Genomic DNA, 230,686 nt, shown 5'->3' with positions numbered 1-230,686 from the left:
TTTGTAGAAGAATTTATGGGAAGTCATTTAGATCAAAATCAAGAAACATTGCAGTTGAAAGACTTAAAGATTACAACGCCGCTCACAGAGACAGAAACACAACACGATTACCCAATCATCAATAGTGATGTCCAATTACGTTCAATTTATTCGAAATTAGCACAGCATGAAGCGGTAATTGTGAATGATGCATCAACTTCTACGCAGTCTCTCTTAAAGCGTGAAGATGTCTTTAAATTTTTATCTCAAGATGACTACGATAAGGAGGGTAAAGCATGAGTGACTTATTGAGCACCCTCAACGACCGTAAAGGCGAAGTATTTACAACCATTGTAGAACATATTCAAATATCATTTATCGCATTATTAATCGCGATCTTAATCGCTGTTCCACTAGGGATTGCTTTAACGAAAACGAAGCGTTTGTCTGAAGTCATCATGAATATAGCGGCAATATTGCAAACTATTCCATCTTTAGCATTATTAGGCTTGATGATTCCAATCTTTGGTATTGGTCGACTTCCTGCAATTATCGCGTTAGTTGTGTATGCCTTGTTACCAATTTTAAGAAATACATATACAGGCATTAAAGAAGTCGATCCATCACTCATTGAAGCTGCTAAAGGTATAGGTATGAAACCGATGCGTCGATTAACGAGAGTTGAGTTACCTATTGCCATGCCAGTGATGATGGCCGGTATTCGTACGGCAATGGTATTAATTATCGGTACAGCAACTTTAGCTGCATTAATCGGTGCAGGCGGACTTGGTGATTTAATCTTACTAGGTATTGACCGTAATAACGCATCACTCATTCTTATTGGTGCGATTCCTGCTGCATTACTCGCTATTATGTTTGATTTGATATTGCGATATATGGAGAAATTGTCTTACAAGAAATTATTAATCACTGTTGGAGTGATGATCCTTATTATATTATTGGTCATTGTTGTGCCACTTTTCGGGAAAAAAGGGGACACAATTACGCTTGCAGGTAAATTAGGTTCAGAACCTTCAATTATTACCAATATGTATAAAATTTTAATTGAAGATGAAACAGACAACACAGTTGATGTTAAAGATGGTATGGGGAAAACATCATTCCTCTTCAATGCTTTGAAATCAGATGATATAGATGGTTATTTAGAATTTACAGGTACAGTGTTAGGAGAATTAACGAAAGAAGATTTAAAATCTAAAAAAGAAGATGCTGTATATCAACAAGCTAAACAAAGTTTAGAGAAAAAATATGATATGACCATGTTAGAACCTATGAAGTACAACAACACGTATGCGTTAGCAGTAAAAAAGGATTTCGCTAAAGACAATAATATTAAAACGATAGGTGATTTACAAAAAGTCGAGGACAAACTTAAACCAGGATTTACGATGGAATTTAACGACCGTCCTGATGGTTACAAAGCTGTGTCTAAAGCTTATGGACTCGATTTATCAAATATTAAAAAAATGGAGCCAAAATTACGATATACTGCAGTTGAAAAAGGCGATATCAATTTAATTGATGCGTATTCAACCGATGCGGAATTAAAACAATATGATATGGTCGTTTTAAAGGATGATAAGCATGTCTTCCCACCATACCAAGGTGCACCGATGTTTAAAGAGAAATTCTTAAAAGAACATCCTGAAATTAAAAAACCATTGAATAAGTTAAAAGGTAAAATTTCCGATGAAGAGATGCAAGAAATGAATTATAAAGTTACCGTAAAAAATGAAGATCCTTACAAGGTTGCAAAACATTATCTTGAACAAGAAGGTTTAATAAAATAAAAGAAGTGTATAGCGATTGACATACAACGATGATTTTAAGTTTACTTGATAAATGTGTCTTAAATGATTGTTAGACTGAAAAACGCTAAAATTTAGTTTCTCATAGTACGAATGATGCTCATGGAGCGGGACAACGAATTGATTTCAATTTCTGTCCTGCTTCTTTTTTTCAGTGAGAATTTTGTATAGACAATTGTAATCTGATTTAATTTTATTTACACTAATGAATAAATACACAAAATTAGCGTGTATGGTTTTAGGGGGGAGAAAATGAATACAAAGAACTATTCTAGACAAGAAATAGTGGAGAGTGTACCTCAAAAAGGATTTTTCGGTCATCCTAAAGGTTTAAGTACACTATTCTTTACTGAATTTTGGGAGCGATTCAGTTACTATGGTATGAAAGCCATTTTAGCTTATTATCTGTACTATTCTGTTAGTAAAGGTGGCTTTGGTTTACCACAAGGGACAGCACTACAAATTGTATCGTTATACGGTGCGCTTATCTATATGTCTGGTACCATCGGAGGTTGGATTGCAGACAGAATGATTGGCACACGTCATGCCCTGTTTTATGGTGGCATACTCATTATGTTTGGACATATTCTGTTGACGATACCGGGTAGTTTAACCGTAGTTATGATTGCATTATTACTGCTTATTATTGGTACAGGTTTATTGAAACCTAATATCTCGACTACCGTTGGAGAATTATATGACCATAATGACAGACGTTTAGATGCAGCATTTACTATTTTTTATATGGGTATTAACCTAGGTAGCTTTTTAGCACCATTTGCGACAGGATATTTACAAACAAGACTAGGCTTCCACTATGGTTTCGCTGTAGCTGCAGTAGGTATGTTCGTAGGATTAGTGACATACTATATTACCAATAAAAAGAACTTAGGATTAGCTGGTTTAAGTGTGCCTAATCCGCTTCGCAAAGAAGAAATCAAAAGGTTATCAATTATTACTGGTATTATCGTGTTAATTTTCGCAATTATCCTACTTATCTTGCAATTTACTGGACAATTAAGCCTATCTAGTTTTAGTATGATTGTTACATTCGTAGGTATCGTATTACCGATTTGTATTTTTGTTTATATGTTATCAAGTCATAAGACGCGTAAAGAAGAGCGTTCAAGAATTTATAGTTACATACCGTTATTTATTACATCTGTTGCATTCTGGATGATTCAAGAACAAGGTTCAACAGTTTTAGCTAACTTTGCAGATCAGAAGACTGAACTAAGTTTGGGTAAACTGACAAATGGTGTTCTCGATTTTCATATACCAGCAGCCTGGTTCCAGTCAATCAACCCGGTATTTATCATTATATTAGCACCTATTTTTGCTAGTATATGGACGAAATTAGGTAAGCATAATCCAAGTACAGTATACAAATTTGCACTAGGTGCAATTTTCGCTGGGTTATCTTATTTAGTCATGATTATACCGTTAAGTAGTCATGTTCAGATGATTCATCCTATTTGGTTGGTGTTAAGTTTCTTCTTAATCACATTGGGAGAATTATGTATTTCACCAGTTGGGTTATCAGTAACGTCTAAATTAGCACCTGCAAAATTCTCAGCACAGATGATGGCACTATGGATGTTAAGTAACGCGACTGCACAAAGTATCAATAGTCAAATTGTTGTCTTATTTAAAATTATTAGTGAAAAAGAATTCTTCTTATATTCTGGATTGTTTACACTTCTCATTGGTGTGATCTTAGTTGCGATTTCTCCAATTGTTAAAAAAGCAATGAATGGCGTACATTAAGATATGATAGTGTTCCTGCAATTTGATATTGTGTAAGCAACATCATTTATAATTGAATAAACATTTTATATTTATGAAAAGGAGTGGTTGGCAATGAAACAACAATTAAATCAATTAACAGCGTATCAACCAGGTTTATCACCACAAGCACTTAAAGAAAAACATGGCATTGAAGGGGACCTATATAAACTTGCCTCAAATGAGAATTTATATGGCCCTTCTCCAAAAGCAAAAGAAGCAGTTCAAGCGCACGTAGATGAATTATTCTACTACCCGGAAACTGGGTCGCCATCACTACGCAAAGCGATTAGTGAGCACTTGAATGTGGATGCGTCTAGAATTCTATTTGGTGCTGGGTTAGATGAAGTTATCTTGATGATTTCAAGAGCGGTATTAACACCGGGTGATAAGATTGTAACGAGTGAAGCAACATTTGGTCAGTACTATCACAACGCGATTGTAGAATCAGCTGATGTTGTTCAAGTACCATTGAAAGAGGGTGGCTTTGATTTAGATGGGATTATAAAAGAAGTAGATGAAGATACTGCCTTAGTATGGTTATGTAATCCTAACAACCCAACTGGAACGTATTTCACTCATGATGAACTAGAACACTTTTTAGAACAAGTGCCTAGTCACGTACCAGTATTGATTGATGAAGCATACTTCGAGTTCGTTACGGCAAATGATTATCCTGATACATTGAAATTGCAAGAACGTTTTGATAATGCATTTTTATTAAGAACGTTCTCTAAAGCTTATGGCCTAGCAGGATTACGTGTAGGTTATGTTGTTGCTACGAATGAAGCAATTGAAAAATGGAACATCATTCGTCCACCATTTAATGTCACTCGTATTTCAGAATATGCCGCCATTGCAGCGTTAGAAGATCAAGACTATTTAAATGAGATTACAGCTAAAAATGCAGTCGAACGTCAGAAATTTTATGATATACCGCAAAGTAAACATTTCTTACCAAGTCAAACGAACTTTGTATTTGTGGTTACAAACAAAGCACAAGAATTATACGAAGCATTATTAAATGTTGGTTGTATTACACGACCATTTCCAACTGGTGTCCGTATTACAATCGGATTCCCAGAACAAAATGACAAGATGATAGAAGTATTGAAACACTTTGATTATTAAAAGCGAATCTAACGGATTAAGTTTTCGATGCAAGATAATTGAATCAGTTCTGATAGTGCTATAAATTTAAATATAGCAAGAGAGTGGTACAATCAATTCGATATGAATTCTGTACCACTCTCTTTTGAATTTTTGCTATACTTTAACAGTATATAGGTGATGATTAAGGGAGAGATATTATGTCTAGAAAATCTATAGCTATTGATATGGATGAAGTCTTAGCAGACACATTAGGTGCCATTATTGAAGCGGTTAATGTTAAAACTGAATTAGGAATCACGGTTGAGTCGCTCAATGGTCAAAAGCTTAAAAACGTGATACCGGAACACGATGGATTAGTGCGTGATATTTTAAGAGCGCCAGGTTTTTTTAGAAATCTAAAGGTAATGCCACATGCACAAGAGGTAGTTGAGAAATTAACAGAACATTACGATGTTTACATTGCAACAGCGGCGATGGATGTACCAACATCATTTCATGATAAATATGAATGGTTACTTGAGTTCTTCCCATTTTTAGACCCTCAACAATTTATCTTTTGCGGTCGTAAAAATATAGTAAAAACAGATTATCTCATTGATGATAATCCGCGACAATTACAAATTTTTGAAGGAGAACCAATCATGTTTACTGCGTCTCATAATGTTAATGAAGAACGCTTTAAACGTGTTAATGGATGGAAAGATGTGGAAGCATTCTTTCTTGAAGCATAATTAAAAATAAGCGATTAAGGTATGATGAATGAGTCATTAACCTTAATCGCTTTTATATTGATAGAATTAATAGTTATTGTTCAGCATTTTCTGGGAAAGTTAGAATTTGAATTGCTTTTGGCAGAACTTCAATAGAAATAGGTGTTTCTAAATTAATTTCACCGTCAATGTCTACTTTCATAATTGGATCCGTGGATAATGTAATATGCTCACCAGCAATATGATCAATCCCATTTGTAATTTCGTTCCAATCCATACTATCGCGTTTCTTAAAGATGTCATTAAGAATAGTGAAACTTTGTTTATCAAAGATAAAGCTATTCACTTTACCATCTTGAGGAGATAAATCGACAAGTGGAATACGACTACCGCCTATGTTTGGGCCGTTAGCAACAACAAGCATTGATGTGTTACCTGTATATTCTTTGTCATCTACAGTTAATTTATAATCGAAATGTTCAGGGTTCATTAATGTTTTAACGGTAGAACCGACATAGCTCAACTTGCCGAAGATATCTTTACGACCTTCTTGGACATTTTCAGCGTTTTGAACGATTAATCCTAAGCCAACGAAATTGAGTACGTACGTATCATTTACTTTCATGACATCATATGATTCTAAATGTGAAGTCTTTAACTGCTCACTGGCTTTTCGGAAGTCTGGATGTAGATTTAATGTTTTAGTAAAGTCATTAAATGTTCCTCCAGGAATAATTCCGATAGGGAGGTTGAGTTGATGTGTCATAACACCATTGATAAGTTCATTAACAGTACCATCGCCACCTAATATGAAGACAATATCCACATCACTGCTATAGTTTTGATTTTTAATATCTTCACAATATTTAATGATGTCGCCTTCATTTTCACTTAATTGAATGGATAAATGCTTACAAATGGTTGTTAGCGATTTAGTGACTTCTCCTAAACCATCATATATATCTTTTAGACCACTATGTTCATGGTAAAAAAGAACCCCATGATTAAATGTTTGATCCATAATAATGCCTACTTTCGTAATTTACTTTAATTATCTTATATTTACCCAAAATCAGGTTTGCTTAATTATGATTTGCGTATTTCAAGTGCTCAAGTCTTTATCATTACACTTTTTACGTTGATACACAAAGAAAAAGGATGGAACAGAATTCAATTTGAATTCATTGTTCCATCCCTAAAAGCATGACTCGCAAAGCTGAATATAAATGACTTCTTAGTACACTCAGTTACTGTGAATAAGATTGAGCATCCCTAAACATTAGGACGCTTTTTAAATAGCCTAAAAGGTTAATGAATACCTTTCATTGCTTTAGAAATCTTCGGTGTGAAAGCTAAGATAATCACAGTAATGACAATTGCTACACTACCTAAGAAGATAAAGTAATTCGTTTGACCTAAAGGTTCAATTAATTTAACTAACGTACCATTAAGTGCTTGTGCAGATGCGTTTGTTAATAACCAAACACTCATCATTTGCGCATTAAATGCTTTCGGTGCTAATTTAACTGCTGCACTATTACCTGTAGGTGATAAACATAATTCACCAACCACACAGATTACATAAGATAGGATAACCCAGTTTACTGAGAAGTGTGAATCACCATAACTCATACCGATAAGTCCCATTAGAATATATGAAGCACCTGCTAATAAGGTACCAATACCAAACTTGACTGGTAAGCTTGGTTGTCTTTTACCCATTTTTAACCAGATTGTTGAAACGACTGGTGCGAAGAGTAGGATAAATAATGGGTTAATTGATTGGAACCATGCTTCACCAAATTGTGTCTGCCAACCAAATAAATTCAGTTGCATATCAGAACGCTCTAATCCATAAATATTTAAAACGTTTGAACCTTGTTCTTGAATTCCCCAGAATAACATTCCTAGAATAAATAATGGAATAAATGCTTTAACGCGAGAACGTTCTACATCTGTAACTTCTTTACTTCGAATCATCGTTGTAAAGTAAATAATTGGTAATGCAATACCTAGAACTAAAACAGTATTACTAATCAGGTTAAATGATAAAGTATTAGTAAAGTATGTAACTAATAATACAATAGCAATTACGATTACAACTAAGCTAACAATTAATCCATATTTTCTTTTTTCTTCAGGAGAAAGTGGATTTGTTGGATTCATACCAACAGAGCCTAAATTTTTCTTGTTGAAAATCATATACCATACTAAACCTAATGCCATACCAATTGCTGCGATTAAGAAACCGCCATGATAATTTTTCACATCAAGGAAATGTTGCAAGATAATTGGTGAGATTAATGCGCCTAAGTTAACTGACATATAGAATATAACGAACCCAGCATCCATACGCGTATCATTCTCAGGATATAATCGTCCAACAATGTTTGAAATATTTGGTTTCATTAAACCAGAACCGATAATGATAAAGAACATTGATGCAAATAACCCAAACATTGCGAATGGTAAACTTAAACAAATATGTCCAATAATAATCAGTACTGCACCGATCAAGGTCGCGCCTCTAGTACCGAAGAGTCTATCTGCGACCCATGCACCTGGAATTGAAGACATGTAAATTAATGCCCCGTAAACTGACATAATAGACATTGCAGTCGTTTGGTCAATGCCTAGACCGCCATTTTTAATTTGGTCATACATGTAGAAAATGAGCATGGCGCGCATACCGTAATAACTAAATCGCTCCCAAAATTCTACAAAGAATAGTACACCTAAGCCGTTAGGATGTCCGAAGAATCCACGCTGAGGTATTGTTTGAACTGCTTGTTCATGGGAATTGTTTGTTGCCATATGTATCCCAATCCTTTCTTCCCTTTAAAGACTGAAATTTAATAATCAAGATGATGATATGTAAAATAATGTAATTTCTTAAAAATAGAAATTTTTAGAAATTTCAGTCAATGAGTTGATGATTTAAAATCGAATGAGAATAAGTTGCTTTATTTAGATCATCTTACTCTTTTGTAATTTTAAATGATAATAATAAAATACGCTTTAATTCACTAATAGGCAATAGTAAATTTAAATAAAATATCACAAATAATGAAAAAATCCACTAAATTGTCAAACAATTTAGTGGATTTTATTAATCTATTATCTATTATCTATTTTTTCTGGATATAAATCGTGGTTCATTAATCGATGCTCAGCCATTTTTTCATATTTAGAATTAGGGCGGCCATAATTTGTATAAGGATCGATAGAAATACCACCACGTGGCGTGAATTTACCCCAAACTTCGATATAATGTGGATCCATTAACTCTATTAAATCGTTCATAATAATATTCATGCAATCCTCGTGGAAGTCGCCATGATTTCTAAAACTAAATAAGTATAATTTTAATGATTTAGATTCTACCATTTTAACATTTGGAATATATGAAATATAAATGGTAGCGAAATCCGGTTGACCTGTAATAGGACAGAGAGATGTAAATTCAGGACAATTAAATTTTACAAAGTAATCGCGCCCTTGATGTTTATTGTCAAATGTTTCTAAAACTTCTGGCGTATAGTCAAATTCATATTTATTGTTTTGATTACCTAATAAAGTAATATCTTGTAGTTCTTCTTTCTGACGTCCTTGCGTCATATGAATCACTCCTTAGTGTTAGTTTGGTGTTGCGTTGGTACAGTTTGTCGTCGCGCTTTTTCAAACATATAATAGCTTGCGCCGATGATAATGACATAACCAATGAGTGCATAGAAATCTGGTGTTTCTCCGAATAGAATAAATCCGAAGACTGCCGTGAAAATAATTGAAGCATACGTAAAGATAGATATGTCCTTCGCAGGTGCAAAGCTATAGGCAAGTGTAATACCAATTTGGCCAACTGCTGCTGAAAGACCCGCTCCTAAAAGGTAAACCATTTGTATCGTTGTCATTGGTTCATATGTCGCAATTGAAAACGGAATTAAAACGACAACTGAAAATAATGAAAAATAAAACACGATAGTATAAGGTGCTTCTCTAGTACTAAGTGCACGAACACATGTGTATGCAGAGGCTGCGAAAATACCTGAGAATAATCCGGCTAATGACGTAATCATTGTTGAAGAAAACTCAGGTTTAACGATAAATAACATACCAAAGATTGCTACAATCATAGCAACGATTTGATATTTACGAACTTTCTCATTTAGAAAAATTAAACTAAGTAAAATAGTCCAAAAAGGATTAAGTTTCATTAGCGTATCTGCATCGCTTAATACCATATGATCAATGGCATATATATTTAATAAAACACCTATAAGTCCTAATGTAGAGCGAGAAATTAACAAAGGTTGACTACTTAATTTCCCGAACATAGGCTGTTTATATTTAAATATGAAAAATAATGGGATAAACATTGCGACAAAATTTCTTGCTAATGATTTTTGAAATACAGGTAAGTCTCCTGCAAGCCTGAAAAATACAGACATAAAACTAAAACCAATCGCTGAAATTAGAATTGCAATGATGCCCTTAACTTTTGGATTCAAGGTTAATCGCCTCATTTGTAAAAAATTACCGTATATATAGTAGCATAATTCAATTAGTAATGCATAAATACTTGAAAATAATATAGGGATGTAATATGATTTAAATACGAACAAACGTTCTATTCTGGTAAAAACACGTTAGATGCCATTTTTTTATAAATGTTATATTCGTGTTTTTAGAGTGAAATATAATATATACTTGAATAATTGTACAAAATACATTGATTGTTTAAATAATTGGTCTTCAAGAACGCTGACAATTCAATCATTTATATTGCTGGTGAAAATGCAACTAAAACACATTAAATATTCAAAAATAAATATTTGTATCAATTTAAGTTTGATGTGATGCACATTCAGACGTTTTTCCGAACTTTTGTCACGAAATAGTTACTTTCAATTAAGAGAGCAATTCTGTATAATGAAACACAGAATATAGTATTGAATTTGTAAATGAACCACAACATGTTGTGGTTGTATAAAAAGTTTGTGTTATAAAAATTATTCATTTTAATAGAAATTTCACACTGGATTTTAAGTATAAATCCCTAATTCAATGCTATTTATACGAACGAGCTAATAGATGAAATAGTCTCGAAATTTTAGTCTAAACACTACATGTAGTGGCTGGAAACGAAAGTCACTTCTTTTAAGTATAACGATCATCAGCTAGTTGACATCCAAAATAAATGTCTAAAATATGTCGTATTTAATGTCTAGCAAGTTTTCTTATTTAATTAAGAGAACTTCTTTTTAGTTAATAATATGGACTGACGAAAGAAGGCGTTCCAATGAAAGTAGTTTATTTCTCTTTTTCTGGTAATGTAAGAAGATTTATCAAGCGAAGTGAAATTTCAGATGTAATGGAGATAACTAAAGATAATTGTACAGATCCATTTGATGAACCTTATATTTTAGTTACGGGAACAATTGGATTTGGTGAAGTGCCTAAAGAAGTACAATCGTTTTTAGATGTTAATCATCAAAATTTACGCGCAGTTGCAGCAAGTGGTAACCGAAACTGGGGACAAAACTTTGCTAAAGCGGGTAAAACAATTTCCGAATCATATCATGTACCTCTATTAATGAAATTTGAAGTACAAGGTTCTAATAAAGATGTTATTGAATTTAAAAATAAGGTGGGGCATTTCAATGAAAATGATGAACGAGAAAAAGTACAATCATATTGAACTAAATAATGAAGTTACGAAACGTAAAGGTAATGGTTTCTTTAACTTAGAGAAGGATCAGGAAGCATTAGCGGTTTATCTTGAAGAAATCCATGATAAAACAATTTATTTTGACAGTGAGATTGAACGATTACACTATCTCGTAGATAACAATTTTTATTTTAATGTCTTCGAGAAATATAGCGAATCAGACTTAGTTGAAATCACTGAATTTGCTAAATCAATCAACTTTGAATTTACAAGCTACATGTCTGCTAGTAAGTTCTATAAAGATTATGCGTTAAAAACTAACGATAAATCACAATATCTAGAAGATTATAATCAACACGTCGCAATCGTTGCACTTTATTTAGCAGACGGCAATAAACAACAAGCAAAGCAATTTATTCTAGCAATGATTGAACAACGATACCAACCTGCGACACCAACGTTCTTAAATGCAGGACGCGCACGTCGTGGTGAATTAGTATCATGTTTCTTGTTAGAAGTGGATGATAGCTTAAATTCTATCAACTTCATTGATTCTACTGCCAAACAGCTAAGTAAAATTGGTGGTGGTGTAGCAATCAACCTATCTAAATTACGTGCCCGTGGTGAAGCTATTAAAGGTATTAAAGGTGTAGCGAAAGGTGTGCTACCTGTAGCGAAAGCGTTAGAGGGTGGATTTAGCTACGCGGATCAACTCGGTCAACGTCCAGGTGCTGGTGCTGTCTATTTAAATATCTTCCATTATGATGTTGAAGAATTCTTAGACACTAAAAAAGTAAACGCTGATGAAGACTTGCGTTTATCAACAATTTCTACTGGTTTAATTGTACCTTCTAAGTTCTTTGATTTAGCAAAAGAAGGCAAAGATTTCTATATGTTTGCACCACATACGGTTAAACAAGAATATGGTGTAACACTAGATGATATTGATTTAGAAAAATATTATGACGATATGGTAGCAAACCCTAATATCGTTAAGAAGAAAAAAGATGCAAGAGAAATGTTGAATATGATTGCACAAACACAATTACAATCGGGCTATCCATATTTAATGTTTAAAGATAATGCGAATAAAGTGCATGCCAATTCAAATATTGGTCAAATTAAAATGAGTAATTTATGTACAGAAATCTTCCAGTTACAAGAAACATCAGTAATTAACGATTATGGTATTGAAGATGAAATCAAACGTGATATATCTTGTAACTTAGGTTCATTAAATATCGTTAACGTCATGGAAACAGGTAAAATTAAAGACTCTGTTCATACTGGAATGGATGCATTAACTGTAGTTAGTGATGAAGCTAATATCCAAAATGCACCAGGCGTTAGAAAAGCGAATAGTGAGTTACACTCAGTTGGACTCGGTGTTATGAACTTACATGGTTATTTAGCTAAAAATAAAATAGGGTATGAATCAGAAGAAGCTAAAGATTTTGCGAATATATTCTTCATGATGATGAACTACTACTCAATTGAGCGTTCAATGGAAATTGCTAAAGAACGTGGTAAAGTATATCAAGATTTTGATAAGTCTGATTATGCTAGTGGCAAATATTTTGATTTCTATACATCTCAAGACTTTGAACCTAAATTTGAAAAGGTAAAACGTTTATTTGATCATATTGATATTCCAACGGCTAATGATTGGAAAGCATTACAAGAACAAGTGCAACAACATGGTTTATATCATGCATATAGATTAGCGATTGCACCTACACAAAGTATTTCATATGTACAAAATGCAACAAGTTCAGTTATGCCAATTGTTGATCAAATTGAGCGTCGTACGTATGGAAACGCTGAAACATTTTACCCAATGCCATTCTTGTCTCCAGAGACAATGTGGTACTATAAATCAGCTTTCAATACTGATCAAATGAAACTCATCGATTTGATTGCTACGATTCAAACACACGTGGACCAAGGTATTTCAACAATCTTATATGTGAATTCTGAAATTTCAACACGTGAATTATCAAGATTGTATGTTTATGCGCATCACAAAGGGCTTAAATCACTATATTATACGCGTAATAAATTATTAAGCGTTGAAGAATGTACAAGTTGTGCAATTTAATTTTTAGAAGTTAACAGAATAAAGTATAAAATAGGGGAAGGTTGTAGGGTCAACACGACAAATTGATTCACCTCCTTTCCCTTTAACGAATGAGATTTGCTTTTTAGTAATTAAGGAGGATTTTTAAATGAAGGCCGTCAATTGGAATACCCAAGAAGATATGACGAATATGTTTTGGCGTCAGAATATCTCTCAAATGTGGGTAGAAACAGAATTTAAAGTATCAAAAGATATTGCAAGTTGGAAGACACTAACTGAAGACGAGAAAAATACATTTAAACGTGCATTAGCAGGATTAACAGGATTGGATACACATCAAGCAGATGATGGTATGCCATTGATTATGTTACACACAACAGACTTACGTAAAAAAGCAGTGTATTCATTTATGGCAATGATGGAACAAATTCATGCGAAAAGTTATTCACATATTTTTACAACTTTACTTCCTTCTAGTGAAACGAACTATTTGCTAGATACTTGGGTTATTGAAGAGCCTCATTTAAAATATAAATCTGATAAAATTATCGAAAATTATCATAAATTGTGGGGAAAAGAAGCCTCTATATATGATCAATATATTGCGAGAGTTTCAAGTGTATTTTTAGAGACATTCTTGTTCTATTCTGGTTTCTATTATCCTCTATACCTAGCTGGGCAAGGTAGAATGACAACTTCTGGTGAGATCATTAGAAAGATTTTATTAGACGAATCAATCCATGGTGTATTTACAGGACTAGATGCACAAAGTTTGCGTAATGAACTTTCTGAAAATGAAAAACAAAAAGCAGACAAAGAAATGTATAAATTATTAGAGGATTTATATGCAAATGAAGTCTCTTATACACACTTGCTATATGATGATATCGGCTTAAGTGAAGATGTATTGAATTATGTTCAATATAACGGAAATAAAGCTTTATCAAATTTAGGTTTCGAACCCTATTTTGAGGAAAAAGAATTTAATCCTATCATTGAGAATGCTTTAGATACTTCAACTAAAAACCATGACTTCTTCTCAGTAAAAGGTGATGGTTACACATTGGCGTTAAATGTAGAAGCATTACAAGATGAAGATTTTATTTTTGAAGATTAATCAGTAACAACATGATATAAATGAGATAATATCTGAGACCTAGTTCTCAGAACGTTAGCCAGTAAATGCGTTTGTTAAAACGCATTTACTGGTTTCTTTATTTATAATACTTCGTATTGTTGGCTCGCTTGCCCAACGTGCTTTGCTTGTGGGAGTGGGACAGAATTCTTTTAAATTCGTCGTAACCCCAACTTGCTTAGCTTGTAGAATTTCTTGATGAAATTCTCTTTGTTGGGGCCCCGCCCACCTTCGCAAGGATGACTAGAACTGAGAAAAGCTTGATTTAAGCGCCTTCTCAGTTCAGTCAACTACTGAGAATTTGCTAAATAGCATTATTATATTATTTATGTCCCAGACTCTCTTTGAAAATACTGCTCCCCTAGGAGTCTCCGCAACTCTGTTTCGTAATCTATCTTAGAACGCCTTACAACAGTGCTGTAGCGCTGGTGCTCAATAAATGAAACACTAGGAGTCTACACAACTACACTTCGTCATCTATCTTAGAACTACTTACGCAAGTGCAGGTGCACTTATGTTCATTAATAATCAACGCAAGCGTCTCGCCACAATACGTTGTATTTATATGTAATTTAATATTGAAATACTAAAAAATTATAATATGACTCAGCTTATTCTACCAATAGAAACTTCAGTGTTTATTCTCCAAAATGATATTTCATACCATGTAAATGATATGGTTGAAACCATTTCTATATTATTTCAATAGAAATAGTCTTTTTTCACTTATTCAGGCACTTTATGCCGCGGCCCCTTTTTGGTTGTGATACGTCTGATTGTTGGCCATCATGATGAAACAACTTAACCGTGTTATCTATTATGTGTTCGGTCCATACAATCTACATTGTTTCTTTCGATTCATGTATAAATATGAATATATCTTCAAATTACTATTGAAATTCAGGTCAGTAATCTTTAATATTGATTATAGCGACAATGATAATCATTATCGTTGATAACGACTATCATTTCAATACATATAGCAAGACGAGGAGAATAAATAGTGAAGTTTTTATTTAAGGGTTATGTTTTACTTATCGTATTAGTATGTTTAACTATAGTCTCCTTATTTGTTGGGGTGAGTCAGCTCTCTCTTTCAGATATTTTCCACTTAAACGAAGAACAGCAAAATATTTTGTTTTCAAGTCGTATACCTAGAACAGTTAGTATTCTTCTTTCTGGTAGTTCACTCGCATTAGCAGGATTAATTATGCAGCAGATGATGCAAAATAAATTTGTAAGTCCGACGACGGCAGGAACAATGGAATGGGCTAAGTTAGGTATTTTAATTTCGCTTATTTTTTTCCCAAAAGGTCATATATTAATTAAATTATTATTTGCGGTTGGATTGAGTTTGGCAGGGACATTCTTATTTGTGAAATTAATTAATTTAATTCGTGTTAAAGAAGTTATCTTTGTGCCATTACTAGGAATTATGATTGGTGGTATTGTATCCAGTTTCACGACATTTATTGCCTTAAGAACTAACGCATTGCAGAGCATTGGCAACTGGATGAATGGCAACTTTGCAATTATAACAAGTGGACGCTATGAAGTCCTTTATCTTGTTGTGCCTCTACTGATTATTGCGTTTATCTTCGCAAATCACTTTACGATTGCTGGTATGGGGAAAGATTTTAGTCATAACTTGGGTGTTAGCTATGAAAAAATTATAAATATTGCACTGTTCATTACAGCTGCACTGACGGCATTAGTGGTTGTTACTGTAGGTACGCTACCATTTTTAGGTCTGATTGTACCAAATATTATTTCGATGTATAGAGGTGACCATTTAAAAAATGCACTTCCACATACACTCATGCTAGGATCAATATTTGTATTGTTCGCTGATATCGTAGGTAGATTGATTGTCTATCCTTATGAAATTAATATCGGATTGACTATTGGTGTCTTCGGAACAGTGATATTCCTAATATTACTAATGAAAGGTAGAAAGCATTATGCAAATTAGTTCTAACAAGAAAATTACCATATTAATTATTGCGACAATTTGCATGGCAGCATTTTACTTATTAGTAGGTTTAGACTATGAGATTTTTCAGTATCAATTTCAAAGTCGGTTGAGAAAATTGGTGCTTATCCTCATTGTAGGTGGTGCGATTGGGGCATCAGTTGTTATCTTTCAAGCGATTACAACCAACCGATTATTAACACCATCAATTATGGGATTGGATTCTGTTTATTTATTTGTAAAAGTGTTGCCAGTCTTTTTAGTTGGTACACAAGCTGCAGTTGTCACTAATGTATACTTGAACTTTTTTGTGACGCTAATTGCTATGGTCTTATTTTCATTATTGCTATTTGAAGGCATGTTCAAATTAGGGAACTTCTCAGTATATTTTATTTTACTCGTAGGTGTGATTTTAGGGACATTCTTCCGAAGTATTACGAGTTTTATCCAGTTGATTATGGATCCTGAGTCGTTCTTAGCAGTACAAAGTGCGATGTTTGCAAGTTTTGAGGCATCTAACTCTAAACTTGTCCTTATTTCAACATGCTTATTACTGGTTTTAATTGTGATTACAGTGATATTGCGTCCATACTTAGATGTATTACTACTTGGAAGAGCGCAAGCAATCAATTTAGGTGTATCTTATGAGACAATGACGCGTTTACTTCTTATATTAGTGGCTTTATTGGTCTCTATCTCAACGGCTTTGGTTGGTCCGGTTACATTCTTAGGATTATTAACTGTGAATTTAGCACATGAATTAATGAAGACGTATGAGCACAAATATATTTTGCCAGCAACCATTTTAATTAGCTGGATTAGTTTATTTTTAGCACAATGGGTTGTTGAAAATTTATTTGAAGCTACAACAGAGTTTAGCTTAATCATTGATTTAATCGGTGGTAGTTACTTCATTTACTTACTTGTCAAAAGGAGAAGTGCAAATTGATTGAGATTAAAAATTTAGATAAAGCGATACAGAATAAGCCAATTTTAAAAAATATTAACGTTGATATTCAGAAAGGAAGGCTCACCTCTCTTATAGGACCCAATGGTGCTGGTAAAAGTACCTTATTATCTGCGGTAAGTCGCTTATTTGAGTATGAAAAGGGTTCAATAAAGATTGAAGGTAAAGCAGTCGATGATTATAAAAGTGATGATTTAGCTAAAAAGTTAAGCATTTTAAAACAGACGAATCATACAGATATGAATATAACGATTGAACAATTAGTAAACTTTGGTCGATTTCCTTATTCAAAAGGGCGTATGAAGAAGGATGATCATGAACAAGTTGAGTATGCGCTAGATTTATTGCAGCTTCAAAACATTCGTCATCGAAATATTAAAACGTTATCTGGTGGTCAACGACAACGTGCGTATATTGCAATGACTATTGCGCAAGATACGGATTATATTTTATTAGATGAACCGTTAAACAATCTAGATATGAAACATTCTGTGCAGATTATGCAAACGTTACGCCGACTTTGTAAAGACTTAAATAAAACAATTGTCATTGTTCTACATGACATCAACTTTGCGTCATGTTATTCAGACGATATCATCGCATTAAAAGATGGTGAAATCGTCAAAGCAGATACAAGAGATAATGTTATTCAGACCGAGATTCTAAAGCAATTATATGAAATGGATGTTCATATTGAAGAGATCAGAGGGCAACGCATTTGTCTGTATTACGATGAAATCACATTTGACTCACTTTGTAATTAAATCATTTAACCTCATATTTTAAAGGGGTGATGCTATTAGAAGACGTAGACAAGAGAGAAGTCCATCGATACGCAGCATAAAGGTTAAATAATTTTTAGAGGAGTCGTACATATGAAAAAGACAGTCTTATTTTTAGTATTATCTTTAGTATTAGTTTTATCAGCTTGTAGTAATGGATCAAGTAGTAACGATTCAGGATCTAAAAGTGATAGCAAAGATTCAAAAGAAACTGTAAAAATCAAAAATAATTTTGAAGCTTCAGGTGAAGAACGCGATGGTAGTGATGCTAAGAAAGTTAGCAACACAGTTGAAGTTCCTAAAAATCCTAAAAATGCAATTGTTTTAGACTATGGTGCTTTAGATGTACTTAAAGAATTAGGGGTGGCAGATAAAGTCAAAGGTTTACCAAAAGGTGAAAATAATGAATCATTACCAGATTTCCTAAAAGACTTTAAAGATGATAAATACGTAAATACTGGAAATCTTAAAGAAGTGAATTTCGATAAAGTAGCAGCCGCTAAACCTGAAGTAATATTCATTTCAGGTAGAACTGCCAATCAGAAAAATTTAGATGAATTCAAAAAAGCAGCCCCAGACGCTAAAATCGTTTATGTTGGTGCTGATGAGAAAAATCTAGTTAAAGACATGAAGAAAAACACTGAAAACTTAGGTAAAATTTATAACAAAGAAGATAAAGCTAAAGACATCAACGAAGAGTTAGATGAAAAAATCGCTGAAATGAAAGATGAAACTAAGAACTTTGATAAAACTGTAATGTATTTATTAGTAAACGAAGGTGAATTATCAACTTATGGTCCTGGTGGAAGATTTGGTGGTTTAGTATTTGATACATTAGGCTTCAAACCAGCAGATAAAAACGTAAGCAATAGTTCACATGGTCAAAATGTGAACAATGAATACATCAGTGAGCACAATCCAGATGTTATTTTAGCAATGGACCGTGGTGAAGTTGTTGGTGGTGAATCAACTGCTAAAAAAGTATTAAGCAACGACGTTATTAAAAATGTTAAAGCAGTTAAAAATGACAAAGTATATCAATTAGATCCAAAATTATGGTACTTTGCATCAGGTTCATCTACTACTACAATTAAACAAATTGATGAATTAGAAGAAGTCGTAGATTAATAGGCTATTTCAAAGCATCTAAAATATAATACTTAGGCTAAAAGTCAGTGAATGCGTGTACAAATGCATTCATTGACTTTTTTATTTTGAAAATAAGTTAGTCTTATCACGTATTAAAGAAATACGCTTATACTTCAATATCATATTCAGCATAGCTTGCAACTTTTTATTGAAAAATATTTTATAATAAAGTAATATATTTTTAAGTGATATTGATAATCGTTATCACTTAAATACAACAACAAGAGGATGTTGCAACGATGAAGAAAATAATTGTGTTTTTAGTATTAAGTCTTACCTTAGTTTTAGTGGCATGTGGCAAAAGTTCAGATAGCGATCATGGTGCCACAAAAAAAGATGAAAATAAAGACATCGTTCAAATAGAAAATAATTATAAGACACGAGGCGAGAAGAAAGATAAAAGTGACGCTAAAGAGGTTAAAGAAATGGTGGATGTTCCTAAGCATCCAAAGCGTGCGATTGTCTTTGATTACGGTGCTGTCGATGTATTGAAAACATTTGGTGTACAAGACCAAATTATTGGTTTACCTAAAGGTGAGAAAAATGCGGCATTACCTGAATTTCTTTCAGAATTTAAAGATGAGAAATACATCAATACGGGTAATTTAATGCAAATTAATTTTGATAAAGTAGCTAAAGCAAAACCAGAAGTGATTTATATTTCTGGAAGAACAGCAACAGTGAAAAATATAGATGAATTGAAAAAAGCGGCGCCAAACGCCAAAATTATTTATGTTGGTGCTAGCGAGAAAAATTATATTAATGATATGAAATCAGTAACAACAAAATTAGGTAAAATTTATGGTAAAGAAGATAAAGCAAAATCTTTAAATGATGCACTGGATAAAAAAATAGCAGATACAAAAGCAAAAGTTGAAAAAATAGATAAGAAAACGATGTACTTGTTAGTTAATGAAGGTGAGTTATCAACTTTCGGTCCAGGTGGTAGATTTGGTGATTTAATTTATAATACACTAGGCTTTAAACCGACTGATACGCATGTTAAAGCTAGCCCACACGGTCAAAATATTAATAATGAGTATATTACAACTAAAAATCCTGACATTATTCTAGCGATGGATAGAGGACAAGTTGTGAGTGGTAAATCAAGCGCGAAACAAACGTTATCTAATGATGTAATTAAAGGTGTGAATGCCGTTAAACATGGTAATGTTTATGAACTCGATCCTAAACTATGGTACTTTAGCGCAGGATCAACGTCTACGACAATCAAACAAATTGATGAATTAAATCACATCATTGAAAAATTAAATAAATAAGAAACAAAAAATGGCTTAGTAACCATCGGTCAATTGTTACTAAGCCATTATTATTATAATTCAAAATATAAATGATAGTGAAATTTACAACGACTATTAAAGTGTGCCTTACATTTCGGACATAGCTCTGTCATCATATAGTCTTGAATAGACATCTCATGTTTACATACACCACACATAATCGCTTTTTCATTGAATTCTTGTTCTGACCATCGTTGAATGGGGTGTGACGCATGTTCCTCATGACATTGATAACACGGGTAATATGTATTACAACATTTAAATTTAATAGCGATTACATCTAAAAATGTATGATAGTGTATACATCGTGTTTCATTATCTACAAGCGAACCATAGACCTTTGGCATCATTCATCGTCTCCTATCAACGTACCATGTTGTTATTCTTTAGGATGTTCTCCGATAATACGAACCTCACGATGAAGTTCAACATCAAATTTTTCTTTTACTACTTTTTGAACATGATGAATTAAATCTTCATAATCTGTAGCTGTTCCATTATCTACATTAACCATAAATCCAGCATGTTTTTTTGAAACTTCTACACCACCAATTCGGTGGCCTTGTAAGTTTGAATCTTGTATTAATTTGCCTGCGAAATGACCAGGTGGACGTTGGAATACACTTCCGCATGATGGGTACTCAAGCGGTTGTTTAGATTCACGACGTTCAGTTAAGTCATCCATCTTAGCTTGAATATCGTCTAGTTGACCTGGTTCAAGTGTAAATGCAGCTTCAAGTACGACTAAATGTTGTTTTTGAACAATACTATTTCTGTAATCTAATTCTAATTCTTTATTAGTCAATTGAATTAAATCACCTTGTTCATTAACGCAAAGCGCGTAATCGATACAATCCTTGATTTCGCCACCATATGCGCCAGCATTCATATAAACGGCGCCTCCAACCGAACCAGGAATACCACAAGCAAACTCTAATCCTGTTAACACGTGGTCTCTAGCAGCACGTGACACATCAATAATTGCCACACCGCTTCCTGCAATAATAGCATCGTCAGATACATTGATGTGATTTAATGACAATAAGCTAATTACAATGCCACGAATGCCACCTTCACGAATAATAATATTTGATCCATTTCCAAGATAAGTAACAGGGATAGCCTTCTCTTTGGCATAGCGTACAATAGCTTGAACGTCTTCATTTTTCGTCGGTGATAAATAAAAATCAGCATTACCACCAGTTTCAGTGTATGTATAGCGTTTGAGTGGTTCATTAACTTTAATAATGTCTTCAGGTATTAAGGACTTTAAATCTTGTAAGATGTCTTCTTGCTTTAACATAAGTACATCCTTTCTTCTCTTCTATAATCTACCTTTTATTATAGCAATTTTGTAGATGATTTGCGAAGACGACAACGTTTTATAACTTTTGATAGATGTCTTCGAAGTATTTCTGTTTTTGATTTTCATAGGGTCTTATATAATTAATATGTTGAATGATAGAATGCTTTTTTTCTGAAAAATGATGCGCAATATCTGGCAATGTTGCAAGTGCATTGTCAACATCAATGTACTGTTTGAATAACAGGGTATCCATTTGAATGATATGTAAGCGAATGGTTTGTTTCAAATCAATCATATTATTAAACTTTGCCATCATCACTTTCTTCTTATAGGGATGATGGAGACGATAAAAACCTAAATAATTCAATCGTTTCTCGTCTAAAGCTGTGATATCATGTAAGTTATTTACACCCACTAAAACATCTAGAATAGGTTCAGTTGCATAATTAAAATGACGTGTACCTCCGATATGTTGTGTGAATTTTACAGGAGAATCTAGCAAATTGAATAGCGATGCTTTCGTAGTTTGATATAATGTATCATACTCGCTTTGTGCGTCATCTTGAATAAAAGGTTGAACGGTTGCGTACATACGTATCTCCTTTAAATGGTAAGTTTTGTCAAATTCTGAAATACTATAACACAAATCATTTTCAATATAAATAGCTTTAGGTATAATACGTGGTGATAGGAGTGCATTTATGAAGAAATTAGCAATACTTTCTATAATGTTGATATGTGGCGTATTACTCTCATCGTGTGGTAATCAAAAGCGTGCAGATTTAAATGATTTCCAAACACAACTAAATATGGTTGAAGATGAGAAGAAAGACGTCAAAACAGTAATGGATAAAATTCATTTGAAACAATTAGACCAATTAAGCAAGACGGACACCACTGATAAGAATAAAAGAGAATTTAAAGCGTTGCAGAAGGATATAAACAAGCACTTAATTCCTGAATTTAAGAAATATGAAAAATCAGCTAAACAATTACCTGCTGAACATCATGATGTTAAAGAATTAAAAGACAAGTATTTGCAAAATGTGAAACAAGAAAAACAATCCATCTATGACATTAAAGCCTTTGTAGACTTATGTAATAAATCAATCAAGGCGAATGAGGATATATTGGATTATACTAAACTATTTGAAAGCAATCGCTCACAGGTAGAAACACAAATTCAAAAAGCAACGAACCAAGAAGATGCAAATCAATTAACATCTAAAATTGAAAATAACAATCAGAAGTTGAAAGAAGCAGCACAAAAATATTTAGAGCGTGATGATATGACTTCTAATAAAGCAATAGATGATCATATTAAGCCATTGATTGAGAAGCAAATAACAGAATTGAATCAAACGAATATTACTGATCCAAAAGTTAACAGTGCGCGTAAAAATGCTATTGAAATGTATTATAATTTATTGAATTATTATGATACGCGAGAAACAACCATCGAGATAGAGAAAAAACTTTCTAAAATTGATGTAGAAAAGTTACCGAAAACGGGTAAAGAATTAAGTAAGGATAATAGTGGATTTTACGAAGAATTGAAAAAGTTAAAAAAGCAATAAGTAGACACAGTTATTAAAATTAAAATTTTTGGTTAACAATGGACAATGAAATGTGTATAATTGAACCCATTGAGTAGTTTATAATGATTATAAAATGCAATATGGACATAAATAATTTTAGAGGTGAATAGAATGGCTATAAAGCTGAGTTCGATTGACCAGTTTGAACAAGTACTTAAAGACAATAAATATGTATTTGTATTAAAACATAGTGATACTTGTCCAATCTCAGCAGATGCATACGATCAATTTAACAAGTTTTTATATGAAAGAGATATGGATGGCTATTACTTAGTCGTTCAAGAAGAAAGAAAACTTTCTGACTATATCGCTGAAAAGACCCATGTGAAACATGAATCTCCACAAGCATTCTATTTTATTGATGGAGAAGCAAAGTGGAACGCGAGTCATAGTGATATTAACGTATCTTCATTAGCGCAAGCTGAAGAATAATAGATTACGAATTAAGAAAGTAAATATTAAATTCAAATAACAATCATCGTTTAAGGCCACATTTTAAAAGGACAGTAGCCGGCGACTCTGAGAAGATGGCCATATCAGGCTTCTCTTAGTGCGCAACATCCTTACAGGGGGACATGAATTCAAAGTGAATTCTGCGTCACCCCTGTTTTTTATTTATGTTATTATAACTGCTATTATTATGAAAAGTAGAGACAACCCATGTATAATGTGAAAGTGAAGTCGAATATATAACATCTAAATCAATATATAAATAAAGAAAATGGCATGAGGTGATTAACAGATGAAAGTATTAGTAGCAATGGATGAATTTAACGGTATCATTTCGAGTTATCAAGCAAATCGTTTCGTTGAAGAAGCGGTAGCCAGTCAAATTGAAGATGCTGATATTGTACAAGTGCCATTATTTAATGGTCGCCATGAACTTATGGATTCGGTATTCTTGTGGCAATCAGGTACAAAATATAGAGTGAATGTCCATGATGCAGATATGAATGAAGTTGAAACAATCTATGGTCAAACTGAACAAGGATTAACTATAATTGAAGGTAATTTGTTTGTTAAAGGTCAAAAGCCAATCGAACAACGCTCAAGTTATGGCTTAGGAGAGGTTATTCTAGATGCATTGAATAACGGCGCTGCGAACATTGTTATCTCACTAGGCGGTATCGATAGTTTCGACGGTGGTATCGGTATGATGCAAGCCTTAGGTGCGAAATTCTATAATGATGAAGGAGAACTTTTGGATGCGCGCGAAGGGGCTCAAGTCATCAAATTTATTCGACGTATTGACTTTTCTGAGATACCTCAAAATTTTAAAGATGCACATATTCAGGTGATGTCTGACTTTTCTAGTAAATTATATGGTAAACATAGTGAAATTATGAAGACGTATGAAGGTTATGGAATGACACGAGAAAAGGCCGCTGAAATCGATAATTTAATTTGGTACTTTAGTGAGTTGGTTAAAAATGAAATGAAAATTGCCATGGGTCCAATCGAAAGAGGTGGCGCTGGCGGTGGTATTGCAGCATTATTAAGTGGATTGTATGATGCTGAGATATTAACAAGTCATGAATTAGTCAATCAAATCACGCATTTAGATGATCTCGTATCTCAAGCTGATTTAATTATCTTTGGTGAAGGTGTGAAAGAGGAAGACCACTTACTTGAAACAACGACTTTAACAATTGCGGAGTTAGCACATAAACATCATAAACCAGCAATTGCTATTTGCGCGACGGACGACAAATTTAATGTCTTTGACCAATATCAAGTTACAGCAATGTTCAATACATTTATTGAGATGCCAGAAAGCTACACAGACTTTAAAATGGGCATACAAATCAGACATTTCACTGTTCAAGCACTTAGACTATTAAAAACGACATTGAACCATGGATAAATGAATAAATGCTAACAAAAGGGAACCACAATGACCCATACGGTCATCATGGTTCCCTAATTTGTGATATCTATTTATGATGATGTGTGACTTCTTGTGCAATACCAATAATGACTTGTACTGCTTTTTCCATTACATCGATTGATGCATATTCAAAAGGTCCATGGAAATTACCGCAACCTGTAAAAATGTTAGGTGTTGGTAAACCTTTATAGGATAATTGTGATCCGTCAGTACCACCGCGAATAGGTGCTGTATTAGGTTCAATATTTAAATCTTTGAACACTTTTTTAGGTATATCAATAATATATGGGTGTGGTTTAATCTTTTCAGCCATATTATAATATTGATCCTCGATTGTTACCTCGACTGGGAAATCTTCGTAATGAATATTAATATCGTCGCGAATTTCTAATAATTTCTTTTTACGCAATTCAAAGGCGTCTCTATCATGATCACGAATAATATATTGCAATGTCGCTTTTTCAACATTACCTTCAAATTTCATTAAATGATAGAAACCTTCATAACCTTCTGTACGTTCTGGAACCTCACTTGCAGGTAAAAGACTATGAAATTGGTGGCCTAATGATATTGCATTGACCATGATGTTTTTAGCTGACCCTGGATGTACGTTGACGCCATGTGTCGTAATTTTTGCCTCTGCAGCGTTAAAACTTTCAAATTGTAACTCACCGAATTCACTGCCATCCATTGTATAAGCGAAGTCTGCATCAAAGCGTTCAACATCAAAGTGATGTGGACCACGCCCAATTTCTTCATCAGGTGTGAATGCTATGCGAATACGGCCATGTTGAATTTCAGGATGCTCAATTAAATAGTTAATTGCTTCCATAATTTCCACAACGCCAGCTTTATCATCTGCGCCTAACAATGATGTGCCGTCAGTAATCATGAGTGTATGGCCCTTAAGTTTTTTTAATTCTGGAAAAGTTTCTTGGCTCAATACACGACCCGTATCGCCAAGTTTGATTGCACTACCGTCGTAGGCTTCTACAATCTGAGGATTCACATTGCTAGCATTAAAGTCAGGTGACGTATCAACATGTGCTAGGAATCCAACAGTAGGAACGTCGGAAGAAATGTTACTTTCTAGCGTCGCAAATAAATAGCCATTGTCATCAAGGTCTGTTTCTAGACCAAAGGCTTCAAGTTCTTGTTGTAATAAATGTAATAAATCCCATTGTTTGTCAGTTGAAGGTGTGGTTGACGATTCTGGGTTAGATTGTGTATCGATTTTGACGTAACGTGATAATCTGTCTATAATCTGTGCTTTCATAGCAAGACATCCCCTTAGATTCTATTATTCATATTGTATGATTTTCTATATGTTTTACCTTTAATTTTATCATAATACTGCTTGATGCGTGTGTAAATATAGTAGAGGATTTCAGCTACTAAAATTCCGAACGCGATAGAACCAGAAATAAGTGTTACCTCTAAAAAAGTGTTTACTGCCTGTGTATAATCATTTGACACTAAATAACGTGTTGCTTCATATGCGGTACCCCCAGGTACAAGCGGAATGATACCTGGCACTATAAAAATAATCACAGGACGTTTGTAACGACGACTCATAACATGACTTAATAATCCGAGTATTAAACTTCCAAGAAATGCGGCGCCAACTTTTCCTAAATCCATATCTACAGTGAATTGATATATGGTCCATGCAACAGCACCTACAAATCCACATGCTGCGAGTAGTCGCTTCGGTGCATTGAAGATAATTGAGAAGAGCACTGTAGAAATGAAACTAATTGTGAAATGGAATAAATAAAATAACATTTATACACAGCCTTTCTTAAATAATTAATAAAACGATGGCTACACCAGCACCGATGGCAAATGAAGTTAATGCAGCTTCAACGCCTCTAGACATTCCGGCTAACAATTCACCAGCCATTAAATCTCGAATCGCATTACAGATTAATATTCCGGGTACAAGTGGCATTACACTAGAAATGGTAATGATATTCTGATTCGTTGCAATACCGAGCTTAGTAAAGGTAGCTGCAATTGTGATAACGACCGCTGAGGCAACGAATTCTGAAAAGAATTTAATTTGAATAAATCGTTGTACTAAACTAAACGTTAAAAAAGCGGCCCCACCAGCTATAACAGCAATCCAGCAATCTGAAGCTACACCACCAAACATGAATAAGAAGAATCCACAGGCAATTGCAGCTGCAAAAAAGTTTAATAGAAATGAGTATTGTAACGATGCACGACGTAAATGAATCAATTCAGATTTTGCTTCATCAATGGTTAATTCATTTCTAGAAATTTTTCTGGATAAACTGTTTGTTAGTGCAATTTTCTCTAAATCCGTTGTACGTTCGCGAATTCTAATTAGTCTTGTATTCGTGCGGTCATTAAGTGAAAAGATAATGGCTGTTGACGTTACAAAACTATATGTATCATTTAAACCGTAACTATGTGCAATACGGTTCATTGTATCTTCTACACGATACGTTTCTGCACCAGCTTCAAGAAGGATTCTCCCAGCTATTAAAACTACATCAATCACCTTATTTTCATCGATAATAGTGATTGAATCTGACATAAACGGCACCTCCAGTACTTTGGATAATTAAATTTAATTTCATAGACAATTTGAAGTGTACAACTTGCACACGCAACTTGCAATAGTACGCTTCGTATTCATACCACATCTAATCCCTGTTAACATGAAAAATAACGCAACATTAAGATAGATATCATAAAAAAGTCAACATAATGAGATAACCTATATGAATCCTACTTTGATTATCTAATATGTTGACTGCTTTTAGTTTTATAATTTAATGATTGGATTAAACATTACTTGATTACGACCTTCATTTTTAGCAACGTGGACCATATCATCGGCATCTTTAAAGACTTTGCGTTGCGATTTATGATCATCTTGCGTTAAGTAACCTACACCAATAGAGACAGATAATTTAATAACTTCCTTGTTAGGTAAGTGGAATGAAGACTTTTCAACACCAGTTCGTATATTTTCAGCTAATTTAACGCTTTGATCTAATGAATAATCACGGATAACAACTGAAAATTCTTCACCACCATTACGGAAAATCTGGAATTGTTTAGGAACATAATTCTTTAATAGCTGTGACATTTGTTTGAGCACAGCATCTCCAGATTGATGTGAGTACGTATCATTAACATCTTTAAAACCATCGATATCAATTAATAATAAGGCAAGACTTTCTTTTTTCTCTTCGGCGATTTGTGATACATGATTTAAATGTCTATCAAATTCTTTCACATTTCCTAAACCAGTAAGATAGTCATACTTATCTTCATTTTCGTAGCGTGTAACTAATGAAAAGAAGTGCCACATATCAACAAATGTAATTGCTGAAGCAATGGTTAAAACGAATGAAATAGGAACTAAAAATGCGATTTCAGTAAGGTCATATAGCGGGCTGAAGATGGATAAAATAAGTAAAATAATGACACTAATCAAATTTAAAACAACTAAAGCCACAATATCATTTTGTTTCAAGAATGGGCCAACCATACTGACGATGATACCTATTACGATCAGTACTACGCCATAAAGAAGTGAGTTTCCAAATGCAAATACTTCAACTAGGGCAACAATGACTGCTGAAACTAAGGTATAACCCATATTCGTAAAACGACCTAGAAATAATAATGGGACAAACGTTAAATGAACTAAATATTCTTGATGGAATGGAATTGGGTAAGCTGCAAGTAGTAGGGCAACAATAGTCATCAACACCGTGACATAGCCTTTTGAAAAGACCATGATTTTATTTTCGGAATATTGTAGCCGATGGAATAAATATATTCCCGCTACCATAACTGCAATATTGTAAATGATAGATTCAATCATATTGGAATCGACTCCTTTAATTTAACCATTAGTTATTGTAAGTGAAAACTTACCATTTGTCATTAAGTTGTATCAGATATAACAAACAAATTAGATAGAATATATATACTTTCGTATTCAAATGAATAATGAAATGATATGATATAAGTTATAATATCTTTACAAAAAATTTACATTCAATTGAAAATTAAGGATAAACATAGAGAAATAGGGTAAAATAGTTGGAGTTTACTGAACGTTGTGATGAAGTGTCAGTAATTTACAACTATAGTCCAATACAAAAATGAATTAAAAGTTGTTTAAATAGAATGAATAGATAACTAGCAAATATGACAAATTAAAAAGAGATTTATTGAAGGTGAACTGATGTATACTTTACTACTTATTGCTGTGACATTGGTAATCAGTTTAATATTAACACCTATTATTATAAAGGTCTCTATTAAATTCGATTTAGTAGATAGGCCAAACTTCAGAAAAGTACATACAAAGCCAGTCTCAGTATTGGGTGGTACTGTTATACTACTTTCTTTCTTAATAGGAATTTGGCTTGGCCATCCTATTGAAAGAGAAGTTAAGCCCTTAGTTTTAGGGGCTATTGTAATGTATTTAGTAGGATTAATTGATGATATTTATGATTTAAAGCCTATTTTAAAGTTAATTGGACAAATTGTCGCCGCTTCAATCGTTGCGTTTTATGGTATTACGATTGATTTCATATCTTTTCCGATGGGGCCAACGATTCATTTTGGAATATTGAGTATCCCCATTACAATTATTTGGATTGTGGCGATTACGAATGCCATTAATTTAATTGATGGATTAGACGGATTAGCTTCAGGCGTTTCCGCAATTGGTCTTATTACGATTGCGTTTATTGCAATTTTACAAGCGAATGTATTCATTATCATGATTTGTAGTGTGTTAATAGGTTCATTATTAGGATTTTTATGCTTTAACTTTCACCCTGCTAAGATCTTCTTAGGTGATAGTGGTGCGCTATTGATTGGGTTCATTATTGGTTTTCTATCGTTGCTTGGCTTTAAAAACATTACATTCATTTCGCTATTTTTCCCAATTGTAATTTTAGCGGTACCATTTATCGATACATTGTTTGCAATGATTCGAAGAATACGTAATGGCCAACACATCATGCAAGCGGATAAGTCTCATTTGCACCATAAACTTCTAGCATTGGGATACAGCCATAGACAAACGGTATTGTTAATCTATTCAATAGCGATATTATTTAGTTTATCAAGTATTATTTTATACTTGTCACAACCTCTAGGTGTACTCCTAATGTTCATATTAATCGTGATTACAATTGAATTGATTGTTGAATTTACGGGATTGATTGATGATAGTTATCGCCCGATACTCAATTTAATTACAAAGAAGAATGAATCACATCATGTCAATAATGACATTGATGAACATCATAAAAAATAAAACCTTGTTTGTGAGGCTACTTAAATGATTAGGTAGTGTTACACAAACAAGGTTTTTATTAATTTGTAGGTATATCAAAGGGTAACTTTTTAACGTCTGCTTCATGCAATTCAAAATTACCAGCTGTGTGCTTATTCAAAAATGCAATAAAATCATCATATTCCGTTTGTACGACATCAATTTGATAACTGACTTTATCGGTATACGTAGTATCTCTTAAAAAATACGTTGTAGAGGCTAATTCATATTCAAACTTTCCAGTTAAATCATAATTAATGGTCACGGTTGTGGGGATGGCATCGCGCAATTCTACGCGTCCAATGTCATAAATTACATCCCTTACGGCACCACTATATGCACGAATAAGGCCACCGCCACCAAGTTTAATGCCTCCGAAGTATCGTGTAACAACAACACAAACATTATGGACGTCTAATTTTTTTAATATTTCTAGCATTGGTACACCAGCAGTCCCACTTGGTTCGCCATCATCATTTGCTTTCTGAATGTTCATTTGATCGCCAACTGTATAAGCTGAACAGTTATGCGTAGCCTCTTTATGTTGTTGTTTAACTTCATTTATAAAAGCTTTCGCTTCATCCTCCGATGAGACAGGTTTTATATGTGCAATGAATCTAGATTTATTAATGACATTTTCAATGATATGTTCCTGTTTGATTGTAATAATAGAATTGGTCAAAGTTGTTCACCTCCAATAAATAGAAAAGATGTTTAACTTTCATTATACACGCTAATTTTTAAATGAATAAATATCTGATTATGAATTTCTTTTTCAATAAAAATAATTTATAATAGCTTTGAGTATAATTGAGGAGGACTACTATGAAAATCGCAGTAATGGCAGATTCAACAGGGTATCTACCACAAGACTTTATGGACAAGTATGAGATACCTATCGCACCATTAAGTGTCGCATTTGATGATGGAGAAACGTTTACTGAGAATGATAATGTACCGATTGAACATTTTTATAATAAAATGGCCTCATCTAAGACGTTCCCTACAACAAGCCAACCGGCTATTGGAGAATGGATTGAGAACTATGAGAAATTAAGAGATAAAGGTTACACAGATATTATTGTGATTGCTTTATCGAGTGGTATAAGTGGTAGTTATCAATCGGCAACGCAAGCTGGAGAAATGGTAGAAGGTGTCAATGTTCATACGTTTGATACTAAATTAGCAGCGATGATTGAAGGAAGTTATACAATATACGCGAAAGAACTTATTGACAAAGGATTTACGCCAGAAGTAATTATCGAAGAATTAGAAGAAATCCGTGAGCAAACAGGTGCTTACTTTATTGTTGATGATCTTAAGAATCTACAAAAAAGTGGACGTATCACTGGTGCGCAAGCGTGGGTTGGAACATTATTGAAAATGAAACCTGTACTACGTTTGGAAAAGGATGGCAAAATTTATCCATTTGAAAAAGTACGTACAAAAAAACGTGCATTTAATACATTAGAAGACAATATCTTTGAAATTATTAAAGATATCGACGACGTGACTGTCTTTGTAATCAATGGTGACAAAATTGATGAAGGCAAAGACTTTTATAACCATTTAAAAGAGACGTATCCAAACATCAATGTGCAATATTCAGAATTTGGACCAGTTATTGCATCTCATCTAGGGTCAGGTGGATTAGGTTTAGGGTACTTCCCAAGAAAAATCGAAATTAATTAATAACAATTCAAGTCTAAAAGTGTTGAGTAAATAAGGATTAAGACAATGAGCATTGATGTGCATTGGTGGTAGCAAGATTACGGCATACCGCCAGAAGCTTAAGATAGAATTCCTTTGTTGAAAGGTATTTCAGAAATGGAAATCAGCAAACAAAGCATGTGGGGGGTTCTATTTTAATTAAACGCGTCATGTCTTATATCCGAATTCTAAATGCTTTTAGGCTTTTTTATATGAAATAAGGAGTGATAGTCAATCAAATCATATGGAAAATTAGTAGGCCCTGACGTTACATTGACTGATGAAACAGTCATCAAAGTCACGCCTGGTATAATCGCTACAAACAATGGGTATTGCTGTCTTCAATGTGGTAATACTAATATCCATGATATGTGCGAATATGAAACATCTTTTTCAGACAAGCGTATTATATACTGTAGGTATTGCATACAGTTAGGCCGTATGGACAATATTACAGAATTTAGAATTACGCAAAGTGAGCATACGATTTCTGATGGATATTATGAGTTACCCTTTCAACTATCAGAACAACAACAATATGCGTCAAATGCGATTGTACAAGCAATTAATCAGCACCAACCTTTATTATTGTATGCTGTTACTGGCGCTGGGAAGACTGAAATGATGTTTGAAGGCATTCGTGTGGCGCGTCAACGTGGTTATAACATTGCTATAGTATCTCCAAGAGTAGATGTTGTAGTGGAAATTAGTTTACGTATTAAAGCGGCATTTATTTCAGAAGAAATTGACGTCTTACATCAAAGTAGTCAACAGCACTATAATGGTCATTTCATTATTGCAACAGTTCATCAATTGTTTAGATTCAAATCCCATTTCGATGTTATCTTTATCGATGAAGTTGACGCATTTCCCTTATCTATGGATCCGCGCTTAATGAATGCAATCCAATTGTCATCCAAACAAAAGCATAGCCACATTTTTATGACGGCAACCCCTCCCAAATCCCTAATCAAGCGTTTATCAACTGCGCAAATCATCACTTTACCAGCACGTTTTCATAAACACCCGCTACCCGTGCCTAGGTTCTCATATTTCAAATTGAACGTTAAACATATACAGTTTAAATTAAAGAAAATGTTAATCAATCAAATCAATGCAAACCGCTATACATTAGTATTCTTTAATAATATTGAATTAATGACAGAAACATATAAACGCTATCGCTATTATTTTCCGGATTTAATATGTGTTTCAAGTAAAGATGCGTTACGATTTGATAAAGTTCAGGCACTTCGAAATGGTGAACATACCATTGTTTTTACAACAACAATTTTAGAAAGAGGATTCACTATGGCGACATTAGATGTCATTGTTATCAATGCACATACTTTTGAACAGGCTGCCCTCATACAAATTGCTGGACGTGTGGGACGTAAACAGGAAGCGCCCACTGGAAACGTAGTGTTTATGCATGAAGGTGTGAGCATCGCTATGATACAAGCAAAAAGAGAAATTAAAAAAATGAATCGACTAGGTATCCAACGTGGGTGGGTGAATGCCTAAGTGTATACAGTGTGGTGTACATCTAGATGAACCACTAAGTGTATTCAACTTCTATCGTGTACCTCAACGCTTATGTCAGGCATGTCTACAAATGTGGGAGAGCGTACGATTAATTAAAGATGAGCAACGTTGTCCTAAGTGTTTAAATGACAATAACAATAAAGAAGGCAAATGTTTGGATTGTCAATTTTTAGCTAAGAATTTTACATTAATGGATCAACTTTATTGCGATTATCAATATACTGGCATAATGAAAGACATCATACACCAATACAAGCTTATGAGAGATTATTATTTAGCTGAGGTGTTAGCGTCACAACTTCAATTACCACAGACAACGTATGATCTAATTGTTCCTATACCATCACCATTAGCACGTGATAAACTGAGAACTTTTAATCCAGTTGCAACAGTGCTAGAAAAGATGGACGTCAACTATGTAGATATATTAGGGACTGAATTGCGTCCTAAACAATCAAAACTAGGTAAGGTAGAACGAGCAAAAGCGATGAATCCTTTCTTTATAAAAGAGGATATAGATTTAACGGGTAAAGAAATTTTACTCGTTGATGATATTTATACAACAGGATTAACAATTCATCACGCAGGGTGTAAATTATATGACAAAAATGTCAGAAAATTCAAAGTGTTTACGTTTTCAAGATAGGCTAAACGTGGTATTATAATAGTAAGAATTACCAACATAAGAGGTTAAAGGAGAGATAGCTATGATTAGATTTGAAATTCATGGAGATAACCTCACTATTACAGATGCCATCCGCAACTATATTGAGGACAAAATTGGTAAACTTGAACGTTATTTTAATGATGTGCCAAATGCAGTCGCACATGTTAAAGTGAAAACGTATCAAAATTCAACAACTAAAATTGAAGTAACAATTCCATTGAAGAATGTTACATTAAGAGCTGAAGAAAGACACGATGATTTATATGCAGGCATTGATTTAGTGACTAGCAAATTAGAGCGTCAAGTTCGTAAATATAAAACACGTGTTAATCGTAAACATAAAACGCATGGAGAACCAGAAGCGTTTGTAGCAGAAGTTCAAGAGGCACCACCAGAAACAAATGGTGAGGTTAATGCAGAAGCTACAAATGATAGCGATATTGAAATCATCCGTTCTAAACAATTTAGCTTAAAACCAATGGATTCTGAAGAAGCTGTATTACAAATGGAATTATTAGGTCATGATTTCTACATCTTCACTGATCGTGATACAGATGGTACAAGCATTGTTTATAAACGTAAAGATGGTAAATATGGATTAATTGAAACAACTGAATAATTGGTTTTTACTCAGTTGATTAACTTTAAGTTACTATAAATTCAATAACATTATAAAATTTACAATCTAGGTTTGTAGTCATTGGTTGGTTAAAAATGTGACCATAAAATGAGCTATTTAGCTTTAGTCATTGTGATAAGGGTGGGACAGTGAATTCGATAAGGATTCTGTTCCACTCTTTTTGTAACTTATATTATAGTAATTCGTGGACGCTATTATCATGCTGTGCTAATGTAATGAAGTAATTGGATATTTGAAAAATTAGGCTTAGCGATTCAAAATAGAGGGAATAGAAAGTAAACTATTTAAGTTGTACGCAATTAAGCATTGTGCTTATATGAGTATTTAAGTATAAATTTAAAAGTATAAATGATATGATAAATTGTTGTAAGCCAAACAGTTTTTAAGCTAAAGGAGCGGACGTAATGGGATTTTTATCAAAAATTGTTGACGGCAATAAAAAAGAAACTAAACGTCTAAGTAAAATAGCCGATGAAGTACTTTCGCTAGAGGAAGATATGGCTATCTTAACTGATGAAGAAATTAAAAATAAAACAAAACAATTTCAACAAGAACTACAAGAAATTGAAGATGTAAAAAAACAAAATGACTATTTAGATAAAATTTTACCACAAGCCTATGCCTTAGTAAGAGAAGGGGCAAAACGTGTCTTCAATATGACGCCGTATAAAGTACAAGTAATGGGTGGTATCGCAATTCATAAAGGCGATATTGCCGAAATGAGAACAGGTGAAGGTAAAACATTAACGGCTACGATGCCTACCTATTTAAACGCACTCGCAGGTCGAGGTGTACACGTTATCACAGTTAATGAATACTTATCTAGTGTTCAAAGTGAGGAAATGGCAGAGCTATATGAATTTTTAGGTTTAACAGTTGGATTGAACTTAAACAGTAAGTCAACGGTTGAAAAGCGTGAGGCCTACGCACAAGATATTACGTATAGTACGAATAACGAGCTAGGATTTGACTATCTAAGAGATAATATGGTGAATTATGCCGAAGAGCGCGTAATGAGACCTTTACATTTTGCGATTATTGATGAGGTTGACTCGATCTTAATCGATGAAGCTAGAACACCTTTAATTATTTCTGGTGAAGCGGAAAAATCAACATCACTTTACACGCAAGCTAATGTGTTCGCTAAAATGCTTAAAGCAGAAGATGATTATAAATACGATGAAAAAACAAAAGCAGTTCATTTAACTGAACAAGGTGCAGACAAAGCAGAGCGCATGTTCAAAATAGAAAATTTATATGACGTGCAAAATGTGGAAGTTATTAGTCACATTAATACAGCTTTAAAAGCACACGTAACACTACAACGTGATGTAGATTACATGGTTGTCGATGGAGAAGTACTTATTGTTGACCAATTTACAGGACGTACGATGCCTGGTCGTCGATTCTCAGAAGGTCTTCACCAAGCTATTGAGGCCAAAGAAGGCGTTAAAATTCAAAATGAATCTAAAACAATGGCATCCATTACTTTCCAAAACTATTTCCGTATGTACAATAAGTTAGCGGGTATGACTGGTACTGCGAAAACAGAGGAAGAAGAATTCCGTAATATTTACAATATGACGGTTACTCAAATCCCTACGAATAAACCTGTTCAACGTGACGATAAATCAGATTTAATTTACATTAGCCAAAAAGGTAAATTTGATGCAGTTGTTGAAGATGTTGTTGAAAAACATAAACAGGGTCAACCCGTTCTTTTAGGTACTGTTGCAGTTGAAACAAGTGAATATATCTCTAATTTATTAAAAAAACGTGGCATTAGACATGATGTATTAAACGCCAAAAACCATGAACGTGAAGCTGAAATTGTTGCCAATGCAGGACAAAAAGGTGCTGTAACAATAGCGACAAACATGGCTGGTCGTGGTACCGATATTAAATTAGGTGAAGGTGTAGAAGAAATTGGCGGTTTAGCTGTTATTGGTACTGAACGTCATGAATCTAGACGTATTGATGACCAATTACGTGGTCGTTCTGGTCGTCAAGGTGATAGAGGGGATAGTCGTTTCTATCTATCACTACAAGATGAATTGATGGTTCGTTTTGGTTCTGAAAGACTTCAAAAAATGATGAACCGATTAGGTATGGATGACTCAACACCTATTGAATCTAAAATGGTATCACGTGCTGTTGAATCAGCTCAAAAACGTGTTGAAGGTAATAACTTTGACGCACGTAAACGTATACTTGAATATGACGAAGTGTTACGTAAACAACGTGAAATTATTTATAACGAAAGAAACAATATTATCGATTCTGAAGATAGCTCACAATTAGTAAATGCTATGTTACGTTCAACATTACAGCGTGGTGTGAACTATCACATTAGTGAAGAAGATGACAATCCGGACTATGCACCATTTATTAACTATGTTAATGATGTCTTTTTACAAGAAGGCGATCTTAAAGAAGAAGAAATTAATGGCAAAGATCCTGAAGATATCTTCGAAGTGGTTTGGGCTAAAATCGAAAATGTTTATGAAAGTCAAAAAGCAAAAATCGGTGGTCAGATGGCAGAATTTGAGCGTATGATATTATTACGTTCAATCGATACGCATTGGACGGATCATATTGATACAATGGACCAATTACGTCAAGGTATCCATTTACGTTCATATGCACAACAAAATCCACTTCGTGATTACCAAAATGAAGGTCATGAACTATTTGACATGATGATGCAAAATATTGAAGAAGATACATCTAAATTCATTCTTAAATCAGTAATTCAAGTTGATGAAGATATAGAACGAGAAAAAACAACTGACTTTGGAAAAGCACAACATGTCTCTGCTGAGGATGGCAAAGAAAAAGCTAAGAAACAGCCAATTGTTAAAGGTGATAAAGTTGGCCGTAACGACCCATGTCCATGTGGTAGTGGTAAGAAATATAAAAATTGCCACGGTAAAGAAGAATAGCTTTAATTTTTAATAATAAGTGGGAGTTGTGGAACTGAATCTACGCTCCTACTTTTTACATATCCATTTAAAAAGTGCAAAGGACAAAGAATAGGAGAGATAAAAATGGAATTATCTGAAATTAAGCGAAATATAGATGAATATCGTCAGAACTTAACGCAAATTAGGGGGTCTCTTTGACTTAGAAAATAAAGAGACAAATATACAAGAATATGAAGAAATGATGACTGAACCTGATTTTTGGGATGATCAAAATAAAGCACAAGACATTATTGATAAAAATAATGCATTAAAATCAGTTGTAAATGGTTACCATGAATTAGATGAAGAAGTTGAAGATATGACTGCAACTTGGGAATTGTTGCAAGAAGAGTTAGATGATGATGTAAAAGATGATTTAGAACAGAATGTACACGACTTCAAAGAAAAAGTTGATCAATTTGAACTACAATTATTATTAGATGGGCCACATGATGCTAATAATGCAATTTTAGAATTACACCCAGGTGCTGGGGGTACTGAATCTCAAGACTGGGCTAGTATGTTACTGCGTATGTATCAGCGTTACGGTGAACAACAAGGGTTCAAAGTTGAAACCGTAGATTATTTACCGGGTGATGAAGCTGGTGTGAAAAGCGTAACGCTATTAATTAAAGGTCACAATGCATACGGTTACTTGAAAGCTGAAAAAGGTGTTCATAGATTAGTTAGAATTTCACCTTTTGATTCATCAGGACGCCGTCATACATCTTTTGCATCATGTGATGTCATTCCAGAATTCAATAATGACGAAATCGAAATTGAAATCAATCCTGATGACATTACTGTAGATACATTTAGAGCGTCTGGTGCTGGGGGTCAGCATATCAATAAAACTGAATCTGCCATCCGAATTACCCATCATCCCACAGGCATTGTAGTCAATAACCAAAACGAACGTTCACAAATAAAAAACCGTGAAGCAGCTATGAAAATGTTGAAAGCTAAATTATACCAATTAAAATTGGAAGAACAAGAACGTGAAATGGCTGAAATACGTGGTGAACAAAAAGAGATTGGATGGGGAAGTCAAATTCGTTCGTATGTATTCCATCCGTATTCTATGGTGAAAGACCATCGAACTAATGAAGAAACTGGTAAAGTTGATGCTGTTATGGATGGAGAAATTCAACCATTTATTGAAGCATACTTAAGACAAGCAATGAATCATAGCGATAATTAATAAAATTGAATGATAGATTAGGGAGCGGGACAAAAATATAATTTTTTCAAAATTTATATCGTTGTTCCGCTCTTAGCTTGCTTAACTTGTAGAATTTCTTGATGAAATACTCAGTACTGGGGTCCCGACCCCAACTTGCTTAACTTGTAGAATTTCTTGATGAAATTCTCTTTGTTGGGGCCCCGCCCGCAAGGATGACTAGAACTGAGAAAAGCTTGATTTAAGCGCATTTTCAGTTCAGTAAGCTACTGCGAATTTGCAAAATAGCTTCATTATATTATTTTGTCCCAGGCTCAAATTATTTATAAAACATAAATAGTAGCTAAATAAATGTAAAATGTAATATTAATTATTACTAGAGTACGTCTTTTTACATGTTCTTGAAGTCCTTTTTAACCTTTATATTACAAGCCGATAACATTGAACACACACGAAATGTGGTGTGCTAGAGTATAAATTAAGAATAATATAAAACGACAAAGGAATGACAGCATGATAAATAAGACGCTTACAGTAACATTTACTTCAATTGCGGCTTTAGCAGGCTTAAGTGGTTTAGCTAATGCGCAAGAAACGACGCATACAACTTCAACACATACAACATCACACCAAGCAAATGCTTATGATGGCCAAGTGGCACAAGAAACAAACTTAGGGTTAACAGATAAAGATATCGTTAAAGTTAAAGCTGGCGATACGTTATATCAAATTGCTTTATCACATCATTTATCGTTAGAACAACTCTATAGCCTTAATCCAGGTGTAACGGCATTAATTTATCCAGGTGATTTAATAGCGGTAAGTGACAAAGGTGCAGCAAAATTAGAAAATAAAGAGATTAATTATGCACAAACGTATACAGAAACAACAGGCTATAATCAAGCAGATGTAGTAGCTCAATCAGTAAGTGCTAGCACAACAAATGTGTCTAGTTACAATGTTGTACCTACAAGTGCACCTGCGCCTACAACGAATGACACATACCAATCATCAGTAAATTCACCAGTATCATATCAACATATTACAACTGTCAATCAAGGTAACCGATATAGTTACGGAAATTGTACATACTATGCATTTGATCGTCGCTAACAATTAGGGCGCGCAATTGGAAGTTATTGGGGTAACGCAAATAACTGGGCATACTCAGCGAAAAATGCTGGATTAACAGTAGATAATCGTCCTGAAGTAGGTGCAATTTTCCAAACAACTGCAGGTTATTATGGTCATGTAGGTGTTGTGGAACATGTGAATCAAGATGGTTCGGTATATGTTTCAGAAATGAACTGGAATGGACACTATAACCATGTCACTAATAGAACAATTACCAATACTTCAAGTTATAACTTTATTCACTAATAAATATGTTTAGATACTATTTTTAATATATTCAGTCGTCAGAGTTCAATGGCTATGTGATTTAGCATAGTCATTGAACTCTTTATTTTATAAGTAGTGTCATTTCCTAGAAAATAATAGAACGATTAAATGAATGAACGAGGTATAGGAAACCAATTTAATCTTTAATTAAAATACTTATCACAATACATTCTACAATGTATAAAGAATTGACACTTCTCATAGAAATGTTGATTGATATAATAAATGTAAGTATAATCTTTATTTAATAAAGCATGGAGGTAAGGTAATATGGGTGTTCATCAATACTTTAAAAGACTTTCAGATTTAGAAAAATTAATTCGTTTACCAGGTAAATTTAAATACTTTGAACATAACGTTGCTGCGCACTCTTTCAAAGTCACTAAGATTGCCCAATATTTAGCAACTGTAGAAGAATATCATGGGAATACCATTGATTGGAAAAGTTTATATGAAAAAGCATTGAATCATGATTTTGCGGAAGTGTTTACTGGAGATATCAAAACACCAGTTAAGTATGCTAAAACAGAATTGAAAATGTTATTTTCACAAGTTGAACAAGATATGGTGGACACGTTTATTAATGAAGAAATACCTGAACCTTACAAAGATATTTATCGAAAACGACTTCAAGAGGGTAAAGATGATTCACTAGAAGGTCAAATTTTATCTGTGGCCGACAAGATTGATTTACTATATGAAACGTTCGGCGAAATTCAAAAACGTAATCCTGAAGACTTATTCTTTGAAATTTATGAAAATAGTTTAGAAACAATTATGCAATTTGATCATTTAAGTTCTGTTCAAGACTTTATTGAAAATGTAATACCAGAAATGTTGACAGAGAATTTCATTCCTCGTGCAGAATTGCGAGAAACTACAATGGCGATTTTAAATCGAAGAAATGGGTGAGTTGAATGATTTGGTACGCGCTAGCTGCATTTTTTCCATGTGTACTAGTTGTGTTGTTTAGTGTCATAACACGAAGCAAGTGGGTTGGTGTGATTGTTACACTTATTTTGATAGCAGCTTCTATTTATAAAGGTTTCTTTCATAATGAGTGGATTATTTTTATTGATGTCGTTTCTTTATTAGCTGGATACGTCATCATAGATAATCTTGAATTTCATAAGCATCAAGAATAAACATTATGAAACAGAACTTTTGAATGTAAAAGTCAGTTGATTTATAGAGTAAATACACAATATGTACATTGAAGCGTAAAGATAATAAATATATGTAAGTGCGTGGCATCAATAGATGAGATATGAATAAATCACATACATGAGTGGAATACAAAATAGCGATACATTTTTTAAAATACAAACGTAAGCGAACAAACGTTTGTATTTTTCTTTGTATATTTGATAAAATAACCTTAAGTGAGCATATTATTTCAATAATAGGTAATTAATAAGTATATCAATTTATAAGTACGACGTGTGCGTGTCACTGTTAATCTCATTACAATATGATTGTAATATACTATGCAATTTATAAAGATCAAATCTTCGGTTTAGTACATAAATATAAGTAAATAAAACCTTTAAAAAAGTAATAGAAATGAATGTTTAATTCAAGGAGGCGCTTGTCAAAATGGTGGAACATTACCCGTTTAAATTGAATTCTGAGTTTGATCCGCAAGGGGACCAGCCACAAGCAATCGAGAAAATAGTGGAAGGTGTTAAAGAAGGTAAGCGTCATCAAACGCTGTTAGGTGCGACTGGTACAGGTAAAACATTCACGATGAGTAATGTAATTAAAGAAGTGGGTAAACCAACGCTCATCATTGCACATAATAAAACGCTAGCAGGACAACTTTATAGTGAGTTTAAAGAGTTCTTCCCGGAGAATAGGGTGGAGTATTTTGTTAGTTATTATGATTATTATCAACCAGAAGCTTATGTACCTTCAACCGATACATTTATTGAGAAAGATGCCTCAATTAATGATGAAATTGACCAACTACGACATTCTGCAACGAGTGCATTATTTGAACGTGATGATGTCATTATCATTGCCAGTGTAAGTTGTATTTATGGTTTAGGTAACCCAGAAGAATATAAAGATTTAGTAGTAAGTGTTCGAGTTGGTATGGAGATGGACCGAAGTGAACTTCTTCGTAAACTTGTGGATGTACAATATTCTAGAAATGATATTGATTTCCAACGTGGTACATTTAGAGTACGTGGAGATGTTGTCGAAATTTTCCCAGCTTCACGCGAAGAGATGTGTATTCGCGTTGAATTCTTTGGCGATGAGATTGATCGCATTCGAGAAGTCAATTATTTAACAGGGGAAGTCATTCGTGAACGCGAGCATTTCGCTATTTTCCCTGCTTCTCACTTCGTAACACGTGAAGAAAAAATGAAAATCGCAATAGAGCGTATCGAGAAAGAATTAGAAGAACGATTAAAAGAATTAAAAGATGAGAACAAGTTATTAGAAGCACAACGTTTAGAGCAACGCACAAATTATGACTTAGAAATGATGAGAGAAATGGGCTTCTGTTCGGGTATAGAGAATTATTCTGTTCACTTAACATTAAGACCTTTAGGTTCAACGCCTTATACATTGCTAGATTACTTTGGTGATGATTGGTTAGTCATGATAGACGAGTCTCACGTGACATTACCTCAAATTAGAGGCATGTTCAATGGTGACCGCGCACGTAAACAAGTGCTCGTTGAACATGGTTTCCGTTTGCCAAGTGCGATGGATAACCGACCATTAAAATTTGAAGAATTTGAACAAAAAACAAATCAATTAGTATATGTCTCAGCGACACCAGGACCATATGAAATTGAACATACTGATGAGATGGTTGAACAAATTATCCGTCCAACGGGTCTTTTAGATCCTAAGATTGATGTGAGACCAACTAAGAATCAAATTGATGATTTACTTAGTGAAATTCAAGAACGCATTGATAGGGACGAACGTGTCCTAGTTACTACATTAACTAAGAAAATGAGTGAGGACTTAACCACTTATATGAAAGAAGCGGGAATTAAAGTGAATTACCTGCACTCAGAAATTAAAACGTTAGAGCGTATTGAAATCATTCGTGACTTAAGAATGGGAACATATGATGTTGTTGTAGGTATTAACTTACTAAGGGAAGGTATCGATATACCTGAAGTTTCATTAGTAGTCATTTTAGATGCGGATAAAGAAGGTTTCCTACGTTCAAACCGTTCATTAATTCAAACCATTGGTCGTGCGGCGCGTAATGAGAAAGGTGAAGTTATCATGTATGCTGATAAAATCACCGACTCAATGCAATATGCACTTGATGAAACACAAAGACGTCGTGATATACAAATGGCACATAATGAAAAATATGGTATCACGCCAAAAACAATTAACAAAAAGATTCATGATGTTATTAGTGCTACCGTAGATAATGATGAAACAAATGACAAACAACAAACTGAACTACCTAAGAAAATGACTAAAAAAGAAAGACAAAAAACGATTGAGAATATAGAAAAAGAAATGAAAAAAGCAGCTAAAGATTTAGACTTCGAAAGAGCAACGGAATTAAGAGATATGTTATTTGAATTAAAAGCAGAAGGGTGACAGTTATATGAAGGGACCAAGTATTGTAGTAAAAGGCGCACGCGCACATAATTTGAAAAATGTAGATATAGAACTTCCTAAAAATAAACTTATTGTTATGACAGGCTTATCAGGATCAGGTAAATCATCTTTAGCCTTTGACACAATTTATGCTGAAGGTCAAAGACGATACGTCGAATCATTAAGTGCATATGCGCGCCAATTTTTGGGTCAAATGGATAAACCAGATGTGGATACCATCGAAGGATTATCTCCAGCAATTTCAATTGATCAAAAAACAACAAGTAAAAACCCTCGCTCTACTGTAGCGACTGTAACTGAAATTTATGATTATATACGTTTACTTTACGCACGAATAGGCAAGCCATATTGTCCAAATCATAATATTGAAATTGAATCACAAACCGTTCAACAAATGGTTGACCGTATACTTGAACTTGAGGAACGTACTAAAATTCAAATTTTAGCACCCATTGTATCTCATAGAAAGGGTAGCCATGAGAAACTTATCGCAGATATTGGTAAAAAGGGCTATGTACGTCTGAGAGTCGATGGCGAAATTGTTGATGTTAATGAAGTGCCAGAATTAGATAAAAATAAAAATCATACTATCGAGGTAGTTGTAGATAGATTAGTCGTAAAATCAGGCATTGAAACACGTTTAGCAGATTCAATAGAAACAGGTTTAGAATTAGCGGAAGGTAATATTACTGTCGATGTAATCGATGGCGAAGATCTTAAATTCTCAGAAAATCACGTTTGTCCGATTTGCGGATTCTCTATCGGTGAATTAGAACCTAGAATGTTTAGTTTTAATAGTCCGTTTGGCGCATGTCCAACTTGTGACGGTCTAGGCCAAAAACTGACTGTCGATCTTGATTTAGTGGTACCAGACCCTAACAAAACTTTGAATGAAGGTGCTATTGAACCTTGGGAACCAACAAGTTCTGATTTTTATCCAACATTATTAAAACGCGTATGCGACGTTTATAAAATAAATATGGATAAACCTTATAAAAAATTAACTGACAGACAGAAAAATATATTAATGCATGGTTCAGGAGATAAAGAAATTGATTTTTCTTTCCACAGTCGAAATGGAGGTACACGTCATCGAAGAATGAAGTTCGAAGGTGTTGTTGCCAACATTGACCGTCGCTATCATGAATCACCATCAGAATATACACGTGAAATGATGAGTAAATATATGACAGAATTGCCATGTGAAACATGTCATGGTAAACGCCTAAGCAAAGAAGCACTATCTGTTTACGTAGGTGGATATAACATTGGTGAAGTAGTGGAATATTCTATTAAAAATGCATTAAATTACTACGAAAATATTGAACTATCCGAACAAGATAGTGCAATTGCAAATCAAATATTAAAAGAAATTATTTCAAGATTATCATTTTTAAATAATGTTGGATTAGAGTATTTAACACTTAATCGTGCATCAGGTACACTTTCTGGTGGTGAAGCACAACGAATTCGATTAGCTACACAAATAGGTTCACGCTTAACAGGTGTGCTATATGTGCTTGATGAGCCGTCTATTGGTCTACATCAACGTGATAATGACCGATTAATAAGTACACTGAAAGAAATGCGTGATTTAGGTAACACACTTATAGTTGTTGAACACGATGATGATACGATGCGTGCTGCTGACTACCTTGTAGATGTCGGTCCTGGTGCGGGTAATCACGGTGGAGAAATTGTTTCTAGTGGTACACCAAGCAAAGTGATGAAAGACAAAAAATCTTTAACAGGTCAATATTTAAGCGGTAAGAAACGTATTGATGTCCCTGAACATCGTCGAGAAGTGACAGAGCGTAAAATCAGTATTAAAGGTGCAAGAAGCAACAATTTAAAAGGTGTGGACGTTGATATTCCGTTATCTGTAATGACCGTTGTGACTGGTGTATCAGGTTCCGGTAAAAGTTCATTAGTTAACGAAGTATTATATAAATCTTTAGCTCAAAAAATAAATAAATCTAAAGTTAAGCCAGGTGCATATGATAGCATTGAAGGCATTGACCAGTTAGATAAAATAATAGATATTGACCAATCACCAATTGGTAGAACACCACGTTCTAACCCAGCTACTTATACTGGCGTATTTGATGATATTCGCGATGTATTCGCTCAAACTAACGAAGCTAAAATTCGTGGTTATCAAAAAGGACGCTTCAGTTTTAATGTTAAAGGTGGACGTTGTGAAGCTTGTAAAGGCGATGGCATTATCAAAATTGAGATGCACTTTTTACCTGATGTGTATGTCCCTTGTGAAGTGTGTGATGGTAAACGTTACAACCGTGAAACATTAGAAGTAACATATAAAGGTAAAAATATTGCCGAAGTACTTGAAATGACGGTGGAAGAAGCTGCATATTTCTTTGAAAATATCCCAAAAATACACCGTAAATTACAAACACTTGTGGATGTTGGCTTAGGTTATATCACGCTCGGCCAACAAGCTACAACTTTATCAGGTGGGGAAGCACAACGTGTTAAATTAGCATCAGAATTGCACAAACGTTCAACTGGACGTTCTATCTACATTCTAGATGAGCCGACGACGGGTCTACATGTTGATGATATTAGCCGATTGCTAAAAGTATTGAATCGACTAGTTGAAAATGGCGATACAGTTGTCATCATTGAACATAATTTAGATGTCATCAAAACAGCAGATCACATTATCGATTTAGGACCTGAAGGTGGCGATGGTGGGGGTACACTTGTTGCCACAGGTACGCCTGAAGACATCGCTAATGTACCATCGTCATACACAGGTAAATATTTAAAAACAGTACTCGAACGCGATAAAGTTGAATAACTAAACCTAGCGTCAGGAAACTATAAAGGCGTAGAATGATTAATAATGCACAAGGTGTCCTAGTAATTAGATTTTAACTACAAAATCTACAAGATGAGTAGGCTTGGGAATGGGGCATTAAATCATAAAACTTACAAATTAAGTTTTCCTGACACTCGAGACCCATATAGAGTCCGGGACAAAAATAATATAATGAAGCTATTTTGCAAATTCGCAGTAGCTGACTGAACTGAGAAGGCGCTTAATTCAAGCTTTTCTCAGTTCTAGTCACCCTTGCGGGGGTGGGACGACGAATTTATTAAGAATTCTCTCCCACTCCCTTTTTGAGTGTGTTGTAAAATGTGAACGAAACAAATATCTTAGGAATTCTTCTTTTTTATATTAATCTTGTCTTTATTTTTGATATGATAATAGATGAATGAATTCAAGTGAAAATTTTGAGGTGAACTCATGTTAACGACAGAGAAATTAGTCAAATTACTTAAATTAGAATTATTTACAGGTGAAAAAGGATTACATAAACCGATTAAAAATACAGATATATCAAGACCGGGTTTGGAAATGGCTGGCTATTTTTCACATTATGCTGCAGATCGTATCCAACTATTAGGAACAACGGAATTATCGTTTTATAATTTATTACCTGATGAGGAACGTCACGGACGAATGAGAAAATTATGTCGTCCCGAAACACCTGCAATCATAGTGACTAGAGGATTAGAACCGCCACAAGAGTTGATAGAAGCAGCTCAAGAAATGGATACACCACTGATCGTATCTAAAGATGCAACGACAAGTTTGATGAGTCGATTAACAACGTTCTTAGAACACGAATTAGCTAAGACGACATCATTACATGGTGTATTGGTCGATGTTTACGGTGTTGGTGTATTAATCACTGGAGATTCTGGTATAGGTAAAAGTGAGACGGCACTTGAATTAGTGAAACGAGGACACCGACTTGTAGCAGACGATAATGTCGAAATTCGTGAAATAACAAAAGATGAATTAATAGGCACACCACCCAAATTGATTGAACACTTACTCGAAATTAGAGGCCTTGGTATCATCAATGTTATGACATTGTTTGGTGCAGGCTCTATACTTACACAGAAACAAATTCGTTTGAACATCAACCTTGAAAATTGGGATAAAGATAAATTGTATGACCGAGTTGGATTAAATGAAGAAACATTACAAATTCTTGATACAGAAATCACTAAAAAAACGATTCCTGTACGTCCAGGACGAAACGTGGCAGTTATTATAGAAGTTGCAGCAATGAACTATCGCCTGAATATAATGGGCATTAATACTGCAGAAGAGTTTAACCAACGATTAAATGAAGAAATCCTAAAAAAAGGTCATCAAAGCAAGGAGAGCTAGATCATGCTTTTAAATTTGAATTATATTGACCCTACTGCATTTAATTTAGGACCACTTTCAATAAAATGGTACGGTATCATTATTGCTGTAGGTATTCTCATTGGATATTTTATAGCTCAAGAAAGTTTGAAATATGTTGGACTACATAAAGATACGCTTGTTGATGTCATCTTTTATAGTGCCATTTTTGGATTCATCACTGCTCGAATTTATTTTGTGATTTTTCAATGGCCATATTACATGCAAAACCCTATTGAAATTCCAATGATATGGCATGGTGGTATAGCAATACATGGTGGTCTTCTAGGCGGATTTATTACCGGTATAATTGTATGCAAAGTAAAAAATCTTAATCCGTTCCAAATAGGTGACATTGTGGCACCAAGTATTATATTAGCTCAAGGTATTGGGCGTTGGGGAAACTTTATGAATCATGAAGCCCATGGTGGCCCAGTTCAAAGAACATTTCTTGAAAACTTACATATTCCAGAGTTCATTATCCGTAATATGTATATAGAAGGCGTGTACTACCATCCCACATTTTTATACGAATCAATATGGGATGTATTAGGCTTTATCATCTTAATTACATTTAGAAAGCATTTACGTGTGGGTGAAACATTCACATTATATTTAATTTGGTATTCCATTGGACGTTTCTTCGTAGAGGGTCTTAGAACTGATAGTTTGATGTTAACAAGTAACATTAGAGTAGCCCAACTTGTTTCAGTCATTTTGATTGTGATTGGTTTAGCGCTAATGATTTATCGTCGTATTAAACATCAACCACCATTATATAAAGAGGCAGGCCCATTATCATGGCCTAGTCCTAAGGGTAAAGTAAAATAATGAGACGATTAACGAAAGATGGTCATCATAAGATTAATCCATTATGGCGAATTTATCGTTTTGTACGTTTCCCGAGAGTTCTTAGGAATACTATGATTATTGAAATTTGTCGCTTTATACCGAATTTAAGTTGGAAAAGATGGCTATACATCCATTTATTGAACATGTCCATTGGCCAACATACAGCTATAGCCTATAAGGTCATGCCAGACTTGTTTTATCCCCAACTCATAACCATTGGCAATAATACAGTAATTGGTTATAATACAACAATATTAACGCATGAGGTATTAGTAGATGAATATCGCTATGGTCCAGTTAGAATAGGTGATCAAACCTTAATTGGTGCGAATTCGACAATATTACCAGGTGTAAATATAGGTGACCATGTGGTTGTGAAAGCCGGCACAATTGTGTCGAAAGATATACCAGATGATGCCGTTGCATATGGCAATCCTATGCACATTCATTATAAATAAAGAGAGGTGACAAAGAATGGCGCAAAACAATGATAAAATTATTTCAATGAAATTTGATGAACCATTTTATCGTAAAATGGCGGATCAAAAATATAAAACACAAGATTTCAATAAAGCAGCAGACTACTATAAAAAAGTGCTTGATTTGTCACCACAAGATTTTGATATAAAGTTAAAGTATGCCCATTGCTTAAATAAACTTCATTTAGGTAGACGAGCAGAGCATTTGTTTTATGACAGTATTATTGAAGGGCAAAATGTAGCAGATAGCTATTATGAGCTTAGTCAATTAAACATCGACCTTAATGAGCCAAACAAGGCCTTCTTGTTTGGTATTAATTATGTGATTTTAACAGATGATAAAGATTTCAGAGAAGAATTAGAAAAGACCTTCGAAGTGTCATATATGAGTGAAGAAAAAATTCAACTCGAAGCACAGCTTTTTGCTACACAACTATTATTCCAATATTTGTTTTCTCAAGGACGATTGCAAGATGCACGTACGTATATATTGAATCAAGATGAGGCTATTCAAGCGCATAGAGTGATTCGCAACTTACTAGCCATGTGCTATTTATATTTAAGTGAATATGATATTGCTAAAGACATGTTTGAAGCATTGCTATCTGAAGATAATTCAGATGTACACGCGTTATGTCACTATACATTGCTACTTTACAATACCAATGAAAAAGACAAATATCATAAATATCTTAAAATATTAAGTAAAGTTATGCCTATGAACGATGATGAAAGTTTTAAATTAGGTATCGTACTAAGTTATTTAAAACAATATGAAGCGTCTCAACAAATATTATTACCTCTATATAAAAAGGGGAAATTCGCTTCAATTCAAATGTTTAACGCATTGAGTTTTAATTATTATTACCTTGGAAATAAAGAACAGAGTCAATTCTTTTGGGATAAATTACTTCAAATATCTAAAGTAGATGTTGGTTATGCACCTTGGGTACTAGAAGAGAGTAAACAAGCTTTTGATCAAAAGATACTACCATTGTTATTAGATGATGATAGTCATTATAGACTTTATGGTGTCTTTTTATTAAATCAATTAAATGGTAAAGAAATATTAATGACGCAAGAGATTTGGTCTATTTTAGAAAAAATGAATGACTATGAGAAACTTTACCTTACGTATTTAGTTCAAGGTTTACATTTAAACAAATTAGATTTCATTCATAAAGGTTTAGTGCGTTTGTATGAAATGGATGAAATACACAAGGATACGGAATTATTTATAAGTTGGATTGATAAAGGCGAAGGATTAATTGCGAATGAAGTTGATTTAAGCGAAGTTGATAGATATGTAGCTGCACATGCATATTTATATCATCGTTATTATCATAGTCATGTAACTAAAAAGAAAATCATGACATTGTTTAATGTATCGCGTTACAAGTTAGATAGTGCGATTAATCAATTATTGAGCATATAAATTTAAAGATTTCAAATAATAATATATAATGCGCATGATATTAAAAACGTAGGAGGCATAGAAATGACAGAAGTAAATTATGATGTTGCAATTATCGGCGCTGGACCTGCTGGTATGACTGCAGCAGTTTATGCATCACGTGCAAATTTAAGCACAGTAATGATTGAACGAGGCATGCCTGGTGGCCAAATGGCTAACACAGAAGAAGTAGAGAACTTCCCAGGATTTGAAATGATTACAGGTCCGGATTTATCTACCAAAATGTTTGAACACGCTAAAAAATTTGGTGCCGAATATCAATATGGAGATATCAAATCTATTGAAGATAAAGGTGACTATAAAGAAATTAACCTAGGTAATAAAGAAATAACAGCACGTGCTGTGATTATTTCAACAGGTGCCGAATACAAAAAAATTGGTGTCCCTGGAGAACAAGAACTAGGTGGACGTGGTGTAAGTTATTGTGCAGTGTGTGATGGCGCCTTCTTTAAAAATAAAAACTTATTTGTAATAGGTGGCGGTGATTCTGCAGTTGAAGAAGGAGCATTCCTTACTAAATTCGCGGACAAAGTTACCATTGTACACAGAAGAGATGAATTAAGAGCGCAGAAAATCTTACAAGATCGTGCGTTCAAAAACGACAAAATTGATTTTATTTGGAGCCACACATTAAAATCTATTAACGAAAAAGATGGTAAAGTAGGCTCTGTAACACTTGTTTCAACTAAAGATGCCTCAGAACAAACGTTAGATGCAGATGGTGTATTCATTTATATTGGTATGAAACCATTAACAGCACCATTTGTTAATTTAGGAATTACAAACGACATGGGCTATATTGTAACGGAAGATAACATGAGTACTACAGTACCAGGTATTTTTGCTGCTGGAGATGTAAGAGATAAAGGCTTACGACAAATTGTAACAGCAACTGGTGATGGTAGTATAGCAGCTCAGAGCGCTATTGATTACATTGAAGAATTAAAAGATAAAGAAGAAGCATAATTAAGTAAGGCTAGAACGTGTCATCACATTTGATTGTGAGTTAAACATGGGTTCTAGCCTTTTTTAATGGGTGCGCAAACTACTAACTACTTATATCGCATTAATCGTTACGATAAGTCGTTCATATGATATTATGAAGGTAAATTAACTATAGTCGTGAACGTATATTTACGTTAAAAAGATAAACTAGGCGGTGTCAAAATGACGAACCATAATGAAAATGAAATGAGTAAAAGTGAACTATTAGTAGTAACAGGTCTATCAGGTGCTGGTAAATCCGTAGTTATCCAATGTTTAGAAGATATTGGTTACTTCTGTGTTGATAACTTACCACCGATATTACTTCCCAAATTTGTTGAATTAATGGAACAAGGAAATCCTTCTTTGCAAAAAGTAGCAATCGCGATTGATTTAAGAGGGAAAGAATTATTCAAGTCGTTAGTGGAAGAAATTGATGCAATTAAAAGTAGAAATGATGTTATTGTAGATGTCATGTTTTTAGAAGCGGAAACGGAAAAGTTAATCTCGAGATATAAAGAATCTAGACGTGCACATCCTTTGAATGAAAATGGTCAAATGTCATTAATAGATTCAATTTTAGAAGAAAAGCAATTGCTTAGTAATATTCGCTCAATTGCTAATTACATCGTAGATACAACACAATTGAAGACGAAAGAGCTTAAAACGAAGGTTAAAGAAAAATTCCAAGATGACAACTTTAAATCATTTAGTATTAATGTTTCAAGTTTCGGATTTAAACATGGCATACAAAAAGATGCAGATTTAGTGTTCGATGTTCGTTTCCTTCCAAATCCTTATTATGTTGAAGACTTAAGACCGATGACGGGAGAAGACGAACCCGTTTATCATTATGTTATGAAATGGAAAGAAACTGAAATATTTTTCGAAAAATTAATGGATTTATTGAAATTTATGATACCAGGTTACAAAAAAGAGGGTAAATCTCAATTAGTGATTGCAATCGGTTGTACAGGAGGTCAACACCGATCTGTTGCGTTAGCTAAACGTATTAGTGAAGAATTAACAGACATATTTGATTATAATGTTTATGTTCATCATAGAGATGCACATATCGAAAGTGGCGTGAAAAAATGAAACAATTAAAGATTGTACTTATAGGCGGTGGAACAGGTCTATCAGTATTAGCAAGGGGATTAAGAGAGTACCCCATTGATATTACAGCCATCGTTACTGTAGCGGATGACGGTGGTAGTACTGGTAAAATCCGTAGTGAAATGGATATACCGGCACCAGGCGATATTAGAAATGTTATTGCAGCATTAAGTGATGCAGAACCAGTCATAGAAGAGTTATTTCAATATCGTTTCAAAGAAAATCAAATTGAAGGACATTCACTTGGCAATTTATTATTAGCTGCTTTAACCAATATTAAGAATGACTTTGGTCATGCGGTAAAAGAATTAAGTAAAATATTAAATATTAAAGGCAAAGTGATTCCATCTACGAACACGAATGTGATGTTAAATGCAGTGTTAGAAGATGGAGAAATTGTACGCGGTGAATCTCAAATACCAAAGAAAAACAAACGTATTGAGCGTGTCTTTTTAGAGCCTGAAAATGTTGAGCCTATGGAAGAAGCGATTGACGCACTAGAAGATGCAGATTTAATCGTACTCGGACCTGGTTCGTTATATACTAGTGTGATTTCAAACTTATGTGTTAAAGGTATGTCGGATGCTATCTTACGCTCAAATGCGCCTAAATTATATATATCTAATGTTATGACTCAACCTGGAGAAACATCGGATTACGATGTTATGGATCATATTCAAGCGATACATAATCATGCTGGCAGTGACTTTATCGATTATGTCATTTGTAGTAATGATAAATACGATGATAATGTTTTAAAACGTTATAAAGAGCGTAATGCCAAACCAGTTGTTATGGATGAACATAAAATAACGGATCATAATATTAAGATCATTACGTCATCGAATTTAGTTGAAATCTTAGATGACCATTTAGTGCGTCATAATACGAAAGTGTTAGCGAAATTAATCTATGATTTAGCCCTTGAATTGACAAGTACGATTCAATTTAGACCGGAAAAATAACACTTCTAATCGGCAGTATAACTATGGTATGATAAAGAGCATATGTGTATTCATGTATGCGTAGAATAACGTGTAACAATATAGGATGTTAATTACATGTATTTATAAATTTGATTAGAGGGGGAAATGTGATGAGTTTTGCGTCAGATATGAAAAATGAATTAACACGCATTGAAGTTGATGAAAGCAATGCTAAAGCAGAGCTTAGCGCATTAATTCGTATGAACGGTGCACTTAGCCTATCTAATCAACAATTCGTAATTAATGTTCAAACAGAAAATGCTACGACTGCTAGAAGAATTTATTCATTAATTAAACGTATTTTTAATGTAGAAGTTGAAATTCTTGTGCGTAAAAAAATGAAATTAAAGAAAAATAATATTTATATTTGTCGTACAAAAGTACGTGCGAAAGAAATTCTGGACGAACTAGGTATTTTAAAAAATGGTATTTTCGTTCATGATATTGATGCTAGCATGATTAAAGATGATGAAATGCGTAGAAGTTACTTGAGAGGCGCATTTTTAGCTGGAGGATCTGTAAATAATCCTGAAACATCATCCTATCATTTAGAAATATTCTCCCAATATGAGAATCATTCTGAAGGTTTAACTAAGTTAATGAATAGCTATGGCTTAAATGCTAAACACTTAGAACGCAAAAAGGGTAGCATCGCTTATTTAAAAGAAGCCGAAAAAATATCTGATTTTCTTAGTTTAATAGGTGGATATCAAGCATTATTGAAGTTTGAAGATGTGCGAATTGTTAGGGATATGAGAAATTCAGTGAATCGTTTAGTGAATTGTGAAACTGCAAATCTTAATAAGACGGTAAGTGCCGCTATGAAACAAGTAGAAAGCATTCAATTAATTGATCAAGAAATTGGACTAGATAATTTACCAGATCGCTTAAGAGAAATTGCAAAACTTCGAGTCGAGCATCAAGAAATCTCCTTAAAAGAACTAGGAGAAATGGTTTCAACTGGTGCTATATCGAAATCTGGAGTAAATCACCGCTTAAGAAAGCTAAATGAACTTGCAGATAAAATTCGAAGTGGCGAAAAAATTGAATTATAAGTACGAACTCGTCACATAGTGGCGAGTTTTTTTGTAAGAGATTAGGTTCTTAACATGTTGATGGCATTTAGTATTCTATAATCGTTTAATAACTGGCAAACTAAAAAGAGCCTGTGACATCAATAATGTAGTGATACTATTTTGCAAATTCGCAGTAGCGGACAAAACTGAGAAGGCGATTAAATCAAGCTTTTCTCAGATTTAGTCATCCTTGCGATCGCGGGCCCAGCAAAGATTATTTTACTAAGAAATGCTACAAACAAAGCAAGCTGGGAGCGGACGACGAATTTCAAAAGCATTCTGTCCCACTCCCATAATGTAAAAAATATATGCAATTTAAAACTATTAGCCCCCTCGAGAGGAGTCGAACCTCTATTTTAAGAACCGGAATCTTACGTGCTATCCGTTACACTACGAGGAGATATAAAGTAACAAAGACAAAATTCTGTACTATTTATCAATTTAAAAGTACAATCTGAATGTATGTTTATAGTGTACAAAATATAATAAAATAAGGTCAAATTTTCTTCGTGTTATATGAGTTTAAATTTTGACCATTTTTGACTTTTCATGTAGAATACTAAATAACAGTTAATCATAAGGAGGAAATATAAATGAATTTAATTCCTACAGTAATTGAAACAACAAATCGCGGTGAACGTGCATACGATATTTATTCTCGTCTATTAAAAGACCGTATTATTATGTTAGGTTCTGCAATTGATGATAACGTAGCAAATTCAATTGTATCACAATTATTATTCTTACAAGCGCAAGATTCTGAGAAAGATATCTACTTATATATTAACTCACCAGGTGGTAGTGTCACTGCTGGTTTTGCTATTTATGATACAATCCAACACATTAAACCAGATGTACAAACTATTTGTATCGGTATGGCTGCATCAATGGGTTCATTCTTATTAGCTGCTGGTGCAAAAGGTAAACGTTTCGCATTACCAAATGCGGAAGTTATGATTCACCAACCATTAGGTGGTGCACAAGGACAAGCAACTGAAATCGAAATCGCTGCTAACCACATTTTAAAAACACGTGAAAAATTAAACAAAATTTTAGCTGAACGTACAGGTCAAAGTATTGAAAAAATACAAAAAGATACGGACCGTGATAACTTCTTAACAGCTGATGAAGCTAAAGCATATGGCTTAATCGATAATGTTATGCAACCTGAAGATTAATCATTAATGTTAAATTATCATAAAAAATGGGATGTGTTCTAAACCAACACATCCCATTTTTTATGATTTTTTTGAAGTGCTTTTTAGGAGAAGTCGAATCGAAATCACAAGTAAAATAACACCAATGATTATGAAGAAAATTGACATTAATATAATTACAAAATGATGTTCGAAAGCAAAAATGCCATTTAGTATCAGAAATAGACTAGCGATGATTAATAAAATATACGTTAATTTCTCGTCGTTCATGATTCAAAACTCCAATAATTATGCATCGATTAAATCTTCGAAAGCAATTTTTAAGTTAGGATAATTAAATGTAAAGCCAAGTGCATCCAATTTATTTGGTAATACCTTTTGCGTATCTAAGACAACTGTAGACATTTCACCAAGTGCGATTCGCATCAAGAACGATGGAACCCATGTTTCATGAGGGCGGTGCATGACACGTGCAAGTGTATATCCGAATAGATTTTGACGTTCAGCTATAGGCGCAGCCATATTGAAAGGACCTTGGGCTTTAGGATGGTCAATGGTAAACAGAATTGCACGTACTAAATCATTAATATGAATCCAAGAATACCATTGGAATCCAGAACCTAATTTGCCCCCTACAAAAAATTTATAAGGCAGTTTCATCGTTTGTAATGCGCCACCATCATCAGATAAAATCATGCTGAATCTTCCTAATACGACACGTGTACCAAATGATTCAAAGCGTTTGGCAAAACGTTCCCACTGATAAACGACATCAGATAAAAAGTCGAAGGGAAGCGTCTGATATTTTTCAGTATACGTTTGATATAAACTTGGTGGATAATAGCCCATCGCACTTGCATTGAAGAGTACTTCAGGTTTATGGGCGCGATTGCTGAATAAATCAACGAGTGCTTGTGTTGATTGGATACGACTAGTCATGATTGATTGCTTGTATGATGGTGTCCAACGTTTGTTTAAAGTTGCACCAGCTAAATTGATAACTACATCTATATCTGGAACTTGTGATGTCCAACCGTCTTTTGACCAATTGATATATGAAATTTTAGGATCATCACTTTGCTTATCGCTACGAGTTAATATTGTAATGTGTACATCGCGATGCTTTAATGCGTTTACTAATTGACTGCCTACCATTCCAGTGCCGCCAGTTATTAAGAATTGCTTCATATTTACACCTCTATTAATTTATTGTATTTGAAAAGACGTTCAACGATCGTTGTTCAAAAAATGTACAACGATTAGTCAATAATATGTCATTTACTATGCTGTAAACAGGATTTAATTTTACAAAGGTTAAGTTATAATAAATTTGTACCTTCGATATAGTAGATTTCAATAGCTTTGAGTAAATTGAGTATACCCCATAGACTACGCAAAATAAACGAAGGTCAATTTTGACTCCCTTTAGTAGAAGCCCATGCGAGCATCGTATGGGCTTTTTGTATATCTATTATAGTACTAATTAATGTAGATTAAGAATAATATTATTAAAGGAATGAAAATGACTGATAATAGCAAAAGATCAAGCCGAGACGTGTTGCTATCATCATAATTATCATTATTTAACATCATTGACTTTAATCCACGTTTAGGTGCTTTGTCTTCTTCAAAGATATCATCAGAAACAATTTTCTTCATTTATCTCACACTCTCGAATTATAATTAAATTATATTTGCATAATTGATGTTTGTAATTACTTATGATGTTATCATATATAAGTAATTATGTATCAATTTAATTTATGTCTTAATCCTTTTTATATCATTTTCGTGTGAATTACTGTAAAATAATTTGCTGCATATAGGGACTAAACAAATTGAATATATTAAAGTGAGGTAACTTATGTCTAAGAACAATAGAAATAGAGATGACTTTGGTGAACCGGAAAAGAAAAAAATGAGTGGCATTTCGAAACTGATTAGCACGATTATAGTTTTATTATTATTAAGTGGCTTGGCTTTTGCGATTTACGCATTTGTTGATCATTCTAACCGATCAAGTGAACGCTTAAATAATCAATCAACTGAAGAGAAAAAAGACAAGAAAGATAAAAAAGATAAAGAAGAGAATGACAAAAAATCGAGTGAAGAACGTTCGAATGTGACGCAGGAAACTGTTACGCAACAAGCACCTCAAACTCAACAACGTCAGACTCAGCAAGCAACGCCTTCAACACAAGAAAGAACTAAACAACCATCAACTGAAGAGAAACAACGTACAAAACAAGATACTAAAGAAGAAAAAACTCAAGAGAAAACAACTAAAGAAGAGGCTACTACTGAAGAAAGCCGTACAAAAGAACAGGCAACACAAGAAAATAATAGCAATCGCAACAACAATAGAAATACGAATGAGTCAAATACGAATAAACCAAATCGTACTCAATCAAGCACACAAACTAGAACACAACAATCACCGCAAACACAACAACGTTCAACAACGCAACCATCTACGCAGCAATCAACTTCAAGACAAACGACACAACGAAATGCTACGTCTACACAAAGCCAATCAAACCAACAATCATCTAATAATAATTAGCAACATCATGGGTCTTGATTAAGACTTGTGATATTAGTATGATTTAAACCCATTAACTGGCAATGAATTAACGTTAAGCATCGATGGTTAAAGGGAATGCAAGTGATGATAGCAGTCTTATGAGATTTCTCATGAGGCTGCTTTTCTTAGTTTAGTCATCAATAGTATGATGACAAAGCGCTAGAATGAATTTGTACCAATACGACATCATTACCGAGCTCCTTATCTTTAAAACACCCAATTCAATAAAAAAGTAAAAATGATAGAAAGTAAAATAGAAATAACGATTGAAGAAAGGCAACCAAATGGACAACCACAACCATACCGATACCTAACGGAATAATGCGCTCGATCATTAGGGTGCGAATGATTAAAATAGTCATCATCTTTATATCTACAATCATTTGGATCGATAACCTCAACATGATTATCCTCTTCGCGAGCCATTTTTTCTCCTCCTTTAAATGAAGTGCTTCTATTGTAAATGAGAACAACTTACATAGGAAAGTCTTTTGTAAAAGAATAATTATTAAACTTTGAGGGTAATACTATAAAATAAGAGATAAATAATACTTTTCACTATGTGTGCAGTGGGTTTATTCTACTTAATTTGGGAAATTTTACAGATAATTTTAAATATTAGAGTTTTTCTCTTGCATTTTCATCAACACAATAGTACTATTGCAAGTGTAAAGAGGTTAGATTTTGTCCCAGGCGGGACATAAATAGTCAAACCGTTTTTATACTATTGGTTACCTTTTAGACATAAAGGAGGAAGGTAGTAGTGAAAGACTTGATTAAAATTCAACAGAAGTTGATACCTGATCTCGTGGATAAAATGTATCGACGCTTTTCTATCTTAACTACTATCTCAAATAATCAACCAGTAGGTAGAAGAAGTTTAAGTGAACATATGGATATTACTGAGCGTGTCTTAAGGTCTGAAACAGATATGTTGAAGAAGCAAGATTTAATCCAAGTTAAATCAACTGGAATGGAAATCACTGAAGAAGGTAGATCTGTTTTAAATCAGCTTAACGAATATTTCAATATTTATACTGATGATAATCAATTAGCTGAACAAATTAAGACCACTTTCGGTATTAAAGAAGTTCATGTTATACCTGGTGATGCAGATGCTCACGAGAACGTAAAATCAGAAATGGGAAGACAAGCTGGTCAATTACTTGAAAGCATCCTATATGAAGATGCGATTGTTTCAGTAACAGGTGGTTCGACAATGGCAAATGTTAGCCGTGCGATGCATCTTTTACCATTTAATGTATTTTTTGTTCCAGCACGTGGTGGCCTTGGCGAAAATGTTATCTACCAAGCTAACACGATTTCAGCGAGCATGGCGCAACAAACAGGTGGGTATTATACAACGCTTTACGTACCAGATAATGTAAGTGAATCAACGTATAATACACTTCTAATGGAACCCTCTGTGGTTCATACATTAGATAAAATCAAACAAGCAAATATAACAATCCACGGTATTGGTGATGCGCTGAAGATGGCGCGTCGTAGACAATCGTCAGATGAAGTGATTGAAAGCCTTCAACATCACCAAGCCGTTGCAGAAGCTTTCGGTTACTATTTTGATGCTCAAGGCAACGTAGTCTATAAAGTAAAGACGATAGGACTACAACTTGAAGATTTAGAAACCAAAGATTTTATATTCGCTGTTGCCGGAGGTCAATCTAAAGGAGAAGCAATTAAAGCTTACTTAAGTATTGCCCCTAAGAATACAGTATTAATTACTGATGAAGCAGCAGCAAAAGTAATATTAAATAAGTAATAAAAAGTTAATAGCTTTTTAAATATCATTTTAAAGGAGGCCATTATAATGGCAGTAAAAGTAGCAATTAATGGTTTTGGTAGAATTGGTCGTTTAGCATTTAGAAGAATTCAAGACGTAGAAGGTATTGAAGTAGTTGCAGTAAACGACTTAACAGACGACGAAATGTTAGCTCATTTATTAAAATATGACACTATGCAAGGTCGTTTCACAGGAGAAGTTGAAGTTATTGATGGTGGTTTCCGCGTAAATGGTAAAGAAGTTAAATCATACGAAGAACCAGATGCAAGCAAATTACCTTGGGGCGATTTAGATATCGACGTAGTATTAGAATGTACTGGTTTCTATACAGATAAAGAAAAAGCAGAAGCACACATCAATGCAGGTGCTAAAAAAGTATTAATCTCTGCACCAGCTAAAGGTGATGTTAAAACAATCGTATTCAACACTAACCACAATGACTTAGATGGTTCAGAAACAGTTGTTTCAGGTGCATCATGTACTACTAACTCATTAGCACCAGTTGCTAAAGTGTTAAGTGACGAATTTGGTTTAGTTGAAGGTTTAATGACAACTATTCACGCATACACTGGTGACCAAATGACTCAAGACGGTCCACATAAAAAAGGCGACAAACGTCGTGCGCGTGCAGCAGCTCAAAACATCGTACCAAACTCAACAGGTGCTGCAAAAGCTATCGGTAAAGTTATTCCTGAAATCGATGGTAAATTAGACGGCGGTGCTCAACGTGTACCAGTTGCTACAGGTTCATTAACTGAAGTAACAGTTGTATTAGAAAAAGACGTTACTGTTGAAGACGTTAACAAAGCAATGAAAAACGCTTCAAACGAATCATTCGGTTACACTGAAGACGAAATCGTTTCTTCAGACGTAGTTGGTATGACTTACGGTTCATTATTCGATGCTACTCAAACTCGTGTAATGTCTGTTGGTGACCGTCAATTAGTTAAAGTTGCAGCTTGGTACGACAATGAAATGTCTTACACTGCTCAATTAGTTCGTACTTTAGAATATTTAGCAGAATTATCTAAATAATTTAGAAGCATAGTTAAATAAACTTGTGCTCAGTATAGATGTACGATTCAAAGTACACTTGTACAAATTATTGAAATAAGTTAGCTTATGAGTAAGCGGGGAGCACTAACGCTTCTCCGCTTATTTTTATATTAGTAATTCCTATTTAGAGGAGGAAATTATAATGGCAAAAAAAATTGTTTCTGATTTAGAATTAAAAGGGAAAGTTGTTCTTGAACGTGCTGATTTCAATGTACCTTTAAAAGACGGTAAAATCACAAATGATAACCGTATTGTTCAGGCTTTACCAACAATTAAATATATCATCGAACAAGGTGGTAAATTAGTTCTATTTTCTCACTTAGGAAAAGTTAAACAAGAAAGTGATAAAGAAGGTTTAACTTTAAAACCTGTTGCTGATGCTTTATCAGAAAAGTTAGGTAAAGAAGTCACTTTCGTACCTGAAACTCGTGGTGAAAAATTAGAAACTGCTATCAAAAACTTAAAAGAAGGCGATGTATTATTAGTTGAAAATACACGCTTTGAAGATTTAGACGGTAAAAAAGAATCTAAAAACGATCCTGAATTAGGTAAATATTGGGCTTCATTAGGTGATGTATTTGTCAATGATGCTTTCGGTACAGCACACCGTGAACACGCATCTAATGTCGGTATTTCTACACATTTAGAAACTGCAGCTGGTTACTTAATGGAAAAAGAAATTAAATTTATCGGTGGTGTTGTCAACGACCCACACAAACCAGTAGTTGCTATCTTAGGTGGCGCTAAAGTATCTGACAAAATCGGCGTCATCAAAAACTTAGTAAATATTGCTGATAAAATTCTTATCGGTGGCGGAATGGCGTATACTTTCTTAAAAGCGCAAGGTAAAGAAATCGGTTTATCATTATTAGAGGAAGATAAAATCGACTTTGCTAAAGCATTACTTGAAAGTAACGGCGATCAAATCGTTTTACCAGTAGATGCAAAAGTGGCAAAAGAATTCTCTAATGATGCTGAAATCACTGAAGTATCAATAGACAACATCCCTTCAGATCAAGAAGCAATGGACGTTGGACCTAAAACTGTTGAGCTATTCTCTAAAGAATTAGAGGGTGCACACACAGTCGTTTGGAACGGACCTATGGGTGTATTTGAATTCAGTAATTTTGCTCAAGGTACAATCGGTGTATGTAAAGCCATTGCTAACTTAAAAGACGCTACTACTATTATCGGTGGTGGTGACTCAGCAGCAGCTGCAATTTCTTTAGGTTTCGAAGATGACTTCACACATATTTCTACTGGTGGCGGTGCATCATTAGAATATTTAGAAGGTATTGAATTACCAGGCATTAAAGCGATTAATAACAAATAATCGACTTATGAAAATGTCTACGTTTTTCTAAACATTTTCTAGGGAAAATGCATAAAGCATGAGACGTTACGTCTTTAAAAGATATTTAACGCTAAAATTACAATTTAAATATATAGGAGTGTAATCAATGAGAAAACCAATCATAGCTGGTAACTGGAAAATGAACAAAACAGTTAAAGAAGCTAAAGACTTCGTTAATAACTTACCAACATTACCTGATGAAAAAGAAGTTGAATCAGTAATTTGTGCACCAACAATCCAATTAGATGCACTAATTTCATTAGTAAATGATGGCAAAGCAAAAGGATTAAAAATTGGTGCTCAAAACACTTATTTTGAAGATAATGGTGCATTCACAGGAGAAACATCTCCAGTAGCATTAGCTGACTTAGGTGTTAAATACGTAGTTATCGGACATTCAGAGCGTCGTGAATTATTCCATGAAACAGATGAAGATGTGAATAAAAAAGCACATGCTGTATTTAATCATGGTATGACACCAATCATTTGTGTTGGTGAAACAGATGAAGAACGCGAAAATGGTAAAGCTAATGAAATCGTTAGTAACCAAGTTGAAAAAGCACTAGAAGGTTTATCAGAAGAACAACTTAAACAAGTTGTTATCGCATACGAACCAATTTGGGCAATCGGTACTGGTAAATCAGCTACTTCTGCAGATGCAAACGAAATGTGTGCACACGTTCGTAAAACAGTAGCTAAAGTAGCAAGCCAAGACGTTGCTGATGCAATACGTATTCAATACGGTGGTAGTGTTAAACCTAACAACGTTAAAGAATATATGGCTCAATCTGACATTGATGGTGCATTAGTAGGTGGCGCATCATTAAAAGTTGAAGATTTCGTACAATTGTTAGAAGGTGCAAAATAATTATGGCTAAACAACCAACAGCTCTAATCATTTTAGATGGTTTCGCTAATCGTGAGAGTGAACATGGTAATGCTGTGAAACAAGCGAACAAACCTAATTTTGATCGTTATTACAGTAAATATCCTACTACTCAAATTGAAGCGAGTGGTTTAGACGTAGGCCTTCCTGAAGGTCAAATGGGTAACTCAGAAGTTGGTCATATGAACATTGGTGCAGGACGTATCGTTTATCAAAGTTTGACACGTATCAATAAATCAATCGCTGATGGTGATTTCTTTGAAAATGATGTATTAAATAATGCTGCACAACATGTTAAAGACCACAATTCTGCATTACATGTCTTTGGATTATTATCTGATGGTGGTGTACACAGTCACTACCAACATCTATTTGCATTATTAGAATTAGCTAAACAAAAAGGTTTAGATAAAGTTTATGTACATGCATTCTTAGATGGTCGTGACGTAGATCAAAAATCAGCGCTTAAATACATTGAAGACACAGAAGCTAAATTTAAAGCATTAGGTGTAGGTCAATTCGCATCTATTTCTGGTCGTTATTATGCAATGGACCGTGACAAACGTTGGGACCGTGAACAAAAAGCATATAATGCGATTCGTAACTTTGAAGGTCCTTCTTATGCATCAGCTAAAGAAGGTGTTGAAGCTAACTACGCTAATGACTTAACGGATGAGTTTGTTGAACCATTTATTGTTGAAGGTCAAAATGATGGCGTGAACGATGGAGATGCGGTTATCTTCTTCAACTTCCGCCCTGACAGAGCAGCACAATTATCAGAAGTATTTACTAACAAAGCCTTTGATGGTTTCAAAGTAGAACAAGTTAATGACTTATACTATGCAACATTTACTAAATACAATGACAATGTAGATGCTGAAATTGTCTTCGAAAAAGTTGATTTAACGAATACAATTGGTGAAGTTGCTCAAAATAACAACTTGAAACAATTACGTATTGCTGAAACAGAAAAATATCCACACGTAACATACTTTATGAGTGGTGGACGTAATGAAGAATTTGAAGGTGAACGTCGTCGTCTGATTGATTCACCAAAAGTTGCAACTTACGACCTAAAACCTGAAATGAGTGCATATGAAGTTAAAGATGCATTATTAGAAGAGTTAGACAAAGGTGATTTAGATTTAATCATTTTAAACTTTGCTAACCCTGATATGGTTGGACATAGTGGTATGTTAGAACCAACGATTAAAGCAATCGAAGCAGTGGATGAATGTTTAGGTGAAGTTGTCGACAAAATTTTAGATATGAATGGTTATGCAATTATTACTGCTGACCATGGTAACTCTGATCAAGTGTTAACTGACGATGATCAACCAATGACAACACATACGACAAACCCAGTTCCTGTTATTGTAACTAAAGAAGGCGTTACATTACGTGAAACTGGTCGTCTAGGTGATTTAGCACCAACATTATTAGACTTATTAAATGTTGATCAACCATCAGATATGACTGGTGAATCACTTATTAAGCACTAAATGAAGTTGCGTTTTAAAGTATAAGGATATTGTAATCCCTAATATAATCACTAAAACTTAGGGATTCAGTCCTTAACTGATATAAATATTTTATTTAAAGATTAAATCAAGCTATAATAGCTTTAGAATCTAAATTAAAGGAGATTTTTCACATGCCAATTATTACAGATGTTTATGCTCGCGAAGTCTTAGACTCACGTGGTAACCCAACAGTTGAAGTTGAAGTATTAACTGAAAGCGGTGCTTTCGGTCGTGCATTAGTACCTTCAGGTGCTTCTACTGGTGAACACGAAGCAGTTGAATTACGTGATGGAGACAAATCACGTTATAGTGGTAAAGGTGTTACTAAAGCAGTTGAAAATGTTAACGAAATTATCGCACCAGAAATCGTTGAAGGTGAATTTTCAGTATTAGATCAAGTATCTATCGATAAAATGATGATTCAATTAGACGGTACACCTAACAAAGGTAAATTAGGCGCTAACGCTATTTTAGGCGTGTCTATCGCAGTTGCACGTGCAGCAGCAGACTTATTAGGTCAACCTTTATACAAATATTTAGGTGGCTTCAATGGTAAACAATTACCAGTGCCAATGATGAACATCGTAAACGGTGGTTCTCACTCAGATGCACCAATCGCATTCCAAGAATTCATGATTTTACCAACAGGTGCTGAATCATTTAAAGAAGCATTACGTTGGGGTGCTGAAATCTTCCATAACTTAAAATCAATCTTAAGTGAACGTGGTTTAGAAACTGCAGTAGGTGACGAAGGTGGTTTCGCTCCTAAATTTGAAGGTACTGAAGATGCTGTAGAAACAATCATCAAAGCAATCGAAAAAGCAGGTTACAAACCAGGCGAAGATGTATTCTTAGGATTTGACTGTGCATCATCTGAATTCTACGAAAACGGTGTATATGACTACACTAAATTCGAAGGTGAACATGGTGCGAAACGTAGTGCAGCTGAACAAGTTGACTACTTAGAAGAATTAATTGGTAAATACCCAATCATCACTATCGAAGATGGTATGGATGAAAATGACTGGGACGGTTGGAAACAATTAACTGACCGTATCGGTGATAAAGTTCAATTAGTAGGTGACGATTTATTCGTAACAAACACTGAAATCCTTTCTAGAGGTATTGAACAAGGTATTGGTAACTCAATCTTAATCAAAGTTAACCAAATCGGTACTTTAACTGAAACTTTCGAAGCAATCGAAATGGCTCAAAAAGCTGGATACACTGCAGTAGTTTCTCACCGTTCAGGTGAAACAGAAGATACTACAATCTCTGATATCGCTGTAGCTACAAACGCTGGCCAAATTAAAACTGGTTCATTATCAAGAACTGACCGTATTGCTAAATACAATCAATTATTACGTATTGAAGATGAATTATTTGAAACTGCTAAATTCGATGGCATCAAATCTTTCTACAATTTAGATAAATAAGTTTAATACAGAGATTTATTTAATATAATAGAGTTCACGCAAATGTATATTGCCTGTCACAGAGTTGAGACTGTGACAGGCTTTTTTAATCATGTGGCAAACAAAACGAACGCATGTTAAATCGAAGTTGTATATAACAGGTTGTAATTCTTTAAATAAAAAGGTGTTTGCTGAGAATGGAACAGATTTAATTTACGTATTCAAACTGATATAATAGATTTGTATATAAAAGAAGGAGAAGTAAAGATGGAGAATCAGCTTAATCAACCTAGTCAGAGGGAACGAAATGCAGGTAAGTTAATTGGCTACAGTTCTTTAATATTATGTATTTTATTGATCATCCATAACTTTATTGCATTAGATACATTAACGGCTAAGACGTTGTTATCACAGGCAGGTCAGAAAGTCAGTGATAGTGCAGTCGCTAACATCTTAAATAGTTTCAGATACACAGGAATGATGTATATCTTAGCTTATTTAGCGGGTGTTATTGCATTATGGAATCGACATAAGTACTTATGGTGGTTTATGTTTGCAGTTTATGTATCCAATGTATTATTTACATTAGTAAACTTAGCCATGGTTATAAATGCGATTATAGCAGCGAAATCAGTACTATTTATTATTCCAATTATAATTGTTATGATTTGCTCAACCGTATTAGCGTTATATATGCTAATCATTTCAATTGTACGTAAGAGCACGTTTAATCGATAGTCATTGATTATAAAGACGAGTATGTGATATAATTCGGAACGTATATAATGAATGGAGGACAATTTTCATGCATACACTTTTCATAGTACTATTAATTATTGATTGTATTGCATTAATCACTGTTGTATTACTCCAAGAAGGTAAAAGTAATGGACTTTCAGGTGCTATTAGTGGTGGCGCAGAACAGTTATTTGGTAAACAAAAACAACGTGGCGTCGATTTATTTTTGCATAGATTAACAATTATTTTAGCAGTCATTTTCTTTTTAATAATGATTGGTATCAGTTACTTTGGTTTATAAGGTCCGACGATGTTAATGTCGGGCTTTTTTATTTATAATGAATAGAGACGGATGATGTCTTAGATATTCAATTCGTGGACATAAAGTCCAAGTTTAAATAATGCATATTTCCGAAGAAATAAGGGAATATTTAATAAGTATAAATATATATGTAAATAAGAGAAATGATGTTTGAAAAGTAAAACAGTATATATTAGTAATTTAGAGATAACGATGGAAGAGGGATTATGAATGCAAATTAAATTACCACAACCGTTCTTCTTTGAGGAAGGCAAACGCGCAGTCTTACTCCTACATGGATTTACAGGTAATTCATCAGACGTAAGACAATTAGGCAGATTTCTACAGAAAAAAGGCTACACGTCATATGCACCACAATATGAAGGGCACGCTGCGCCACCAGAAGAAATTTTAAAATCAAGTCCGCATGTATGGTTTAAAGACGTGCTAGATGGCTATGATTATTTAGTGGAACATGGCTACGAAGATATCGCCGTAGCTGGATTGTCATTAGGTGGCGTGTACGCCTTAAAATTAAGCTTGAACCGTCCAGTGAAGGGTATTATTACAATGTGTGCACCTGCTGAAGGGAAAACGCAAGGTACAATATATGAAGGTTTCTTAGAATATGCGCGTAACTTTAAAAAATATGAAGGTAAAGACCAAGATACGATTGATAAAGAGATGGAAGACTTCCAGCCAACTGAAACGTTAAAAGAGTTAAGTGAGACACTAAATAACGTTAGAAATGAAGTTGATGATGTACTTGATCCAATATTAGTAGTACAAGCTGAAAATGATGAAATGATTAATCCTCAATCAGCAAATTATATATACGATAATGTCGATTCAGAAGACAAACATATTAAATGGTATGCAAATTCAGGTCATGTCATAACAATCGATAAAGAAAAAGAACAAGTATTCGAAGACGTCTATGACTTCTTAGAAACTTTAGATTGGTCTGAATAATCATTTTAAAAATTAAAAGAAAGTAGAAAGGAGGGGCATGATGAATTTAAAGCAATCCATTGAAGACATTGTAAAACAACCTGATTATGAACCCATGTCTGTGTCTGATTTTCAAGATGCTTTAGGTCTTAATAGTGCCGACTCATTTAGAGATTTAATAAAGGTGCTAGTAGAACTAGAACAAGCAGGATTAGTTGAAAGAACAAAAACGGATAGATATCAGCGTAAACAATCACATAAAAATACGAACTCTAAATTAATTAAGGGGACATTAAGCCAAAATAAAAAGGGCTTTGCATTCTTACGTCCTGAAGATGAAGAGATGGATGATATTTTTATCCCACCAACTAAGATTAATCGTGCATTAGATGGCGACACAGTGATTGTCGAGATACAGAAGTCTAAAGGTGAATATAAAGGTAAAATAGAGGGCGAAGTTAAATCAATTGAGAAACATTCTGTAACCCAAGTAGTCGGTACGTATAGCGAAGCGAAACATTTCGGATTCGTTATTCCAGATGATAAACGCATAATGCAAGACATTTTCATTCCGAAAGACCAAAGTCTTGGTGCTGTGGATGGTCATAAAGTGCTCGTTCAAATTACGAAATATGCGGACGGTACGGATAATCCAGAAGGTCATGTATCAGCTATTTTAGGCCATAAGAATGATCCAGGTGTAGATATTTTATCAATCATTTATCAACACGGAATCGAAATTGAATTTCCTGATAATGTCTTGAAAGAGGCTGAGGCAGTACCTGAAGAGATTAAGCCTGAAGAAATCAAAGGACGTACTGACTTGCGTGACGAGTTAACGATTACAATTGACGGTGCTGATGCAAAAGATTTAGACGATGCAATTAGCGTTAAAAAATTAAAAAACGGTCATACTGAATTAACTGTAAGTATTGCAGATGTTAGCTACTACGTTAAAGAAGACTCAGCGTTAGATAAAGAAGCTTACGATAGAGCAACAAGTGTTTATCTAGTAGACCGTGTTATTCCGATGATTCCACACCGCTTAAGTAATGGTATTTGTTCATTGAATCCTGAAGTCGACCGTTTAACATTAAGTTGTCGCATGGAAATCAATGAACGTGGTGAAGTAGTAAATCATGACATATTTGATAGTGTCATTCATTCTAATTACAGAATGACATATGATGCAGTAAACCAAATTATTACTGAAAAGGACCCAAACGTTCGCAAACAATATCAAGAAATTACACCAATGCTTGATTTAGCACAAGATTTATCAAATCGTCTCATTCAAATGCGTAAACGTCGTGGTGAAATTGACTTCGATATTAGTGAAGCCAAAGTATTAGTGAATAACGAAGGTCTACCGACTGATGTAGTTTTACGTGAACGTGGTGAAGGTGAACGCTTAATCGAATCATTTATGTTAGCTGCTAACGAAACAGTGGCTGAACATTTCAATAAATTAGAAGTACCATTCATTTACCGTGTCCATGAACAACCTAAATCAGATCGTTTAAGACAGTTCTTCGACTTTATTACTAACTTCGGTATTATGATTAAAGGTACGGGTGAAGATATCCATCCTTCAACATTGCAATCGATTCAAGAAGAGGTTGAAGGCCGTTCAGAACAAATGGTTATCTCAACAATGATGTTACGTTCAATGCAACAAGCCCATTATGATGATACGAACTTAGGACATTTTGGTTTATCAGCAGAATACTATACCCATTTCACATCACCGATTAGACGTTACCCTGACTTAACGGTTCACCGTCTAATTCGAAAATATCTCATCGATCATTCTATGAATAATAAAGAATTGCATAAATGGGAAGATAAATTGCCGGAATTAGCAGAGCATACGTCACAACGTGAACGTCGAGCTATCGAAGCGGAACGAGATACAGATGAATTGAAAAAAGCGGAATATATGATTCAGCATATCGGCGATGAATTTGAAGGTATTGTAAGTTCAGTAGCAAACTTTGGTATGTTTATTGAATTGCCTAACACCATTGAAGGTATGGTTCATATTTCAAATATGACAGATGATTATTACCACTTTGATGAACGCCAAATGGCACTTATTGGTGAACGCCAAGCAAAAGTATTCCGCATAGGTGATCAAGTTACAGTAAAAGTCACACATGTTGATGTAGATGAGCGCATGATAGACTTCCAAATCGTTGGTATGCCATTACCGAAAAATGAACGAAGTCAACGTCCATCAAGAGGAAAAACCATTCAGGCTAAAACACGTGGCAAATCTCTAGATAAATCAAAAGATGATAATCATAAAGGCAAAAAGAAAAAGCGTAAGCAACGAAAAGGTAAGAATCAACGTAATCGTGATAAAAAAGGTAAAACGAATCACAAACCATTTTACAAAGATAAAAGTGTGAAGAAAAAATCACGACGCAAGAAAAAATAATCAGCAAAGAGGTGACAGAGATTAATGGCTAAGAAGAAAACAAAATCACCCGGTACATTAGCTGAAAACCGAAAAGCTAGACATGATTATAATATTGAAGATACCATTGAAGCGGGTATTGCATTAAAAGGGACAGAGATTAAATCCATTCGTCGTGGTAGTGCCAATTTGAAAGATAGCTATGCGCAAGTTAAACGTGGCGAAATGTTCATTAATAATATGCATATTGCCCCTTATGAAGAAGGGAACCGTTTTAATCATGACCCTTTACGTTCTAGAAAGTTATTACTCCATAAAAAGGAAATTATTAAACTTGGAGAACGTACAAGAGAAATTGGATATTCTCTTATTCCATTGAAACTTTATTTAAAGCACGGTCAGTGTAAAGTCTTATTAGGTGTAGCCCGTGGTAAAAAGATACACGATAAGCGTCAAGCTTTAAAAGATAAAGCAATGAAACGTGATGTAGATCGTGCGATTAAGGACCGTTATTAAGCGTGTTTGTTGCTTAATTGGTCTCTATTTGGTATGATAACTGATGTTGTGAATGAACTGATATGTTAGTTAGTGATTGGGGTGACATTCTAACCGAATGCATCATCTCAATCTCGCAAGAATGATTAGAACTGAGAAATACTTTAGATTAGTAGCCTCTCAGTTCAATCAGTTACTGCGTTTGTACATGATGCCATAAAGGGGTGTTATATACTAAACGTATCTAATATTATTTCGGGGGCGTTTTTGGATTCGACAGGGGTCCCTCGAGCACATTAAGCGTGTCGGAGGGTTGTCTCCGACATCAACACATTTCAGTAAATATAACTGACAAATCAAACAATAATTTCGCAGTAGCTGCGTAATAGCACTCTGCATCGCCTAACAGCATCTCCTACGTGCTGTTAACGCGATTCAACCCTAGTAGGATATGCTAAACACTGCCGTTTGAAGTCTGTTTAGATGAAATCCAATCAAACTAGCATAATACTGGTTGTCTGTTGCTTACTATTATGCGAAATTTATCAATAGACTACACACGTAGAAAGGTGTGTATCAGGACCTCTGGACGCGGGTTCGAATCCCGCCGTCTCCACTATATAGCCTATAACCCTTGTGGTTGTGGGCTTTTTATTTTTGTTGCCACAGTATTGCCACAGTATTGCCACAGATGTGCCACAGCACATAAAAAAGACGCTCTATTTTAGAGCGCCACATTTTTATATATTGTTATAGATTTTTTATTGTCATTTATTTCAGTGATCAAGCCATTGACTATTTCATCTACTATGTAGGTATTGTTTTTCTCATCATATTTCAAGTAAACTAATTGAGTATTATTTATTTTGTTAAGAATGATTATATCTTTTTCTAAGTTATTAAAATCAAGTTCAAATTTTGTATTATTTATTATTTCCCAACTCATATTTATAACACCTCACAAATATTTAACTATTTCTTTCTGTGTACTAGGGTACAAATGTCCGTACCGTGTGCTTACTTCCTCTATTGAAGAATGTCCTAACCTTTGAGCAATAACCATTAAACTAGCACCATGATTAATTAAAAGTGACGCATGGCTATGGCGTATTTCATGAATTACAATTTTAGGGAAGTCGGTAGGAAGTAACTTATAAGCGTTAGTAAACCAACGATCTATTTTTGACTCGCTAAATGCTTTGAAAAATGTACCGAATAACACATATTCACTTTTATATATGTTATTATTTTGATACCAATTCAAATATTCTTTTAAGTCGTCCATCATGTGAGTGGGTAAGTAAATATCACGTATGGCTGCTTTTGTTTTAGGGACTGTCACATCGCCGTGATAGTCCGTTTTGTTTATGTGGATATAATTATCATCAAAGTTTATATCTTGCCACGTCAATGCTCGTATTTCGCCTTTTCTAGCGCCACTATAAAACAGTAATTTGAAAAATAATTTTTGTTCAATAGTAGGTAGCACTTCATAGAATTGGTTAAATTGATCTAGCGTCCAATAATTAAGGCGTTTGTTTGATTCAATTTCAAAATTACCAACTAATGAGGCAACATTTGATTTTAAATCATGGTACTTCATAGCGTGGTTAAGTAAGGACACTAAAAACACATGCATTTTTTTAAGATATTCCCCTGAATGACCTTCTTTCAATTTCTTGTTTTGAAATTTCATAACATCTTGTGTCGTAAGATTAAAAACATCAATTGAATTAAAATGAGGTATTAGATGATTATTTAAATGTGTCTTTAAGGATTTAACACTTGAAGCTTTTCGACGTGCAGAATACCAATCTAAATATTCCTGAGCTAACCTATCAAAAGGCAATTTATTAATTTGTCCTATACCTTCCAACTCGTCCATAATCTCATTGCATATTTTCACAGCCTCTTTACGCTGCTTAAAGCCAGAGCGTTTTATCTCTTTTCTTTTATTGGTTTTATCATAATAGGTAATTCTAAAATAATATGTACCACGTTTAGCGTCTTTGAGGATATTGTGGGATAGGTTTAAATTATGATTCATTTAAACGCCTCTTCGTGAGTTACTAATAATGTCTTTTATTTTATTCAAAGATTTTTTTAGGTTATTTTTTTCGTTCTGTAAAAATTCTAATTGATCGCTGATCTCATTTAATTCTTTACCAAAAACTTCTACTTTAACTTCTGATTTGATTTTTTCATTATCATTCTCAGCATTCTTAAGTTCTGTATTAGCACTAGAATATATTTTTTTAATATGTGCAAATTTCTCTGATTCTAAAATGATTTTATCATAAGTTTTCATTAATTCATTTTCAATTTTGCTTTTAATGTGAATACATATAGTTGTATGTATATTATTTCTGTCATTATCATCCAATTTAAATCCTTCGAAATATTTCGTATTGTATTTATCTTTTAGATGGAAAGAAATATCATTTATTGGGAAATCGTATATTTTTTCACTTATTAACGAATCTTCTTCAATATTCATCGAATTAATTTTGTTATCTTTAACAAAGTATTCATTACCTTGTTTTAAATAATTTTTGTAATATGTTCCATTTGTTAAATTGGCTATTTCATATTTGATTTTATTTAATTCTTGTCCGTTTGAGGCTAAAGAATAAATATATTTTTCTAACACTTCGTCACTAGGTGTTCGTTTTTCAGTTTCTAATGAAGCTATATAACTATATGAATAACCTATTTCGCTTCCTACTTGCCTAGTTGTCATCTTCTTGCTTTTTCTTAAATCACGTAAATATTGACCTAAAGTTTTTTCCTTCAAAAGTCACACCTCCACGAATAAATAATAACATTTATTAATTCACAAGTACACAAATTTTTGAATTTTAGCTTGCATTTAATGATTTTATAACTTAAAATACAGTTGTACACAAAAATGTGTACTTTAGAAAAGGAGGAATTTTAATGGCAAGTGTAAATTATCCGATGTTATACATCGCAAGAAAAGAAAAGGGAGATACTCAAAAGAAAGTAGCTCAGAAATTAGGAATAACTCCACAACGCTATCAGTTGAAAGAAAGTGGCAAAGCTTATTTCACATTACCAGAGGCTAAAATCTTGAGTGAAATGTATGGAATGTCAATTGATGATTTGTTTAGTAAGAACATTAAAGTAGGTTCATAGGAGGATAAAGAAATGAAACAACAAGTAGTAATTACAAAAAGCGCGATTGGTTGGTTTAATTTGAAGGATATTGAAGGAAATATACTTTTAAATATTGCGCCTGATGTATTTAAGAAACATTTTCCTGAGGTTAGTCCTAACATCGCAATTGCATGTATGGAACTAGACATTAACAGAATTGTTGAACTTAAAGATAAGAAAGTGAGTGTGTAGGAAATGAAACAAGAACAAAAAGATGTTATTCAAAATATTTATACAACGTTAAGTATGACTGCTGGGGATAAAGCGACAGAATATGAACATCGTTTTGAAGAAGGCCATAATGAATGGATTGAAGCAGTGAATCGCGAAGAACACTTGCAAGCAATAATCGAGTGGGCTTTGCAACAAATTGAAAATAATTTTGATGGAGTGAAATAAGATGATGACAGAAATTTTAAAAGCATATGATGATGTAGCAGTAACGGCTATGAAAGTGTCTCAATTAAGAGGTGAAGCAGATAGACTTTCCGAATTAACAGGTTATTTAGATGAAAAAGCTAAAGCGTATAGAGAAGAAGGTGACATTTTAGGTGCTGAAGCAATCGAACTGATTATATTAGATGATCTAGGAAGTGATTTTGATAGTGTGTATGGTCAGTTTCAAGAAGAAATTAAAACTTGGGAACAAAAGTATAAAAGATTTGAAAATGTATGTACTTTTTACGGAATATCTGTACCTTCATTAAAAAACGAAAAAGTAATAAAACTCTACAAATAGGAGTGAAAAAATGGCTGCTAAATTAGATGTGAATAAACAAAATATCATGCACGCTATCAACTGGATTATTAAAAATGAAGAAGAAATTATATTTGAAAGTCAAAATCAGTTAAGTTTCTTCAGTCGTGAAGATTTGGAGAAAATAGACTACTGCAAGCGTACTTTAGAAAGTTTAATTGAAGCTAAAGAAATTTATAATAAGCAAAAAATTAGTTAAGGAGTTAAGTAATAATGGAGTGGGAATTAAGAAATTTATTTGATGATTTAGAAGTAGTACAAGAAAAAATTAATGATGTCGTAACATCTTTTGTATGGTTTGATGATGAGTATTTCACACATGAACCTAATCATATGTTAACTAAAAAAGAAATATATACGCATGGCTGGAAATACCACGAGCAACGGATCAAAAACACACAAGTTATTGATTTAATGCTTATGTATATGAAAGATTTTGATGACATTATGAAGAAAATCCGTGAAATAGAAAAAGCGTCATCAGCGAAGTTTGGCGACGGAACTGATAACGCATAAATGTTTGGAATAGTTTAAAAAACAAGCATGGAATGGCTTATTTAACACATTTTTATTTTACCATTCCGTGCTGGATTTTAGAAGTGTTTAGGAGGAATTTAATGGCAATTAAAGAAAAAGATAAGATAATTGAAGTAAATGCGCTAGAAATACCCGAAGAATTAAAAGAATTGCCACAATGGGTATTATGGCGCGCTGTGTGGAATGAAAAGCGACAACAATATGAAAAAGTGCCTTATAGCTTTAACGGGTATCGTGCAAGCTCAACAAATAAAGATACTTGGACGATATTCGATGCAATTCATAACTTGTATGAAGAAAATAACCGATATGACGGTATAGGCTTTATGTTAAGCGACAATGATAAGTACATCGTGCTTGATATAGATAATGCTATTGATGAGAACGGTCAAATCAATTCAGATTTAGCATTAGAAATGACAGAACTAACCTACTGTGAAATGTCGCCTAGTGGTGCTGGATTACATTGTTTTTTTAAAGGAGAATTACCTGAACAACGTAAGAAAAAGCGTTCTGATTTGGATATAGAATTGTACGATAATGCTAGGTTTATGACAGTCACAGGTGAATCAATTGGACAATCTGAAATTTGTTATGAACAAGAAATATTGAATAATTTAGTAGAACGATTCTTTAAAGAAGAACAAAATTTTGAAACTACTTTAACTTATGATCCTAATCATAAAAGCGAGTTATCAGATGAAGAAATTATAAATCTTATGCTGAAATCTAAACAAAAAGACAAGATTAGTGACTTATTGGAAGGCAACTTTGAAAAGCATTTTGCTAGTCCTAGTGAAGCAGTCCAAAGCTTATTGCATTACTTAGCATTTTACACTAATAAAGATAAGCAGCAAATGGAACGTATATTTTTAAACTATAATAATTTAACTGATAAATGGGATAGTAAGCGTGGAAATACATCGTGGGGACAGTTGGAACTTGATAAGGCTGTAAATAATCAGAATGAAGTGTATAAGAATCCACATTTTAACATCACAGTGTGTGGAACTACTAACAACATAATTAAAAAAGATAGTTGGTGGATAGTGCCAGAGGAAGGTTCTAACAAGAAACCAAAATTTGCTCATACAGTTATGGCTGAGTATATTCTTCAAGAATATCATATTGTAAGATACCCTGATTCAGATGGAGATGTTTATATTTACAATCCTGAGAGTGGTATATACAAAATTGATAAAACAGGTCGTAAACTGAGACAAATTATAAGAAAGCTTGAAATTTTAAAAGACAATCAAGTTAAGGAAGTAAGAAATTATATCGTTGATACTTGTAAAGTTGAAACTGAGATTTGCCAAGATTATGTAGTGGCTAAAAATGGTTTAATTCATTTCAAAACTAAAGCGTTCAGACCATTTACACCTGAAATTTTTGTGATAAACAAAATCCCTACTGCATATAATCCAAACGCTTATGATGAATTTGTGGATAATACTATAAAAAAAGTATCCTGCAATCATGAGGCTACTAAAAAGAATATTTATGAAATGTTCTCACAAGTTTTATACTCTAATTTACTGATAGATAAAATGTTTTATCTTTTGGGTACTGTGGCAGACAACGGAAAATCAACCATATTACACATGATAAAAGCTACTTTTGATAGTGGGGGCCAAATTTCATCAGTTAGCCCACAGAGATTAGCAAATAATAATTTTGCTGGTTCAAGTATGTATGGAAAAATGGCGAATATTGTTGATGATTTACCTAATGTTGAAATTATGGACACCGGAAATATTAAAACGACTGTCACAGGTGGTTATTTAGAGATAGAAGAAAAAGGTAAAGGAAGCCATTCAGTGCGTATGAACACACCATTTATTGTGGCTAGTAATCATTATCCTAAATTTAAAGAAAGCGGCGAACAAATCAATAAGCGGCTGCATATTATACCGTTTGAGTACAGTTTTAAAGATGATGAGAACCGTCTGAGTGTATCTGAAAGTACCAATAAAATTTATAGTGAAAGCGCAAAAGAATACGTGCTTAAGCTAGCAATTGATACATTAAGCGATATGTTAGAGCGCAAAGGCTCATATATCACACCTAATGAACGATCTGATAATAGTATTGAGATATTCGAAGATAATAACAATCCTCTAAGTGAATACCTTGAGTTTAGAGATTTAGATTATTTTCTAACCACACCATGGACAACGATATACACCGATTATAGAGCTTTTTGTAATAACAACTATATCAGAAATCCGATAGATAAATCTGACTTTAAAACGATAATTGAAAATAACTTTAATATTGTATGGAAAGGTTCCGTTAAATTCACAAATGGTGAGAAATCTTTTGTGAAACCTGGTTTTAGATATAAGTAAAAAACTACTAAAACTACCTAAAACTACTTTTTCACTACCTACTTGAGAATAGTCATACCAAGAGATTGAGCGATTTAAGTAGTGAGTAGTGCTAATTTTAAGCATTAGAAAATATTTTATATATGTAATAGTAAATAAAAAAATATCACAGTGAGTAAAAAAATAAAGCTACCGACTACTAAATTAGTTGAAACCGTTGATATGACTGACTTAAACCGGGTAGCGAGTTGGTAGTTTTTGGTAGTATTTTATTAAAAAAAGCTACCTCATAGAAAAGGAGATATAAAAATGACAGATATTAATAAACCTGAACATTTTGAAGAATTAAATGAAGTAAAGAAAAACGCACTGTTAGAATTCTGCTACTCAATGAATAAAATTAAAACTTTTAATACTAGACATTCATCATATGGATTGAAACACGTATTTGAAAGAAGATACAGAAAAGTATTATCTGGCACTTTTGAAAGTAGCTATGTGACAAACGGGCAGTTTAAAGGTGCAATGTTAAAAGCTGGATTCGATGTTAAAGATAAAGCTCAGTTGAATTGGCATTTTAATGTCAGTGAAAAAAGCATTAAAGAACTAGATGAAAGATAACTATAAAACTACCACAATTGGCTTTATAGAGCCTTTTGTGGTATAATTTAGGTAAATAATTAGTACCAGGTACTAAAATAGAACGTGTACAATATAAAAAGAAAAGTAGGTGACGATGTGCCGAAGTGGATTAATAAGATGTTGGGACTGGATAAGATAGAACAGACCACAGCAAGACAGTTTGAAATGCTTTCAGGTAGCTTTCAATCGTTTTCGCAGTTTAACGGAGATGCGTATTCAAATGACATATTTCGAAGCGCAGTAGATGCAATCGCTCGACATATTGCGAAGTTATCAGGCAAGCATGTGAACGATACAAAAGACTTTAATAACTATAAAATTAACCGATTATTACAAAATAGACCTAATCCATATATGAGTGGCTATGATTTTCTTTATAAAATCGCAACGCAATATTACTTATTCAATAATGCGTTTATCCTTATTCAAAAAGACAACAAGGGAAATCTTACAGGACTGTACCCACTGACACCAACAAGCGTTGAGTATGTGGTCGATGGTGCAGGCGAGATGTTTCTAAAGTGTTTATTCAAAGATGGGGAAATCGTTCATTTCAGATTATCTGAGGTGGCCATATTACGTCGTCACTTTAATTCTAATGAATTACTGGGCGATGATAATTCAGCCATTATGAATACGCTAGAATTGGCTCACACGCAAAACTTAGGTATGGAATCAGCAATTAAAAACTCAGCACAAATTAGAGGGATATTGAAATACAATCAAAAATTAGCAGATCCTAAACTTAAGGAAAAGAAAGATGCGTTTATGAATGATTATCTTTCTATGAGTAATAACGGGGGCGTTATTCCACTTGATACCATGCTTGAATACATTCCATTAAAAACGTCAGATGTGCAGATTGACACATCACAAATGGAAGTTGTTAAGAAGAAAATATATGACTATCTAGGTATCAATGAGGATATTGTGACAGGTAAATATGATGAGAACACATGGCAGGCGTTTTATGAGTCTGTAATAGAACCTTTTGCGATACAACTTTCATCAGAACTTACGGATAAGATATTTACTGAACGTGAACAAGCATTCAGTAATCGTATTATTTTTGAATCATCTAAATTACAGTATGCGAGCAATCAATCTAAATCAAATATGATTAAGGAGTTATTGCCATTAGGCTTACTTACAATCAATGAAGCACGTGACTTAATGAACTTAAGCGCAGTTGAAGATGGAGACGAAAGAATACAGTCGCTTAACTATATAGAAAAGACGCTAGCAAAGAATTATCAGATGGGAGATAAGGAGGTCGGACAAGATGAAGGAAATTAGAAGTGCAGATATACAAGCAGAAACTAGAGATGATGAGATGGTGCTTGAAGGAACAGCAATCGTTTTTGACAAACCCGCACTGATTAATACGCCGACAGGTTCATATACCGAAATTATCAAACGTAATGCGCTGGACGGAGTGAAGTTCAATGACACAAGACTTTTAGTGTCACACGACCAGAATCGTCTACCATTAGCTAAATCACCTAAAACTATGGACGTGTGGCAAGATGATGCAGGTATGCATTTCAGAGCTAGGTTGGCAAACACTAGTGAATCACGTTCTGTATATGAATCAGTTAAACGTGGTGATATGTCAGGCGTTAGTTTTGGATTTACTGTATCAGACGGCAGTCGGTACGATGTAGAAACAAGAACACGCACAATTACCAAAATAGATAAAGTATTAGAGTTTTCTGTGGTGAACTTTCCGGCTTATTCGGAGACATCTGTTGAAGCTAGAAGTCAGATGCAGGAAGCAGAGAAAAGACAATACGAAATTAATCAAGCAAAAATAAATCTAAATAAACTACTCATTAAGGAGATCAGATAATTATGTTTAATACAGTAAGTGAAGCATTTAACTATTATCGCAATTCTTCATTAGAAGATATTGAAACAAGAGCAGCACAAATTAAAGGGACAATCGACACAGACCCTAATGCAGATGTTACTAAACTCAATATTGAGATTGAAGGCTTAAACCAAGCTAAAGCAAATATTAAAGATAAGGAACAAGAAAACGAGAAAGGCAGTGACAAAACAGTGGAACAACGTTCATATAATCCAATTACAGGCGCACAATTACGAGGACAACACGAAGTGCCAACAAATAATATCTTTGGTTCAGAGGAGTACCGTTCAGCATTCTTTAAAACAATGTTAGGTAAAAACTTAACAGATATTGAACAACGTACATTTAATAGAGCAATGGAACAACAAGACATCGAACATCGAGCAGATGAATTTGCTTCATCAAGTAATTCAAGTGCAGTTATTCCAGAGCAAACTTTAAATGAAGTTATTAAGAAAGCACGTACACAAGGCGGCTTATTAGCAAACGTTCGTACGTTTAATATGCCTACTAAAATTCGTATTCCAATCGGTACGCCACAGGATCGTGCAGAATGGCATACAGAGGGCGCTTATGTAGAAGCAGATAAACCAATCACAGCATCAGTTCAATTTGAGGCTAACGAAATCCTAAAAGTATTCTCTATCTCAGTGAAAGCTAAAACAATGAGCATTCAAGCGTTCGAGTCTTACCTAGTTGAAGAATTAACTAACTGTGTTGTAGAAGCGATTGAATACGCATTAATCAATGGTACAGGTAAAGGACAGGGCGAAGGTATCCTAACAGGTATCAAGTGGGACGCTACTAATAGTGTAGATGTAACAGGTAAGTATACAGACTTCACAAAAGCATTAGGTATGTTATCACGTGGCTATGCACAAAATGCGAAGTTCGCAATGAGTAACGCAACTTTATATAACCAAGTGTATGGTGTGATGGATAACAATCAACGTCCTATCTTTATCCAAGATGCGCAACGTGAGAATGTGGGCTATATCTTTGGTAAACAAGTTATCATTGATGACAATATCGAAGATGGCACAATTATCTTAGGTGACTTCAATTATGTAGGTTATAACTTACCACAGGGCATTATGCTTGAGTCATCACGTGAATCATCATTCCGCAGTGGCTTAATTGATTATAGAGCTATGGCAGTGGCAGATACTCGTGTATTAATGAGTGAAGCGTTTGTTAAGTTAACTACTACAACAGCTGAAGCATAAACATTATAAACCAGTAAGGGCATCAGTGATTAGCTGGTGTCCTTTATTAATAAATACACCGATAAGGACCACGGTCCCACTCGGGGAAAAGGAGTGAACGCTATGATTTTATCAATAGAAGATGCACGTAATGCTTTAAGAGTTGATGGAGATTTTAACGATGATATTATCATTCCATTAGTTGAGGCAATACCTAACTACTTATATATTACCACTGGTCGTGATTGGTTAGATGAACCAGTGCAGCCATTAGCACAAACAACAGCAAAGTTTATACTTCAGTTATGGTTTGATCCTCAAACACAAGACAGTGAACGATTAAAGCGTACAATTGATAGCTTATTAGGCGCATTACATGCATTAGGAAGTGAGTACGATGGCTAAAAGCATACCACAAGCATTTTATAAATCGGCTAAATGGCAGAAGTGCAAGAATAGTTACATGGCATCTCAGAATTATATGTGTGAAAGATGTGGAGATGTGGCGTCTATTTGTCATCATAAAGTGTATTTAAACGCAGAGAATTACACTAATCCTTATGTATCATTGAACCATGATTTGTTAGAAAGCTTATGTCAGACATGCCACAATCAAGAACATTTCGGAAGTCCATCAACAGGCGAAGGATTAAGATTTGATGAAAAAGGAAATTTAATAAAAATATAATTTAATAAAAAAATAATACCCCCCCATGTTGTTGGTGTGAAAGTATTTGATGGGAACCGGTGCTGGGCTCAACTTTTCCTCCATTCGATATTTTGAAAGTTTAGGGGTGCCTAATAATTACTTTAAGGAGAATAAAAAAATGAATAAGATATATAAATCAATTAATTTAGAACAACTTAAAATACAAATTGATAAAGATGATAATATTAATAAACCAGTTGCATATGATTTAATAGAAGAATTAAATTTCATGAAAGAAACAATGAACGAACTGAAAAATACTGTACGTACACATGGCGCAACATACATCTTTAAACAGGGCGAACAAGAATATTTAAAAGAAAGTCCTGCTATGAAGTCATACAATACGACAGTTTCGAAGTATAACGCCACACTTAAGCAATTACTTTCTCTATTGCCTCAAGAAGTAGAAGAATCTGACGCATTTATGGACTTTGTGACTAATGGCTAACTACATTGAACAGTATTATAAAGCGATAGAGAATGGCGAAATTGTGACTTCTAAACGTGTGAAAAAACAATATCAAAAACTAATTCAAGATATGGAACATCACGACAAATATATCTTTGATGAAGCTAAAGCTATGCGACCAATTCAATTTATAGAAAATTTCTGCCGTCATTCTAAAGGTGAACTTGCTGGTAAACCATTAATATTAGACCTATTTCAAAAAGCCTATATTTCGGCACTATTTGGCTTTGTAGATAAAGAAACAGGATACAGACGTTATACTGAATCATTTTTCTTTGTTGGTCGTAAGAATGGTAAGACAACCATGTTAGCAGCGATTGCTTTATACATGATGATTGCAGACGGAGAAAGTGGCTCAGAGGTGTACTCAGTTGCATCGAAGCGTGACCAAGCAAATATATTGTTCGACCAAGCACATGAGATGATCGTACAGAGTCCTGATTTAAATAAAAATATTCGTAAGCGCAAATCAGATTTATATTTCAGTCATAACTTCAGTAAGATGCAATCACTAGGGAAGAACTCCAATTCATTAGATGGATTAAATGCGCATCTTGTCGTGATTGATGAGTTACATTCCATTCAAGATAGAAATCTTTACGAAGTAATGAAACAATCACAGTCAGCACGTACACAGCCATTACTTATTATGATTACAACAGCTGGAACACATAGGGGTACTATCTTTGATGATTTATATGAGTATGCTTGTAATGTGGTTGATGGTAATTTCACTGATGATAATTTCTTGCCGATTATGTATGAGTTAGATCATAAAGCTGAGTATAAACTTCCTGATTGTTGGCAGAAAGCTAATCCTGCTCTAGGTGTATCTAAAAAGGTTGAAGATATTGAGCGTAAAGTGGCACGTGCACAAAATAACATGAATGACTTAACGGGTATCTTAACCAAAGATTTTAATATCCGTGAAGTGACACACAGCGCATGGCTTACGTTCGATGCAATCAATAATGAAGATACATTCGATATTAAAGATTTTACAGGTTGGTATGCGATAGGTGGGGCAGACCTTTCTATCACAACAGACTTAAGTTGTGCCACATTATTATTTATTGATCCTGAAACTGAAATGAGATTCGTTCATCAGATGTATTGGTTGCCTGAAGATAATTTATATAAACGTGTGCATGAGGACAAAATACCATATGACAAATGGCACGAACAGGGGCTATTAAGATTATGCAGTGGCAACACGATTGATTATAGCGATATTACGGACTGGTTTAATGAGATGATGAATGACTATGATATAACGCCACTATGGATATACTATGATAACTATTCAGCAAGGTACTGGGTAGATGAAATGGAGGCGTACGGCTTTCACATGGTACGAACGCCACAGGGGGCTAAAACGTTAAGTTTACCAATGCAAAACATGGGCGCTGATTTAGAGAAACATAAAATCAATTACAATAATAACCCGATTTTAAAATGGTGCTTAACTAATACAGGTGTAGAAACTGATAGAAACGGTAATATCGTCCCTATTAAGAACCAATCACCTAAACGTCGTATTGATGGCGTGGCTTCCATGTTAGATGCGTATGTAGGTTTATTTGATAACTATGAGCAATTTTTAAGAGCGATGTAAGGAGGTAAACAATGGCATATCATTATAGAAATAAAATAGAAATTTTAGAAGAACAAGAAAATGATGGCCCTGAGGCGTTCGGCTCAACTAAAGTTGTAATTGCTACACCTTGGGCAGATGTTAAAACAATGAAAGGGAATGAATTTCAACAATGGAGACTTACAGCAAATAAAGAAAATGTCCGTTTCATTATTCGATATAGAAAAGGAATCAATCCACGCCAATATGTTAGATATAATGGAAAAGATTATAATATAGTATCGGTTACTAATGATAATGGAATGAATCAAACATTAACGATCTTTGCAGAAGCTAGTGATTAAAGCCTTATTATATAAATAGGGCTTTTTTGATGCTGAGAGAGCCACTGTGTTGCATCGAAAAATTATTTTATGTATAAGTGTATTAAAAAACGCCACAAATAAATGTGACGTTTCCGTAACCCAATTGTAAGATTCTGAGAACAACTTAAATTTAAAGATTCATATTAATGACCATAAAGTCAATTAAAGAAAACTATCAAGATGAAAAACGTTTGGAGTATTCAACTAAAACCAGTCGAATACAACAGATGTATCAATTTAATAGATTATTGATACACTTATATTATAACATAAAGTTATAGATAATAGTAAGTATGATAGCTTTTGTTTATAGTTTGAACAGTGTATAATTATATATGTATATAAGGAGGTTTTATGATGAATTGCTTTATCCAATTAAAAGACGATAAATATATAGAAATTAAAGAATTAACAGAAATTAAATGTTCATATTTACATGCAGAAAAAGTAACAACTATCACTGGAGATAATATTGATAGATTAAAAATTTCTGATGATGCAAATTATATTTTTGTAGGTAAAACACACGTAGTAGTCAGAGGCTCAGACATATTGTTTATCCAATTTATGTAATGACATAATCTTAATTGATTGCCACAAATCTTTCTTATTTTTACAATTTTAACATTTTACACTCAATGTCTAAGGCAATCAAAACGTTGATATGACAACATTCTTAAAGGTTTTTAAATTCATTAATAATGCTATTTATCAACTCCCGCCGTCTCCACTATGTAGGGAGTGGGACAGAGTTCTTTTTGAATTCGTCGTAACCCCAGCTTGCTTTGCTTGTAGAATTTCTTGATGAAATTCTCTTTGCTGGGGCCCCGACTCCCAGCTTGCTTTGCTTGTAGAATTTCTTGATGAAATTCTCTTTGCTGGGGCCCCGACTCCCAGCTTGCTTTGCTTGTAGAATTTCTTGATGAAATTCTCTTTGCTGGGGTCCCGACTCCCAGCTTGTTTTGCTTGTAGAATTTCTTGATGAAATTCTCTTTGCTGGGGCCCCGACTCCCAGCTTGCTTTGCTTGTAGAATTTCTTGATGAAATTCTCTTTGCTGGGGCCCCGACTCCCAGCTTGCTTTGCTTGTAGAATTTCTTAGTGAAATTCTCTTTGTTGGGGCCCCGCCCGCAAGGATGACTAGAACTGAGAAAAGCTTAGATTAAAGCGCCTTCTCAGTTCAGTCAGCTACTGCGAAATTGCAAAATAGCATAATTATATTATTTATGTCCCAGTCTCTTTTGGTTTTGTATTTAAACGTTTCTAGGTTAGAATATATAAATGATGTTGTATTTATTATATAAAAATATTATAATATAATTAAGTCGACGACCATGCGTGGACTTTAAAAAACAAAATCATGTACAGTAGTAGCCGTCTGCTATGAGACTAGGCATTATAATTGAATATCATAGTGTTGATATAGAGATATGATTAATGAGTGATTAGTCATATCTCTTTTTACATATGCAAACATACAAATCAAACCATCACATTAATGTGTAATGAACTAAAGTTAACCCTTATAAGTAGAAGAGGTGGTTATTTGAGATATGTGAATAACGAGAAACATAGACATGCTTTAATCAGTCAATTAACTGAGAACCAAAGAGAAATACTGTTTAAGTATTATAAATACAGAAAAAAGAATATATTAATTAATGATATGTATCGCTATTCAGAAGAGTGGGAACTTATCGACTTTAAAGTAAATGAAAATTACAGAACGAGTTATAATGATACGCCATTATATTGTGAATGCGGAAAAGAATTAAAGTATCAATATATACTTCGATCAAAGTCAAAAGATACTATTATAAAACTTGGGATTGAACATTTTAAAGAACATAGTGGCATTCCGAATCGTATTGCGTATCAGGTTAGAAAGAATATGTTCTTGTTAGATGATTGGTTGGATGATGTACTCTTAAATCATGATAAATTGATGAATGATTCAGAGTATCATCGTAAAGTGATAAACATGTATAAAGAGTGGAATACGATCTCTGAGTCAGACGTGGAAGAATTTAACTCGAATTCATCAAAGCCTATTACGAGTAAGAATATTGAATTAATTAATGATTTTAAAAAGTATAGTATGGCTTTGCCCACTAACATCGAACAGAAAGTTTTTGCTTTGATTGATTATTTTCATAAAAAGAAATATCTGGCGTATCTAGAAGAACTAGAACGAGAAAGACGTATTCAAAGAGAAAAAGAACAAGAAGCATTGAGAAAAGAGCGAGAGTTAAAACGACAGCAATTATTAAAAGAGGCTGAAGCACGTAATAGTCAAAAAAGAAAAATTATGGCAAAAGAAAAGGCAGATAAGATGTTAATTGCTGAATGTAGAGTAAAAATAACAAAGTTATTAGAAGTGCAAAATGTGATTGATATCACTACAATTTATAATGAATGTAAAATAGAGATAGACGAATTATTAAAATCGCATGTTAATACAAAGATTGTAAATGATATCGTAAATTCTATTAATAGATACACGATGTATACTGTGAAGTTCCAAAACAATAAGCTATTTAAAGCGTGGACTAAGCGTTTTTGATAAGCAACATAGTCATATCCAAAATATATTGAATGAGCGCAACTAAATTATATTATATTTATTAGTCTTGAAATATTTAATAAAAATGTTATAATATAAATGTCAACGACAATGCGTGGACGTTATAAACCGAAATACATTGCATAGCTAAGAATAAGTTTTAAATAACTTAGGAAAGAGAGCAAGTAGGACTTGTTCTCTTTTTAGTCAACGGTCGTGCGTGGACTTTAAAACAAGTACATTGATTATCGGATTTGAAATGCAAATTTCAATAAATGTAGACGAAGCGTTAGAACGAAAGGTTCTAACGCTTTTTAAAGATTCTTCAACATAAATAATATGATAATGCTATTTGGAAAATTTACAGTAGCTGACTGAATTGATAAGACACTTAAATTAAGCTTTTCTCAGTACAGTCGGGCCTCAGCAACGAGAATTTCGAAAAGAAATGCCACGAGTAGAGAAAGCTGGGGTTCGGGGCCCCAGCAACGAGAATTTCATAAAGAAATTCTACAAGCAGTGAAAGCTGGGGTTCGGGGCCCCAGCAAAGAGAAATTCGAAAAGAAATGCCACGAGTAGAGAAAGCTGGGGTTCGGGGCCCCAGCAAAGAGAATTTCGAAAAGAAATTCTACAAGCAAAGCAAGCTGGGGTTAAAAAGGATTTAAACTTCTGCACCACGCTTCAATGATGTTACATCCAATTTCGATGTGGTATATATATAGTAAGCAGACTAAAGTCAGCATGATGAACTAAGACAACTCGTTAGTAAAGGAGCTGTTGAAATATGGAATTATTAACGAAAGCGATTAGTTTTATGATGTCATCTCTTTCTACATGGCTAGGAAGTAAAGATTTATTAAAAGATGTCGGAAAACTATTTGATAAAGATCACAATTGAAAGTACGTCAACGTATCGTTTTAGGCATATGTAAAAACAAAAAAACTAGCATTTACTGTTTCAATAAATGAAACACGTAAATGCTAGTTTTGCTATTAGTTATCGTTAATTTTTTTACCATCTGTACGATCTGATTCGCCTTTGTCTTTATGCGCGTTAGGATTGTCTTTTTTGTCAGAACTTTTCTTAACATTGTCTACTGGGTCATCATTATTACCGCATGCCCCTAATAATAAAAAACTTGAAAGCAGTACAAAAGCTACTTTTTTCATATGTGTCACCCTTTGTTTAATTATATTTAATATCTAATTGATATAAATAATATTAATATAAGTATGTCACACTTTTCTAAAAATTCAACAGTTAATAATAATTTATAAATTCAATTAAATCGAATAAATGAGATAAGCTACGTCATTGTTATCTCATTCACTGAGTGACAAGGCTAGTTACAGTAAATATAGAAAACACGCTATTTCACTGTTAATTAATTTGTACTATTATCTGTCTCATTAGTATTACTTTCTGCTGATGTATCATTACTTCTAAACTGTCCATTTGCACTATCTTCAGAATAACTTTGGACCTGATTATCATCTGCTTGATTTTCAGCATTTGACTGATCTTCAGCACTTGAGTTGTTGTCTGTAGTAGCATTCTCGTTTGAACTGTTGTGATCGCCATTATTAGTGTTGTTATTTATATTTCTGCCATTTTGATTATAAGATTGGTTTGAGTTGTTTGATTGATTTGAATTTTGATTATTGACTGCATTGTTTTGTGTAGTCCCTTGTTGTGTAGAAGGTGTTTCATTAGTTGATTGTTCAGCGGTTGGTTGTTCTTGTTGTGTGCCTTGCTGTTCTTGAGTATTTGCTTCATTATTAGCTGATGTTTCTTCAGAGCGATTTTGTTCTTCTTGAGTAACATTACTATCATCTTTATCGTTATTCTTATCTTTATCTTTTTCTTTAGACGATTTATCCTCTTTAGATTGTGTTGCGTGATTTTCAGATGGATTGTTACTTTCAATCATTTTATGAATGCCTAAAGCAAGCATGCTAAGTAAAATAATCGTAATAGCCATTGCGAAATATTTTAAATAGTTTTTATTTTTAAAAACTGCCACAATAGCGAATAAAATTAAAATAATCGCTATGATTAATAATACGGTGCCTGTATAGAACAACAGTTTCTCCATAGGCTACCTCCATTTAATTTACATTATTAATTGCATTGTACTACACATATTATAAAATACATATTACCTTGTAATTAACATCTAATTACTATTTGAAAACAGAAGTGTAAAGGCTTTATGTATCACACTAATTGACTCTATCGTAAATGTTAATCTCCTCATTCTCTTTGCTGACAGAAACATATAGTTTTTCATCATTTAGTTGTGTTTCATTCGATGTTTGATTTAAGTCGATTTCTGCTAATATTCTAAATGCACCATTATGATAAGGTTCAACTATAGAGATTTCATTTTCATATGCTTGAACCATTAATTGTCTATGTGATTGATTATTAATTTTCCAGTTAGTCATATATTCACCTTTTTCATAAAAATAAAACTACGTTAGTCATAGTCTAACGTAGCGGTTTAATTATTTAAAACTTTGTTCTATCTCCGTGAAAGCTTTGTTAGTAATCGTAATATCGTCAATTCTATCTGCTGTTAGTTGTCCATCTAGATAACCATGATCAATGAGTACTTTACAATTCTCTAAAAAATCATCATATTCACGATCACAGAAATAATCGTCTTGTGTTTTTATACTATTACCAAAATAATTTGCTTCATTTTCTGACTGACCTTCATTAGAACGTTCCATATATAATTTATAAAATTTCGCTATTGTATATTTTTGTTCTTGAGTTAATGTTTCTAACATAACACGTTCCCCCTCACTATAGTACTTTATACCCAATTTAAATAGGGGTGAAAACGTAGTGAGGGTAGCCTAACTCCTGAGAATAGATTATTGAGCGTTTTCAATGCCTTGATTAACTGCTTTGGCAAATTTGTAGAACGTACGGGTGTAGTTGTCTGGGTTCGATCTTGTTTGTTGATCCAGTTGTTTTTCTTTAAAAAACAGTGCACGTTGTCCGGTTGTTAATTCAAGTTGAACGCCGGTATCATTGTCATTTCTATTAATGATATTGGAGGATGATGTCGCCTCAATACCTTTAGGACTCTTTTGAACTGTGAAACCTTTACGTTTTAATGATTTTGTTATTGATTTGGCTAATTGTTTATCATTGCCGCCAACGTAAACAATTGGATCTTCACCTGCATAGCCATGAATGGATATAGTCTCTTCGGAGTGGTCCAACATTTTTAAGAGGGTTGGTTCATCAAATACAGTTGAAGTAATATGCAAACGTTCATTATGTTTAGGCATTAATCCTTCAAAAGTATAAAAATCATACTTACCTAGATTGGCCACACGACGAGCGAGTTCAGTCGTACCTGGTTCAATACCGCCACCGTGAATGGCCGTAACAAGGATGTGATTATCTTTGCGGTTTTTTGCTTTAACACGCCAGTCTTTACCTTCTGTTGTATCATCTTTTAATTCTTGAAAATTTGAATAATAATCTAGTGAGCGATTTTGTTTTTCTTCACGCGTTTTATAAAGTATAAATGCAATCGCTATAATAGCAATAATTAAGACAGAAACAAATAAATAATATACTTTTGAATACCAGTTCTTTCTTTTTCTCATACGACCTTCCTTTTTACATGTAATAATAAAAATGTGTAAATTAACTTTTATATTATAAATTATATTACTCATAAGCTCAAATATTGTTTAATTTTAAAAAATAAGTAAATAGTTAAATAAGGAGGAATAACATTGACTAAATTAACTATTCAATCAGCACAACCGCATCATCAAGAAGGGGGACAATTAATATATGCGGCAATAGACGACATGGCCCCGATTATACTAGGTAAATCCAAAGATAAAGAAATTGTTGAAGACTTACAACGATTATGGCAAAATCATGCGAATCGATTTAGTCATGATATGTCATTTGTGGCTTTAGAAGGTGACCAAGTTCTTGGTGCGATCACGTGCAGTCCTATAAAACAAATTGATAAGACGTTGATACCAACCGTACTTCAAATTATTTCAATGAATAAAATTAAACCCTTCAAGTCTATCATCACACACCCAAAATCGTTTTATTCACTTGTTACGATGGATGAAGGCAACGAAGATGAATATCATATTAGTATGCTAGCGACGATGCCTAGTGCCAGAGGGAAAGGTGTCGGTCAACAACTTATAAATGTTGCAGAACAAAAAGCTAAAGCATCAGGATTTAGTAAACTATCGTTAACAGTAGTGAAAGATAATAAAGCAGCATTGAAATTGTATCAAAAAATGGGATTTGAAATTGTTGGAGAAATTAATCATAAACCATACTATCTTTATAAAATGAGAAAAGAAGTAAATAAAGCATAACATCATCAGGTGCGGGAGAGGAATCAAGTAAATGCTTTATCCGTACTCAGCTTGCTTAACTTGTAGAATTTCTTAGTGAAATGCTCTTTACTGGGTCCTCGCCGTCTAGGATGACTAGGTTTGAATAATGCTTGATTTAAGCGCATTTTCAAATCAATTAGCGATTGCCAAGATAACAAGGAAGGGAGTGGGACAGAATTCTTTTTAAATTCGTTGTCCCACTCCCAGCTTGCTTTGCTTGTAGAATTTCTTGATGAAATTCTCTTTGCTGGGGCCCCGCCCGCAAGGATGACTAGAACTGAGGAAAGCTTGAATTAAGCGCCTTCTCAGTTCAGTCAGCTACTGCAAATTTGCAAAATAGCTTCATTATATTATTTTTGTCCCAGCCTCGTGTTAGCTACTCTCTATGTCTATTCAACTCAATTTTTACTAATTACGCTTGTACTTATCATATTTACCGTTAGCTATATCTTGTTCCCGTTGTTGAATTGTTTCATATACTTCATCAGCATCATCACCATCATAATAACCTTCTTCAATGGCGTGTTTTGTTTGAAGTTCTCCTGAAGATAAGCCACCGTTATATTTCTTTCTCAAAGCGTCAACATACTCATCCTCATTAGTGGCAGCATTGATTTCTGCATTAGGATCATCAATATCATCTGTCTCAGAAGTTTGGTTTGATTGATCATAAATTGATTTTTCTTGTCCACGTTCAACGCGTAATGAGCTTTCGTATGCAGCGCTTGCAGGGCCTTCCATCACATTCCCTTGAGGAATGACGCCATTAGCTACCGCGCTATTGTATGCAGCAATTTTTTCTATTTCAGTATAGTTATTACTATAAATCACTGTTTCTAATGTTGCTCGATCAGTTATATTTTGAACATCAATTTGCTTAGTGTCTTGGGACACTGAGTCTTGTTTGTTAGACGAGTGGTCGTCATTACTTTGTTGCGTGGATGGATGATCACTTTGCGTATCTTTGTTTGATGATTTAGCACTAGACTGTTGATTGACTTTCTCTTTATCATTATCTTTGTTATCTTGAGATGTTGTCTTAGACTTAGAATGATCGTTTTCCTTGTCTTGGTTTGAAAAGCTACAGCCAGCTAATAGAACTAGGCTTAATAATAATGTAAATAAAACTTTTTTCAATATAGTCACTCCTAAATTTAATATATTATTATTTTATAATGAAATAGATATTGAATGTTTTTATTTTTTTGAAAATATTTTCAAAAACAAATTTACATAAAACATACAGTAACTTCATTAATATTTTACAAAATAATGGTAAATATGAAGTGAATAGGATGTGAGATAACATGAATAAAAAAATATTAAAAAGGTACTTTGATAACAATGATTTTAAAGCCATTGCGATTGTGGTAGGTACTAAAAAAATGGTGATGGAAAATGATATTCATTTAGATTATGAAAATGAAATTATTATCTATCCGCTAAAAAATTGTACACGTATTATCCCGTTTAGTTCTATTTCGTATATTGATTTATTAGAAGAAAACGAGCATTTCATTAATTATTTCAAAGAAACAGTATAATCAAAAAAGCCTGAGACAACAATCGATGTCTCAGGCTACAACTATATATTGGCAGTAGTACAATGAAATAAAATTTGAAAAAATCTTATTTCTGTCACACACCCTTGCGATATCTATTTAGTATTGTTTAACTAATTGGAGTTGGTAATCATCAGTGAAGTTGTCGACTAGGGCATAAGGGGAAATGATAAGTAATCCATGTTCATTAATAGCATTTTTACTTACACCATATTTGTATGCCTGATAAATAATTTTAGTGCAGTATGTAAATCTTTCGCTCTTAAGATTTAAAGTGACTAAATAGGTTTTATCTGTATCTTTATAGTGTGTTTCAGCCCATTTGGCAGCTTTCTCTCCAGCACCTGGCATAGTACAACGATAAATTTTAATCCAATCATCCTTTCCTTCACCAAATCGTTGTTTGAAAGAATGAAAGGATTCAGTAATGGGTTCATCACCTGGACCTTCTATTTGTAAAACAGTATCATGATCTAATGCAATGCTTGAATGTCCAAAGAACCCAAATAAAACTGGGCCCTTAGTAAGTATGATATCACCTGGCTGTAAATCAAAATCATCTTCGGTTGGAGAGAGTACTTTTGTATCATCTGTATGCGCGATTGCATGCGTCGAATAAGGTAGAAAAGTAATTAATATTACTAATTGTATTTTTATAAATGAAGAAATTAGACATTTCATTTTTGTACTCCTTAGTAATTATTAAGCATTTATGAATATTGCATATAGATAACAATAAAAAAGGGCGTGCGACAATGAATGTAATAAGATTCCTGTCACACTCCCAAATTCACCGCTATAATATACCGAATATGAATACATAGATTAATAATGCAAATCCGAAAATATAAAATATGACGGTAAAGCCTAAGTATGATTCTTTGCGTTCTTCTTTTTTAGATTTAAGTAATAAGCCCAATATAATTGAGGCTGCTACTACGAAAATGATCCCGAGCCATAATAATATAGTTAAATGCAAACTCATGTGTAAGCCTCCTAAATATTAATTTAAAAAAATGTATATACCATAGGATAAATGTAGTATAGAAGCATAACAATATTAATTAGAAAAATCACTTCGCTAACTATGTTCTTACAAATAAGGGCAGTACTCAAACTTAATATAATGGTAATGCCACTAACCGTAAGTCCTGGAACTAGCCAAAAGAAATCATCTAAATCTGGATTATAGGTGACAACGATATTAAAGCCCAGAAATAAAAGTGTCATAAAAATATTTATCCAAAAAATTTTATTATTATTCATGGGTGTCACCTCTTTATAATTCGTTAAACTTACTAACATCATATCATTTATTTTATACCGGTAACACGAGTTAATCAAAGTAATTAAATGTTTTTATCTTAATATTGAAATTTGGTAAAAATTTAGTTGCTTATATTTGGAAAGTAAGCAATAATGAATATCAAACTAATATTACAACATTTTTAAATACAAAAAGCCAACCGCTATAAAGCAACGGTTGACATCATATCTCTTATTAAATTAAAAATTGAGTTGAATAGTTATTTTCAAATTCATATATGCTGCACAATTAAATAAACGTACCTCGAATGATTCACTTAATTGTAACAATTACAACAAGAAACCATTAAATAAATGATAAATTTAGTGATTATTTATTGGGTTAATGATTTAATAATCTTTAACAGTATATTAAATGTAAGACATTATATACTACAAATAAGCAAAATAAATGCTAATTACATATTAAAGTTGAGTTATATTATATGTTTAGACAAAATTAATAATGAAATATTCAAAGAAAGCATAATTAGACTGAGGAGGGGGAACTATGACATTTTATGATTTTGTAATTGGGTTTATTAATGATGATACGCCTCTTGGAAGTTTAGCTCAGTATATCGAGAATGACGGTGAGTTTCCGAAACATGAACGAAATAATCAAGTAATTAGAGCGTACGTTATGTCAAACTACGTCGATCACCAACTTATTGAAAGTACAAATAGAGCAATAAGTTTATATAAATTAATTTGAGTGAGCGTAATACCAATTTTGCGTGTTTAACGCATTCCACACATCTTTAGTTTTAAAGTTAATTTCATTATTTTTTATTGAAAAAGGTTCAATAATATTTCTGTCCATCCAAGAATTAATTAATTCTTGGGGAACACCATCTAATAACATGTCTGTTTTGCTTATGATTAAACATTCCCAATCTAACGAGAGCTTATTTGGATTAACATAATTATATTCATTATGATTGCTCATCAATGACACTCCTTTTAGAATTGTGAATCTTATAATAATTTATACCCATCATGACGGGATTCAAACCACTTTATAAATTTTTTTAATGTTCTTGTTTTTGAAAATTAAAAAATTAATGTATACTATTACTCGAAAATTCAATTGTGCTTAAGCATTATTAATAACTAGTAACACTTTCGATAAAAGTGAATGATTAGAAGCAAAATTTAAGTTTGAGGTGTATATAATGGTAAAAACTCTCTATTTAATGAGACATGGACAAACAATGTTTAATCTAAGAGGCAAGGTGCAAGGGGCAAGTGACTCTCCTCTAACAAACTTAGGCATCGCTCAAGCTAAACAAGCAGGTCAATATTTTGAGGCACATCAAATTACATTTGGAAATTTATATTCATCAAGTTCAGAACGTGCATGTGATACGTTAGAATGTGTTGCACCTGATCAAGACTATAAGCGTCTAAAGGGACTTAAAGAATGGCATTTTGGGATTTTAGAAGGGGAAAGTAATGATTTACTAAATTCGAATTATAATGTCGAAGATGCATTTGGAGACCGTTTGGTTGTGTTTGACGGAGAATCTAAGGAAGAAGTTGAGGCACGTTTTATCGGCACGTTAACCGAAATTATGCGTACCACAGACAGTGATACTAATTTAGTTGTCAGTCATGGAACGACACTTGATGTTTTTTTAAGAAAAGTTATTGGAGATACAGCAGCAACACAATACTTTATTGGAAATTGTCATATTTTAAAATTTACATATGACAATAACGCATTTCAATTTATAGAAAAAATTGATCCAGAAAATGGTGATATTTCTAAACATGAAAATTAAATGGGTTCATGAAGGGAGTGGGACAGAATTCTTTTTAAATTCGTCGTCCCACCCCCGCAAGGATGACTAGAACTGAAAAAAGCTTGATTTAAGCGTATTTTCAGTTCAGTCAGCTACTGCGAATTTGCAAAATAGCATTATTATATTATTTATGTCCCAGCCTCTTTTTGTGCTATTTAGAATGAGTCCTTAGCGCATATACAACAGCACTTTTTAAAATAGTAAATGGAACATTTTTTGAAGTATCATTAATGCAACGATAACAATGATAATGCTTGATATTTTATTTAATATTATCAATAATCGACCGGACTTATCGAAGTGACCCACACTGCGTCCAGCAATTGCTAAAAAGATAAACCACAACCATGAAATACTAATCGTCGCTATAGTAAAAGCTATCTTTTCAGAACCGGCGTAGGCAGAAGCACTTGTACCAATCACTCCAATTGTATCCATAATTGCATGTGGATTAAGGAGTGAAACAGAGAGAGCGAAGCTAATTTGCTTAGCAGGTGAGATTCCCCTCTGATCATCTAATTGCGTACTTTGCTCATGCCACAATGACCATGCCATATATAGTAGAAACACTAATCCAATGATGTATACTACAATTTGGAGCAATGGAAATGACATAAGGATTAAAGATACACCTATGACAGCTAATACTATGAGTAAAGAATCACATAGTCCAGCGGTAATTACAGCAGGCAGTGCATGCCGAAATTTCCTTTGATTGGCCCCTTGGTTAAAGACAAATATATTTTGGGCACCTAAAGGTAGTATTAAGCCTATTGCCAATAAGAGCCCGTGTATAACAGCTTGTATCATTTTACACCTCACATAGAAGCGATTTTGAATTAACAAATTCTGAAAATTTAGAATATAAAACCCATTATAAAGGTCATATATGAAATGTCTAGAAAAATGTTAAGCAATTATGAAAAAGGGTTAGACAATATCATACAATAACCAATGTACATCAAAATAGTCATCACCAATTTTTGAAGATTTCGCTTCAAGTCCTAACGTTTCAAATCCAAAAGTTGAGAAAAAGATTTTACCGGTAATGTTATTAGACGTCACACATGTCATTAGTTTTTCGATATTACGAGATTTGGCATGATCTAAAGTAGCTTTCATTAAATCTTGAAGTGTTGTTTCATCCTTCTTATCAAGAAAGAATAAATTCTCTAGCATGGCTTTATGGGAAGTTCCAACTTGTTTTAACTGACGTAATGTCACACATGCAACAAGTTTATCATCCTTGAAAGCACCGATTATATTACAAAATGCTTCATCATCAGAAAGTATTTGATTCAGGTCATCATTAGAGATATTCTCGAGGTATACTTTATCCCATGAATACGTGTGGGAATTACTTGATAATAATTGAGTATAATATGCTAAGTCATTTTGTTTTAGTATACGAATCGTTGTCATTATGTCCTCCTATACCTATCATAGATTACAGTTCTATAATCGCAAAATTTGTATGATTAATAGGGCAAGCTCAAAAAAATTGATGTAAAAACAATTTTATTATAAACTATTTGAGATTTAATATGTATAAATGTTTTATAAAGTTATTTATTTACTGTATTTATAGAATAACTTAAATCTGAAAATTTCACAAAAAAAGAAGACACAAAAATTCTAGAAAAAAGAATTGTTGTGTCTAAAGGTAAGACAAGTGATTAAATTAATCATTTGTCTATTTATTTTAAAATGCAGTTATTCTACAACTTCCACATTTAAGTCAACGTCGATATTACCACGTGTTGCTTTAGAATATGGACAGAATTCATGTGCATCTTGTAAATATTTTTCAGCGTCTTCTTGAGACAATACATTTTTTACTTTAGCATCGATTGCTACACTTAGTTTTGGACTTTCTGCATCAGGATCATCTTCAAGGCGTACAGTTAAAGTTACTTCTGGCTCAGCGCCACGCACTTTATTTTGTTTTAAGATAAGGTCAAAAGCACCATTAAAGCATGAAGCGTAACCAGCTGCAAATAATTGTTCAGGGTTAGTTGCTTTTCCGTCCGCTTGTTGTGGTGGCAATACATCTACATTTATTGCATTATCGTCAGTGTTTACATGTCCTTTACGTCCACCAACGTTTGTTGCTTTTGTTTCATATTGAACTGCCATTATTATTACCTCCTAAATTCGTATACAATCATTATCTACCCATTTATAAAATATTAAATCATTAAATAGTAAATTAATCGATAAAGTAAGTAACTTGAGGTTGGAGATAGACTGACAATAGTTTAAAATAAATGCAAGTTTAATTTAGGAAGAAGGAAACTTTATGACTAACGTTGAAGTGGCTGCAACAGTAGCTCCGAATCAATTATTGGATACAGCAACACTAGATGATATTCAGGCCTTTAATGAAGATATGGATATACTAGAATTACGAATTGATCAATGGAAACAACAACATCTTGAGTTACTTGAATCCAATCTCAAGCGTCTACAAGATATGAATTTGAGCGTTAAAGTTCTAGTAACATATCGTACGCTGTCACAAGGTGGCCAAGGTGAAATGTCGTATGAAAGCTATATGGCTTTATTGAATAACATTATCAAAGATTATCATTGCCATATGATTGATATTGAATGGGATAGTGATTGTGATGTCAGTGCATACCGAGATTTAGTCAATTTAGCACATCAAAACAATAAACAAGTTGTCATTTCATATCACAATTTTGAAGAAACGCCTGAAACAGATATATTAAAATTTACTTATTATAAAATGAATCAATTAAATCCTGATTATGTCAAAATCGCTGTGATGCCTCATGGCAAAGAAGATGTGGTTACGTTACTTGAAGCAATGGCAGCAAGTGCAGATACATTAGATGCGAAAGTGATTGGTATTTCAATGTCTAGTACTGGTTTAGTGAGTAGAACTGCGCAAGGTGTATTTGGCGGTACAGTATCATATGGATGTTTAGGTGAACCTCAAGCGCCAGGACAAATACATATCAATCGTTTAAAACAGCAATTACTATTTTATGAGAATCATTAATAGACATTTGAAATTAAGTGGTAAAGGCTTTATAATTGAGAAGAATTATCAATAATAAGGGGCGATAATTGTGGAACTACAAGAAGCAATTGCTTCAAGAAGAAGTATTAAGAAATTTAAACATGATATGACTATAGATGACAATAAGCTTTATCAAGCGATTGAGAAAGCAGCAGATGCTCCAAACCATGGAATGCGAGAACCATGGAGAATTATCCATATAGCTAAGGATAGATTAGGGGAGATGAGTAGAGATGTTACGCATTTTGCTTTTCCAAATGACCCTGATAAACAAGAAGACCACTACCAGAATGTGACTAATTTGGGTGGCATGTTAGTACTCGTGCTTAAAACAGATCCAAGACAACGACAAAATCGTGAAAACTTCTTTGCGATGGGTGCGTATGCTCAAAATTTAATGCTACTATTGCATGAACAAGGTATTGGTACATGTTGGAAGACACCACCTTATATTTTTGAACCTAAAGTTCGAAAAGTATTTGGTGTACAAGGAGACGAAATTATTGCAGGTTTCCTATATTTAACAGATTTAGAAGAAGTGCCACCAAAAGCACCACGTAAAAATAAACATTTAATTTCTAAGTATTAGAATGAACGGAGAGAGTGGACTGAAATAAAATAAATTCGTTGTTCCTCTTCAATAAAGAGAATTTCTTGATAAAATTCTCTTTACTTAGGCCCGGCGACAATCATGACTAGGTTTGAAAGAAATTGATTTAAGCGCATTTTCAAACCAGTGAGTTATTGTTAAAACGATAAGTAGGCTGAGACATTTTATATTGTCCCAGCCTACTTATTTGAGTTAGAAATTGACCAATTTGACAAGGTCTGAAAGACAAGCTTATCTCAAGTACAGTCAACTACGCCGTAATATAACGACCCAATGTTTAAATTATTTTTTGCTACGTCCTATTTATTAAACGTTTCATCTAAAAATGATTCTACTTGTTCAGGTGATTTAGCATTTGCAGAATGTAAATGTGCACGTTTGTTACCATTTTCAAATACTAATAAACTAGGAATACCCATTACATCATTTTCTGCAGCTACATCTTCAAGTTCATCACGATTTACAGTGTACCAATCGTAATCGTTATACTTTTCAACGATTGGATCAATCCACATATCCATTGCTTTACAATCAGGACACCAACCGGCTTCAAATTTAACGATAACGGGTTTATCACTTTCGATTGTTGATTTAAACGCATCAGTTGTAGTAATACTTTGCATAATAAACGCTCCTTTTAATTAATACTAAATGTATTATAACGAATAATTTACTTTAAATGAAAAATTAAGCTTAAAATATAGAGCGTTTACATAGATTATCTGATATATTTAAAATAAGACGAAATAGGAGGTTACATCTGAATGATTAAATTTTATCAATATTCAAATTGCACAACTTGTAAAAAAGCAGCAAAATTTTTAGATGCGCATGGCGTAAGTTATGAACCGATTGACATTGTACAACACACACCAACTAAAAAAGAGTTTGAAGATATTATCGATAAAACAGGTGTAGAAGTTAATAAACTATTTAATACGCATGGTGCAAAATATAGAGAATTAGGTTTAAAAGATAAATTAAAAGATTTATCTACAGATGAAAAATTAAATCTATTAGCTTCAGATGGCATGTTAGTTAAACGACCACTAGCTATTTCTGGAGAAAACATCACATTAGGATTTAAAGAAGATCAATACAAAGAAATTTGGTTATAGTTTAAAATTACAAATTTTATTTATATAAATTATTGTAACTTTTACTTTAATAGTTGAATGAAACCTTACTGTATGGCATCATTAAATTGTAATTAATTTTAGGAGGGGATTCTCGTGGCAGTACCGAGCGAATTAAAATATTCAAAAGAACATGAATGGGTAAAAGTTGAAGGCAACACAGTAACAATTGGTATCACTGAATACGCACAAGGCGAATTAGGTGACATCGTATTTGTTGAATTACCAGAAGTTGATGATGAAATCAACGAAGGGGATACTTTTGGTAGCGTAGAATCAGTTAAAACTGTTTCTGAATTATATGCGCCAGTATCTGGTAAAGTTGTAGAATCAAATGAAGAATTAGAAGATAGTCCTGAGTTTGTTAACGAATCACCATATGAGAAAGCATGGATGGTTAAAGTTGAACTTAGCGATGAAAGTCAATTAGATGAATTATTATCAGCTGATCAATACAAAGAAATGATTGGTGAATAATTAATTTAAACTCCTTGATTGCGATCATGGAGTTTTTATTTTGTCTTTTTATCTATAAAGTAATCATCTCAGTTTGGTAGGGCGTCTTTAATTGCGTACATTGTTAAGTAATTGTAAATGATGTTTAAGGTATTCGCGTTCTGTGAAGAAGTAACTGATTGTTTATTATCGACTTAGAAGGTGGATTAACATGGCAATTTTAAATAAAGTTATTATTGTTGAAGGCAAATCTGATAAGAAGAGAGTACAACAAGTCATCGCTGAACCTATCAATATTATTTGTACGCATGGTACAATGAGTATTGATAAATTAGATGACATGATTGAAACATTATATGACAAGCAAGTCTTTGTGCTAGCAGATTCAGATGACGAAGGTGAAAAGATAAGAAAATGGTTTAAACGTCATCTTAGTGAATGTGAACACATTTATGTTGATAAAACATATTGTGAAGTTGCTAGATGTCCCAAGAACTATCTTGCGCATGTATTGAGTAAACATGGCTTTACAGTACGTAAAGAAAAACGTCTAATTCCCAATTTAACGACTGAAAGGTTAGTAATCATGCATGAGTAAATCTGTAGAAATTGAAGATATTAGTGAGAATTTTAATAAAGATAAACACCTCATTTTCGGATACACGCCGATGTGTGGTACATGTAAAATGTCTGAGCGCATGCTCGATATTGCGAATGAAATACTACATTTACCCGTTAAAAAAATCGATTTGAATTACCATCCTAAATATAGTGAACGTAACAAAATTATGTCAGTACCTGTTCTAATTGTTATGAATAAGGACATAGAGGTAGATAGAATTTATGCATTTCAATCTGTACCTTATTTGTTAGAAAAATTAAAATAATTGTTGACGAAATTATAGTGCAATGGTAGGATATAAATTAATTAAATAGTGCGAAAACTCTTATCAAGAGAGGTGGAGGGATGTGCCCTATGAAGCCCGGCAACCGTCTAATATTAGAAATGGTGCCAATTCACATAAAGTTAATTACTTTAGAAGATGAGAGAAAGATGAATCAATGCTTTCTCAACTTAATCTAAAGTGAGAAAGCATTTTTTTAATTACATAATGAATTTTAAGGAGGCACTAAACGTGATTAAGTTAAATCAAGTTGTTAAACGCTATCACACAAAAGATAAGGATGTACTAGCAGTTGATCACGTTAACTTAAATATAGAAACGGGCTCTATTTTTGGAGTTATCGGATTCTCTGGTGCTGGTAAAAGTACGTTAATTAGAATGTTCAATAATCTAGAAGCGCCTACATCTGGCGATATTATTATAGATGGCGATAATATTAACAAACTTTCAAAAGCAGAATTAAGAAAAAAACGTCAAAAAGTAAGTATGGTATTCCAACACTTTAACTTATTATGGTCAAGAACGGTACTTCGCAATATTATGTTCCCGTTAGAAATTGCAGGATACTCTAAAGGTAAAGCAATTGAAAGAGCACGAGAATTAATTGATCTTGTTGGTTTGAAGGGACGAGAAAATGCTTATCCTTCTGAATTATCAGGTGGTCAGAAACAAAGAGTCGGCATCGCACGAGCTTTAGCAAACGAACCAGATGTTCTATTATGTGACGAAGCTACTAGTGCATTAGACCCACAAACAACAGATGAAATATTAGACTTACTGTTAAAGATTAAAGCGCGCGAAAATCTTACAATTGTGATCATCACACATGAAATGCACGTTATCAGACGTGTTTGTGATGAAGTAGCAGTTATGGAAAGCGGACGTGTGATAGAGCAAGGTAAAGTAACACAAGTATTTGAAAATCCACAACACGAAGTGACCAAACGCTTCGTGAAAGATGATTTAGATGATGATTTTGAAGAATCTATCCAACATCTTGAACCGTTAGATTCAGATGCTTATATCGTTAGACTTAATTTCAATGGTGATAATACGACAGAACCCGTTGTTTCGTACATAAGTAAAACACATAACATTGATATCAATATTCTTGAGGCAAATATCAAAAACACACGTGGCGGTGCAGTAGGTTTCTTAGTGGTTCACATACCACATATTGCTGAAACAGAATTTGAGACATTTAAAGAGGATTTACATCAGCAACATGTAAATGTGGAGGTGGTTAAGCATGGATAAATCATACGGTGATATTTTCAAAGAGATGATTACAATGCCTAACGTCCAGTGGCCAGAAGTATGGCAAGCCATTTATGAAACGCTTTATATGACTATTGTTTCGACGATTTTCGCATTTATTTTTGGTTTGATTTTAGGTGTACTTTTATTCCTATCAGCCAAGAGTAATTCGAAAGGTGCTAGAGTCTTTTATAGTATCGTTTCATTTATAGTTAACCTGTTCCGAGCAATTCCATTTATCATCTTAATCTTGTTATTAATTCCATTTACAAGTGTCTTACTCGGAACAATAAGTGGTCCAACGGGTGCTTTACCAGCATTAGTCATCGGCGCAGCGCCATTCTATGCAAGATTAGTTGAAATTGCTTTTAAAGAGATAGATAAAGGTGTTATAGAAGCGGCTTGGTCAATGGGAGCAAGTACTTGGACGGTTGTTCGTAAAGTATTATTACCAGAAGCAATGCCAGCACTCATTTCAGGTATTACCGTAACAGCAATCGCATTAGTTGGATCTACTGCAATTGCAGGTGTTATTGGTGCAGGTGGTTTAGGTAACTTAGCTTACTTAACAGGATTTACGCGTAACCAAAATGATGTCATTTTAGTTTCAACTGTATTTATTTTAATTATCGTATTTATAATCCAATTTATTGGGGATTGGATTACAAATAAAATTGACAAACGCTAAAAGAAAAGAGGAATGATTCAATGAAAAAACTTTTAAGCTTAATTTTAGTACTAACATTAACTGTCGTTTTAGCAGCTTGTGGCAATGGTAGTGGGGACAAAGATAAGAAAATCGTTGTAGGTGCATCTCCAGCACCACACGCTGAAATTCTAGAAAAAGCGAAACCTTTACTTAAAGAGAAAGGCTATGATCTAGAAATTAAAACGATTAACGATTACACAACACCAAACAAATTGTTAGATAAAGGTGAACTAGACGCGAACTATTTCCAACACGTACCTTACTTAAAAACTGAAAGTAAAGAAAAAGGATACAAAATTGAAGATGCAGGTAAAGTTCACTTAGAACCAATGGCTGTTTACTCTAAAAAATATAAAAGTTTAAAAGACCTTCCTAAAGGTGCAACAGTATATGTTTCAAACAACCCAGCAGAGCAAGGTCGTTTCTTAAAATTCTTTGTTGATGAAGGATTAATTAAAATCAAAAAAGGTGTAAAAATCGAAGATGCTAAATTCGAAGATATCACTGAAAACAAAAAAGACATTAAATTTAACAGTAAACAATCAGCAGAATATCTTCCAAAAATCTATCAAAACGAAGATGTAGATGCTGCAATCATCAACTCTAACTATGCAATTGATCAAGGATTAAGTCCACAAAAAGATTCAATTGCTGTTGAAAAAGCAAACAACAACCCATACGCAAACTTAATTGCAGTTCAAAAAGGACATAAAGATGATGAAAAAATCAAAGCTTTAATGGAAGTATTACAATCTAAAGAGATTCAAGACTTCATTAAAGATAAATACAAAGGTGCAGTTGTACCAGCGAAGTAAGCATAGAGGCTGGGACATCAATAATATAATGATGCTGTTTTGCAAATTCATAGTAGCTGACTGAACTGGAAAAGCGTTTAAATTAATCTTTTTCAGTTCTAGTCAACCTTGAGGGCGCGGAGCCCTAGCAAAGAGAATTTCATTAAGAAATGCTTCAAGTAAAGCAAGCTAGGAGTGGACGACGAATTTTAAAAGAATTCTGTCCACTCCTTTAATTTAGAAAGATTTTCTATCTTTATACAGTATGCCGACACCTTGCCCGCCAGATCCCATTGTATAGTCAAATTTTATAACTTCAATATATGGATTTTCTTCTAAGAAACGATTTACCTTTTTAGTGAGGCCGCTTTCAGTCATTGCAGTAAAATTAATGAATTTCATTATAACCACTCCTTAAATTGATTTATTTCATTATCATTATAGTTGAACGCATATGTAAAATGAAAAAATTAAATTTTTACGAATACGATGTTTAAACATGTTATAGTGTGGTATTTATTACTATACAAGATATACAGACTATCAAGGAGGAATCTCAAATGGCTGAAGATAAATTTGAACAAGCAAAAGGTAATTTAAAAGAAACTGTTGGTAATGCCACTGACAATAAAGATTTAGAAAAAGAAGGTCAAAGCGACAAAGCTTCTGGTAAAGCTAAAGAAGTTGTTGAAAACGTTAAAGAAAAAGCAAACGATGTTATCGATAAAGTAAAAGGTAACAACGATAATAAATAATTTGTTTATAATACGAAGCGCAAGTGCCTAGCACTTGCGCTTTTTTGGCTCTTTGTCAAATCGGATTGGTGAGTCCTAATGTTGAGATTAAGCAACCTTAGGTTGTTTAATCTCTTTTTTATAGAGTCATTTTTTTCTTTATAATCAGACAAATCGCCAACGATGATGACTATCGTTGGCGATTATTTTTTAATACTATTGATTACACATTCTCATCTGTAATTTGGCCGAGCCAATAACTGCCGGCAAAACCGACGATTAATGTGATGATTGAAAGTGTCCACTCAACACCAGTTTGAGGAAGACCCGGGAAAACGGCATAGACGGAACCAATAACGAATCCAGTTATTAATGCGAATGTGGTATAGAAGTGATGATGCAAGAAGTATTTAATAATACGACTAGATAATAAGAATCCTGCTAATACACCTAAACCTACAACGATTAATATTGGAAGGCCATCGAAGTTTAATTTAACTAAATCAGCAATGGCTAACATAATTGTTCCATAAGTACCAAATACAAGTAGCATGAATGATCCAGAAATACCAGGTAATAACATTGCACTTGAAGCACACGCACCAGCTAAGAAATATTTAATAATAAGACCAAATGATAAATCTAGTGATGTATCAGCGCTTTGATTACCAGAATTCATTAATGTTATCACTACTAAAATAATGATACCTACTAACATAATGCCGTAGTGTTTTGTTGTAAATGTTTTATTAAATTTTGCTGTTCTTAATAAGTAAGGGATAATACCAATGATTAATCCTGTAAAGAAGAACATGGTAACCACTTGATGATGTTCTAATAAATAATTGATTAAGTTACTTAATATGCCAATGGCTAAAGCCATACCAATTAATATAGGAAGTAAAAACTTTAAGCTAGGCCAAAATCGCTTGGAGAATATACCGCTTATTGAAGAAATAAAGCCATCATATATGCCTAATAATAACGCGATAGTACCTCCGCTAATTCCAGGAACTAAATCGGTTGTTCCCATACCGAACCCTTTTAATATATTAATCCACTTAAAATTTTGCATGAACGTCTCCTTTCGAAATAGGTTAAATAGCATGATAACAGACTTTTGAAGAATAATAAAATATTAAGATTGTAATATTATAATTTTTATAAATATTGCACTAAATGAATGGAGTTTGTGTCTGAATTATTTCTATTGAGAACTGTAAGCCTTTGATTATCAGTTGCAAGAAAAAATTGACTCTTAGATAAAAATTATTTTAGATAAATAATCACTATAATTTAGAGTTTTAATAAGTTTATATTAAGGGCTATTTGCGTTATAATGAAGTGTATTAAAGTACACAAAGTCTTTTTGACTACAAATTAAAATTATTATAAACTAGTTAAGAAAACTTTATATTTACGGAGGGAATATAAATGTCATCAACATTAGAAATTAAAGACCTACATGTGTCTATTGAAGATAAAGAAATTTTAAAAGGTGTTAATTTAACTATTAATACAGGCGAAATACATGCAATTATGGGGCCAAATGGTACGGGTAAATCAACGTTATCATCAGCGATTATGGGACATCCATCATACGAAGTAACGCAAGGTGAAGTGTTACTTGACGGTGTTAACATTTTAGAATTAGAAGTTGATGAAAGAGCTAAAGCTGGTCTGTTTTTAGCAATGCAATATCCATCAGAAATTACTGGTGTAACGAATGCTGACTTCATGCGTTCAGCGATTAACGCGAAACGTGAAGAAGGACAAGAAATTAACTTAATGCAATTTATCAAGAAATTAGATAAAGAAATGGATTTCTTAGATATTGATAAAGATATGGCTCAACGTTACTTAAACGAAGGTTTCTCTGGCGGTGAGAAAAAACGTAACGAAATCTTACAATTAATGATGTTAGAACCTAAATTCGCTATTCTTGATGAAATCGATTCAGGTTTAGATATCGACGCATTGAAAGTTGTATCTAAAGGTATTAACGAAATGCGCGGTGAAGAATTTGGTGCATTAATGATTACACACTATCAACGTTTATTAAACTACATCACACCTGACAAAGTGCATGTTATGTACGGTGGTAAAGTAGTTAAATCAGGCGGCCCTGAATTAGCTAAACGTCTTGAAGAAGAAGGCTATGAGTGGGTTAAAGAAGAATTTGGTGCTAAAGAATAATCTAGCAGTCGTTTGTTTTTAAATGATGAAACTAGATGCAGATTATTAATGTAAATAGTTGCATTAATAATGACGATTGAATATGTGAGACTGAGACATCGAACATATAAATAAAGTTATTATTTCGATGGTGTTACAGTCGCTAAAATTTTTCATCAAGTAGGAGGAAAAGAGAGTTATGACAACCGAAACTTTAAACATTTCTGAAGAACAACTTGTTGATTATTCTAAAGCGCACAATGAACCTTCTTGGATGACTGAGTTACGTCAAAAAGCGTTGAAATTAACAGAAACTTTAGAAATGCCAAAACCAGATAAAACGAAATTAAGAAAATGGGACTTTGATTCATTTAAACAACATAAAGTCGAAGGACAAACGTTCAATGATTTATCAGAGCTTCCAGATGCGATTAAAAACATTATTGACGTTGAAAACACTAAAAATTTAGTCGTACAACATAATAATGCTTTAGCTTATACGCAAGTATCACAAGAAACACAAGATAATGGCGTGATTATTGAAGGCTTATCTGAAGCATTAGTTAATCATGGAGATTTAGTACAAAAATATTTAATGACAGATGCAGTTACAGTTGATGAACATCGTTTAACTGCATTGCATACGGCTTTAATTAATGGTGGCGTATTTGTTTATGTACCTAAGAATGTCGTTGTTAAAGATCCTATCCAATATGTTGTGTTACACGATGATGAGAATGCTAGCTTCTTCAATCATGTGATTATTGTTACTGAAGAAAGTGCTGAAGTGACATACGTTGAGAACTATTTATCAACTGTAAGTGGTGAAGGTAACCAACTCAACATCATTTCTGAAGTCATTGCAGGTGCAAACTCTAATATTACGTATGGTTCAGTTGACTATTTAGACAAAGGCTTTACTGGTCACATTATCCGCCGCGGTACAACTGCTGCAGATGCATCAATTAATTGGGCATTAGGTTTGATGAATGAAGGTAGTCAAATCATTGATAATACAACTAATTTAATTGGTGATCGTTCAACAAGTGAACTTAAATCCGTTGTTGTTGGTACAGGCGACCAAAAAATCAACTTAACGTCTAAAATTGTTCAATATGGTAAAGAAACGAACGGTTATATCTTAAAACATGGTGTAATGCGTGAGAATGCATCATCTGTATTTAATGGTATTGGTTACATTAAACATGGTGGTACGAAATCTATCGCTAACCAAGAGTCACGTGTCTTAATGCTTTCTGAGAATGCCAGAGGTGACGCTAACCCAATCTTATTAATTGATGAAGATGATGTAGAAGCAGGACACGCAGCTTCAGTAGGTCGTGTTGACCCTGAACAACTTTACTATTTAATGAGTCGTGGTATTTCTCAAAAAGAAGCAGAACGATTAGTGATTCATGGTTTCTTAGACCCTGTAGTACGTGAATTACCAATTGAAGATGTTAAACGTCAATTAAGAGAAGTTATCGAACTTAAAGTTAATAAATAAACTTATCAATCCCAAAGAGATTTTTAATATAAGAAAGGTCGTGAAATAAAGTGGCCGAAACTTCATTAAATGTTGAGGAAATTATTAAAGATTTTCCAATATTAGATCAAAAAGTTAATGGAAAAAGATTAGCGTACCTTGATTCAACAGCTACAAGCCAAACGCCAGTTCAAGTATTAAACGTATTAGACGATTACTATAAACGATACAATTCCAATGTACACCGTGGTGTGCATACACTTGGCTCACTAGCTACTGATGGATACGAAGGTGCTCGTGAAACTGTAAGACGTTTCATTAACGCTAAATACTTTGAAGAAGTCATCTTTACAAGAGGAACAACTGCCGCAATTAATATTGTTGCGCGTAGTTATGGAGATGCCAATATTGAAGAAGGCGACGAAATTGTTGTTACTGAAATGGAACATCATGCCAATATTGTTCCATGGCAACAATTAGCTAAACGCAAAAATGCCTCATTAAAATTCATTCCAATGACAGAAGAGGGTGAATTAAATATTGAGGATGTTAAGGCAACAATTAATGACAACACTAAAATCGTAGCCATAGCACATGTATCTAATGTTCTAGGTACGATTAATGACGTCAAAGAAATCGCTAAAATCGCGCATGAACACGGTGCGATTATAAGTGTCGATGGTGCACAATCTGCGCCACACATGAACATAGACGTTCAAGATTTAGACGCTGATTTCTTCAGTTTCAGTGGCCATAAAATGTTAGGACCTACTGGTATTGGTGTATTATACGGTAAACGTGACTTATTAAAAGACATGGAACCAATTGAATTTGGTGGGGATATGATTGACTTTGTAAGCAAATATGACGCTACATGGGCAGATTTACCTACTAAATTTGAAGCAGGTACACCAATCATTGCTCAAGCTATTGGCTTAGGAGAAGCAATTCGCTACATTGAGAATATAGGCTTCGATGCTATTCATGAACATGAAAAAGCATTAACAGAATATGCTTATGAACAAATGTCATCGATTGAAGGACTTGAAATATACGGTCCGCCTAAAGATCGTCGTGCCGGTGTTATCACATTTAACTTAGCTGATATTCATCCACACGATGTTGCTACTGCAGTAGATACTGAAGGTGTTGCTGTAAGAGCTGGACACCATTGTGCACAACCATTAATGAAATGGTTGAACGTATCATCTACTGCGCGTGCAAGCTTCTATGTTTACAATACTAAAGAAGATGTAGACCAACTTGTTGAAGCATTGAAACAAACGAAGGAGTTTTTCTCTTATGAATTTTAATAATTTAGATCAACTTTATCGATCTGTAATTATGGATCATTATAAGAATCCTAGAAATAAAGGCGTTTTAGATAATGGCTCAATGACTGTAGATATGAACAATCCTACTTGTGGTGACCGCATTCGATTAACGTTTGATATTGAAAATGGCATCATTAACGATGCTAAATTCGAAGGAGAAGGTTGTTCTATTTCAATGTCTAGTGCATCTATGATGACTGAAGCGGTGAAAGGTCATTCACTAGGTGAAGCGATGCAAATGAGTCAAGAATTTACTAAGATGATGCTTGGTGAAGATTATGAAATCACTGAAGATATGGGAGACATTGAAGCACTTCAAGGTGTATCTCAATTCCCAGCTCGCATCAAGTGTGCAACATTAGCCTGGAAAGCACTTGAAAAAGGAACAGTTGAAAAAGAAGGTAAAGCAGAAGGTTCGACTGAAGAGTAATCGGCCAGTTTTGTGTAAGACTTTATTATCTTATTTAAAGCTTAACCTTAACTTTTTACACGTTTGACTTTTTATGAAGGTTGCATATTGTTACAATGACAATAGACAATAATGAATATTAAAAATCTCGCGCACGTCGTTTTAAATATATTTAAGGAGTGATTGAAATGGCTAAAAAAGCACCTGATGTTGGAGATTACAAATATGGTTTCCACGATGAGGATGTTTCCATTTTCAGATCAGAACGTGGTTTAACTGAAAATATCGTTAGAGAAATTTCAAAAATGAAGGAAGAGCCTGAATGGATGCTTGACTTCAGATTAAAAGCTTTAAAATTATTCTATAAAATGCCAATGCCTCAATGGGGTGGCGATTTATCAGAATTAAACTTTGATGACATCACATACTACGTTAAACCTTCAGAGCATACAGAACGTTCATGGGACGAAGTACCTGAAGAAATTAAACGTACATTTGATAAATTAGGTATTCCAGAAGCTGAACAAAAATATTTAGCAGGTGTTTCTGCACAATATGAATCAGAAGTTGTATATCACAACATGGAAAAAGAATTAGAAGAAAAAGGTATCATCTTTAAAGATACAGATAGTGCTTTACGTGAAAACGAAGAACTATTCAAAGAATACTTTGCTTCTGTTATTCCAGCAGCTGATAACAAATTCGCAGCATTAAACTCAGCTGTATGGTCAGGTGGTTCATTCATCTATGTACCTAAGAATGTTAAATTAGATACACCATTACAAGCATACTTCCGAATTAACTCAGAGAACATGGGTCAATTCGAACGTACATTAATTATTGCTGATGAAGGTGCATCAGTGAACTACGTTGAAGGTTGTACTGCACCAGTTTATACTACAAGTTCACTACACTCAGCAGTAGTAGAAATCATCGTTCACAAAGATGCACACGTACGTTACACAACAATTCAAAACTGGGCAAACAACGTTTATAACTTAGTTACTAAACGTACATTTGTGCATGAGAATGGTAACATGGAATGGGTAGATGGTAACTTAGGTTCTAAGTTAACTATGAAATATCCAAACTGTGTTCTTTTAGGTGAAGGTGCGAAAGGTAGTACATTATCTATCGCCTTTGCTGGTAAAGGTCAAGTACAAGATGCTGGTGCTAAAATGATTCACAAAGCACCTAACACATCTTCAACAATCGTATCTAAATCAATTTCTAAAAATGGTGGTAAAGTAATCTATCGTGGTATCGTTCACTTCGGACGTAAAGCGAAAGGTGCACGTTCTAACATTGAATGTGACACGTTAATTTTAGATAACGAATCTACTTCAGATACAATTCCATACAATGAAGTATTTAATGACAATATTTCATTAGAACACGAAGCGAAAGTTTCTAAAGTATCAGAAGAACAATTATTCTACTTAATGAGCCGCGGTATTTCTGAAGAAGAAGCGACAGAAATGATCGTTATGGGCTTCATTGAACCATTCACTAAAGAATTACCAATGGAATATGCAGTAGAAATGAACCGTTTAATCAAATTCGAAATGGAGGGCTCTATCGGTTAATCATTCAGCATTACCGATTGTGCTTAATCATAAGTGAGTCTGGGAAAAAATAATAAAATGAAGCTATTTTGCGAATTCGCAGTAGCTGACTGAACTGAGAAGGCGCTTAATTCAAGCTTTTCTTAGTTCTAGTCACCCTTGTGGGGGTGGGACAACGAATTTAAAAAGAATTCTGTCCCACTTCCACTTTTTTATATAGTAATGGACAAGTTTATTGAAAATTAGAGTAGGGAATAAGTTGAACAATACAGATATAGTATGTGTAACTACTCATTATAGAGAAGGTGGCGTTAACATGTGGTATGACAATCAATTCACAGAGGCTTTAAATATTCAATATCCCATTATTCAAGCAGGTATGGCCGGTAGTACAACACCAGAACTTGTGGCATCTGTTAGTAATAAAGGTGGATTAGGATGTATTGGTGCAGGCTACTTTACAACTGAAAAGTTAGAACAAGAAATAGAACAAGTTCGATCGTTAACAACGCAACCATTTGGCGTAAACTTATTTGTACCAGGGCAACATACGTATACCAATGAACAAGTTGAGCGTATGAATGCTTGGCTAAAACCTTACCGTAAGGCTTTAAATCTTGAAGAACCTGTCATTAATATCTCAGAAGCACAACAATTTAACCAGGCAATTCACATGATTATTAAAAAGAAAATACCAGTGTGTTGCTTTACCTTTGGTATACCATCACAAGATATCATTAAACAACTGAAAGATGCTCAAGTCACTTTAATAGGTACGGCAACATCTGTTGATGAAGCAATTGAAAACGAACAGGCAGGCATGGATATAGTGGTTGCGCAAGGTAGTGAAGCAGGTGGCCATAGGGGGTCATTTTTACCAAGTAAACAGCAATCAACACCACTAATTGGCACAATGAGTTTAATTCCTCAAATTGTTGATCAAGTCACGATACCAGTTGTTGCTGCAGGCGGTATCATGGATGGTCGTGGCGTATTAGCGAGTCAAGTACTAGGGGCGCAAGGCGTTCAGATGGGGACAGCATTTTTAACTACAGTGGAAAGTGGTGCGAATGATTTAGTGAAACAAGCGGTGCTACATAGTAAGGAAACGGACACTGTTGTTACGGACGTCTTTAGTGGTAAATTTGCGCGTGGCATCCATAATGAATTTGTGGAAAAACTGTCGCAATATGTAGGTGTTCTACCACCGTATCCAGTTCAAAATCAATTAACCAATGCAATTAGAAAGACTGCGGCTTCCAATGGTAAACGTGAATGGACACATATGTGGAGTGGTCAATCGCCACGTTTAGCTACAGCGCAACATGTAGATCAATTCATGGATAATCTTGTCGAACAAATTGAGGCGTTATTGAAGGCTGTGCAATAGTATGGATTTATAAAAACAATGTGAGCTGTAGGGTTCTGCATTTTCCAAAAAATAATAAGATAATGTAAAGATGGGATAGAACAAGTGATATCTTAAAATTGAATATGGTATCATATACCTGGTGATAAAAATGATTAATATAGGTCTTACTGGATGGGGCGATCATGATACGTTATATGAAGATTTGGAACGACAATCGGACAAGTTACAAACGTATGCAAGTCACTTTCCTATTGTTGAACTTGATGCATCATATTATGCCATCCAACCTGAACGAAATATCATGAAATGGATTAAAGAAACACCTGATCGCTTTGAATTTGTTGTGAAAATTCATCAAGCGCTCACATTGCATGCAGATTATAAAGATTATGCAGAAACAAGAAGTGAATTATTTGCGCAATTTAAGCGTATGTTACAACCACTCATTGACCATCATAAATTAGCTATGGTACTAGTTCAATTTCCACCTTGGTTTGATTGTACGGCACAGAACATCAAGTATATCTTATACGTTCGTCAGCAATTATCAGATATACCGATTTGTGTTGAATTTCGTCATCAATCATGGTTTAACGAACAATTTAAAGAGCAAACGCTCTCATTTTTAATGGAACACCATATAATCCATTCAGTTGTTGATGAACCACAAGTAAGAGAAGGATCTGTACCACTCGTTAACCGTATTACTACTGAAACAGCGTTCGTCCGTTATCATGGAAGGAACAGACAAGGATGGACTAAAAAAGATATGACAGATCAAGAGTGGCGTGATGTGCGATATTTATATAATTACAATAAGGAAGAGCTTACCGATTTAGCTAATAAAGTTAGGATTTTAGAACAAAAAGCCAAAAAAGTTTATGTCGTATTCAATAATAATTCAGGTGGCCATGCTGCTCAAAATGCTAAAACATATCAAGATATTTTAGATATTGAATACACAGGTTTAGCTCCCCAACAATTAAAATTATTCTAAGAGGCGAAATATAATGTTAGTGACAATTATTTTATTAGTGCTTATCGGTCTTTTCTCTGCCATTTTAGGGTCATTAGTAGGCATTGGTGGAGGTATTATCATCGTTCCTACACTGGTTTATTTAGGCGTGACGCACGATATATTACATGGTATAACACCGCAAATAGCAATAGGAACATCATCTGTGATTTTAATCGTCACAGGTTTATCTTCATCACTAGGCTATTTAAAGACGAAGCAAGTGGATATCAAGAATGGCTCTATTTTTTTATTTGGTTTACTACCGGGTTCGTTGCTAGGGTCATTTTTAAGTAGATACCTTACTTTAGAATCATTCAATTTATATTTTGGTATTTTCATGATTATTGTCTCTATTATTTTAATGGTAAGACATAGAATCAAACCGTTTAAAATCTTTGATAAAGAGAAATATCGTAAAACGTATATTGATTCTGAAGGCAAGACGTATCATTATAGTGTACCGCCTTTATTTGCATTTGTTGCGACGCTATTTATCGGTATATTAACTGGTTTATTTGGTATTGGTGGTGGCGCATTAATGACGCCACTCATGTTAATCGTCTTTAGATTTCCACCTCATGTTGCAGTAGGTACAAGTATGATGATGATCTTCTTTTCAAGTGTAATGAGTTCCATAGGGCATATCATACAAGGTCATGTTGCGTGGTCTTATTCTATCGTCCTCATTATTTCAAGTTACATTGGTGCTCAAATTGGTGTGCGTGTCAATCACTCAATTAAATCTGAAACGGTTGTCACACTTTTGCGTACGGTGATGTTGATAATGGGTGTGTACTTAATTATTAAATCTTTTCTTTAAATAAAAATAGGGGGAATTTAAGTGAAGTTAACCATTTTTCACACGAACGATATTCATAGTCATTTAAACGAATATGCACGTATTACATCTTATATGGCAGAACATAGACCTCAACTTCAACATCCCTCACTCTATTTAGATATAGGCGACCATGTAGATTTATCGGCACCGGTGACCCAAGCAACGATAGGGCGTAAAAATGTCGAGTTGCTTAACGAGGCACATTGCGATATTGCGACAATTGGTAATAATGAAGGAATGACGATTTCACATGAAGCGTTAAATCAGTTATACAACAACGCGAAGTTTGACGTGATTTGCACCAATGTTATTGATGAGGAAGGGCATTTACCACATAATATAGCATCGTCGTGTATTAAAGACATTGAAGGTGTTCGTATTTTATTCGTGGCGGCTACAGCAGCGTTTACACCATTTTATCGTGCACTTGATTGGATTGTTACAGATCCGTTAGAAGCGATTAAAGATGAAATTGCCAATCAACAAGGTAATTACGATGTACTTATTGTGATGAGTCATGTTGGCATCTTCTTTGATGAAAAGTTATGCCAAGAGATTCCGGAAATTGATGTCATTTTAGGTAGTCACACGCATCATCATTTTGATAAAGGTGAAATGAACAATGGTGTACTTATGGCTGCTGCCGGAAAATATGGATATTACTTAGGTGAAGTTAATTTAACTATTGAAAATAAAAAGGTTGTTAATAAAGAAGCCATGATTTATCCAGTTGAAACGTTGCCTTTAGTTGACACGGATTATGAGTCTGAAGGGAAAGCGCTTATGAGTGAGCCAGTGATTGATCATCCTATCAATTTAAGTAGTAAAACCGATGTGATTACTAAAACGACGTATTTATTAGCAGAAAGTGTATTCGAATTCACGAATACAGATTGTACGATCATTAATGCAGGGCTTATCGTAAAAGGCGTTGAAGCAGATCGACTAACAGAATACGACATTCATAAAATGTTGCCGCATCCGATTAATTTAGTGCGTGTACGTCTAACAGGTGCTGAACTTAAAAAAGTCATTATCAAAAGTCAAAAGCAAGAATATATGCATGAACATGCGCAGGGCTTAGGCTTTAGAGGCGATATTTTTGGTGGTTATATATTATATAATTGTGGCTATATTCAGTCAGACAATCGCTTCTTTGTTAATGGTGAAGAAGTGATTGATGATAAGACATATACGCTAGGAACAGTTGATATGTATACCTTTGGTCGATATTTCCCAATATTAAAAGGTAAATCAATTGATTATTTAATGCCTCAATTCCTTAGAGATATTTTCAAGGATAAGTTATTAAGATTATAATAAAATAGTGCGAGATATATTTGTTCATTAAATAGAAATTGTGTGAATCACGAAATTTATAGCTTATTACGTTTTAATTTAATGTAAAGTTCGTTATAATAGGAAAAGATAGATTATACAGGAGGGTATACGTGGTTATGGCTACTAAAAATGAAGAAATCTTACGTAAACCAGATTGGTTGAAAATTAAGCTTAACACGAACGAAAACTATATTGGCCTCAAGAAAATGATGCGTGAAAAAAACTTACACACTGTTTGCGAAGAAGCAAAGTGTCCAAATATACATGAATGTTGGGGAGCTAGACGTACGGCTACATTTATGATTTTAGGTGCGGTCTGTACAAGAGCATGTCGTTTCTGTGCTGTTAAGACAGGCTTACCTAATGAATTAGATTTAAATGAACCAGAACGTGTTGCAGAATCAGTTGAATTAATGAACTTGAAACACGTTGTTATCACTGCTGTTGCACGTGATGACCTAAGAGATGCAGGTTCAAACGTTTATGCTGAAACGGTACGTAAAGTACGTGAGCGTAATCCATTCACTACAATCGAAATCTTACCATCAGATATGGGTGGTGACTATGAAGCACTAGAAACTTTAATGGCTTCTAAACCAGATATCTTAAACCACAACATCGAAACAGTACGTCGTTTAACACCGAGAGTTCGTGCACGTGCTACATATGAACGAACATTAGAATTCTTACGTCGTTCTAAAGAATTACAACCAGATATTCCTACTAAATCAAGTTTAATGGTTGGCTTAGGTGAAACGATAGAAGAAATCTACGAAACAATGGATGATCTTCGTGCAAATGATGTAGACATACTAACAATTGGTCAATATTTACAACCATCACGTAAGCATTTAAAAGTTGAAAAATATTATACGCCATTAGAATTTGGTAAATTAAGAAAAGTAGCTATGGACAAAGGATTCAAACACTGTGAAGCTGGCCCTATGGTACGTAGTTCTTATCATGCCGATGAACAAGTAAATGAAGCGGCTAAAGAAAAACACCGTCTAGGTGAAGAAAAATTACAACAAAATTAATTTAAACATGTGAATAGTTTAGATTAAGTTTTTAGAGACTTAGGTTGCACATTTTTTACTGAATTGTGTAATCTAAGTTTTTATTATACGAGTTAAAGGTGACAAATTATGATTAAGATAGGTCAACAATATTTTGAAATCATTGAAGATTATAGATCGTGTTTTGATGAAGAATTAGTTGCATCGAGATATTCAGATATATTAGATAAATATGATTTTGTCGTAGGAGATTTTGGATATGACCAGTTACGTTTAAAAGGCTTTTACAAAGATACCAATAAAAAAGCTGAAATATCTAAACGTTTTTCAAGTATTCAAGATTATATATTAGAATATTGTAATTTTGGTTGTCCTTATTTTGTATTGCGTCATTTATCTAATAAAGAAGTACAACAATTAGAACATGAAAAAGATGATGTCATTTTGTCGGATACAGAAGATAAGTTGCATGACGTCAAAATAAAACCTACGATTCAAGAAGTTAAACACCATGATGAACAATAAAAATAATCAAATAAGCTGTGAAAAAATCATGATAAAAGATTTTTTCACAGCTTATTTAAATTGAAATTATTGAATAACTTGATTCAGATATTCAATAATTTCATCACTTTCTTCTTGGCTTACACCTAGAATATGCGCGATGTAGCCTTCTTCTTCAATATCATCTGTACCGATGATACCAAATTTATTTGTTTGCATATTTAACACAAGCGTTTTACCATAATGACGGTCTGTTTGAACAAGCATTAAATCATATCGACTGTGTTCACCTACAAAGCCTACAAATTGCACTTGGCTTTGTTCTTCATCGTCATATAAGTACATATCTATCATAAGAGTAGAACTCCTTTTATCTTTGTATTTTAATTTAGTATAACGACAAATGAAGACCGATGCAAAACTGTGATATGATAGACATATTAAGAGGTGAAGGATATGTATTTTGTAGATAAAGATCAACTTACTTTAAAATTAACTTACTTAAATCAATTAATTAAAGATTATGAAGCAAATAAAGAAAATCATTACGCATTTGAACGTATCGCTCAAATGTTAATTGAATCATCTGTGGATATAGGGAATATGATTATTGATGGTTTTATCTTGAGAGACCCTGGAAATTATAAAGATGTCATTGATATTCTTGAACTTGAAGGCGTTATTTCGAAATCTACACAGCAACGTGTAAATGAAACGATTGATGTTAGAAAGCAGTTCGCACACAATTACACGGAATTAGATGATGCTAAGATTCAACCGTTATTTGATCATGCTTTGCCGTATTATGAACAGTTTATTCAAGAGGTAACGCAATTCCTTGAGAAAGAGAATGTGCCGGTTACTGCTTTTGGAAAAGGAGACAACAGCTAATGAAAAATTATAAAGGTTATTTAATCGATTTAGATGGAACAATGTATTTAGGTACAGACGAAATTGATGGTGCAGCACAATTTATCGATTACTTAAACAATCATCAAATTCCACATTTATATGTTACAAACAATTCTACAAAGACACCTGAAGAGGTAACGCAAAAATTAAAAGAGATGAAGATTGATGCGAAACCTGAAGAGGTTGTCACATCTGCGTTAGCAACAGCCAATTTTATTGCCGGTGAGAAAAGTGATGCTACAGTATATATGTTAGGTGGTAATGGCTTACGCACAGCGTTAACTGAAGCAGGATTAACTGTAAAAGACGATGAAAACGTAGATTATGTTGCGATAGGTTTAGATGAAAATGTCACTTATGAGAAGTTAGCCGTTGCAACGCTTGCAGTACGTAAGGGTGCACGTTTTATTTCAACAAACCCAGATGTATCTATTCCTAAAGAACGTGGTTTCTTACCAGGTAATGGTGCAATTACGAGTGTAGTAAGTGTATCAACGGGTCAAGCCCCTCAATTTATTGGTAAACCTGAACCAGTCATTATGGACATTGCATTAGATATCTTACAATTGGACAAATCTGATGTAGCAATGGTCGGTGATTTGTACGATACAGATATCATGTCAGGGATTAATGTCGGTGTAGATACGATTCATGTTCAAACAGGTGTAACGACGTATGAAGAATTACAAGAGAAAGATCAACAACCTACATATTCATTTAAAGATTTAAATGTAGCAATTGCAGAATTAGAAAAAAATGCCCAAAAATAGATAAAGGGGTGGCACGACAATGGTGAAAATTCTAGTCACACGTCAGGTTCCAAATCGTTTCATTGAACAATTGGAACAACTCGGCGACGTTAAAATGTGGGAAGAAGCATTTGAACCTATGCCTAGAGCGCAATTTTTGAAGGAAATAGAAGACGTAGATGCATGCTTTATTACATTGAGTGAAACGATAGATGCAACCTGTCTGGAACACGCGAAAAACGTGAAGATTATTGCAAATATGGCGGTTGGTTTTGACAATATTGATGTTGAGTTAGCAAATCATAAAGGTATTGTTGTCACTAATACGCCTCAAGTACTTACTGAAACAACAGCTGAATTAGGATTCACATTAATGTTAGCTGTAGCGCGACGTATTGTTGAAGCAGAACACTACGTTCAAAATGGCGAATGGAAAAGTTGGGGGCCTTATTTGTTATCAGGCAAAGATGTCCATGGTTCTACTGTAGGTATTTATGGTATGGGTGATATTGGAAAGAGCTTTGCACGTCGACTGCAAGGGTTTAATGCAAATATCTTATATCATAATCGCTCTAGACATGAAGATGCAGAAACGCAACTCAATGCAACCTACGTACCGTTTGATACGTTATTAGCAGAAAGTGATTTCGTCATATGTACTGCACCGTTAACGCCGGAAACGGAAAATAAATTTAATAAAGATGCATTTTCAAAAATGAAAAACGATGCTATCTTTATTAACATTGGCCGTGGCGCTATTGTAGATGAGGAAGCATTAATTGATGCATTGAACAATCAAGATATTGGTGGTTGTGGCTTGGATGTCTTACGCGAAGAACCTATTCAGCTTGACCATCCACTACTGAAAATGCCTAATGCAATTATATTACCGCATATTGGCAGTGCTTCAGTAGCAACGAGAGATCACATGATTCAATTATGTGTGGATAATATTGCTGCGATATTAAAAGGGGAAGCACCACTTACACCAGTAACAAATAAATAAAATGATAAAGAACTTCTAACGTTTAGGTAATAATTTACTATTTAACGATAGAAGTTCTTTTATATTATCTAACAGTTTTGTTATGTCGTATGTAATTGTTAAGTAGGTTAATTGGTACTAATATAATTAATGTCATTTAAATTCATCCATGGCATTACAAGGCGTACTTAATGTGGATACTGACTCACTTACTTCTATGAACTTGGAAATATGAATGGCAGTGTCGTTATCGTAACATCTTGAAGTGCAAAATTTAATTTGCTATAAAAACAAATTTTAATTATAATAAGATGAATGTATAATATATAAAAATTATATTTAATGAATTTGCTTTTTCGGAGCTTCAAATATCCTTCGCGAGAAAAGCGATTAATTCGCTCCGATAATTGACATGATAGTGAGGTGCAATAGTGCATTGAAAGAGAATAATCATAAAATAATGCAATATTATGAGAAAGCTAAACCCTATTTAGTAACGCTTCTCTATTTAGCTATATTTATTGCGCTGTACCTAATTTATGGTTCCGGCGATACACATAATAATTTCATTTATAATGAATTTTAATAAGGAGTCTAATTATGACAGATATCATAAATTTAATAAATGACTTCGGTCAACGTCATCCTCAACGTGTAGCAGTTAGACATAAAGATGAAACATTAACATATCAACAATTAATGGATGAATCTAGTAAATTAGCGCATCTATTACAAGATAATAAGAAACCATTAATCGTATACGGACATATGTCTCCTTATATGTTAGTGGGTATGATAGGTGCGATTAAAGCAGGGTGTGGATATGTTCCAATTGACACATCCGTACCGAGTGAACGTGTAAATATGATTATAAATAAGGTTCAACCTGAAATGATATTTAACACAACAGATTCACGCTTAAATCAGCCTGGTATTCAAGAGCTGACAATCCAAAGTATCCAAGACTCAGATAATCCAACACTATTTGATAGTCAAATGGGATTAACAGACGTGGTATATACAATCTTTACATCTGGCTCAACAGGTGAACCTAAAGGGGTTCAAATTGAATATGCAAGTTTAATTGAGTTTGCAGAATGGATGGTATCACTTAACGAGTCTGAAGGTGCACAAGAATGGTTAAATCAAGCACCATTTTCATTCGACTTATCAGTCATGGCAATCTATCCTTGTTTAACTTCAGGTGGCACATTAAATTTAGTAGATAAGGACATGATCAACAAACCTAAATTGTTGAATGACATGTTAGTTAATACACCAATAAATGCATGGGTGTCTACACCATCATTTATGGAAATGTGTCTATTATTACCTAACCTTAATGAAGCAAGTTACCCAAGTTTAAATCATTTCTTCTTCTGTGGAGAAATCTTGCCGCATAGAACTGCTAAAGCTTTACTAGATAGATATCCAAGTGCGGTAGTTTATAACACGTATGGACCTACCGAAGCGACAGTAGCAGTTACAGGTGTCAAATTGACGCCTGAAATTATTGAAACGTATAATCCGCTACCAGTTGGTGTTTCAAGACCGAATACAACATTATTTACAACGGATGAGGGTGAACTTGTAATTAAAGGTAATAGTGTTAGTTTAGGTTATTTAGATAATAAAGAAAAAACAGAAGCGGTATTCAACTTTGAAGATGGCCTTCGCATTTATCATACTGGTGATAAAGCAATCGAAAAAGACGGACAATGGTTCATTCAAGGAAGAATTGATTTCCAAATTAAACTTAACGGTTACCGAATGGAATTAGAAGAAATTGAAACGCAACTTAGACAGTCAGAATTCGTAAGAGAAACCGTAGTCGTACCAGTGTATAAAAATAACAAGGTTATACACTTAATCGGTGCGGTTGTTCCAACCGAAGAAGTTAAAGATGATTTGGAAATGACAAGACAAATTAAATCCGAACTTAAATCTCGCTTACCTGAATATATGATTCCGAGAAAATTTGTTTGGATGAAACAATTACCATTGACTTCAAACGGAAAGCTTGATCGTAAACAAGTGGCAGAGGATATTAACGCATGATTCCATATGGTACGTTTACCTTCTTCTTAGTTGCATTTATAGTACTTTTACCAGTCATCATACTCGGATTCTTAGGTAAGCGAAGCTATATATATAACGGTATAAGTACTGCAATTATGATTGTCGTCATTTTTTCATCAGATAAACATAATTTATTCGGTAATAAATATTTAAGTATTCAACTTATTAGTTTTATCATTTATCTCATTTGGCAAGTGCTATTAATCATGGGATATTATAAATCGAGACAGAAAAATAATACATTTAGTAAGTTTGTCATTGTGATGATTTTATCCATTTTACCATTAGCGATTGTTAAAGTATTACAAAGCTCATGGTTAGGTGGTCAACAAATTCACTTCCATGAACATAAACTAATTGAATTTGTAGGTTTCCTAGGTATTTCATATGTAACGTTTAAAAGTATTCAGTTAATTATGGAAATACGCGATGGCTCTATAAAAGAAATTAAAGTGGGCAAGTTGTTCCAATTTATTTCTTTCTTCCCAACAGTGTCTTCAGGACCGATTGATCGCTATAAACGTTTCGTCAAAGATGATAAAAAGGTTCCTACAGGTGAACAATATAGAGAAATGGTTGCTAAAGCGATACATATGATTATGCTTGGGTTCTTATATAAATATATACTCGCTTATTTAATCAATGTCTATGCAATTCATCCATTATTGATGGATTTGAATGGTTTTACGCATAAATGGCTGTATATGTATGCTTACAGTTTTTATTTATTCTTTGATTTCGCAGGATATAGTTTGTTTGCTGTAGCGGTAAGTTATTTATATGGTATCAATACACCACCTAACTTTAAGCAACCTTTCAAAGCGAAGAATATTAAAGATTTCTGGAACAGATGGCATATGTCATTATCATTCTGGTTTAGAGATTGTATCTATATGCGTACATTATTCTATATGTCACGTAAGAAAACATTCAAAAGTCAATTTGCGATGTCTAATTTCGCATTCTTCCTAAACTTCTTTATCATGGGTGTGTGGCATGGTTTAGAGTTATTCTATATCGTTTATGGTATTTATCACGGCCTGATGTTTATCGGTTATGGTTACTATGAACGTTGGAGAAAGAAACATCCACCACGTTGGCAAAATGGTCTTACTACAGCATTAAGTATTATCATTACATTCCATTTTGTAGCATTTGGATTTTTAATCTTTTCAGGAAAATTAATTTAAAAGGAGTCATAAATTATGGAATTTAAAGAACAAGTATTAGATTTATTAGCTGATGTGGCAGAAAATGATGTTGTAAAAGAAAACCCTGATGTTGAAATCTTTGAAGAGGGTATTATCGATTCATTCCAAACAGTAGGATTATTACTTGAAATTCAAAATAGATTAGGCATTGAAGTATCAATCATGGATTTTGATCGTGATGAGTGGGCAACTCCTAACAAAATTGTTGAAGCATTAGAAGAATTACGATGAAATTAAAACCATTTTTACCAATTATTATTAGCGGCATATTATTTCTAGCCTTTGTGTTAATGCCTGCTAGCTGGTTTACTGGATTAGTCACGAACAAGGCTGTCGCTAATAATAGAATATCTTTAACAGATCAAGTTCTTAAAGGTACGCTCATTCAAAATAAACTATTTAGTAATGACAATTATTATCCTATCTATGGATCTAGTGAATTGAATAAGTTAGATCCATTTAACCCTGCACTTGCATTACATAATAGAAAAGACACTAAGCCCATCTTTTTAGTGGGTACGGGTGGTAATACCGATTTAATTAATGCAATTGAATTAGCTGGTCAATATGATCAACTTAAAGGGAAAAAGATGACGTTTATTATTTCGCCACAATGGTTTAGTACGCATGGTGTGAATAATCGTGATTTTGCAGCACGAACAACACCTACCCAAATTAATCAGTTATTTCAACAAAAAGATATGCCTTCAGAATTAAAGGAAAGATATGCCAAACGCTTATTACAATTTAAAAGTGCGTCAAATAAAGCATTCTTGAAAGATGTTGCTAACAATCATGGCGAGGTAGATGGTCATTATGTTTCACGCTTTAAAGAGAATCAATTACTTAAGATTGAAGCAATTAAAACATACTTCTCATTTGATAAATCACCTTTATCACATGTGAAAACGATAACTGAACCGAATGCGTCATGGAAAGAAATGCAAGATAAAGCTATAGCTTTAGGTGAGAAACGCTCATCATCTAATAACTATGGCATCCGCAATGAATATTGGAAACAATTGATGCACCAAAAGCCGATGAATCATCGTCAATATGAGTTTAAAATGAACTCTCCAGAATTTAATGATTTATCATTATTAGTAGATACGATGCATCAAGCAGGTGCAGATGTACAATATGTCATTTTACCGGTAAATGGTAAATGGTATGATCATTTAGGTATTAAACGCGCCACAAGAGAACCTGTCTATAAGAAAATACACCAAACTGTTGCAGCACATGGTGGTAAAGTGTATGACATGTCAGATAAAGACTATGAAAAATATGTACTTAGTGATGTCGTTCACGTAGGTTGGAAAGGTTGGGCGCATATGAACCAACATATCGTTCAACATATGAATGATGATAATAAAGACCAAGAAAAACATCAGGATCATAACTAATAAATAAAAGCACCAATGATGAGCGTGTGAAAACGCTATTCATTGGTGCTTTATTGTATATATAAACGATATATTAGACGTTTAGAATACTTGTTCAACTTCGATAACGCCTGGAACTTCTTCGTGTAATGCACGTTCAATACCGGCTTTTAATGTGATTGTTGAGCTTGGACACGTACCGCAAGCTCCGTGTAATTGTAATTTCACGATGCCATCTTCAACATCTACTAACGTACAGTCTCCGCCGTCACGTAATAAAAAAGGACGTAAACGCTCAATGACTTCAGCTACTTGATCAAACATTGTTGCATTCTCAGTAGGCATGAGATATGTCTCCTTTCAAGTAAATTACTTCATAAATTCATTATTTATTTATTATAATAGATAAAGAAAGAAAAATCTATAAAACAAAACGGGGGATTTGAGTATGACTAAAGTTAGCGTGGTAGTTTACGGCGCAGATGTTGTGTGCGCGAGTTGTGTCAATGCGCCAACATCATTGAATACATTTGAGTGGATTAAGCCTTTATTAGAAAGAAAGTATCCAGACATTCAATTTGAATACACATATATTGATTTTCAAAAACAAACAGAAAATTTAAGTGATCACGACCAACACTATATTGAACAACTTGAGGAAGATGAGTTATTCTATCCATTAATTACAATGAATGATGAGTATGTAGCAGATGGATATATTCAAACGAAGCAAATTACCAATTTTGTCGATAAACATTTTGCAAATTAATAGCAATCTTTATAATAGTAAAATAGAACACGGGATTAAGTCTGAACATGCTCAGACCTAATCCCGTGTTTCATCTTAACCGTTATGATATTTATATAGCCATAAAACACCAGATTTAAGTATATGCGCAAGACGTCCGGTAACTGTACGGTCCATAATATAGGCAAATCCTTTCTTTTCACCAAGAGAACCAAGGAAACCTTGAACTTTTAATTCGGGCATTTTATCTGGTAGTGGTTCATTACTCCATTGTTTCTTGAGTACATCAGCGATTTGATCACCTTGTACTTCAGCTAATTGAGCACTTGGTGCATGCGGTAAATCAGCACAATCACCAACGATAAATACATTTCGATACGTTGGCACTTGATGATATTGATTAATAATGACACGTCCGCTTCGATTGATATCGATAGGTAAGTGTCTTACAACTTCAACAGGTTGAATACCCGCAGTCCAGACAACCAAATCAACATTTTCTGGTGATCCACTATTATAAATTTTACCTGGTTCTACTTTATCAATTAAAGAATTTGGAACGACTTTTACATTGTTTTCGCGGAACCATTTGGCAATATAGTTACTTAATTTTTCAGGGAAATTTCTTAAAATGCGTTCACCACGATCATAAAGGATAACTTCTAAATCTTCACGACTTTCACGCAGCTCACTTGCTAGTTCGATACCACTTAATCCAGCGCCAACGATGCCTACACGTGCACCACTAGGTAATTCACTAATACTATGGAATGTTTCGCGAGCTTTAGAAAGTGTTTGAATGCTGTGCGTATACGCGTCAGCACCAGGCACATTATGATATTTATCTTCGCAACCTAAGCCAATGACTAATTCATCATAATCCACCTTCGTATGACCAACAGATACGATTTGAGCATCTAAATCAATATCATTAATTTCGCCATAAATCGTATTAATGCGTTCTGAATCAGGAAAATTCATGCGCACATCATTATCAGACTTAGTACCCGCTGCTAAAGCATAAAATTCTGGTTTTAAACCATGAAATGGCATACGGTCAATTAATGTTAAAGTATAATTTTCTGGTAATGCATCTGGTAGAATACGCGACATGATACGCATATTACCATAGCCGCCACCAAGTAACACTAAATTTTTCATTTGTTATACCCCTTTATAAAAAATTTGTTATTCCGAAATAAATTTTGACTTATACCCTTTGAATTAAGCAAACTTTTGTAAATAAACGATACTTTAATTTGAAAGCTTTAAATTAATAAAGTTATTTATCGCCGACATTTATTGCCCCTAACAATAAAGTGTGCGATATATGTATATGTGTATTATATCTTTTTTTCAAAATGACTACAATGAAATGTATGATATGGAAAATGAAGTTAATGATTTCTAGTCGGAGAAATTCGTTGTAAATAGTAGGGAAATGATGAGCCAGGACAATGCAGTTCTAAGTAAGATTTGTTATAATAATGTAATTAAAAAATGAAGAAGAAGGTGAAGTATGTTTCCATTAGTCGAATTTTGCATTTCTAATATGGCAAAAGGCGGAGACTACGTTTACGATAAACTTGATAACGATCCCAATGTGGATGTATTAGAATATGGATGTTTAAACAACTGTGGCGTATGTTCATGTGGGTTGTATGCATTAGTAGATGGTGATACTGTTGAAGGTGATACACCTGATGAGTTATTAAGCAATATTTATAAACATATAGAAGAGAATGATTTTACTAACTTATTATAGGAGGAATAATTTATGCCAACTGTAACATTAACTGAAGCGGCAGCGTATGAAGTTAAAGATATGTTGAAGAGCAATGACATGGAAGATGGCTATTTAAAGATTAAAGTAAACGGTGGTGGTTGCACAGGCCTTACGTATGGTATGTCAGCCGAAGAACAACCTGGCGAGAATGATGAAGTACTCGAATTCTACGGTTTGAAAGTATTAGTAGATAAATATGATGTACCTGTATTAAATGGGACAACGATTGATTTCAAACAATCTTTAATGGGTGGTGGCTTCCAAATTGATAATCCAAATGCCATCGCTTCATGTGGCTGTGGTAGTTCATTCAGAACTGCTAAAGTAGCTGGAAACCCTGAAGAATGCTAGGATAAGTTCAAATCATTTGTCTCTATCATTGATTTTCGAAGACGTCATTGTATGGATAATATGATTATTTTAATATTCGTCTTGTTGTAGCTTGAAAATGAACTATAAAAGCTATAAAATTGAAGATGGATTGAACTTTGTCTTTTTTGTGAACGTAAGTTCATAAAATCGAACTGAAAATGAAAGTGTTGACTAAGACTATAAATGGGGATGAACAGTTAGGTTAAGTGCAAAGTCTTTGGATAGAATCAGATAAACATATATTAAATTAAACTATATTGTTATGTCTGAACTTTGTTATGTTCTGAAGTTTGTAGCCTTTTTCTACATTTAAGAAAATAATAATGAAAGCTTAGGTGAATGAAATGGCACAAGATCGTAAAAAAGTACTTGTTTTAGGTGCAGGTTATGCTGGTTTACAAACAGTAACTAAATTACAAAAAGAACTTTCTGCTGAAGAAGCGGATATTACATTAATTAACAAAAATAAATATCACTATGAAGCAACTTGGTTACACGAAGCTTCAGCTGGTACATTAAACTATGAAGATTTAATTTACCCAATTGAAAGTGTAATTAAAGAAGATAAAGTTAAATTTATCAATGCAGAAGTAACTAAAATCGATCGTAACGCTAAAAAAGTAGAAACTAATCACGGTATCTATGATTACGACATTTTAGTAGTAGCATTAGGTTTCGAAAGTGAAACATTTGGCATTGATGGTATGAAAGACTATGCATTCCAAATCGAAAATGTTGAAACTGCACGTAAATTATCTCGTCATATCGAAGATAAATTTGCTAACTACGCAGCTTCTAAAGAAAAAGACGATAAAGACTTAGCTATCTTAGTTGGTGGCGCAGGCTTTACAGGTATCGAATTCTTAGGTGAATTAACTGAAAGAATTCCTGAATTATGTAATAAATATGGTGTTGATCAAAACAAAGTTAGAGTAACTTGTGTTGAAGCTGCACCAAAAATGTTACCAATGTTCTCTGACGAATTAGTTAATTATGCAGTTAGCTACTTAGAAGACCGTGGTGTTGAATTCAAAATTGCTACACCAATCGTTGCATGTAACGACAAAGGTTTCGTCGTTAAAATTAACGATCAAGAACAACAATTAGAAGCAGGTACAGCAATCTGGGCTGCTGGTGTTCGCGGTAGTAAATTAATGGAAGAATCATTCGAAGGCGTTAAACGTGGTCGTATCGTGACTAAACAAGATTTAACAATTGAAGGTCATGATGATATCTTCGTTATTGGTGATGTTTCAGCATTCATCCCAGCTGGTGAAGAACGTCCATTACCAACTACAGCACAAATTGCTATGCAACAAGGTGAACACGTTGCTAAAAGCATTAAAAATATCTTAAACGGTCAAGCACCAACAGACTTCGAATATGTTGACCGTGGTACTGTATGTTCATTAGGTGCTCATGACGGTGTAGGTATTGTTTACGGTAGAGATATTACTGGTAAAAAAGCTGCATTCATGAAAAAAGTTATCGATACACGTGCAGTATTCAAAATTGGAGGCGTAGGCTTAGCATTTAAAAAAGGTAAATTCTAAGTTATTACGTTAATATAGTCATCCTTGCGGGGGTGGGACGACGAATTTATAAAGAATTCTGTCCCACGCCCTCTTTTTTTATATTACATTCAATAAGGAGTGAGAGGTTATGGTTAATTTCAAAATATGTAACAATGCATCTTTACAATCAGAAGTATTGATTCTAGGTTTACCTGACCACATCAATCAACTCGGTACTATCCATTACAATAATCAGGATTTGACCCATCAAATAGATACATATCGTCATCATCATTTGGTTAGCAGCAAATTAGGTAAAGTATCTTCAACCTTATTACCATTAGCAGATACATCTAAACGACTTATTACAGTTGGATTAGGAAATTTAAAATCGCTTGATTATGCTGCATTATTGAAAGTATTTGGCCATTTGTTTCAATTTTTAAAAGAAGAACAAGTAACTGAAGCAGATGTACTATTCGATACATTGATTTCAAAACAAGTGGAACAAAGTAAAGTTGCAGAGGTTATGGGACTTCAAAGTGAACAGTCGATTTATAGTTTTGATAATTATAAATCTGATAAGACTGCACCGTATCAATTAGAGTTAAATATTACGTCTGCCACTGAAGATTTGAATCAATATATCATTAATGGTAAGACAATCGGTCAATCTATTAACCTAGCACGTGACTTTAGCCAGATGCCGCCGAATATACTAACGCCTAATTACTTTGCTGAACAAATTACGCAACACTTTGCGCAATCATCAGTAGCAGTTGATATAAAAGATGGTAACCAACTATTAGATGAAGGATTTGGACTTATTCACGCGGTAGGTAAAGGTTCTGAGCATCCTCCAGTTGTTATAACGATGACTTACAATGGTGGGGATAGTAATGACGCACCCATTGCATTGGTAGGTAAAGGCATTACATATGATTCAGGTGGTTATAGCATTAAATCTAAGATTGGCATGCAAACCATGAAATTTGATATGTGTGGCGCAGCAAATGTAGTTGGTATGATTGATGCTGCATCACGTTTACAACTTCCTATCAATATTGTAGGGGTTATCGCTTCCGCTGAAAATATGATTAGTAATCAAGCAATGAAACCGGATGATGTATTAACGGCATTAAGTGGTGAAACCGTTGAAATGTTAAATAGTGATGCGGAAGGACGATTGGTATTGGGAGATGCAGTATTTTATGCTAACCAATTTCAACCGAAACTTATTTTAGACTTTGCTACACTTACAGGTGCAGCTGTTGCAGCATTAGGTGAAGATAAGGCAGCTATATTTAGTTCTAATGCAGATAAAGAAATTGAGGCTATACGTCTTAGTGCTAAAGCAATGGATGAGTATGCATTTGAATTACCAATGACACAAACTGAGCAGCGACTAATACGTCAGTCAGATGTTGCAGATTTAGTTAATCATACAAATGGACACGGGAAAGCACTCTTTGCAGCGACATTTATTACACATTTTAGTGGTGCTACACCCCATATTCATTTTGACATAGCTGGTCCGGCAACAACGACTAAGGCCAGTTATAAAGGTCCAAAAGGTCCAACTGGCAGTATGATAACAACTGTATTGAATTGGCTAAGATAAGTTAAATATGAAGTAATGATTTAGTCTTTAAGAGTGGAAACAATTACTAATACGCGTTTCCACTCTTTATTTATGTCAATGATCTTATTAAATTTGAATGTAATCTTACATTGACATCGTCTTAACTACTTGGTAAGATAAAAAACATATAAAATACTTTAGTTCGGTAGAGAGATAAAGGATGTGTTGTTATGTTAAATGCAGTTGTTATTGCTGTACTATTAATGATTATTCTATGTTTATGTAGATTGAATGTAGTGATAAGTTTATTTATTAGTGCACTCGTAGGCGGTCTCATTTCTGGTATGAGTATTGAAAAGGTCATTAGCGTATTTGGTAAAAATATTGTAGATGGTTCTGAGGTAGCATTAAGTTATGCATTACTTGGTGGGTTTGCTGCATTAATCTCTTATAGTGGTATTACAGATTATCTTGTAACTAAGATTATTCGTGCAATTCACTCTGAGAATAGTAGACTTTCAAGAATCAAAGTAAAAGTTATTATTATCGTAGCATTGCTTGCGATGAGTATAATGAGTCAGAACCTCATTCCAGTTCACATTGCTTTTATTCCAATTGTTATTCCGCCATTGTTAAGTTTATTTAATGATTTGAAGATTGATAGACGACTAATTGGATTAGTCATCGGATTTGGTTTATGTTGGCCTTATGTATTATTACCTTATGGCTTTGGTCAAATTTTCCATCAAATCATTCAAAGTGGTTTCCAAAAAGCACATCATCCTATCGAATTTAATATGATTTGGAAAGCTATGTTAATTCCTTCACTTGGTTATATCGTTGGATTAATCTTAGGTATGATTTATTATCGTAAACCACGTGAATATAAAACTGAAACGTATGTAGAAGATGAAAATGCGACAACAGAAATTAAACCATACGTACTCATCGTTACCATCGTTGCTATCTTAGCTACGTTCTTAGTACAAACATTTACAGATTCAATGATTTTTGGCGCATTAGCGGGTGTTCTTGTATTCTTTGTTTCAGGAGTTTATAAATGGAAAGAATTAGACAGCCAATTTGTTGAAGGGATTAAAATTATGTCATTTATTGGTGTCGTTATTCTTTCAGCGAATGGGTTCGCTGGTGTGATGAATGCGACTGGTGATATCGAAAAATTAGTATCAAGCTTGACTGATATTTCTAGTGGCCATAAATTAATCAGTATTATTATTATGTATATCATTGGCTTAATTGTAACTTTAGGAATTGGATCATCATTCGCAACGATTCCTATTATTGCCACTTTATTTATTCCGCTCGGCGCTTCGTTAGGTTTAAATACGATGGCTTTAATCGCCTTAGTTGGTACGGCAAGTGCGTTAGGTGATTCAGGTTCACCTGCGAGTGATTCTACACTAGGACCAACAGCTGGTTTAGATGTGGATGGACAACATGATCACATACGTGATACATGTATACCTAACTTCTTGTTTTATAATATACCTTTAATGATATTTGGCACGATTGCAGCTATGATATTATAAGTGTATATGAGGTGAAATAAGAAATGACGAACTTATTAGAAACGTTTGAAATGAAGATAGAAGAAGTGTCAGAAGGTAGCGTAGTTATCTCTATGCCAGTGACGGATAAAGTTAAACAACCATTTGGTTACTTGCATGGCGGTGCCTCAATTGCTTTAGGTGAAACAGCATGTTCATTAGGTGCTGCTCATTTAGTAGATACCGAGTCATTTATACCACTGGGGCTGGAAATGAATGCGAATCATATTCATTCAGTTAAAGAGGGTCGTGTGATTGCTACAGCAACAATTATTCATCAGGGAAGTACGACTCAAGTGTGGAATGTAGAAATAAACAGTGAACGAGGACAGCTAATTAGCATTATGAGAGGAACGATTGGCATTAAACCGTTAAAGCAATAAACGCACATATGCTACTTAAGTTCAATTAAGTATCGTTTGAAATACTTTTATTATAAAAGCTTTAGACTAAGTAAAGAACGCAGGCGTAGGACGATGAATTCATGATGAATTCTGTTCTACGTCTGCGTTTTTGTTGGGGATGGGACGACAAATTTAAAAAATTTTCCCAATCCCTAGTGTTGGTATGTTAATACTGACGTCTAATTAAATTATGCATGTTTTTGGATATGTTGATCTGATAAACGTTGATAGGCTTGTTTAATTCTTTGAGCTGCTTCACGTCCACCCATAATATTTCTAGCAAATGGTCCTAGCTCTAAATCAGCTAAACCGCCAGATACGAATAACTGTGGCAACCATTCTAATTCAGGGCTAATGGAAGGGAAACCACAATGTGTTAGTGGTGCATGTTCATTCGTAATTAATGATTGAATCATAGGTTGCTGTAATAGTGTAGATTTAAAACCAGTTGCTAATAAAATAAAATCATAGGGCTCAGTTGAATGTTGTGTGTGAATATGATGTTGATCAACTGATTCAATTGTATCTTTATGAATGATAAGACGTCCAGACTGTACATGTTTCTTTAATCGTAAATAAAGTTCTCTCGGCATTGATCCTTTGTGTCGTTCTTGTTGTATGATAGACATTCGTTCTATAGAAGAATCAATATTTAAAAAACGACTCATATTTTTAGGGCCAAGCCAACCTGGATCAGCATCAAAATGTTGTATGTCAATATCTTTATTCATCCACAAATGCACTACTTTATCGTGAGATTGATTGATCAGTTTCAAAGTTAAATGTGCAGCAGAAATACCACTACCAACAACGTGCGAACTGTGTTCATACATACTTGAATTAAAAGACGTATCAAAAATATGGCATGCATTATCAACGTGTTGATAAATATCAGGAATATAAGGTTGATGCGTACATCCATTTGCTAATATCACACAATCTGAATGAATCACTTGGTTATGATTTAATTGAATTTGCCATTGTTCATCATTTCTTGCTAAAGATTTCACGTATCCTTGAATATGACTTTCATTTAAATCGTAGTGATGTACTTGCTCATGAACATGATGCATAAACATATCAGTTTGTGGACGTTGATATTGACCATATGTAGCATGAGTATATTGTTGCATTTTAGCAAATTGCTTTAAATGAAATGGGTTAGGGTGAATATGATGTACAATAGGAGAGCGTAAATAGGGCATACTGATACGATGTGAAAAATCATTAAATTGTTCACATAGTGATGAATAAGGATCGATAATACTTAAATCATGTTGCGATAATCCTAAAGCTCTAAGTTGAATTGCAATCGTTGTACCTTGTATGCCACCACCGATAATTGTCCAATGCATAGTAACACTTCTTTCTTAGTAAAACGTAATAATTACGATTTATAATAGCGTAATTAGTCTAATTAGACAATAAAAAGCGAGTACAAGATAGCAATCACTTTGAATTCTATCCCGCACCCGCGTTTATGATTAGAAGTAAACCAAGTCTTTGTTTTGTTAGGACCTTGAGTTATATCTTTTTATTTTTAAATTCATTTTTAAGTTCATCAATTTTTGTATCTTTAGTGTAAGGTGTTTTATTATTATAGGCTGCTCTCATAATTAAGTGACTTGAGAGTGGGCCAGTTACAAGGATAAAAAGAATACCAAAAATCAATTGCATATTAATATATCCGTCAGTAGCAATAAAGTATAAGAATGTACCAAACAGAAGGAAAATAGCACCTAAAGTTGCCGATTTACCAGCAGCATGGCCTCGTGAATAAATATCTTTCAATCTTATAATGCCTATAGCTGTAACAGCACTAATAATTGCCCCTAAAATAACAAAGATAACTGCCAAACTAGTGATGATGCTCGTTATCACGTTCAATCACCTTACCTTTATCCATATATTTTGAGAAGACCGCTGTACCTAGAAAGGCCAAGATACCAATTAACAAAATGGCAACGAGTAGATATTCCGCCCCCATAAAAATACTATATAGCGCAATACATGCCATTAATTGTAAACCAATTGCATCAAGTGCTAAAATTCTATCAGCTAATGTAGGACCTTTGATAATACGCGTAAACATCGCTAACATTGATAGGGCAACAATAATTAAAGCAATCATCATTATGATTTTTACCATTAGTCTTCGCCCACCTCTCTAACTACTCTCTCTAATGAAGATTTTATACCTTCAATTTCTTCTTCTTTTGTGCTGAAATCTATAGAGTGAATGTATATTTTTTTTCTATCATCGCTAATACCTAATACGACTGTTCCTGGTGTCAAAGTAATTAGATTAGATAATAATACGATTTGCCAATCTGTTTTTAAATCAGTGTGATATACAAAGAAACCTGGTTCATTTTTAAGTTTAGGTTGTAGAACAATCTTTAATACATCAATATTGGCTTTTAATAATTCTACGAAAAATACAACTGCCAGTTTTAAAATCTTATAAACTTTAATTAAATAAAATCTTCCTGGTAATATTCTACTAAATAAATATACCAATCCTAGTCCTAGTATGAATCCGAGTAAGAGGTTATTTAATGTATAGCTACCACTTAGGAAAATCCAAATAAAAGCTAAGATGAAGTTTAAAATAATTTGAATCGCCATTATGATCTACCTCCTAAGACACTCTTGATATAGACGCTAGGATCATAAAATGATTGAGCCGCCTCAGATATTATTGGATATAATAGATCAGCAGATAATCCAAATACAACGGTAATGATGACAGCTATAATAGAAATTGTAGTTGCTTGTTTAACATTAACGTTTTGTGTAACTTCATATCCTTTTGGTTCTCCGAAAAAGCCTTTCAAGAAAATGTGAATAACGGAATAGAGTACTACTAAACTTGAAAGTAATACAATAAGGCCACTGACATAAAAGCCTTTTTCAAAGGTTGCTTGTACGATGTAATATTTACCATAAAAACCACTTAATGGCGGTATACCAGCTAAACTTAGTGCTGCGATGAAGAAAGTCCATCCAAGCACCGGATAGTGTTTGATAAGACCACCAAAGTCTTTAAGACTGGTTGATTTCGTAATTTGATACATCACACCGATAAGTAAGAATAGGGCAGTTTTAACTAACATATCATGGATTGTATAGTAAATAGCACCTATAATACCCGCTTCATTCATCATGGCTACACCAACTAAGATAACGCCTACAGCAATCATGATGTTATAAATAATAATCTTTTTAGTGTCATCATAGGCGATGGCACCTACCGAACCAAATATGATCGTTAATAAGGCTAAGAATAAAATCGTATAATGTGAAAAACTCATTGTATCGTGGAAGAACAAGCTCAATGTTCTTAAAATCGCATATACACCAACTTTTGTTAATAAAGCACCGAAAAATGCAATAATTGCAAATGGTGGCGCATAGTATGAACCTGGCAACCATACATACATAGGGAAGGCACCAGCTTTAGTTGCAAATACGAAAATAAATAAAATAAAGACAATACTTAAGAGCCCACCGTGAGTGTTAGACAATGTAGATAACTTCTCACTAATATCCGCCATATTTAACGTACCAACGATAGAATATAAAATCGCAACCGCCATCACAAAGAATGTTGAAGTAACAATATTGACCAATAAATATTTAACTGTTTCACGCAATTGGATACGCGTACCACCAAGTACGAGTAGTGCGTACGATGACATTAAGAAAACTTCAAAGAATACAAATAAGTTAAAAATGTCACCAGTTGTAAATGCGCCGATAATACCGACTAACATAAATGTGATAGAGAAATGGAAGTAATAACGTTCTCTATCGATGCCTGCAGTTGTAAACGAAAAGGCAGTAATTAAAATAGTAATAATAATACTAGTCACAATTAACATTGCACTGAAACTATCTAGTAAAAAGATAATGCCATAGGGTGCAGGCCAAGAACCTAATTCTACTTTTAGTGGTCCGTGAACATAAACATTATATAAATTTACAATCGCAACGATTAATGTAAGCAACAAACCGATTATCGTGACATATCGTTTTGCACGATAACGTTGTCCTAAAAAGACCAATATAATTGCTGTAAAAATAGGTACGACTAATGAAAGGACGACTAAATTATTTTCAATCATCATCTAACACTCCTTTCATTCTTTCTACGTTGTCTGTACCTAACTCTTTATATGTTCTAAATGCTAACACTAAGAAAAAGGCAGTTGTCGCAAACGCGATAACGATTGCCGTAAGTATTAATGCATGGGGTATAGGATCAACATATTGACTAATCGCCTTTTCATAGATGGGCATTTCGCCATGTTTTAATCCACCCATTGTAATTAAAAATAAATTGGAAGCATGTGTAATTAATGTTGTCCCCATAACAATACGTATCAAACTTTTAGATAAAACGAGATAGACACTAATTGAAGTGAGGATGCCACATACAAATATCATGATTATTTCCACTATTCGCTCTCTCCAATCGTTATAATAATTGTCATGATCGTTCCAACTACTGCACATAGCACGCCAAAATCAAAGAACATAGGCGTGTTCATATGCACAGGTTGAAGTAGGGGCAACGGTATATTAAATTCTGTGTGCGTGAAAAAGTTTTGACCATAGAACCAACTCGCTAATGGTGTGCCAACACAAAATAATAAGCCAATACCAATTAGAATTTTAAAATCCCATGGAAATACTTTTTGCATCGTCTTAATATCAAATGCAATTGCAATGATTGTTAGTGCACATGATAATAATAAGCCACCTACGAAACCGCCACCTGGTGTGTAATGTCCTGCGAAGAATAATGTGACACCAAATAAGGCGATTAGAAAAGCGATAATAACAGCAGCATATTGAAACATTAAATTATTGTTCTGTCTGTTCATCACGTTTCACCTCACTTGATTGATGTTTACGACGCAATTTAATCATTGTATATACACCTAAACCGGCAATACCTAATACAGATGATTCAAATAATGTATCCATACCACGGAAGTCAACAAGGATGACATTTACCATATTCTTACCATGTGCTAAATCGTAAACATGTGCTTTATAGTATTCTCCGATAGACGTAAAATGTCTGTTGCCATATGCAATTAAGCCTAAGATGATAACTACTAGACCCACACCTATAGAGATAAGTGCATTCGTTAATTTAAATGATCGCGTTTCATTATAGCGATTTAAATTCGGTAAATGATAGAAACATAACAAGAATAGCGCTGTTGAAATAGATTCTACAACGAATTGTGTTAATGCAAGGTCTGGTGCTTTGAAAAATACAAATAGCACGGATACTGAATATCCGACGACACCGAGCATAATAACGCTAAATAAACGAGATTTCGCTATGACAACCATAAATGCTGCGATGACTAATAATATTAAAATCGCAATTTCATAAATATGAATATTATTAATATCTTTAAAATTAAAATCAAATGGAACGTTTAATAATGTCACAATCGTAACGACGATAAGCATGCCGAATATTATGACTAAACTATCTCTAACATAACCATTTACATAACTATTCGTCATGTTCGCTGAATAATTAGGTAAATATTTTCCAGTTGAATCATACCAATGATTCAATGTAAGACGTGTTGGTTGTGCGTGCAATAATCGAATCCAATAACTAAATGTGAGTAGTAATAGAATACCGATTACCCAAATTATTAATGTTGAAATAAATGCAGGTGTAATACCATGGAATAAATGGAATTCTGCATTCACATTATGCATGCCACTTATTGCAGTTGTAGCTGGTTCAACAATAGATTGTGTTATCAATCCAGGGAACAAGCCAAAGACAATAACGAGCACAGCTAAAATGATTGGAGATAGTAACATTAGTATTGAAGCTTCGTGTGCTTTTTTTGGCAAGGCATTCGGCTGATGTTTACCAAAGAATATATACGTAATAAATTTGATTGAATAAACGAAAGTGAAAATACTTCCCACTATAGCTAAAATAGGGAAAATAATACCTAACGTATTTAAGCTAAACAGATTAGCATGAGAAATCTCAATCATGGCTTCAAGGAATTTCTCTTTAGAAAGGAAGCCATTGAATGGTGGAATACCAGCCATACTCAAAGCTGTAATAACAGTTATGGTGAATGAGATAGGCATAATCGTTAGTAAGCCACCAAGTTTTTTAACATCTCTTGTACCTGTAACATGATCAACAGCGCCTGTAATCATAAATAGCGCACCTTTAAAAGTAGCATGATTGACTAAGTGAAATACTGCTGCAGTAAAGCCAGCGATATACAATTGACTCTGACTTCCCTCGAAGTGATAACTTACGGCACCAATACCTAACATTGACATAATCATGCCAAGCTGAGACACAGTTGAAAAGGCAAGGATACCTTTTAAATCGTGTTGTTTAGTTGCATTTAAAGATGCCCAGAATAGTGTGATTAAACCGACTAATGTAATGGTCCAAATCCACCCTTGAGAAATTGCAAAGAGTGGTGTGACACGCGCTACTAGGTACAAGCCAGCCTTAACCATCGTAGCTGAGTGTAAGTATGCACTCACTGGGGTAGGTGCTTCCATTGCGTCTGGTAACCAAATATAAAATGGTACTTGCGCTGATTTTGTGAATGCACCTAACATAATGAGTACCATTGCTAAAGTGAATAAAGGACTATGTTGAATCACTGAAGCATTAGCAATGAGTTCATGTAAGCTAAGTGAATCGCCAGCTAGAGAAATTAAAATGAATCCCCCTAATAAACTTAAACCACCAAACACTGTAATAATTAAAGATTTCTGTGCACCATAAATTGATGCGCGTTTTTCTCTCCAGAATGAAATAAGTAAAAAACTTGAAAAAGACGTTAATTCCCAAAATAAATATAAAATGATTAAATTGTCTGAAAGGACAACGCCTAACATTGCACCCATAAAAAGTAATAAATAACAATAAAAGTTACCAAGTTGTTCAGACTTACTTAAATAGCCAACAGAGTATAAGACGACTAATGAGCCGATACCTGTGATAAGTAAACTAAATAAAATACTTAAGCCATCGAGGTATAAATCAAAATTCATACCTATATGAGGCATCCAGTTTAATGTTTTTATTACTGTATTACCTGACTGAGTAGTCGCAATATGAGATAAGAAATAAATAAATAAGACAACAGGAATAGGTAATACAAACCAACCTAAATGAATCTTTTTATAGAATCGATAAAGAATTGGAATAAGGAGTGCAAATATTAACGGTAGAATGACCGCAATATGTAACAAACTCACTATGTTATCCTCCTTAAAAAATATTTATGAAATATATTATACATGAATCATATTGTTCTGAAAAACGACGATAACGCTTACGGGTAGCGATTTTTCGGAACTTGTTAAATAAGAAGAAACACGTTCAAATTTCCTATAAAAATTTTTGTTTATATTGAATTGAGTAGTCATTTTTTAGATTTTCAAGATTAGTTAATGCTAATTTTGCAAATTCTGTATCCTGTTGTTTTAAATCATTTTCCATTTTTGTAATGGCTTGTTGCAATGACGCTTCATAAGGCATTGCTTCTACATTGAATTCACGTAATTGTGAACGTGTTGCATAACGTTTCTCATAATGACTTAAAGCACGTCTTTCATGGAAAAAGACACCTTCCGTTTGACCTGGGTTATGTAAATCACCTTGTTTTGGATGTTTAATCACTTGTTCGACTTGGACGAGAACTTGATCATCATTCTCTTCTTTAATTGTGACACCATAAGCACCCGTCTTATGCGAGAATCGATATAACATGCTATATTACTTCCTTTCAAATGTGTTAAGATGTATCTATATCATCATAACATGAATGGAGAATTGAAATGACTAACTATCCACAACTAAACAAAGAAATACAAGATAATGAAATTAAAGTAGTTATGCATACAAATAAAGGCGATATGACATTTAAACTGTTCCCAGATATCGCACCGAAAACAGTTGAAAATTTTGTGACACATGCAAAAAATGGTTACTACAATGGTATTACTTTCCACCGTGTCATTAATGACTTTATGATCCAAGGGGGCGACCCAACAGCGACTGGTATGGGTGGTGAAAGTATTTATGGTGGCTCATTCGAGGATGAGTTCTCATTAGAAGCTTTCAACTTATACGGTGCACTTTCAATGGCAAATGCAGGACCAAACACAAATGGTTCACAATTCTTTGTCGTACAAATGAAAGAAGTACCTGAATCTATGGTGAATCAATTAGTAGATGGTGGTTGGCCTGAACCAATCGCTAAAGCTTATGCTGAAAATGGTGGTACACCTTGGTTAGACCAAAAACACACAGTATTTGGCCAACTTATCGAAGGTGAAGCAACATTAGAAGATATTGCAAATACGAAAGTAGGGGCACAAGATAAACCTGTACATGATGTAGTCATTGAATCTATTGATGTAGAAGATAAATAATCAGTGGCTATACAATAAAAGTTCTGTCTAGCGAGTCGGCGGTTGATGTCGATTCGCTTTTTTATGAGATGCCTATTTGAATCTATTGCCAACGGCGCAGCATAAGTTAGCAATTGTCACAGGATGCATTTAAATGCGAACGTTTAAGTCATAATCGTCAGCAGGCGTATAATATTATTGAAAAAATGTGGATTTTTATTGGTTTATAGTTAGTCCAAGTTTGTGATTTATGCTATTATAATTATGTTAAGTAAATCGAAGTAAGGGGTTATCAAGTTGAATAATCACTATAAAGCAGGTCAGCATATTAAAGTGCGTGTGACTGGCATTCAACCGTATGGCGCTTTTGTTGAGACCCCTGACCATACTGAAGGACTTATCCATATTTCAGAAATTATGGATGATTATGTCCACAATTTAAAAAAATTTCTATCAGAAGGACAAATCGTTAAAGCAAAAATTTTATCAATTGATGATGAAGGAAAACTCAATTTGTCTCTTAAAGATAATGATTACTTTAAGAATTATGAACGAAAAAAAGAAAAGCAGTCAGTATTAGATGAAATTAAAGAAACAGAAAAGTATGGGTTTCAAACGCTTGAAGAACGCCTACCGGTCTGGATTAAACAGTCTAAACGTGCGATTCGTAATAATTGATTGACTGTTAACACGCTCAGCTAACGTTATATGTTACATATAACGCTAGCTTTTTTAGTATCTTCGTTTATAAGTGTGATGACTAGTTTCTATGTAAGACGCTAAGTATATGTATGCATGCACATGCAAGCAAAATATTGGTGGAAGATGATTTCTTCGTGCTATAGTCTAGTCATAATAAAAATGGAAAGGACTTACTTATGAATAATAAATACGAAAAATTATTTGAAACAGTCACATTACCTAACGGGGTTGAATTGAGAAATCGCTTTGTTTTAGCACCATTGACGCATATTTCATCTAATGATGACGGTACGATTTCAGATGTTGAAATACCATATATTGAAAAGCGTTCTAAAGATGTAGGTTTAGCAATCAATGCTGCAAGTAATGTTAACGATATCGGTAAAGCTTTTCCGGGACAACCTTCTGTTGCACATGATTCAGATATAGAAGGACTCAAACGTTTAGCGCACGCAATGAAGAAAAATGGCGCTAAAGCATTAGTTCAAATCCACCATGGCGGTGCCCAAGCTTTACCTAATTTAACACCAAATGGAGATGTGGTTGCGCCGAGTCCAGTCACATTAAAAAGCTTCGGACAAACAGAAGAACATGCCGCTAGAGAAATCACACCAGAAGAAATTGAACAAACTATCAAAGATTTTGGTGAAGCTACACGACGTGTCATTGAAGCTGGCTTTGACGGTGTAGAGATTCACGGTGCCAATCACTATTTAATCCATCAATTTGTATCTCCATATTATAATAGAAGAAATGATGAATGGTCTGACCACATGAAATTTCCAACTGCTGTTATAGATGAGGTATTAAATGCCAAGGAACAATATGCAAATGATGATTTCATCGTCGGTTATCGCCTTTCTCCTGAAGAAGCAGAATCACCAGGTATTACTATGGAAATTACAGAACAACTAATCCATACAATTACTGAAAAATCCATTGATTATGTTCATATTTCTTTAGGCGATATTCATTCAAAAACAAGAGAAGGTAAGTATGCTGGACAAGAACGATTGAAATTAATCCATCAATGGGTTAATGGTCGTATGCCTGTCATTGGTGTAGGTTCAGTATTTACAGCTGATGATGCATTAGATGCGATTGAGTCAACAGAAGTTGAACTTGTAGCGCTAGGTCGTGAAATACTATTAGATTATAATTTCATCAGCAAAATTCAAGAAGGTAAAGAAGATCAAGTTTTATCAGAATTTGACCCAAATCGCGAAGATAAACATGGATTAACACCTAATTTATGGAATCAATTTAACGAAGGCTTTTATCCTTTACCTCGTAAAGATAAATAAGTATGAACGATTGGTTCGTCTTTATAAAGAAATGTTGACTTAGCATTATATTGTAATGGTGCGCGTGCATGATATGTTAAGTCATGTGTCGTTATTCAATTTAATGATATGACAAGCTGAAACAGATTATGGCAATGACATTTGCTTTAACCTGTTTTTTTAATATGACAAATATTGAAGTATTTTATTTATCGGAAAATTTTTAATATTTTGCTTGTAAATTTATTGGGAGATATGTCATTATATCTGTAAGGGCTTTCATTTAGATTCAAAGGGCATATATGATGTAATATTTAATCATTTCATGCTCTTATTAATTTTGCACATATCCTCAATGTATATAGCATCGAAAGCCGCAAACGTATGGCCATTAGTTTTAATATAAATTAAGCAAAGGGGAGATATTATGACTAAGTCAGAACAAATTATTGAATTAACAAACCACTATGGAGCACAAAACTATGTACCACTACCAATCGTTGTAGCAGAGGCGGAAGGTATTTGGGTAACTGATCGAGAAGGTAATAAATACATGGATATGCTTTCAGCTTATTCAGCTGTAAACCAAGGTCACCGTCATCCTAAAATTATTCAAGCGCTTAAAGATCAAGCTGATAAAGTTACTTTAGTTTCTCGAGCGTTTCACAGTGATAATTTAGGTGAATGGTATGAAAAAATATGTAAATTAGCTGGCAAAGATAAAGCATTACCAATGAATACGGGCGCAGAAGCAGTTGAAACTGCATTAAAAGCTGCACGTCGTTGGGCATATGATGTTAAAGGTCTTGAACCAGATAAAGCTGAAATTATTGCGTTTAACGGTAACTTCCACGGTCGTACGATGGCACCTGTGTCTTTATCATCAGAAGCTGAATACCAACGTGGATATGGTCCGTTATTAGATGGTTTCCGTAAGGTGGATTTCGGTGACGTTGATAAATTAAAAGAAGCAATTAATGAAAATACAGCTGCTATTTTAGTCGAACCAATTCAAGGTGAAGCGGGTATTAATATTCCACCTGAAGGTTATTTGAAAGCTATCAGAGAATTATGTGACGAACATAACATTCTATTTATTGCCGATGAAATCCAAGCTGGTTTAGGACGTTCTGGTAAACTATTTGCGACTGATTGGGATAATGTTAAACCAGATGTTTATATTTTAGGTAAAGCACTTGGCGGTGGTGTATTACCAATTTCAGTAGTGTTAGCTGACAATGAAGTATTAGACGTCTTTACACCTGGCTCACACGGTTCTACGTTTGGTGGTAATCCATTAGCTTGTGCGACTTCAATTGCTGCATTAGATGTTATTTTAGATGAAGATTTACCTGGTCGTTCAAATGAATTAGGGGAGTACTTTAAGTCTGAATTACAAAAAATTAATCACCCAGCTATTAAAGAAGTACGTGGTCGTGGCCTCTTTATTGGAGTTGAATTACATGAAAGTGCTAGACCATTCTGTGAGGCATTAAAAGAAAAAGGCCTATTATGTAAAGAAACACATGATACGGTGATTCGTTTTGCACCTCCTTTAGTTATTTCTAAGGAAGAATTAGACGATGCATTAGACAGAATTAGAAGCGTATTTAACTAAGTTCAAAAAGTTGTAACATTCATTTTGAAAACCCTTTAAAAAGCAAAGACATGTGTTACAATATGTATGAAAGCGAAATCATTTGTTAAAAAGAGGCGAAAGTGATCATGACTGAGAATAATAATTTAGTGACTTCTACACAAAGTATCATTAAAGAAGCTTTACACAAATTGGGATTTGACGATGGTATGTATGATTTAATCAAAGAACCATTAAGATTCTTACAAGTTCGTATCCCAGTACGCATGGATGACGGTACGGTTAAGACATTTACAGGTTATCGTGCACAACACAACGATGCTGTCGGTCCAACTAAAGGTGGGGTACGTTTCCACCCTGAAGTTGATGAAGAAGAAGTTAAAGCATTATCTATGTGGATGACTTTAAAATGCGGTATCGTCAACCTACCATATGGTGGTGGTAAAGGTGGTATCGTATGTGACCCACGTCAAATGAGTATTCATGAAGTTGAACGTTTATCACGTGGATATGTACGTGCAATTTCTCAATTCGTTGGTCCTACTAAAGATATTCCAGCACCAGACGTATTTACGAACTCTCAAATAATGGCTTGGATGATGGATGAATACAGTGCATTAGATAAATTTAACTCACCAGGTTTCATCACAGGTAAACCTATTGTCTTAGGTGGTTCACAAGGACGCGACCGTTCTACTGCATTAGGTGTAGTTATCGCAATTGAACAAGCAGCTAAACGTCGTGGTAAAGAAATTAAAGGTTCTCGCGTAGTTATTCAAGGATTTGGTAACGCTGGTAGTTTCTTAGCTAAATTCTTATATGACATGGGTGCGAAAGTTGTAGGTATCTCTGATGCTTATGGTGCATTACATGATCCTGAAGGTTTAGATATCGACTATTTATTAGACCGTCGTGATAGCTTCGGTACAGTTACAAACTTATTCGATAATACAATTTCTAACAAAGAATTATTCGAATTAGACTGTGACATCTTAGTACCAGCTGCTATTTCTAACCAAATTACTGAAGATAACGCGCATGATATTAAAGCGGATATTGTTGTTGAAGCTGCAAATGGACCTACGACACCTGAAGCAACGCGTATTTTAACTGAACGCGGTGTGTTATTAGTACCAGACGTATTAGCAAGTGCTGGTGGTGTAACAGTATCTTACTTCGAATGGGTACAAAATAACCAAGGTTATTATTGGTCAGAAGAAGAAGTAAACGATAAATTACGTGAAAAATTAGTAGATGCTTTTGATACGATTTATGAATTAGCTCAGAATAGAAAAATCGATATGAGACTTGCGGCTTATATTGTCGGTATTAAACGTACTGCTGAAGCAGCACGCTATCGTGGTTGGGCTTAAGCCATAATATCAATATAATTAGGCTCTATAATCAATTGGACTGATGACAAAATTCATCAGTCCAATTTTTATGTTTTGAATACAAAAATAGCGCAATTACCTCTATAATTATTAGTTACCACAACAAATAAAAAAGAAAGGTAATGCGCCTATATGTAAGTCTATATTAAATACATTAAAAATTAAAGATAAAAACCTATATTTTTTAAATGAAGTGACTGAGAAAAACATAAATGACAAATGTGCTGTTTTACTATACCAAGCTCACTAATCAACCTACATTATTTATGTCCCAGCCTCAACATTAGGACTCATCAGTCCAATTTGACGAAGCGCCTATAATTAAAACGCTATTGTTTGTTTTGATACAAAAACAAGCGATAGCGTTTATTTTGTTATTCACTAAATTATTAATTTATGAACCATAGTCATACTTTTATTTTTGAGCACTGATTGCTTTATATTGATCAGCATAGTTAGTGAATACACCGTCAACACCATATTGGTTTAAACGCTGCATATCAGCCGTTTCATTGACAGTAAATGGGTGTACAAGAAAGCCAAGGTCTTTTAAATGCGCTGTATTTCGTTCATTTAAATCACTATATTCAGGACCTACACCAATTGCATAAGAACGAATACGTTGTAAATCGGCATCGCTTTGTTGTGCTAATTCGCCTTTGTCTAATAAACGAATTAATGGCACATTCGCATTTAGTTGATGCATTTTTAATAAACTTGCTTCTGAAAATGATTGTATCAATACGTGACCGTGCTGAAGCGCGTTAGAATTAAGCATATTGTGTTTGTCTAGTGTGTCTAAAAGTTGTTGTTCCATGCCAGGATAAACATCAGGCTGCTTTGTTTCAATATAATAATTTGCATCTGTACCATAACGTGTCAAAATTTCATCTAATGTTGGAACTGTAGCACCTTTATATCGATCATTAGCAAATTGAGGGTGTTGTTCATTGAAAGATGAACCAGCGTCAAGCTTCTTTAATTCCGATAAAGTGTAATCCTCGACACGTCCTGAGCCATTCGTTGTACGGTCAACTGTTTCGTCATGCATGGCGACTAAATGACCATCTTTGGTACGTTGTAGATCAATTTCAATATATGAAGCACCTAACTCATTGTGACTTTTGTCATAGGCTGCAAATGTATGCTCTGGTGCATAGCCGCTTGCGCCACGATGAGCAATAGTAGTGTAGCGTTCTCCTGTTAAATTGGTTGTCCATTGTGATTGATTACCTTGGGTTGTAGAAGTACTAGATTGGTTCGGCGTTATAGTATTTGAGATCGCACTACCACTTGCTTCAACAGGCGTATGTATAATCACTAACCCTAAAGTAACTATAGTTAGACTTGAAATGATACCTTTTTTCTTTGCTTTCAACAAACTCATCCTTTCACAGTTAAAGTTACAGTTAAAATCTAGCAAAGCATATTTATGAAAGGAAGTGAATTTTCAAAAGCTTAAAATAATTATTAAATAGTTAAAATTCACTCAATAATGTTAACAAAAAAAGGCTGGAGTGGGGCAGAATAATGAATGAACTCTGTCCCATTCCAAGCCTTTATAAGGTATCGTTATTTAATACTTTCTTAGCAACGTTAAGTTGATGGCGTACTGCATCTTGACCTGTAGAACCATAACTTTTTCTACGGCTAAGACAATTTTCGGGTTTAAGATAATCATAAACATCTTGATCAATGTTTGTATTTAATTCTTGGTAACGCGCAAGGGGTACATCTAATAAATAAATACCTTGTTGAATGCATTCATAGACGATTTTTCCAACAATTTCGTGCGCTGTTCTAAAAGGCACATCTTTAGCTACTAAATAATCGGCTAATTCTGTTGCATTTGAAAAGTCTTGATGTACGGTTTTGTTTAGACGGTCTGTATTGACAGTCATTGTATCTAACATACCTTCAAAAATACGTAATGATCCTTTTACTGTGCGTACTGAATCAAATAAACCTTCTTTATCTTCTTGTAAGTCTTTATTATAGGCAAGTGGTAGACCTTTTAGTGTGACAAGCATACTCATTAAATGGCCTGTCGTACGTCCGACTTTACCACGAATAAGTTCTGCCATATCAGGATTCTTCTTCTGAGGCATAATAGATGAACCAGTAGAGAATGCATCAGATAGTGTGATGAATTTCGCTTCATCTGTTGACCAAAATATAATTTCTTCAGCGAAACGTGATAAATGAATCATTGTTAATGAAATATTATGCAGTGTTTCAATAATATAATCACGATCACTTACAGCATCTAAACTATTCTCATAAACTGAGCCGAATCCTAATAACTGTTGCGTTTCATGTCTATCAATAGGGTGTGTGGTACCACTTAATGCTGCTGCACCTAATGGTGAAATATCAATACGTTTCATACTATCGACAAAGCGTGAATAATCTCTATCAAGCATCCAAAAATACGTCATAACATGGTGTGCAAATGAAATTGGTTGTGCACGTTGCAAATGCGTATAACCTGGCATAATAGTGTCGACATGTGATTGTGCTAGGTTAAGTATGGATGTTTGGAATGAACGTATAAGTGTTTGGATGTCTTGGACTTCTTTTTTAACATATAAATGCAAATCAGTGGCAACTTGGTCGTTTCTACTACGACCTGTATGCAATTTACCTCCGGCGTCACCAACGCGTTGAATGAGTTCATGTTCGATGTTTAAATGAATATCTTCGAGTGACTTCTTAAAATCAAGCTTACCATTATAGAAATCTTGTTGGATCTCTTTTAATCCATTAATGATAGCATCTTTGTCATCTTGCGAAATGATATGTTGATTAGCTAACATGGTCGCATGTGCAATACTACCTTGAACATCTTCATCTAACAATGTTTGGTCGAAATCAATCGACGCATTAAATTCATCGACCCAATCTTCCGGTTGTTGTTGAAAACGACCACCCCATGCTTTACTACTCATTACTATAACCTCCATGAAGATAAGCATTGACTTGAGTAGGTAAACCATAAATATCGATGAAACCTACAGCTGCTGATTGATTAAATGCATCTTCTTTAGTATATGTTGCTAATTTTTCATCATATAAAGTATATGGAGACTTTCTTCCATTAACAATTGCATTACCTTTAAATAGTTTAATTCTGACATCACCTTCAACATATTGTTGTGTACTATCGATAAATAATTTTAAGCTATCTGTTAATGGTGAGAACCATAAGCCGTTATATGTTTGTTCAGCAAATTGTTTCTCTATTACTGGTTTAAAATGAGCTACATCTTTAGTTAAGGTTAATGTCTCAAGTGCTTTATGTGCTTTTAAGATAACTTCAGCACCAGGTGTTTCATATATTTCACGAGATTTAATACCAACTAGACGATTTTCAACATGGTCGATACGTCCAATACCATGTTTCCCAGCTAATTCATTTAAAGTTAAAATTAATTGATCTAGGTCATAATCTTTATGATCTAATTGAACAGGAATACCATTTTTAAATGAAAGAATGATTTCATCCGGTGTATCCGGTGTATCTTCTAATTCTGCTGTTAAGTCATAAGCGTCTTTAGGTGGTGCAGCATATGGATCTTCTAAAATACCACATTCATTTGCTCTGCCCCATAAGTTTTGGTCGATAGAATACGGAGAATCATGATTGATGCCAACAGGGATGTTATGTTTGATAGCATAATCAATTTCTTCTTCACGACTCCAGCCCCATTCTCTAACTGGCGCAAATGTCTTAAGGTTAGGGTTTAACGCTTTAATAGCAACTTCGAAACGAACTTGGTCGTTACCTTTACCAGTACAGCCATGCGCAATACCTATTGAATTCGTTTTCTCTGCAATCTCAACTAATTTCTTCGCAATAAGTGGACGTGATAACGCCGATACGAGTGGATAACTATTTTCATACATTAAATTACCTTTGATAGCGTAACTCACGAAATCATCACTAAATTCTTTCGTTGCATCAATAATGTGACACTCAACTGCCCCCATATCTAATGCTTTAGAATAAACGACATCTAAATCTTTACCTTCGCCAACATCTAAACATACAGCTACAACATCATAGCCTTTATCTATAAGCCATTTAACGGCAACACTTGTATCTAATCCACCTGAATATGCTAATACGATTTTCTCTTTCATTAAAATTCACCTCATAATTTTTCTGAAAATTGATATAAATTAATACTAACAGATATCAAATGAAAATAAAACCATTTTTTTACATAAATATACAAAATTTTGAAATCTGTATATAATAATGAATTCCATTGAATTAAAGGGGATAATGCAAAACGACCCATTTTCAGTATTATTATTTTATTTATAAAATATTCATTTTTGAATTATTAGAAAATGTCTTAAAATTGTTGAATTAATTTGAAAATATGTGAATAGTCAGTCATGTCAATTGAATAGATAGCATAAAGTTAGTAAAATTAAATCAACAAGGACATACAGGAGGCTTTTATAAAATGACTCATATTCAATTAGATTATGGCAAAGCATTAGAATTCTTTGGTCAACATGAAATTGATCAACAACAAGATATCGTTAAAACTATCCATAAAACGATTCATGAAGGTACTGGTGCAGGTAGTGATTTCTTAGGTTGGGTCAATCTACCAGAAGATTACGATAAGCAAGAATTTTCAAGAATTGTTGAAGCGTCAAAACGCATTAAATCAAATTCAGACGTACTTGTAGTTATCGGTATTGGCGGTTCATACTTAGGTGCACGTGCTGCTATCGAAATGTTAACTTCTTCATTCCGAAATTCAAATGAATATCCGGAAATTGTATTTGTTGGTAATCACTTATCATCAACATACACTAAAGAATTAGTAGATTACTTATCAGATAAAGATTTCTCTGTGAATGTAATTTCAAAATCTGGAACAACTACAGAACCTGCAGTAGCATTCAGATTATTTAAACAATTAGTTGAAGAAAAATATGGTAAAGATGAAGCTAAAAAACGTATTTTTGCTACTACAGATAAAGCTAAAGGTGCATTAAAACAATTGGCTGATAATGAAGGTTATGAAACATTTGTTGTACCAGATGATGTAGGTGGCCGTTATTCAGTATTAACAGCTGTAGGTTTATTACCAATTGCAACAGCTGGCATTAATATTGAATCAATTATGATTGGTGCTAACAAAGCGCGTAAAGAATTATCATCAGATAACTTAAATGAAAATATTGCGTACCAATATGCGACAATCCGTAACATTTTATATAGTAAAGGATATACAACTGAAATGTTGATTAACTATGAGCCATCAATGCAATATTTCAATGAATGGTGGAAACAATTGTACGGTGAGTCTGAAGGTAAAGACTTTAAAGGTATTTATCCATCAAGCGCAAACTATACAACGGACTTACATTCATTAGGTCAATATGTTCAAGAAGGACGTCGTTTCTTATTTGAAACAGTTGTAAAAGTAAACAACCCTAAACACGATCTTACAATTGAAGAAGATAGTGATGATTTAGACGGATTGAATTACTTAGCAGGTAAAACAATTGATGAAGTAAATACGAAAGCATTTGAGGGTACATTATTAGCACATACTGATGGAGGCGTACCTAACGTAGTTGTGAATATACCACGTTTAGATGAAGAAACATTTGGTTATGTCGTTTACTTCTTTGAATTAGCTTGCGCAATGAGCGGATATCAATTAGGTGTTAACCCATTCAACCAACCTGGTGTTGAAGCATATAAACAAAACATGTTCGCGTTATTAGGTAAACCTGGATATGAAGATAAGAAGAAAGCGTTAGAAGAACGTCTATAATACGCTAATCTTTTCGTTGATTAACTTAAATATATATTAAGAAGAGTTCGGGACAAAAATAATATAATGAAGCTATTTTGCAAATTCGCAGTAGCTGACTGAACTGAGAAGGCGCTTAAATCAAGCTTTTCTCAGTTCTAGTCATCCTTGCGGGGGTGGGACGACGAATTTAAAAGAATTCTGTTCCACTCCCTTTCTATTATATACCTTTATATTAAAGCTAAGGAATGAGTTCTAACTACTACCTATGACTGATTTGTAACCATAGAGGTAGATTTATAAATGAAACAGTGTACAATATTTCTATGAAATAATGACTGTTAATTCAATAGGAAGGATTTGATGTAACTGTGTTTCATCAAATTGAACAATGGTTTGATTTATTACAAGGTTTTGGTTATTTAGCTGGGTTTATCATATTATTTTTTAGGGCCATTGTACCAGTGCTTCCATTAACATTGTATGTTATTTTATGTGTTCATGCGTATGGCTTTTTAGCAGGTACGATTGTGAGTTGGTTAGGTGTTGTAGCAGGTACTTACACTGTCTTCTTCTTCTGTAGAAAATTTGTGAATGCCAACTTTATGAAACGGATTAAATCAAGACGATCAGTCGAAAGATTAATTCATTTTATTGACAGACAAGGTTTGGTACCTATATTTATCTTAATGTGCTTTCCATTTACCCCTAATACACTTGTCAACTTTGTAGCTAGTTTGTCTCATATTAGAGGTAAATATTACTTTATGATTTTACTTGTATCTAAGCTTATTTCTATCACATTTTTGGCAATTATGGGAAAAAGTGTAACAACTTTTTTTACACATCCTTTTAGAGCAGTCATGATAATAATGGTAACGATAGCATTATGGTTTATTGGTAAGAAAGTAGAAGGCTATTTTATGGGTTCGGGCAAGGAGTGACAACGTGCGTAGAATTGCAAGTTGGGTAGTAGCATTATTATTTGCTTGTCTCTTTGTCATCTTTATACAAATGTTCATCATTAAAGGTGCGGTCGTTCAAACTAACGATATGTCTCCCACTTTAAATAAAGGTGATCGCGTCATTGTTAATAAAATTAAAATCACCTTTAACTTATTGGATGATGGTGATATCATCATGTATCGCCAAAATGATCAAATGCACTTTGGTCGATTAGTGGGTAAACCTGGTGAATCTATAGAAATCAGAAATGGTGAATTGTATAGAGATGATAGACAAGTTGACAAATTTTATGCTAAAAATAGAGATATTAATAATTTTGCGATAAGAGATTTACATGATTCTGATGGTGATATTATTCCACCAAATTCATATTTTGTTTTAAATGATAATGGTGATAAAGGCAGTGATTCACGTAGATATGGATTAATAGATAAAGACGATATTGTTGGAGATGTTAGTTTGAAATATTATCCATTTAAAGAATTTACCTATCAATTTAATAAGTAGATGAGGTGTTAATAGTGAAAAAAGAAATAGTTGAATGGATTGTTGCCATAGCGGTAGGTTTATTACTTGTATGGGTAATGGTAAACTTCGTCGCTAAGTCATATACGATTAAAGGCGATTCTATGGATCCAACATTAAAAGATGGCGAACACGTTATGGTCAATATTTTAGGATATAAAGTTGGAGACATTAAAAAAGGGAACGTTATCGTTTTTCACGCGAATCAACAAGACGACTATGTAAAACGTGTTATTGGTGTGCCGGGAGATAGTGTTGTTTACAAAGATGACAAACTATATGTGAATGGTAAAAAGATAGATGAACCGTATCTTGATTACAATGAAAAGCGTAAACAAGGAGAATATATTACGGGTTCATTTGAAACGAAAGATTTACTAAATGCCAATCCTAAATCCAATGTTATACCTAAAGATAAGTATTTAGTTTTAGGTGATAATCGAGAAGTGAGTAAGGATAGTAGAGCATTCGGGTTAATCGATAAAGATCAAATTGTAGGTAAAGTATCATTTAGATTTTGGCCATTCAGTGAATTTAAGTTTAATTTTAATCCTGACAACGATAAATAAAGGCATTGGCTAATAATTTGATATATAGCTATCAAGGCTGGAAATGGAATGTTATAGAGATTCCAACCAGTCTTTTTTTGTTCACTATTTTAATGCAACAAAACATTTTTAGGAACGTATGTTCTATGTTAAAATGAACTCAAAGGAGTGTGGGAATAATGGAGTTGAACGCATACATAGGTAGAGTCGGGACAGGTAAATCCCATTATATGATTAATAATATAAAGCAACAAATGAAAGATGACCCACTTGGTGATCCGATTATTTTAATCGCACCAACTCAAAGTACGTTTCAATTAGAACAAGCTTTTGTAAGTGACAAGGCATTGAATGGAAGTTTAAGAACTGAAGTGCTTCACTTTGAACGTTTGAGTTATAGAGTTTTTCAGGAAGTAGGGGGATTAACTGAAGAACGATTAACGCAAGCAGCCACTGAGATGATGATTTATGATCTTGTTCAACAACATCAATCTGAACTCAAATTATATCGATCACAAGTGAATTACTATGGATTCAGTGAGAAGTTAAGTGAACAAATTCAAGATTTTAAGAAATATGCTGTTACGCCTGAACATTTGAAATCCTTTTTGCAAGATAATGACATAAGTACGAGAACGAAACATAAATTAGAAGATATATCCCTCATATACCAATCTTTTGAGGAACGTATAAATGGAGCGTTTATTACCTCAGAGGATAGCTTAAATCATTTTATTGATATTTTGAATCAATCAGAATGGATTAAAAGGTCAGAAATATACATAGACGGGTTTCATAACTTCTCTACATTGGAATATCAAATAATTAAAGCGCTGGTACAAAATGCCAAAAAAGTTACAGTCCTTCTAACAACAGATGGTAATGAAGATCCATTCAGTCTCTTTAGAAAACCATCCGAAGTATTAACCCACTTAAAGGAAATTGCTAATGATTTAAATATAGACTTACAACAACAATTATTTAAACAACAACATCGTTTTAACAACAAAGATTTAATGCAATTGGAACAACAATTTGATGCACTGCAAATTAATCCTGTAACTTTTGAAGGTAATATTAATGTTTTAGAATCATCAAGTATACGTGAAGAAGTGAATGAAGTGGCTCGCCAAATTATAAAAGATACACGAGATAAGCAATATCGATATCAAGATATCGCTATACTGTATCGCGATGAAAGCTATGCCTATTTATTTGACTCTGTGCTTCCACAATATGACATCCCATTTAATATCGATACCAAAAGATCAATGACACATCATCCCATCATGGAAATGGTGCGTTCGCTTTTAGAAGTAATTCAAACGAACTGGAATATGAGTCCGATGATGCGCTTAATTAAAACCAATATTTTGTCTAATCATTTTAAAGATAGTGCGTATTTAATTGATTTATTAGAGAATTTTGTAGTTGAACGTGGCGTTTATGGCAAACGTTGGCTCGATGATAAATTATTTAGTGTAGATAATTTTACTAAAATGGGCCGGAAAGAGCATAAATTGACTGTTGAAGAACGAGAAACGTTTGAGCAAGTCGTTAATTTGAAACATGATATTATCGATAAAATAGTAACTTTCGAAAAGGCAATGAACGAAGCGGATAATGTAAGAGGGTTTGCGACAGCATTTTATGAAACTATGGAGTCATTTGATTTACCAAAATATTTAATGACACATCGGGATCAACTTGATGTCGACGGTCATCATGAAGAGGCGGAAGAAATTGACCAAATTTGGAATGGCCTTATTCAAATATTAGATGATTTAGTCACTGTATTTGATAATGAAGATATGACACTTAAACGCTTTTTAGAAGTTTTTGATATTGGTTTGGAACAATTAGAGTTTGTTATGATTCCGCAAACACTCGACCAAGTTAGTATAGGGACAATGGATCTAGCTAAGGTAGACAATAAAAAGCATATTTATATGGTTGGAATGAATGATGGCGCAATGCCACAACCTGTTTCGTCTTCTAGTTTAATAACTGATGAAGAAAAGAAAATGTTTGAGCAACAGACACAAGTTGAATTGAGTCCAACCTCAGATATCTTACAAATGGATGAAGCGTTTGTTTGCTATATTGCGATGACACGAGGCAGTGACCAAGTTACATTTTCATATAGCTTAATGGGGGCTCAAGGTGAGGATAAAGAGAAGAGTCCGTTTCTTGATCAAATACAAGCATTGTTTAATGGTTTAGAAGTAACGAATATTCACTATAAACATAATGCTCAACCTATTTCTTTAATGGAACATCCGCATCAAACTAAGGTAGCACTATTTGAATCGTTAAAAAGTTGGTTGGAAGCAGAGATGGTTGCAGATATATGGGTAGATGCGTATCAAGTTATGCGAGATAATGACAAATTAAACGGTGGTTTAAGTTACTTATTAACAGCGTTGACATATGATAATGAAACGGTGCAATTAGATGAACCATTGGCAGCATCATTATATGGTTCAACAATCAATGCCAGCGTTTCTAGATTTGAAGGATATAATGACTGTCCATTTAAACATTATGCGAACCATGGTCTAAGATTAAATGAACGCACGAAATATAAACTTGAAAATTTCGATTTAGGTAATATTTTCCATACTGCATTAAAGTATATTTCTGATAAGATTAATGGCGATTTTAAAAATCTTGATAATAAAAAGATTCGCGCATTAACTGTAGAAGCTTTAGAAAATGTATTGCCGCAAGTTCAGTTTAATCTTATGGATTCAAATGCGTACTACCGATATATGTCTAAACGAATTGGTGTTATTGTTGAAAGTACGTTGAAAGCTTTACGCTACCAAAATAAAAATACAAAGTTTAAACCGCAACGATTCGAAGCAGGATTTAGAAAATCACCTAAGAACAGTGAAGAACTTATTGCACAACCATTAATTACAGAACAAGGTATTCCAGTTAATATACGCGGACAAATTGATCGTATAGATGCTTATACTAAGAATGATACGAGTTATATAAATATCATTGATTATAAATCATCTAATCCGAGTGCGACATTAGATTTGAAAAAGGTTTATTATGGCAAACAAATGCAAATGATGACTTATATGGATATTGCATTGCAAAATGCCCAAAGACTGGGCTTGTCAAATGAAATTAAACCAGGTGGGCTATTGTATTTCCATGTCCACGATGAACGTCTTAACTTTAAAGATTGGGGCGAATTGCAAGATGATGCTTTAACAGAAGATAAACTGGAACAAGCATTTTTGAAAGAATATAAATTACGTGGCTTAGTTAATAGTGATATGGATGTCGTAGATGCATTAGATATTCGATTAGAAGACATTGGCAAATCTGATATTGTTCCAGTTAGTTTGAAGAAAGATGGAAGTATTGGTAGTAGGGGAAGTAGTGTGGCTGATGAAACAACGATTCATAAGTTTATTAAGCACAATAAAGACAACTTTATAAATACTGCCACAAACATTATGAAAGGTCACACTGAAGTTGCACCACTTAAATTTGATGACCAACTCCCATGTCAGTTTTGTAATTTTAAATCTGTTTGTCACGTGGATACGATGATAGATAGTAAACATTATCGTCATGTAGATGAAACAATAGACCCTATTAAAGCAGTACAAGATGTCGAGTTAGAAAGTGGTGATAATAATGAATGATATTCCGATTAAACCTAAAGATGCGCAATGGACAGATGCGCAATGGAAAAGTATATATGCTAATGGGCAGGATATATTAGTAGCCGCTGCTGCTGGTTCCGGCAAAACTGCCGTTTTAGTAGAAAGGATTATCCAAAAAATAATTAGAGACGAAATAGATGTTGATAAATTACTTGTTGTAACATTTACAAATTTAAGTGCTAGAGAAATGAAACATCGTGTAGATCAACGTATTCAACAAGCTTCAATTGAAGATCCAAGCAATGAACATTTAAAGAATCAACGTATAAAAATTCATCAAGCACAAATTTCAACACTACATAGTTTCTGTCTAAAGATTATCCAACAGCACTATGATGTCATTGATTTAGATCCCAATTTCCGTACTATAAGTGATGTGGAAAATGTACTTTTGCTTGAACAAGCTATTGATGAGGTACTAGAAAAACATTATGAAACACCAGATGTTGAGTTTCTTACGCTTGTGGAACAATTATCGAATGACCGAAATGATGATAGTTTTAGAGATTTATTAAAACGTTTCTACAACTTTAGTATCGCTAATCCATCACCATTTGAGTGGCTAGATTCATTAGTTGATATCTATGACAATGAAGATAAACATGAAGCATATTTGAAAGAATTAGAAAAACTAGCAAAAATTTATATCAAAGCAGCATACCGTACCTTATTAGAAGCGGAAAATAACTTTTTAAATTGTATAGAAGCAGAAAAACATTTAGATGTTATTAAATTAGAAAAATACAAATGTGAAAAAATGATAGAGGGTAATGTAATAAATTATGAAGAAATTCTTAATTACGCTTCTGAAAAATTGCCTACAATTACTAAAAAATTAAAAGACACGAATGAAGACGCAGGTATAAGTGCTCAATTTTTAACAAATGCGAAAGACTTTTATGATGACTATAAAAAGCTATTATTAAATGTGAAAAATAAGTATTTAATGCGTTCTTTTGAAGAATTAAAGGTAGATATGAAGCGTTTAGCACCAAGAATACAGTATCTTGTTCGAATTGTTAAAGATATTATTAATGATTTTGCTGATAAGAAACGTAGTCGTAACGTTCTAGATTTTTCTGATTATGAACACTTTGCATTACAAATATTAACAGATCAAAAAGGAAATGCTTCACCCATCGCTAAAGAATATCGTGCCCAGTTTTCAGAAATATTAGTAGATGAATATCAAGATACAAACCAAGTACAAGAAGCTATTATATCTAAAATTAAACGTGGCGATGAGTCTAATGGTAATTTATTTATGGTAGGCGATGTTAAACAATCTATTTATAAATTTAGACAAGCTGACCCAACGCTATTTATGAATAAATATCATCGTTTTACAAAGAATGGTGATGGAACTGGTATGCGTATTGATTTATCTAAAAATTTCCGTTCGCGTAAAGAAGTGCTCGCCACGACCAACTATTTATTTGATCATATGATGGATGAAGAAGTTGGTGAAATTGATTATGATGCTGATGCACGACTTTATTTTGGTGCTACTAAATATTCTGATAAATCTATGCCACTTGAATTACATGCATTAGTTCAAGATAAAAGCAGTGATACGGATTTAGAAAAATTAGAACAAGAAGCCCGTTATATCGTTGAACAAGTTAAAGATATCGTTGAAAATAAACAGGTATATGACATGAAGACGGAAACATATCGACAGGCGACTTTCAAAGATATCGTCATACTTGAGAGAGGTTTGAAAAATGCACGTAACTTACAACAGGTATTTAAAGACAATAATATTCCGTTTCATGTAAATAGTAAGGAAGGCTACTTCGAACAAACTGAAGTGCGATTAGTCTTATCTTTTTTAAGAACTGTCGATAATCCATTGCAAGATATTTATCTAGTTGGATTGATGAGATCGGTAATCTATCAATTCACAGAAGATGAATTAGCCCATATACGTGTGCTCAGTATGAATGATGATTATTTCTATCAATCTATCATGCACTATATTAAAGATGAGGAAGCGCGACCAGCATTAGTTAAAAAGTTACAACGTTTTATCGATGATTTAACAATGTATCAAGCCTATAGTCAGTCGCACCCAGTCTACCAACTCATAGACAAATTTTATAATGACCACTATGTTATTCAATATTTTAGTGGCTTAATAGGTGGTAAAGGTAGACGTGCAAATCTTTATGGATTGTTCAACAAAGCAGTGGAATTTGAGAATTCAAGCTTTAGAGGATTATATCAATTCATAAGGTTTATTGATGAATTAATCGAGCGCAAGAAAGACTTTGGTGAAGAGAACGTTATAGGACCTAATGATAATGTGGTGCGAATGATGACAGTTCATAGTAGTAAAGGTTTAGAGTTTCCATATGTGATTTACTCTGGACTCTCTAAAAATTTCAATAAAGGTGATTTACGCAAACCACTAATTTTAAACCAAAAATATGGTCTGGGTATTGATTATTATGACTTGGAACAAAATGTGACGTATCCTTCTCTATCATCAGTAGTCATTAAATCAATTACTGAAAAAGAATTAATCTCAGAAGAAATGCGCTTGATGTATGTGGCTATGACCCGCGCTAAAGAACAACTCATTCTTGTTGGGACAATTGATAAGGAAGAAGTCTTAGAAAAATTTGAACGACTGCCTATTGCAAATAATCATATTGCATTACACAAGCGATTATCCGCTGATCGACCTTTTGATTTAATTTATAGTATTTTAGCTAAGTATCAATCTTCATCTCTATTACCGGAATATCAATTTGAAAAATCAATTGATCAATTAGATGAAAGTTTACGTCCTTCTGTGGAAATTAAGGTCGTACATTTTGAAGCACTTTCGATTGAAAATAGTGAGTCCGAGCAGGAACGTCGTAGCGTTTCGGATTTAGAGGTAGAAGGCTCTCATGATGATGCTTTGAAACAACAAATTAATGATCAACTCTCTTTTGAATATCCTTACTTAAAGGATACGGAGAAGCCATCAAAACAATCCGTTTCTGAATTAAAGCGACAATTAGAAACAGAAGAAAGTGGCACAAGTTATGAAAGAGTCAGACAATATCGTATAGGTGTTTCAACGTATGAAAGACCAAAATTCCTAAGCGCTAATCGTAATCGAAAAGCTAATGAAATTGGTACCTTAATGCATACAGTTATGCAACATTTACCATTTAAAGACACACGAATGACTGAAACAGAATTAGATGATTATATTGATGAGTTAATCGCAAAGCATATCATTGAAACGGACGCTAAGAAAGATATTCAATTTGAAGCAGTTATGAATTTCATCAGAAGTGACTTGTATATGACGATTACTCAAGCTGATGAGGTATATAGAGAGTTACCGTTTGTTGTAAATCAAGCGCGTGTTGACGAAATGCCTGAAGAGGATGAAGATGTATCAATAATTCAAGGAATGATTGATTTAATTTTCTTAAAAGACGGGCAATATTACTTTGTAGATTATAAGACGGATGCCTTTAATAAACGTAGGGGTATGACGGATGAAGAAATAGGTAATCAACTTCGAGATAAATATAAAATTCAAATGAAATATTATCAAAATACCTTAGAAACGATTTTGAATTCTAAAGTGTATGGTTATCTGTATTTCTTCCAATTTGGTCAAATGAGTATTGACGACGGTGACAAACGATCTTCTAATTAAATATCATCCAATTCACTAAATTTCTAAAATTTCAGATATATATATTTGTGGTTTAGCAAAGATTAAAGTTATAATATGTATTAAGATATAGATGAGGAGTTGATACTGAATGAAATTTCTATCATTCAATTATAATGACGCTGAATCTTACGGCGTAAAAGTTAAGCGTGAAGACGCAGTTTGGGATCTAAAAAAAGTGTTTGCACAATTTGGCGAAGGTGACTTCCACCCTAAAACACTATTAGAAGGTTTACAACAAAACCAAACACTTGATTTCCAAGAACAAGTACGTAAAGCAGTTGTCGCAGCTGAAGATAGTGGTAAAGCAGAAGAATTCAAAATTGCTTTCAATGATATTGAATTCTTGCCACCGGTTACACCACCAAATAATGTTATCGCATTCGGTCGTAATTACCAAGATCACGCAAGTGAATTAAATCATGAGGTACAACGTTTATACGTATTTACTAAAGCAGCATCATCATTAACTGGTGATGAATCAACAATTCCAAATCATAAAGATATCACTGATCAATTAGATTATGAAGGCGAATTAGGTATCGTCATCGGCAAATCTGGAGAAAAAATTCCAAAAGCGTTAGCATTGGACTATATTTATGGTTACACAATTATTAATGATATCACTGACCGTAAAGCACAAAATGAACAAGATCAGGCATTTTTATCTAAAAGTTTAACTGGTGGTTGCCCAATGGGACCTTACATTGTAACTAAAGATGAGTTGCCAACACCAGAAAATGTTAATATTGTAACTAAAGTTAACAATGAAATTCGTCAAGATGGTAATACAAGTCAAATGATTAATAAAATTGATGACTTAATTGAAGAGATTTCTAAATATGTAGCATTACATCCAGGAGATATCATTGCTACTGGTACACCAGCTGGTGTGGGTGCAGGATTACAACCACCTCAATTCTTACAACCAGGTGATGAAGTTAAAGTTACGATTGATAATATTGGTACGTTAACTACTTATATCGCAAAAGATTAATGGCTATTCAACATATAAATCGTCATGACTAGCTCATAATCAGTAACTGACTCAATTGCGATGACGTACACAATACGTCTTTCTTGATTCCATATATTTATATAGGAGTGGTAAATTGAACGCATCATGCGCTCGATGCACCACTCCTTTTATCGTTTAACAATACGTTTGGATATAGATATGATATGATGATTAAGTAAAAAAGTAATCAATAGTATTGGGGGAATTTAGTCTTGTTACATATGCATATTGCAAGTTGGGCATTGACAATTATTTTATATGTAATTGCATTTTTACATATTTCAAAATCACAAGGTCCTACACCTATGTTTAAACCTTTACAAATGGCCTTGAGAGTCTTTATGTTACTTACATTGTTCTCAGGATTTTGGTTGTTAATTCAAGAATTTATGGCCGCTAGTCATGGCGGTGGCGGTAATCATATGTTGTTAACATTGAAGATGCTTTGTGGTATCGCAGTAGTTGCATTAATGGAAGTATCTATTGCGAAACGTAAGAAACACGAAGCAAGCCACGGTTTATTCTGGGCAACAATTATTTTAATCATTATTACTATGGCATTAGGTATTATCCTACCATGGGGGCCAATCAGTAGTCTTTTTGGAATTAGTTAAAATAAGATAAGTGATTCATGAAAGAGGTATAGCCCTTAAATGATTGTTATTAACAAAATCATTTAAGGGCTATATTTTATAAATCCCGGGCTTTATAGCCAATCATATTAATCAAATCTTTAGGATGACTATAGGGTGGTGCATAGGCTACTTCAAATTCAGTTAATTCATCAATAGTAATGCCACTCATCATTGCCATTGAAATGACATCAATGCGTTTATCTACGCCTTCTTTTCCAATTGCGGCAGCACGCAATAGTCGACGACGTTCAGTATCAAAGTAAACACGCAAGTGGATTTCTGTATTTCCAGGGTAATAACCAGCATGTGTTCCAGAAGTAATTTCAACCATTTGAGTATCAAACTGAGATAATTCTTCAACTTTAACGCCCACACTTGCTAATGTATAGTCAAAAAATTTAACGATATTAGTACCTAGAAATCCTTTGAAAGTAATATGATTGTTACCAGCAAGTTGTTCAGCAATGATACTTGCGCCACGATGTGCACCCCATGCTAAAGGAACTTGTGCAGGTAGATTGACATGGCGATAGAAAGAAGTGATGACGTCGCCCAATGCATAAATATTAGGGATATTCGTCTCAAATTTCTCATTAACTGGAATAAACCCTTTGTCATTTAATGCTATATTTGACGACTCGATGAAGCTTGAATTTGGGTGTGTACCGACACCTTCAATAATTAAATCATAGTCTTCTTTGACACCTGATTTAAACGTTACTTGATGGTCATGAATGCTAATGATTTCTTCATTTAAACGATAAGGTATATGACGTGAATCAAGCTCGTCAAAGATAACTTGATTCATATCTTGGTCCATTAACTTGTTTACTTTTTCAGAACGGTGAATTAATGTAACCTCTAAACCTCTAGTATATAAGTTCTCTAAGACTTCTAATGAAATATAGCCTGCACCAACGACCAATGCTTTCTTAACTTGATGTTGCTCAATAAATTGATCAATTGCATCAGTATCTTCCATATTGCGTAAAGTGAAAATGAAATCATTATCAAAGCCTAATGAATTAGCACCTGCACCTGGACTTAAAATGAGTTTGTCATAACTAGTTTCAAATGTTTCTTTAGTTTCACGATTTAACACTGTAACGGTTTGAGCTTTATCATTAATGGCAATCACTTCGTGATACGTTTTTACTGTAATATTTTTCTTCTCTTTAAACATATCTGGCGTAATCGGTAATACATCTTTACGTTCATTGACAACATTGCCGAGATAGTAAGGCAGACCACAATTAGCGAAACTCATGTCGCGGTCTTTTTCGAAAATGGTAATTTGACTGTCTTTATCTAAACGACGGATTTGGCTAGCGCAAGTTGCACCACCCGCAACAGCTCCGACTACAATAATCTTTCGCATCGTATATTCCTCCATAAACATATAGTAAAAAAGTGAGACATTAGAAAAATATACATTTGTCTCACTTTATGAATTGATTGTTAACCTTTGTAAGGTATATTTAATTTAAAGAAATCATTTAAATAACGACCGATACCGTCATCATTGTTTGAATAAGTAATATGGTTAGCAATATGTTTTAATTCATCAAGGCCATTGTCCATTGCAATGCCATATTTAGCATATTTGATCATTTCGATATCATTATCCTCGTCTCCGAAAGCGATAATGTGAGAAGATTCGATTCCTAGATAATCTTTGACTTGATCAATCCCACGTGCCTTGCTTATACCACGTTTAACAATTTCAATGACTGGGAACGGTGCACCCCAACGTCTGTGTTCAATATTCTCCGCATAGAAACGCGTAAGCATTTGCTTGATTCTAGGTATGTAAATTTCTTCGGCTTCTACAAGTAAAGATGTCGGCGCTTCGTCTAATTCTTCTAATAAATTACCTGTTTCTATTTTAGGATTACCCATTGAGAAACCTTCAAATAATCTAGGATCGTGATTATTAATAAAGACATGATCGCGTACCTCAGCAATAATATTTGTAATTTTTGCTTTTTGAAGTGATTCAATCATATTTCTAGCTAAGTCTACATCTAAAACTTCATGGGTCGTTTTAAAATCATCTGATTTAGGATGATGCACATAAGCACCATTGAAGTTTACAATAGGTGTGTCCATATTTAACTCATGGTAATATATTTGGCTTGCACGATAAGGTCGACCAGTTGCAATCATAATTTGATGACCTTGTTTTTTTAAGGTTGTAAGTACTTTTTTAGTATACTCACCAATTTCTTTATTATCATTTAATAATGTTCCATCTAAATCTAAACAAATTAAATAAGGTTTCATATATTTCTCCTTAAGCTACATATCAATAGAATAAAGTTCACTATCATTTTATATCAAATGTCTGTGAAGGTGATACATTAAATCAACGCTATAGTGTCATTATAACGTCTTTAATCGTTTAGTGGTATCATAGCATTTTATTGGCGTTTTGTCGGATATTTGATATATTAGTGTAAAGATAAATAATGAGAGGTGATACTAATGGAAGAGGCATTAAAAGACAGTATCCTAGGTGCACTTGAAATGGTTATTGACCCTGAATTAGGTATTGATATCGTTAATTTAGGTTTAGTATATAAAGTGAATGTTGATGATGATGGTTTGTGTACAGTTGAAATGACACTAACTTCAATGGGCTGCCCACTCGGACCACAAATTATCGAACAAATTAAAACAGTATTAGCTGAAATTCCAGAAATACAAGATACAGAAGTTAATATTGTTTGGAATCCACCTTGGAATAAAGACATGATGTCAAGATACGCTAAAATTGCATTAGGCGTTGGTTAATTAATCGCTTAGAAACAATAGTACACGATGTTAATGTACTATTGTTTTTTTATTTTAAATGATCTTAACTTTTTAACGAAATCGTTTCAAAGTCATATCTTCAGTGCGTATAGTGACAAAGTGATGTTAATAAATGACATAATTGTAATATAAATTGAATTTGTTTAAGCGTTATACTACAATACATAAGAATTACAATATAAAATGATTTAAATTGTACTTGCATTTATGAAAATTTATAATAAATGCGCCAAATTATATAAAATAATATTATAGTTCAAGCTCAGACATCTAAGTATAAAACTCGATTTAATCATCCACATTAAAATATTAAAGAATATTAAGCTAAATCATATTCACTCATGTTGTTGATCATCGACTTTCGTTTTATCCTGATTTTCAGTGCTTTAGTAATTAATGAATTTATCAAAATTTATTATTTAATAGGGAAAGAATGTGAACAATGAAACAAGATTTTGAAAAAGGGAATCAACGTAAGACTAAAATGCGTTACATGCCTGGTTTAGATGGACTAAGAGCAATTGCTGTCTTAGGTATTATTATCTATCATTTAAACAGGAAATGGCTTACAGGGGGATTCATAGGTGTAGATACCTTCTTCGTTATTTCTGGATATTTAATTACAAGCTTGCTTTTAAAGGAATACGAAGAAAAGGGCATAATAAACCTGAAACAATTCTGGTTACGACGCGTAAAACGGTTACTTCCAGCAGTTGTTGCGTTATTAATCGTCGTTGGAATTGCTACATTAATATTTGAACCACAGGAAATTGTACGAGTTAAACATGACATTATAGCCGCATTATTCTATGTGTCGAACTGGTGGTATATTGCCAAAGATGTTAACTACTTCGAGCAATTTTCATTTATGCCATTAAAACACTTATGGTCACTTGCAATTGAAGAACAGTTCTATTTGTTCTTCCCATTCGTGTTAGTTATTTTACTCTTAACAATTAAAAAATATCGCAACGTCACTTTGATATTATGGATTATTTCTCTAGCATCTTTATTAGCGATGGTCGTTATTTCTCAACCCAACGTTGGATATTCTAGAGTTTATTTTGGGACAGATACACGCTTACAAACATTATTATTAGGTGTAATATTAGCATTTTTATGGCCACCGTTTAAATTGAAAGCACATCCGCCAAAGGTGCTGCAACGTTCTATTGATGGAATCGGTATAATAGGACTTCTCATACTGATATATTTATTCTTCACAGTAAAAGATACGAGTTCATGGATTTATAATGGTGGATTTTATCTTATATCAGGTATGACGTTATTCGTTATTGCTAGTGTAGTACATCCATCTAGCATTTTAGCTAAAGCGTTAGGTAATCGCGTATTCGTTTATATTGGTAAACGCTCATACAGTTTATACCTATGGCATTTTCCTGTTATAAGTTTTATACACATACACTTTGTTGATGGACAGCTTCCAATCTATGTGTATGTTATCGATATCGTACTTACAGTATTATTTGCTGAATTATCATATCGATATGTAGAGACACCGTTTAGACGTGAAGGTTTCAAGGCATTTTCATTCAATTATCTAAAAAGACCTAAATTCATTAGAACGATCATATCAATAATAGCCTTAATACCAATAGTATTAATATTTATTGGGGTCTTTGACCGTTTTGGAAAAGATGACATTGAAAATAAAGCAAATTCATTTAATACGAATGAGCAAGATAAATATTTAATCAGAATGATGCCTGGTGAAAATATAAAAATCGATGGTTCAAATAGCAATAGTAAAAGTAAAAAACAGGTGTATACCGATATAAGTCCATTACTCATTGGAGACTCAGTAATGGTAGATATTGGTGAGACATTTAAATCTCAAGTGCCTAAAGCAACGATTGATGGTAAAGTAGGTCGTCATTTACAAGAGGCGCTCTCAATTGCAGGCAATTATTCTAACTATAATAAACCTTCAGATAAAGTTGTTTTAGAACTAGGTACTAACGGTGATTTTACAGAGGAAGAATTAAATCAATTAATCAGTAAGTTTGGTAAAGCACAAATTTATTTAGTAAATACACGTGTACCTCGTGATTGGCAAGATAACGTTAATAAACAGCTTGCTAATGCTGCTAAAAAGCATAAAAATGTAACCTTAGTAGATTGGTACCAACGCTCTGCAGGACATCCTGAATACTTCGCACCAGATGGCGTTCACCTTGAAAATAGTGGTGTAAAAGCATTATCTGATGAAATAATTAAAGCGATGAAGAAAAATTCGAATAATAAATAAGATATGCTAAGCGTTTGAATCAAAAATAAACAGTTGAGCTATGTAGCACATGCGCTTTAACTGACTAAATTGAGAATGCACTTTTAATTAACTCAATACTAGTCATCTGTGTGAGACTGAGACGATGAATTCGATAAGAATTCCGTTTCGGTCTCTTATTTAATTTGACGATAATTTGATGTTTATACCAGAAGTAACTGTGATAAAACATAGCATAAAAGCGCTATATTAAGCGCGTCAAATATGCGTGTACAAGCTATTTCAGAAAAATAAAAAAGTTGAGTATAACTGTTGATTAATCATTTAAGAGGGTCTATAATGTAATTAAGGTCAAAGAAAGTCAAAGTCAAAAATAAAGAAGTACTTGGCCTTGCTCTTATCAAATCAATAGGGGTGAAAAATTTGGATATTAATCAAATGACTTATGCAATTCAAGGTGCATTACAAAAAGCCATTGAATTGAGTAAAGAAAACGAATTACAAAACATTGAAATCGAAGCAATTTTAAAAGGAACTTTAGAAGAAACTGATAGTTTATTTAAAAGTATATTAGAACGCGCAAATATCGATACAGATAAATTAAATCAAGCATATAACGAGAAATTAAAAAATTATCCCTCAGTACAAGGAGATAATATTCAATACGGACAATATATTGGTTCAAAAGCGAATGAATTATTAAATAAAGCTGAATCATATATGAAAGAATACGAAGATGACTATATCTCAATGGAACACGTCCTACGTGCTGCGATGGATATCGATGATACAACAAAACAGATTGTTGGAAATAAAGAAGAAGTTGTAAAGGAAATTATTACTAAAGTTAGAGGGGGAAATCATGTGACTTCACAAAATCCAGAAGTAAATTATGAAGCTTTAGAGAAATATGGTCGTGACTTAGTTGAAGAGGTACGCCAAGGTAAAATGGACCCTGTCATTGGTAGAGATGAAGAAATTCGTAATACCATTCGAATTTTAAGTCGTAAAACGAAAAATAACCCAGTCTTAATTGGTGAACCAGGTGTAGGTAAAACAGCGATTGTTGAAGGATTGGCACAACGTATTGTACGTAAAGACGTACCTGAATCATTATTAGATAAAACAATTTTCGAATTAGACTTAAGTGCCTTAGTTGCGGGTGCGAAATTCAGAGGTGAATTCGAAGAACGTCTTAAAGCAGTGCTTAAAGAAGTAAAAGAATCTGATGGACGAATCATCTTATTCATTGACGAAATTCACATGTTAGTAGGCGCAGGTAAAACAGACGGTGCAATGGATGCCGGCAATATGTTGAAACCGATGTTAGCACGTGGTGAGTTACATTGTATCGGTGCTACTACTTTAAATGAATACAGAGAATATATTGAAAAAGACTCTGCATTAGAACGTCGTTTCCAAAAAGTTGGTGTAAGTGAACCAGACGTAGAAGACACAATTTCAATCTTACGTGGCTTGAAAGAACGTTACGAAGTATATCACGGTGTACGCATTCAAGACCGTGCTTTAGTAGCAGCAGCTGAATTATCAGATCGCTACATTACTGATAGATTCTTACCTGACAAAGCCATCGACTTAGTCGACCAAGCTTGTGCTACAATTCGTACTGAAATGGGCTCAAACCCAACTGAATTAGATCAAGTGAACCGTCGTGTCATGCAATTAGAAATTGAAGAAAGTGCATTAAAAAATGAATCTGATAATGCTAGTAAACATCGTTTAGAAGAACTACAAGAAGAACTTTCGAACGAAAAAGAAAAACAAGCATCATTACAATCTCGTGTTGAACAAGAAAAAGAAAAAATCGCAAAAGTACAAGAGAAACGTGCTGAATTAGACCGTAGTCGTCAAGCTTTAGAAGATGCACAAACTAAAGGTGACCTTGAAAAAGCAGCTGAATTACAATATGGTACAATTCCTCAATTAGAAAAAGAGTTAAAAGCATTTGAAGAAGCATATCAAGATGAACAAGGTGACAGTGAACGCATGATTCGTGAAGTCGTTTCTGACGAAGAAATTGGCGACATTGTGAGTCAATGGACTGGTATTCCAGTTTCTAAATTAGTTGAAACAGAAAGAGAAAAATTATTAAGTTTAAGTGATATCTTACACGAACGTGTGGTAGGTCAAGATAAAGCGGTAGACTTGGTATCTGATGCTGTTGTAAGAGCACGTGCGGGTATTAAAGATCCTAATAGACCAATTGGTAGTTTCTTATTCTTAGGACCAACTGGTGTAGGTAAAACTGAATTGGCTAAATCATTAGCTGCATCATTATTCGATTCTGAAAAACATATGATTCGAATTGATATGAGTGAGTATATGGAGAAACACTCTGTGTCTAGATTAATTGGTGCCCCTCCAGGCTATGTAGGTCATGATGAAGGTGGTCAATTAACTGAAGCGGTTAGACGTAACCCATACTCAGTAATCTTGCTTGATGAAGTTGAAAAAGCACATAGCGATGTATTCAACGTGTTACTTCAAATCTTAGATGAAGGTCGTTTAACTGACTCTAAGGGACGTAGTGTTGACTTTAAAAACACAATTATCATTATGACTAGTAACATCGGTTCTCAAGTATTACTTGAGAATGTCAAAGATACAGGTGAAATTACTGAAGATACTGAAAAAGCTGTAATGGATAGCTTACATGCTTTCTTTAAACCTGAAATCTTAAACCGTATGGATGATATTGTATTATTCAAACCATTATCTGTTAACGACATGAGTATGATTGTTGATAAAATTTTAACGCAATTAAATATTCGTTTAATGGATCAACGACTTTCTATTGAAGTTTCTGATGACGCGAAAAAATGGTTAGGTGAAGAAGCTTACGAACCACAATTTGGTGCAAGACCATTGAAACGTTTTGTACAACGTCAAATTGAAACACCATTAGCACGTATGATGATTAAAGAAAGTATGCCAGAGGGTACTTTAATTAAAGTAGATTTAGATGGCAACGATGCGTTAACTTTTGATGTACAAAAGCCTGAAAATGAATAATGAATGATTATGGGAAACCTAGAGAGTGTGATGCGCACTTTCTAGGTTTTTTTGTGGGAAGTTTAGTCATTTTCTAGATAGTGTTGGTTTCGCTTGCCCTAGGCATGGCTTAAGCCAATGGTTAGTGAGTGCAAGCAATTCATCACTTTAGAAGCCTTTTTCAAAGTCTTGTAGGTTGTGATGAATTGCTTTTTGATTAGAGTTTTGTCTTAATCTGATGCTATTCCTAGAGGCGTCTCACCCACACTATTTAAAATGCAGACATCTCAATTTAATAAATTATATTTTTGGCGTCATATGTGTTTCTAGATAGTGTTGGGTTCGCTTGCCCTAGGCATGGCTTAAGCCAATGGTTAGTAAGGATAAGCAATTCATCACTTTAGAAGCCTTTTTCAAAGTCTTGTAAGTTGTGATGAATTGCTTTTTGATTAGAGTATTGTCTTAATCTGATGCTATTCCTAGAGGCGTCTCACCCACACTATTTGAAATGCAGACATCTCAATTTAATAAATTATATTTTTGGCGTCATATGTGTTTCTAGATAGTGTTGGGTTCGCTTGCCCTAGGCATGGCTTAAGCCAATGGTTAGTGAGGGTAAGCAATTCATCGCTTTAGAAGCCTTTTTCAAAGTCTTGTAGGTTGTGATGAATTGCTTTTTGATTAGAGTATTGTCTTAATCTGATGCTATTCCTAGAGGCGTCTCACCCACACTATTTGAGATACAATATGTAAGATAACAAAACATATGCTTAAGTAAGTACATTTTATATAATAATATTAAGCGAAAAGAAAGTTGCGATCTAAAATGAACCCCGCAAAAGTGTTTAAAAATGGTAATAGTCAAGCAATTACTTTAAATAAACATATTTTAAAGCAAGCTGATTTGGAGATTGGTGATGATTTAGATGTATATGTCACTAATGACGGAAAGGTTGTATTTTCTAAAAAGGAACCATCAATAAAAGAACAAATTCATAATTATTATAAAAATGGCGGTATATATAGTGAAGAGGAAAAAGAGTATGGACAAGATGTAGGTAAAGAAAAATGGTAAGTCAGTTTGACATAATAAAGATTGATTTTAAACCTGTAAAAGGAATTGAAAAAGGTAATTAAAGACCTTGTTTAATTATAAGTAATACTTATATTAATCATTACACTGGGGTAATTTGGATAATGACTATTACAAGTAGAAAGCAACGTTACTTTTCAGACATAGTGATGAAAACTAGATTAGCATTATTGATGGGGTACTGAAGGGCATCCAGAAGTAGTTTAGGTACTTTATTATCAAATTAAAAAAGCGATAAATGAAACAGTGTACTTGTTTCACTTATCGCATTTGTTTCTTTAATAAACATGCTATGTTATTAAATATGTCTGTTACCTTGGCGGGTAAAGTCATCTGGTTTAATCATTGCACCTAAAATAGCAATAACAATTGTAAAGACAACTGCTAGAATTAATGGCGTAATAAAGTTTAATGATCCACCGCCATTTAAACTATTCAATACAAAGTTAACCATTTGTAATAGGATGACTGCCCAAATAAAAGTTACGAGGTATTTCATACCGATGACCTCCATAATTTATATACTTCTATTTTAATGTAAAGTAGTCGTTTTGTATAGAGATAGCAAATAACTGATTATACTTTGTACTTTTTTATTTAGTAGAAAATCATCATCTTGAAAGGGTAACTACTTGAGTAGAGATAAAAAAGTGTGTTAAATTAATACCTGGTATTAAAAATTGAAGTAAGAAGGTGTACGTTCATGAACGTAGGTATAAAAGGATTTGGTGCATATGCACCAGAGAGAGTCGTTGATAACGCTTATTTCGAAAGTTTTTTAGAAACTTCAGATGAATGGATTTCTAAAATGACTGGTATTAAAGAAAGACGTTGGGCGAGTGAAGAGCAAGATACATCTGATTTAGCATTTGAAGCTAGTAAAAAAGCGATTGAAGATGCAGGACTCACACCAGCTGATATAGATATGATTATTGTGGCAAGTGCTACTGGAGATATGCCATTTCCATCAGTTGCCAATATGTTACAAGAAAAATTAGGTACGCGTAAAGTGCCTACTATGGATCAATTAGCAGCTTGTTCTGGATTCATGTATTCAATGATAACGGCAAAACAATATGTTCAATCTGGCGATTATAAAAATATACTTGTAGTCGGTGCAGATAAATTATCTAAGATAACAGATTTAACAGACCGTTCAACAGCCGTTTTATTCGGTGATGGTGCTGGTGCAGTAGTTATTGGTGAGGTTTCAGAAGGCCGAGGTATCATTAGCTATGAAATGGGATCTGACGGTACCGGTGGAAAATACTTATACTTAAATAAAGATACTGGTAAACTAGTTATGAACGGACGAGAAGTCTTTAAGTTTGCTGTAAGAATTATGGGTGAAGCCTCAACGCGTGTTGTTGACAAGGCAGGACTAAAATCTGATGATATTGATATGTTTATTCCTCACCAAGCAAACATTAGAATTATGGAATCAGCACGAGAAAGACTTGGTATAGAGAGAGAAAAGATGAGTGTATCTGTTAATCGCTTTGGTAACACATCTGCTGCCTCAATACCATTAAGTATTTCACAAGAATTAGAGAATGGAAGAATTAAAGATGATGACACACTCGTGTTAGTAGGTTTTGGTGGTGGCCTAACATGGGGCGCTATGGTTATCAAATGGGGTAAATAGGAGGATTTAATGTATGACTGAGAATAAACGAGTTGTAATTACTGGTATGGGTGCATTATCACCTATTGGCAATGATGCCCAAACAAGTTGGGAAAATGCCTTAAAAGGTGTTAATGGTATCGATACAATTACTAGAGTAGATACAGAAGATTATAATGTTCACTTAGCAGGTGAACTTAAAGATTTTAATATTGAAGATCATATCGATAAGAAAGACGCACGCCGTATGGACCGTTTCACTCAATATGCGGTAGTTGCAGCACGTCAAGCAGTTGAAGATGCTAAGCTAGATATCAATGAAGAAACTGCTAATCGCATCGGTGTATGGATTGGTTCAGGTATTGGTGGTATGGAAACGTTTGAAACAGCGCATACGACGCTTCAAAAGAAAGGACCTAGACGTGTAAGTCCATTCTTCGTACCAATGTTAATTCCTGATATGGCAACTGGTCAGGTATCGATTGATCTAGGTGCAAAAGGACCAAATGGTTCTACAGTTACTGCATGTGCAACAGGCACTAACTCTATTGGTGAAGCTTTTAAAATCATTCAACGTGGCGATGCAGATGCGATGATTACAGGTGGTACAGAAGCGCCGATTACGCATATGGCACTTGCAGGATTCAGTGCTAGCAGAGCATTATCTACGAATGATGATAAAGAAACAGCTTGTCGTCCATTCCAAGAAGGTCGCGATGGTTTCGTAATGGGTGAAGGTGCCGGAATTTTAGTGCTTGAATCATTAGAATCTGCACAAGCGCGTGGAGCTCAAATCTATGCTGAAATTGTTGGTTATGGTTCAACAGGTGATGCTTATCACATTACAGCTCCAGCACCTGAAGGCGAAGGGGGCTCACGCGCAATGCAAGCAGCACTTGATGATGCGGGTATTGAAGCAAAAGATGTTCAGTATCTAAATGCACATGGTACGAGTACGCCTGTTGGTGATATGTATGAAATTAGAGCAATCAAGAATACATTTGGAGAAGCCGCTAATCATTTAAAAGTTAGCTCAACTAAATCAATGACTGGTCACTTATTAGGTGCTACAGGTGGTTTAGAGGCTATCTTCTCAGCATTATCAATTCGTGATTCTAAAGTTGCACCAACGATTCATGCCAATACACCAGATCCTGAATGTGATCTTGATATTGTTCCAAATGAAGCGCAAGATTTAGAAATTACTTATGCAATGAGTAATAGCCTTGGCTTTGGTGGTCATAATGCAGTATTAGTATTTAAAAAATTTGAAGATTAATATCATAAAATAGCGAAGCTGGGACGACGAATTTAAAAAGAATTCTGTCCCACCCTCGCTATTTTTTTGCCTTTTTATCAATAAAAAATGGAAATGATGATTGTTAATACAAAGTATAAGCTATTGATAATTAGCGCAGGAAAAATCCATGATGATATAAAATAAACCTCTTTTTTGACTTGTGAAGGATTAAAAAACGCATCATGTTCCATTGTCTTTTTCTTTGCACGTGAAGACATTTGATAACGAATACGTCGAAAACCATAACTTGTAGCGTCGAAAATGCCTTCTTGAACTAATAAAATAATGAAAACGAGTATAAAGACTATAAGTGATAGATAAAATAATGTATTTATGTATGAAATAAAGGAATGGTTAGAAAAGATTAACCAAATTATCAATGTAATCATAGGAGTACTTAACAACCAGAACCCCCAACTTTTTTTATGTTTCATTTGTATACCCCCTGATGAAGTTAATACTAGTTTAACGTATTCATATAAAGAATAATATCTTAAATCTAAAACATCGGATTATAATATCAAAAACAGTAAAAAGAACATTTATTTTACAATTCAATTTTTAAATATTGTGAAAATTATATTGCAATTGTATGAAAATTGTATATATAATATTACTAAATATTTCTGAAAATTTCGAAGGGAATGTTAATTTTGAAAATTCAAAAGGGGGCGGAGTAATGACGCGATATGTTTTAAAACGATTGGGGTACATGTTTTTGTCGCTGTTTATCATTATTACGATTACATTTTTCTTAATGAAAATGATGCCAGGTTCACCGTTTAATGATGCAAAATTAAGTGCTGAACAAAAGGCTATTCTTAATGAAAAATATGGATTAAATGATCCGGTTGCCGTTCAATATCTTCATTATTTAAAGAACGTTGTAACAGGGGACTTTGGTTATTCATTCCAGTATCATAATCAACCGGTATGGGAGTTAATTAGACCGAGATTGATTCCATCAATGGAAATGGGTATTATCGCTATGATTATAGGTATAATTTTAGGTCTAATCCTTGGTATTGCAGCTGCAACTAAGCAAAATACATGGGTAGACTATACAACTACTGTGATTTCAGTTATCGCTGTATCCGTACCATCGTTCGTTTTAGCCGTACTTCTACAATATGTTTTTGCGGTGAGATTAAGATGGTTCCCTGTTGCTGGTTGGGAAGGAATTGCTACAGCTGTATTACCTTCACTTGCGCTATCTGCAGGGGTTATGGCAACAGTAGCAAGATATATACGAGCTGAAATGATAGAAGTTTTAAGTTCGGATTACATATTATTAGCAAGAGCGAAAGGGAATTCTTCTTTGCGTGTGCTATTTGGGCATGCATTAAGAAATGCACTCATACCAATTATTACCATCATAGTACCGATGTTAGCAGGAATTCTAACAGGTACGTTAACCATTGAAAATATATTTGGTGTTCCGGGATTAGGGGACCAATTCGTAAGATCGATTACGACAAATGACTTCTCAGTTATTATGGCTACAACAATTTTATTCAGTACTTTATTTATTGTTTCAATCTTTATCGTAGATATTTTATACGGAATCATTGACCCAAGAATTCGTGTACAAGGAGGTAAAAAGTAATGGCAAATGATAAATTTGAAAAGCCATTTGATGATCATTCAAATGCGGCTATGACACATACCTCTGAAGGCATTGCAGCTTCTGATTTCGTAATGAGAGAGCTTGATTTAAATAGAGAACCAGAAATGCAAAGAGAAAGTAAAAACTTCTGGCAAGATGCCTGGACCCAATTAAAAAGAAATAAATTGGCTATTGTAGGATTAATCGGATTGATTTTAATTGTTATTATGGCTTTTATTGGTCCTTTATTAAGTGATCATGATTATGCCGAACAAGATGTCTCAAGACGAAATTTACCTGCTAAGATTCCGGTATTAGATAAGGTACCTTTCCTTCCATTTGACGGAACAGGCGCAGATGGAACAAACGCATATAAAGATGCAGGCGTTAAAGAAAATTTCTGGTTTGGTACTGATCAATTAGGTAGAGATTTATGGACACGTACATGGACAGGTGCTCAAATTTCATTATTTATCGGTGTAGTAGCTGCAGTACTAGACATTTTTATTGGTGTTGTATATGGTGCAATATCCGGTTTCTTCGGAGGACGGGTAGATAATATCATGCAACGTATTCTAGAAATTATTGCATCTATTCCTAACTTAATTGTCGTAATTTTATTTGTACTCATATTTGAACCGTCTATATGGACAATTATCTTAGCGATGTCGATTACCGGATGGTTAGGAATGAGTAGGGTAGTTCGTGGAGAATTCTTAAAGTTAAAAAATCAAGAATTTGTGATGGCATCAAGAACATTAGGTGCATCAAAATTCAACTTAATTTTTAAACATATTTTACCAAATACGTTAGGCGCAATTGTTGTAACTTCAATGTTCACAGTGCCAAGTGCCATATTCTTTGAAGCATTCTTAAGCTTCATAGGGATCGGTGTACCAGCACCACAAACATCACTTGGTTCATTAGTTAATGATGGACGTGCTATGTTATTAATTCATCCACATGAACTATTTATTCCTGCAACAATATTAAGTTTGCTCATCTTATTCTTTTACTTATTTAGCGATGGTTTACGCGATGCATTTGACCCTAAGATGCGTAAATAAAAAAGGAGGCAAAGGTTATGTCAGAAAGAGTTTTAGAAGTAAACGACTTGCATGTTTCCTTTGACATTACGGCAGGGGAAGTGCAGGCAGTTAGAGGCGTAGATTTTTATTTGAACAAAGGGGAAACGTTAGCAATAGTAGGCGAGTCTGGTTCGGGTAAATCCGTAACGACAAAAGCAATCACTAAATTATTCCAAGGGGATGTTGGAAGAATAAAAAAGGGTAAAATTGATTTCTTGGGCGAAGATTTGGCCGTCAAATCTGAAAATGAGCTTATTAAATTACGTGGTAAAGACATTTCAATGATTTTCCAAGATCCAATGACATCGCTTAATCCGACGATGCAAATTGGTAAGCAAGTTATGGAACCACTTATCAAGCATAAAAATTATAATAAGGCGGACGCTAAAAAACGTGCGCTAGAAATATTGAATTTAGTAGGATTACCTAATGCAGAAAAACGTTTCAAAGCGTATCCACATCAATTCTCTGGTGGGCAAAGACAAAGGATTGTTATCGCAACAGCTTTGGCTTGTGAACCGAAAATATTAATCGCTGATGAACCAACGACTGCCTTAGACGTTACTATGCAAGCACAGATATTAGACTTAATGAAAGAATTGCAACAAAAAATTGATACATCAATTATATTCATAACACATGATTTAGGTGTTGTAGCAAATATTGCAGATAGGGTTGCTGTCATGTATGGCGGACAAATGGTGGAAACCGGGGATGTAGATGAAATCTTCTATGATCCAAAACATCCATATACTTGGGGATTACTGTCATCTATGCCTGATTTAACTACGAGCAATGATACAGAATTAATTGCAATTCCAGGGACACCTCCTGATTTACTACATCCACCTAAAGGGGATGCATTTGCTCGACGAAGTCAATACGCTTTAGATATTGATTTCAAACAAGAACCACCATGGTTTAAAGTATCACCAACTCATTTTGTTAAATCTTGGTTATTAGACGAAAGAGCGCCTAAAGTAGCACCACCAGAAATGGTGATGAAGAGACAGCGCCAAATGCCTAATAATTACGACAAACCACGTCAAGTAGAAAGGGTGTCGTTCGATGGATAAGAATAATGAAATATTATTAGAAATTAAAAATTTAAAACAATATTTTAATGAAGGTAAACGAAATGAAGTAAGAGCCATAGAGGACATCTCTTTTGACATTTATAAAGGGGAAACACTAGGGTTAGTCGGAGAGTCAGGATGTGGTAAATCAACAACAGGAAAGGCAATTATTAAATTAAATGACATCACTAGTGGAGAAATTTTATATGAAGGTCAAGATATTCAGAAAATTTCTAAACGTAAAGATTTATTGAAATTCAATAAAAAAATTCAAATGATATTTCAAGATCCATACGCATCTCTTAATCCTAGGTTAAAGGTAATGGATATCGTTGCTGAAGGCATTGATATTCATAAATTAGCTAGTGGAAAAAAAGATCGTAAACGTCGTGTATATGATTTACTTGAAACAGTAGGTTTAAGTAAAGAGCACGCAAACAGGTATCCTCATGAATTCTCAGGTGGACAAAGACAGCGTATTGGCATTGCACGTGCGTTGGCCGTTGAACCAGAGTTTATCATTGCGGATGAACCAATTTCAGCGCTAGATGTATCGATTCAAGCGCAAGTTGTTAACTTAATGTTGAAACTACAACGAGAACGAGGTATTACTTTCTTATTTATTGCACATGATTTATCTATGGTTAAATATATTTCAGATCGTATCGCAGTGATGCATTTTGGGAAAATTGTAGAGTTGGGTTCTGCCGATGAAATATACTATCATCCATTACATGAATACACTAAATCATTGTTATCAGCCATTCCACAACCCGACCCAGATAGTGAAAGAACACGTAAACGTGTAGCATACAAAGATGATGAATCTAAAAATAGTGAGCGAAGCCTTCAAGAAATTAGACCTGGTCATTTTGTCTTTGTTACTGATGAAGAAGCGGCTCAATTAAAAGAACAGCATCTAACGCAAAGCGTTTAATACTGGGGAAGGAGGATGAAATTGTTATGAGAAAAATTAACTTTAAAGTGATTTTAGGTTTAATTGTAACTACTTTACTATTAAGTGCATGTGGTAAAGGTGGTGGATTATATGATGATAGTGGGCAAACATATCGAGTTGCCACTTCTTCAGATATAAATACACTTGATTCAACGCTAGCTACTGATACAGTTTCATTTACGATATACAATCAAGTATTCGAAGGGTTATATTCACTTAATGGTAAAGATGAAGCTGTACCAGGTGTCGCAAAAGGACAACCTAAAAAGTCAAATGGTGGAAAAACGTGGACAATTAAATTACGTAAAGATGCAAAATGGTCTAATGGGGACCCGGTAACGGCACATGATTTTGTATTTGCATGGCGTAAAGCTGTTGATCCAGAAACTGCATCAGAATATGCATACATAATGTACGATTTGAAAAATGCAGAGGATATTAATCTAAATAAAAATGGTAAGAAACCTAAAGATTTAGGAGTAAAAGCATTAGATGATTACACATTACAAGTTGAGTTAACAAAACCAATTCCTTATTTCCAACAAATGTTAGCTTTTGGTACGTTTATGCCACAAAATGAAAAAGTAGTAAAAAAATATGGTAAATCTTATGGTACTACTGCTGATAAAACTGTTTATAATGGTCCTTTTAAAATTGATAAGTGGGCTGTAGAAGATAAAATCATGTTAACTAAAAATAATGATTATTGGGATAAAAACCATGTTAAATTAGATAGAGTCAACTATAAAATATTGAAAGATACACAAGCTGGTGCCTCATTATACGATACAGGTTCTGTTGATGTCGCAGGTATAACATCTGAACAAGTAGACAAGTATAAAGATAGTCCAGCGTTATTCAAACGTTTATTAGCATCTACATTCTTTTTGAAACTAAACCAGAAAGAACAACCAGAATTTAAAAATAAAGACATGAGATATGCGATTGCTCAAGCAATTAATAAAAAGGACTATGTTAATGAAGTGCTTGGTACAGGTGCAAAACCGTTTGATGGCTTTACTGCACGTGGAACAGCTAAAACACCAGATGGCAAAGATTATGCTGATACTGTAAATTCACCACTTAAGTACAATCCTAAAAAAGCAAAAGAACATTTAGAAAAAGCGAAGAAAGCACTAGGTAAAGATGAATTTACCTTCACATTAAATACTGAAGATACACCAGATTCTAAAATTTCTGCGGAATTTATTAAATCTCAAATTGAAAATAATTTACCAGGAGTAACGGTAAAAGTTAAGCAATTACCTTTTAAACAAAGAGTTCAAGCTGAATTGACGATGAATTACTCAATGTCATTATCAGGCTGGGGACCAGATTATCCTGATCCAATCACTTTCTTAGATACGATGACAACAGGAAACGCTCAAAACAACACTGGTTGGAGTAGTAAAGAATATGACAACTTATTAAAAAAAGCGAACGGTAGTTTACTACAAAAACCAAATGAGAGATTTGCTGCTATGCGCCAAGCTGAGGAAATTTTCTTAAATGATGCACCTGTAGCACCAATTTATCAAAAAGGTGCTGCTTCATTAAGAAATCCACAATTAAAAGGTATTGAGTATCACCAAATTGGTGGAGATTATTCATTAAAACATGCATATATGGACAAATCGATTGATAGAGAAACTGGTAAGAAAAAATAAAAATGAATAAAGCGTGTCAAAATGCAGCCTAGCTACGAATGAGATAGTTAGGTTGTATTTTTTATGAAAAATTTAAATTAATTGAAAGTTAATAAATAAAATGTTATCTGAAAATTCTAAAATTTAACTTGTTAATTTTTATTTTAGAAGTAAAATAAGAAAAACATCTTAGATTCAACAGGAGGATTGATGTGAGTGAAAGTCATTTGTAAATATTTAATACTCTTACTAGTAGCAGTATTAGTATTGAGTGCATGTGGAAAAGGAAAACAGGATGAAAATTCAAAGGATTTGTCAAAAACAGAAACATCTAATCACAAAGGTGGAGTATTAAACGTAGGTTTAAATGCTGCTCCTTCAGGAACACTGTCATCTGTGTTGAGTTCAGATGCTTCAGACTCAGCAGTCGAAGCTTATTATAATGAATCATTAATTAAACTAGATAAAAATATGAAACCTAAACCATTTATTGCTTCATGGAAAGATATTGATCCAGGTAAGAAGATTAAATTTACAATTAAAAAAGGCATTAAATGGCAAGATGGTAATGAGTTTAAAATTGATGACTGGATTTATACATTAAATGTTTTAGCAGACAAAGATTATGAAGGTAGTTATTTCCCTATCGTTGAAAACATCGAAGGTGCTAAAGAAAAACATGAAGGCAAAGCGGACACGATTAGTGGATTGAAAAAACTAGATGATTATTCTATGGAAGTTACTTTTAAAGAGAAGAAAGTAAACTATCTTGAAGGCTTCTTTGCTGGTCCATTATTAAGTAAAAAATATTTAAGCGATGTAGCAGTTAAAGATTTAGCGAAATCAGATAAAATCAGAAAACATCCAATTGGTATTGGACCTTATAAAGTGACAAAAGTTGTTCAAGGTGAAGCAGTTCAATTAGAGAAATTTAATGATTATTGGCAAGGTAAACCAAGTTTAGACAAAATTAATTTAAAAGTTATTGATCAAACACAAATTGTGAAAGCTATGAAAAATGGCGAAATTGATATGACTGATTCTACTACAGGTAGTATTGCTCAAGAAGCTAAAAAATCTGGAGATGGAAAACTTAAAGTATTATCAACACCAGGTACAGACTATTCTGTTATTGGTTTTGTATCTCATGATTATGATAAAGAGAAGAATAAAACTGGTGCAGAACGTCCTAAATATAAAGAAAAAGAACTTAGACAAGCAATGTTATATGCAATTGATAGAAAAAAATGGATTAAAGCATTTTATCAAGGTTATGGTAAAGAACTAAATAGCTTTGTTCCATCTATCCATTGGATTGCAGCCGATCAAAAAGACTTAAATAACTATAGTTACGATCCTGAAAAAGCTAAAAAAATGTTAGATAAATTAGGATATAAAGATAGAAATGGAGATGGCTTCAGAGAAGATCCTAACGGTAAACCTTTTGAAATTAACTTAAAACATTATTCAGGCTCAAACCCTACATTTGAACCTAGAACTGCGGCTATTAAAGATTTCTGGGAAAAAGTAGGATTAAAAACGAATGTGAAAATGGTTGAGTTCGGTAAATATAACGATGATTTAGCGAGTGCTTCTAAAGATATGGAAGTTTATTTCAGAACATGGACAGGCGGTTCTGACCCAGATCCTTCTGATTTATATCATACTGACAGACCACAAAACGAAATGCGTACTACTGATAAAACATCAGATAAATTGTTAGATGATGCGTTAGATTTCAATAAAGTAGGAAATAACGATAAAAAACGTAAAGAAATTTACTTAGAATGGCAAAAACATACTAATGAAGTTCTTCCAGCATTACCAATTGTTCAATTAGATACTATTACAGTAGTCAATGATAAAGTGAGAAATGTTGATATCTCAATTGGCTCAGATAAGGATTTATATCAAATAACTAAAGAATAAAAGATGAACCTCGACTTTAGTCGAGGTTTATTGATTGGAGCAAATTATGGATAACTATTTATTAGAAATAAATGAATTAGAAACATCTATTAATATCAACAACAACTGGTACCCTACAATTGATCAAATTTCTTTTAAATTAAAAAGTAATGAAACACTTGGAATTGTTGGAGAATCTGGATGTGGCAAATCAATCTTAAATAAGTCAATTGTAAAACTCTTACCAGAAAAAATATCTAAAATCACACACGGTAAAATTATATTCGACGATAAAGCGCTACAAAATGCTAGTGAAAGTGAATACCGAAAAATTAGAGGGAAAGATATCGGTATGGTGTTTCAAGAGCCTATGACGGCACTGAATCCTGTATTTAAAATCAAAAATCAATTAATAGAACCTATTATTTTACATTTACATAAAACGAAAAAAGAAGCATATGTGTTGGCTAAAGAATTGTTACAGCAAGTAGGGATAGCTCGAGTGGAAGAAGTACTAAATAGCTATCCGCATCAATTATCCGGTGGAATGCGACAAAGAGTGATGATTGCGATTGCAATTTCTTGTAACCCAAAATTATTAATTGCTGACGAACCGACTACAGCGTTAGATGTAACGATACAAGCACAAATTCTTGAATTACTAAAAAAATTACAGCAAGAAAATAACATGTCAATTATTCTGGTTACGCATGATTTAAGTGTCGTATCGGAATTTTGTGATAAAGTCATCGTCATGTATGCTGGACAAATTGTTGAATTTGGGGAATTACATCAAATTTTAAATCATCCTAAACACCCATATACTAAGAAATTACTTCGTACAATTCCAAAGTTAAATGAAAGTGTGGAGTATTTAGAAGTGATTGATGGCATGGTACCCAGTATAACTGAGTTTAATAAAAATCAATGTCGTTTTGCGAATAGATGCGAAGTCAGAATGGAATTATGTAAACAACGAGAACCAAAACTTATGAGTAGGGACGGTAGTCAAGTACGCTGTCATCTATTAGACCAATAGAGGGGAAGAAAAAATGGATAACATCTTAGAAATACAGAATTTAAAAACATATTATCCTATTAAATCAGGCCTTTTTAAACCAACGCAATACGTTAAAGCAGTAGATGATATTTCTTTTACAATTAAAAAAGGACAAACATTTGGTTTAGTAGGAGAATCAGGATGTGGTAAGTCAACACTTGGAAAATCTATCGTTCGATTAGAAAATATAACATCGGGTGAAATTAAAATTAATGATGTTGATATTACGCAATTAAATGGAAAAAAATTACGAGAAGCGCGTAAAAATTTTCAAATGATATTTCAAGACCCCTATGCTTCGTTAAATCCAATGCAAATGGTTGGAGATATCATAGGCGAACCGTTACAAAATTATCATGTAGTTGATAAAAAGAAACTTAAAGATGAAGTAATGTATTTATTAAACTGCGTAGGGATGAGTGAGGATACGTATTACAAATATGCGCACCAATTTTCAGGGGGACAAAGACAGAGAATAGGTATAGCTAGAGCGTTAGCAATTAGACCAAAACTTATTGTGGCTGATGAACCTGTGAGTGCTTTAGATGTATCTGTTCAGTCTCAAGTATTAAATCTTATGAAAGATCTACAAAAAGAATTTAATTTAAGCTATTTATTTATAGCTCATGATTTGAGTGTAGTGAAACATATTAGTGATGTGATAGGTGTTATGTACTTAGGACATATGGTGGAAATCGCAGATAGCACTGAGTTATATAGAAATCCACAACACCCTTATACTAAGGCTTTAATTTCGTCTATACCCCAATTTAATCAGGCTAAGGGAAATAGAATTATTTTGAAGGGAGAATTACCATCTCCAAGTAATCCACCTAAAGGATGCCCATTCCACACTAGATGTCCGATTGCACAAGATAAATGTCGCGAGCAAAGACCGAAGCTAGAAGAAATAAAATCACAACATCATGTTGCTTGCTTCTTTACTGAAAGGGTGAATGCTAAATGATAAAACTCATCTTAAAACGATTTCTTTTAATGATACCATTATTGTTTTTGATATCAATCGTGGTATTTAGCTTAGCAATAATTCAACCAGGTGATCCTTTTAGTGGACAATACAACCCTCATGTTAAGCAAGAGGCAATTGCCGCTCAAAGAGAAAAACTAGGTCTCAATGATTCTATACCAACGCAATATGTCAGATGGATTGGAAATGTAGCACATGGTCATTTAGGAGAATCTATTAAATATAAGCGACCAGTATTTGATTTAATTATCGAACGCTTGCCTAATACAATATTGCTTGGTGTTGTATCTCTAATAATTACATATATATTATCGTTTATTCTAGGAATTGTTTCAGGAAGATATGCATATTCAATAGGAGACTATACTATTCAAGTTTTTAACTACGTTATGTTGGCTATTCCTTCATTTATTGCGGGTGTATTTGCAATTTATCTATTTGCATTTCAATTCCCGATATTTCCTTTTCAAGGGTCAGTCAATATTAATCTTCAAGAAGGAAGTTTTGCATACTATTTGAGTAAGCTCTATCATACGATTTTACCTGCTTTAACGTTGGGATTATTATCAACTGCCGGTTATATTCAGTATTTAAGAAACGATATTATTGATAATGCTAATAAAGACTATGTTTTAACTGCTAAAGCAAAAGGTTTATCAATGAATAAAATTTATAATAAACATATTTTACGTAACTCATTAATTCCAATCATTACGTTTTTAGGAGCTGATATTGTAAGTATCTTAGGCGGTGCGGTTATTACTGAAACAATTTTTTCTTTTAATGGTATTGGTAAATTGTTTTTAGAATCAGTAACTGGGCAAGATTATCCATTAATGATGGCGTTAACGTTATTCTTTTCATTTTTGGGGTTATTTGGAAATCTTATATCTGATATAACTTATAATTTTGTCGATCCTAGAATTCGTAGTAATTAAAATGAGAAGAGGTAAAGGTAAATGATGACCAAACGACGTAATCACTTAAAAACTGTAAAAAAAGCATCTTCACCTATAAAGATTGCCTTACACAAATTTGCCAAGAATAAAATTGCTATGGCATCATTAGTATTTTTAATTTTAGTAGCCATTATATCAATTATTGCACCATTATTAGCACCGTTGCCTATTAATCAGCAAGATTTATTAAATATCAAAGGTGACATGACTTCTCAAAATATATTAGGAACCGACTCCGGAGGTAGAGATAATTTCAGTAGATTATTATTTGCGGGAAGAATGTCGTTGACAATTGGATTAGTTTCTACGATTGGTATGCTGATAATTGGGATAGCAATAGGTGTCATATCAGGTTATTTTGGAGGCATACTTGATACCCTATTAATGCGTGTCACTGAATTTGTAATGCTTTTTCCGTTTTTAATTTTCGCAATCGTTTTAAATGCTGCGCTTGGTGATAAAATTAAAAATCCATACGGCTCAGCGATTATTTTAGTAGCAGTTATTATCGTTCTTAGTTGGGGAGGTATTGCTAGGTTAGTACGTGGGAAAGTCATGCAAGAGAAAGAAAATGAATATTTCTTAGCAGCGAAATCGATTGGTACGCCCACACATAAAATTATTTTAAAGCATTTATTACCTAATATTTTAAGTGTAGTTATTGTGCAAGCAACTTTAACATTTGCAGGAATGATTGTAGTAGAATCTGGTTTGAGCTTTTTAGGATTTGGGATTAGTAAATCCATTCCTTCATGGGGGAACATGTTAAGTGATGCACAAGAAGGCGACATTATTAGTTCTAAGCCCTGGATATGGATGCCCCCCGCACTAATGATTATGTTTACAATACTAAGCATTAACTTTGTTGGTGAGGGACTCAAAGATGCATTTAACCCTAAAGGAAGAAAATAACTAAAAATAGGTAATAAAAAAGTGAGATGAGTTAAGTCATCTCACTTTTTATTATTATCGTTTACGTCCTAGTCCCATAGCGCGTTCCATTTTTTTCAATGTTTTGAATGAGGCTTTTTGAGCTTTATCGCGACCATGATCTAGTATTTCATCTAATTTGTCTGAATGATAAAATTCATCATATTTCTTTTGGAAATCAATTAAGAAATCTTTGACGATTTCTGATAAGTCGGTTTTGAATTTTCCGTATCCTTCATTTTCATATTTAGCTTCTAAATCTTTAATAGATTCATTTGTTAGGCTAGAGTAGATTGTTAATAAATTTGATATACCTGGTTTGTTATCTCGATCAAATTTAATAATGCCATCTGAATCTGTTACAGCACTTTTAATCTTCTTAGCAGCCACGTTAGGTTCATCTAGTAATGAAATAAAGTTTTTTTGATTGTCATCACTTTTACTCATTTTCTTAGTTGGGTCTTGTAAACTCATTACACGGCCACCTACTTTAGGCATGCGAATTTCTGGCTTAACTAAAACGTCATTATAACGACTATTAAAGCGTTCAACTAAGTTTCGAGTTAATTCCATATGTTGTTTTTGGTCTTCACCAACTGGAACAATGTTAGTATTGTAAATAACAATATCTGCAGCCATTAACGGTGGGTAAGTTAGTAACCCAGCTGGAATACCATCAGTTCGCTTTTGAGCTTTATCTTTATATTGAGTCATACGTTCAAGTTCACCCACACTTGAGATTGTTGTGAGCATCCAACCAGCTTGTACGTGTGCTGGTACTTCAGATTGTATAAATAAGGTCGCTTTTTCCGGGTTGATTCCTGATGCTAAATAAATAGCTGCAAGTTGACGTATTTGTTTACGCAATTTGATTTTATCTTGCGGCACTGTGATAGCATGTTGGTCAACAATGCAAAAATAACAATCGTAATCATTTTGTACATCAGCAAATTGTTTCAATGCGCCAATATAATTACCAATTGTGGGTATGCCACTAGGTTGAATTCCTGAAAATAATGTCTCCATATTAGATGCCTACTTTCTTAGTTTTAATTCATATTATTTAAATTATAACAGTATTTCTTTAAAATGTAAGTTATGTTAGTATGTAGTTATACGTTAATTCTAAGCCTTTAAAGTTAGGTTTTTAGAAAATTTAAGATTTCTCAGAAAAATTAGGATTTTCTCATTTAATTTTAATGTTAGATAGTTATACTTACATTGTAAGGTTAAGAGGACTAAATAAACGATTATTTCTTAATCAATAAATTTAAAAATAATGAATAATATTCATTCAATAGGAGAGTGAGATGTATGGTAACATTATTTACTTCACCAAGTTGCACATCTTGCCGTAAAGCGAAAGCATGGTTACAAGAACATGACATTCCATATACGGAGCGTAACATTTTTTCTGAACATTTAACAATTGATGAAATCAAACAAATTTTAAAAATGACTGAAGACGGAACTGACGAAATTATTTCTACTCGTTCTAAAACATATCAAAAATTAAACGTTGATATTGATTCTTTACCATTACAAGATCTTTATGCAATCATCCAAGATAATCCTGGACTTTTACGTCGTCCAATTATTTTAGATGAAAAACGTTTACAAGTTGGTTATAACGAAGATGAAATTAGACGTTTCTTACCTAGAAAGGTTCGTACTTTCCAATTACAAGAAGCGCAACGTCTTGTAGATTAATTCTAAAATTTAATTGAAGATTATAATATTATGAAGAGGCTAGGCATAAATAATATAATGCAGCTATTTTGCAATTTCGCAGTAGCTGACTGAACTGAGAAGGCGCTTGAATCAAGCTTTTCTCAGTTCTAGACATCCTTGCGGGGGTGGGACGACGAATTTAAAAGAATTCTGTTCCACTCCCTTTTTGTAACTTTAAAAGGGAATATGTTAATATATATAACGATTATAAAATAGTTAAATTTAATCAAACAAATAAATTGTAATTTCCACCACGTTCTAATACAATATGGTTACTATTCATCGACTGTAAGGAGTGAGATGATATGAGAATAGAACGCGTTGATGACACAACAGTCAAATTATTTATAACTTATAGTGATATTGAAGCTAGAGGATTTAGTCGTGAAGATTTATGGACGAACCGTAAAAGAGGCGAAGAATTCTTCTGGTCAATGATGGATGAAATCAATGAAGAAGAGGACTTCGTAGTTGAAGGTCCACTTTGGATACAAGTACATGCCTTCGAAAAAGGTGTGGAAGTTACGATTTCTAAATCTAAAAATGAAGATGCCATGCATATGTCAGATGAAGATGCGAATGAACAATTTGAAGAACAGGTTAATGAATTACTTGCAAATACATTGGAAAATGAAGACAGTATTGAAAACTTATTCGAACAAAGAGCGCAACAAAAACAAGCGCATAAATCTGAACAAAAGCAAACGAAACAACGATCTAATATTAGAACAGTTATTGTTAAATTCGATGATTTAGAACAAGTGATAAGTTATGCTTATCATCATAATTTATCAACTGATGAATTTGAAGATTTATTATATATGAATGATAATAAATATTATTATGCTGTTCACTTTGATGAAACAGTGAGTCAAGAGACTATTAATGATAGTTATAGTCAAATGTTAGAATTTGCATATCCAACGGATAAAACTGAAGTGTATTTAAACGATTATGCTAAGATTATTATGAGTCATAACGTTACTGCACAAGTCCGTCGTTATTTCCCAGATACGGTTGAATAATGAAACGTTTTTACCGAGGCAATGAATATTGCTTCGGTTTTTTTTGTGTTGAGAAGTAAAATCACCATCTCAAACGTTTAATCTTATGAGGTGAGTGAAATTTATGTTAATGGCTATAAATCAACATGGCGAGCAAGTATATGCGCATCGTGCAAAGCAACAAGACAGTTATTTTTGTCCGCATTGTAGAACACAACTATTGCTAAAACGTGGCACAAAGAAAATGCCGCATTTCGCGCATAAAGTGGATAGCGTAAGTTATTGTGCGAAGCAAGAATCGGAACAACATTACTTTGTAAAGTGCTTCATTGCGAAGATGTTATCACAACAGCATTATCACGTTCAAATTGAGCCTTATTGCCCGACGATACAACAATTCCCAGATATACTAGTCAACTTAAAATTTGTCATTGAAATTCAATTTTCTAGAATAAGTATAGAAGAAATCTTAGAACGAACAAAGGGGTTTAAACAACTGAATATGGAAGTCATTTGGTTGCTTAAAGATTGTCGATATCATAGAGGAAGGCTATATCTCAATTCATTTCAAGCACATTTTATACATCCAATTAACAGGTGTTTATATGTATGGAATCATGAGAACAAGCGCATTGTTTTATATAGTCAAATTCAGCATATTGGTGGCAAACAATTTATCGCAAAACAAACAGTAATTGAAATCAATGAATTAGTGAATCAGATTAATATAATGTCTCCACCATATCAACACATTTTCAAGTTAACGAAATCTGAAATACATCATTACTTGAATCAATGTAGAAGGCAAAATTCTGTCCTTGAGCCTTCTTTAAGTGCAATGTATCAATTAAGGTTGTCAGATGAAGCTGTTTATCGTAACTTCGGATACATATTCCCTTATCAACTTTACATTGAGAATCATCCAGTTCAGTGGCAATTACAATTGGAATTATTGAATCAACAAGAACGTGATGTGCATCAGTGTTTAAAAGACTTTCTTAAATTTAGACAGATGTACCTTAACACTATTTCTATGGATCATGTTGTCTCAGAACTCATTAATCATTACAGAAAATATAGTTAAAACGTGCAATTCAAAGGGAATAATGAGAAAATTATACCATTAGTTATTATAGGAGGTTTACTATATGAGTCAACAATTAACAAGAGAAGAGCAAGAACGTAAATATCCAAATGATACGTGGGATTTAACAACAATTTTTGAGAGTGATGAAGCTTTCGAAGCCGCATTAAAAGAGGTTGAAGGTTATCTAGGTAAAGAAGAACAATTTAAAGGACACTTAGGTGATAGCTCGGAAACGTTATATAATGCGTTATCATTAGAAGATGAAATTAGTACTAAACTTGAAAAAGTATATGTTTATGCACATTTAAAACAAGACCAAGACACATCAAATGATAAATATACTGGTTTTGAATCACGTGCGCATCAACTTATCATTAAAATAAGTTCAGCATGGAGTTTCTTAGTACCTGAAATACTTCAAATTGATGAAGATAAATTACAATCTTTTATTAATGAGAATAATGATTTAAAACGTTATGAATTTGACTTGAAATTGATTAACGAAAAACGACCACACATTTTAGATGCAGAACAAGAAAGATTATTAACTGAAGCACAAGATGCATTGTCTACACCAAGTAATGTATATGGTATGTTCAGTAATGCTGATCTAGAATTTGAAGATGCGGTCGATAAAAATGGTGAGAAACATCCATTAACGCAAGGCACTTTTATTAAATATTTAGAATCAGATGATCGAGTATTACGTCAATCTGCATATAATAATTTATATAAAGCATATGGTGCTTACAATAATACTCTAGGATCAACTTTAGCAGGCGAAGTTAAGAAGAATGTGTTTAATGCTCGAACACATAACTATAAAACAGCTCGTGAGCGTGCGTTAAGTAATAATCATATACCAGAAGAAGTTTATGATAATTTAGTAAAAACTGTGCATAAATATTTACCATTATTGCACAGATATACGAAATTAAGAAAAGAATTATTAGACGTTGACGACTTAAAAATGTACGATTTATATACGCCAATGGTTAAGGACGTTAAATTTGAAATGCCTTATGAAGAAGCGAAAGAATGGATGCTTAAAGCGTTAGAGCCAATGGGTGAAACATATCTTAATGTTGTTAAAGAAGGTTTAAATAATCGTTGGGTAGATGTATATGAGAATAAAGGTAAACGTTCAGGTGGTTACTCATCTGGTGCGCACTTAACTAATCCGTTTATTCTATTAAACTGGTCAGATACTGTCTCTGACTTATATACACTAATTCATGAGTTTGGTCATTCAGCACATAGTTATTTCAGTCGTAAATATCAACCATCAAATTCTAGTGACTATTCAATCTTTGTTGCTGAAGTTGCATCAACTTGTAACGAAGCGTTATTAAGTGATTATATGGATAAACATTTAGATGATGAACGTCGTTTATTATTATTAAATCAAGAACTTGAAAGATTCAGAGCGACTTTATTCCGTCAAACAATGTTTGCAGAATTTGAACATAAAATTCATCAAATTGAAGAAGCGGGTGAACCATTGACGGCAACACGTATGAATGAGGAATATGCTAAATTGAATCAACAATATTTTGGTGATGTTGTTGAAACAGATGACAATATTAGCAAAGAATGGTCACGTATTCCTCACTTCTATATGAACTATTATGTATATCAATATGCAACAGGTTATAGTGCCGCACAAAGTTTAAGTCATCAAATTCTTACTGAGGGTAAACCAGCTGTAGATAGATATATTAATGAATTCTTGAAAAAAGGAAGTTCTAATTACCCAATTGAAATTCTGAAAAATGCAGGTGTGGATATGACATCTCCAGAACCTATTGAGCAAGCTTGTGAAGTTTTTGAGCAAAAATTAGATGCGTTTGAAAAGTTAATGAAAGCTTAAAATAACTGTATACGTTTACAATATGGCAAGTTTGTGACAATTTAAAAATAAAGGGACTTTATTATTGAAACACCTATTTTAGCGTGTTATATTATGGACATGAAATTAATCACATAACAAACATACCCCTTTGTTTGAAGTGAAAAATTTCTCCCATCCCCTTTGTTTAGCGTCGTGTAATCAGACACGGCGTTTTTTTTTATACTTTTTTAATAACCATCTCAGTTTATTATCTCTTATTTTATAAATAGTTTTATTCCCTTTTCTATTACATGATGATTTTTAATATTAATTTGTTAAAATTAAGTCGTGATTTAATTTTATATTTAATCAATTTGAAAGGGGAGTATCAATGAAAAAATTTACTTTGTTATTGTCTATGATTTGCTTAACAATCGTTTTAGCTGCTTGTGACGATGGGGAACAAAAGGAACCATCAAATGACAGTAAGAAATCAGAAAAATTTGAGTATGTATATTACGAAGTCTTAAATGATGGTGATGAAGATTCGCCTAATGTTGAAATTAAATATAATGATAAAGAAAAGCACCCACATATTGAACGCACAAGTTTAGATCATGTTTATGAACATATATTAAGCGATGGTAATGAAAAACCTTACATCATTAAAGATGGTAAAAATATACATGTCTATCGACCACCGTATATGACTTATGGCGATGATGATGTAGAAGGAAAAGTAATTTCAAAAGATCAAGTAACTAAATAGGAGGGCGACGACTTAGTGAACAAAATATTAAAGTTGATAAGTTGCATTTGTATTGTGAGCTTACTTTATATGTTTGAAATGACGCATCATCAGTTACATGCTACAACTTCAAATGGTGGCACATCAAGTAGTTCATCGTCTTCAAGTTCAAGCAGTGCATCTTCAAGTAGTGCAGCAACTAGAACGACATCGTCTTCAAGTTCATCTATGAATCGCTCTAGTGCAGTTAACGCTTCTCGTGCATCAAGACTGTCTAGCCAACGTGCTGCAGCGCAAGCGTCTAAAACGAGTAATATAGCTCATAATACTAATGTTAAAAATTCATATCATTCAAGTCGCTACAATCATCAAACACGTGCACTTTTAAATCCTAATTACAAATATAGTCCATATGCTTCTGTACCATCACAATTTATGGCAACAAACTTCTATAACAATTGGCTATTTTATTATATGATTGCTAATTCATCTCAAGAACATAAACACAGCGTTAACTATCAAATGAATATGTTAAAACACCAAATGAAAGCTAAAGAGACATTATATACAGTGACTATTAAGACAAAGCAAGGAGATAGAGTTGTTGTGTTGCCAAAGCATCAATTTGATAAGCTTCAAAAAGGAAGTAATGTGAAAATAAAAAATGGGGTTGTACAACCTTAAGTAAGTTAAACGAAAAAAAACAACCAATCAAAGCGACTCTGCAATGATTGGTTGTTTTTAATTAAATTCTAGGCATTTTTGATTGCCAAAAATCGCCTTCAGGATATTGAAGTTTTTCAACTTTTTGTTGTAATGCCAATTTTTTTAGTTCTTTGGTCAATAACTTTTCGGGCCACTCGTAAATGGTTAATAATTCTTCCATAGTGACAAGTTGTTTCTTTTGAATATATTCCTCAATTTTTGGTGGAAGATTTTTCTCAATTGGGGTACCCATTAATTCGTTAATGATGTAAGTATATATATGATATGGATACAATCCTTCGACTTTGAGTCCTTCCTCATGAACATCTTCACTGAAAAATACAAGTGAAGGTGCCTGTTCAATTTCCATTTCTCGAGCAATGTGTAAATCTATTTTTAAACTTTCAGTTAGTTTGCGCTTTTGTAGATCTTCTTTAAATTCATTGTAATCTAAACCTGCGTTGATGATACAGTCACAAATCATCTCTTCCGTAATAATATCCTTCTTAGGGATGATTTCATTTTGCATTAAATGTATAAAACGCTCTGCTCTTAAACGCCCTTGTAATTCAGCGGCTTTATAAGCTAAGGCGATATTATCAAAATCAGAGGTACTTTGAGCTTGGCACTTAGTAAGTACTTTCAATGAAGGGTTTAGAATATGTCTGATACGGATATATTGATTATATTCAATTCTTAATTTAGAAATAATCGCTGATAATTTAAAGCAATCTGCATTAAACGGATCGAAAAATGAATAAATTTCAATTTTATTTACAGGTGACAGATTAGCATCTTCACGACTTTTATTGTCTACGATTTTTAGTTCTTCAGCCATGTTTTACTCACCTTCAATTATATTTAGGAATTTACCATGTGATTTGCGGTTAGACGTAATCGTTCATATAAGTAATCTCCGACGCCAGCTGGAAATTGCGCATCGGTTATTGCAATATGCATATTTTCTAACCATGCATCTCTTTCGTAAGTTGTTATTTTAAATTCCATGTGTCTCTTTTTTAACATCGGATGTCCGTGTTCTTCAGTATATAGGTTTGGTCCACCAAGAAATTGAGTGAGAAATTGTTTTTGTTTTCTACTCGTTTCGGCAAAATCCCCAGGAAACAAATGATTGATTCTATCATCTTTTTCGACTAAAGAATAGAAATGATCAATCATATTGTAGAGTGCTGTTTCACCTATAATATCGTATGGCGTTTTAGACATAATATCACCAATTTCCATTAATATATTACTAATATAACATGAATTTTTACATTTAAAAGTAATTTGACTTTTTACAATGACGTTTGATTAGTTCTCAATTTGGTTCTTGTAGTCGAAGAAACGTTGTACTTTATTTTTCGGTACAGTGTGTTCAAGATTAAATTCATTTAATAGCTTATTAAATTTCTGCAAGCCACTGTTATAATCATTAACTTCAAATTCTAATTCATAATCAACCTTGTCGAAATAATCACTTTTATCTAATACTAATAATTCGTCTTGATAGGTTGTTTCCAGACGCGCTGTTGTTAGTGCACCTAATATAGTGAGTTCATTGTCATTAACACCATATGATTCGATAATGTCTCGAATATCATGTGGTAATGTGTGCGTGGATATCACATCACCAGTGTTTGGGTGATACGTCACCATATGATTGTATTCCATTAAACCTACTTTGGCTGGTACTTTTAAGGTCATTTCGTATGTATCATTTTTAACGCGAATACGTAATGCTGACTTATGATTACGTAATGTGAAACTTGGCGTATCAATATAATAGTTTGTTTGAGTAAAAGGTTCTTTATGTTCAAAAAATGCATGCTTAAATTTATCGTATACGTCTTTATTTAGTAATTGTTTGAATTCAATTTCATTATTTGTAGCCATAACTTGCACCTCGTAATCCATTTATTGTAATACATTATGACTGAGTTGTATCAAAATTTAAAGTAATTAAAGTTGTGTGAAATAAGTAAATATGAGCAAAAAAGTATAGATTATAAAATGATGCGTCTAAAGGCGACGTAACGGCGTTAATTGAACAGGACTAAACGATTAATAAGTGCATTTCAAACGTGTGTTATGCAGTTGAATTATGTTAAACTAGTAAAGAATAATAAGGAGGAACAAGCATGCGTATTTATGTAAATGAAATTAAAATTAAAGACGATGGCATTTATTGCTACTCAGAAGATCCAACTGATGGGTTAGTAGAAGTAGGGCAAATGCTTGTTGATAGTGATAATTATGGATTTGCCTACTTATTAGATGATGGACATTCGTATGATTACTTGATTTTCGTTCAAGAAACATGGTCCATGTTGCATGAGAATAGAGGCAAGAAATTAATTGTAAACGATGAATTGGAATTAGAACATTTTCAAGAGGAATTAGATTATATCCTTGAGAATGTTGAAGGAAATAATAACTATGGTAAGGAGTTTGTTTCAGCTGTTGAAGAAACTTTTGACCTAAAGTGAAGCGGAGTGAAACAATATGAATCAATGGGATCAATTTTTAACACCATATAAACAAGCCGTTGATGAGTTAAAGGTAAAATTAAAAGGTTTGCGTAAGCAATATGAAGTTGGAGAAGATGCTTCACCCATTGAATTCGTTACTGGTCGAGTAAAACCAATTACGAGTATTATTGATAAGGCGAATAAAAGGGGTATACCATTTGATCGACTGCGTGAAGAGATGTATGATATTGCCGGTCTAAGAATGATGTGTCAATTTGTGGATGATATTGACGTTGTGGTTAATATGCTTAGACAGCGCCAGGATTTCAAGGTAATTGAAGAACGTGACTATATTAATAATACGAAACAAAGTGGTTATCGTTCATATCATGTGATTATTGAGTATCCGATTGAAACGCTAAATGGTCAGAAAGCTATTTTAGCGGAAATCCAAATTCGAACATTAGCGATGAATTTCTGGGCTACAATCGAACATACACTTAGATATAAATATGACGGTGATTATCCAGCAGAAATTCAGCATCGTCTTGAACGTGCAGCAGAAGCGGCATATCTTCTAGACGAGGAAATGTCTGAGATTAAAGATGAAATTCAAGAAGCACAGAAATATTATTCTCAAAAACGTGCAAAAAAACATGACTAATGAGGTGTGGGGATGCGTTATACAATCTTGTCAAAAGGTGATTCGAAATCCAATGCATTAAAGCATAAAATGATAAATCATATGAAAGACTTCCATATGGTAGAAGATGCCGTTAATCCAGAAATAGTGATTTCGGTAGGTGGAGATGGAACGTTGCTCCAAGCTTTTCACCAATATAGTCATATGTTGTCACAGGTGGCGTTTGTCGGTGTACATACAGGCCATTTAGGATTTTATGCTGATTGGTTGCCTCATGAAGTGGAAAAATTAATTATCGAAATTAATAATTCTGAATTTCAAGTCATTGAATATCCATTGTTAGAAATTATTGTGAGATACAATGATAATGGTTATGAAACACGTTATTTAGCTTTAAATGAAGCAACGATGAAGACTGAAAATGGATCGACACTCGTTGTGGATGTAGGTATTCGTGGGAAACAATTTGAGCGTTTTAGAGGTGATGGATTATGTATTTCAACACCATCAGGTTCTACTGCCTATAATAAAGCATTAGGTGGTGCGTTAATACATCCTTCACTTGATGCTATGCAAATCGCTGAAATTGCTTCTATCAATAATAGAGTATTTAGAACAGTGGGGTCACCACTTGTTTTGCCTAAGCATCATACATGCTTAATCACACCAGTTAATCACGACACGATACTTACCACAATTGATCATGTGAGTTTAAAACATAAAAATGTCAATGGTATCCAATTTAGAGTAGCGAACGAGAAAGTTCGATTTGCTAGATTTAGACCATTCCCATTCTGGAAAAGGGTACATGATTCATTTATAGAGAGTGAAGATGGTCGATGAAATTTGTATATAAGATTCAGCATAATGAACTGCTTAAGTCTTTTTTACAGCGTCATCAATACTCTAAAAAGACAATTAGCGCCATTAAACTTAATGGCGCTTTAATTATTAATAATAAGCATGTCACCGTTAGGAAAATGATGATGCCGGGTGATGAATTAACCATTGAGTTGCCTGAAGAAATACCTAGTGCGTATTTAATACCTTCCGATAACCCTGTTGAAGTGCTATATGAAGACGATTATTTAATTATTGTTTCTAAACCGCATCATTTAAATAGTACACCATCAAGAGAACATCCACATGATAGTTTGATAGAACGCGTATTGTACTATTTGAATGATGGACAATTTACGCATTCGGTGATTGTACCGCATATTGTTACACGTTTAGATCGTAATACCCGTGGCATTGTTGTATTTGCTAAGTATGGGCATATCCATCATTTAATGTCGACGATGGCTCTAGAAAAACGATATATGTGCGTGTGTTATGGTCAAACGCCAATCGACGGTGTGATAGAAGCGCCAATTGCAAGAGATAGTCAAAGTATTATCACTAGGAAGGTAGGTCATTTGGGGAAATACGCTAAAACATCGTATAAAGCGATTGCGCATAAACCTAATGCGAGCCTATGTGAAATTAAGTTGCATACCGGGCGTACACACCAAATACGCGTTCACTTTAATTATATTGGGCATCCACTTGTAGGCGATGATTTATATGAAGGAAGTCATCCTACAATTCATACGCAATCTTTACAATGTTATAAAGTGACATTTATACATCCGATTTATAATAAAGAGATTGAGATAGAGATAGATTATAAATGGCTAGACAAGATATATACAGAATTATAATAAGATTTGGAGGTGCTGACGTTGTCATTAGAAACAGAAAATAATGACTATAACAATGAGGAAGTCTATAACCAAAATTTGTTAGACGAGTTATTAATACAAGATGATATTGATCGTTTTAGAGAAGAATTTCTAGCAATGCATGAATATGAACAAAGTGAATACTTTGAAGATACAACGAATGAGAACAGACAAAAAATATTTGAATTTTTATCACCACAAGAAGTTGGGGAATTCTTTGAACAATTAGAGATTGATGATGAAGCATATGAGGACCTCTTTGATACGATGAATGCGCATTATGCGAGTAAAGTATTAGAAGAAATGTCTTCCGATAATGCTGTAGATATTTTAAATGAGCTGTCAAAACCGAAAGTAGCTAGCTTGTTAACATTAATGAACCGTGAAGATGCAAATGAAATTAAGCATCTATTACATTACGAAGAAGATACAGCCGGCGGTATTATGACGACGGAATATATTTCGCTTGATGTGAATACACCGGTTAAAGAAGCATTAATGTTAGTAAAAGAACAAGCACCAGATGCCGAAACAATTTATGTTATTTTTGCCGTAAATACGGACGGACAATTAGTTGGTGTATTATCTTTAAGAGATTTAATCGTGGCAGAAAATGATGCTTACATTGAAGATATCATGAGTGAACGTGTCATTAGTGTTAATGTAGCTGATGACCAAGAAGATGTAGCACAAAAGATGAGAGATTATGACTTTATCGCTATGCCAGTTATTGATTATCAACAACATTTATTAGGTATTATTACAATCGATGATATTTTAGATGTCATGGATGAAGAAGCGAGTGAAGACTACTCACGTTTAGCCGGGGTATCTGATATCGACTCTACGAATGATTCTGTTGTCAAAACCGCGACTAAACGACTACCTTGGTTAATCATACTTACATTTTTAGGAATGATTACTGCCACAATATTAGGAAGTTTTGAATCAACATTATCACAAGTTGCGTTGTTAGCAGCATTTATACCAATTATTAGTGGTATGTCTGGGAACTCTGGTACGCAATCATTAGCGGTGTCTGTACGTAATATTTCAACTGGAGAAATTGATGAGCAAAGTAAATTTAAGGTTGCTTTAAGAGAAGCGGGAAGTGGCTTACTATCAGGATTAGTGTGTGCCACTGTCTTATTTATTATCATCGTTGTCATTTATAGACAACCATTTTTAGCTTTAATTGTAGGGGGCAGTCTGACTATTGCGATGACAGTTGGTACATTAGTTGGTTCTATGATTCCATTGTTTATGAATAAATTGAATATTGATCCAGCTGTAGCCAGTGGACCATTTATTACAACGATAAATGATATTGTAAGTATGTTAATTTACTTTGGTTTAGCAACAACATTCATGTCATATTTAACATAGGGGGACAAAATGGAGTTTTTTTCACTAGTTATTGTAGTTCTAGCAGCTTTTTTAACACCAATTATTATCAATAGGCTGAACATCAATTTTTTACCAGTTGTCGTAGCTGAAATTATAATGGGGATTATTATTGGTCAGTCTTTTTTAAATTTAGTACATAAAGATAGTATGCTGAACATATTATCAACTTTAGGGTTTATCTTTTTAATGTTTTTAAGTGGGCTAGAAATTGACTTTAGTACGTTTAAAAAGGATAAAAGAAATCGACAAGGTACTAATAAGCATGAAAAGAATGTACCAAGTCATCTTAACTTAGCCTTAACTGTGTTTGCTTTTATCATGATTATTTCTGTTATATTAGCGTACGCGTTCAAATGGTTAGGGCTAGTAGATGATGTCTTGTTAATGATCATTATTATATCAACGATATCACTAGGTGTTGTCGTACCGACATTGAAAGAAATGAATATCATGCGTACGACCATTGGTCAATTTATATTGTTAGTGGCCGTATTAGCCGATTTAGTGACAATGGTACTGTTAACTATATATGGTGGTATCAATGGTAGTGGTAATGGTTCTGTATGGCTTTCAGCAATTCTGCTTGTCTTTACGGCCATTTTCTATATATTAGGTGTTGTATTTAAGCGTATGAAATTTTTACACCGTTTAATTGGTGGCACAACACAAATTGGTATCAGAGCAATATTTGCCCTTATCATTCTTTTAGTCGCACTTGCTGAAGGGGTCGGCGCTGAATACATACTAGGCGCATTCTTAGCTGGCGTCGTTGTATCTTTACTGAAACCAGACGAAGAATTAGTGCATACGCTCGATTCATTTGGATATGGGTTCTTTATTCCAATCTTCTTTATTATGGTGGGTGTTGATTTAAATATTCCGTCATTAATTAAAGAACCATCACTATTATTAATCATTCCAGTATTAATTATCGCTTTTATTATTTCGAAATTAATTCCAGTTTTCTTTATTCGACGATGGTTTGACAGCAAGACAACAATAGCATCAGCATTTTTATTAACGTCAACACTATCATTAGTCATTGCCTCTGCTAAAATTGCAGAACAATTAAATACGATATCTTCTGAAATGTCAGGCATACTTATTTTAAGTGCGATTATTACTTGTGTGTTTGTACCAATTATTTTCAAGAAAATGTTTCCAATTCCGGATGAGGCTAATCGCAAAATTGATATTGCTTTAATAGGTAAGAATCAGTTGACGATTCCAATTGTGCAAAATTTATCACCACATCTTTATAACGTGACATTATATTATCGTAAAGATTTAGGAGATAAACGTAATTTATCGGATCATATAACTGTGGTTGAAATCGCACACTATGAGGAACACCTCTTAGAAAGATTAGGATTATTCAATCAAGATATTGTAGTTTGTTCTGCTAATGATGATAGTCTTAACCGAGAAGTCGCTAAATTAGCTAAAGCACATGATGTTAAGCGCGTTATTTGTCGATTAGAAAACAGTAATGAAGATGAAGAAATGAAAGGTGAAGGTATTGAAGTATTCAGTAACTTCATTAGTAATAAAATCTTCTTACAAGGCTTAATCGAAACACCAAATATGTTGAACATTTTAAGCAATGTGGAAACATCATTATATGAAATTGAAATGTTAAATCATCAATATGAAAATATTCAGTTACGTAATTTCCCATTTGGCGGTGACATTATCTTTGTACGAATTATCCGTAACAATGAATCCATCGTCCCTCATGGTGATACACAATTAAGGTATAAAGATAGACTTATCGTAACGGGCTCGAAAGAGTACGTTGATGAATTAAAATCAGATTTAGAGTTTTATTATTGATTTACGAAAATCAAAAACAAACGTGAGGGAGTGGGACAGAGAATTTAAAAAGAATTCTATCCCACTCTCTCATTATATGACCAGGTAATAATATCACTTTATAATTATGAAGCAAAAATGGTAGAATAATAATGTTAGATTAGTCTTCATTGTTAATACAGTGAGATTAAGATATAAAAAATCGATGATTAAGGAGTTATTTCGAATGATTAACCTTGAAAATAAAACCTTCGTAATTATGGGTATTGCTAATAAACGTAGTATCGGATTTGGTGTTGCAAAGGTATTAGATCAATTAGGGGCTAAACTTGTTTTCACGTATCGTAAAGACCGTAGCCGCAAAGAATTAGAAAAATTATTAGAACAATTAAATCAAGAAGATCCTAAACTATATCAAATTGATGTTCAAAAAGATGAAGATGTAGTCAATGGTTTCGCGAAAATTGGCGAAGAAGTAGGCAATATTGATGGTGTATATCATTCTATCGCTTTTGCTAATATCGAAGATTTACGTGGCCGTTTCTCAGAAACATCAAGAGAAGGTTTCTTACTTGCTCAAGATATCAGCTCTTATTCATTAACAATTGTTGCACATGAAGCGAAGAAATTAATGCCAAATGGTGGTAGTATTGTTGCAACAACATATCTTGGTGGCGAATTTGCTGTTCAAAACTATAACGTTATGGGCGTAGCGAAAGCAAGTTTAGAAGCGAATGTGAAATATTTAGCCTATGATTTAGGTCCAGATAATATTCGTGTTAATGCTATCTCTGCAGGTCCAATTCGTACATTAAGTGCTAAAGGTGTCGGTGGCTTCAATACAATCCTTAAAGAAATTGAAGAACGTGCACCATTAAGACGAAATGTAGATCAAGAAGAAGTAGGTAAAACAGCTGCTTATTTATTAAGTGATTTCTCAAGCGGTGTGACTGGAGAGAACATTCACGTAGATAGTGGTTTCCACGCAATAAAATAATGAATACATTTAATATGGGAGCGGGACAACGAATTTATTTTAAATTCTGTCCCGTTCTCTTTTTTTCTAAAAAAGGGAGTAGATTTGAATTCGTAATAAATTCAAACCTACTCCTAAAATATATTATACATTTGTATCAAATTAATCTTTGACGTCGCTATTCGCTTTATCAATAATACGTTGACGATATTTAAAGACATTGCTTGCGAGGGTCTTAAGTACTGCATAAAGAGGGACGGCAATTAAAATAAGTGTAAAGCCACCTAAATCTCCTGCAGCTAAAATAACTACAATGATAGTAAGTGGGTGAATACTCAAAGATTTACCCATAACATTCGGCGTAATGACGTTACCTTCAAGTTGTTGCGCGATTAATGTCACCACACAAACCCAAATAAATGTAGTAGGGCCATCAATAATACCTAGTATGCCTGCAGGTGCAAAAGATAACCATGGTCCTAAGAAAGGAATTAAGTTAGCTACACCGGCAAATAGTACTAATAAAGGTGTGTAAGGTAAGCCTATAATTGTATAACCAATATATAAAATAACCCCTAGGATAACACTTACTGTCACTTGTCCTTGAATGTATGATTTTAAAGTGAAGTTTAAATCTTTCATTAAATCGACTACAAATACTTTACGCTCTCCTTTGAAAAATTTAGCAAGCGCAGGAATAAATTTTTCATGATCTTTTAACATGTAAATTAAGAAGAACGGGACCATGATAAGTAAGAAGACAGTTGAAATAAATGACGTAATGTAAGAGAATGAGTTGGCTAAAATACCTGTCAAACTGTCACTCATTGATTTAACGGCTGAATTAATTCTATCTGTTACGTCACTTGGAAGTTTATCCATTTGAGTAAGTGAGAAATTAACAATCTGTTCAGCCTCTTTTTGTAATGATGGTGCCGCTTTAATTAAGCTGTTCACATTCGAAATAATGATTGGTGCTATAAATGCGACAACGATTGCAATGATAGCAATTAAACCAATAAAGATGGTTGTAATACTTGCCCAACGTGGGAATCCCCACTTTTCAAGAATATTTTGAAAAGGTAAGCAGATATAAAATAAAAATCCGCTAATCATAAATGGAAGAAACACAGAACCAATAATGGTTACAATAGGTGCAAAAACGCTTTGTACTTCCATAAACAATTTAATTAGCACGAACAAGATAATTAGGGCAATACCTGTTCGAAACCAAACTTTGTTAAGCATATGCTTACGTCCTCCTATTTTCATTTGTTCACTATTTATTAAGTATATATCAATTAAGACATGTTAAAAAGGGAAATTTTAACTTCAAGAAATACACAGAAATGCATCACACCTAAATTTAGATACGTAAACCAAACCTTCAACAAACCTAAAACAACACCACAACTTTCAAATTAAAATACGGTGGGGCCCCAGCACAGAGAATTTCGCAAAGAAATTCCACAAGCAAAGCAAGCTGGGGTGGGCCCCAGCACAGAGAATTTCACAAAGAAATTCCACAAGCAAAGCAAGCTAGGGTGGGCCCCAGCACAGAGAATTTCACAAAGAAATTCCACAAGCAAAGCAAGCTGGGGTGGGCCCCAGCACAGAGAATTTCGCAAAGAAATTCCACAAGCAAAGCAAGATAGGGAAAAGGAGGTCCTAGCCTATCCGTATTAAATCGTCTTCTTTCCCTAATAACTATGATTAAATTACCAAATTTCATGAATATGAAACATTTGTTTTTTTCAGAGATTTAAAAGTCATCGTGAACTTGATACAATGAGTATATTCTATTTAGGGGGCGTCAATGTCATGTCGAATTTTAAAGCAGGCAAAATTAATAAACATATCTTACATAGTCATATCTTAGAAAGAGATGTTACATTATCAGTATATTTGCCTGAAGATTATTCTGAACTATTCAAATATCAAGTCATTATTTGTTTTGACGGGTTAGATTTTTTAAGATTTGGAAGACTTCAACGTGAATATGAACGTTTAAGAAGAGAGGATGAAATTCAACGCGCAATTATTGTCGGTTTCCATTATGAAGATGTTGATAAGCGTCGAGAAGAGTTTCATCCACAAGGAAGTAGAAGTCAGAAGACGATACAAGCCGTAGGTAAAGAGTTACTACCATTTATTGATCATACGTTTCCAACCTATAAAGTAGGAAACGCCAGAATTTTAATGGGAGATAGTCTTGCAGGCAGTATAGCACTATTAACTGCATTAACGTATCCAACCATATTCAGTCAAATTGCAATGCTTAGTCCACATTCAGATGCTACAGTTATAGATAAATTTAATCATTGCTTACAGTATAATGAATTATCTATTTGGCATGCGATAGGGTTAGAAGAGGAAGATTTTGCTTTACCAACAACGGGAGAACGTGCGAACTTTTTAACACCAAATAGAGCGCTTGCAGATGTGATTAAAGATAAGGGTGTGACCTACCATTATTTAGAGTTTGAAGGCGGGCATAATTGGAAATCTTGGAAGCCATTATTACCAGATGTACTAACGTATTTTCTTGGTGATGAAGTAACGGCACCATCAGATGAAGTTTAATTCGTTTTATTAGGAAAAGGGGAATCAGGGTACAGTGTCGGGTTGTAAAATGATTTATTGATGATACGAATTGAAATATTTAATTATTGTAAACCTTTTCAAAAAATTCTGCTAACTAATAACGTAAAATATAGAATTTTGCTATAATGGTAATATGTTAAACAAAGGAGGAATTTAAATGAATATAGGATTAGCATTAATTCCGTCAAAATCATTTCAAGATGAAGTGAACGGTTATCGTAAACGTTATGATACTGAATATGCACGTATCATGCCTCATATCACGATCAAGTCACACTTTGAAATCAATGATGATGAATTAGATTCAGTAAAAGAAGAAGTTAAAAAAAGATTAGAAGGTTTTAAACCAGTTGAAGTACATGCAACAAAAGCTTCAAGTTTTAAACCAACTAACAATGTGATTTATTTTAAAGTTGCTAAAACTGACGAATTAGAACAGCTTTTCAATTTATTTAATACTGAAGATTTTCATGGTGAAGCGGAGCATCCATTTGTACCGCACTTTACAATTGCTCAAGGTTTAACAAGCCAAGAATTTGAAGATATATTTGGTCAAGTAGAATTAGTAGGGGTAGACCTTAAAGAAAATATTGAAGAACTTTCATTGTTACGCTATGACGAGGATGAAGATAAATGGAAAGTGATTGATACTTTCAAATTAGCGTAATTGTAAATAATAAGTAAAATAAAATCTAGTTAATGTACATTGTTTGCACGTTAACTAGATTTTTTAGTGTTTTATATTATATACGATTTACTTTGCCTCGGCGCTTAATAAAATAAATGCCGTAGAAAATAGCCAATATTAAAAAGATCGCGGCAGAAAAGTAAAATGTATTACTTAGCCCGTTAGAAAATTGAGCGATTAAACCACCAAATAAAGGACCAATCATAGAGCCAAAGCCTTGAACGCTGTTAAAGACGCCCCAAGTTTCCTCTTGTTCAGCGGGGTCAATTTGTCCTGCCATAAATGTATTCCATGCTGGTAATAATATGCCATACATTAATCCTATAAATATTGCTACGATCCATACGACAACAATATTGGTTACTAGTGATAAACCGAAGATAAATGCTGTAAATAGTAAAAAGCCTACAAAAATAACGGCATACATAAATCCTTTACTATTTTTATCGATAATCTTAGATAAAAATAGCATTGAAATCGCACAACCTGCGCCACCGATAGCAATGGCAACGGTATACTCAATTGTACTAACACCAACTACCTTTGTCGCATATGTTGGTAGTATAGGTAACAACGCTGAGATAGATGCACCTTGTAACAAAATGCCCGGGAATAATACCAAATGGCGCTTCATAACGTTGACAATTTGTCCTAATTGTTCACTCACAGGTTTCGTATTATAATTTGTTAATTTAACGTCAACAAAATAATACAACACCCATGCAATAACTACGACGAGTGACATCATAAATGCAAATCGAGTTGGATGTATTTTAACTAATACATTCATAAACGCCCAACCAACAAGTAAACCTAACAACCAAGAAAAGTAGACATAACCCATTTGTTTACCACGCTGTGCTTCTTCTACACTTGATAACATGATGACCCATATAGGGCTAACTGCGATACCTAGCATGATTGCACTAATAATGATTACTATAGGGTTAGCTGGAAACCAAATGACTAAGAATAAACTCATAAAAGCTAATAAAAATCCTAGGGTTAATACTAGCTTAGTACCAAATTTTTTTAAGAGGAATCCAATGACAAAATTTGTTGCTGCATCGGATATAAAGTGAATTGATAATGCTGCTGATGTTACTGCTACTGCAATCGAAGTAACGGTTGGTAAGTAATTAACGTAACTTAATACATACATCCCTCTTGCAAATTCCATTAAGAATAAAATAACGAGCATTATCTTAAAGTTGTTACTAATTCCTTTACTACTTAACGAAGAATTTGGCATACAAAGGTACCTTTCCGTAAATTTCCTGTTGCTGTGATGAACTGTCCAGGATATTTAGTAAATCGGTACATAATCTATAGGTTGAATGATCAACTTTTTCTTCAGTCATTTTATTAGTCATTGCTTGTAATCGTTCTTCATGATTAGTTAAGTCAGAAACAATTTCGATAGCTTCCTCAGGTGTGTTTGCAATTTTTCCGTATGATTTATCTTGGAAATACAATGCGTTTTCAAGTTCTTGACCTGGCGCTGGATTTAAAAATATCATTGGTAAACTACGTGTTAAACCTTCAGAAATTGTAATCCCACCTGGTTTTGTAATCATAAGTTGACTTGAAGCCATCCATTCATTCATATGTTTGGTATAACCTAGAATGAGTACGTTATCATATGACTTAAATTGTGCTTCTAAAGTACGTTTTAGTGCTTTACTACGTCCGCAAATCATCACGATTTGTGATTGAGGACTCTTCTTCAGGATACTATCAATCATATAGTCAAATCCTTTAGAAACGCCAAATGCGCCTGCAGACATTAAAATAGTTGGTTTATCAGGATTTAAATGATGCTTTTGTAACCAAACTACTTTATCGATATCAGATTCGAACTTATCAGAAATTGGTATGCCAGTTACTTTGATATCAGAAGCTGGAATACCTGCATTGATAAAATCACGCTTAGTATCTTCAGTAGCGACATAATATCGATGAGAATTAGGCGTTATCCAGTTTTTTTGCAAACGATAATCTGTCATAACCGTTGCAATTGGAATGTTCATGTTAAATTGCTCAGTCAACACTGACATTACTGGTGTAGGGAACGTCAATAAGATTAAGTCTGGCTTTTCTTTAAGCAGCAAATTGATCAATTTATTTAATCCATAATATTTATAAAAACATTTATCTAACTCATCAGGGCGACTATAATAAAAGTTCTTATACATATTTCTAAAATATTTAAAGCTATTGATATACCATTTTTTGCAAATAGAAGTTAAAATTGGATGTGCTTCCATAAACAAGTCATGCTCAATAACTGAAAGGTGAGACAAGTTCATTTCGTTAAGTTGATCAACAACACTTTGAGTCACCTGTAAATGTCCGTTTCCAAATGAGCCGGTAATAATCAATATCTTTTTATTTTGAGTAACCATTAATAGTCACCCTCCATTAATTTAAATTTAAAATACGCATTAACGTATTTAATGCGAACTGCAATAGCATTAAATACGGATACTCAGTTATCGTATTATATTTATATCCTTTATTAACAGTATAAATTTCATTTATAGTGCATTATAGCATACTAACGAAGTTAACATCATCTTTATATCACTATCCTAGCACTAATATATTTAAATGTATTGAATTGTAGTGATATATATAGGAAATTTTAAAATAATTAACGCTTAATTAATAATTTCTTCACTTTATTGATTCATATATTGAGTGTGAGGTTAAAACTAATATTTTAATGATTATAAATTTATCAACAACTTCAAAACGTGTATAATAAACTTATTGTAAAAAAAGGAGCGATACATTTTGAATGCGAATGAGTTGTTCGAAAAAATACGAGTAAAACAAGTAATAGGTACTTTAGATATAAATGTTACAGATATCACTACAGATTCACGTACCGCAAGTGAAGGAAGTATATTCGTCGCATCAAAAGGTTACACGGTAGATAGCCATAGATTTTGTCAGAATGTTGTAGATCAAGGCGCAAAAGTCATTGTAGTTAATCAACAACAAGACATTAGCGGGAACGTAACGCAAGTTATTGTACCAGATACATTAAGAGTTGCTAGCTTATTAGCGCATACACTATATGACTATCCGAGCCATCAATTAACGACAATTGGTGTAACAGGGACAAATGGTAAAACTTCAATTGCTACGATGATCCATCTTATTTATAGAGGATTAGGCAAAGGTAGTGCATATTTAGGAACGAATGGTTTCCAAATCAACGAATATAAAACTAAAGGTGCAAACACGACACCAGAAACAGTCTCTTTGACTAAAAAGATTAAACAAGCTGTCGATGAAGATGCGGAAGTTATGACTATGGAAGTATCTAGCCACGGCTTATCATTAGGAAGATTAAGAGGCGTTGAATTTGATGTAGCGGTATTCTCTAATTTGACACAAGATCATTTAGATTTCCATGGCACAATGGAAGCTTACGGTCACGCTAAATCATTATTATTTAGTCAATTAGGAGAAGATTTATCGAAAGAGAAGTATGCCATTGTCAACAATGATGACGCATTCTCTGAGTACTTGGCGTCAGTGACACCATATGAAATTTTTACGTATGGTATAGATCACGATGCGCAATTTATGGCTACCAATATTCAAGAATCTTTACAAGGTGTTCAGTTTGATTTTGTTACACCTATTGGTACTTATAATGTTAAAACCCCATATGTAGGTAAATTTAATATTTCAAATATCATGGCTGCCATGATTGCTGTTTGGAGTAAGGGTACGTCAATGGAAGATATTGTTAAGGTGGTTGAAACTTTAGAGCCAGTTGAAGGTCGTTTAGAAGTGCTTGATCCATCGTTACCGATAGATTTAATTATTGACTATGCACATACAGCGGATGGAATGAATAAATTAATAGATGCTGTGAAACCTTTCGTAAAACAGAAATTAATCTTTTTAATTGGTATGGCTGGAGAACGTGACTTAACTAAGACACCTGAAATGGGTGCAGTAGCATGTAGGGCAGATTATGTTATATTCACACCAGATAATCCAGCTAATGATGATCCTAAAATGTTGACAGCTGAACTCGCTAAAGGTGCCACACATGATCATTACATTGAATTTGAGGACAGAGCTGAAGGTATTAGACACGCCATTGATGTGGCCGAACCAGGAGATACAGTCGTATTAGCTTCTAAAGGAAGAGAACCATATCAAATCATGCCTGGACATGTTAAGGTACCTCATAGAGATGATTTAATTGGACTGGAAGCAGCATACAAGAAATTTGGCGGTGGCTCTGGTGAACATTAAACAATTAACTATTAATGGTGAAATTGTTAATGCATATCTATGTATTATTGAAGCAACAGAGCAAATCATGATAGCTATACCTGATGTATTGTGGTCAATAGAACTAGATGTACATATGGATAGTGACGACATTAAAGAAGAATTAATAATGCAACTATTTGCATTTGTAGATGAAGAAGCAGCGATACATATTGCTTCAAATTTAACAAAATGGATTGCGAATGATTTTAAAGGAGATTAATAGATGAGTTTAAAAGAAGAAGTTGAATCAAGAAAGACGTTCGCCATCATCTCTCACCCAGATGCTGGTAAAACGACATTGACTGAAAAGTTATTATATTTTAGTGGTGCTATAAGAGAAGCGGGTACAGTTAAAGGTAAAAAAACAGGGAAATTTGCAACAAGTGACTGGATGAAAGTCGAACAAGAACGTGGTATCTCAGTAACAAGTTCAGTTATGCAATTTGATTATGATGACTACAAAATTAATATTCTAGATACACCAGGACACGAAGACTTCTCAGAAGATACTTACCGAACATTAATGGCAGTGGATAGTGCGGTAATGGTTATTGACTGTGCCAAAGGTATTGAACCACAAACCTTGAAATTATTTAAAGTATGTAAAATGAGAGGTATTCCGATTTTTACATTTATCAATAAATTAGACCGTGTAGGTAAAGAGCCATTTGAATTATTAGATGAAATTGAAGAAACATTAAACATCGATACGTACCCTATGAATTGGCCAATTGGTATGGGGCAAAATTTCTTTGGTATTATTGACCGTGATTCAAAGTCAATCGAACCTTTTAGAGATGAAGAAAATGTCTTACACTTAAATGATGATTATGAATTACAAGAATCACATCCCATTAGTAATGACAGTGCATTTGCGCAAGCGATTGAAGAATTCATGCTCGTAGAAGAAGCGGGTGAAGACTTTGATAATGATACGCTATTGAATGGTGAACTGACACCGGTGTTCTTCGGTTCTGCTTTAGCTAACTTTGGTGTACAAAACTTCTTGAATGCCTACGTTGATTATGCACCTATGCCGAATGCACGTCAAACAAATGAAGAAGTTGAAGTAAGTCCTTTCGATGATGAATTTTCTGGATTTATCTTTAAAATACAAGCCAATATGGATCCTAAACATCGTGACAGAATTGCATTTATGCGTGTCGTAAGTGGCGCATTTGAACGTGGTATGGACGTAACTTTACAACGTACGAATAAAAAACAAAAAATCACACGTTCAACATCATTTATGGCTGACGATAAAGAAACAGTGAACCATGCCGTAGCCGGAGATATCATTGGTTTATATGACACAGGTAACTATCAAATTGGAGACACATTAGTTGGTGGTAAACAAAAATATAGTTTCCAAGACTTACCACAATTTACTCCGGAAATATTTATGAAAGTTTCAGCTAAAAACGTAATGAAACAAAAACATTTCCATAAAGGGATTGAACAACTTGTTCAAGAAGGTGCAATCCAATACTATAAAACGCTTCATACGAATCAAATTATTTTAGGTGCCGTAGGACAACTACAATTTGAAGTATTTGAACACCGTATGAAAAATGAATACAATGTTGATGTTGTAATGGAACCCGTCGGTAGAAAAATTGCGCGTTGGATTGAAAATGAAGATGATATTCAAGACAAAATGAACACATCTCGCTCAATATTAGTAAAAGATAGATATGATAATTTTGTTTTCTTATTCGAAAATGAATTTGCAACACGATGGTTCGAAGAAAAATTCCCAGAAATTAAATTGTATAGTCTTTTATAAGCATACGATTGAAAAAGAAGGGTATTAACAACGAGCTCATCTCTTTAAATTTTACAATTTATTGAACGCAAATGGTTTATTTATATGGCGTATGGTGTATAATACACTTAACAAATGAATACCTATGACAAGTTGTCAGAGGGGAGTAACTTGAGAATCATCATTACATTTGATGATTAGCACTTTATCGTCATTACGAAGTATGGACTTCCGGTAAAGTGGGCAATTATTTGCTAAGTGAGACCTTTGCTATTATTTAGCATAGGTCTCTTTATTTGTATTCAAACAAAAAGGAGCTGTCCACTATGGATCCGAGTTTAATTTTACCTTACTTGTGGGTAATTCTCGTTCTTGTATTTTTAGAAGGGCTATTAGCAGCTGATAATGCTGTTGTTATGGCCGTTATGGTTAAACATTTACCACCTGAACAACGTAAAAGAGCTTTATTTTATGGTTTACTAGGTGCATTTGTATTTCGTTTTCTTGCCTTATTCTTAATTAGTATTATTGCTAATTTCTGGTTTATTCAAGCACTGGGTGCCGCATATTTAATTTTCATGTCTATAAGAAATCTGTGGCAATTTTTCCATAAAAAACACGAAGATCAACCTGAAGGTGATGATCATCATTTTGACGATGATGGTGTTGAAAAGAAAGTCGGACCAATGCAATTCTGGGGTACTGTGTTAAAAGTTGAATTTGCAGATATCGCTTTTGCTATTGATTCTATGTTAGCTGCCATGGCTATTGCTGTTACATTACCAACAGTTGGCATTCATTTTGGTGGCATGGACTTAGGTCAATTCTCAGTTATGTTTATTGGTGGCATGATCGGTGTTATTTTAATGCGTTTTGCTGCTACATGGTTTGTTGACTTATTAAACAAATACCCTGGCTTAGAAGGTGCTGCCTTTGCAATTGTAGGATGGGTAGGTATTAAATTAGTTGTCATTGTACTTGCACATGAAGACATCGGTATTTTACCTGAACACTTCCCTCATAGTACATTATGGCAAGCTATTTTCTGGACAGTTATGATTCTATTAGTTGTTATCGGTTGGTTAACATCAGTACGTAGTAACAAAAAGAAAACTAAATAATTTGGCTTAAACGCTTCATTCGAGTCTTTTAAATTTGATGAGAACCATTAAATTTAAAAGGCTTTTTTATTTTTTATAGAATGATATATATAAATGGTAAGAAAAATTCAGATTTAAACCTTCAATTATTGCCAATTGGCAATAATGATATTAAACTTTAATTAATGTATAAATAAATTAAACAAAACCACAACCATATAAACATAATGCAACGTTACCATAATAGATTGTGAGTGAATCGATAGGAGTGGACACCTTTGGATAATGATAAAAAACACGTAATACCACGTGAACAATATCGTCGAAAACGACACGAGTATTTTCATAACGAAGAGCGTGAAGAACGATTAGCACGTGAGAAAGCACAGCGTGAAAGACTTGCACAAAAAGAGCAAGAACAAGCAAAAGTTAATGAAGAACGTGTTAAAGATAACATGCGAAAAGCAAGAATTGAGAAATTGACGCAAGAAGAAATTCAGCAACAGCAACATTTAGCCAAATTACGTTCTGAAAATGAATCCGATTATGTGGTAGATGAAAAAGAGCATCATTTAACATTGCCTGAAGAGCAACAACTTAAAAATGAGGACAAAGAAAATAAACCGATAGCATCAAAATCTAAAGTTGAAACAGGTAATAAGACTAATGAGGATGAAAATGAGCTATCTTCAAATCAAAGTGATATAGAACCTAAGTATAGTAGATTAGAAAAGAATAAAGGCAAAACTCAGCATGCGAGCGTTAGTAAACAAGATGCGCATCAACGTGATGATATTAGCACATACAAAGGAGAAAAAGGTACCTCAGAAGCTAATACTACGTCTGATTTAGAAACGCATGATAGTGAAATGATAGAATCACAAGATTTAAAGACGAATGAGCATCATGCTTCAAAACAGGTATCCACATCTCATCAAGATCATAAAGATGATGAAGGTGCAGCGCATGGTAATACAACACGTCATAATTCAAATCAAACGAATCATGAAGAAGTAAGTGAGCATGCACACGATAAGTCTAATCATAATGATATGATGGACAAAGTAAAATCATTCTTAACATTACACTGGCTTAAAATTGTTATCGTAGTTGCAATCATATTAATTGTCATATTGATTAGTGCAATTATTTCAACAATTAACCAAAACAGTAGTGTTGAACAAAGTAGTCATCAAAATACAAAATACACAACAACAATGAAAAATGCAGATACCGCTGTAAAATCAGTGGTAACAGTTGAGAACGACACACCTAAGAATCCAACAACACAAACAACTGATAAAACAAATATAAATACAAATTCAAATAACGAAGTTGGTTCAGGTGTCGTCTACAAAGCTGTAGGCGATACCTTTTTTATTTTAACGAATACACATATAGTCGGTAATAACGATAAGGTTAACATTACATATGATGATAATAAGGCAGCTACAGCTACAGTAGTTGGCAAAGATATGTGGTCAGATATTGCAGTGCTTAAAGCAATGATCAATAACAAAAATGTTCAACCTATTAAAATCGGTCGTTCAAATCAATTGAAGTTAGGTGAAAGCATCTTAGTTGTGGGTAATCCGTTAGGCAATGATTTTAAAAACACAGTAACAAAAGGTATTGTTTCTGGATTAAACAGAACAGTACCGGTCGATTTCGATAAAGATAATAAAAATGATGAACTGATTAATACGTTTCAAATAGATGCTTCGGTAAATCCTGGTAATTCAGGAGGTGCTGTCGTTAATCAAGATGGGGAACTCGTAGGTGTAGTATCACTGAAAATAAACATGCCGAATATTGAAGGTATGGGATTTGCTATTCCAATAGATGATGCACGTGCAATTGCTTCAGAACTAGAGAAAAAAGGTGAAATTCAATATCCTAATACTGGTATTGGCATTAAAAATGTTTCAGAGTTATTACCATATGAAAGAGTATTATTTAAAGTCCCTGAAGATGTTCAAAGCGGAATTGTAGTAGAAAAATTGAAAGATGATGGATTAGGTAAAAAATCAGGTTTAAAAATTGGTGATGTAGTTGTAGAATTAGATAGTAAATCAATTCAAAATAATTTACAGTATAGACAAACTATTTTTAGCCATAGACAAGATTTAAAAACATTGTCGGCTAAAATTTATAGAGAAGGTAAGTCTCAAGAGATAAAAATAAAATTGAAATAACGTTGAGGTGACAAATGCGTGTCTATTTTTAGTAAGTTACTTAAAAAATCTAGTCCTCAACAGGGGATAGTTTTATATTATTTGATAGCCATAGTTGTCGCTTTCTTATTACTAAATCTCCCTTTTGTGCACAAACAAGGTGTAGATGTTAGTCCAATTGATACACTGTTCGTAGCTGTATCAGGGATTAGTGTAACTGGACTGTCTCCCGTGAACATTGTAGATACATACTCAACATTTGGCCAAATTATTATACTAATCATCTTAAATATAGGCGGTATTGGTGTCATGGCGATTGGTACAGTGTTGTGGGTCGTATTAGGCAAACATATAGGTATCCGTGAACGCCAATTGATCATGTTAGACAATAATAAGGATACTATGAGTGGAACTGTAAAGTTAATTTTAGAGATTATTAAAACAATCTTAACTATTGAATTTATTGGTGCATTGCTATTAGCATTTTACTTCTATAGAGATAATCCTGATTTGAAAAATGCGCTCATGCAAGGATTATTTGTTTCAGTATCCGCTACTACAAACGGTGGATTAGACATTACAGGTCAATCCTTAATCCCGTATGCTAAAGATTATTTTGTACAAACGATAGTTATGTTTCTCATTGTATTAGGTTCAATAGGTTTTCCTGTATTATTAGAAATTAGAGCCTATGTTAGAAACAGAGTTAGTCATTTTAGATTTTCATTATTTACCAAAATCACGACTTGTACATATTTATTTCTATTTATCTTTGGCGTCTTAGCTATTTTAGCTTTAGAACATCATCATGCTTTCAAAGGTTTAAGTTGGCATCAATCATTATTTTACGCACTATTTCAATCTGCAACAACACGTAGTGCAGGATTACAAACCATTGATGTTACAAACTTTAGTGATGCAACGAACGTTATCATGAGTATTTTAATGTTTATAGGCTCATCGCCAAGTTCAGTTGGTGGTGGTATACGTACAACAACATTCGCGATACTCATTCTCTTTGTCATTAACTTTAATAATAATACTGAAAAGACAGCGATAAAAGTCTTCAATAGAGAAATACATGTGGTTGATATTCAACGTTCATTTGCAGTTTTTACGATGGCATCAATTTTAACATTTGTAAGTATGGTTATTATTCTTGCAACAGAAAAGACTAATTTATCATTTCTACAAGTATTTTTTGAAGTCATGTCAGCATTTGGAACATGTGGTTTATCTTTAGGTGTGACAGATGATATTAGCGGTCTTACGAAAGTAATACTGATGATCTTAATGTTCATTGGTCGTGTTGGTTTAATATCATTTATTATTATGATAGCTGGACGTAAAGAACCTGATAAATACCATTATCCTAAAGAACGTGTACAAATTGGCTAAGTTTAAGATATTAAGTTGAATAGTTAAATCATTTAAAACGTTATGGTATTAATTTGAATAAGACATATATCTATAGCAAGCTGGGATAGAACGAATTCAAGATAATTTGTTCTGTCCCAGTTTTTGGTTAGAAATAAATAGCACCCGTAGTTTAATAAATGTTAAACTATCTTTAAATAAGGGGTGTGTAAATTGGAGAAAAATGAACATATAAATATAGATATCTTAGCAACTTCAGATATGCATAGTCATTTTATGAACGGAGACTTTGGTTCAAATATCTATCGTGCAGGAACTTACGTTAAAAATGTGAGAGATAATAATGATAAAGTCATTTTATTAGATAGTGGAGGCAGTATTGCTGGCTCGATGGCTGCGCATTATTATGCAGTTGTGGCGCCATACAAACGTCATCCAATGATTAAATTGATGAATGCGATGCAGTATGATGCTAGCGGTGTAAGCCCAGACGATTTCAAATTTGGTTTATCATTTCTAACAAAAGCTGTTTCACTATCTCGATTTCAATGGTTATCTGCAAATATAGAGTTTGCGCTCACAAAAGAGCCATACTTCTCAACGCCTTATATCATCAAAGAGTATGATAATGTTAGACTCGCGATTGTTGGCTTAACTGCTGATGGGCTCATGAAAAATGAATTTGCTGAAATGGAGAAAGCTGTCAGTATTGAAAAAGCTTTACTATCTGCAAAACGATGGATTAGATATATTCATGAAAGTGAACATCCTGACTTTTTAATCGTGATATATCATGGAGGCCTCTATAAAATCAATCAAACCAATACAAGACATAGTAAAGGGTCGCATGAAGCGGAAAAAATTATGAAAGAAATTGGTGTCATCGATTTGATGATCACTGCACACCAACACCAAACCATTATTGGAAATGACTTTGAAACTGTATATGTTCAAGCAGGACAGAATGCACAAGAGTTGGTACACGTGAAGATTAAATTTAAAAAACGCACTAATTCTTTTGAAAAAGAAGACATTCAATCTACTGTAATCAATTTAAGTGAATATCCAGAAGATCAATCATTACTCGAAACAACGTATTATGATCGAAAAGCACTAGAACATTGGTCTAAGGAAATCGTTTCTAATAATAAAGTTAATTTAGACGTTAATGGATTAGAAGATTTGTTAAGTAAACCACACCCATTTACCCAATTATTACATGACAGTCTACATTTGGCTTTTGACAATGAAATTACGTGTGCTAATGTGCCTAAAAATGGTGAAAAGGGATTAAAAGGTATTGTTACGAATGAAGATGTATATAACGCTTATCCACATCCAGATAAAGCAATAGATATCACTTTAAAGGGTCATCAAATTAAAAAGATGATTGAATATACGTACTCTTATATTCAATTTGAACACAAACAATTAAGTATGACAATTATTGATGAAACACGATGTACGATGTGGCAAGGATTCGATTATATCGTGGATATGTCTGCACCACGCTTTAACAGGGTGACATTAAAGGGTCTTGAATTAGATAAACACTATAGAGTAACGATGACAGATTATTGCTATAGAAATTACCGTCAATATTTAGAGTCTGAATCAACATTGCATTCTACATGTGATCAACCAATGAGCACACTTATAGCTACAAGACTCAATCAATCTGATGTCAATCTAAATGTTGATGCTAACTTTATAGTTAAATATTAAATCAGCTCTATATAATAAAACGTTGCTGAAACGCAAATGACTACAAAAAAACTTTTCTTAGCTCAAACACTAAGAAAAGTTTTTTATCCATGAAATATTAATAGTAATATAATTGCAACAATTTGTCCTAAAGATGTTGTTACGATGCGACGTGTATATTGATAACTCAATGATAAAAGAAGTTGAGCTACGAAAATAAACGCCACGATCCACCATTTGTCTAAATAGATAAATAATGAACTAGAACATAATGCAGTTATTAATATGATTAACCAAGTAGGTAATTTAAAACGCGTTAATTCTTTTTGTAAAATCGTTCTCATATATAACTCATGACAAGGTATAACAAAAATTAATGTTACTAACATTTGCCATTTGAAATAAACACCTGTTCTTGATAACTCTTTAATGAGTTCTGCATAAGTAATTTGTGGAGATAGCAATGAAAAGATTAATTGTATAATAACCAATACAATACCCGTAACAATACCAACGCCAATAGAAGTTAATAAGCGTTTAGATTCAATGTCTCGTTGGTAAAATACATAACTAATACCTGCAATTAACATAATACCGGTATATAAATACCAATATTCTTGATGTTCTCCCCACATTACAAATAAAATCAAATGGAATACAATGAAACTTGCTATAAACCAAATTAAAGCTTTTGATATATTTTTCATTTTAATGTATACCTTCTTATTCAACGATAGTATATCGTTTATGATTAATAACCGTTTTCTCAGGTAAGTCTAATTCATTGAAGTTATCCATAATTGTTAAGTCTACAATAACTGAATTGTCATTAATTTTCTCAACACGGCCTCTTAAACCGTCATAAAATTCTACGATATTTCCTACTTCTGCAACAGTCATACCGAGTCCTCCTAAAATCATAGCTAGACTATATTGTACTAAAAATTACCATAATAATAAACAAATATATGCTAAAATTGGCAAATAATATTTTAATTATGAAAATAATGTCAAATTTGAGTAAATGATTGGCAAAATAAATAAATTTAAGGCATAACTTAATTAAGGGCATATACGAGTGAGACAAAGGAGAGATAAAGATGAAATTTGTAAGTAATAATAATATTACAGATCCTACAATGAATCTTGCTATGGAAGAATATGTGTTAAAACACTTACCTTCAGACGATAGTTACTTTTTATTTTATGTAAATGGTCCGTCAATTATTGTTGGAAAAAATCAAAACACTATAGAAGAAGTAAATAAACAGTATGTGGATGAGCATAATATTCATGTTGTGCGTCGTATTTCAGGTGGAGGTGCTGTATATCACGATCAAGGTAATTTAAACTTTAGTTTTATTACAGACGATGATGGTAATAGCTTCCATAATTTCAAAAAATTTACAGAGCCAATTGTACAAGCACTTCAATCAATGGGCGTAGATGCAGAAATGACGGGACGTAATGATATTCAAGTTGGACAAGCTAAAATTTCAGGAAATGCGATGGTTAAAGTTAAAGACAGAATGTTTAGTCATGGCACATTAATGTTAAATAGTGACTTGGGAGAAGTACAAAACGCATTAAAAGTTAACCCTAAAAAAATTCAATCTAAGGGTGTTAAGTCGGTACGTAAGCGTGTCGCAAATATTGATGAATTCTTAGAAGAATCAATCTCTATTGATGACTTTAAACAAATCATCTTGAAAACAATCTTCGGTGAACATGAAGTCGAAGAATATAAATTAACTGATGAAGATTGGAAGAATATTGAAGCGTTAAGTAACGAGAAATATCGCACATGGGAATGGAATTATGGTCGAAATCCTAAATACAATTTTGAACGCGATGAAAAATTTGAAAAAGGATTTGTACAAATTAAGTTTGATGTGAAAAAAGGTAAAATTGAACATGCTAGAATCTTCGGTGACTTCTTTGGTGAAGGCGATGTTACAGAGTTAGAAGAAGCACTTATAGGCGTCTTACATGACTATAATCATATTAAAGAAGCGATGGAAGAATTTGATTTCTATCATTATTTCGGCGCTATTGAAAAAGAAGATATCTTAAAATTAATGTCTTATTAAAATGGTATAAATACTAAGTCGAAAAGCACAAAGATTTAAATGTACTGAACTACTAAAGTTAAAATTAACTTGGTAGGTTAGACGATTAAATATCTTTGTGCTTTTTATGTTATAAATTTGTATTATAAAATGGGAGGACATTTTACTACATTAATAGTACCTATTTTATTTTTATTATTCATTAGGCCCCGCTTGAGTAGGTTCTTGCAATCCATAAGGAGAGTTTTTTACTTAATTCTCGCATTCTTTCTATTTCTTCATCAGTGGGATTGTTAAAATCTATACCTTCATTTAATGCTTGCTCTCTTGCACTATTTACAGGTTGCTGAAATTGTTGGCTATTTTGAAAATTTTCGGATTGATTGTTTTGTTGTGTATTAACTTCATGCTGATTGCTTTGGACATTATGTTGTTGAGTTTGAAAATGCTCTTGAGTATTTGCTTGTTGAGTTTGTGATTGTTCTTGGCTGTATTGCTTCTCTTCATTTGAAGCTGCTTCTTTCTTTTGATCTTTTGATTTCTCTTTCTTTTTAATAGGCTCATTTGACTTTTTACTAGAACTTGATTCTGTTTTTTTTATTAGCATCATCTTTATTTGATGAATCGTTGTTGCCACATGCACCTAATATTAATAAACTACTAAATAATAAAACAAAAACCTTTTTCATTATGAAACTCCTTTATTGATAAAAATGTAGCAATTTATAAATTTAACAAGTATAATGAGCAATTTTTTCATTAATCCAATTTTTGTAGAACCTTAATTTTGATGAAGATCACTTAAAAAATAGAAAAAACCCTCCGATTTACGGAGGGTTTTAAATGACGGAAACGGAGGGATTGTCTGTTACCTTTAAACAAGGGGTTTCAAGCACTTCGTTGTCGACTTGTTGTCGGTTTTAGAAAAAAGAGAGTTTTGAATCTAACATTTCATCTTCTTGTGATTTCATCTCATCAAGTAAGTGGCTATATACTCGCCATGTAATTTCTATGTTTGCATGGCCCAATCTCTTACTAACATATTGTATACTAAAACCATGACCTAATAACATTGAAGCGTGTGTGTGTCTTAGAGAGTGAAGTCCATAATCGCTTTTCAATTCGTTTTTGGCCAATATGTTTCTCATAGCAGTAGTTACTGCTTTATTAGTAATGAGTGAAATACCAGTATTAAATATATAACCGTCTTTATGAAGTGGTTTAGAACTTATCACATCTATGATATGTTTCATATCTTTAGAAGTAATCGCTACGTGACGGTCAGCTGATTTAGTCTTAGTTCCTCTCAAGTGGATAGTATTTTGACTTTTATTTATATCCACTCTTTTGAGTTTCTGAACTTCACTAAATCTAGCACCAGTTGCTATCAATATATAAATTGCTAGATAAGATAAATGTGATTTAGTAGATGCGGTTTGTTTTAATAATTGGTAGTCTTTTAAAGATAAATACTTTTGCTTTTCACTCATTGCTGCTTTTTTCTCATAGATTGGTGCATTCCACGTAGGGTCTTTATAAATAAGTCTTTCATTTAATGCGTCTTTAAAAGCTTGAGAGAAACAATTATTTAATTTTTTTACGCTTTCTTTTGTTCTACCTTCTTTTCTACCACCAATAAATTGACCTTCAGCATATTCTTTAAGCATTTCTCTGTAACCTAATTGACTGACATCTTTAATGAGAATAGAACCAAACTTTTCCTCAAACACATTTAAAGCACTATAATATCTGTTTAGTGTGGATTGAGATACTCTATCTACTTTATTTACTTTAATCCATCTTTCAAAGTATTCTATAAAGGTTATATCGTTTGCTAATTGACCACCTTTACTTAGATCAATGTATAACTCTCTTTCAGCTTGTATAGCGTCTTTTTTAGTTCTAAACCCTCTTTTTCTGTATCGTTTTCCTTCATATTGGAAATCGTAAGTCCAAGTGCCTTTAATCTTTTTAACGGACATAAAATCCATCCTTTCTAAAATATTTCCGTTTTAGTTGTGGGGTTTCACCTCCTTTAAAGAACGTATGTTCGACTAAATGATTAAAAAATAATAAGGGTAGGTGGACTACCTGTAATATTGCATAAAAAAAGACCAGATGAATTAACATCTGGTCACCGGAATTTCACCGGGAATGAGCTACTTATTAAAGTAGAAAGCGGGATTTCACCGCGAATTATTAATATAAATATACCAGATGTTACCCTTAATTTCAACTTTTTATGAATCTGATTATTATTTGTTTCTCAATTTTCTTTAAATCATCAGTGCTAATTCTGATTTTTCCTGTAGGATCTTCACTGTTTATTTTTTGAATTCTTTTTTTACTTATTGTAGTTATTGCAGAAACATTTGCAAAAGATTGTTTGTTTTTATGTCTATTGAAAACTTTCCGTACAAGTTTAATATTTTCTGCTTTCTTTTTCATTTTAGATATTTTTTCTTTGAAATTATCAGCTTCTTCTTTTATCAAATTTTCAATTTCTTCATATTGCTTATCTATATGTTCTTCCGTTAAATAACCATATTTAAATAGTAAGGCGCTTCTCTCCGCTTTGGATTTTATATAAGATTCGTGTTTATCCATTATTAGATTAGCAAAATCACCAATTTTATCAGCTTCATCAGTTAATTTCTTAACTTTCTTATTCAATTCATCTATAGTAATATCAAAAATAGAAGAGGTTAGTTGTTTATAATGAGTTGATTTTTTTGAAGATAAAGGTACTACTGTGAGAGTGCTTTTCTTGGGGTTATCTTTTTTATCCATGACGATACAGAAATGATTGCCAGAAAATTCATTACCAATATTGCTGCCTAAGTTTACATAAATGATAGTGCCTCTTTTGTACGTTGAATATAATTTATAGTTGTTTTTGTTTTCTTCTAGTAATTGAGTTGTATAAAAATCTAACCACTCAGGCAAATACTTAATTTTCCTATTTTCTATATTTGCATCATTGTAAATATCAATCAATTTTGTTGTGATGTTTAAAAAGGATTTATAAACTTTTTCATTATTATTCTCCATCCCTCAACCTCCTTTGTTTAAATAATCTTCGTCTTCATCTACTTTACTTTCAATAATTTTAAGCACCTTTCTTACTTTATAAGATGTGATATCTTTAGGTAAAGAATAGGTGAAGTAATTATTTTTATTCGTTTTCACTTCGTAAACAATTTCACTTGATTTTATTTTGCAGTTTAAAATTATCAATTCTAGTCTCCTTAAAATAGATAAATTCAATACACCTCATACAATTTAAATACTCCCAATGACTTCAATGTAATAGCGTAATTGCCATAATGAATAAGGGTAAACCTGCTACCCTGAAATATTAATCTTCGTACGCTTCGTCAACAAGTGCGTTATATTCTTTAAGTAAAGCGTTATATTTGGACTGAGAAACACTATTTGATACTTTTGATTTACTTTCTGGTTTGTTTATCATTGTATTATAGTCATCTACTAAAGAGTTATATTGTTGAGCCGTATACGTACGGCTCTGTTTTTTACTAGATTGATTTTCTGAATCCTTATTTCTCTTCGAAGCGTTCGACTTCTTATTATCTTTATTCGAGTTATCCCCAACTTGTCCACATGCTCCTAAAATTAATGTGCTTGCGAAAATTAATGCTAAGAATTTTTTCATAATATATATCCCCTTTGGTTTGTTTTTAATAATAAGATTTTATAAAAACATTAATTTCTTATTTGAAAACAATTTTATCTTCATCATAAGCATCAACTGAATAACCTACATATGCATGTGTTTTTAATATTAAATGTTTTGGTTCGCTTTTAAATTCATATTCATAAATATTAAATTTGAATTCTTCTGTTATTGTTTGGTGTTCTTTTAATTCAACATTTGTGTGTAATGTAAATGTTTGTAATTCATTTTCTAAAACAGGAAATTGACTATTTTTATCAGGATTTTCATATCTTTCTACTAAAGTTAATGAAATTTTGTTAATAGTTTGAACAGAACTACCACCCTCTATTCTTACAATTCCTTCCAAAGTATCATTACTATGAATACTTTTGTTTTTTACTAAAGTTTCAACCTTCACAGAGTTTATTCCAATAGAAGCAAGAATGTTTTCAAACATAGAATCAAATCCTTTCTGATTAAATATTTTAATTAAACAATTACCATAACACTAATCCACTCTATGCAATTTAAAAACCCTCAACGGTTCAAACGTAATAGAGTAATCGCCGTAGTGAGTGGCTAAGGGTAGTGGACTACCCTAGGAAATTATAAATTTAACAGTTGTTTCTTTTTAGTCTCAAACTCGTCTTGAGTTATAGCACCGATATCTAATAATTCTTTTAACATTTTTATTTTTTTAAACGATTCTAAGTCGTCATTGGAAGTATTGTGTTCCGATTCTAATACATTTTGAGTACCTTTTTCTTTACCATCTATCTTTTTGTTTACATATTCAATAAAATCATCTAATTCATCATCGTTAATCCATTTGATAGAAACTTTATTTCCACTTGAATAAAAAGTAACTATATTACCCATTATTTTTTTACTTAATTCAAAAGTACTTATCTTATTGTAATGAAAAATTTCTGAATCATAGCCACTTAATCTTTTAGCACAAAAAATTATTCTTTCCTCAGTTGCTGCTAAAACGCCATTTTTAACTGTATCATTTCCTAATGATTTTGTTTCATAAGCACCAAAAATAGCATGAGCTATTTCCTCATTCTCATGTAAAAAAGAGTTTTTAATCAATTCTAAATTTTTCTTTTTGTTAGCCATAATGTTATTTCCTCCTATAAAATTACTTTTCCAATCAATCTAACACCTTCATTTTCATAAAAGTGTAAGTCACGATAATCTTTATTCAATGAAACAAGCGTCAATCTATCTTCTCCTACATGTACTTTCTTAACATATGCCTCACCATTAATTATGAATACGCCGATTTGACCATTCTTAATGTTATTAGATTTCTCTACAAAGATAATTTCTTTATCACTAAACATCGGTTCCATCGAATTACCGTTAACTTGTAATGCTAAATCATGTGGAGGAACGTAACCTTTAACTGAAACTTTGAATTTAGGTTCATCAAAGATCTGTTCACCAGTACCAGCAGAAACATAACCATTAACGTCAGTTAATGTTGTGTTTTCGTTTTTGTATGTATCTAGGTCGATTACGTTATCATCAGTAGAGTTTTGCAGTTCTAATTGATGGTTAGCAAAATCTAAGACGTTGTGTTGGCGCGGAGGTGTGAGCTGATTGTACACAGTTGTGATGTCGTTGTCTTCTTTATAAGTAGTATCAATATCACTTTTAACAATCCCGAAGACATCAGCAATTTTTTGAATCACACCATGCGAAGGGTTAGAACGTAAATTTAAATAGTCACTTAATGTAGATGGTTTAATATCAATTAATTCTGCTAGTTGTTTTTGAGTCATTTCAGTTTCTTTTAAATACTTTCTTATATTATTAGCGATTATTTTGTTTCGTTCTTTATTCATAGGTTATTACCTCCTTATTTCGTATTATACGAATTTTTCATATCAAAGTAAAGTTTTTTACGAAAAAAACGTATTTTATGTTGACAGTACGAAAAATTCGTATTATATTAGGATTACCGAAAGGCGGTGAGCAAATGAAAACATTAAAAGAGTTGAGAACTGATTACGGATTAACTCAAGAGGAGTTGGGAGATTTATTTAAAGTCTCATCACGTACTATTCAAAATATGGAAAAAGATTCTACTAACATAAAAGATAGTCTGCTTTCTAAATATATGAACGCTTTTAATGTTAAATACGATGATATTTTTTTAGGTAACGAATACGAAAATTTCGTATTCATGAATGATAAAAAGAAATCAATCATTTTAGCATTTAAAGAAAAAGAACATCAAACAACTTAATAAGGAGGAAAATAAATGCAAGATTTACAAAACAAACCGAACATTGGAGAAATGTTCAATATTCAAGAAAAAGAAAATGGAGAAATCGCAATAAGTGGCCGAGAGCTACATCAAGCATTAGACGTTAAGACTGAATACAAAAAATGGTTTAGCAGAATGTCTGACTACGGTTTTGAAGAAAATATCGATTTTACAAGGGTGACCCAAAAATGTCTTACCCAAGGCGGTTATCAAAATATGACTGACCACGCGCTTACATTAGACACTGCAAAAGAAATCGCAATGATTCAACGTAGTGAACCAGGTAAACGTGCAAGACAATACTTCATTCAAGTAGAGAAAGCATGGAACAGTCCAGAAATGATTATGAAACGTGCATTGAAGATGGCTAATAACACAATTAACCAACTAGAAACTCAAATTGAAAGAGACAAACCAAAAGTGATGTTTGCAGACGCAGTAGATACAAGCACAAGTTCAATACTTGTAGGAGAACTTGCTAAATTGATTAGTCAAAACGGTGTGAAGATAGGACAAAATAGATTATTCCAGTGGTTAAGAGACAATGGTTATCTAATTAAGAAGCAAGGTGAGGCTTATAACTTACCAACTCAAAGAAGCATGGATTTAAAAATCATGGACATCAAAAAGAGAACTCAAAATAATCCAGATGGCTCAATCAGAGTTACTCGTACAACTAAGATTACTGGCAAAGGTCAACAATACTTTATTAATAAATTTTTAACAGAAGAACTTTAACACCCACAATCGAACAAACAACTTAAAGGAG

232 protein-coding genes, 1 other RNA gene, 3 pseudogenes and 2 riboswitches (1 of these 238 cut by a window edge) are annotated in these 230,686 nt (G+C 33.6%); of the genes and pseudogenes, 165 read left to right on the top strand and 71 right to left on the bottom strand.

Features of this window, described 5'->3' with window-relative positions; genetic code table 11:
* The 5 genes from AK212_RS06810 to AK212_RS06790 form a co-directional block, all read left to right on the top strand.
* Positions 1–279 carry the end of an ABC transporter ATP-binding protein gene (locus tag AK212_RS06810; protein ID WP_053029956.1) on the top strand. It extends 690 nt beyond the left edge of the window, so 279 of the gene's 969 nt are visible here — the last part of the coding sequence; its start codon lies beyond the left edge, outside the window; its stop codon occupies positions 277–279.
* Complete coding sequence (locus AK212_RS06805; RefSeq protein WP_053029955.1) at positions 276–1,790, top strand: ABC transporter permease/substrate-binding protein; 1,515 nt, start codon at positions 276–278, stop codon at positions 1,788–1,790. Before AK212_RS06810 ends, AK212_RS06805 begins: the two co-directional genes overlap by 4 nt.
* Before the next feature lie 270 nt (positions 1,791–2,060).
* Entirely contained in the window at positions 2,061–3,575 is a 1,515-nt protein-coding gene (locus AK212_RS06800; protein ID WP_053029954.1) for a peptide MFS transporter, read from the top strand.
* Positions 3,576–3,668: 93 nt separating this feature from the next.
* The gene (hisC, locus tag AK212_RS06795) at positions 3,669–4,724 is read left to right on the top strand and encodes a histidinol-phosphate transaminase (protein ID WP_053029953.1); all 1,056 of its coding nucleotides are present in this window, start codon (positions 3,669–3,671) and stop codon (positions 4,722–4,724) included.
* 179 nt (positions 4,725–4,903) lie between these two features.
* Entirely contained in the window at positions 4,904–5,437 is a 534-nt protein-coding gene (locus AK212_RS06790) for a 5' nucleotidase, NT5C type (RefSeq protein WP_053029952.1), read from the top strand.
* 73 nt (positions 5,438–5,510) lie between these two features.
* Here the strand turns inward: AK212_RS06790 and AK212_RS06785 are convergent, their stop codons facing one another.
* The 4 genes from AK212_RS06785 to AK212_RS06770 all read right to left on the bottom strand — a co-directional run bounded on the left by AK212_RS06785 (position 5,511) and on the right by AK212_RS06770 (position 9,924).
* A complete protein-coding gene (locus tag AK212_RS06785) occupies positions 5,511–6,437 on the bottom strand; it encodes a diacylglycerol/lipid kinase family protein (RefSeq protein ID WP_053029951.1) in 927 nt (308 codons plus the stop codon).
* Positions 6,438–6,724: 287 nt separating this feature from the next.
* Positions 6,725–8,230: an S-Cys-Gly-3M3SH uptake peptide MFS transporter gene (locus AK212_RS06780; RefSeq protein WP_053029950.1), complete on the bottom strand. Its 1,506-nt coding sequence runs from the start codon at positions 8,228–8,230 to the stop codon at positions 6,725–6,727.
* 303 nt (positions 8,231–8,533) lie between these two features.
* Positions 8,534–9,034, bottom strand: a complete 501-nt coding sequence (gene queF, locus AK212_RS06775; protein WP_053029949.1) for a preQ(1) synthase — start codon at positions 9,032–9,034, stop codon at positions 8,534–8,536.
* A gap of 5 nt (positions 9,035–9,039) precedes the next feature.
* Positions 9,040–9,924 carry a DMT family transporter gene (locus tag AK212_RS06770; protein ID WP_053029948.1) on the bottom strand — a complete coding sequence of 295 codons (885 nt, stop codon included), beginning with the start codon at positions 9,922–9,924 and terminating at the stop codon, positions 9,040–9,042.
* Between the two features lie 791 nt (positions 9,925–10,715).
* Here AK212_RS06770 and nrdI point away from each other — a divergent pair.
* The 8 genes from nrdI to AK212_RS06730 all read left to right on the top strand — a co-directional run bounded on the left by nrdI (position 10,716) and on the right by AK212_RS06730 (position 20,446).
* Entirely contained in the window at positions 10,716–11,114 is a 399-nt protein-coding gene (gene nrdI, locus AK212_RS06765; RefSeq protein ID WP_053029947.1) for a class Ib ribonucleoside-diphosphate reductase assembly flavoprotein NrdI, read from the top strand.
* Positions 11,077–13,182: a class 1b ribonucleoside-diphosphate reductase subunit alpha gene (gene nrdE, locus AK212_RS06760; protein ID WP_053029946.1), complete on the top strand. Its 2,106-nt coding sequence runs from the start codon at positions 11,077–11,079 to the stop codon at positions 13,180–13,182. The genes nrdI and nrdE overlap by 38 nt, the downstream gene beginning before the upstream one ends.
* A 127-nt stretch (positions 13,183–13,309) precedes the next feature.
* A complete protein-coding gene (gene nrdF / locus AK212_RS06755; RefSeq protein ID WP_053029945.1) occupies positions 13,310–14,278 on the top strand; it encodes a class 1b ribonucleoside-diphosphate reductase subunit beta in 969 nt (322 codons plus the stop codon).
* A 1,021-nt stretch (positions 14,279–15,299) separates the two neighbouring features.
* Complete coding sequence (locus AK212_RS06750) at positions 15,300–16,268, top strand: ABC transporter permease (protein ID WP_053029944.1); 969 nt, start codon at positions 15,300–15,302, stop codon at positions 16,266–16,268.
* A complete protein-coding gene (locus tag AK212_RS06745; RefSeq protein WP_053029943.1) occupies positions 16,258–17,217 on the top strand; it encodes an iron chelate uptake ABC transporter family permease subunit in 960 nt (319 codons plus the stop codon). Before AK212_RS06750 ends, AK212_RS06745 begins: the two co-directional genes overlap by 11 nt.
* Entirely contained in the window at positions 17,214–17,999 is a 786-nt protein-coding gene (locus tag AK212_RS06740) for an iron ABC transporter ATP-binding protein (RefSeq protein WP_053029942.1), read from the top strand. Before AK212_RS06745 ends, AK212_RS06740 begins: the two co-directional genes overlap by 4 nt.
* A gap of 111 nt (positions 18,000–18,110) precedes the next feature.
* A complete protein-coding gene (locus AK212_RS06735; RefSeq protein ID WP_053029941.1) occupies positions 18,111–19,145 on the top strand; it encodes a ferrated catecholamine ABC transporter substrate-binding lipoprotein SstD in 1,035 nt (344 codons plus the stop codon).
* Between the two features lie 260 nt (positions 19,146–19,405).
* Positions 19,406–20,446, top strand: a complete 1,041-nt coding sequence (locus AK212_RS06730) for a ferrated catecholamine ABC transporter substrate-binding lipoprotein SstD (protein ID WP_053029940.1) — start codon at positions 19,406–19,408, stop codon at positions 20,444–20,446.
* Positions 20,447–20,499: 53 nt separating this feature from the next.
* Here the strand turns inward: AK212_RS06730 and AK212_RS06725 are convergent, their stop codons facing one another.
* The 3 genes from AK212_RS06725 to AK212_RS06715 form a co-directional block, all read right to left on the bottom strand.
* A complete protein-coding gene (locus tag AK212_RS06725; protein WP_053030006.1) occupies positions 20,500–20,814 on the bottom strand; it encodes a CHY zinc finger protein in 315 nt (104 codons plus the stop codon).
* Positions 20,815–20,846: 32 nt separating this feature from the next.
* Complete coding sequence (gene murB / locus AK212_RS06720) at positions 20,847–21,770, bottom strand: UDP-N-acetylmuramate dehydrogenase (protein WP_053029939.1); 924 nt, start codon at positions 21,768–21,770, stop codon at positions 20,847–20,849.
* A 79-nt stretch (positions 21,771–21,849) separates the two neighbouring features.
* Positions 21,850–22,365, bottom strand: a complete 516-nt coding sequence (locus tag AK212_RS06715; RefSeq protein ID WP_053029938.1) for a GrpB family protein — start codon at positions 22,363–22,365, stop codon at positions 21,850–21,852.
* Positions 22,366–22,474: 109 nt separating this feature from the next.
* Between AK212_RS06715 and AK212_RS06710 the strand changes: the two genes are divergently transcribed.
* From AK212_RS06710 to AK212_RS06700, 3 genes are all read left to right on the top strand, one after another.
* Entirely contained in the window at positions 22,475–23,350 is an 876-nt protein-coding gene (locus AK212_RS06710; RefSeq protein ID WP_053029937.1) for an EMYY motif lipoprotein, read from the top strand.
* Between the two features lie 132 nt (positions 23,351–23,482).
* Entirely contained in the window at positions 23,483–23,803 is a 321-nt protein-coding gene (gene ytxJ / locus AK212_RS06705) for a bacillithiol system redox-active protein YtxJ (protein WP_053029936.1), read from the top strand.
* A gap of 310 nt (positions 23,804–24,113) precedes the next feature.
* The gene (locus AK212_RS06700) at positions 24,114–25,235 is read left to right on the top strand and encodes a glycerate kinase (protein WP_053029935.1); all 1,122 of its coding nucleotides are present in this window, start codon (positions 24,114–24,116) and stop codon (positions 25,233–25,235) included.
* Between the two features lie 70 nt (positions 25,236–25,305).
* On the opposite strand, the gene pepT is transcribed toward AK212_RS06700, so the two are convergent.
* The 4 genes from pepT to gdpS all read right to left on the bottom strand — a co-directional run bounded on the left by pepT (position 25,306) and on the right by gdpS (position 29,124).
* Positions 25,306–26,535: a peptidase T gene (gene pepT / locus AK212_RS06695; protein ID WP_053029934.1), complete on the bottom strand. Its 1,230-nt coding sequence runs from the start codon at positions 26,533–26,535 to the stop codon at positions 25,306–25,308.
* Between the two features lie 14 nt (positions 26,536–26,549).
* On the bottom strand, positions 26,550–27,044 hold the full coding sequence (locus tag AK212_RS06690) for a threonine/serine exporter family protein (RefSeq protein WP_053029933.1): 495 nt from the start codon (positions 27,042–27,044) through the stop codon (positions 26,550–26,552).
* Positions 27,045–27,060: 16 nt separating this feature from the next.
* On the bottom strand, positions 27,061–27,822 hold the full coding sequence (locus tag AK212_RS06685) for a threonine/serine exporter family protein (protein WP_053029932.1): 762 nt from the start codon (positions 27,820–27,822) through the stop codon (positions 27,061–27,063).
* Positions 27,823–28,053: 231 nt separating this feature from the next.
* Positions 28,054–29,124, bottom strand: a complete 1,071-nt coding sequence (gene gdpS, locus AK212_RS06680) for a GGDEF domain-containing protein GdpS (protein WP_053029931.1) — start codon at positions 29,122–29,124, stop codon at positions 28,054–28,056.
* A gap of 366 nt (positions 29,125–29,490) precedes the next feature.
* On the opposite strand from gdpS, the gene AK212_RS06675 reads away from it, so the two are divergent.
* The gene (locus tag AK212_RS06675; RefSeq protein ID WP_053029930.1) at positions 29,491–30,576 is read left to right on the top strand and encodes a glycosyltransferase family 4 protein; all 1,086 of its coding nucleotides are present in this window, start codon (positions 29,491–29,493) and stop codon (positions 30,574–30,576) included.
* A gap of 58 nt (positions 30,577–30,634) precedes the next feature.
* Here AK212_RS06675 and AK212_RS06670 read toward each other — a convergent pair whose 3' ends face one another.
* Entirely contained in the window at positions 30,635–31,276 is a 642-nt protein-coding gene (locus AK212_RS06670) for a YigZ family protein (RefSeq protein WP_053029929.1), read from the bottom strand.
* 143 nt (positions 31,277–31,419) lie between these two features.
* Between AK212_RS06670 and fakB1 the strand changes: the two genes are divergently transcribed.
* The 20 genes and pseudogenes from fakB1 to clpP all read left to right on the top strand — a co-directional run bounded on the left by fakB1 (position 31,420) and on the right by clpP (position 56,673).
* Entirely contained in the window at positions 31,420–32,286 is an 867-nt protein-coding gene (fakB1, locus tag AK212_RS06665) for a fatty acid kinase binding subunit FakB1 (RefSeq protein ID WP_053029928.1), read from the top strand.
* 291 nt (positions 32,287–32,577) lie between these two features.
* Positions 32,578–33,828: a DEAD/DEAH box helicase family protein gene (locus AK212_RS06660; protein ID WP_156304897.1), complete on the top strand. Its 1,251-nt coding sequence runs from the start codon at positions 32,578–32,580 to the stop codon at positions 33,826–33,828.
* On the top strand, positions 33,821–34,495 hold the full coding sequence (locus AK212_RS06655) for a ComF family protein (protein WP_053029926.1): 675 nt from the start codon (positions 33,821–33,823) through the stop codon (positions 34,493–34,495). Before AK212_RS06660 ends, AK212_RS06655 begins: the two co-directional genes overlap by 8 nt.
* A 61-nt stretch (positions 34,496–34,556) precedes the next feature.
* A complete protein-coding gene (hpf, locus tag AK212_RS06650; protein WP_053029925.1) occupies positions 34,557–35,135 on the top strand; it encodes a ribosome hibernation-promoting factor, HPF/YfiA family in 579 nt (192 codons plus the stop codon).
* A 425-nt stretch (positions 35,136–35,560) separates the two neighbouring features.
* Positions 35,561–38,098 carry a preprotein translocase subunit SecA gene (gene secA, locus AK212_RS06645; protein WP_053029924.1) on the top strand — a complete coding sequence of 846 codons (2,538 nt, stop codon included), beginning with the start codon at positions 35,561–35,563 and terminating at the stop codon, positions 38,096–38,098.
* 105 nt (positions 38,099–38,203) lie between these two features.
* Positions 38,204–39,320, top strand: a protein-coding gene (gene prfB, locus AK212_RS06640) for a peptide chain release factor 2 (protein WP_176747945.1) whose coding sequence is annotated in 2 segments (ribosomal slippage) — positions 38,204–38,275 and positions 38,277–39,320 — 1,116 coding nt in all. Because the reading frame shifts where the segments join, the coding sequence is not laid out codon by codon here.
* Positions 39,321–39,815: 495 nt separating this feature from the next.
* A pseudogene (locus tag AK212_RS06635) lies at positions 39,816–40,679 on the top strand (COG3942 and LysM peptidoglycan-binding domain-containing protein).
* A 291-nt stretch (positions 40,680–40,970) separates the two neighbouring features.
* Positions 40,971–41,612, top strand: a complete 642-nt coding sequence (locus tag AK212_RS06630; protein WP_053029922.1) for a YfbR-like 5'-deoxynucleotidase — start codon at positions 40,971–40,973, stop codon at positions 41,610–41,612.
* A 5-nt stretch (positions 41,613–41,617) separates the two neighbouring features.
* Positions 41,618–41,845, top strand: coding sequence for a CsbA family protein (locus AK212_RS06625; RefSeq protein ID WP_053029921.1), 228 nt, complete (start codon positions 41,618–41,620; stop codon positions 41,843–41,845).
* A 451-nt stretch (positions 41,846–42,296) separates the two neighbouring features.
* Positions 42,297–44,282: an excinuclease ABC subunit UvrB gene (uvrB, locus tag AK212_RS06620; RefSeq protein ID WP_053029920.1), complete on the top strand. Its 1,986-nt coding sequence runs from the start codon at positions 42,297–42,299 to the stop codon at positions 44,280–44,282.
* Positions 44,283–44,289: 7 nt separating this feature from the next.
* Positions 44,290–47,124 (top strand): excinuclease ABC subunit UvrA, encoded by a 2,835-nt coding sequence (gene uvrA / locus AK212_RS06615; RefSeq protein WP_053029919.1) that lies wholly within the window; start codon positions 44,290–44,292, stop codon positions 47,122–47,124.
* Positions 47,125–47,574: 450 nt separating this feature from the next.
* Entirely contained in the window at positions 47,575–48,510 is a 936-nt protein-coding gene (gene hprK / locus AK212_RS06610; protein ID WP_053029918.1) for an HPr(Ser) kinase/phosphatase, read from the top strand.
* Between the two features lie 3 nt (positions 48,511–48,513).
* Complete coding sequence (lgt, locus tag AK212_RS06605; RefSeq protein WP_053029917.1) at positions 48,514–49,359, top strand: prolipoprotein diacylglyceryl transferase; 846 nt, start codon at positions 48,514–48,516, stop codon at positions 49,357–49,359.
* Positions 49,359–49,838, top strand: coding sequence for an acyltransferase (locus tag AK212_RS06600; protein ID WP_053029916.1), 480 nt, complete (start codon positions 49,359–49,361; stop codon positions 49,836–49,838). The genes lgt and AK212_RS06600 overlap by 1 nt, the downstream gene beginning before the upstream one ends.
* 16 nt (positions 49,839–49,854) lie before the next feature.
* Positions 49,855–51,294, top strand: a complete 1,440-nt coding sequence (locus AK212_RS06595) for a tetratricopeptide repeat protein (protein WP_053029915.1) — start codon at positions 49,855–49,857, stop codon at positions 51,292–51,294.
* 63 nt (positions 51,295–51,357) lie between these two features.
* Positions 51,358–52,299 (top strand): thioredoxin-disulfide reductase, encoded by a 942-nt coding sequence (gene trxB, locus AK212_RS06590; protein ID WP_053029914.1) that lies wholly within the window; start codon positions 51,358–51,360, stop codon positions 52,297–52,299.
* A gap of 201 nt (positions 52,300–52,500) precedes the next feature.
* The gene (gene rapZ, locus AK212_RS06585; RefSeq protein WP_053029913.1) at positions 52,501–53,415 is read left to right on the top strand and encodes an RNase adapter RapZ; all 915 of its coding nucleotides are present in this window, start codon (positions 52,501–52,503) and stop codon (positions 53,413–53,415) included.
* Entirely contained in the window at positions 53,412–54,398 is a 987-nt protein-coding gene (locus AK212_RS06580; RefSeq protein WP_053029912.1) for a gluconeogenesis factor YvcK family protein, read from the top strand. Before rapZ ends, AK212_RS06580 begins: the two co-directional genes overlap by 4 nt.
* A gap of 131 nt (positions 54,399–54,529) precedes the next feature.
* Positions 54,530–55,474: a DNA-binding protein WhiA gene (gene whiA, locus AK212_RS06575; RefSeq protein ID WP_053029911.1), complete on the top strand. Its 945-nt coding sequence runs from the start codon at positions 54,530–54,532 to the stop codon at positions 55,472–55,474.
* A gap of 614 nt (positions 55,475–56,088) precedes the next feature.
* Entirely contained in the window at positions 56,089–56,673 is a 585-nt protein-coding gene (gene clpP / locus AK212_RS06565; protein ID WP_053029910.1) for an ATP-dependent Clp endopeptidase proteolytic subunit ClpP, read from the top strand.
* A gap of 60 nt (positions 56,674–56,733) precedes the next feature.
* Here clpP and AK212_RS13820 read toward each other — a convergent pair whose 3' ends face one another.
* From AK212_RS13820 to AK212_RS06555, 3 genes are all read right to left on the bottom strand, one after another.
* The gene (locus tag AK212_RS13820; RefSeq protein ID WP_080365532.1) at positions 56,734–56,922 is read right to left on the bottom strand and encodes a hypothetical protein; all 189 of its coding nucleotides are present in this window, start codon (positions 56,920–56,922) and stop codon (positions 56,734–56,736) included.
* An 18-nt stretch (positions 56,923–56,940) separates the two neighbouring features.
* A complete protein-coding gene (locus AK212_RS06560) occupies positions 56,941–57,840 on the bottom strand; it encodes a TIGR01777 family oxidoreductase (RefSeq protein ID WP_053029909.1) in 900 nt (299 codons plus the stop codon).
* Between the two features lie 291 nt (positions 57,841–58,131).
* On the bottom strand, positions 58,132–58,311 hold the full coding sequence (locus tag AK212_RS06555; protein WP_053029908.1) for a hypothetical protein: 180 nt from the start codon (positions 58,309–58,311) through the stop codon (positions 58,132–58,134).
* A 205-nt stretch (positions 58,312–58,516) separates the two neighbouring features.
* On the opposite strand from AK212_RS06555, the gene AK212_RS06550 reads away from it, so the two are divergent.
* Positions 58,517–59,215 (top strand): DUF4887 domain-containing protein, encoded by a 699-nt coding sequence (locus AK212_RS06550; protein WP_053029907.1) that lies wholly within the window; start codon positions 58,517–58,519, stop codon positions 59,213–59,215.
* A 228-nt stretch (positions 59,216–59,443) separates the two neighbouring features.
* Here AK212_RS06550 and AK212_RS06545 read toward each other — a convergent pair whose 3' ends face one another.
* The gene (locus AK212_RS06545) at positions 59,444–59,662 is read right to left on the bottom strand and encodes a hypothetical protein (protein WP_053029906.1); all 219 of its coding nucleotides are present in this window, start codon (positions 59,660–59,662) and stop codon (positions 59,444–59,446) included.
* 337 nt (positions 59,663–59,999) lie between these two features.
* Here AK212_RS06545 and AK212_RS06540 point away from each other — a divergent pair, with 337 nt between their 5' ends.
* From AK212_RS06540 to ssrA, 12 genes are all read left to right on the top strand, one after another.
* On the top strand, positions 60,000–61,016 hold the full coding sequence (locus AK212_RS06540; RefSeq protein ID WP_053029905.1) for a sugar-binding transcriptional regulator: 1,017 nt from the start codon (positions 60,000–60,002) through the stop codon (positions 61,014–61,016).
* Between the two features lie 48 nt (positions 61,017–61,064).
* Entirely contained in the window at positions 61,065–62,072 is a 1,008-nt protein-coding gene (gap, locus tag AK212_RS06535) for a type I glyceraldehyde-3-phosphate dehydrogenase (protein ID WP_011276377.1), read from the top strand.
* A gap of 163 nt (positions 62,073–62,235) precedes the next feature.
* Positions 62,236–63,426 (top strand): phosphoglycerate kinase, encoded by a 1,191-nt coding sequence (locus AK212_RS06530; protein ID WP_053029904.1) that lies wholly within the window; start codon positions 62,236–62,238, stop codon positions 63,424–63,426.
* Positions 63,427–63,553: 127 nt separating this feature from the next.
* Positions 63,554–64,315: a triose-phosphate isomerase gene (tpiA, locus tag AK212_RS06525; protein ID WP_053029903.1), complete on the top strand. Its 762-nt coding sequence runs from the start codon at positions 63,554–63,556 to the stop codon at positions 64,313–64,315.
* A 2-nt stretch (positions 64,316–64,317) separates the two neighbouring features.
* Positions 64,318–65,835 carry a 2,3-bisphosphoglycerate-independent phosphoglycerate mutase gene (gene gpmI, locus AK212_RS06520; RefSeq protein WP_053029902.1) on the top strand — a complete coding sequence of 506 codons (1,518 nt, stop codon included), beginning with the start codon at positions 64,318–64,320 and terminating at the stop codon, positions 65,833–65,835.
* 152 nt (positions 65,836–65,987) lie between these two features.
* Positions 65,988–67,292: a surface-displayed alpha-enolase gene (eno, locus tag AK212_RS06515; protein WP_011276373.1), complete on the top strand. Its 1,305-nt coding sequence runs from the start codon at positions 65,988–65,990 to the stop codon at positions 67,290–67,292.
* Positions 67,293–67,538: 246 nt separating this feature from the next.
* Complete coding sequence (locus tag AK212_RS06510) at positions 67,539–68,009, top strand: hypothetical protein (protein WP_053029901.1); 471 nt, start codon at positions 67,539–67,541, stop codon at positions 68,007–68,009.
* A gap of 67 nt (positions 68,010–68,076) precedes the next feature.
* A complete protein-coding gene (gene secG / locus AK212_RS06505) occupies positions 68,077–68,310 on the top strand; it encodes a preprotein translocase subunit SecG (RefSeq protein WP_011276371.1) in 234 nt (77 codons plus the stop codon).
* 231 nt (positions 68,311–68,541) lie between these two features.
* Entirely contained in the window at positions 68,542–69,282 is a 741-nt protein-coding gene (locus AK212_RS06500; protein ID WP_053029900.1) for an alpha/beta hydrolase, read from the top strand.
* Between the two features lie 40 nt (positions 69,283–69,322).
* Positions 69,323–71,701: a ribonuclease R gene (gene rnr / locus AK212_RS06495; RefSeq protein ID WP_053029899.1), complete on the top strand. Its 2,379-nt coding sequence runs from the start codon at positions 69,323–69,325 to the stop codon at positions 71,699–71,701.
* Between the two features lie 24 nt (positions 71,702–71,725).
* Complete coding sequence (smpB, locus tag AK212_RS06490; protein WP_011276368.1) at positions 71,726–72,196, top strand: SsrA-binding protein SmpB; 471 nt, start codon at positions 71,726–71,728, stop codon at positions 72,194–72,196.
* A gap of 236 nt (positions 72,197–72,432) precedes the next feature.
* Positions 72,433–72,794: a transfer-messenger RNA gene (gene ssrA, locus AK212_RS13015) on the top strand.
* A 105-nt stretch (positions 72,795–72,899) separates the two neighbouring features.
* Here the strand turns inward: ssrA and AK212_RS06485 are convergent.
* From AK212_RS06485 to AK212_RS06475, 3 genes are read right to left on the bottom strand one after another with little or no spacing between them, the layout of a single operon-like run.
* On the bottom strand, positions 72,900–73,121 hold the full coding sequence (locus tag AK212_RS06485) for a hypothetical protein (RefSeq protein ID WP_037558392.1): 222 nt from the start codon (positions 73,119–73,121) through the stop codon (positions 72,900–72,902).
* 12 nt (positions 73,122–73,133) lie between these two features.
* A complete protein-coding gene (locus tag AK212_RS06480; protein WP_053029898.1) occupies positions 73,134–74,222 on the bottom strand; it encodes a site-specific integrase in 1,089 nt (362 codons plus the stop codon).
* Positions 74,223–74,969 (bottom strand): helix-turn-helix domain-containing protein, encoded by a 747-nt coding sequence (locus AK212_RS06475; RefSeq protein WP_053029897.1) that lies wholly within the window; start codon positions 74,967–74,969, stop codon positions 74,223–74,225. It lies immediately after the preceding gene.
* Positions 74,970–75,112: 143 nt separating this feature from the next.
* On the opposite strand from AK212_RS06475, the gene AK212_RS06470 reads away from it, so the two are divergent.
* The 18 genes from AK212_RS06470 (at position 75,113) to AK212_RS06385 (ending at position 88,394) form a co-directional block, all read left to right on the top strand.
* Positions 75,113–75,331, top strand: a complete 219-nt coding sequence (locus AK212_RS06470; RefSeq protein ID WP_053029896.1) for a helix-turn-helix transcriptional regulator — start codon at positions 75,113–75,115, stop codon at positions 75,329–75,331.
* A 12-nt stretch (positions 75,332–75,343) separates the two neighbouring features.
* The gene (locus AK212_RS06465) at positions 75,344–75,544 is read left to right on the top strand and encodes a hypothetical protein (protein WP_053029895.1); all 201 of its coding nucleotides are present in this window, start codon (positions 75,344–75,346) and stop codon (positions 75,542–75,544) included.
* Between the two features lie 3 nt (positions 75,545–75,547).
* Positions 75,548–75,751 carry a type II toxin-antitoxin system antitoxin TscA gene (gene tscA / locus AK212_RS06460; RefSeq protein WP_053029894.1) on the top strand — a complete coding sequence of 68 codons (204 nt, stop codon included), beginning with the start codon at positions 75,548–75,550 and terminating at the stop codon, positions 75,749–75,751.
* Position 75,752: 1 nt separating this feature from the next.
* Positions 75,753–76,091, top strand: a complete 339-nt coding sequence (locus AK212_RS06455; protein ID WP_053029893.1) for a hypothetical protein — start codon at positions 75,753–75,755, stop codon at positions 76,089–76,091.
* Positions 76,092–76,101: 10 nt separating this feature from the next.
* Complete coding sequence (locus tag AK212_RS06450; protein WP_053029892.1) at positions 76,102–76,308, top strand: hypothetical protein; 207 nt, start codon at positions 76,102–76,104, stop codon at positions 76,306–76,308.
* Positions 76,309–76,322: 14 nt separating this feature from the next.
* Positions 76,323–76,625: a type II toxin-antitoxin system toxin TscT gene (gene tscT / locus AK212_RS06445; protein ID WP_053029891.1), complete on the top strand. Its 303-nt coding sequence runs from the start codon at positions 76,323–76,325 to the stop codon at positions 76,623–76,625.
* A gap of 101 nt (positions 76,626–76,726) precedes the next feature.
* A complete protein-coding gene (locus AK212_RS06440; protein WP_053029890.1) occupies positions 76,727–78,997 on the top strand; it encodes a phage/plasmid primase, P4 family in 2,271 nt (756 codons plus the stop codon).
* Positions 78,998–79,285: 288 nt separating this feature from the next.
* A complete protein-coding gene (locus AK212_RS06435) occupies positions 79,286–79,597 on the top strand; it encodes a hypothetical protein (RefSeq protein ID WP_053029889.1) in 312 nt (103 codons plus the stop codon).
* Positions 79,598–79,714: 117 nt separating this feature from the next.
* Positions 79,715–80,914: a phage portal protein gene (locus AK212_RS06430; RefSeq protein WP_244881417.1), complete on the top strand. Its 1,200-nt coding sequence runs from the start codon at positions 79,715–79,717 to the stop codon at positions 80,912–80,914.
* Entirely contained in the window at positions 80,901–81,467 is a 567-nt protein-coding gene (locus AK212_RS06425; protein WP_053029887.1) for an HK97 family phage prohead protease, read from the top strand. Before AK212_RS06430 ends, AK212_RS06425 begins: the two co-directional genes overlap by 14 nt.
* A 2-nt stretch (positions 81,468–81,469) precedes the next feature.
* Positions 81,470–82,714, top strand: coding sequence for a phage major capsid protein (locus tag AK212_RS06420; protein WP_080365531.1), 1,245 nt, complete (start codon positions 81,470–81,472; stop codon positions 82,712–82,714).
* 102 nt (positions 82,715–82,816) lie between these two features.
* Positions 82,817–83,098, top strand: coding sequence for a head-tail connector protein (locus AK212_RS06415; RefSeq protein ID WP_037558410.1), 282 nt, complete (start codon positions 82,817–82,819; stop codon positions 83,096–83,098).
* Positions 83,091–83,381, top strand: coding sequence for a hypothetical protein (locus tag AK212_RS06410; RefSeq protein ID WP_053029885.1), 291 nt, complete (start codon positions 83,091–83,093; stop codon positions 83,379–83,381). The genes AK212_RS06415 and AK212_RS06410 overlap by 8 nt, the downstream gene beginning before the upstream one ends.
* Positions 83,382–83,520: 139 nt before the next feature.
* Positions 83,521–83,853: a hypothetical protein gene (locus tag AK212_RS06405; RefSeq protein ID WP_049395089.1), complete on the top strand. Its 333-nt coding sequence runs from the start codon at positions 83,521–83,523 to the stop codon at positions 83,851–83,853.
* The gene (locus AK212_RS06400) at positions 83,846–85,489 is read left to right on the top strand and encodes a terminase large subunit (RefSeq protein ID WP_053029884.1); all 1,644 of its coding nucleotides are present in this window, start codon (positions 83,846–83,848) and stop codon (positions 85,487–85,489) included. Before AK212_RS06405 ends, AK212_RS06400 begins: the two co-directional genes overlap by 8 nt.
* Positions 85,490–85,500: 11 nt before the next feature.
* Positions 85,501–85,812, top strand: a complete 312-nt coding sequence (locus AK212_RS06395) for a phage head closure protein (RefSeq protein WP_053029883.1) — start codon at positions 85,501–85,503, stop codon at positions 85,810–85,812.
* Between the two features lie 378 nt (positions 85,813–86,190).
* Positions 86,191–86,406, top strand: a complete 216-nt coding sequence (locus tag AK212_RS06390; RefSeq protein ID WP_053029882.1) for a hypothetical protein — start codon at positions 86,191–86,193, stop codon at positions 86,404–86,406.
* Positions 86,407–87,377: 971 nt separating this feature from the next.
* Positions 87,378–88,394 (top strand): hypothetical protein, encoded by a 1,017-nt coding sequence (locus AK212_RS06385; RefSeq protein WP_053029881.1) that lies wholly within the window; start codon positions 87,378–87,380, stop codon positions 88,392–88,394.
* A 993-nt stretch (positions 88,395–89,387) separates the two neighbouring features.
* Here AK212_RS06385 and AK212_RS13635 read toward each other — a convergent pair.
* From AK212_RS13635 to AK212_RS06365, 5 genes are all read right to left on the bottom strand, one after another.
* Complete coding sequence (locus tag AK212_RS13635; RefSeq protein WP_174841502.1) at positions 89,388–89,564, bottom strand: hypothetical protein; 177 nt, start codon at positions 89,562–89,564, stop codon at positions 89,388–89,390.
* Positions 89,565–89,779: 215 nt separating this feature from the next.
* Positions 89,780–90,490, bottom strand: coding sequence for a hypothetical protein (locus AK212_RS06380; protein ID WP_053029880.1), 711 nt, complete (start codon positions 90,488–90,490; stop codon positions 89,780–89,782).
* 127 nt (positions 90,491–90,617) lie between these two features.
* Positions 90,618–90,842, bottom strand: a complete 225-nt coding sequence (locus AK212_RS06375; RefSeq protein ID WP_053029879.1) for a hypothetical protein — start codon at positions 90,840–90,842, stop codon at positions 90,618–90,620.
* Positions 90,843–90,902: 60 nt separating this feature from the next.
* Complete coding sequence (locus tag AK212_RS06370) at positions 90,903–91,190, bottom strand: hypothetical protein (protein WP_053029878.1); 288 nt, start codon at positions 91,188–91,190, stop codon at positions 90,903–90,905.
* 87 nt (positions 91,191–91,277) lie between these two features.
* Positions 91,278–92,024, bottom strand: a complete 747-nt coding sequence (locus AK212_RS06365; protein ID WP_053029877.1) for a poly-gamma-glutamate hydrolase family protein — start codon at positions 92,022–92,024, stop codon at positions 91,278–91,280.
* A 132-nt stretch (positions 92,025–92,156) separates the two neighbouring features.
* Between AK212_RS06365 and AK212_RS06360 the strand changes: the two genes are divergently transcribed.
* A complete protein-coding gene (locus tag AK212_RS06360) occupies positions 92,157–92,771 on the top strand; it encodes a GNAT family N-acetyltransferase (RefSeq protein ID WP_053029876.1) in 615 nt (204 codons plus the stop codon).
* A gap of 429 nt (positions 92,772–93,200) precedes the next feature.
* Here the strand turns inward: AK212_RS06360 and AK212_RS06355 are convergent, their stop codons facing one another.
* Complete coding sequence (locus AK212_RS06355; protein WP_338123495.1) at positions 93,201–93,938, bottom strand: hypothetical protein; 738 nt, start codon at positions 93,936–93,938, stop codon at positions 93,201–93,203.
* A 161-nt stretch (positions 93,939–94,099) separates the two neighbouring features.
* Here AK212_RS06355 and AK212_RS06350 point away from each other — a divergent pair, with 161 nt between their 5' ends.
* A complete protein-coding gene (locus AK212_RS06350) occupies positions 94,100–94,336 on the top strand; it encodes a hypothetical protein (protein ID WP_053029872.1) in 237 nt (78 codons plus the stop codon).
* Between the two features lie 117 nt (positions 94,337–94,453).
* Here the strand turns inward: AK212_RS06350 and lnsA are convergent, their stop codons facing one another.
* The 3 genes from lnsA to tsaA form a co-directional block, all read right to left on the bottom strand.
* The gene (gene lnsA / locus AK212_RS06345) at positions 94,454–95,035 is read right to left on the bottom strand and encodes a lipoprotein N-acylation protein LnsA (protein ID WP_053029870.1); all 582 of its coding nucleotides are present in this window, start codon (positions 95,033–95,035) and stop codon (positions 94,454–94,456) included.
* A gap of 115 nt (positions 95,036–95,150) precedes the next feature.
* Complete coding sequence (gene tsaT, locus AK212_RS06340; RefSeq protein ID WP_053029869.1) at positions 95,151–95,339, bottom strand: type II toxin-antitoxin system toxin TsaT; 189 nt, start codon at positions 95,337–95,339, stop codon at positions 95,151–95,153.
* 23 nt (positions 95,340–95,362) lie between these two features.
* Positions 95,363–95,620, bottom strand: coding sequence for a type II toxin-antitoxin system antitoxin TsaA (gene tsaA / locus AK212_RS06335; RefSeq protein WP_053029868.1), 258 nt, complete (start codon positions 95,618–95,620; stop codon positions 95,363–95,365).
* A gap of 550 nt (positions 95,621–96,170) precedes the next feature.
* Between tsaA and AK212_RS06330 the strand changes: the two genes are divergently transcribed.
* Entirely contained in the window at positions 96,171–96,374 is a 204-nt protein-coding gene (locus tag AK212_RS06330) for a sterile alpha motif-like domain-containing protein (protein ID WP_053029867.1), read from the top strand.
* Here AK212_RS06330 and AK212_RS06325 read toward each other — a convergent pair.
* On the bottom strand, positions 96,366–96,608 hold the full coding sequence (locus AK212_RS06325; RefSeq protein ID WP_053029866.1) for a hypothetical protein: 243 nt from the start codon (positions 96,606–96,608) through the stop codon (positions 96,366–96,368). The genes AK212_RS06330 and AK212_RS06325 overlap by 9 nt on opposite strands.
* Before the next feature lie 226 nt (positions 96,609–96,834).
* Here AK212_RS06325 and AK212_RS06320 point away from each other — a divergent pair, with 226 nt between their 5' ends.
* Positions 96,835–97,443: a histidine phosphatase family protein gene (locus AK212_RS06320; RefSeq protein WP_053029865.1), complete on the top strand. Its 609-nt coding sequence runs from the start codon at positions 96,835–96,837 to the stop codon at positions 97,441–97,443.
* Between the two features lie 213 nt (positions 97,444–97,656).
* Here AK212_RS06320 and AK212_RS06315 read toward each other — a convergent pair whose 3' ends face one another.
* From AK212_RS06315 to AK212_RS06305, 3 genes are all read right to left on the bottom strand, one after another.
* Positions 97,657–98,274, bottom strand: coding sequence for a LysE/ArgO family amino acid transporter (locus AK212_RS06315; RefSeq protein ID WP_053029862.1), 618 nt, complete (start codon positions 98,272–98,274; stop codon positions 97,657–97,659).
* A 120-nt stretch (positions 98,275–98,394) separates the two neighbouring features.
* Positions 98,395–98,886, bottom strand: a complete 492-nt coding sequence (locus AK212_RS06310) for a GNAT family N-acetyltransferase (protein WP_053029861.1) — start codon at positions 98,884–98,886, stop codon at positions 98,395–98,397.
* 291 nt (positions 98,887–99,177) lie between these two features.
* A complete protein-coding gene (locus AK212_RS06305) occupies positions 99,178–99,600 on the bottom strand; it encodes an organic hydroperoxide resistance protein (protein ID WP_053029860.1) in 423 nt (140 codons plus the stop codon).
* Positions 99,601–99,763: 163 nt separating this feature from the next.
* Between AK212_RS06305 and aroD the strand changes: the two genes are divergently transcribed.
* Positions 99,764–100,489, top strand: a complete 726-nt coding sequence (gene aroD / locus AK212_RS06300) for a type I 3-dehydroquinate dehydratase (protein WP_053029859.1) — start codon at positions 99,764–99,766, stop codon at positions 100,487–100,489.
* 70 nt (positions 100,490–100,559) lie between these two features.
* The gene (locus AK212_RS06295; protein ID WP_053029858.1) at positions 100,560–101,099 is read left to right on the top strand and encodes a nitroreductase family protein; all 540 of its coding nucleotides are present in this window, start codon (positions 100,560–100,562) and stop codon (positions 101,097–101,099) included.
* 320 nt (positions 101,100–101,419) lie between these two features.
* On the opposite strand, the gene AK212_RS06290 is transcribed toward AK212_RS06295, so the two are convergent.
* Entirely contained in the window at positions 101,420–101,743 is a 324-nt protein-coding gene (locus AK212_RS06290) for a thioredoxin family protein (RefSeq protein ID WP_053029857.1), read from the bottom strand.
* A 141-nt stretch (positions 101,744–101,884) separates the two neighbouring features.
* Here AK212_RS06290 and AK212_RS06285 point away from each other — a divergent pair, with 141 nt between their 5' ends.
* The 7 genes from AK212_RS06285 to AK212_RS06255 all read left to right on the top strand — a co-directional run bounded on the left by AK212_RS06285 (position 101,885) and on the right by AK212_RS06255 (position 106,398).
* On the top strand, positions 101,885–102,238 hold the full coding sequence (locus AK212_RS06285) for an arsenate reductase family protein (RefSeq protein WP_053029856.1): 354 nt from the start codon (positions 101,885–101,887) through the stop codon (positions 102,236–102,238).
* Positions 102,239–102,352: 114 nt separating this feature from the next.
* A complete protein-coding gene (gene gcvH, locus AK212_RS06280; RefSeq protein ID WP_053029855.1) occupies positions 102,353–102,733 on the top strand; it encodes a glycine cleavage system protein GcvH in 381 nt (126 codons plus the stop codon).
* A gap of 190 nt (positions 102,734–102,923) precedes the next feature.
* Positions 102,924–103,310 carry a toprim domain-containing protein gene (locus AK212_RS06275; RefSeq protein ID WP_053029854.1) on the top strand — a complete coding sequence of 129 codons (387 nt, stop codon included), beginning with the start codon at positions 102,924–102,926 and terminating at the stop codon, positions 103,308–103,310.
* Positions 103,303–103,599 carry a thioredoxin family protein gene (locus AK212_RS06270; protein ID WP_053029851.1) on the top strand — a complete coding sequence of 99 codons (297 nt, stop codon included), beginning with the start codon at positions 103,303–103,305 and terminating at the stop codon, positions 103,597–103,599. The genes AK212_RS06275 and AK212_RS06270 overlap by 8 nt, the downstream gene beginning before the upstream one ends.
* Before the next feature lie 57 nt (positions 103,600–103,656).
* Positions 103,657–103,762, top strand: a riboswitch (SAM riboswitch).
* A gap of 86 nt (positions 103,763–103,848) precedes the next feature.
* Entirely contained in the window at positions 103,849–104,874 is a 1,026-nt protein-coding gene (locus tag AK212_RS06265; RefSeq protein ID WP_053029849.1) for a methionine ABC transporter ATP-binding protein, read from the top strand.
* On the top strand, positions 104,867–105,562 hold the full coding sequence (locus AK212_RS06260; RefSeq protein WP_053029848.1) for a methionine ABC transporter permease: 696 nt from the start codon (positions 104,867–104,869) through the stop codon (positions 105,560–105,562). The genes AK212_RS06265 and AK212_RS06260 overlap by 8 nt, the downstream gene beginning before the upstream one ends.
* A gap of 20 nt (positions 105,563–105,582) precedes the next feature.
* The gene (locus AK212_RS06255; RefSeq protein ID WP_053029847.1) at positions 105,583–106,398 is read left to right on the top strand and encodes a MetQ/NlpA family ABC transporter substrate-binding protein; all 816 of its coding nucleotides are present in this window, start codon (positions 105,583–105,585) and stop codon (positions 106,396–106,398) included.
* A 216-nt stretch (positions 106,399–106,614) separates the two neighbouring features.
* Here AK212_RS06255 and AK212_RS13630 read toward each other — a convergent pair whose 3' ends face one another.
* Positions 106,615–106,779 (bottom strand): hypothetical protein, encoded by a 165-nt coding sequence (locus tag AK212_RS13630; RefSeq protein ID WP_016931019.1) that lies wholly within the window; start codon positions 106,777–106,779, stop codon positions 106,615–106,617.
* Positions 106,780–106,937: 158 nt separating this feature from the next.
* Between AK212_RS13630 and AK212_RS06250 the strand changes: the two genes are divergently transcribed.
* Positions 106,938–107,132 (top strand): CsbD family protein, encoded by a 195-nt coding sequence (locus tag AK212_RS06250; RefSeq protein WP_053029845.1) that lies wholly within the window; start codon positions 106,938–106,940, stop codon positions 107,130–107,132.
* A 202-nt stretch (positions 107,133–107,334) separates the two neighbouring features.
* On the opposite strand, the gene popT is transcribed toward AK212_RS06250, so the two are convergent.
* Complete coding sequence (popT, locus tag AK212_RS06245; RefSeq protein ID WP_053029843.1) at positions 107,335–108,186, bottom strand: polyprenyl-phosphate transporter PopT; 852 nt, start codon at positions 108,184–108,186, stop codon at positions 107,335–107,337.
* A 359-nt stretch (positions 108,187–108,545) separates the two neighbouring features.
* Between popT and sufC the strand changes: the two genes are divergently transcribed.
* The 11 genes from sufC to AK212_RS06190 all read left to right on the top strand — a co-directional run bounded on the left by sufC (position 108,546) and on the right by AK212_RS06190 (position 120,193).
* A complete protein-coding gene (sufC, locus tag AK212_RS06240) occupies positions 108,546–109,307 on the top strand; it encodes a Fe-S cluster assembly ATPase SufC (protein WP_011276304.1) in 762 nt (253 codons plus the stop codon).
* 178 nt (positions 109,308–109,485) lie between these two features.
* Positions 109,486–110,793 carry a Fe-S cluster assembly protein SufD gene (sufD, locus tag AK212_RS06235; protein ID WP_053029841.1) on the top strand — a complete coding sequence of 436 codons (1,308 nt, stop codon included), beginning with the start codon at positions 109,486–109,488 and terminating at the stop codon, positions 110,791–110,793.
* 50 nt (positions 110,794–110,843) lie between these two features.
* Positions 110,844–112,085, top strand: coding sequence for a cysteine desulfurase (locus tag AK212_RS06230; protein ID WP_053029839.1), 1,242 nt, complete (start codon positions 110,844–110,846; stop codon positions 112,083–112,085).
* A complete protein-coding gene (sufU, locus tag AK212_RS06225; protein ID WP_053029837.1) occupies positions 112,075–112,536 on the top strand; it encodes a Fe-S cluster assembly sulfur transfer protein SufU in 462 nt (153 codons plus the stop codon). The genes AK212_RS06230 and sufU overlap by 11 nt, the downstream gene beginning before the upstream one ends.
* Positions 112,537–112,703: 167 nt before the next feature.
* Complete coding sequence (gene sufB / locus AK212_RS06220; protein ID WP_053029835.1) at positions 112,704–114,101, top strand: Fe-S cluster assembly protein SufB; 1,398 nt, start codon at positions 112,704–112,706, stop codon at positions 114,099–114,101.
* A 295-nt stretch (positions 114,102–114,396) separates the two neighbouring features.
* Positions 114,397–115,470 carry an NAD(P)H-dependent flavin oxidoreductase gene (locus AK212_RS06215; RefSeq protein ID WP_053029833.1) on the top strand — a complete coding sequence of 358 codons (1,074 nt, stop codon included), beginning with the start codon at positions 114,397–114,399 and terminating at the stop codon, positions 115,468–115,470.
* Between the two features lie 130 nt (positions 115,471–115,600).
* Positions 115,601–116,449, top strand: a complete 849-nt coding sequence (locus AK212_RS06210; protein WP_053029831.1) for a DUF72 domain-containing protein — start codon at positions 115,601–115,603, stop codon at positions 116,447–116,449.
* A 13-nt stretch (positions 116,450–116,462) separates the two neighbouring features.
* Positions 116,463–117,290: a sulfite exporter TauE/SafE family protein gene (locus tag AK212_RS06205; RefSeq protein ID WP_053029829.1), complete on the top strand. Its 828-nt coding sequence runs from the start codon at positions 116,463–116,465 to the stop codon at positions 117,288–117,290.
* A gap of 21 nt (positions 117,291–117,311) precedes the next feature.
* Positions 117,312–118,631, top strand: coding sequence for a bifunctional metallophosphatase/5'-nucleotidase (locus tag AK212_RS06200; RefSeq protein WP_053029826.1), 1,320 nt, complete (start codon positions 117,312–117,314; stop codon positions 118,629–118,631).
* A gap of 137 nt (positions 118,632–118,768) precedes the next feature.
* Complete coding sequence (gene lipA, locus AK212_RS06195) at positions 118,769–119,689, top strand: lipoyl synthase (protein ID WP_029376689.1); 921 nt, start codon at positions 118,769–118,771, stop codon at positions 119,687–119,689.
* Positions 119,690–119,797: 108 nt separating this feature from the next.
* The gene (locus AK212_RS06190) at positions 119,798–120,193 is read left to right on the top strand and encodes a YutD family protein (protein ID WP_053029824.1); all 396 of its coding nucleotides are present in this window, start codon (positions 119,798–119,800) and stop codon (positions 120,191–120,193) included.
* A 66-nt stretch (positions 120,194–120,259) separates the two neighbouring features.
* Here the strand turns inward: AK212_RS06190 and AK212_RS06185 are convergent, their stop codons facing one another.
* A complete protein-coding gene (locus AK212_RS06185) occupies positions 120,260–120,526 on the bottom strand; it encodes a DUF3055 domain-containing protein (RefSeq protein ID WP_037548938.1) in 267 nt (88 codons plus the stop codon).
* 102 nt (positions 120,527–120,628) lie between these two features.
* Here AK212_RS06185 and AK212_RS06180 point away from each other — a divergent pair, with 102 nt between their 5' ends.
* The 8 genes from AK212_RS06180 (at position 120,629) to dltD (ending at position 127,514) form a co-directional block, all read left to right on the top strand.
* Complete coding sequence (locus tag AK212_RS06180) at positions 120,629–121,063, top strand: DUF86 domain-containing protein (protein ID WP_053029822.1); 435 nt, start codon at positions 120,629–120,631, stop codon at positions 121,061–121,063.
* Positions 121,063–121,854 carry a TIGR01457 family HAD-type hydrolase gene (locus AK212_RS06175; protein ID WP_053029820.1) on the top strand — a complete coding sequence of 264 codons (792 nt, stop codon included), beginning with the start codon at positions 121,063–121,065 and terminating at the stop codon, positions 121,852–121,854. Before AK212_RS06180 ends, AK212_RS06175 begins: the two co-directional genes overlap by 1 nt.
* 19 nt (positions 121,855–121,873) lie before the next feature.
* A complete protein-coding gene (locus tag AK212_RS06170; RefSeq protein WP_053029818.1) occupies positions 121,874–122,839 on the top strand; it encodes a 2-hydroxyacid dehydrogenase in 966 nt (321 codons plus the stop codon).
* 439 nt (positions 122,840–123,278) lie between these two features.
* Positions 123,279–123,404: a teichoic acid D-Ala incorporation-associated protein DltX gene (locus AK212_RS12995; RefSeq protein WP_107630223.1), complete on the top strand. Its 126-nt coding sequence runs from the start codon at positions 123,279–123,281 to the stop codon at positions 123,402–123,404.
* A gap of 14 nt (positions 123,405–123,418) precedes the next feature.
* On the top strand, positions 123,419–124,876 hold the full coding sequence (gene dltA, locus AK212_RS06165) for a D-alanine--poly(phosphoribitol) ligase subunit DltA (RefSeq protein WP_053029816.1): 1,458 nt from the start codon (positions 123,419–123,421) through the stop codon (positions 124,874–124,876).
* Positions 124,873–126,087 (top strand): D-alanyl-lipoteichoic acid biosynthesis protein DltB, encoded by a 1,215-nt coding sequence (gene dltB / locus AK212_RS06160; protein WP_053029814.1) that lies wholly within the window; start codon positions 124,873–124,875, stop codon positions 126,085–126,087. Before dltA ends, dltB begins: the two co-directional genes overlap by 4 nt.
* Before the next feature lie 15 nt (positions 126,088–126,102).
* Positions 126,103–126,339 (top strand): D-alanine--poly(phosphoribitol) ligase subunit 2, encoded by a 237-nt coding sequence (gene dltC, locus AK212_RS06155; protein ID WP_011276285.1) that lies wholly within the window; start codon positions 126,103–126,105, stop codon positions 126,337–126,339.
* Positions 126,336–127,514: a D-alanyl-lipoteichoic acid biosynthesis protein DltD gene (gene dltD / locus AK212_RS06150; protein WP_053029812.1), complete on the top strand. Its 1,179-nt coding sequence runs from the start codon at positions 126,336–126,338 to the stop codon at positions 127,512–127,514. The genes dltC and dltD overlap by 4 nt, the downstream gene beginning before the upstream one ends.
* An 81-nt stretch (positions 127,515–127,595) precedes the next feature.
* Here dltD and AK212_RS06145 read toward each other — a convergent pair whose 3' ends face one another.
* On the bottom strand, positions 127,596–127,838 hold the full coding sequence (locus tag AK212_RS06145) for a NifU family protein (protein ID WP_002433501.1): 243 nt from the start codon (positions 127,836–127,838) through the stop codon (positions 127,596–127,598).
* Between the two features lie 103 nt (positions 127,839–127,941).
* Here AK212_RS06145 and AK212_RS06140 point away from each other — a divergent pair, with 103 nt between their 5' ends.
* Positions 127,942–128,262: a YuzD family protein gene (locus tag AK212_RS06140; RefSeq protein WP_053029810.1), complete on the top strand. Its 321-nt coding sequence runs from the start codon at positions 127,942–127,944 to the stop codon at positions 128,260–128,262.
* Positions 128,263–128,337: 75 nt separating this feature from the next.
* Here the strand turns inward: AK212_RS06140 and AK212_RS06135 are convergent, their stop codons facing one another.
* Complete coding sequence (locus AK212_RS06135; protein WP_053029808.1) at positions 128,338–129,402, bottom strand: NAD(P)/FAD-dependent oxidoreductase; 1,065 nt, start codon at positions 129,400–129,402, stop codon at positions 128,338–128,340.
* 358 nt (positions 129,403–129,760) lie between these two features.
* On the opposite strand from AK212_RS06135, the gene AK212_RS06130 reads away from it, so the two are divergent.
* From AK212_RS06130 to AK212_RS06105, 6 genes are all read left to right on the top strand, one after another.
* Complete coding sequence (locus AK212_RS06130) at positions 129,761–130,006, top strand: YuzB family protein (RefSeq protein ID WP_053029806.1); 246 nt, start codon at positions 129,761–129,763, stop codon at positions 130,004–130,006.
* Positions 130,007–130,018: 12 nt separating this feature from the next.
* Positions 130,019–130,378, top strand: a complete 360-nt coding sequence (locus tag AK212_RS06125; RefSeq protein WP_053029805.1) for a HesB/IscA family protein — start codon at positions 130,019–130,021, stop codon at positions 130,376–130,378.
* Between the two features lie 365 nt (positions 130,379–130,743).
* Positions 130,744–131,952 (top strand): NAD(P)/FAD-dependent oxidoreductase, encoded by a 1,209-nt coding sequence (locus AK212_RS06120; protein WP_053029803.1) that lies wholly within the window; start codon positions 130,744–130,746, stop codon positions 131,950–131,952.
* 109 nt (positions 131,953–132,061) lie between these two features.
* Positions 132,062–133,534, top strand: a complete 1,473-nt coding sequence (locus AK212_RS06115) for a leucyl aminopeptidase family protein (protein ID WP_053029801.1) — start codon at positions 132,062–132,064, stop codon at positions 133,532–133,534.
* A gap of 191 nt (positions 133,535–133,725) precedes the next feature.
* Complete coding sequence (locus AK212_RS06110; RefSeq protein WP_053029798.1) at positions 133,726–135,045, top strand: Na+/H+ antiporter family protein; 1,320 nt, start codon at positions 133,726–133,728, stop codon at positions 135,043–135,045.
* Between the two features lie 23 nt (positions 135,046–135,068).
* Positions 135,069–135,446: a PaaI family thioesterase gene (locus AK212_RS06105; RefSeq protein ID WP_053029796.1), complete on the top strand. Its 378-nt coding sequence runs from the start codon at positions 135,069–135,071 to the stop codon at positions 135,444–135,446.
* Between the two features lie 209 nt (positions 135,447–135,655).
* Here AK212_RS06105 and AK212_RS06100 read toward each other — a convergent pair whose 3' ends face one another.
* The 9 genes from AK212_RS06100 to AK212_RS06060 all read right to left on the bottom strand — a co-directional run bounded on the left by AK212_RS06100 (position 135,656) and on the right by AK212_RS06060 (position 143,262).
* Positions 135,656–136,822, bottom strand: a complete 1,167-nt coding sequence (locus tag AK212_RS06100; RefSeq protein WP_053029794.1) for an NAD(P)-binding domain-containing protein — start codon at positions 136,820–136,822, stop codon at positions 135,656–135,658.
* A 169-nt stretch (positions 136,823–136,991) separates the two neighbouring features.
* Entirely contained in the window at positions 136,992–137,348 is a 357-nt protein-coding gene (locus AK212_RS06095) for a Na+/H+ antiporter subunit G1 (RefSeq protein WP_053029793.1), read from the bottom strand.
* Positions 137,326–137,616, bottom strand: a complete 291-nt coding sequence (locus AK212_RS06090; protein ID WP_053029792.1) for a Na(+)/H(+) antiporter subunit F1 — start codon at positions 137,614–137,616, stop codon at positions 137,326–137,328. The genes AK212_RS06095 and AK212_RS06090 overlap by 23 nt, the downstream gene beginning before the upstream one ends.
* Complete coding sequence (locus AK212_RS06085) at positions 137,616–138,095, bottom strand: Na+/H+ antiporter subunit E (protein WP_053029791.1); 480 nt, start codon at positions 138,093–138,095, stop codon at positions 137,616–137,618. Before AK212_RS06085 ends, AK212_RS06090 begins: the two co-directional genes overlap by 1 nt.
* Positions 138,095–139,594, bottom strand: a complete 1,500-nt coding sequence (locus tag AK212_RS06080) for a Na+/H+ antiporter subunit D (RefSeq protein ID WP_053029789.1) — start codon at positions 139,592–139,594, stop codon at positions 138,095–138,097. Before AK212_RS06080 ends, AK212_RS06085 begins: the two co-directional genes overlap by 1 nt.
* Entirely contained in the window at positions 139,587–139,928 is a 342-nt protein-coding gene (mnhC1, locus tag AK212_RS06075) for a Na+/H+ antiporter Mnh1 subunit C (protein WP_053029787.1), read from the bottom strand. Before mnhC1 ends, AK212_RS06080 begins: the two co-directional genes overlap by 8 nt.
* Entirely contained in the window at positions 139,928–140,356 is a 429-nt protein-coding gene (locus AK212_RS06070) for a Na(+)/H(+) antiporter subunit B (protein ID WP_053029785.1), read from the bottom strand. The genes mnhC1 and AK212_RS06070 overlap by 1 nt, the downstream gene beginning before the upstream one ends.
* A complete protein-coding gene (locus AK212_RS06065) occupies positions 140,337–142,748 on the bottom strand; it encodes a Na+/H+ antiporter subunit A (RefSeq protein ID WP_053029783.1) in 2,412 nt (803 codons plus the stop codon). The genes AK212_RS06070 and AK212_RS06065 overlap by 20 nt, the downstream gene beginning before the upstream one ends.
* Positions 142,749–142,881: 133 nt before the next feature.
* Positions 142,882–143,262 (bottom strand): kinase-associated lipoprotein B, encoded by a 381-nt coding sequence (locus tag AK212_RS06060; RefSeq protein ID WP_053029782.1) that lies wholly within the window; start codon positions 143,260–143,262, stop codon positions 142,882–142,884.
* A gap of 68 nt (positions 143,263–143,330) precedes the next feature.
* Between AK212_RS06060 and AK212_RS06055 the strand changes: the two genes are divergently transcribed.
* The 6 genes and pseudogenes from AK212_RS06055 to AK212_RS13815 all read left to right on the top strand — a co-directional run.
* A complete protein-coding gene (locus AK212_RS06055) occupies positions 143,331–143,927 on the top strand; it encodes a peptidylprolyl isomerase (RefSeq protein ID WP_053029781.1) in 597 nt (198 codons plus the stop codon).
* A gap of 276 nt (positions 143,928–144,203) precedes the next feature.
* Positions 144,204–144,584 (top strand): S1 domain-containing post-transcriptional regulator Ygs, encoded by a 381-nt coding sequence (gene ygs, locus AK212_RS06050; RefSeq protein ID WP_053029779.1) that lies wholly within the window; start codon positions 144,204–144,206, stop codon positions 144,582–144,584.
* A gap of 200 nt (positions 144,585–144,784) precedes the next feature.
* Complete coding sequence (locus AK212_RS06045) at positions 144,785–145,912, top strand: NADH-dependent flavin oxidoreductase (protein WP_053029778.1); 1,128 nt, start codon at positions 144,785–144,787, stop codon at positions 145,910–145,912.
* Positions 145,913–146,318: 406 nt separating this feature from the next.
* Positions 146,319–147,509 carry an ornithine--oxo-acid transaminase gene (locus tag AK212_RS06040; protein ID WP_053029776.1) on the top strand — a complete coding sequence of 397 codons (1,191 nt, stop codon included), beginning with the start codon at positions 146,319–146,321 and terminating at the stop codon, positions 147,507–147,509.
* A gap of 107 nt (positions 147,510–147,616) precedes the next feature.
* Positions 147,617–148,861: a Glu/Leu/Phe/Val family dehydrogenase gene (locus AK212_RS06035; RefSeq protein WP_053029774.1), complete on the top strand. Its 1,245-nt coding sequence runs from the start codon at positions 147,617–147,619 to the stop codon at positions 148,859–148,861.
* Between the two features lie 151 nt (positions 148,862–149,012).
* Positions 149,013–149,142, top strand: a pseudogene (locus tag AK212_RS13815) (ISL3 family transposase); the annotation flags it as partial.
* A gap of 155 nt (positions 149,143–149,297) precedes the next feature.
* Here AK212_RS13815 and AK212_RS06030 read toward each other — a convergent pair.
* The 3 genes from AK212_RS06030 to AK212_RS06020 form a co-directional block, all read right to left on the bottom strand.
* Positions 149,298–150,260, bottom strand: coding sequence for a glycerophosphodiester phosphodiesterase (locus AK212_RS06030; protein WP_154392018.1), 963 nt, complete (start codon positions 150,258–150,260; stop codon positions 149,298–149,300).
* A 181-nt stretch (positions 150,261–150,441) separates the two neighbouring features.
* Complete coding sequence (argH, locus tag AK212_RS06025; protein WP_053029770.1) at positions 150,442–151,830, bottom strand: argininosuccinate lyase; 1,389 nt, start codon at positions 151,828–151,830, stop codon at positions 150,442–150,444.
* A complete protein-coding gene (locus tag AK212_RS06020; protein WP_053029768.1) occupies positions 151,823–153,025 on the bottom strand; it encodes an argininosuccinate synthase in 1,203 nt (400 codons plus the stop codon). The genes argH and AK212_RS06020 overlap by 8 nt, the downstream gene beginning before the upstream one ends.
* A 332-nt stretch (positions 153,026–153,357) precedes the next feature.
* Here AK212_RS06020 and AK212_RS06015 point away from each other — a divergent pair, with 332 nt between their 5' ends.
* The 8 genes from AK212_RS06015 to AK212_RS05980 all read left to right on the top strand — a co-directional run bounded on the left by AK212_RS06015 (position 153,358) and on the right by AK212_RS05980 (position 165,710).
* Positions 153,358–154,689, top strand: coding sequence for a glucose-6-phosphate isomerase (locus AK212_RS06015; RefSeq protein ID WP_053029766.1), 1,332 nt, complete (start codon positions 153,358–153,360; stop codon positions 154,687–154,689).
* A gap of 350 nt (positions 154,690–155,039) precedes the next feature.
* Positions 155,040–155,612: a TVP38/TMEM64 family protein gene (locus tag AK212_RS06010; RefSeq protein ID WP_053029764.1), complete on the top strand. Its 573-nt coding sequence runs from the start codon at positions 155,040–155,042 to the stop codon at positions 155,610–155,612.
* Between the two features lie 4 nt (positions 155,613–155,616).
* The gene (gene lepB, locus AK212_RS06005; RefSeq protein ID WP_053029762.1) at positions 155,617–156,141 is read left to right on the top strand and encodes a signal peptidase I; all 525 of its coding nucleotides are present in this window, start codon (positions 155,617–155,619) and stop codon (positions 156,139–156,141) included.
* Positions 156,142–156,155: 14 nt separating this feature from the next.
* Positions 156,156–156,728: a signal peptidase I gene (lepB, locus tag AK212_RS06000; RefSeq protein ID WP_053029760.1), complete on the top strand. Its 573-nt coding sequence runs from the start codon at positions 156,156–156,158 to the stop codon at positions 156,726–156,728.
* A 158-nt stretch (positions 156,729–156,886) separates the two neighbouring features.
* Entirely contained in the window at positions 156,887–160,375 is a 3,489-nt protein-coding gene (gene addB / locus AK212_RS05995; RefSeq protein WP_053029758.1) for a helicase-exonuclease AddAB subunit AddB, read from the top strand.
* The gene (addA, locus tag AK212_RS05990; protein WP_053029753.1) at positions 160,368–164,060 is read left to right on the top strand and encodes a helicase-exonuclease AddAB subunit AddA; all 3,693 of its coding nucleotides are present in this window, start codon (positions 160,368–160,370) and stop codon (positions 164,058–164,060) included. The genes addB and addA overlap by 8 nt, the downstream gene beginning before the upstream one ends.
* Before the next feature lie 109 nt (positions 164,061–164,169).
* Complete coding sequence (locus AK212_RS05985) at positions 164,170–165,075, top strand: fumarylacetoacetate hydrolase family protein (RefSeq protein ID WP_053029751.1); 906 nt, start codon at positions 164,170–164,172, stop codon at positions 165,073–165,075.
* Between the two features lie 233 nt (positions 165,076–165,308).
* Positions 165,309–165,710: a YisL family protein gene (locus AK212_RS05980; RefSeq protein WP_037538693.1), complete on the top strand. Its 402-nt coding sequence runs from the start codon at positions 165,309–165,311 to the stop codon at positions 165,708–165,710.
* 76 nt (positions 165,711–165,786) lie between these two features.
* Here AK212_RS05980 and AK212_RS05975 read toward each other — a convergent pair whose 3' ends face one another.
* Together AK212_RS05975 and AK212_RS05970 are read right to left on the bottom strand one after the other, a co-directional pair.
* A complete protein-coding gene (locus AK212_RS05975) occupies positions 165,787–167,109 on the bottom strand; it encodes a CoA-disulfide reductase (protein WP_053029749.1) in 1,323 nt (440 codons plus the stop codon).
* Between the two features lie 80 nt (positions 167,110–167,189).
* A complete protein-coding gene (locus tag AK212_RS05970; RefSeq protein WP_053029747.1) occupies positions 167,190–168,014 on the bottom strand; it encodes a Cof-type HAD-IIB family hydrolase in 825 nt (274 codons plus the stop codon).
* A gap of 201 nt (positions 168,015–168,215) precedes the next feature.
* On the opposite strand from AK212_RS05970, the gene AK212_RS05965 reads away from it, so the two are divergent.
* From AK212_RS05965 to AK212_RS14010, 5 genes are all read left to right on the top strand, one after another.
* Positions 168,216–168,524 carry a metal-sulfur cluster assembly factor gene (locus tag AK212_RS05965; RefSeq protein ID WP_011276244.1) on the top strand — a complete coding sequence of 103 codons (309 nt, stop codon included), beginning with the start codon at positions 168,216–168,218 and terminating at the stop codon, positions 168,522–168,524.
* Between the two features lie 463 nt (positions 168,525–168,987).
* Complete coding sequence (locus AK212_RS05960) at positions 168,988–170,814, top strand: acyltransferase family protein (RefSeq protein WP_053029744.1); 1,827 nt, start codon at positions 168,988–168,990, stop codon at positions 170,812–170,814.
* Between the two features lie 402 nt (positions 170,815–171,216).
* Entirely contained in the window at positions 171,217–173,826 is a 2,610-nt protein-coding gene (gene clpB / locus AK212_RS05955) for an ATP-dependent chaperone ClpB (RefSeq protein WP_053029743.1), read from the top strand.
* An 805-nt stretch (positions 173,827–174,631) separates the two neighbouring features.
* Positions 174,632–174,880 (top strand): AbrB/MazE/SpoVT family DNA-binding domain-containing protein, encoded by a 249-nt coding sequence (locus tag AK212_RS05950; RefSeq protein WP_053029742.1) that lies wholly within the window; start codon positions 174,632–174,634, stop codon positions 174,878–174,880.
* A 74-nt stretch (positions 174,881–174,954) separates the two neighbouring features.
* On the top strand, positions 174,955–175,083 hold the full coding sequence (locus AK212_RS14010) for a hypothetical protein (RefSeq protein ID WP_367869824.1): 129 nt from the start codon (positions 174,955–174,957) through the stop codon (positions 175,081–175,083).
* 113 nt (positions 175,084–175,196) lie between these two features.
* On the opposite strand, the gene AK212_RS05945 is transcribed toward AK212_RS14010, so the two are convergent.
* Positions 175,197–175,397, bottom strand: a complete 201-nt coding sequence (locus tag AK212_RS05945; RefSeq protein ID WP_053029740.1) for a YjzD family protein — start codon at positions 175,395–175,397, stop codon at positions 175,197–175,199.
* A gap of 204 nt (positions 175,398–175,601) precedes the next feature.
* Between AK212_RS05945 and AK212_RS05940 the strand changes: the two genes are divergently transcribed.
* The gene (locus AK212_RS05940) at positions 175,602–176,543 is read left to right on the top strand and encodes a beta-ketoacyl-ACP synthase III (RefSeq protein ID WP_053029738.1); all 942 of its coding nucleotides are present in this window, start codon (positions 175,602–175,604) and stop codon (positions 176,541–176,543) included.
* Between the two features lie 13 nt (positions 176,544–176,556).
* On the top strand, positions 176,557–177,801 hold the full coding sequence (gene fabF / locus AK212_RS05935) for a beta-ketoacyl-ACP synthase II (RefSeq protein ID WP_053029735.1): 1,245 nt from the start codon (positions 176,557–176,559) through the stop codon (positions 177,799–177,801).
* A 77-nt stretch (positions 177,802–177,878) separates the two neighbouring features.
* Here fabF and AK212_RS05930 read toward each other — a convergent pair whose 3' ends face one another.
* The gene (locus tag AK212_RS05930; RefSeq protein ID WP_053029733.1) at positions 177,879–178,256 is read right to left on the bottom strand and encodes a DUF3899 domain-containing protein; all 378 of its coding nucleotides are present in this window, start codon (positions 178,254–178,256) and stop codon (positions 177,879–177,881) included.
* 245 nt (positions 178,257–178,501) lie between these two features.
* On the opposite strand from AK212_RS05930, the gene opp3b reads away from it, so the two are divergent.
* The 10 genes from opp3b to opp4C all read left to right on the top strand — a co-directional run bounded on the left by opp3b (position 178,502) and on the right by opp4C (position 190,023).
* Positions 178,502–179,428 carry an oligopeptide ABC transporter permease gene (gene opp3b / locus AK212_RS05925; RefSeq protein ID WP_053029731.1) on the top strand — a complete coding sequence of 309 codons (927 nt, stop codon included), beginning with the start codon at positions 178,502–178,504 and terminating at the stop codon, positions 179,426–179,428.
* Positions 179,428–180,495, top strand: a complete 1,068-nt coding sequence (opp3C, locus tag AK212_RS05920) for an oligopeptide ABC transporter permease (protein ID WP_053029730.1) — start codon at positions 179,428–179,430, stop codon at positions 180,493–180,495. Before opp3b ends, opp3C begins: the two co-directional genes overlap by 1 nt.
* Before the next feature lie 17 nt (positions 180,496–180,512).
* Positions 180,513–181,592 (top strand): ABC transporter ATP-binding protein, encoded by a 1,080-nt coding sequence (locus AK212_RS05915; protein WP_053029729.1) that lies wholly within the window; start codon positions 180,513–180,515, stop codon positions 181,590–181,592.
* Positions 181,585–182,529: an ABC transporter ATP-binding protein gene (locus AK212_RS05910; protein ID WP_053029727.1), complete on the top strand. Its 945-nt coding sequence runs from the start codon at positions 181,585–181,587 to the stop codon at positions 182,527–182,529. Before AK212_RS05915 ends, AK212_RS05910 begins: the two co-directional genes overlap by 8 nt.
* A gap of 26 nt (positions 182,530–182,555) precedes the next feature.
* Positions 182,556–184,217, top strand: coding sequence for a peptide ABC transporter substrate-binding protein (locus AK212_RS05905; protein ID WP_053029725.1), 1,662 nt, complete (start codon positions 182,556–182,558; stop codon positions 184,215–184,217).
* 195 nt (positions 184,218–184,412) lie between these two features.
* The gene (opp4A, locus tag AK212_RS05900) at positions 184,413–186,125 is read left to right on the top strand and encodes an oligopeptide ABC transporter substrate-binding protein (RefSeq protein WP_053029723.1); all 1,713 of its coding nucleotides are present in this window, start codon (positions 184,413–184,415) and stop codon (positions 186,123–186,125) included.
* A gap of 46 nt (positions 186,126–186,171) precedes the next feature.
* The gene (locus AK212_RS05895) at positions 186,172–187,143 is read left to right on the top strand and encodes an ABC transporter ATP-binding protein (RefSeq protein WP_053029721.1); all 972 of its coding nucleotides are present in this window, start codon (positions 186,172–186,174) and stop codon (positions 187,141–187,143) included.
* A 13-nt stretch (positions 187,144–187,156) separates the two neighbouring features.
* Complete coding sequence (locus tag AK212_RS05890; protein WP_053029719.1) at positions 187,157–188,131, top strand: ABC transporter ATP-binding protein; 975 nt, start codon at positions 187,157–187,159, stop codon at positions 188,129–188,131.
* Positions 188,128–189,090, top strand: a complete 963-nt coding sequence (gene opp4B / locus AK212_RS05885; RefSeq protein WP_053029715.1) for an oligopeptide ABC transporter permease — start codon at positions 188,128–188,130, stop codon at positions 189,088–189,090. Before AK212_RS05890 ends, opp4B begins: the two co-directional genes overlap by 4 nt.
* A gap of 24 nt (positions 189,091–189,114) precedes the next feature.
* Positions 189,115–190,023, top strand: a complete 909-nt coding sequence (gene opp4C / locus AK212_RS05880; RefSeq protein WP_154392020.1) for an oligopeptide ABC transporter permease — start codon at positions 189,115–189,117, stop codon at positions 190,021–190,023.
* Between the two features lie 54 nt (positions 190,024–190,077).
* Here opp4C and trpS read toward each other — a convergent pair whose 3' ends face one another.
* On the bottom strand, positions 190,078–191,067 hold the full coding sequence (trpS, locus tag AK212_RS05875; RefSeq protein ID WP_053029711.1) for a tryptophan--tRNA ligase: 990 nt from the start codon (positions 191,065–191,067) through the stop codon (positions 190,078–190,080).
* A gap of 288 nt (positions 191,068–191,355) precedes the next feature.
* Here trpS and spxA point away from each other — a divergent pair, with 288 nt between their 5' ends.
* The 6 genes from spxA to AK212_RS05845 all read left to right on the top strand — a co-directional run bounded on the left by spxA (position 191,356) and on the right by AK212_RS05845 (position 197,126).
* Entirely contained in the window at positions 191,356–191,751 is a 396-nt protein-coding gene (gene spxA / locus AK212_RS05870; protein WP_011276230.1) for a transcriptional regulator SpxA, read from the top strand.
* A gap of 326 nt (positions 191,752–192,077) precedes the next feature.
* Complete coding sequence (mecA, locus tag AK212_RS05865) at positions 192,078–192,797, top strand: adaptor protein MecA (protein WP_053029709.1); 720 nt, start codon at positions 192,078–192,080, stop codon at positions 192,795–192,797.
* A gap of 103 nt (positions 192,798–192,900) precedes the next feature.
* Positions 192,901–193,860, top strand: a complete 960-nt coding sequence (locus AK212_RS05860) for a competence protein CoiA (RefSeq protein ID WP_053029707.1) — start codon at positions 192,901–192,903, stop codon at positions 193,858–193,860.
* Positions 193,861–193,924: 64 nt separating this feature from the next.
* Positions 193,925–195,733: an oligoendopeptidase F gene (pepF, locus tag AK212_RS05855; protein ID WP_053029706.1), complete on the top strand. Its 1,809-nt coding sequence runs from the start codon at positions 193,925–193,927 to the stop codon at positions 195,731–195,733.
* Between the two features lie 352 nt (positions 195,734–196,085).
* Entirely contained in the window at positions 196,086–196,463 is a 378-nt protein-coding gene (locus AK212_RS05850) for a hypothetical protein (protein WP_053029704.1), read from the top strand.
* Between the two features lie 15 nt (positions 196,464–196,478).
* A complete protein-coding gene (locus AK212_RS05845; protein ID WP_053029702.1) occupies positions 196,479–197,126 on the top strand; it encodes a hypothetical protein in 648 nt (215 codons plus the stop codon).
* Between the two features lie 61 nt (positions 197,127–197,187).
* On the opposite strand, the gene yjbH is transcribed toward AK212_RS05845, so the two are convergent.
* The 3 genes from yjbH to AK212_RS05830 form a co-directional block, all read right to left on the bottom strand.
* Positions 197,188–197,985 (bottom strand): protease adaptor protein YjbH, encoded by a 798-nt coding sequence (yjbH, locus tag AK212_RS05840; RefSeq protein WP_053029700.1) that lies wholly within the window; start codon positions 197,983–197,985, stop codon positions 197,188–197,190.
* A 23-nt stretch (positions 197,986–198,008) separates the two neighbouring features.
* Entirely contained in the window at positions 198,009–198,374 is a 366-nt protein-coding gene (locus AK212_RS05835; protein WP_053030005.1) for a truncated hemoglobin YjbI, read from the bottom strand.
* A gap of 87 nt (positions 198,375–198,461) precedes the next feature.
* Positions 198,462–199,043, bottom strand: a complete 582-nt coding sequence (locus tag AK212_RS05830) for a CYTH domain-containing protein (protein ID WP_053029697.1) — start codon at positions 199,041–199,043, stop codon at positions 198,462–198,464.
* Between the two features lie 245 nt (positions 199,044–199,288).
* Between AK212_RS05830 and AK212_RS05825 the strand changes: the two genes are divergently transcribed.
* The 7 genes from AK212_RS05825 (at position 199,289) to fabI (ending at position 206,201) form a co-directional block, all read left to right on the top strand.
* The gene (locus AK212_RS05825; RefSeq protein WP_053029695.1) at positions 199,289–199,636 is read left to right on the top strand and encodes a UPF0738 family protein; all 348 of its coding nucleotides are present in this window, start codon (positions 199,289–199,291) and stop codon (positions 199,634–199,636) included.
* A 16-nt stretch (positions 199,637–199,652) separates the two neighbouring features.
* Entirely contained in the window at positions 199,653–200,282 is a 630-nt protein-coding gene (gene yjbM / locus AK212_RS05820; protein ID WP_011276222.1) for a GTP diphosphokinase, read from the top strand.
* Between the two features lie 12 nt (positions 200,283–200,294).
* Positions 200,295–201,104: an NAD kinase gene (locus AK212_RS05815; protein WP_053029692.1), complete on the top strand. Its 810-nt coding sequence runs from the start codon at positions 200,295–200,297 to the stop codon at positions 201,102–201,104.
* The gene (locus AK212_RS05810) at positions 201,101–201,964 is read left to right on the top strand and encodes an RluA family pseudouridine synthase (protein WP_053029690.1); all 864 of its coding nucleotides are present in this window, start codon (positions 201,101–201,103) and stop codon (positions 201,962–201,964) included. Before AK212_RS05815 ends, AK212_RS05810 begins: the two co-directional genes overlap by 4 nt.
* A 21-nt stretch (positions 201,965–201,985) precedes the next feature.
* On the top strand, positions 201,986–203,371 hold the full coding sequence (gene mgtE / locus AK212_RS05805; RefSeq protein WP_053029688.1) for a magnesium transporter: 1,386 nt from the start codon (positions 201,986–201,988) through the stop codon (positions 203,369–203,371).
* A 9-nt stretch (positions 203,372–203,380) separates the two neighbouring features.
* Positions 203,381–205,225, top strand: coding sequence for a monovalent cation:proton antiporter family protein (locus tag AK212_RS05800; protein WP_053029686.1), 1,845 nt, complete (start codon positions 203,381–203,383; stop codon positions 205,223–205,225).
* Between the two features lie 205 nt (positions 205,226–205,430).
* Entirely contained in the window at positions 205,431–206,201 is a 771-nt protein-coding gene (gene fabI / locus AK212_RS05795; protein WP_053029684.1) for an enoyl-ACP reductase FabI, read from the top strand.
* Between the two features lie 141 nt (positions 206,202–206,342).
* Here the strand turns inward: fabI and cozEa are convergent, their stop codons facing one another.
* Entirely contained in the window at positions 206,343–207,428 is a 1,086-nt protein-coding gene (gene cozEa, locus AK212_RS05790; RefSeq protein ID WP_053029682.1) for a lipoteichoic acid biosynthesis protein CozEa, read from the bottom strand.
* Positions 207,429–208,001: 573 nt separating this feature from the next.
* On the opposite strand from cozEa, the gene AK212_RS05785 reads away from it, so the two are divergent.
* The gene (locus tag AK212_RS05785; protein WP_053029680.1) at positions 208,002–208,763 is read left to right on the top strand and encodes an esterase family protein; all 762 of its coding nucleotides are present in this window, start codon (positions 208,002–208,004) and stop codon (positions 208,761–208,763) included.
* A 178-nt stretch (positions 208,764–208,941) separates the two neighbouring features.
* Positions 208,942–209,451: a YjcG family protein gene (locus AK212_RS05780; RefSeq protein ID WP_053029679.1), complete on the top strand. Its 510-nt coding sequence runs from the start codon at positions 208,942–208,944 to the stop codon at positions 209,449–209,451.
* A 76-nt stretch (positions 209,452–209,527) separates the two neighbouring features.
* Here AK212_RS05780 and ltaA read toward each other — a convergent pair whose 3' ends face one another.
* Together ltaA and AK212_RS05770 are read right to left on the bottom strand one after the other, a co-directional pair.
* Entirely contained in the window at positions 209,528–210,724 is a 1,197-nt protein-coding gene (gene ltaA / locus AK212_RS05775) for a lipoteichoic acid biosynthesis MFS flippase LtaA (protein WP_053030004.1), read from the bottom strand.
* Positions 210,702–211,877 (bottom strand): diglucosyl diacylglycerol synthase, encoded by a 1,176-nt coding sequence (locus tag AK212_RS05770; protein WP_053029677.1) that lies wholly within the window; start codon positions 211,875–211,877, stop codon positions 210,702–210,704. Before AK212_RS05770 ends, ltaA begins: the two co-directional genes overlap by 23 nt.
* Positions 211,878–212,268: 391 nt before the next feature.
* On the opposite strand from AK212_RS05770, the gene AK212_RS05765 reads away from it, so the two are divergent.
* The 7 genes from AK212_RS05765 (at position 212,269) to AK212_RS05735 (ending at position 221,915) form a co-directional block, all read left to right on the top strand.
* On the top strand, positions 212,269–213,753 hold the full coding sequence (locus AK212_RS05765; RefSeq protein ID WP_053029676.1) for a UDP-N-acetylmuramoyl-L-alanyl-D-glutamate--L-lysine ligase: 1,485 nt from the start codon (positions 212,269–212,271) through the stop codon (positions 213,751–213,753).
* A complete protein-coding gene (locus AK212_RS05760; protein ID WP_053029674.1) occupies positions 213,743–213,994 on the top strand; it encodes a YueH family protein in 252 nt (83 codons plus the stop codon). The genes AK212_RS05765 and AK212_RS05760 overlap by 11 nt, the downstream gene beginning before the upstream one ends.
* 3 nt (positions 213,995–213,997) lie before the next feature.
* Positions 213,998–215,560: a peptide chain release factor 3 gene (locus AK212_RS05755; RefSeq protein ID WP_053029669.1), complete on the top strand. Its 1,563-nt coding sequence runs from the start codon at positions 213,998–214,000 to the stop codon at positions 215,558–215,560.
* Between the two features lie 128 nt (positions 215,561–215,688).
* Positions 215,689–215,795: riboswitch (yybP-ykoY riboswitch) on the top strand.
* Between the two features lie 70 nt (positions 215,796–215,865).
* A complete protein-coding gene (locus AK212_RS05750; RefSeq protein ID WP_053029667.1) occupies positions 215,866–216,660 on the top strand; it encodes a TerC family protein in 795 nt (264 codons plus the stop codon).
* 257 nt (positions 216,661–216,917) lie between these two features.
* Positions 216,918–218,834: a S1C family serine protease gene (locus tag AK212_RS05745; RefSeq protein WP_053029666.1), complete on the top strand. Its 1,917-nt coding sequence runs from the start codon at positions 216,918–216,920 to the stop codon at positions 218,832–218,834.
* Between the two features lie 18 nt (positions 218,835–218,852).
* Positions 218,853–220,211: a TrkH family potassium uptake protein gene (locus AK212_RS05740; RefSeq protein WP_053029665.1), complete on the top strand. Its 1,359-nt coding sequence runs from the start codon at positions 218,853–218,855 to the stop codon at positions 220,209–220,211.
* 192 nt (positions 220,212–220,403) lie between these two features.
* Positions 220,404–221,915 (top strand): bifunctional metallophosphatase/5'-nucleotidase, encoded by a 1,512-nt coding sequence (locus AK212_RS05735; RefSeq protein WP_053029664.1) that lies wholly within the window; start codon positions 220,404–220,406, stop codon positions 221,913–221,915.
* Positions 221,916–221,998: 83 nt separating this feature from the next.
* Here the strand turns inward: AK212_RS05735 and AK212_RS05730 are convergent, their stop codons facing one another.
* Together AK212_RS05730 and AK212_RS12980 are read right to left on the bottom strand one after the other, a co-directional pair.
* On the bottom strand, positions 221,999–222,601 hold the full coding sequence (locus AK212_RS05730; protein WP_053029663.1) for a CPBP family glutamic-type intramembrane protease: 603 nt from the start codon (positions 222,599–222,601) through the stop codon (positions 221,999–222,001).
* 16 nt (positions 222,602–222,617) lie between these two features.
* On the bottom strand, positions 222,618–222,794 hold the full coding sequence (locus AK212_RS12980) for a YkvS family protein (protein WP_011276202.1): 177 nt from the start codon (positions 222,792–222,794) through the stop codon (positions 222,618–222,620).
* A 200-nt stretch (positions 222,795–222,994) separates the two neighbouring features.
* Here AK212_RS12980 and lplA point away from each other — a divergent pair, with 200 nt between their 5' ends.
* Positions 222,995–223,984 (top strand): lipoate--protein ligase, encoded by a 990-nt coding sequence (lplA, locus tag AK212_RS05725; RefSeq protein ID WP_053029662.1) that lies wholly within the window; start codon positions 222,995–222,997, stop codon positions 223,982–223,984.
* Between the two features lie 181 nt (positions 223,985–224,165).
* On the opposite strand, the gene AK212_RS05720 is transcribed toward lplA, so the two are convergent.
* The 8 genes from AK212_RS05720 to AK212_RS05685 form a co-directional block, all read right to left on the bottom strand.
* A complete protein-coding gene (locus AK212_RS05720) occupies positions 224,166–224,600 on the bottom strand; it encodes a hypothetical protein (RefSeq protein ID WP_154392017.1) in 435 nt (144 codons plus the stop codon).
* A 283-nt stretch (positions 224,601–224,883) separates the two neighbouring features.
* Positions 224,884–225,945, bottom strand: coding sequence for a site-specific integrase (locus AK212_RS05715; RefSeq protein WP_053029660.1), 1,062 nt, complete (start codon positions 225,943–225,945; stop codon positions 224,884–224,886).
* Between the two features lie 250 nt (positions 225,946–226,195).
* Positions 226,196–227,014 carry a type II toxin-antitoxin system PemK/MazF family toxin gene (locus AK212_RS05710; RefSeq protein WP_053029659.1) on the bottom strand — a complete coding sequence of 273 codons (819 nt, stop codon included), beginning with the start codon at positions 227,012–227,014 and terminating at the stop codon, positions 226,196–226,198.
* Between the two features lie 3 nt (positions 227,015–227,017).
* Positions 227,018–227,200: a hypothetical protein gene (locus tag AK212_RS05705; protein ID WP_053029658.1), complete on the bottom strand. Its 183-nt coding sequence runs from the start codon at positions 227,198–227,200 to the stop codon at positions 227,018–227,020.
* Between the two features lie 121 nt (positions 227,201–227,321).
* On the bottom strand, positions 227,322–227,636 hold the full coding sequence (locus AK212_RS05700) for a hypothetical protein (protein WP_053029657.1): 315 nt from the start codon (positions 227,634–227,636) through the stop codon (positions 227,322–227,324).
* A gap of 58 nt (positions 227,637–227,694) precedes the next feature.
* The gene (locus AK212_RS05695; protein ID WP_053029656.1) at positions 227,695–228,096 is read right to left on the bottom strand and encodes a sporulation protein; all 402 of its coding nucleotides are present in this window, start codon (positions 228,094–228,096) and stop codon (positions 227,695–227,697) included.
* 149 nt (positions 228,097–228,245) lie between these two features.
* On the bottom strand, positions 228,246–228,761 hold the full coding sequence (locus AK212_RS05690; RefSeq protein ID WP_053029655.1) for a PH domain-containing protein: 516 nt from the start codon (positions 228,759–228,761) through the stop codon (positions 228,246–228,248).
* A 14-nt stretch (positions 228,762–228,775) separates the two neighbouring features.
* Entirely contained in the window at positions 228,776–229,492 is a 717-nt protein-coding gene (locus tag AK212_RS05685) for an XRE family transcriptional regulator (protein ID WP_053029654.1), read from the bottom strand.
* Between AK212_RS05685 and AK212_RS12975 the strand changes: the two are divergent.
* The 3 genes and pseudogenes from AK212_RS12975 to AK212_RS05675 form a co-directional block, all read left to right on the top strand.
* A pseudogene (locus AK212_RS12975) lies at positions 229,455–229,614 on the top strand (transcriptional regulator); the annotation flags it as partial. The gene AK212_RS05685 and the pseudogene AK212_RS12975 sit on opposite strands and share 38 nt — an antisense overlap.
* Before the next feature lie 12 nt (positions 229,615–229,626).
* On the top strand, positions 229,627–229,896 hold the full coding sequence (locus tag AK212_RS05680; RefSeq protein ID WP_016064915.1) for an SA1804 family transcriptional regulator: 270 nt from the start codon (positions 229,627–229,629) through the stop codon (positions 229,894–229,896).
* A gap of 15 nt (positions 229,897–229,911) precedes the next feature.
* The gene (locus AK212_RS05675) at positions 229,912–230,655 is read left to right on the top strand and encodes a phage antirepressor KilAC domain-containing protein (protein ID WP_053029653.1); all 744 of its coding nucleotides are present in this window, start codon (positions 229,912–229,914) and stop codon (positions 230,653–230,655) included.
* Positions 230,656–230,686: the final 31 nt, after the last annotated feature.

The organism is Staphylococcus borealis, assembly GCF_001224225.1.
GTDB classification, from domain to species: Bacteria; Bacillota; Bacilli; order Staphylococcales; family Staphylococcaceae; genus Staphylococcus; species Staphylococcus borealis.
Note: the sequence above shows the minus strand (reverse complement) of the source record. Positions and strands in the feature narration are given on the sequence as shown.

Excerpts from the sequence above, each read along its gene's own strand:
- AK212_RS06805 (WP_053029955.1), top strand. The coding sequence starts at position 276 with ATGAGTGACTTATTGAGCACCCTCAACGACCGTAAAGGCGAAGTATTT.
- AK212_RS06800 (WP_053029954.1), top strand. The coding sequence starts at position 2,061 with ATGAATACAAAGAACTATTCTAGACAAGAAATAGTGGAGAGTGTACCT.
- hisC (WP_053029953.1), top strand. The coding sequence starts at position 3,669 with ATGAAACAACAATTAAATCAATTAACAGCGTATCAACCAGGTTTATCA.
- AK212_RS06790 (WP_053029952.1), top strand. The coding sequence starts at position 4,904 with ATGTCTAGAAAATCTATAGCTATTGATATGGATGAAGTCTTAGCAGAC.
- AK212_RS06785 (WP_053029951.1), bottom strand. The coding sequence starts at position 6,437 with ATGGATCAAACATTTAATCATGGGGTTCTTTTTTACCATGAACATAGT.
- AK212_RS06780 (WP_053029950.1), bottom strand. The coding sequence starts at position 8,230 with ATGGCAACAAACAATTCCCATGAACAAGCAGTTCAAACAATACCTCAG.
- queF (WP_053029949.1), bottom strand. The coding sequence starts at position 9,034 with ATGACGCAAGGACGTCAGAAAGAAGAACTACAAGATATTACTTTATTA.
- nrdI (WP_053029947.1), top strand. The coding sequence starts at position 10,716 with ATGAAAGTAGTTTATTTCTCTTTTTCTGGTAATGTAAGAAGATTTATC.
- nrdE (WP_053029946.1), top strand. The coding sequence starts at position 11,077 with ATGAAAATGATGAACGAGAAAAAGTACAATCATATTGAACTAAATAAT.
- nrdF (WP_053029945.1), top strand. The coding sequence starts at position 13,310 with ATGAAGGCCGTCAATTGGAATACCCAAGAAGATATGACGAATATGTTT.
- AK212_RS06745 (WP_053029943.1), top strand. The coding sequence starts at position 16,258 with ATGCAAATTAGTTCTAACAAGAAAATTACCATATTAATTATTGCGACA.
- AK212_RS06735 (WP_053029941.1), top strand. The coding sequence starts at position 18,111 with ATGAAAAAGACAGTCTTATTTTTAGTATTATCTTTAGTATTAGTTTTA.
- AK212_RS06730 (WP_053029940.1), top strand. The coding sequence starts at position 19,406 with ATGAAGAAAATAATTGTGTTTTTAGTATTAAGTCTTACCTTAGTTTTA.
- AK212_RS06725 (WP_053030006.1), bottom strand. The coding sequence starts at position 20,814 with ATGCCAAAGGTCTATGGTTCGCTTGTAGATAATGAAACACGATGTATA.
- murB (WP_053029939.1), bottom strand. The coding sequence starts at position 21,770 with ATGTTAAAGCAAGAAGACATCTTACAAGATTTAAAGTCCTTAATACCT.
- AK212_RS06715 (WP_053029938.1), bottom strand. The coding sequence starts at position 22,365 with ATGTACGCAACCGTTCAACCTTTTATTCAAGATGACGCACAAAGCGAG.
- AK212_RS06710 (WP_053029937.1), top strand. The coding sequence starts at position 22,475 with ATGAAGAAATTAGCAATACTTTCTATAATGTTGATATGTGGCGTATTA.
- ytxJ (WP_053029936.1), top strand. The coding sequence starts at position 23,483 with ATGGCTATAAAGCTGAGTTCGATTGACCAGTTTGAACAAGTACTTAAA.
- AK212_RS06700 (WP_053029935.1), top strand. The coding sequence starts at position 24,114 with ATGAAAGTATTAGTAGCAATGGATGAATTTAACGGTATCATTTCGAGT.
- pepT (WP_053029934.1), bottom strand. The coding sequence starts at position 26,535 with ATGAAAGCACAGATTATAGACAGATTATCACGTTACGTCAAAATCGAT.
- AK212_RS06690 (WP_053029933.1), bottom strand. The coding sequence starts at position 27,044 with ATGTTATTTTATTTATTCCATTTCACAATTAGTTTCATTTCTACAGTG.
- AK212_RS06685 (WP_053029932.1), bottom strand. The coding sequence starts at position 27,822 with ATGTCAGATTCAATCACTATTATCGATGAAAATAAGGTGATTGATGTA.
- gdpS (WP_053029931.1), bottom strand. The coding sequence starts at position 29,124 with ATGATTGAATCTATCATTTACAATATTGCAGTTATGGTAGCGGGAATA.
- AK212_RS06675 (WP_053029930.1), top strand. The coding sequence starts at position 29,491 with ATGTATACTTTACTACTTATTGCTGTGACATTGGTAATCAGTTTAATA.
- fakB1 (WP_053029928.1), top strand. The coding sequence starts at position 31,420 with ATGAAAATCGCAGTAATGGCAGATTCAACAGGGTATCTACCACAAGAC.
- AK212_RS06655 (WP_053029926.1), top strand. The coding sequence starts at position 33,821 with ATGCCTAAGTGTATACAGTGTGGTGTACATCTAGATGAACCACTAAGT.
- hpf (WP_053029925.1), top strand. The coding sequence starts at position 34,557 with ATGATTAGATTTGAAATTCATGGAGATAACCTCACTATTACAGATGCC.
- secA (WP_053029924.1), top strand. The coding sequence starts at position 35,561 with ATGGGATTTTTATCAAAAATTGTTGACGGCAATAAAAAAGAAACTAAA.
- AK212_RS06630 (WP_053029922.1), top strand. The coding sequence starts at position 40,971 with ATGGGTGTTCATCAATACTTTAAAAGACTTTCAGATTTAGAAAAATTA.
- AK212_RS06625 (WP_053029921.1), top strand. The coding sequence starts at position 41,618 with ATGATTTGGTACGCGCTAGCTGCATTTTTTCCATGTGTACTAGTTGTG.
- uvrB (WP_053029920.1), top strand. The coding sequence starts at position 42,297 with ATGGTGGAACATTACCCGTTTAAATTGAATTCTGAGTTTGATCCGCAA.
- uvrA (WP_053029919.1), top strand. The coding sequence starts at position 44,290 with ATGAAGGGACCAAGTATTGTAGTAAAAGGCGCACGCGCACATAATTTG.
- hprK (WP_053029918.1), top strand. The coding sequence starts at position 47,575 with ATGTTAACGACAGAGAAATTAGTCAAATTACTTAAATTAGAATTATTT.
- lgt (WP_053029917.1), top strand. The coding sequence starts at position 48,514 with ATGCTTTTAAATTTGAATTATATTGACCCTACTGCATTTAATTTAGGA.
- AK212_RS06600 (WP_053029916.1), top strand. The coding sequence starts at position 49,359 with ATGAGACGATTAACGAAAGATGGTCATCATAAGATTAATCCATTATGG.
- AK212_RS06595 (WP_053029915.1), top strand. The coding sequence starts at position 49,855 with ATGGCGCAAAACAATGATAAAATTATTTCAATGAAATTTGATGAACCA.
- trxB (WP_053029914.1), top strand. The coding sequence starts at position 51,358 with ATGACAGAAGTAAATTATGATGTTGCAATTATCGGCGCTGGACCTGCT.
- rapZ (WP_053029913.1), top strand. The coding sequence starts at position 52,501 with ATGACGAACCATAATGAAAATGAAATGAGTAAAAGTGAACTATTAGTA.
- AK212_RS06580 (WP_053029912.1), top strand. The coding sequence starts at position 53,412 with ATGAAACAATTAAAGATTGTACTTATAGGCGGTGGAACAGGTCTATCA.
- whiA (WP_053029911.1), top strand. The coding sequence starts at position 54,530 with ATGAGTTTTGCGTCAGATATGAAAAATGAATTAACACGCATTGAAGTT.
- clpP (WP_053029910.1), top strand. The coding sequence starts at position 56,089 with ATGAATTTAATTCCTACAGTAATTGAAACAACAAATCGCGGTGAACGT.
- AK212_RS13820 (WP_080365532.1), bottom strand. The coding sequence starts at position 56,922 with ATGAACGACGAGAAATTAACGTATATTTTATTAATCATCGCTAGTCTA.
- AK212_RS06560 (WP_053029909.1), bottom strand. The coding sequence starts at position 57,840 with ATGAAGCAATTCTTAATAACTGGCGGCACTGGAATGGTAGGCAGTCAA.
- AK212_RS06555 (WP_053029908.1), bottom strand. The coding sequence starts at position 58,311 with ATGAAGAAAATTGTTTCTGATGATATCTTTGAAGAAGACAAAGCACCT.
- AK212_RS06550 (WP_053029907.1), top strand. The coding sequence starts at position 58,517 with ATGTCTAAGAACAATAGAAATAGAGATGACTTTGGTGAACCGGAAAAG.
- AK212_RS06545 (WP_053029906.1), bottom strand. The coding sequence starts at position 59,662 with ATGGCTCGCGAAGAGGATAATCATGTTGAGGTTATCGATCCAAATGAT.
- gap (WP_011276377.1), top strand. The coding sequence starts at position 61,065 with ATGGCAGTAAAAGTAGCAATTAATGGTTTTGGTAGAATTGGTCGTTTA.
- AK212_RS06530 (WP_053029904.1), top strand. The coding sequence starts at position 62,236 with ATGGCAAAAAAAATTGTTTCTGATTTAGAATTAAAAGGGAAAGTTGTT.
- tpiA (WP_053029903.1), top strand. The coding sequence starts at position 63,554 with ATGAGAAAACCAATCATAGCTGGTAACTGGAAAATGAACAAAACAGTT.
- gpmI (WP_053029902.1), top strand. The coding sequence starts at position 64,318 with ATGGCTAAACAACCAACAGCTCTAATCATTTTAGATGGTTTCGCTAAT.
- eno (WP_011276373.1), top strand. The coding sequence starts at position 65,988 with ATGCCAATTATTACAGATGTTTATGCTCGCGAAGTCTTAGACTCACGT.
- AK212_RS06510 (WP_053029901.1), top strand. The coding sequence starts at position 67,539 with ATGGAGAATCAGCTTAATCAACCTAGTCAGAGGGAACGAAATGCAGGT.
- secG (WP_011276371.1), top strand. The coding sequence starts at position 68,077 with ATGCATACACTTTTCATAGTACTATTAATTATTGATTGTATTGCATTA.
- AK212_RS06500 (WP_053029900.1), top strand. The coding sequence starts at position 68,542 with ATGCAAATTAAATTACCACAACCGTTCTTCTTTGAGGAAGGCAAACGC.
- rnr (WP_053029899.1), top strand. The coding sequence starts at position 69,323 with ATGAATTTAAAGCAATCCATTGAAGACATTGTAAAACAACCTGATTAT.
- smpB (WP_011276368.1), top strand. The coding sequence starts at position 71,726 with ATGGCTAAGAAGAAAACAAAATCACCCGGTACATTAGCTGAAAACCGA.
- AK212_RS06485 (WP_037558392.1), bottom strand. The coding sequence starts at position 73,121 with ATGAGTTGGGAAATAATAAATAATACAAAATTTGAACTTGATTTTAAT.
- AK212_RS06480 (WP_053029898.1), bottom strand. The coding sequence starts at position 74,222 with ATGAATCATAATTTAAACCTATCCCACAATATCCTCAAAGACGCTAAA.
- AK212_RS06470 (WP_053029896.1), top strand. The coding sequence starts at position 75,113 with ATGGCAAGTGTAAATTATCCGATGTTATACATCGCAAGAAAAGAAAAG.
- AK212_RS06465 (WP_053029895.1), top strand. The coding sequence starts at position 75,344 with ATGAAACAACAAGTAGTAATTACAAAAAGCGCGATTGGTTGGTTTAAT.
- tscA (WP_053029894.1), top strand. The coding sequence starts at position 75,548 with ATGAAACAAGAACAAAAAGATGTTATTCAAAATATTTATACAACGTTA.
- AK212_RS06455 (WP_053029893.1), top strand. The coding sequence starts at position 75,753 with ATGATGACAGAAATTTTAAAAGCATATGATGATGTAGCAGTAACGGCT.
- AK212_RS06450 (WP_053029892.1), top strand. The coding sequence starts at position 76,102 with ATGGCTGCTAAATTAGATGTGAATAAACAAAATATCATGCACGCTATC.
- tscT (WP_053029891.1), top strand. The coding sequence starts at position 76,323 with ATGGAGTGGGAATTAAGAAATTTATTTGATGATTTAGAAGTAGTACAA.
- AK212_RS06440 (WP_053029890.1), top strand. The coding sequence starts at position 76,727 with ATGGCAATTAAAGAAAAAGATAAGATAATTGAAGTAAATGCGCTAGAA.
- AK212_RS06435 (WP_053029889.1), top strand. The coding sequence starts at position 79,286 with ATGACAGATATTAATAAACCTGAACATTTTGAAGAATTAAATGAAGTA.
- AK212_RS06425 (WP_053029887.1), top strand. The coding sequence starts at position 80,901 with ATGAAGGAAATTAGAAGTGCAGATATACAAGCAGAAACTAGAGATGAT.
- AK212_RS06420 (WP_080365531.1), top strand. The coding sequence starts at position 81,470 with ATGTTTAATACAGTAAGTGAAGCATTTAACTATTATCGCAATTCTTCA.
- AK212_RS06415 (WP_037558410.1), top strand. The coding sequence starts at position 82,817 with ATGATTTTATCAATAGAAGATGCACGTAATGCTTTAAGAGTTGATGGA.
- AK212_RS06410 (WP_053029885.1), top strand. The coding sequence starts at position 83,091 with ATGGCTAAAAGCATACCACAAGCATTTTATAAATCGGCTAAATGGCAG.
- AK212_RS06405 (WP_049395089.1), top strand. The coding sequence starts at position 83,521 with ATGAATAAGATATATAAATCAATTAATTTAGAACAACTTAAAATACAA.
- AK212_RS06400 (WP_053029884.1), top strand. The coding sequence starts at position 83,846 with ATGGCTAACTACATTGAACAGTATTATAAAGCGATAGAGAATGGCGAA.
- AK212_RS06395 (WP_053029883.1), top strand. The coding sequence starts at position 85,501 with ATGGCATATCATTATAGAAATAAAATAGAAATTTTAGAAGAACAAGAA.
- AK212_RS06390 (WP_053029882.1), top strand. The coding sequence starts at position 86,191 with ATGAATTGCTTTATCCAATTAAAAGACGATAAATATATAGAAATTAAA.
- AK212_RS13635 (WP_174841502.1), bottom strand. The coding sequence starts at position 89,564 with ATGAAAAAAGTAGCTTTTGTACTGCTTTCAAGTTTTTTATTATTAGGG.
- AK212_RS06380 (WP_053029880.1), bottom strand. The coding sequence starts at position 90,490 with ATGGAGAAACTGTTGTTCTATACAGGCACCGTATTATTAATCATAGCG.
- AK212_RS06375 (WP_053029879.1), bottom strand. The coding sequence starts at position 90,842 with ATGACTAACTGGAAAATTAATAATCAATCACATAGACAATTAATGGTT.
- AK212_RS06370 (WP_053029878.1), bottom strand. The coding sequence starts at position 91,190 with ATGTTAGAAACATTAACTCAAGAACAAAAATATACAATAGCGAAATTT.
- AK212_RS06365 (WP_053029877.1), bottom strand. The coding sequence starts at position 92,024 with ATGAGAAAAAGAAAGAACTGGTATTCAAAAGTATATTATTTATTTGTT.
- AK212_RS06350 (WP_053029872.1), top strand. The coding sequence starts at position 94,100 with ATGAATAAAAAAATATTAAAAAGGTACTTTGATAACAATGATTTTAAA.
- lnsA (WP_053029870.1), bottom strand. The coding sequence starts at position 95,035 with ATGAAATGTCTAATTTCTTCATTTATAAAAATACAATTAGTAATATTA.
- tsaT (WP_053029869.1), bottom strand. The coding sequence starts at position 95,339 with ATGAGTTTGCATTTAACTATATTATTATGGCTCGGGATCATTTTCGTA.
- tsaA (WP_053029868.1), bottom strand. The coding sequence starts at position 95,620 with ATGAATAATAATAAAATTTTTTGGATAAATATTTTTATGACACTTTTA.
- AK212_RS06330 (WP_053029867.1), top strand. The coding sequence starts at position 96,171 with ATGACATTTTATGATTTTGTAATTGGGTTTATTAATGATGATACGCCT.
- AK212_RS06325 (WP_053029866.1), bottom strand. The coding sequence starts at position 96,608 with ATGAGCAATCATAATGAATATAATTATGTTAATCCAAATAAGCTCTCG.
- AK212_RS06320 (WP_053029865.1), top strand. The coding sequence starts at position 96,835 with ATGGTAAAAACTCTCTATTTAATGAGACATGGACAAACAATGTTTAAT.
- AK212_RS06315 (WP_053029862.1), bottom strand. The coding sequence starts at position 98,274 with ATGATACAAGCTGTTATACACGGGCTCTTATTGGCAATAGGCTTAATA.
- AK212_RS06310 (WP_053029861.1), bottom strand. The coding sequence starts at position 98,886 with ATGACAACGATTCGTATACTAAAACAAAATGACTTAGCATATTATACT.
- AK212_RS06305 (WP_053029860.1), bottom strand. The coding sequence starts at position 99,600 with ATGGCAGTTCAATATGAAACAAAAGCAACAAACGTTGGTGGACGTAAA.
- aroD (WP_053029859.1), top strand. The coding sequence starts at position 99,764 with ATGACTAACGTTGAAGTGGCTGCAACAGTAGCTCCGAATCAATTATTG.
- AK212_RS06290 (WP_053029857.1), bottom strand. The coding sequence starts at position 101,743 with ATGCAAAGTATTACTACAACTGATGCGTTTAAATCAACAATCGAAAGT.
- AK212_RS06285 (WP_053029856.1), top strand. The coding sequence starts at position 101,885 with ATGATTAAATTTTATCAATATTCAAATTGCACAACTTGTAAAAAAGCA.
- AK212_RS06275 (WP_053029854.1), top strand. The coding sequence starts at position 102,924 with ATGGCAATTTTAAATAAAGTTATTATTGTTGAAGGCAAATCTGATAAG.
- AK212_RS06270 (WP_053029851.1), top strand. The coding sequence starts at position 103,303 with ATGAGTAAATCTGTAGAAATTGAAGATATTAGTGAGAATTTTAATAAA.
- AK212_RS06260 (WP_053029848.1), top strand. The coding sequence starts at position 104,867 with ATGGATAAATCATACGGTGATATTTTCAAAGAGATGATTACAATGCCT.
- AK212_RS06255 (WP_053029847.1), top strand. The coding sequence starts at position 105,583 with ATGAAAAAACTTTTAAGCTTAATTTTAGTACTAACATTAACTGTCGTT.
- AK212_RS13630 (WP_016931019.1), bottom strand. The coding sequence starts at position 106,779 with ATGAAATTCATTAATTTTACTGCAATGACTGAAAGCGGCCTCACTAAA.
- AK212_RS06250 (WP_053029845.1), top strand. The coding sequence starts at position 106,938 with ATGGCTGAAGATAAATTTGAACAAGCAAAAGGTAATTTAAAAGAAACT.
- popT (WP_053029843.1), bottom strand. The coding sequence starts at position 108,186 with ATGCAAAATTTTAAGTGGATTAATATATTAAAAGGGTTCGGTATGGGA.
- sufC (WP_011276304.1), top strand. The coding sequence starts at position 108,546 with ATGTCATCAACATTAGAAATTAAAGACCTACATGTGTCTATTGAAGAT.
- sufD (WP_053029841.1), top strand. The coding sequence starts at position 109,486 with ATGACAACCGAAACTTTAAACATTTCTGAAGAACAACTTGTTGATTAT.
- sufU (WP_053029837.1), top strand. The coding sequence starts at position 112,075 with ATGAATTTTAATAATTTAGATCAACTTTATCGATCTGTAATTATGGAT.
- sufB (WP_053029835.1), top strand. The coding sequence starts at position 112,704 with ATGGCTAAAAAAGCACCTGATGTTGGAGATTACAAATATGGTTTCCAC.
- AK212_RS06215 (WP_053029833.1), top strand. The coding sequence starts at position 114,397 with ATGTGGTATGACAATCAATTCACAGAGGCTTTAAATATTCAATATCCC.
- AK212_RS06210 (WP_053029831.1), top strand. The coding sequence starts at position 115,601 with ATGATTAATATAGGTCTTACTGGATGGGGCGATCATGATACGTTATAT.
- AK212_RS06205 (WP_053029829.1), top strand. The coding sequence starts at position 116,463 with ATGTTAGTGACAATTATTTTATTAGTGCTTATCGGTCTTTTCTCTGCC.
- lipA (WP_029376689.1), top strand. The coding sequence starts at position 118,769 with ATGGCTACTAAAAATGAAGAAATCTTACGTAAACCAGATTGGTTGAAA.
- AK212_RS06190 (WP_053029824.1), top strand. The coding sequence starts at position 119,798 with ATGATTAAGATAGGTCAACAATATTTTGAAATCATTGAAGATTATAGA.
- AK212_RS06185 (WP_037548938.1), bottom strand. The coding sequence starts at position 120,526 with ATGATAGATATGTACTTATATGACGATGAAGAACAAAGCCAAGTGCAA.
- AK212_RS06180 (WP_053029822.1), top strand. The coding sequence starts at position 120,629 with ATGTATTTTGTAGATAAAGATCAACTTACTTTAAAATTAACTTACTTA.
- AK212_RS06175 (WP_053029820.1), top strand. The coding sequence starts at position 121,063 with ATGAAAAATTATAAAGGTTATTTAATCGATTTAGATGGAACAATGTAT.
- AK212_RS06170 (WP_053029818.1), top strand. The coding sequence starts at position 121,874 with ATGGTGAAAATTCTAGTCACACGTCAGGTTCCAAATCGTTTCATTGAA.
- AK212_RS12995 (WP_107630223.1), top strand. The coding sequence starts at position 123,279 with ATGCAATATTATGAGAAAGCTAAACCCTATTTAGTAACGCTTCTCTAT.
- dltA (WP_053029816.1), top strand. The coding sequence starts at position 123,419 with ATGACAGATATCATAAATTTAATAAATGACTTCGGTCAACGTCATCCT.
- dltB (WP_053029814.1), top strand. The coding sequence starts at position 124,873 with ATGATTCCATATGGTACGTTTACCTTCTTCTTAGTTGCATTTATAGTA.
- dltC (WP_011276285.1), top strand. The coding sequence starts at position 126,103 with ATGGAATTTAAAGAACAAGTATTAGATTTATTAGCTGATGTGGCAGAA.
- dltD (WP_053029812.1), top strand. The coding sequence starts at position 126,336 with ATGAAATTAAAACCATTTTTACCAATTATTATTAGCGGCATATTATTT.
- AK212_RS06145 (WP_002433501.1), bottom strand. The coding sequence starts at position 127,838 with ATGCCTACTGAGAATGCAACAATGTTTGATCAAGTAGCTGAAGTCATT.
- AK212_RS06140 (WP_053029810.1), top strand. The coding sequence starts at position 127,942 with ATGACTAAAGTTAGCGTGGTAGTTTACGGCGCAGATGTTGTGTGCGCG.
- AK212_RS06135 (WP_053029808.1), bottom strand. The coding sequence starts at position 129,402 with ATGAAAAATTTAGTGTTACTTGGTGGCGGCTATGGTAATATGCGTATC.
- AK212_RS06130 (WP_053029806.1), top strand. The coding sequence starts at position 129,761 with ATGTTTCCATTAGTCGAATTTTGCATTTCTAATATGGCAAAAGGCGGA.
- AK212_RS06125 (WP_053029805.1), top strand. The coding sequence starts at position 130,019 with ATGCCAACTGTAACATTAACTGAAGCGGCAGCGTATGAAGTTAAAGAT.
- AK212_RS06120 (WP_053029803.1), top strand. The coding sequence starts at position 130,744 with ATGGCACAAGATCGTAAAAAAGTACTTGTTTTAGGTGCAGGTTATGCT.
- AK212_RS06115 (WP_053029801.1), top strand. The coding sequence starts at position 132,062 with ATGGTTAATTTCAAAATATGTAACAATGCATCTTTACAATCAGAAGTA.
- AK212_RS06110 (WP_053029798.1), top strand. The coding sequence starts at position 133,726 with ATGTTAAATGCAGTTGTTATTGCTGTACTATTAATGATTATTCTATGT.
- AK212_RS06105 (WP_053029796.1), top strand. The coding sequence starts at position 135,069 with ATGACGAACTTATTAGAAACGTTTGAAATGAAGATAGAAGAAGTGTCA.
- AK212_RS06100 (WP_053029794.1), bottom strand. The coding sequence starts at position 136,822 with ATGCATTGGACAATTATCGGTGGTGGCATACAAGGTACAACGATTGCA.
- AK212_RS06090 (WP_053029792.1), bottom strand. The coding sequence starts at position 137,616 with ATGGTAAAAATCATAATGATGATTGCTTTAATTATTGTTGCCCTATCA.
- AK212_RS06085 (WP_053029791.1), bottom strand. The coding sequence starts at position 138,095 with ATGGCGATTCAAATTATTTTAAACTTCATCTTAGCTTTTATTTGGATT.
- AK212_RS06080 (WP_053029789.1), bottom strand. The coding sequence starts at position 139,594 with ATGATTGAAAATAATTTAGTCGTCCTTTCATTAGTCGTACCTATTTTT.
- AK212_RS06070 (WP_053029785.1), bottom strand. The coding sequence starts at position 140,356 with ATGAACAGACAGAACAATAATTTAATGTTTCAATATGCTGCTGTTATT.
- AK212_RS06060 (WP_053029782.1), bottom strand. The coding sequence starts at position 143,262 with ATGTTATATCGATTCTCGCATAAGACGGGTGCTTATGGTGTCACAATT.
- AK212_RS06055 (WP_053029781.1), top strand. The coding sequence starts at position 143,331 with ATGACTAACTATCCACAACTAAACAAAGAAATACAAGATAATGAAATT.
- AK212_RS06045 (WP_053029778.1), top strand. The coding sequence starts at position 144,785 with ATGAATAATAAATACGAAAAATTATTTGAAACAGTCACATTACCTAAC.
- AK212_RS06040 (WP_053029776.1), top strand. The coding sequence starts at position 146,319 with ATGACTAAGTCAGAACAAATTATTGAATTAACAAACCACTATGGAGCA.
- AK212_RS06035 (WP_053029774.1), top strand. The coding sequence starts at position 147,617 with ATGACTGAGAATAATAATTTAGTGACTTCTACACAAAGTATCATTAAA.
- argH (WP_053029770.1), bottom strand. The coding sequence starts at position 151,830 with ATGAGTAGTAAAGCATGGGGTGGTCGTTTTCAACAACAACCGGAAGAT.
- AK212_RS06020 (WP_053029768.1), bottom strand. The coding sequence starts at position 153,025 with ATGAAAGAGAAAATCGTATTAGCATATTCAGGTGGATTAGATACAAGT.
- AK212_RS06015 (WP_053029766.1), top strand. The coding sequence starts at position 153,358 with ATGACTCATATTCAATTAGATTATGGCAAAGCATTAGAATTCTTTGGT.
- addB (WP_053029758.1), top strand. The coding sequence starts at position 156,887 with ATGGAGTTGAACGCATACATAGGTAGAGTCGGGACAGGTAAATCCCAT.
- addA (WP_053029753.1), top strand. The coding sequence starts at position 160,368 with ATGAATGATATTCCGATTAAACCTAAAGATGCGCAATGGACAGATGCG.
- AK212_RS05985 (WP_053029751.1), top strand. The coding sequence starts at position 164,170 with ATGAAATTTCTATCATTCAATTATAATGACGCTGAATCTTACGGCGTA.
- AK212_RS05975 (WP_053029749.1), bottom strand. The coding sequence starts at position 167,109 with ATGCGAAAGATTATTGTAGTCGGAGCTGTTGCGGGTGGTGCAACTTGC.
- AK212_RS05970 (WP_053029747.1), bottom strand. The coding sequence starts at position 168,014 with ATGAAACCTTATTTAATTTGTTTAGATTTAGATGGAACATTATTAAAT.
- AK212_RS05965 (WP_011276244.1), top strand. The coding sequence starts at position 168,216 with ATGGAAGAGGCATTAAAAGACAGTATCCTAGGTGCACTTGAAATGGTT.
- AK212_RS05960 (WP_053029744.1), top strand. The coding sequence starts at position 168,988 with ATGAAACAAGATTTTGAAAAAGGGAATCAACGTAAGACTAAAATGCGT.
- AK212_RS05950 (WP_053029742.1), top strand. The coding sequence starts at position 174,632 with ATGAACCCCGCAAAAGTGTTTAAAAATGGTAATAGTCAAGCAATTACT.
- AK212_RS05945 (WP_053029740.1), bottom strand. The coding sequence starts at position 175,397 with ATGAAATACCTCGTAACTTTTATTTGGGCAGTCATCCTATTACAAATG.
- AK212_RS05940 (WP_053029738.1), top strand. The coding sequence starts at position 175,602 with ATGAACGTAGGTATAAAAGGATTTGGTGCATATGCACCAGAGAGAGTC.
- fabF (WP_053029735.1), top strand. The coding sequence starts at position 176,557 with ATGACTGAGAATAAACGAGTTGTAATTACTGGTATGGGTGCATTATCA.
- AK212_RS05930 (WP_053029733.1), bottom strand. The coding sequence starts at position 178,256 with ATGAAACATAAAAAAAGTTGGGGGTTCTGGTTGTTAAGTACTCCTATG.
- opp3b (WP_053029731.1), top strand. The coding sequence starts at position 178,502 with ATGACGCGATATGTTTTAAAACGATTGGGGTACATGTTTTTGTCGCTG.
- opp3C (WP_053029730.1), top strand. The coding sequence starts at position 179,428 with ATGGCAAATGATAAATTTGAAAAGCCATTTGATGATCATTCAAATGCG.
- AK212_RS05915 (WP_053029729.1), top strand. The coding sequence starts at position 180,513 with ATGTCAGAAAGAGTTTTAGAAGTAAACGACTTGCATGTTTCCTTTGAC.
- AK212_RS05910 (WP_053029727.1), top strand. The coding sequence starts at position 181,585 with ATGGATAAGAATAATGAAATATTATTAGAAATTAAAAATTTAAAACAA.
- AK212_RS05905 (WP_053029725.1), top strand. The coding sequence starts at position 182,556 with ATGAGAAAAATTAACTTTAAAGTGATTTTAGGTTTAATTGTAACTACT.
- AK212_RS05895 (WP_053029721.1), top strand. The coding sequence starts at position 186,172 with ATGGATAACTATTTATTAGAAATAAATGAATTAGAAACATCTATTAAT.
- AK212_RS05890 (WP_053029719.1), top strand. The coding sequence starts at position 187,157 with ATGGATAACATCTTAGAAATACAGAATTTAAAAACATATTATCCTATT.
- opp4B (WP_053029715.1), top strand. The coding sequence starts at position 188,128 with ATGATAAAACTCATCTTAAAACGATTTCTTTTAATGATACCATTATTG.
- opp4C (WP_154392020.1), top strand. The coding sequence starts at position 189,115 with ATGACCAAACGACGTAATCACTTAAAAACTGTAAAAAAAGCATCTTCA.
- trpS (WP_053029711.1), bottom strand. The coding sequence starts at position 191,067 with ATGGAGACATTATTTTCAGGAATTCAACCTAGTGGCATACCCACAATT.
- spxA (WP_011276230.1), top strand. The coding sequence starts at position 191,356 with ATGGTAACATTATTTACTTCACCAAGTTGCACATCTTGCCGTAAAGCG.
- mecA (WP_053029709.1), top strand. The coding sequence starts at position 192,078 with ATGAGAATAGAACGCGTTGATGACACAACAGTCAAATTATTTATAACT.
- AK212_RS05860 (WP_053029707.1), top strand. The coding sequence starts at position 192,901 with ATGTTAATGGCTATAAATCAACATGGCGAGCAAGTATATGCGCATCGT.
- pepF (WP_053029706.1), top strand. The coding sequence starts at position 193,925 with ATGAGTCAACAATTAACAAGAGAAGAGCAAGAACGTAAATATCCAAAT.
- AK212_RS05850 (WP_053029704.1), top strand. The coding sequence starts at position 196,086 with ATGAAAAAATTTACTTTGTTATTGTCTATGATTTGCTTAACAATCGTT.
- yjbH (WP_053029700.1), bottom strand. The coding sequence starts at position 197,985 with ATGGCTGAAGAACTAAAAATCGTAGACAATAAAAGTCGTGAAGATGCT.
- AK212_RS05835 (WP_053030005.1), bottom strand. The coding sequence starts at position 198,374 with ATGTCTAAAACGCCATACGATATTATAGGTGAAACAGCACTCTACAAT.
- AK212_RS05830 (WP_053029697.1), bottom strand. The coding sequence starts at position 199,043 with ATGGCTACAAATAATGAAATTGAATTCAAACAATTACTAAATAAAGAC.
- AK212_RS05825 (WP_053029695.1), top strand. The coding sequence starts at position 199,289 with ATGCGTATTTATGTAAATGAAATTAAAATTAAAGACGATGGCATTTAT.
- yjbM (WP_011276222.1), top strand. The coding sequence starts at position 199,653 with ATGAATCAATGGGATCAATTTTTAACACCATATAAACAAGCCGTTGAT.
- AK212_RS05815 (WP_053029692.1), top strand. The coding sequence starts at position 200,295 with ATGCGTTATACAATCTTGTCAAAAGGTGATTCGAAATCCAATGCATTA.
- AK212_RS05810 (WP_053029690.1), top strand. The coding sequence starts at position 201,101 with ATGAAATTTGTATATAAGATTCAGCATAATGAACTGCTTAAGTCTTTT.
- AK212_RS05800 (WP_053029686.1), top strand. The coding sequence starts at position 203,381 with ATGGAGTTTTTTTCACTAGTTATTGTAGTTCTAGCAGCTTTTTTAACA.
- fabI (WP_053029684.1), top strand. The coding sequence starts at position 205,431 with ATGATTAACCTTGAAAATAAAACCTTCGTAATTATGGGTATTGCTAAT.
- cozEa (WP_053029682.1), bottom strand. The coding sequence starts at position 207,428 with ATGCTTAACAAAGTTTGGTTTCGAACAGGTATTGCCCTAATTATCTTG.
- AK212_RS05785 (WP_053029680.1), top strand. The coding sequence starts at position 208,002 with ATGTCGAATTTTAAAGCAGGCAAAATTAATAAACATATCTTACATAGT.
- AK212_RS05780 (WP_053029679.1), top strand. The coding sequence starts at position 208,942 with ATGAATATAGGATTAGCATTAATTCCGTCAAAATCATTTCAAGATGAA.
- ltaA (WP_053030004.1), bottom strand. The coding sequence starts at position 210,724 with ATGCCAAATTCTTCGTTAAGTAGTAAAGGAATTAGTAACAACTTTAAG.
- AK212_RS05770 (WP_053029677.1), bottom strand. The coding sequence starts at position 211,877 with ATGGTTACTCAAAATAAAAAGATATTGATTATTACCGGCTCATTTGGA.
- AK212_RS05755 (WP_053029669.1), top strand. The coding sequence starts at position 213,998 with ATGAGTTTAAAAGAAGAAGTTGAATCAAGAAAGACGTTCGCCATCATC.
- AK212_RS05750 (WP_053029667.1), top strand. The coding sequence starts at position 215,866 with ATGGATCCGAGTTTAATTTTACCTTACTTGTGGGTAATTCTCGTTCTT.
- AK212_RS05730 (WP_053029663.1), bottom strand. The coding sequence starts at position 222,601 with ATGAAAAATATATCAAAAGCTTTAATTTGGTTTATAGCAAGTTTCATT.
- AK212_RS12980 (WP_011276202.1), bottom strand. The coding sequence starts at position 222,794 with ATGACTGTTGCAGAAGTAGGAAATATCGTAGAATTTTATGACGGTTTA.
- lplA (WP_053029662.1), top strand. The coding sequence starts at position 222,995 with ATGAAATTTGTAAGTAATAATAATATTACAGATCCTACAATGAATCTT.
- AK212_RS05715 (WP_053029660.1), bottom strand. The coding sequence starts at position 225,945 with ATGTCCGTTAAAAAGATTAAAGGCACTTGGACTTACGATTTCCAATAT.
- AK212_RS05710 (WP_053029659.1), bottom strand. The coding sequence starts at position 227,014 with ATGGAGAATAATAATGAAAAAGTTTATAAATCCTTTTTAAACATCACA.
- AK212_RS05700 (WP_053029657.1), bottom strand. The coding sequence starts at position 227,636 with ATGAAAAAATTCTTAGCATTAATTTTCGCAAGCACATTAATTTTAGGA.
- AK212_RS05695 (WP_053029656.1), bottom strand. The coding sequence starts at position 228,096 with ATGTTTGAAAACATTCTTGCTTCTATTGGAATAAACTCTGTGAAGGTT.
- AK212_RS05690 (WP_053029655.1), bottom strand. The coding sequence starts at position 228,761 with ATGGCTAACAAAAAGAAAAATTTAGAATTGATTAAAAACTCTTTTTTA.
- AK212_RS05685 (WP_053029654.1), bottom strand. The coding sequence starts at position 229,492 with ATGAATAAAGAACGAAACAAAATAATCGCTAATAATATAAGAAAGTAT.
- AK212_RS05680 (WP_016064915.1), top strand. The coding sequence starts at position 229,627 with ATGAAAACATTAAAAGAGTTGAGAACTGATTACGGATTAACTCAAGAG.
- AK212_RS05675 (WP_053029653.1), top strand. The coding sequence starts at position 229,912 with ATGCAAGATTTACAAAACAAACCGAACATTGGAGAAATGTTCAATATT.